Below are 223742 nucleotides of genomic sequence, written 5' to 3'. Positions count from 1 at the left end.
GCCCTGCTCTGGGTGGCGCTCTACTACCTGCCGGTGGGCAGCCCCCTGTTCCGGCTGGCCCTGCCCCTGCCGCTCACCCTGCTGCAGCTGCGCCACGGCTGGCGCTGCGCGAGGGAGGGGCTGGTGGTGACCACCCTGTTGCTGGTGGCCCTGATGGGACCCATCCGTGGCCCCCTGGTGGTGTTCCCCTATGGGCTGCTGGCCCTGTGGCTGGGCTGGTGCTGGCGGCGGCGCTGCAGCTGGTGGCTGAGCTGGGGCCTGGGCAGCGTGATCGGGGCCGCTGGCTTCCTGGTGCGGGTGGCGGTGCTCTCCGTGCTGGTGGGCGAAAACCTCTGGGTGGTGATCACCACGGCCGCCGCGGGGCTGGTGGAGCGTCTGGCGGGACTGGTGGGGCTGGCCGCCGCCGTGCAGCTCGAGCAGGTCCAGGTGGCTGCAGTGCTGCTGGTGTGGGTGCAGAACGTGGTGATTGTGCTCACCCTGCACGCCGTGGCCTACTGGATCTTCCCGCGACTGCAGGCACCGATCAGTGAGCCGCCGCCTGCCCTGCGGGCCCTGGTGGCGGTGGATCCCCTCTGAGCTGATGCTGCCCTCTGCGGACGCGGCGGCCTGGCCCCGCAGCCGAGTGCTGCTGCTGCTGGCCGCCACCGCCACGGCCGCCGTGCCCGGCATCTCCGCGGCGGGTTCCACCCCCCAGGCCCGGCGGACCACCGCCGCCGCCGATGCCGAGCTGCTGGTGTGGGGGCCGGCCCGCGCGCCGGTGCATGCCCTGCCGCCCCTGCCGGCGGGGGTGAGCCCTGCCCTGATCAGTCACGTGGTGCTGGCCGAGCTGGGGCTGCTGCCGCGGCTCACGGTGGTGGATCTGGGCTGCGCGGTGGCGCCGGGGGTGCCCCATCTGCGGCTGCCCGCCGGCGAGGGCCGCGGAGCGGCGGCCTGCCTGAGCGGTGGCAAGGCGCTTCCGCCGGCCCGGGTGGAAGCCCTGCTGCGGCGGGGACGCAGCTGGGGGCAGCGGCTCGATCCCCGCCAGCCCCTGGTGCTGGCCGAGTGCGTGCCGGGGGGCACCAGCACGGCCCTGGCGGTGCTGCGCGGGCTGGGGCTGGCCGCCGACGGGCTGGTGAGCGGCAGCCTGCGCTACAGCGCCCATGACCTCAAGGCCGCCCTGGTGTCCCGGGGGCTGGCGGCCGCCGGCCTGGAGCCCACCACGGTCTCGCCCCAGGCGGTGCTGGCGGCCCTGGGCGATCCGATGCAGGCCCTGGCGGCGGGGCTGATCCCGGCGGCGGCCGAGCGGGGGGTGCCTGTGCTGCTGGCCGGCGGCAGCCAGATGGCCGCGGTGCTGGCCCTGGCCCTGGCCCTGACGCCGAACAGCCGCCGTCCGGCGCTGGCCGAGCGGGTGACGCTGGCGACCACCGCCTGGGTGGCTGAGGAGAGCGGCAGTGATCTGGAGCGGCTGCTGGAGCTGATCGGCGAGCGCTGGCAGGTGAACCCGCGCCTGGAGGTGGCCGCTCTGCGCTTCCACACCTGCCGCAGCAGCGCCCTGCGCGACTACGAGCGGGGCTATGTGAAGGAGGGGGTGGGGGCGGGCGGCCTGGCCTGGCTGTGGCAGGCCTGTGGCCGTGAGCCCGGCGACCTCGCCCGGCTCTGCGATCGGGCCTGCAGCCGGCTTCTAGGGTCGGGGCCATGAGCAGCTCCGCCCCCCTCCTGTGCCGCCGCCAGTTGCTGCGGCTCGGGTTGGGCACCGCCGGGCTGCTGGCCCTGCCGGCCGCCCTCGGCGGCTGCAGCCGTGAGAGCGCCGGTGCCGAGCTGCTGCACGGCACCGGCGCCCTGCCCGCCGGCTGGCTGCGGCAGCTGCCGCGCGGCTGGCGGGCCCAGGCCCTGCCAGAGCCCATGGCGATCAGCGCCCGGCTGGAGGCGGATGGCGGGGAGCCGCCAGCACCGGCTCTGGTGGCGCTGGCTGATGGCTGGGCCACGGCCCTGCCACCCCAGAGCTGGCGCCCCCTGGAGGCCCCTGAGCTGCTGGCCGCGCTCACCGACTGGGCCCAGCCCGCCGCCCGGCTGTTCGCCGCGGAAGGCCAGCCCGCCGTCGCCTTTCCCTGGTCCTTCAGCCCCTGGGTGCTGGCGCTGCGCTCACGGCCGGCCCTGGCCGAGCGTGCCGCGGAGGGCTGGGATCTGCTGCTCGATCCCAGCCTGCGGGGCAAGCTGGTGCTGCCTTCCAGCCCGCGGGTCTGCGTGGAGTTGATGGGCCGTGATTTCGAGCGCATCCAGGCGCTGCGCCGTCAGCCCCTGGCCTATGACGACCGCAACGCCCTCAACCTGCTGCTGGCCGGCGGGGCGGAGGCGGCGGTGGTGCCCCTGCGGCCCCTGATCCCACTGCTGCGCCGCGACCCGCGGCTGGCGGTGGTGCTGCCACCCGGCGGCGCGCCGCTGAGCTGGCAGCTGCTGCTGCGGCCGGCGGCGGCTGAGCCGGTTGGCCGGTCTGAGGCGCCGCCGATCAAGCCCTGGATGGCCGAGGCGCTGGAGCCACCCCTGCTGAACAACCTGCTGCTGGGCGGCTGGGTGCCGCCGCTGCCACGGCCTCTGCTGGCGCCGCTGGTGACCCGCTTCCCCGAGCCCATCGCCAGCCTGTTGCTGCCGCCCGACGCCGTACTTGAGCGCTGCTGGAGCCTGGCGCCCCTGACGGTGGCCGAACGGCTGGCCATGCAGACCGTGTGGGACGCCGCTGCCCCCGCCAGCTGAGCCCGGCCGCGCCTCAGCCCCAGAGCCGCCGCCGTGGCGCGGCCGCCAGCCGCCGATGGGTGTCGGCCAGCAGCTCGGGGATGGGCAGCTGGTGAGGGCAGCGGGGCAGGCAGTCGCCGCAGTGCCGGCAGGCCTCGGCGTTGCTCTGCTCCCACCAGTGGCCGGCGCGGCCGATCAGGTTGTAACGCTCGCCGGCGAAGACGCCCATGCCGTGGCCGACGGCCAGGTTGCGCAGCCGCAGCAGCTCCGGGATCGGCACGGAACTGGGACAGGGCAGGCAGGCGCGGCACTGGCCGCAGCGCTCCGGGCCGAGGCGCTCCCGGCCGGCCGCCGCCAGGCGCTCGAGGGCGGCCCGGTGGGCGGGGCTGAGCCAGGTTGCCGCGGGCCCGGCGAGGGCGGCGGCCCAGGCCAGATCCTGGGGCTGTTCCGCCCCCAGGCTGAGGGTGGAGATCCCCTGATCGAGCAGAAAGCGATAGGCCAGCTCCAGGGGGTGGAACGGGTCGCAGTCGGCCAGCAGTTCGGGCGGCGGGTCGTAGAGCCGGCCGCCCTTGTCGGCCGGGGAGATGGCGAGCACACCGATGCCCGCGGCCAGGGCGCTGCGGGCCAGGGGCAGGCGGGTCTGGTCGAACAGGTGCAGATGCAGGCTGCAGAAGCTGAAACGGCCCGTGGCCAGGGCGGCCTCGATCAGGTCGTTGCCGCCGTGGCTGGAGAACCCCACCTGCCCCACCAGCCCCTCGCCGAGGGCCCAGGCCAGCAGTTCGGCGCCGGCTCCGTGGCTGGCCCACTCCAGGTGCTCGGGGCGGTTGAGGCCGTGAATGGCCAGGCTGTCGAGGCGGGGGATGCCCAGCCGGCTCAGGATCGCGGTGAGCTGGCGGCGGCCGGCCTCGAGATCGCCCAGCGGCAGCAGCTTGCTGGTGATCCGCCAGCCACCGTGGGGCCCCAGGCCCTCAGCGGCGAGGCTGGCCAGACCCTGACCCAGGAACGTCTCCGCCGGTCCGTAGGCCGGAGCTGTTTCCAGGTGGTTGATGCCGGCGGCCAGGGCGGCCCGCAGCACCACCGCCATCTGCTCCGGGCCGGCCAGGGCCCGCATGGTGCCGAGGGTGAACAGCGAAACGCTGCGACCGTTGCCGAAGGGCCGCTGGGTGGCCTCAGACCGGACTGGTGTCTGAGGTGTCATCGCTGGCCTCACCGGAGTCGTCGCCGCCGGCATCCGGCTCGGGCTGGGCCTTGCTGAGGTGGCGCACCAGCTCGGCGGGGCTGACCGAGTCGAGGAAGCGGCGGAACTCGTGGCTGTCTTCGGCATCAGCCTCGGCATCCACGGGGATCGAGGCATCGGCCACCACCTCCTCGAGCATCCAGATGTCGCTGCCGGTGCGCACCGCCAGGGCGATGGCGTCACTGGGCCGCGCGTCCACCTCCAGCAGCTCCTCGGCGCCCTCGCCGCCGTCGAGCCGGCTCAGTTTGAGCACGGCCCGGAAGGTGTTGTCCTCGATGGCGTGGATGATCACCCGCTCGAGCTGCAGCTCTCCGGCCCTGAGCAGCGACACCATCAGGTCGTGACTGAGGGGCCTGGGCGGCGGCGCATCGGCCACGCCGGCCAGGATGTTCTGGGCCTGGGCCTGATCGATCCAGATCGGCACCTGGCGCCGACCCGAGGGGTCCCGCAGCAGCACGATCGGGCTGCGGCTGGCCGCATCCAGGGCGATGCCGGCGACACTCATTTCCACCATGACCTGGATCCCCCTCTGACCGATTATGACCAGCTGGGCGGGTTTCAAGGATGTTCACCGGACTGGTGCGGGCCACGGGGGTGATCGAGCGGGCCGGCGGCGGAGTGCGGCTGCGCTGGCCGTCGACGTCCGGCCACTGGCAACCGGGGCAGCTGGAGCTGGGCGAGAGCGTGGCGGTGGACGGGGTATGTCTGACGGTGGCCGAGCGGCTTGCCGACGGTTTCCGGGCTGACGTGAGCGAGGAGACCCTGGCCCGCAGCACCCTGGCGGGCAAGGCCGATCGCCGCGCCGGCGTGAATCTGGAGCCGGCCCTGCGCCTGGCCGACCGGCTCGGCGGTCATCTGGTGAGTGGTCACGTGGATGGCCTCGGACGGGTGCAGGCGATCGAGGTGCGTCCCGGCTCCTGGCATGTGGACATCCGCTGGCAGGACCCCGCCTACGGCCGCTACGTGTGCGACAAGGCCAGCGTGGCGGTGGACGGGGTCAGCCTCACCGTGGCCGGCAGCAGCGATGGCGGCGCCCACTTCTGGATCGCCGTGATTCCCCACACCTGGACCGGCACCACCCTGCAGTGGCTGCGGCCCGGGGCCATGGTGAATCTGGAAGCCGACCTGATGGCCAAATACGCCGAGAGCCTGCTGCAGGCCCGGCTGGCCAGGGTGGCGGGGGGCGGTGGGGTGGGCGCTGCTGAGGCGGGGGCTGGCGTGCCGGATCTCGACCGCGCCTGGCTGGCCGACCATGGCTGGGGCGCTTAGCTTCAGACCAGCCGAGCAGCCAAGCGATGACCTCTGCCACCCGTCTGCGCCTGGGCGGTCAGCTGCGGGCCTTCACCCTGTTCGAGGGCGTGTTGATGCTGGTGCTGGGGGTGCTGGCACTGCTGTTTCCGGTGCTGGCCTCCGTGTGGGCCACGGCGGTGGTGGCTGTGGTTTTTCTGGTGGGCGGCATCGTCGGTTGGATCGACAACCTGATGCGGGCCCGCGTGCTCAACCGCTGGCTCACCTTCTGGCGGCTGGTGGTCTCCACCCTGTTTCTGGTGGCTGGCTTCACCATGATTCAGCAGCTGGGTTCCGGCCTGGCCGCCGCCGCCGCCTCGGTGGCCACCCTGGCCCTGGCGATCGGCCTGGTGTTCCTGGTGGAAGGTGGGGTGGCGATCGGTGTGTCCCTCTCCCACCGCCGCATCCGGGGTTGGGGCTGGGGGCTGGTCAACGGCCTGGTGACCCTGGTGCTGGGGGTGGTGATCCTGACGATGGACAAGCCGGCGTTGCTGGGGGTGATCGGAATCCTGGTGGGGGTGAGCTTTCTGTTCAGCGGTATCGACCTGCTCACCTTCAGCGCCAGCTTCCACGACGACGACAACGGCACTGCCACTGCCGGGCGTGTCGCAGCAGGCACGGACGGCGCCGATCCGCTCTGAGTGCTCCCGGCCCCCGGGGCCGGGCTCTGCATCAGCCGGCTGGCTGCTCAGATGCGCTGCTGTCGTCGTCGCCCCCGTCGCCCCCCAGCCGCGTGAGCCAGATGGCGCCGGTGTCCGGATGCAGATCGATGCGGAATTCCTCGCCAGGCTCCAGGCCCAGCAGACGGGTGTAAGCGTTGCCGATCAGCAGATTGCCGTTGCCATGCACGCGGGTGCGGAACTCTGCCTGGCGGCCGCGGGTGCCACCTGTGCTTGCGGGGGCGCCGGCACCGGCGGGCAGGGCGTAGCCCTTGGCCAGCACCAAGGCCCGGTAGAAACTCTTGCGCAGCAGCCGTCCACTGGGGCCCACGTAGCCACAGGCCCTGGCGATCTGATCTTCGGGCCGGTTGCTCAGGGCCCGTGCCCGCTCCAGCAGGGCCTTGCCCTCCAGCATCTCTCCCGGACCGGGCTCGCCTGCTGTCGCCATGGCGCTGATCCGAATCCACATGCCTGGCTGAATTGTGCCCAACGCCTGTGAACATCGGCAACCTGAAGCCAGGCTCCCGGGCTTCAGGCGTCATGTGGCGATATCAAGATGGGCGCCCACCTCCCTCCAACCGCTCCAGACCCTCTGGCTACCTTGACCCCACCGTCGGGGTGCCATGTCCATCAGCCCGCATCCCCCACGCCAGCAACCGGCGCCAGCGGCACTGCCGTCCGCCCGCTTCGAGCTGCTCACATCCCACCTGGTGGTGGCCCTGGTGGCGCTGGTGGTGATCGGCGGGGCCACCCGGGTGATGCAGGCCGGTCTGGCCTGCCCCGACTGGCCCCTCTGCTACGGCCAGTGGCTGCCGGGTGGACGCATGAACCTGCAGGTGTTCCTGGAGTGGTTCCACCGCCTCGACGCCTTTGTGGTGGGCGTGGCGCTGCTGGTGCTGAGCGTCGCCAGCTGGCTGGGCCGCAGCCGGCTGCCGGGTTGGCTTCCGTGGAGCGCCGCCGCGGCTCTGCTCCTGGTGGCCTTGCAGGGAGCCCTCGGTGCCCTCACCGTCACCCAGCTCCTGGCCCCGGGCCTGGTCACCGCTCACCTGGGCACGGCCCTGCTGCTGGTGGCCCTGCTCAGCGGGGTGCACCAGGCCCTGGAGCGCGGCCGGCAGGATGCCGTTGCAACGCCGCTGTGGTGGCGGGCTCTCACCCTGCTCTCCCTGCTGCTGGTGCTGGGCCAGTGCCTGCTTGGCGGCTCACTGGCCAGCCAGTGGGCGGCGGAGCGCTGCCTGGCGGCGGCCGAGGGCTGCCAGTGGTTGCTGCGCCATCGCCTGGGCGCCACCCCCGCCGCCCTGGCCGTGGCCGCCCTCGTGCCGGCGTGCCTGGCCCTGCCGGCCGCTGAGCGACATCTGCGGGCCTTCGCCGCCGTGGCTGCCCTGCTCGTGGTGGCCCAGGTCGCTCTCGGGGTGACCACCCTGCGCCTCCAGCTCGCTGTTCCCGCCGTCACCGTGGCCCATCAGCTCATCGCGGCCCTGCTGGTGGCCCTGCTTGGAGCGGCGGCCGGCCGCAGCCTCGCCCCCCATTCCCAGTCCCAGGGTCCAGTCCAGGCCCCAGCCCCGGCCCTCATCACCAGCACGGACCTCTCCCATGGTTAGCCTCAGCCCCCCGTCCAGCGCGATCGCGACGGCTGAGGCCAGCGCCGCCGCCTCCTCGCGTGCCACCCCCTCGCGTTCGCTGCGGCTGCCCGCCTGGCTCGAGGTGGCCAAGCCCCGACTGATCCCCCTGCTGCTTGCCACCACCCTGGGCGGGATGGCGGTGAGCGCCGATCCCGTCGATGCCGCCACCATCGCCTGCACCTTGGTGGGCGGCACCTTCTCGGCCGCGGCGGCGGGAATCCTCAACTGCCTCTGGGAAGAGGAGCTCGATGGCCGCATGGCCCGCACCAGCCGCCGCGCCCTGCCCTCCGGGCGGCTCGAGCGCCGCTGGGCCCTGCTGCTGGCGGCCCTGCTCACCGTCACGGCGGTGCTGGTGCTGGTGATCGGGGTCAACCCGCTGGCGGCCAGCCTGGCCCTGCTGGGCCTGTGCAGCTATGTCCTGCTCTACACAGCGCTGCTCAAGCCCCGCACCCCCCAGAACATCGTCATCGGCGGGGTGGCCGGTGCCATCCCGCCCCTGGTGGGCGCCGCCGCGGCCAGCGGCCAGCTGGGCTGGTCGAGCTGGTGGCTGTTCGCCCTGGTGATGGTGTGGACTCCTGCCCATTTCTGGGCCCTGGCGCTGCTGCTGCGCGAGGACTACCGGGCCGTGGGCATCCCCATGCTGCCTGTGGTCAAGGGGGTGGCGACCACGGGCCGAGCCATTCAGGGCTATGCCCGTGCCACCGCCCTGCTCAGCCTGGCCGGCGTGCTGGCCCTGCCGGGGGGCGGCCTGCTCTACGGCCTGCTGGTGCTGCCCTTCAACGCCCGCCTGCTGCAGCTGAGCGGCAACCTGGCGCTGGACCCCCACGATGCCGACAGGGCCCGGGCGCTGTTCCGCTGGTCGATCCTCTATCTGTTCGGCATCTGTCTGCTGCTGCTGCTGGCCCGCCTGCCCCTGGCTGAAGCCCTGCAGCTTCCGCCTTCGGCTCTGCCGGCCAGGCTGCCTACATTGGCCCCTTGATTCCACGGACGACCCCACAGATGGGTGATGGTGCTGCTGGCGGCGGGCTGATCGAGCTCCGCGACCTGCGCAAGAGCTACGGCCGCGGCGACGGGGCAGTGCAGGCCCTCGACGGTCTCAGCCTCAGCGTTCCCTCCGGCACCCTCTACGGCCTGCTGGGACCGAACGGCTCCGGCAAGACCACCACCCTGCGCATCCTCTGCACACTGCTGGCTCCAGACGCCGGCAGCGTGCGGGTGGCGGGCTGCGATGCCATCGCCACACCCCGCGCCGTGCGCCGGTTGCTGGGCTACGTGGCCCAGGAGGTGGCGATCGACAAGATCCTCACCGGCCGCGAACTGCTCCAGCTGCAGGGGGATCTGCACCACCTCGATGGCCGTGAGCGCAACCGCCGCATCACGGAACTGGTGGAGCTGCTGGGCATGGGCGAGTGGATCGATCGTCGCTGCGGCGGCTACTCAGGCGGCATGCGCCGCCGCCTCGATCTGGCCTCCGCCCTGCTGCACAGGCCCCGGGTTTTGGTGCTGGATGAGCCCACCGTGGGCCTCGACATCGAGAGCCGCGCCGCCATCTGGACGGTGCTGCGTCAGCTGCGCAATGGCGGCACTACCGTGCTGCTCAGCAGCCACTACCTGGAAGAAGTGGATGCCCTGGCCGACCGGCTGGCGATCATCGAGCGCGGGCGGGTGATCGCCGAGGGTGTGCCTGCGGCCCTCAAGCGGGCCCTGGGGGGCGATCGCGTCACCCTGCGGGTACGGGAGTTCAGTGATGCCGAGGAAGCGGCCCGGGTGCAGCGGCTGCTGCAGGCCTGTGATGGCGTGCGCCAGGTGGTGGTGAACCGCTCCCAGGGCTACTCCCTCAACCTGGTGGTGGAGCACGACGGTGTGGTGGAACAGCTGCGCCGGCAACTGGCCGAGGCCGAGCTGCCCGTGTTCGCTCTGGCCCAGAGCCGCCCCAGCCTCGACGACGTGTACCTGCAGGCCACCGGCCGCACCCTGATGGACGCGGAGCTGGCCGTGGCCGGCCTGCGCGATCCCAAGGCGGAACGCAAGCAGAGCATGCGCTGAGCCAGGCTTCACTCCCCCATCCACCGACGCAGCAGCTCCAGCCCTCAGCCAGTGCGGCCCCCCATGACCTCAGCCAACCCCAGCCTCGAAGCTCAACCCGCCGAACCCTCGGCCCTCGCCGAGATCAGCCAGGAAACCCTGGCCCTCACCAAGCGTCTGTTCGTGCAGTTGCAGCGCCGACCCTCCACCCTGGTGGCCGGGGTGCTGCAGCCGCTCATCTGGCTGGTGCTGTTCGGGGCCCTGTTCGCCAAGGCTCCGGAGGGGCTGCTGCCCGAGGGCATGAGCTACGGCCGCTTCCTGGGGGCGGGCGTGATCGTGTTCACGGCCTTCAGCGGCGCCCTCAATGCCGGCCTGCCGGTGATGTTCGATCGTGAGTTTGGTTTTCTCAACCGGCTGCTGGTGGCTCCCCTGCGCTCGCGCAGCTCGATCGTGCTGGCCTCGGTGCTGTTCATCACCGTGATGAGCCTGGTGCAGAGCCTGGCGATCATGGCCACAGCCGCCCTGCTGGGCTACGGCTGGCCGGGTGGCGGTGGGCTGGTGCTGGTGTTGGTCACGCTGCTGCTGCTGGTGTTCGCCGTCACCGCCCTCAGCCTGGGCCTGGCCTTCGCCCTGCCCGGTCATATCGAGCTGATCGCCGTGATCTTCGTGGCCAACCTGCCGCTGCTGTTCGCCAGCACCGCCCTGGCGCCGATCTCCTTCATGCCCACCTGGCTGGGCTGGCTGGCGGCCCTCAATCCGCTCACCTTCGCCATCGAGCCGATCCGCGCCGCCTATGCCGGGCAGTTTTCCCTCAGCGCCGTGGTGCTCGACGCCCCCTACGGCCAGCTCACCGCCGCCAGTTGCCTGGGGGTGCTGGCGGCGCTGGCGGTGGGGCTGTTCCTGCTGATCCGGCCCTTGCTCGATCGCAAGCTCACCTGAGCCCCCACCACCATGGCCCTTCTGCAGCCGCCCAGCGGTCTGATCGTGTCGGTGCAGGCTCCGCCGGGATCGCCGCTGCGCGACCCCGAGGTGATCGCCGCCATGGCCGAGGCCAGCCTGCGCAACGGCGCCAGCGGCGTTCGGCTGGAGAGTCCGGAGCACATCGGGGCGGTGCGCCGCCGCTGCCCGGAAGCCCTGATCGTGGGGCTGTGGAAACGCACCACTCCAGGCAGCCCGGTGTACATCACCCCAGGCTGGGAGGAGATCCAGGCCGTGTGGGCCGCTGGAGCCGATGTGGTGGCGGTGGATGCCACCGAGCGGCCCCGACCTTCAGGGGTGAGCCTGGAGGAGCTGATCGCGCGGGCAGATCACCACCTCGGTGCCCCCCTGATGGCCGACGTGGACAGCGTGGCCAACGGACTGGAGGCGGCACGGCTGGGTTGCCGATGGGTGGGTACCACCCTCTATGGCTACACCGAAGCCACCACCTCCAGCCGGCCACCGGCCTGGGACCTGCTCGCGCCCCTGCGCCAGCAGTTGCCCCAAAGCACAGCCCTGATCTGTGAAGGGGGGATCGCCAGCCCGGAGCAGGCGGCCAGGGCGCTGCTCCTGGGGGCCGATGCCGTGGTGGTGGGCACGGCGATCACCGGCGTGGACCTGCAGGTGAGCGCCTACGCACGGGCCCTCAACTGAGGGCCGAGGCTCACATCATTCCGGGCATGCCCATGCCACCCATGCCACCCATTCCACCCATGCCACCCATTCCGCCCATGTCGCCGCCACCGGCGGCTGCAGGCGGCTCGGGCTTGTCGGCGATCACGGCTTCGGTGGTGATCAGCAGGGCGGAGATCGACACGGCATCCTGAAGGGCGAGCCGGGTGACCTTGGCCGCATCGATGACACCAGCGGCCACCAGGTCTTCGTAGCAGCCGGTGAGGGCATTGAATCCCTTGCCCTGCCGGAGGATCTCGGCACTCACCACGGCACCGTCAGCGCCGGCGTTCTCGGCGATCTGTCGCACCGGGGCCTGCAGGGCTCGTTGCACGATCTCCACACCGGTGCGCTCGTCGCCCTGGCAGGACGCGGCCAGACTCTCGAGGCCGGCGGCCAGCTCGAGCAGGGTGGTGCCGCCGCCGGCGACGATGCCCTCCTCCACCGCCGCACGGGTGGCGTTGAGGGCGTCATCGATGCGCAGTTTGCGGTTCTTGAGTTCGGTCTCCGTGGGGGCGCCCACCTTGATCACGGCCACACCGCCGGCCAGCTTGGCGATCCGCTCCTGCAGCTTCTCGCGGTCGTAGTCGGAGTCGGTGCGGTCCAGCTCGCGCTTGATCGACGCCACCCGATCGGCCACCGCCTGCTGATGGTCGCCGCTGGAGACGATGGTGGTGTCGTCCTTGGTGAGGGTGATGCGGCGGGCGCTGCCCAGGTCGGCCAGCGTCACCTTCTCCAGGGTCATGGCCTGGTCCTCGCTCACCACCGTGGCCCCGGTGAGGGTGGCGATGTCCTGAAGGCTGCCCCTGCGGCGATCGCCGAACCCGGGAGCCTTCACCGCCGCCACCTGCAACACGCCGCGGTTCTTGTTCACCACCAGGGTGGCCAGGGCCTCCCCATCCACGTCCTCGGCGAGGATCACCAGGGGCTTGCCGGCCTGGCTCACGGCCTCCAGCAGCGGCACCAGATCGGTGATGGCGCTGATCTTGCGATCGGTGACCAGCAGCAGGGCGTTGTCGAACACGCACTCGCGCCGTTCCTGGTCGGTGACGAAGTAGGGGGAGATGTAGCCCCGATCAAAGGCCATCCCCTCGGTGATCTCCAGCTCGGTGGCCAGGGAACTGGACTCCTCCACCGTGATCACGCCATCGGCGCTCACCTTGTCCATGGCCTCGGCGATCATCCGGCCGATCTCGTCGTCGTTGCCGGCGCTCACCGTCGCCACCTGACGGATGGCGTCACCCGCAACCGCCTGGGAGCGCTCAGCGATGCCCTGCACCACCTGGGCGGCGGCCTTTTCCATGCCGCGGCGCAGACCCACCGGACTGGCACCTGCGGCCACGTTGCGCAGGCCGTCATGGACCATCGCCTGGGCCAGCACCGTGGCGGTGGTGGTGCCATCGCCGGCGGTGTCCTTGGTTTTGCTGGCCACCTGCTGGATCAGCTTGGCGCCGATGTTCTCGAAGGGATCCTCGAGTTCGATCTCCCGGGCGATGGTCACCCCGTCGTTGACGATCTCGGGGGCACCGAAGGACTTCTCGAGCACCACGTTGCGGCCCTTGGGGCCGATGGTCACCCGCACGGCGTCGGCCAGGGCATTGACGCCCCGCTCCAGGGCGCTGCGGGACTCATCGGAAAAGCTGACCAACTTGGCCATCGTGGGGAAAATCTGCAGTCGCACCAGCGTCCCATGTCAGGGCCATCGCACCGGTGGGGAAAGCCGAATCGCCCCGGCCCCGATAGGGTCGGGCCTGCTGTGGCATCGCCACCCGGATGATGGAGGATCTGCTGCACTCCGCTCTGGAGACGGCCATGGAATCCGCCCTGGAACCGGGCCGGGATGGCGGCGCTGGCGTGGTGCTGGATCCCACCACCAGCGCCAATGCCATGGTGTTCGTGCTGATCGCCGCCCTGGGGTTGGTGATGGCCCTGATCTACGTGCCGCTGCGGCTGTTTCTCACCCTCACCGCCCGCACCCGTCGGCTGCGGCTGCTGCAGCGCATCCGCCAGCTGCGTGAGGAGCTGGGCCGGCCGGTGAACAGCTGATCGCCGCTGGCGGGGGGCTCAGCGCATCACCATGCCGCCATCCACCTGCAGCACCTGGCCGGTCATGTAGGCGGCGGCGGGGTCGGCGGCGAGGAAGCGCACGGCACCGGCCACCTCGGCCGGCTGGCCCATGCGCCCCAGGGGAATGGCCCTGAGGATCGGCTCCTTATCGAGCTCGGCGGTCATGTCGCTGTCGATGAAGCCGGGGGCCACCGCATTCACGGTGACCCCGCGGCTGGCAAACTCCGCGGCACAGCTGCGGGTGAGGCCGATCACCCCCGCCTTGGCGGCGCTGTAGTTGGCCTGGCCGGGGTTGCCCATCAGTCCCACCACCGAGGTGATGTTGATGATCCTGCCGCCTCTGGCCCTGAGCATGGCGCGGCTGACGGCGCGGGTGCACAGGAACACGCCGGTGAGGTTGAGGTCGATCACGCTCTGCCAGTCGGCGCTTTTCATGCGCATCAGCAGGCCGTCGCGGGTGATGCCGGCGTTGTTCACCAGCACATCCAGGCGGCCCTCCTTCTCCAGCACCGCCTTCACCAGCGCCTCCACCTGCTCCTCGTCGGCCACGTCGGCCTGATGGGCCCAGGCCTGGCCGCCGGCGGCGGTGATCTTCGAAACCACCGCCTCAGCGGCCTGTGGCGAGCGGGCGTAGTTCACCACCACGGTGGCGCCGGCGTCCGCCAGCTCGGTGGCGATGGCAGCGCCGATACCGCGGCTGGCTCCGGTCACCAGGGCGACCTGGCCGGCGAGGGGGTGGGCAGTGACCATGGGCGCTGGAGAGAGCATGGCGGCGATCGTATGGCCGCCCCCCGCCGCTCAGCCCAGCCCCAGGGCCGTGAGCACGGTGGCCGGATCAAGCTGCTCCAGTGCTCCAGGGGTGCCGATTCCCTTCACACCCTCGCGGGCCGGCAGCTCCTGCTCGCCACGCCCCAGGGCCACCAGGGGGATGCCCAGCAGCAATGCCAGCTCGATGCTCAGCGGGTCGCTGGCCAGCACCACGTCGACGCTGGCGATGCGGGCGGCCTGCCGGCGGATCGAGCCGTCACTGGCGGTGACCGTGCGCAGGTTCGCCAGCCGGCTGCGGATCCGCTCGGGCAGCTCCTGCCAGCGCGGGGCTGGCCAGTCGCCCGCGCCGTCGGCGGGGGCCAGCAGCAGCAGCGGACCATCGCCGGCCGGCAGCTCGGATGTGGCGGCCTCCAGCTCGGCCGCCGGCAGGGCCAGGCGGAAGGCGGCGGCGTCGAGGTCGACCCCGATCGGCCGCAGGAAGGCTTGCCAGGCCTGGGCCCCCCAGAGATCGGCGGGCTCCTGCACCGTTTCCGTGGCCGAGAACCCCGCGCTCGCCAACCGGGTGGGGATGTGGCTCATCGCCAGCATCAGGTCCACCTGGCGGCCGCTGGCGCGGTTGATGCAGAGCTGGAAGTCGGGTTCTCGCACCGAGCCAAGCAGGTTGGCCCAGTCGGCCAGGGTGGTGCTGTTGAAGGGGAAGGCCAGGGAGCGCTCCACCTGGGGGTGCAGGGCCCAGAGAGGTACGGCCGCGGGGGGGCACACCACCTGCACCCGGGCGTAGAGCCCCTTGGCCACCGCGGCCACCGCCGCGAAGGCCTGGAGCTGACGACTGCCCTCGCCCGGGATCAGAAACAGGGCGCGCATGGCGATGGCACGGGCACGGCGGCCTGATTGTATGGATGCCGATCGATGGGGCCCACGGGCCGGAGTAGCTTGTGCATCTGCTGATCGCCGCCGCCGGCAGTGGCCGCCGCATGGGGGCCAGCGGCAACAAGTTGCTTCTGGAGGTGGCGGGGCGGCCGGTGCTGGCCTGGACCCTGGAGGCCGCCCTGGCCTGCCCCGCGATCCGCTGGATCGGCATCGTCGGCCAGCCCGTGGACGCCGAGGCGGTGGCCGCCATCGTGGCCGCCGCCGCCCCGAAGCCACCGGTGCGATGGATTCTGGGTGGCGCCAGCCGCCAGGAGTCGGTGAGGAGGGGTCTGGCGGCCCTGCCGGCGGAAGCGGGGGGGGTGCTGATTCACGACGGTGCCCGTGCCCTGGTGGAGCCGGAGCTGCTGGAGCGCTGCGCCGTGGCCGTGGCCGAGGGCCGGGCGGTGATCGCCGCCACGCCCGTCACCGACACGATCAAGCAGGTGGACGGGGAGGGCAGGATCACCGCCACACCCGACCGCAGCCAGCTGTGGGCGGCCCAGACCCCCCAGGGTTTTCCGGTGGAGCAGCTGCGCCAGGCCCACGCCACCGCCAGCGATCTGGGCTGGAGCGTCACCGATGACGCGGCCCTGTTCGAACGCCTGGGACTGACGGTGCAGGTGTTGGAGGCGCCACCCTCCAACATCAAGCTCACCACCCCCTTCGACCTCACCGTGGCCGAGGCGGTGCTGGCCTCCCGACACTGAAGTCCCGCAGCTCAAGCCGGCTCCAGCCTCAGCGCAGCAGCTCGAGGCGACCGCCCCCGGCATCGAGCCGGGCCCAGGCGCCCAGGGGCAGGGCGGCGTTGCCGGGCTCATGGCCCACCGGCAGGTTGGCCAGCACGGGGATGCCCAGATCCGCGGTGCGCTCCCGCAGCACCTGCTCGGCGGTGAAGCGGGCCGCATCACGGGCTTCCCGGTCGGCGTCGGGGTCCGTGTCCGCGTCAGGGTCGTCGCAGTCGCTGAAGCGGCCCAGGCCAATGCCGGCCAGCTGGCCCAGGGCGCCGCTCAGACGCCAGTGGGTGAGCAGGCGGTCGATCCGGTAGGGCGCTTCGCCCACCTCCTCGAGCACCAGGATGGCGCCGCGCAGATCGGGCAGGTGGGCGGTGCCGAGCAGGTGGGTGGCCACGGTGAGGTTGCCCACCAGCAGAGGCCCCTCCGCCACGCCGCCCACCCAGCCCAGCCCCGACAGGGCCGGCAGGGGCTCACCGAACAGCAGGGCCCGCAGCCGCTCCTGGCTCCAGAGCGGCTCGGCCGCAACGGTGGTGAGCAGGGGACCGTGAATGGCGCCGCCATGCCCCTGGGCCAGCTGGGCCCAGAGCAGGGATGTGACATCGGAGAACCCCAGCAGCCAGCGGGGAGCCAGCACCAGGGGCCGCTCCAGCAGACGGGCGGCGCCCCAGCCACCGCGCAGGCAGGCCAGCAGATCGGCTCCACTCCGGCCGGCGCCCAGAAGATCGCCGCGCCGCTGCTCATCCCGTCCGGCCAGATAGCCCCAGCGGCGTTCGTGCACGGCTCGCCGCTGCACCTCCAGCCCCCAACTCTCCAGCAGGGCGATGCCGGCCTCGAGCCGCTCCAGCCCCTGGGGATCCACCAGCGCCGAGCTGGCCGCCACCGGCGCCACCCGGTCGCCACCCCGCAGCGGTGGCGGCCACACCAGCTCGGCCGCCGGCCACGGACCCGAGGCTGGGGTCATGGCAGCCGTCCCAGCACCAGGGCGAGCAGCAGCAGGCCCCCCAGGCGTACCTGATGGCCGAAGTGGCGGCCGTAGGCCGCCCCTCCCAGGCCGGGCCGGCGCAGCGACCAGCCCTCGCGCACCATCCCCCCGGCCGCGATCAGGCCCAGCAGCCATCCCAGGGGGCTGAGGCCCCGCAGGCCGGCAGCCAGTCCCAGTGCCAGGCCGGCGGCCGCATAGCAGAGGGTCACCGCCAGCGGCGCCCGGTGGCCGAGGCTGAGGGCGCTGCTGCGCACCCCGATCCTGCGGTCATCCTCCCTATCGGCCATGGCGTACACCGTGTCGAAGCCGAAGGTCCAGAGCACCGTGGCCAGCCAGGTGAGGGCGAGCGGCCAGCCCCCCGCCAGCGAGCCGCTGGCGGCGGCCCAGGGAATCAGCACCGCAAAGCCCCAGCAGAGTGCCAGCACCAGTTGCGGGTAGGGGAACCAGCGCTTGGCCGAGGGGTAGAGCAGCACCAGCGGCAGGGCAGCGATGGCCAGCAGCAGGCAGAGGCCGCGGCTGGCCGCCGGCAACCCCCACGCCACCACCGCCAGGGCGATCAGCAGGCACAGCAGCAGCAGCAGCAGCGCCTCGGCCACGCTCACCCGGCCAGCCGCCAGGGGGCGGCTGCGGGTGCGTTCCACCCGGGGATCGATGCGCCGGTCCCAGAGATCGTTGGCGATGCAGCCTGCCCCACTCACCGCCAGGCCACCGATCACGATCCAGCCCACCAGGGGCACTGGTGGTGGTGCGAAGGGCGTCAGCCAGAGACTCCAGCCGGCGGGGATCAGCAGGATCAGCCGGCCGCTGGGTTTCTGCCAGCGCAGCAGTTCCAACCAGGCCCGCCATCGCGCTCCGCTCGCCGAGCCGGCCATGGCTGTCTCCCACTGCGGGGCAGGCTAGGGGGGAGGCGGTGATGGCAAAGTGGCGCCGCGCCGGCAGTCGCCTGCCCATGGTTCAGGCCAGCCACCGGCGGGTCGCCGCCATCGACATCGGCACCAACTCCATTCACCTGCTGGTTGCGGAGGTGGATGTGCAGCTCTCCACCTTTTCGGTGCTGCTGGCCGAGAAGAGCACCACCCGCCTGGGGGAGCGCGACCCGCTCAGCGGTGACCTCAGCTCCGCCGCCATCGAGCGGGCCTTCCGCACCCTGCGCCACAACCGCCAGCTGGCCGAGAGCCTTGGGGTGGAGCAGATCGTCACGGCCGCTACCAGCGCCGTGCGCGAGGCCCCCAATGGCCGCGATTTCCTGCTGGCCATCCAGAACCAGCTCGGACTGGCGGTGGATCTGGTGAGCGGTCCGGAGGAGGCCCGCCTGATCTACCTGGGGGTGCTCTCGGGCATGGCCTTCGGCGACCGCCCGCACACGATCATCGACATCGGCGGCGGCTCCACCGAACTGGTGCTGGCCGATGGCGCCGATGCCCTCACCCTCACCAGCACGCGCATCGGCGCCGTGCGCCTGCAGCGCGAGTTCTGCCAGCAGGATCCCCTGCCGCCCCAGGCCCGCGGTTTTCTGCACGCCTACATCCAGGGGGCCCTCGACCCGGCGGTGGCGGAAGTGCGCGGGGCCCTGCGCCCCGGCGACGTGCCTCAGCTGGTGGGCACCAGCGGCACCGCCCTGGCCCTGGCGGCCCTGGCGGCGGCAGACGACGACCGGCCCACGGTCAAACTGCAGGGCTACAGGCTCAGCCGCGAGCGGTTGGATCAGCTGGTGGAGCGGTTACAGGCGATGTCCCTGGAGCAGCGCCGGGCCCTCCCCACCATCAACGAGCGCCGGGCCGAGATCATCGTGCCCGGCGCCCTGATCCTGCAGACGGCCATGGAGATGCTCGGGGCCCGGGATCTGGTGGTGTGCGACCGGGCCCTGCGCGAGGGCCTGATCGTGGACTGGATGCTGCGCAACAACATCCTCGGCGATCGCTTCTCGTTCCAGAGCACGATCCGGGAGCGCACGGTGCTGCATCTGGCCCGCAACTTCGGCGTCGACCTGGCCCGCGCCGACCGGGTGGCCGAGCATGCCCTCAGCCTCTACGACCAGAGCCGGGGCCTGCTGCACGACGATGACGGCTCGGGCCGCCAGCTGCTCTGGGCGGCCGCCCAGCTGCATACCTGCGGCAAGTGCATCAACATCTCGGCCTACCACAAACACACCTGGTACCTGATCCGCCACGGCGAGCTGCTGGGCTATTCCCAGGCCGAGCACCTGATGGTGGCCGCCATCGCCCGCTACCACCGGCGCAGCCTGCCCAAGAAGCGCCATGAGTCGTGGCTGCTGATCGACAGCCGCCACCAGCGGCGCACCGTGACCGCCATGGCCCTGCTGCTGCGCCTGGCCGCGGCCCTCGATCGACGCCCCGGCCAGGGGATCGAGGCGATCCGGGTGGCGCCGTTGCCACCCGGCGACGACCGGGGTGTGGCCATTGAGCTGCTGCCCAGGTCAGCGACCCCCGGCGAGGAGCCGGTGGACCTCAACCTGGAGCTCTGGAGCCTGCGCTCCTGCGCCGAGGTGGTGATGGAGGCCTGCGGCCTGGTGCTCAGGGTGCTGGAGCCGGATCGGCGCTGAATCGCCGCCAGCGCACATCCTCAATCGCTCCCATCACTGTGGCCGGCGCTGTGCCCAGGCGCACCTGCACCAGGTCCGGCCGGCCGGCCAGCACCTCCACTCCGGCCGCCAGGGGAAAGCGCTGTTCCCGCTCCAGGCTGCCGCGGAACAGGGTGGTGCCGTCGGCGCTGCGCACCTCCACCCAGCTCGGTTCGCTGGACTCCAGGACCAGCTCGGCCGGACTGCGGCCTGAGCTGGGAGTGGGAGTGGTACTGGGACCGAGCTTGAGGCTGGCGGTGCCTGCGGCAGGGGCAGGGAGTGACCCAGGGGCCTCGCGGGCGGGAGCGTTGGCGAGGCGGGGCAGCACCTGGCGCAGGGCGAGCAGGCCGGCTGCAGCCGCCAGCAGGGTGGCCAGGGCCAGCAGGGGAACAGGCAGGGCGGTGGAGTGCCGCTGGGCCGGCGTGGACCGCTGGATCGGCGGTGGCGCGGGCGCAGTTGCGGCTGGGGAATCCTGCGCGTGGGGCTGGGCGGGAGCGCGGGTGACCCGCGGGGTCTGGAACCCGTCGCTGCTGCGCAGAGCGGCGATCTCCTCGTCGATCTGGATGCCCAGGCTGGTGGCCACGCGGCGGGCCTGGGCGACCACGAACACCGGCTCCGGGAGACCCTCGCGGTTGCCGGCCTCCAGCGCCAGCAGCTGTTCGTGGCCCATGTTCAGGCGATCGGCCTGCTCTGCAAGGGTGAGACCGCAGGCCTCACGGGCCTGGCTGAGTCGCCTGCCCAGTTGTTGCAGTGCCGGATTGGCATCAGCATTCACGCGGCAGAACTCCCTGGTGGAACTGGCACCGGCCTGGGGCCGGGTAACCTGAACGCCGCGAGGTACGTCAGGACTCGCGCGCCATTCTGACCCATGTCTAGGGAGACGCGAGCCGGAGAGGCGGCTGCGGGGGACCGGGGAAGCTGACCGAAAAGATGGGCGATACTGGATTCGAACCAGTGACCCCTTCCGTGTGAAGGAAGTGCGCTACCGCTGTGCTAATCGCCCGGTGCTGCAGGGATCTGGACGATGACCCGCTGGCTGAGCAACCGCCGGAGGTGAAATCCCGCGGAACCGCTCAACAGAGGCAAGTTTACGTCACGGCAGGCAGACGCCCCCAGGGACCGGCGCCCGGCCTGGCTGCGATCGGTCAGCATGGCCGGCATTCCTCGCCCGTTCCTCCCCCCGTGACCAGCGACCAGCCACACGTTGTTCCGCCAGCTGAGGGGGGCTCGGCGCTGGCTGCGGACGCGCCGGTGGATGTGCTGATCGTGGGTGGTGGGGTGTGCGGCACGGCGCTGCTGTTCGAGCTGGCCCGCTACACCGACCTCAAGCGCATGGCCCTGGTGGAGCGCTACCCCCAGCTGGCGCGGGTGAACTCCAGGGCCACCAACAACAGCCAGACGATCCACTGCGGCGACATCGAGACCAACTACACGCTCGAAAAGGCGCTGAAGGTGAAGCGCACGGCCGAGATGATCGTGCATTACGCCGAGCTGCTCGAGCCGGCGCAGCGGCAGCGCTGTGTGTTTCGCACCCCGAAGATGGTGCTCGCGGTGGGGCAGGCGGAGTGCGCTGCCCTGCGCGAGCGCTTCGCCCGCTTCTCCCCCCACTTCCCGGCCATGGAGTTGCTGGAGAAGGAGCAGATCGCCACGTGGGAACCCAACGTGGCCCTGGTGGATGGTCAGCTCCGGCCCGAGGAGCTGGTGGCGATCGGCATCCGCAGCACCTACACCGCGGTCGACTACGAGGAGCTGTCGGAGTCCTTCGTGCAGCAGGCGCGGGCGGCGATCGCCGAGAGCCGGGCCCCCGATGGTGCCCGCCGCCAGCTCGATCTGCACCTGGGCACCACCGTGCAGCAGATCACGCACGACGGTGAGCTGTTCCGCGTGCGCCTGGCTGCTACCCCCGGCTGCCAACCGGGTTGCACCCAGGGCGTGGCGGTGGCAGGCCCGGTTTCTGCCCCGCCGCGCGAGATCCTGGCCCGCCACGTGGTGGTGAATGCCGGCGCCCACAGCCTGCTGATGGCCCAGAGGATGGGCTTCGGCCTGCAGTATTCCTGCCTGCCGGTGGCCGGCAGTTTCTACTTCACGCCCGACCTGTTGCGCGGCAAGGTGTACACGCTGCAGAACGACAGGTTGCCCTTCGCCGCGATCCACGGCGATCCTGATGTGCGCGCGCCGGGCAAGACCCGCTTCGGCCCCACGGCCCTGCTGCTGCCCCTGCTGGAGCGTTACCGACCCGCCTCGTTCTGGGAGTTTCTGCAGGTGCTGCGGCTTGACATGGCCGTGCTGGCGGTGTTCTGGCAGCTGCTGCGGGTGGCGGACATCCGCAACTACATCCTCAAGAACCTGCTGTTCGAGCTGCCCTGGCTGCGCCGGCGTCTGTTCCTGGCCGATGCCCGCAAGATCGTGCCGGGCATGCGGCTGGAGGATCTGCGCTTCGCCGAGGGATACGGCGGTGTCCGTCCCCAGCTGATCGACAAGACGAACCGCACGCTGATGCTTGGCGAGGCCAGCATCGCGGCCCTGCCGGGGCTGGTGTTCAACGTCACCCCATCACCGGGAGGCACCTGCTGCCTGGGCAATGCCGCCCGGGATCTGGAGGCCATTGCCGAGCGCCTGGGCTGCCGGTTCGATCGCCAGCGCCTGGCCCGGGAGCTCTATGGCGAGGCCGCGCTGGCCGCGGCCGGGGGCTGATGGGGGGGGGCATCGTCTTCAGGCGCCCCTCCGCGGAACAGATGGCGGTGGCTGGCTGAATAGAGCCGCGAGCGGGCCTGCTGCGGTGCCGCCAGGGCCGCACTCACCACATAGAGGGTGGTGCGGATGAGTGAGAGCTCGCGGCTCACCCGTGCCATATCGGCGAGAGGCACCACCGTGATCTGCTGATCGGGCCAGCTCACCCGGTAGCCGATCGCCACCGGCGTGTCCGCCGGGTAGTGGCGCAGCAGCTCAGCCTGCACCTCCTCCACGTGGCGAGCGCTGAGGTAGAGACAGAGGGAGGCCCGCAGGGCCGCCAGCCGCGCCAGCGACTCCCGTTCCGGCACGCCCGTGCGCCCCCCGGCGCGGCCCAGCACGATCGTCTGCACCAGTCCCGGAATCGTCAGTTCCCGGCCCAGGGCCGCGGCGGTGGCCTGATAGGCGCTCAGCCCCGGCACCACCTCCACGTCCAGGCCGCTATCGGCGAGCCGGCACACCTGCTCAGCCAGGGCTCCGTAGAGGCAGGGATCGCCATCGTGCAGGCGCACCACGCGCCGCCCGGCGCGGGCCCTGTCCACCAGAAGCTCCAGCACCTGCTCAAGGGTGAGGGTGCTGGTGCGGATCCGTTCGCAGTGGGGGGGCGCCAGGGCAGCGATCTGGGGATTGACGAGGGAGTCAGTCCACACCAGCACCTCGGCCTGCTCGATCAGCCGGGCAGCCCGCAGGGTAAGCAGGTCGGGGGCCCCCGGTCCAGCTCCCACAATCCACACCGGGTTCATGCCCCGGCTCCAGAACCCATCCCGGCGGGATCGGGCAGGGGGCGGCCGCGGCGCAGCAGCCACCACAGCCCCAGCCCGCCAAGGGCGATCAGCACCAGGCTCATCAGCTGGGCCATGCGGATGCCGCCCTCACAGAAGGGCGGCTCGGCGAACAGGCAGAGGGGATCGATGCGCAGGCCCTCGATCCACACCCGGCCGCTGCTGTAGGCCATCAGGTACACGCAGCTGAGGGCACCGGCCGGCAGCCGGATCCTGCCCCGGCTGGCCTGGCGGAACAGCACCAGCAGCAAGGCGGCAACGCCGAGGTTCCAGATCGATTCGTAGAGGAAGGTGGGATGGAAATAGAGCTGCTCGAGAAACTCCGGGGTGCGATTGGCCGCCGGGATCTTCAGCTTCCAGGGCAGGTCGGTGGGCAGGCCGTAGGCCTCGGAGTTGAAGAAGTTGCCCCAGCGACCGATGGCCTGGCCCAGGGCCACCGAGGGCACCAGCACATCGAGCAGGGGCCAGAAGGGCTGCCGGCGCCAGCGGCAGAACAGGATCGTGGTGAGCACACCGCCGATCAGGGCGCCGTGGATGGCGATGCCGCCGCGCCAGATCGAGAGCACATCCACCCAGTTGCTGGCGTACTGACGCCACTCCAGAACGACGTAGTACAGGCGGGCGCCGATCACAGCCCCCAGCACCAGCAGGGGCAGCAGGTCGGCGATCAGGGCCGGATCGATGCCACGGGCCTTGGCCAGGCGACTGGAGAGCAGCAGACCAACCAGCACTGCCAGGGCGATCAGCAGGCCATACCAGCGCAGGGCCAGGGGGCCCCACTGGAACGCCAGGGGGCCCGGGGAGGTGAAGACGGCGAGAACAGACAAGGAGAGGGCCGGCTCAGACGATGCCTTCGGCAGCCTGAACCTTCTCCACCTGGCGCTTCTTCAGCACCAGCATGATCTGGGCGACGGCAATGGCGCCGAAGAAGGCGAGCAGTCCGATGATGCGAAGTGGGTTCTGCAGTACCACCTCGGCATCGAGCTGACCGAAGCCGCCGACGTTGGGATCGTTGGTGAGAGCAGCGCCGGCGGCCACCGTGTCACCAGCAGCCACGATCAGAGCGGGACCGGCGGGGATGGTCTCGCTGACGCTGCCGTCCCCGGTGCTGATCTCCACGATCGTGGAGCCGTTCTCACCGGGGGTGAGGGCAGCGATGGTGCCGGCGGCAGGAGCCGTGAATACGGTGTTGTTGCTCTTTTCACCGGTGGGATATACCTGGCCGCGGCCGCGGTTGCCCCCCACGTGGAGCTGGTACTTGCCGAAGTGGATGCTGCTGTCGGTGGCGGGGTCGGGGGAGAGCACCGGGAACACGATCTCCCGGTGGTCATCGCCCGGCAGGGGGCCCACCAGCAGGATGTTGGGCTGATCGTCGGAGTACTGGCTGTAGTAGATACCGGCCGTCTCCTCCTTGAGCTCCTCGCTGAGGCGGTCCTGGGGAGCCAGGGTGAAGCCGTCGGGAAGCATCACCACAGCGCCCACGTTCAGCCCGGCGCTGCTGCCGTCACCGGCCACCTGTTGCACAGCGGTGTCGTAGGGAATCTCCACCACCGCCTTGAACACCGTGTCGGGGAACACCGCCTGAGGAACTTCGACGCGGGTGGCCATCTTGGCCAGGTGGCAGTTGGCGCAGACGAGCTTGCCGGTGGCCTCGCGGGGACTGTCGTAGTTCTGCTGAGCCCAGAAGGGATAGGCCCAGCTGGGGGAGGCCGCCGAGACCAGCACGGCCAGGGCCAGGGCGGCGCCGAACAGGGGGCGAAGCATGGGGCGCAGCAGGGAGAAGTGGTGAGACGAGACGGGGGCGCGCATCGGTGAGAGGGCAGTGGAGAGGCGGATCAGCGGCTGGGGATCAGGCCCACCAGGGCTTGTCGCCGGTGCGGAAATCGGTTTCGGTCCACTGGGACAGGAACACGTTGTCGTTTTCTACCGACACATGGGCCAGAGCCAGGGAGAGGGGAGCGGGGCCGCGCACCACCTTGCCGGTGGCGTCGTACTGGGAGCCGTGGCAGGGGCAGATGAATTTGTTGGCGCCGCTGCTCCAGGGCACCACACAGCCCAGGTGGGTGCAGATGGCATTGATGCCGTAGCTGCCGATGGCGTCGTTGCCCTCGACGATCAGGTAGGTGGGGTCACCCTTGAGGCCCTGCACGAGGCTGCGGTCGCCTTCGGGATGGGTGCCCAGCCAGCCGGTGCCGGTGACGGCGTTGCCCAGCTCGTCCTTGGCGGTGGTCCCGCCGCCGGAGCCGCTGGCCCGCGGCGGGATGAAGTAGCTCACCACCGGGTAGAGGGCACCGAGGGCAACGCCGGTGACGGACCCGAAGGTGAGCAGGTTCATGAACTGCCGACGACCCATTCCGGGCACATCACTGCTTGAGGCGCTCGCTGGAATCTGGGTCATGCGGAGCTGCTCCTTGGAGCCACAGCAAGATGCGTGCCACCTTAAGGCCTGCCCCACCCCGCCCCTTGTCCGCCGTTCGCCGGGATGATCCGCCCTCCGACAGCGCCGCTCCCCTCAGCGGCACGGAGCTCATCGCCGTGCTGCGCTCCCGCTGGCAGGCGTCCTACGACCTGCAGCTGGTGCAGCGCCGGGGACGGCTCTACCTGCAGGTGATGTGGGCCTACCTGGAGCAGCAGTCGTTCCCACTCAGCACTGAGGCCTACGGTCTGCGGCTCGAGGAGGTGGCCGCCCTGCTCAACGGCATGGGCGTGGCCGCCCAGGTGCGCCGCTGGCTGCTCACCACCACCGGCAAGCCGCGGCTGGGCCGCGCCCTGACCCTGGCCCTCAACCTGCCCCCCGAGCGCTCCTCGGAATTTCTGCTCTAGGGCGTTGGGGGGTGCGGGCCGGGCGCTGAGGTGTTACCAAGCGTTCCACGGTCTGTTGCCGATCCACCACCGCACGCCGGCCCGGCGGCCTTCAACCCACCCAGCCCTTCCGCCCTTTGCCGTGCCCATGACGGATTCCATGCCTCATCCCAGACGGTCCAGCCCCGCTTGGCTCGGCCCCTCCGGGGGCGCCCTGGTGGGCCTGTCGCTGGTGCTGGCCATGCCGGCGCAGGCCGCCCGCTACGAAGCCATCTGCGGGAACAACCGCTGCAAAATCGAGATCACCGACCGCGGCTTTCAGGGACCCGCCGGCCTGATCCCCGCCAACCGCATCGTGCAGTGGAACGCGGTGGGTTGGAAAAACCACAACGCCCTGGTCTCGTCCCTGGGGGCGACCGGCGGTGCCGTGACCGGGACCGTTGTGGGAGCGGTGGCCACCTGCTGGACCCTGATCGCCTGTCCATTCGGGATCCTGGCCGGTGCCGTGGTGGGCGGGGTGGCCGGCTCCCGGGCGGGAAAGTCGGCCGACTATCAGTTCTCCGTGGAGGGCTACGACGCCGGCGGCCAGAAGCTCACCGAGAACTTCCGCTTCATCAACGCAAAGCCCGTGCCTGGGCTGGTGGAGACGCTCACCAGGATCTCCGGCCTGGAGATGGGGGTGCAGCGGGAGGTGGCCATTGCCAAGCCGCGGCCCACCTCACCAAGGCCCACCCGCCCAGCTCCGGTGCGCTCGTCCGCACCCTCTGCCAGGCGACCCCAGGCTCCAGCGCCAGCACCCAGCCCGAGGCTGATGGCCCCTCCCCTCTGGGATGAGCCTGGGCTGCAGGCTGAACCGGCCGATGCGCCCCTGGCGAGCGAGCCGGCCGTGGAGGACCCGCAGGGTGGGATGCCGATCCTCTACGACGCCATCGATCCCTATCAGGGCACGCCGCTGTTCCCCTGAACCGAGGGCCGCAGGCGCTCCACCAGGGCCACCAGGGCCACCCCCACCAGAAACAGCCCGGTGATCGCCCCGCTCAGCAACAGCATCGTCACCGGGTCGGTGGACGGGGTGAGCACGGCCCCGGAGACGGCCGAGAGCACCACCACCCAGCGCCAGCCGGCCAGCATCGCCTTGGCTCGGATCAGGCCCAGGGCACCCAGGATCAGCTGCAGCACGGGCAGCTGGAAGGCCAGGGCCGTGGCCACCATGAGCAGCAGCACGAAATCGAGATAGCGCTCGATCGACCAGCTCGGCTCCACCACATCGGCGCCGTAGCTCACCAGGAAGTTCAGGGCGGCCGGCACCAGGGCCCACCAGGCAAAGGCCAGGCCGGCCGCGAACAGCAGCGCCGAGCCCGCCACCGCCGGAGCCACCAGGCGGCGCTCGCGACGGTTGAGGCCGGGCAGCACGAAGGAGAGGATCTCGTAGAGCACCCAGGGCAGGGCCAGGGTGAGCCCGCTGTAGCCCGCAACCTTCAGGGACACGAACAGAAACTCGCCGGGCGCGAGCTGCAGGAAGCGAATGCCTTCGGCCGGCATCTCCAGCAGCCGCACCAGCGGCTTCACCACCACCAGACAGGCCGCAGCCGCCACCACCACCGCCAGCAGGCTGCGCAGCACCCGGCGGCGCAGTTCCTCCAGGTGGTCCACCAGGCTCATCTCCACCTCGCCGGGAAACTCCTCGGCGCCGGATGCGGTGGCAGCTGTGGCGGGGACCGCGGCGCTGCCACCCTGATCGGTGGGATTCGGGGGGAGGCTGGTCATGGCTGCCGTGCGGAGAGCAGGCTAAGGGCGCGCTGTGGTTCACCCCAGAGCACGTCCCCGCCACGGTGGCGCACCGTGCCGGGCGCCGCGCCGGGGATGCGCTGCAGCTGCTCCACCGGCACCATCACCACGGGCACCCGGCGGTTGGCCCGGCCACGGCTGAAATGGGCCGCCAGGTCGGCTGCGCTCTGCAGGTCGCTGTCGGCTGCCGGGGCCTCGGAACTCTTGAGCACCACGTGGCTGCCGGGCAGTTCCTGGGCATGGAACCAGAGATCCCCGCGGCGGGCCTGGCGGAAGGCGATCCACTCGTTCTGGCGATGGTTGCGGCCCACCTGCAGGGGGATGCCGGAGGGCGTGTGCAGCTCCAGGGGCTGGGGGCCCGCTTGGCGGTTGCCGCCCCCCGTCTGCCGTCGCTGCGGGCCGCTGGCCACTCCCCCCAGCAGCTGGTCGAATTCATCGGCGATCCAGGCCAGCTGCTCCGCTGTTTCGGCGTGCTCCAGGTAGGTGAAGCTGGCCGCGATCGTGTCCAGCCGCTGGCGGTGCACCTCCAGCCGGGCCTGGATGGCCTCCAGGGAGCGGCGCAGCTTGCGGGCCTTGCGGTAGAGCCTCTGGGCCTCGTCGATGCAGCTGCGCTCAGGCTGTCGCTGGCTGAGCAGGGCATCGGCCCGGCGCTGGAGCTCCTCGCTGGCGGGAACAGCGGCCAGCAGCGCCTCCTGTTCCTGGCGTTGGCGCCGTTCCCGCTGCTCCAGGCGCTCCAGCTGCTGCTGCAGCTGCTGCCGCCGTTGCCGCAGCAGCGCTGTGGCCAGATGGTCGCCGTAGTAGGCCGCCAGGGCCCGGTTGATCGCCAGCGCCGTGGGTGGTGCGTCGGCTGGGGGGGTGTGGCTCAGCGGCCAGCAGGCATAGCCGTCACCCAGGGCCTGCCAGCGGAAGCGGTCGCTCGCCAGCGCCTCCAGCCAGACGCCCCAGTGTTGCCAGAGCTGGTGCCACTGGTTGCCGCTGAGCTCACTCACCGGCTGAGCGAGCCAGTCCGCTGGGGCGAGCTGCCGGGCGAGGGCAGGACTGATGCCCTGGTAGGCCTCCCGCAGGGCCCGCTCGAGCGGCACGGGAACCAGCAGCAGGCGGCGTTGCCAGCTCTCGAAGCTCTCGTGGCGGCTGGGGGGGTCGCCGGCCAGGGGCGGCGGCGGCTGATAGGGATCGCCGGTGCCGATCGGCCGCAGCCGCGACTGACTGGCTTTGACCTGCCGGGCCAGGGCCACCACCTGCCGCTCCTCGTCGAGCAGGAACAGATTGCTGTGGCGGCCCATCAGTTCCACCATCAGCCAGCGCTGCGCCGGCTCACCGGGACGGCGGGCAAAGCCCAGCTTCACCACCCGCTCCCAGCCCGGCTGCTCGATCTGGATCAGCGCCAGGCCGCGCAGCCCGTGCTGCAGCTGCTGGGCCAGGGTGCTGCCTTCTCCCTGACGTGGGGGCGTGGCGATGGCGTGCACCCGGGCCGCCTCGGCCTGCCAGCTCAGTTCCAGCCAGGTGATCCCCTGCAGGTGACGCAGGCCGATCTGCAGGCCGTGGGGGCTGGGCTGCTGGGCCTTCTCGAAGCGGCTGGGCAGCAGCAGCGCCCGCCATTCAGCCAGCACGGCCCGCAGGCTGGTGAAATCCATCGGCTGCAGCCTCGCCATCACCTGCGCCGGCTGCTGCGCCGGGGAGACCCACACCGACTCTTACTCTGCAGCCCCACCGTTCAACAGCGATGGCGCGTCTCACCGTGATCACCGGCCCCAGTGGCGTCGGCAAGGGCACCCTGGTGAGCCGGCTGCTGGAGCGTCATGGGCAGATCTGGCTGTCGGTGTCGGCCACCACCCGCGCTCCACGGGCGGGCGAGGTGGATGGAGAGAGCTACTTCTTCCTCAGCCGGGAGGCATTCGAGCGGCAGGTGCGTGCGGGTGGATTTCTGGAGTGGGCCGAATTTGCCGGCAACCTCTACGGCACCCCGCGCCGACCCGTGGAGCAGCATCTCGAGCAGGGGCGACCGGTGCTGCTGGAGATCGAACTGGAGGGGGCCCGGCAGGTGCGGCGCACCTTCCCCGCGGGGTTTCAGCTGTTCATCAAGCCGCCCAGCTTCGCGGAACTGGAACGCCGCATCCGCGGGCGGGGCACGGACAGTGATGGGGCGATCAGCAAGCGCTTGGACCGCGCCCGGGTGGAACTGGCTGCGGAGGGCGAGTTTGATGCGGTGCTGGTGAATGGCGATCTGCAGCTGGCCCTGGCAGAACTGGAGCGGCTGATGCAGCTCGATGCACGCCAGCAAAAGGGCCCCCCGTCCGGAAGGCCCTGATCGTCACGACGCCGTATTCAGCTCAAAGGAATGGCCTCAGCAGGGGCGCGTCATGAGGGGGAGAGTTCAGAGGGGGTGGAACAGGAGATCGGGGAAGAAACGGTTGAACTCGATCATGATTCCGGCGGTGAGGAAAAACCAGATCGCTGAAAAGACTGGTGCCGTGGTAAGAAATTTTTTCATGATTTGGAGTGGGTGATGACGTTGGCGCGCAGCTGTGGAGAGAGTCAGCGCGGCGACACGGTGATGCGATCTTCGGATTCAGTGAGGACTTTGCCGGTGAGCTCCTTGAAGGCGGCCAGCGGCCAGCTGGCGGCGGCGATGGTGCTCTTCAGGGCCAGGGGCACGTCAATCTGAATTTCCTTCATGTTGGCGTCCTTGGCACCCCGCACCGCCATCAGGTAGCTGCGGCCTGCCCAACCGATGCAACCGGCGATGTAGAGGAAGGCAATGCTGGGAATCAGGAAGTCACCGGCATGGCTCCAGCGGCCATCCACGATCAGGTGGGGTAGCCCATCGGTGCCACAGAGGGCCTGGCTGTAGAGCTTGAAGCGGGCTTCGGCCTGGGGTGTTTTGGCCGCGGCGGCCCGCTGCTGGAAGCGGGGACTCTCAGCGCAGGGTGTGAGACCGGCAACGGATGCATCGGCATTGGCAACAGGTGCCAGGCCGAACAGCAGGAAGGCGGAGAGCAGAACCGCGCACAGGCGGGGAAAGAAGTGGCGCATCGCGATGCAGGATGTCACCGACAGAACGTAAGAGCGCAGCACCGGCACCATGCCAACGGTTCTGGCCCTCGAAACAAGTTGTGACGAGTCCGCCGCGGCCATCGTGCGTGACCGCGTGGTGCTGGCCAGTGCGGTGGCTTCCCAGGTGGAGGAACATGCCCGCTGGGGTGGGGTGGTGCCCGAGATCGCCTCGCGCCGCCATGTGGAGGCCCTGCCGCAGCTGATCGAGCAGGTGTGCCGGGACAGTGGCCTGGCCCTGAGCGAGGTGGATGCGGTGGCCGCGACGGTGGCGCCGGGGTTGGTGGGAGCGCTGCTGGTGGCTTCGGTCACCGGTCGGACCCTGGCCCGCCTCCACGGCAAACCGTTTCTGGGGGTGCACCACCTCGAGGGCCATCTGGCCTCGGTGCGGCTGGGCGAGCCCCTGCCCCCCGGTCCCCACCTGGTGCTGCTGGTGAGCGGCGGACACACCGAGCTGGTGCGCGTCGAGGCCCCCGAGGCAGTTCTGCGCCTGGGCCGCAGCCACGACGATGCGGCCGGCGAGGCTTTCGACAAGGTGGCGCGCCTGCTGGGGCTGGGCTATCCGGGCGGACCGGCGATTCAGGCGGCGGCCAGCGGCGGGGATGGCCAGCGGTTCCGGCTGCCTCGGGGCCGGGTGTCGCGGCCGGAGGGAGGCTTCCATCCCTACGATTTCAGCTTCAGCGGCCTCAAGACCGCCATGCTGCGGCTGGTGCGCAGCCTGGAGGCCGAGGGACCTGGCCCCCTGCCCCTGGCTGATCTGGCGGCCAGTTTCGAGCAGGCGGTGGCGGACGTGCTGGTGGAGCGCAGCTGCCGCTGTGCCCGCGACCAGGGTCTCGGCACCCTGGTGCTGGTGGGCGGGGTGGCCGCCAACCAGCGCCTGCGCACGCTGCTGGCGGACCGCTGCCGCCGTGATGGTCTGCAGTGGCGGGTGGCGCCGCTGGCCTACTGCACCGACAACGCCGCCATGGTGGGGGTGGCGGCCTGCGAGCGCCTGGCCCGGGGCTGTCGCAGTGCGGGCGAGCTGGGCGTGGCCGCGCGCCTGCCGCTGGAGCAGGCCGGCTGCCTCTACGACACACCGGCTCCGTTCTGAGCCTCTAGGTTGTTGCTGTATGCCTTTGCCGCCATGGCCGCTGCCGACAAGGATGGGTCCCTTGGGCCGGCCAGCGTTGCCGGCCAGCCGGGCGAAAGGGCCTCGATCGCCGAGCCCTCCACCTCCAGCCCATCTGCCTCCAGTCCATCCCCGCACGAGCAGGGCGCAACGCCCCATCTCGACAGCCCCAGTAGTGATGTTGAACCGGTGAGCCGCACCGAACTCAACTCCTGGAGGCGTGGATTCACACCCCAGGCTGAGATCTGGAATGGCCGTCTGGCCATGCTTGGCCTATCGGTGGGCCTGTCGGTGCTGCTGATCGCCCGGCTGGCGGCCCGCTAGATGGTGCGGCCGCGGAAGGCCTGGAGCAGTTCGCTGGGCCGCAGGCTCTGGGCCAGGGCCTCCTCCTGCACCACCCGACCGGATTCCACCAGCTCCAGCAGCGACTGGTTGGCGGTCACCATGCCATCGAAGCGGCTGCGGCGCATGATCTCCTCAACCTCATCGAGTTCGCCGCGCTGGATGTAGTCCTTGCAGGCGTCGGTGTTGATCAGAATGTCCTGGTAAGCGGTGCGATCTCCATCGGTGGTCCTGATCAGGCCCTGGGCGATCACGGCCAGCAACGACTCCGAAACGGCCTGACGCACGCTGTCCTGCTCATTGGGGGAGTGCATGCCCAGCACTCGCTCCACTGTCTTGATGGCGGAATTGGTGTGCAGCGTGCCAAACACCAGCTGGCCGGTCTGGGAGGCCTCGATGGCGGTGGCCAGGGTGAGGCGATCGCGGATCTCGCCGATCAGGATCACGTCGGGGTCCTCCCGCATCGAGGCCCGCAGGGCATTGTGGAACTGCAGCGTGTGCTGCCCTACCTGGCGCTGGCGGATCAGCGATTCGGCGCTGGTGTGCACGTATTCGATCGGATCCTCGATCGTGACGACGTGCCGGTACATGTTGCGGTTGATCCAGTCGATCATCGCCGCCAGGGTGGTGGTCTTGCCGCAGCCGGTGGGCCCCGTCACCAGCACCATCCCCTTGGGCCGGGTGCAGAGTTCCCTCAGTACGGCCGGCATGCCCAGGTCGTCGAGGGTGGGCACGCGGTGGGGAATCAGGCGCAGCACCATAGCCGGGCCGCGCAGGGTGTCGAGCAGGTTGATGCGCACCCGCGCGAAGGGGAAGCTGTGGGAGCCGTCGAATTCCTTGTGGCGCTCGAAGAGGGCGATCTCCTCCGGACGGAGGATTTCGCGAAGCCAGCGCTGGAATTGCTCGCCGTCGCTCACCGGCCAGCCGGTGCGCACCATCGTGCCGCGGGAGCGGTAGCGCGGTTCCTCGCCCACGCCCAGATGCACGTCGGAGTACTCGCGCTCGTGGGCCAGGCGCACGAGCGCCTCGAGACTCGCGGGCTGTTCAGCGAACGCCGCCGCGACGGCCGGCAGCGGCGGCGGCGGCAAGGGCGAGTTGGGCAGCGGTGAGCTGGGAAGCGGTGCGGTGGTCATCGGGCGTCACCGGATATCCACTCAGCTTCGCCAGTCGGACCGGTTCTGTCAGCATGGGTGCCGTGGTTCTGGCGCGCTCCGTAAGATCCGCCGATCCGCTGTCACCTGCCGTCGGTGTCTGAGCCCCTGGTCACAATCGTGCTCGGCACCCGGCCCGAGGCGATCAAGTTGGCACCGGTGATCCGCGCCTTCCAGGCCGCCTGCGAGTTCCGCACCCGGGTGGTGCTCACCGGTCAGCATCGGGAGATGGTGAGCCAGGTGATGGAGCTGTTCGGCCTGCGGGCCGATCACGACCTGGCGCTGATGGCGCCCAAGCAGACCCTCACCCACATCACCTGTGCCGCCCTGCAGGGCCTCAAGGAGGAGTTCGCCGTCCACCGGCCGGATCTGGTGCTGGTGCAGGGGGACACCACCACCGCCTTCGCCTCGGCGCTCGCCGCCTTCTACGAGCAGATCCCTGTCGGTCACGTGGAGGCGGGCCTGCGCACCGACAACCTGCTCGACCCCTTCCCGGAGGAGGCCAACCGGCGGCTGATTTCCCAGCTGGCCCAGCTGCACTTCGCCCCCACCGAGCGCTCGGCGGCGAACTGCCGCGCCTCGGGGGTGGTGGGGGAGGTGCTGGTCACTGGCAACACGGTGATCGACGCCCTGCTGCAGATGGCAGAGCGGGCCCCGGCCTACGACCTTCCCGGCCTCGACTGGCAGGCCCAGCGCGTGATCCTGGCCACGGTGCACCGGCGCGAGAACTGGGGTGAGCGGCTGGCTGAGATCGGTAGCGGATTCCTGCAGTTGCTGGAGCGCTACCCCGACACGGCCCTGCTGCTGCCCCTGCACCGCAACCCCACCGTGCGCGAGCCGCTGCAGGCCCTGCTGGGCAGCCACCCCCGCGCCTTCCTCACCGAGCCGCTCGACTACGACCAGCTGGTGGCGGCGATGCGGGGCTCCACCCTGGTGCTCACCGATTCCGGCGGATTGCAGGAGGAGGCTCCGGCCCTGGGCAAGCCCGTGCTGGTGCTGCGCCGCACCACCGAACGCCCCGAGGCGGTGGAGGCGGGCACCGCGAAGCTGATCGGCACCGCCACCGCCGACATCACCGCCGAGGCCAGCCGACTGCTCAGCGACCCCGAGGCCTATGAGGCCATGGCCCGGGCCCACAACCCCTTCGGTGACGGCCAGGCCAGCGGCCGCATTGTGGCGGCGGCCCGGCGCTTTCTGGCGCTCGCCTGAGCATCGGGGCCCTGGCCTGAACCGGGGCCGGAATCAGCGCTGCCGCCGGGACCAGGGCGGCAGATCGATGAACACCCGGGTGCCGGCCTCCAGGCCCGAGAGAATCTGGGTGTCGCGGCCGCTGCTGATGCCCAGCTCCACAGGCTGGAACCGGGGCTGACGGTCGGCATCCACCAGCAGCACCCCTGGCCGTCCGTCCTCGGTGACGATCGCCACGGTGGGCACCAGCGTCTGGGCTTGCACGCCACCGGTCTGGAAGCCCACGTCGGCGGTCATGCCGATGCGCAGCTCCGGCGGGCGCTCGGGGAATTCCAGATACACATCGAAGGAGGTGACGTTGTTGAGTTTCACCGCCCTCGGTGTGATCCGCTTCACCCGGGCGGGGAAGCTGCGATCGGGGAAGGCATCCACGCGCACCTGGGCCTCCTGCCCCACGGCGATCCGGGCGATGTCGCTCTCGGGCACCTTGGCCACCGCCTCAAGCCCCTGGGAGAGCTCCACGATCGACGAGCTGGTGGCGCCCGCCACGGCGGCGGCCGTGGTGGTGGGGGTAACGAAGGAGCCGGGATCGGCAAAGCGCTGGGTGATCACCCCGTCGAAGGGGGCGCGCACAATCAGTTCGGCCTGCTCCACCCGGCGGGCCTCAATCCGCTGGCGGGCCGCCTGCACCGCCGCCACATCCACCGCGAAGGTGCTGCGCACGGCGTTGACGTCGCTGAGGCTGATGGCGCCCTGAAGAAACAACCCCTCATTGCGTTCCACCTCGCTGCGGCTGCGCACCAACTGGGCTTCGGCCGAGCGCAGCTGGGCCTGCAGTTCCTTGATGCGCTCCTGCAGGTCACCGGAATCCATGCGGGCCAGGGGCTGGCCGCGCCGCACCATGTCTCCTTCCTCCACGAACAGTTCCTCCAGCACGCCCTGGCGCTTGGGACTCACATTCACCCGCTGCTCGGCACCCATCTCCCCGGAGGCGCTGATCACCCCCGGCAGCTCCCCGGAGCTGGCCAGCACGGTGTAGGGGCCGAGGTCGGCCTGGCGGCTGCCGCGCTGGCGCTGCCACAGGCCCACGCCCGCCACCACCACCACCAGGGCGGCCAGCGCAGCCCACAGGCGCCGCTGCCGCCAGGGCGGTGGCGGCTCCGATGGCCGCGGAGACGGGGAGCCGCTGGCGGGACTGGTGGGGGGAGCGCCGCGGCTGGGGCTGGGCGCCACCTCAGGCAGGGGGGTGCGGGTGGGAATCGGGGTGCATGACGCTGCTCCCAGTTTCGCGGTTGCTCCCCTGGGACGGCGAGCGACCATCCCCCCGACTTTCGCCAGAGGCGAGCCGGCCGGGGGCTCCGTAGATTCCAGTCATGCTCAAAGCCGGAATCGTCGGGTTGCCCAACGTGGGCAAATCCACTCTGTTCAACGCCCTGGTGGCCAACGCCCAGGCGGAGGCCGCCAACTACCCGTTCTGCACCATCGAGCCCAACTCGGGCGTGGTGGCGGTGCCCGATCCGCGCCTGGAGCGGCTGGCGGTTCTCAGTGCCAGCCGCGAGATCATCCCCACCCGGGTGGAGTTCGTGGACATTGCCGGTCTGGTGAAAGGAGCCAGCCAGGGGGAGGGCCTGGGCAACAAGTTCCTGGCCAACATCCGCGAGGTGGACGCGCTCGTGCACGTGGTGCGCTGCTTCGACAGCGACGACGTGATCCACGTGGCCGGTTCGGTGGATCCGCTGCGCGATGCCGAGGTGATCAACCTGGAACTGGCGCTGGCCGATCTTTCCCAGGTGGAGAAGCGGCGCGAGCGGCTGAAGAAACAGCTGCGCACCAGCAAGGAGGCCCAGGCCGAAGACGCCGCCCTGGAGCGCATCCAGCAGGTGCTTGAGGCCGGCGGCGCTGCCCGCAGCGTGACCCTCAGCCCGGAGGAGGCCGCGACGATCCGGCCCCTGGGGCTGCTCACCGCCAAGCCGATCATCTACGCCACCAATGTGAGCGAGGAGGATCTGGCCGCCGGGAACAGCCACTGCGAGGCCGTGACGGCGCTCGCGGCCCGTGAAGGGGCCGCCGTGGTGCGCATCTCCGCCCAGGTGGAGGCGGAGCTGATCGAGCTGCCCGAGCAGGAGCGGGCCGAATTCCTGGCCGGCCTCGGGGTGGAGGAGGGCGGCCTGCAGAGCCTGATCCGCGCCACCTACGACCTGCTGGGACTGCGCACCTACTTCACCACCGGCGAAAAGGAGACCAGGGCCTGGACGATCAGGGCCGGCATGACCGCTCCTCAGGCCGCAGGCGTGATCCACACCGACTTCGAGCGCGGTTTCATCCGCGCCCAGACGATCGGCTGGGAGCAGCTGCTCACGGCGGGTTCCCTGGCGGAGGCCCGCAATCGCGGCTGGCTGCGGGCCGAGGGCAAGGACTACCTGGTGGACGAGGGCGACGTGATGGAGTTTCTGTTCAACGTGTGATGCTGGACGCAGCCGCCCATGCCGGGATGTCCTCCCCGCAACCCTCCTCGCATCCCGCCCATCAGCCTGAGCACCGCCACGACTTCGACGTGCAGAAGGAGCTGCACCGCCGCATTCGCAACGACCCCGACTACGACGACTGGGAGTACGGCACCGAGCCGCTGCCCCACGAGGCCTGGGTCAAGCGCTCCGGAGCTGATCGCCCCCCTGGCGATTCCGCGGTCTGATCCGCCGCACCAGCAGCAGGCCGGCAACGCAGAGCGCCGCCATCACCAGCCAGAGGCTGGCGCCGTGCCCCTGGCCCTCGAGGGCCATGCCCGCCAGCAGTGGAGCGATGAGCGCGCTGATGGCAAAACACTGGGAGAACAGGGCCATCGCCACCCCCTGATGCTCCTCCGGCGAGATCTCGATCACCGCCTCGGTGGCGATGGGCAGGAAGGCGGCCTGGCCCATGGCCAGGGGCAGCTGGGCCAACACCACCACCCACACGCCTCCCACGAGCAGCGCCGAGAACGACAGCAGGGCGGTGCCGAAGGCGAAGCTCACCAGGCTGAGGCCCAGGCCCACCGCCACCGGCCGGCGCGCCAGGGCCTGGCCCAGGGGCCATTGGATCAGCACCAGCAGGCCCAGTTGCAGGCCGATCAGCAGCGCCCCCAGGCTGTCGGGCAGGGCCCCGCGCCGCAGGCCGCCGCGCACCAGATCCAGCGGCAGTGCGCTCTGCATCAGGGCAGGAAGCGAGGTGGCCAGCAGCGCGATCGCCAGCACCGGCAGCAGTTCCCGCAGCCAGGGCCCCCAACGGCGGGCCTCGGCGCTGGCCTGCCGGCGGTGGGGATCGGGCAGAGGGCGCAGCAGCAGCAGCACCACCATGGCGCTCAGGCAGAGGATGTCCAGCAGGTACACACCCCGCAGCCGTCCCAGAGCCGCCAGAGCGGCCCCCAGCAGCGCTCCGGCTGCGATTCCCGTGGCGTCGGCGCTGCGCACCAGCGCAAAGCCACGGGCGGAGGGGATCGGGGCCGGGCCGCGGGCACAGCTCAGGGGCACCGCCAGCTCGATGGCCGGCCAGTAGAAGCCCATGGCGATCCCCAGCATCAGCTGGCCGAGCAGGTAGCCGGGAAACTCCCGGGCGTTGAACAGGGTGGCATCGGCCCCCAGGGAGAGCAGGGCCGCCAGCAGCACCGGCAGGGAGCAGTTCAGCCCCCGGTCCAGCAGCAGGCCACAGAGGAAGCGCCCCACCGTGCCTGCCAGGGCCGCCAGGGCCAGCCCCTGGGTGACGTTGGTGGCGCTGAAGGCCTCCTGGTGAAACACCATGGGCGTGAGGTAGAGCACGCCGCCGGCACCCACGGAACCCACCAGCCGCAGCACGGCCACCTCGCGCAGGGCAGAGGGAAACTGGGTGTACCAGGTCCAGATCCCCGCTGCCCAGGCCAGCCCCCCGCGTTCACCCGCCCTTGTCAAACCGCCGCCGCCTGTCCGGGTTGATCGCCAGTCTGCTGGTGCTGCTGCCGGCCGGGGGGCTGCCACCGGCCCGGGCGGTGGAGGAGCTGGTGGTGCGCTTCGATGGTCTGGAGCTACCCATCGACCTGAATGACCTGGAGGCCTGGAGCCAGGACCCGGTCCGGGCCCGAAGCGATCAGGCGACCTGGCTCAACCTGCTCGATGATCGCTCCCGCACCGGCCTGATCCGCCTCCTGAAGGCTCCCCTGTTGCAGAACCGCAGCTTTGCCAGCGAGCTGCTCGGCAGCTGGAGCGGGGAGCAGATGCTGCGGCAGGTGGGGGGGCTGCTCACCGGCCCCGGGGGCCAGAGCACGGCGCCCCTGTTGATGGCCAGCCTGCAGCGACTGTTCGAGCGGCAACCGTCGGTGACGGCGCTGGAGCTGCTGCGCGAGCTGCCGGTCGAACAGGTGACATTGGAGGTGGATGGCCTGCTGGCCCTGGCTCAGCACTGGCGCGAGCAGCTGCAGCACCAGAAGCACGCCGTTGCGGAGCTGCGCCGGCTGCCGCTGCCGCTGCGCCAGTCGCAGCAGCTGCTGGTGGGGCGGCTGCGCACCAGCCAGCCAGCGGAGCCCAGGCGGCTGGAGCTGAGCGTGGCCCATCGCTCCGCGCCGCTGCCGATCGATCTCTGGGCCTCCCGGAGCTCCGCCCGCGGCGAGCCGCAACCCTGGCTGCTGTTGATGCCGGGTCTGGGGGGAAGCAGTAGCCAGCTCAACTGGCTGGCCTCCGCGCTGGCCGAGCAGGGCTGGCCGGTGCTGGTGCTCGAGCACCCCGGCAGTGATGAACGGGCCGTGCAGGCCTCGCTGAGCGGCCAGGGGCCGCCGCCAGGGGCGGAATCGGTGCCCCAGCGCCTGGCCGACCTGCAGGCCGTGCTCAATGCCCACGCCGAGGGGCGGTTGCCCGCCCTCGGCCCTCCCGGGGCCGGCGATGCCGGCGTGGTGCTGATGGGCCATTCCCTCGGTGGGCTGGTGGCCCTGATGGCGGCGGGGCTGGTGCCGGAGCAGGGGCTTGCCGCGCGCTGCCGTCAGGCCCTGGCCTCACTGCCGCTCACCAATGTCTCGCGGCTGCTGCAGTGCCAGCTGCAGGCCATCACCGGCGACGGCTCCCCCCGCTCGGCGCCGGCCGACCTCAGCCAGCCTCCACTGATGGACGGCACGCCGCTGCTGGCGGTGGTGAGTTTCAATGGCTTCGGCAGCCTGCTCTGGCCCGAGCGGGGCCTGGCCGATCTGCCGGTGCCGGTGCTGATGGCGGGTGGCAGCCTCGATCTCATCACCCCGCCGGTGCAGGAGCAGCTCGGCCTGCTGAGCAGCAGTCGCCATCCCCGCAGCCGTCTGGTGCTGGTGGACGGCGGTAGCCACTTCTCCCCGGTGCGTCTCGAGGGCGAGAGCGAGGCCCTGTTCCGGCTGGGGGAGGTGTTTGTGGGCGTAGATCCGCGGCAGGTGCAGGAGCTGTTGCTGCGCCTCACCAGCGAATTCCTCGACTCCGCTCGGCACGACGACCTGCTCGCTCCCCAGCGCCGCCGCCACGGCGGCGTGGAGGCCACCGTGCTCGATGCCGATGCCGCCCGGGCCTGGCAGCGCCGGCTGGCACCCCTGCCTGGCCCCCTGCGCCTGGGCAGAAGCGGATCAGGGGTCAGAACCGAATCCGGGGATCAAGGAGGGCCACCAGCAGATCCACTACCACCGTGACCAGCACCACCAGCGCCGCCACCACCACCACGATGCCCTGCACCAGCGGGTAGTCGCGCTGGGCGATCGCCTCCTGCAGGCGGGAGGCGATGCCCGGCCAGGAATAGGTGACTTCGATCAGCAGCGCGCCACCGATCAGCGAGGCCACGGTGATTCCCGTGATGGTGAGCACCGGCAGCAGGGCATTGGGCAGGGCATGGCGCAGCACCACCCTCACTTCTCCCAGGCCGCGGCTGCGGGCGGCCTCCACGTAGTCGGAGGAGAGGGCCCGGCGCAGGTTGAGCCGCAGGGCGTTGGTGAAGATGCCGCTGAGCAGCAGCGCCAGGGTGCCGGCCGGCAGCAGCAGATGGCGGATCGTGCCGCCGAGCTGCTGCCACTGCCCTGTGCTCAGGCCGCTGTGGAGACTCTCGAGCAGGTAAAAGCCGCTGCCCTGCGGCGGCAGCAGCGTGGGCGGGAACCGTCCCCCCACCGGCAGCCAGCCCAGCCACACGGCGAAGATCAGTTGCACCACCATCGCCGCCCAGAAGGGCGGCAGGGCATAGGTGCCGATGCCGTAGAGACGGCCGGCGAGATCGAGCTTGCCCTCGGGCCGGGCGATGCCGGAAAACCCCACGGCCAGCCCCAGCAGAGCGGCCAGCAGCAGGGCCGTGAGCCCCAGTTCCATGCTCGCCGGCAGGCTCTGGCTGATGATCCGGCTCACCGGCTCCTGGCTGTTGAGCGATTCGCCCAGATCGCCCCGCAGCAGATCCACGAGAAACTGGCCGTACTGCAGCAGCAGGGGCTGATCCAGACCCAGCTGGCTGCGCAGGGCGGCCCTGGTGGCTTCCGGAGCGCGGGTGCCTAGCACCGCATCCACCGGATCGCCGGGGGCCACGCGCAGGAGCAGAAACACCAGACTGGCGATCAGCCACAGCATCACGGGCACCAGGGCCAGGCGGGCGGCCAGGTAGCGGGCCAGGGCGCGGCGGCGACTCATGGCAGGCTCTGTAGTTCCTGCAGCAGCAGGCGCCCGTTGCCGTCGAAGCGGGGCGTCTCGAGTCGGGGCTGGGCCCAGGCCCGCGGCGTCACCAGCCAGAGGGGCAGGTAGGGAGCTGCGGCGGCAGTGCGCTCCTCAATGCTCCGCAGCAGCTCCAGGCGTTCGCTCCCGGTCAGCCCCTCGCTGCGCAGCAGATCCCGCTGCAGCCCGGGGGCTGTCCAGAAGCTGCCGCTCAGGGCGCTCTCTCCCCTGAGGCAGTGCTCGCCCTCGGCCTCGCTGCAACTCAGCAGGGGAAACAGATAGGCCTCCGGGTCGCGCACCGCTCCGCGCCAGTCGAGCATGACGGCCGCGAAAGCCCCCTCGCCGAGCTGCCTGTACACCGTGGTCGACTCCATGCCGTTGGGTTGCAGCGCGATGCAGTCGCCCAGATCGCGGGCCAGCTGGGCCTGCCAGGTGAGCACCATCAGGCGGTCGGAGGGGATGTTGGAGCGGAACGTGAGCGGCAGCTCCAGCACCCGGCCATCGCAGTAACCCGCCTGGCGGAACAGGCTGCGGGCCCTGTCCGGGTCGTAGGCGGGCCAGATCTGCCGGCTTGTGCCGCTCACCGCCGGGGGCACCAGGTCGCGCAGGGGACTGCGCAGACCCTGGCTGACCCGCTCGCTGATCAGCTGCCGATCGAGGCTGTGCACCAGGGCCTGGCGCAGTTCGGGATCGATGAAAGGCGGCTGCTGGGTGTGCAGGGTGATGTAGCCGATCTCCAGGGCCGGGCCCCGACCCTCCCGCAGCTCTCCCAGCTCGGCCCGGCGCTCCAGGGCCTGCTGGTGGTCTTCGTGCAGGCCGGTGGAGAGCAGCACATCCACCTCGCCGCTGCCCATGGCGCCGAACAGGGCGGTGGAGTTGCCCAGGCTCACCAGCACGATGCCGGCGTTGCGGGGCCGCTCGCCCCAGTAGCGCTCGAAGGGCTCCAGGCGCTGCTGCTGATCGCTGAAGAAGCTCAGCCGGTAGGGCCCGGTGCCCACGAAGCGATCACTGAGGGCGCGATCGCCGTAGTCCCGGTAGGCCTGGGGAGAAACGGGGGTGAGGTTGATGGTGCTCAGCAGCTGGGGCAGCACCGTGGTGGGGCGCCTGAGACGCAGCTCCAGCTCGTGCGATCCGCTGGCCCGCACGGCCTCAATGCGCTCGTCGAGCAGATAGCTGAGGGTGCCGATCGCCAGGAAGCGCTCCAGGCTGAACACCATGGCGGCCGCATCGAAGGATGTGCCGTCGTGGAACAGCACATCGCGGCGCAGGGGGATGGTCACCGTCAGGCCGTCGGAACTGACGCGAGGCAATTCCGCGGCCAGGGCCGGAAGCAATCCGCCGTCATCGTCCAGGCGGTAAAGCGGATCGCCGATGGCACTGAGCAGCTGGGTGGCTCCGAAGGTGGAGGCGCGCACGGGGTCCACCGAGCCCACCCGGGCGCTGGTGGCCACCACCAGATCGCCACTGGACCGCTCTCCGGCGGACGCAATGGCGGATCGGGTGGCGGTGCCTCCCCCTGACCCACTTGGCACCCGGCAACCTGCCAGCACGAGGGCGGCGATCAGGAATGAGCCCCAGCGCAGCGACGTCAGCCGAGGTATCAGCCGGGGAGTCAGCCGCAAGGACCGGGGCAACGTGGAGAGGTCAGCAGAATGCTGCCATTCAAGAGTGAGGGGGCCGGGCGGGCTGCACCTCCTGCAGGGAAATTTCAAACACTTCAGAGCCCTGCCGGGCCAGGGGCCAGCGGCGCAACCAGCAGCGGTCGTGTCGGTCGTCGATGCCGATCACCTGGTACACGTGATCATCGGCCTGGATCCGAACGCAGTCCCCTTGGCTGGGGGCGGTGCGGGGATGGGTGCAGGAAAGACTGGTCATGAACGAATCATGAAGTGGTGGGAAAGCGAGCGGAACAGATCTGATGTGATCTGTCCTAGCGACGGAAGCGCCGCCGGCGCGACCGGGAGAAGACTGGACGAGATTTAAGGATTCCTTTCGAATCGGACTGATGCCATGGTGCCGTGTCGACGCCATCGCGCATCCCCCAATGCCGATTTGCGCACCAAATCCAGGCCCGGACTGTGGGCCTTCAGAGCGTGCGCAGGCAGGCGGCCACGCCCTGCACCTCCGGCAGAGCGGCGATGGCCTCGAGGGCCTGACGGAAGTGGGCCTCCAGCACCTCGTGGGTGATCACCACGATCTCGGCGGCCTCGCTCTCGGCCTCGAACTGCACGATCGACTGAATCGACACCCCCGCCTCCCCGAAGCAGGTGCCGATCCGGCCGATCACACCCGCCTCGTCGCTGGTGCGCAGCCGCACGTAGTTCCGATGGGTGGTGCGAGCACCGTCGATCAGGTGGCACTGGCGCCAGCTGCCGGCCGCCAGCAGCGGATCGAGGCCCACCGGCCCCTTGGCCGAGCCCGATGGATTTGTGGCCTCACGGATCCCGGCGATGTTGAGGATGTCGGCCACCACCGCGGAGGCGGTGGGCCCCGCCCCGGCTCCGGGGCCGTAGAACATCACCTGGCCCACCGGGTCTCCCTCCACCAGGATGGCGTTGAACACCCCGTTGACCCCGGCCAGGGGGTGGCTGCGGGGCAGCAGCGTGGGATGCACGCGCACATCCAGCAGCTGGCTGCCGGGCTGCTGGGCAGTGCCGGCCAGGGTGCCTGGTTCGCTGTCGGGCTGGCTGTCGATCCGCTGGGAAATGGCCAGCAGTTTGACCACAAAGCCGAGTTTGTCGGCGTAGGCCACATCGCGGGCGTCCAGCTGGTCGATGCCCTCGGTGGGGATCGCCTCCCGCGGCACTGAGCCCCCGTAGGCCAGCCCCGTGAGGATGGCGATCTTGTCGGCGGCGTCGGCGCCCTGCACATCGGCCGCCGGATCGGCCTCGGCATAGCCGAGGAGCTGGGCGTCGGCCAGCACCGCCCCGTAGTCAGCCCCCTCGGCCGCCATGCGGCTGAGGATGTAATTGGTGGTGCCGTTGATGATGCCGCTCACCCGTTCGATGCGGTTGGCCCCGAGCGACTGCTTCAGCGGTTCGATGATCGGGATTCCGCCGCCCACCGCCGCCTCCAGCAGCACGTACACCCCGGCGGCGGCGGCAGCGGCGGCGATCTCCTCCCCGTGGCGGGCGATCACCGCCTTGTTGGCCGTGACCACGGGCTTGCCGGCGGCGATGGCCCGCAGGATCAGCGTGCGGGCCGGCTCCAGTCCGCCGAGCACCTCCACCACGATGTCCACCGCCGGGTCGTCCACCACCACTTCGGGATTGGTGGTGAGCAGCTCAGGGGCCACCGGCACCGCCCGGGGCCGGTCCAGGTTCCGCACCGCCACCCGCCGCAGCGCCAGCTCCGCCACCAGGGGATGGCGTCCTTCGGGGTTGGCCAGGATGTCGGCAACCCCTGCTCCCACCGTGCCGAGGCCGAGCAGGCCGATGCCGATCGTCATGGGCTGGGAACGCGCAGAAGGCCGATCCTAGAAATCAGGCCGCGAGCGCCCTGGCCTGGCTCTGCATCATCCGCAGGATGTTCAGAAAGCCGTTGGCACGGGAGGGGGTGAGACTGGCCTGCAGCCCGGTGGCGGCGATGAAGCCCGGATCGATGGCGCTGGCCTGCTCGGGGGTGAGCCCTTCGAGCCCTTCGATCAGCAGGGCCAGCAGGCCCTTGGTGATGGCAGCGTCGGAATCGCCCTGCCAGTGCAGGGTGCCGTTCTGCAGCTCCCCCACCACGTACACCTGGGACACGCAGCCCTTGACCTTGAACGCGTCGTTGCGGAACTCCTCCGGCAGGGGCTGGAGTTTCTTGGCCAGCCAGAGCACGTATTCGTAGCGACGACGGGGGTCGGCGCTGCCGGCCAGGCGCTCGACCATGCGATCGAGGGCTTTGCTGCCCGTGGCGATGGGGCGGGAGTCAGCCATTCAGCGCCGTCGCCGGTGGCCCAGCAGCAGCGCTCCGGCGGCACCAAGCCCCACTGTCAGGCCCCCCAGCACCGGTTGCCGCAAGCCGGAGGAGCGTTGGGCCAGCCGCCGCTCTGGAGCCCTGGGTCGCCAATCTCCCAGGGGGCTGGGGCTGGAGGCCAGGGGGGGTGAGGCGCCGGCTTCGGCCAGTTCCAGGTAGTCGCGGTGGCCGGGCCCCGCATCCACCTGCACCTCCCAGTCGGCGGCGGCGTCATCCGGCAGGGCAAAGCGCAGACGCCCCTCGGCGTCGGTGCGGCCCAGATCGACTGCCTGACCGTCGGGACGCAGCAGCCTGACCGCCGCCGCGTCAGCGGGTTCGCCAGTGCTGAACCGGCTGTTCAACTCCAGCTCCTGGCGGAAGGATGCGTTCACTTCCGAGATGTGCTCGAGGCTGCTCTCGATCGCGTGGCCCCAGGCGGGCCCGCCGCTGAGGGCTCCCAGAATCAGAGCCCCGAGGCCGAGAACGGCCCGGCCCGCCCGCGGGCCGGGGCAATGGATGGTGATCTCCGTCATCGGTGGTCTGCGGCTCAGCTGTCCTTCCAGCGGCTGTCGCGGGTTCTGCCGGCCTGCACCATGCGCACCATTGAGCTCACCATCATCGAGAGGGCGTCGTGGGACTCAGTTCGGGCAGCCAGCTCGGCGGCCAGCACGCGATCAGAGGCGGTGGGGGCGGAGGCGGTGGAGGCAGAGGCGGATGGGGCGACGCTGAAGGTGGTGTCCGAAGTGAGGGAGGACAGATTCACGGCGACCGCCTGTGCACTGGGCGTGATCCTCGCAAAGTTGCGTCGGAGCCGAGGGGATCAGGGGCTGTTTGTGAACAAGATTGTGATGCGGGTGCCGAAGGGCCGCCCTGGGCCTGAGCGAGCGGCCGCCCCAGTCCCCGCTCGCAGATCCAGCCATCGAAGGGCACATCCCAGGGATCCGCATGGAGCCGCTCCAGCAGGCAGCCGGAGGGCAGCACCGCCAGGGCCGGCACACGGCGCCAGTCGGGCCGGCTGCGCAACCGGTCGTACCAGCCGCCGCCATAGCCGAGCCGCAGCCCCCGCCGATCGACCGCCAGCGCCGGCACCAGCAGCAGCGCCAGCTCCCCGGCCGCCAGATCGCCCGCAGAGGGCGGCGGCGCGGGAATGCCGCAGGCATCGCGGTGCAGGGCCTGGGCGGCGTGCCAGGGGCGGTAGAGCAACCGGTTCCCGGCAACGGCGGGCAGGGCCAGCCGGCTGGCCAGGGCCGGCTGATCGGCCAGGGGCCGCAGGTCAACCTCGCCGGCCAGGGGCCAGTAGAGGCCCACCCGGCCGGCTCCGGCCAGGGGCCCCTCCAGCACCAGGGCCACCTGGGTGCGAATCGCCGCTTCGCTTCCGGGGAGCAGCTGCCCCCGCAGCGCCCGCAACCGGAGCCGCAGGGCCGCCTTGTCAGCTGATGTGGCGTCGTGGTGCTCAGCCATCACCCTCAGCGCTGGAACCAGCCGGTGAGGGCGGCGGCCAGAGCGTCGGCGGCATCGTCGGGTCGCGGCGGGCACTCCAGCTGCAGCTCGCGCATCACTGCCTCCAGCACCTCCTGCTTGTCGGCGTGGCCATTGCCGGTGAGGGCCTGCTTGATCTGCATGGGGGGGAACTCCACCACCGCCACGTTCCAGCGGGCCAGGGTCATCAGCAGCACGCCACGGGCCTGCACCACGGCAATGGTGGTGCTGGAGCGATAAAAGAAGAACTTCTCCACCACCGCCAGCTGGGGCCTCCAGGTGCGTAGCAGCACCCGCAGATCGCGGGAGATCTCCACCATCCGCTCACCCTCGCTGCGGCCAGGATCGGTGCGCAGGATGCCGCAGTCGAGCAGGCGCTGGCGGCCCTGCTGCGGTTCGATCTCGATCACCCCGTAACCCACCCGGGCCAGGCCCGGGTCGATGCCGAGGATGCGCATCGGGTTGTTCCCTAGGCCGCCAGGGCCAGTTCGAAGGCGCTGCGGTCGGCCGATTCGGGCCGCTCGAACACCTTGCAGAACATCTTCACCACCCGATCGCCGGAGTCGATCTGCTCAAGCGGATCCTTGCGCAGGCGATGGCGCAGGCAGCAGGCCGCCACCCGGGCCACGTCGTCTTCGCTCACCTCGCTGTGGCCTTCGAAGGCGGCCAGGGCGCGCGCCGCCCGGTTGGTGACGATGTCACCACGCAGACCATCCACATCCAGCTCACCGCAGATGGCGGAGATGCGGATGCGCAGGTCATCGTCGATCTGTACCTGCCCCAGCCGCTCCTGGGCCTCCACAACTCGGGCCTGCAGGGCCTCCTGGCCGGCCTGCATGGCGCCGTTGAAGCCGTCGGGGTCGTTGTCGAAGGCGGTGCGCTGGTCGACCACCTGCACCCGCAGCGCCGGATCGCGCACGGTGCGCACCTCCACGCTCATGCCGAAGCGATCGAGCAGCTGGGGCCGCAGCTCGCCTTCCTCCGGGTTGCCGGAGCCGATCAGCACAAATCGGGCCGGGTGGCGCACGCTCACCCCCTCGCGCTCCACGGTGTTCCAGCCCGAGGCGGCCGAATCCAGCAGCACATCCACCAGGTGGTCGTCGAGCAGGTTCACCTCATCCACGTAGAGCAGGCCGCGGTTGGCCTTGGCCAGCAGGCCCGGCTCAAAGGCCCGCACCCCCTCGCTGAGGGCCTTTTCGATGTCGATCGTGCCGCAGAGGCGATCCTCGGTGGCCCCCAGGGGCAGGTCCACCATCGGCACCTGGCGGCGCTCCACCGGCAGCTCCTCGCCCTGCTCCTGGCGCTGGCGCACCTCTTCGCTCTGCAGGTCGGGATCCTCGGGGGCGCTGTTGTAAGGATCGCCGCTCACCACGTCGATCTCCGGCAGCAGATCGGCCAGGGCCCTGATCGCGGTGCTCTTGCCCGTGCCCCGGTCGCCCATGATCATCACGCCGCCGATGCGGGGGTCGATCACGTTGAGCAGCAGGGCCAGCTTCATCTCCTCCTGACCCACAATCGCGGTGAAGGGGAAGACCCGGCGCTGGCGGACTGGCGTCACGGAGTGCTGCTGGCTGGCTGTTGGCCCGATTGTTTCACAGCTGGGCTGGTGGCCTGTCCGTCCGAGACGGGCAGCAGGCTCAGCACCTGGGGCGGGGTGGCGTCGGCCGGATAGATCAGCCGCACCCGCAGGTTGCGGGAGTCCCCCGGACCCAGGCTCACGGTGCCCAGGGGCGGGCTCTGATCGCCGGCCCGCTGCACCAGGTGGAAGCGGCGCCGGGCCGACGGTCGGCCTTCGACGCCATCCAGCCCGGCCACCTCGATCGGGCCACGGAACATCACCGAGCGCACCGGGGTGGTGTGGAAGCGCAGTCCGCCCAGGGCCTGATCGGTCTTGAGCGGGGATTCGAACGTCAGCTGCAGCTGAACCGATTTCGATCCGGTGTTGCGCAGGGGAATCGTGAGGTCGTATTCCACCCCGTAGTTGCCGTGGGCGGCCCAGGCGGTGCCGGGATAGAAGGCCTTGAGCTCCGCGGTCTGCACCTGCTCGGTGCCGAGCCGACCGCGCTCAAGGGAGGCGATCGGCCAGGAGATCGGGGCGGCGTCAACGCTGAGCCAGGGTTGGCCAGGGCTGGTGATGGTGCCCCGCCAGACGCTGCCCTCCTGCACCCCGCTCACCCGCGAATAGATCATCCGGCCCGGCGCGCCGCGGGGGGTGGGCACGTGCTCCTTGGGACTGAGGCCGCCATCGAGCAGGGGCGCCCAGGTGTCGGCCGGCGGCGGCTGATCGAGCGGGCCGAAGGCGGCCAGGGTGGCCAGGCTCACGGGGCCATCGCTGTGCAGCCGCAGCTGCAGGTTGCGACCGTTGAGCAGGGGGTCCAGACCCCGCACCGGCAGGGGCAGCACCACAAGCGTGCTGGCCTCCCCGGCCTGCAAGGTCCACTCGCGGGGAATTTCTGGGCTGCGCCGGCGCATCAACAGTTCGGTGGCCACGCGGCTGCCTGGGCCGGCCCAGGCCGGAGTGGTGCCCTCAGCCAGCAGCGGCGGCAGGGGCAGGAACGGAGCCCCGGCCATGGCCGGATCCAGCGACTGCGACAGGGCCGTGGAGCCCTCCAGCAGGCGCAGCTGCACGGGACTGTCGCCGCGGGGTTGGGCCACCACCGCCAGCCACAGGGTGGAACTGAGGGTTTCCGGTTTGCCGGCGTAGACGTGGTGGCTGAACAGGTCGAAGCGGCCGTGGAGGGCCACATCCAGGTGGGCCTCCGGCACGCTGCGACCGGCGGCCGGGAAGGTGGAGAGCAGGATGCCCGGACCGCTGATCAGCTCCGGATTGTTGTCGTTCACCATCAGCACCGAATCGAGCCCGCCGGGCAGGGGGGCCACGGTCTGGCGACGCAGCAACGGTTCGCTGCGCTCACCCTGCTGCTGGGCCGGAGCCGGTGTGGGTGCCAGGGCCAGGGCAGGGGTCAGCAGCAGCAGGCTGCACAGCACGGAGCGGGTCATCGCGGGGAGTGGCATGGCGGGCGGAGGTAGCGGCGGTTGGGTCATGGGCGCCCCACCAGGGTCTGGCTCACGGCTGCGGCCATGCCGCGGATCAATTCGGCGGAGCGGGGATCGTTGAAGGGGCCGGTGACCATGAAGGCGGCCACGGCCCGTTGGCCATTGGGCAGTTGGATCAGGGCGGCATCGGCGTAGGCGGTGCCGATGTCGCCGGTTTTGTTGAGGGCGGTGATGCCCAGGCTGAGCAGCTCGGGGTCGGCCTGCTCGGCGTTCTTGCCCAGGCCCTGCAGCAGGCCCTGGGGAATCAAGGTGTCGGTGCCGGAGCTGGCCATGATCTCGCGGAAGTGGTCGCGGGCGCGGGGACCGAGGGTCTCGCCGGTGTCCACCAGGGCGATGGAGCGGGCCAGGTCGCGGGCGCTGCTGGTGTTGGTGCCATCGAGATCCGGGAGCCAGTTGTTGAGTTGTGTGGCCGACAGCCCCATGGTCTGGAAGCGGGCGTTGACGGCGGCCTGGCCGCCCAGCTTCTGAATCACCAGGTTGGTGGCGCTGTTGTCGCTGACCCGGATCATCTCGGTGGCCGCCTCGCGGAACGGGAAGCGGGTGCCCAGGGGGCGGGTGGCCATCCAGCCGGCGCCGCCACCCACCAGCTCCTGGGTGAGCTGCAGCGGGTCGTTCCAGCTGAGCTTGCCCGAGTCGAGATCCTCCAGGGCCACCACCAGGATCGGGGTCTTGATCGAGCTGGCCGCCGGCATCGGCTGGTCGGGGCCGAGCTGGGCGAAGCGGCCGTCGTCGAGCACGAGCAGAAATCCGGTGGCCTTGAGGTCCTTCTGGGCTGCCGCCAGTTGCTGCCAGCGCTCACTGAGCTCGGTGATCTCCTGCCTGGGCTGGAAGCGGCCCATCGCCAGACTCTGCTGCTCAGGGGCTTCGGCCAGCTGGCCGAAGCTGGGCAGGTTGCCCTCGGCCAGCCGCGGTGCCAGCAGCCTCAGGCCGGTGCCGGCCAGCACCCCCAGGCCCACGCCCATCACGGCCAGCCGCAGCAGCAACAGCAGGGTTTGCCGCCAGCGGTTGCGGGGGGGCCTGGGGGATTGAGCGGCGCTCAAGGCAGCTGGGAGAGGATCGGCTGAAGTTAAGGGGTGGGGGCCGGATCGTCGCCCTCTCTGGTGCCAGTGCCGCCGCGGGTCTGGGCCCAGCGCAGCTGGCGCACCATCCCCCGGAGCAGGGCCGCCTCCTCGCTGCCCACCTGGGCGCGCTGCAGCAGGGCCCGGAGCTTGGCCATCCGTGCCGCAGCGGTGTGGGGATAGAGGAAGCCCACCTCCAGCAGCAGTCGCTCGGCATCGCCGAGCATGGCTTCCAGTGCCGCCCGCGGGCAGGGTTCCGGCCCTGGCCCGGAGGGCGGTGAGCAGTCGCTCGCGCCGGCTGATTGCCGGCTTCCGGTCTGCAAGCGGTGCCAGTGGTGCAACACCACGGCAGCGGCCTGGGCCAGGTTGAGGGAGCCGTAGGTGCTTGCGGTGTCGATGCTCAGCAGCCTGCCGGCCTGGAGCAGCTCCGCGTTGCTCAGGCCCCGGTCCTCGCGGCCGAACACCAGGGCTCGCGGCACTGCGGTGGAGTGCTGGCCAGCGCCGGCGGCGGAAACGTCCTCCCCCAGCCAGCCCAGGGCCCCATCGAGGCCCTGCAGGGGCAGCGGTTCACCGCAACGACGGCCACTGGTGGCCACCACCCGCCGGCAATCGGCCAGGGCCGCCGCCAGGCTGGGAAACAGCCGCGCCGACTGCAGCACAGCAACCCCGTGCACCGCCATGCGCCGGGCCTCCTCGCCGAGGTGAGAGCAACGCGGCGCCACCAGCCGCAGATCGGTGACCCCGAAGTTGGCGCAGACCCTGGCCACGCCGCCCACGTTGAGGGGGCCGGCGGGCTCCACCAACACCACCGCCAGGGGCGGGCCCTGGCTCACACCAGCCCGTTCAGGTAGGCGAGCAGGTCGGCCATGGCCTGGGGTTCGGGCTGAAAGCTGGGCATCGGCGGAGTGCGACCGCTCACCACCTGGCGGATCAGCTGCCGCTGATTCTTGCGTTCCGCCACTCCGTGCAGGTTGGGGCCCACCAGTCCCTGGGCGGCGATGCCGTGACAACCGGCGCAGTTCAGCCGAAACAACAGGGCACCATGCTCCACAGATCCCTTGAGCTCAAGGGTCTGACGGGTGTAGGGATCGCTGCCGGCACCCGGCAGCACCAGCAGCGCCAGCACGGTGCAAGCGATGGCAGCTGCCGTCACCAGAGCGGCCACCAGTCCACGACCCATCCCGCCGCCAGGGGCGAGCTCGGCGGCGGAGTCGGGCGCTGGAGACTGGGGGGTGCTGGATCGCACGGGGCTGGTCACACGGGGAGCGGCGGGAGCTGGGCTTGGCTGGAATGGGATCGATGACCAGGCCTTCACCAGCCTGACGGGCGGCAGACCTGCGCCGTGAGCAACGGCTGGGGCTTCGGCACGGATGTGGTGGGCAGCGAACACGTCGGCGTGGAACAATTGTGACTTGAAAGCCACGCCGGTCTCGCCATGATCGAACCACTGCTCTGCGGGATCGTGCTGGGCCTGATCCCTGTGACCCTGCTGGGTCTGTTCGTGGCGGCCTGGAGCCAGTACCGCCGCGGTTCCATGCTCGACGGCTGAGCGTTCAGCGCTCCTGCAGCAGCAGCACCGTGGTGGACCCATAGCGGCGGCGCTCCCGTTGTCGCCAGCCCTCCGGTACCTCCGCCACCGCATCGCTACCGCACTCCCAGACCAGGGTTCCGGTTTCGGCCAGCCAGCGCCCGGTGGCCACCGCGTTGGCGATCGGCCCATACAGACCCGCCGCGTAGGGAGGGTCGGCATAGATCAGATCGAAGCCGCCCCCATTGCGGGTTTCCCCTCCGTTGCCGCGCCGCAGCCAGCGCAGCACCTCGTCGATCTGCACCTCCACCTGCGGCTGCCGCCCCAGGCCCTGCTGCACGGCCTCGAGATTGCTGCGGGCCACTGCCGCCAGGCGCCGATCGCGCTCCACCGCCACCACCTGGGCGGCTCCGCGCTGCAGGGCTTCGCAGGCCATGGCGCCGCTGCCGGAACAGAGATCAAGCCAGCGGCAGCCAGGCAGTTCGGCCGCCAGCAGGTTGATCACGGCCAGCCGCACCCGGGCGGGGGTGGGGCGGGCCAGGGATCCGGGCGGACTCTTCAGCCTGCGGCCGCCGCTGAGGCGCAGGCTCATGGCAGCCCCGCGCTCATGCCGGCAACCACTGGAGCCAGCGCTGCAGGATCGCCGCACCGGCCCGGCCCGATTTCTCCGGGTGAAACTGGCAGGCGCCGATGGCGCCGTGCCACACCGCGGCGGTGACCGTGTCGCCGGCGAAGTCCACCCCGGCGGTGGTGATGGCCGGATCGCTGGGTTCGGCGGCGAAGGAGTGCACGAAGTACACCCAGGCCTCGGGAGCTCCAGCGGGCAGCAGGGGGCTGGGGCTGAGCGGGATCAGGGGCTCCCAGCCCATGTGCGGGATCGGATGGCCGCGGCGGCGCGGCAGTGCCCGTACCCGCCCCGGCAGCAGAGCCAGCCCCCGGCTGTGGCCCTCATCGCTGGCTTCGAACAGCAGCTGCAGCCCCAGACAGATGCCCAGCAGCGGCCGCTCCGCTGCGCACCAATCGCGCAGCATTGCTTCCAGCCCGCTGGCCCGCAGCCGCTCCATGGCCGGGTCGAAGGCCCCCACCCCCGGCAGCAGCAGCCCCTGGCAGCTGTCGATCAGGGGCGCGTCGGCCGCTGGATCGGCCACGCTCACCACCTCCGCGCCCAGCCGCTCGAAGCCCCGCCGCACCGAGTGCAGGTTGCCCATGCCGTAGTCGATCAGGCCCAGACGCCTCATGACGGCTCCAGGCAGCGCTGCTCGGGCTGCTCCAGGGCCGATCCACCGCCCAGGTCGAGCCCGTTGAGGGCATCGATCAGTTGGTACAGCCTGCCCATGCGGCGCATATTGAAGCGGAAGCGCAGGCAGGGCCGCAGAAAGCCATCGTCATCGCTGGTTTCGGCGGCGTGGATGGCCCCTTGGTCCACCAGGTCGTCGAAATCACGGTTGAGCCGCTCCAGCGCTTCCGCTGGGATCGGGGCATTGAGCTGCAGTTCCAGCCGATCACTGAGCAGTTCGGCGGCGTGGAACACCCGGTAGAAGCGGGAGATGCGGGCAATCGCTTCGCTGGCGCTGTCCGTCTGGCACACCAGGGAGCGATCCTCAGGTGAGATCAGGCCCCGTTTGGTCATCAGCCGCTGCACCTCCACCTGCCAACTGCTCCAGAAGGGATCTCCCGGCGGAGCGAGCAGCACCAGCGGCATCGGTGGGGTGCGGCCCGTCTGGATCAGGGTGAGTGCCTCGAACAGCTCATCGAGGGTGCCGAAGCCGCCGGGCAGCACCACCACCGCGTCGCTCTCGCGCAGGAAGAACAACTTGCGGGTGAAGAAGTAGCGAAAGTTGAGCAGCCTCGCTTCGTAGCTGCTCACGATCGGATTGGGGTGCTGCTCGAACGGCAGGTCGACGTTGAGACCGAAGCTGGCCTGGCTGCCGGCCCCGCGGTTGGCGGCCTCCATGATGCCGCCACCGGCACCGGTGATCACCTCGAATCCTTCCTCCACCGCCCGCACGGCGAGCTCCTCGGCCATCTGGAAGGCGGGGTCGTCGGCTGTGGTGCGGGCCGAGCCGAATACCGACACCTTGCGAACCTTGCGGTGTGGCCGGAATGCCTCAAGGGCTTCGCTGATGTCAGCCAGGGTGCCACTGATGATCCGCCAGGCGTCGGGCTCGGTTTCGTTGCGGCAGATGTCGAGTAGGGACACCAGGGCGCGGTGAATGGTGCGCCGCTGGGGGTGGTGCTCAATGGCGCTGGCGAGGGCCTCAAGAGGGCTGATACCGCCGTTGCGCTGTGCCGGTGAAAGGGCCGACCGGGGATCTGTCAGGGGGCTGTTCAGACCGGAGCTGTCAGAGGTACTTGCTGATCGTGCCGGACAGGGTGGTCTTGGGCACGGCACCGACGACGGTGTCGACTTTCTGACCGCCCTTGAACACCATCAGGGTGGGAATGCTGCGGATGCCGTATTGGCTGGCCACGTTGGGATTTTCGTCGGTGTTTAGCTTGAACACCTTGATCTGGCCCTCGAATTCCTTGGCGATTTCATCGACGATCGGCGCCACCATGCGGCAGGGGCCGCACCAGGGCGCCCAGAAGTCGACCAGCACAGGCACATCACTCTTGAGCACGTCCTGCTCGAAGGAGGCGTCGGTGACAGCGGCTGCGCTGGACATCCTTGTTGGGATCGGGATTTCAGCAATGTAGCAAGGGGTCCAGACCGCTTTGCCGGCCCCACATCAAGCGTTGCAGGAGGCGAGCCGGGCCGCTGGTGCGCTGGAGGGGGAAGCAAAAAGGCCCGGACGAGCCGGGCCGGAGGGTGTGAGGAGTGTGCGAGCTGTGAAGCCCCCACAACCTCAAGATAGACCTCGCCTCCTACTTCCCCATGCCCAGCTGCTGCGCCTTCTGATACACCTTGCCCTCGGTGAGCAGCGATGGAGCCACCACCACCTCCACCTGCTGCATCTCCTGAAGGGTGCGGGCTCCCAGGGTGCCCATGGAGGTGCGGATGCAGCCGAGCAGATTCTGGGTGCCGTCGTCGAGGCCGGCGGGGCCGCGCAGGATCCGCTCCAGGCTGCCGGTGGTGCCCACCTTGATGCGGGTGCCGCGGGGCAGCACTGGGCTGGGGGTGGCCATGCCCCAGTGGAAACCCCGGCCAGGGGCCTCGGCGGCTCGGGCGATCGGCGACCCGATCATCACCCCATCGGCGCCGCAGGCCAGACACTTGCAGATGTCGCCTCCGGTGACGATGCCGCCATCGGCGATCACGGGCACGCGGCGGCCGCTCTCGGCGGCGTAGTCGTCACGGGCGGCGGCACAGTCGGCCACGGCGGTGGCCTGGGGAATGCCCACCCCGAGCACGCCGCGGCTTGTGCAGGCGGCGCCGGGGCCGATCCCCACGAGCACGCCGGCGGCACCAGCGCGCATCAGCTTCAGGGCCACCTCGTAGGTGACGCAGTTGCCGATCACCACCGGCACGCCGAAGTCGCGGCAGAGGGCCTCGACATTGAGGGTTTCCTGGCCTTCAGGGCCGATGTGCTCGGTGCTCACCACCGTGGCCTGCACGAAGAACAGGTCGGCGCCGGCCTCGGCGATGGCCCTGCCGAACCTGATCGAGGCCACCGGGGTGGCGCTCACCGCGGCGATGCCGCCCTTCTGCTTGATCTCAGCGATGCGCCTGCGGATCAGGTCTTCCCGTACCGGCTGGCTGTAGAGATCCTGCATCAGGGACACGAACTCGTCCTTGCCCACGGCGGCGATGCGATCCAGCACCGGGTTGGGGTCGTCATAGCGGCACTGCACCCCCTCCAGGTTGAGCACCCCCAGGGCGCCCTGCCGGCTGAGCTCCACGGCCATGGCCACGTCCACCACGCCATCCATGGCGCTGGCGATGATGGGGATCTCCCGCTCAATCCCCCCCAGGCTCCAGCTGCTGTCGGTCACGGCCGGATCCACCGTGCGGCCGCCCGGCACCAGGGCAATTTCGTCGATGCCATAGGCGCGACGGACGGTGCGGGAACGGCCGAGCTGGATATCCACAGAGGGTGGGCAGATTCGGGCCACCGTATCAACTGATGCGGCTTTAGTCCTGGCCGCGGAAGCTGCGCCAGCGTTGTTGCAGGCCGTCGAGCAGCCGCTCGCGCTCGCTGCGGCGAATCAGCTTGGGAAGGCCATAGCGGACGCCCCAGATCACACCCACCAACTCCAGCAGACCGGGCACCAGCGGAAGGCTGTTGATGGCGCTCAGCAGCCCTGCGTACACCCGCAGCACCATCAGCACCGTGATCAGCGCGAGCCCGAGGGTGAGGGGCGTTTTCGCCTGCTGCCAGAGGCTCTGCAGCTCGCCGCTGCGCCACCACTGCTGCAGCTTCTCAACCAGCAGATTCCACTCGCCGCCATCGCCATCGCCTGTGGGCGTGGCGCCGCCGCCGAGTGCTGGCACGGTGGTGCTGGTTTCCACAGTGGGCTCCGCCACTGCGGTGGGTTCGTTCAGGGGCGGTGGGGTGGGCTCGGAGGCGGGAGCATGGCTGGACTCGCCGCTCATGTCTGCGGCCGTGACGGCTTCGGCACTCGCCTCTGCAGCACGCGCTGCCGCGGCACGCGTGTCCGCGGTGCTGGTGTCTGCGGGGCTGGAGGCGGCCTGCAGGTCGTCGCGCTGGGTGTCGGCCATGGGGGCGATGGGCGAAGAACGGGGAGCTGTGCTGGGCAGGGTCCTGGCGGATTGCCTGTCGCGGCCTGTGGCTCGTCAAAGTTGCGCAGGAGCTTAAGGGTGATTGCCCGCCCCCTCTTGCCTCAGCTGTCGATGGGCAGCAGGGTGGGCTGGCTCGCGAGCGGCATCACCGGCAGCCGGATCGGAAAGCGATTGCCCTCCAGCCGGCTCACCAGTTCGGCCGTGATCTCGGCTGCCATCCGGGGGCTGTGGGCCGGAGCGCAGCGCAGCTCCCGCTCGCCCACCACGATGCGGCCGCTGGCCAGCTGGGCGTAGCTCACCGACCCCAGGGCCGGCTTGATCCGCCGGGGAATGGCCACATCCAGCACCGGCGCCTCCAGCTCGTCGGGCCCCGTCGCCGCCCGCCTGGCCACCTCCAGGTCCAGCAGCGGCACCGGGGCGGCGATCGCCACCAGCAGGGCGCAGCCGTGGCCGGCAAAGAAGCAGGGCCGTAGCCAGCGGCCCTCGAGGCTGTGCAGGTCCACGCTCACCGCCGCCGTGGCTCCGGGCGTGAGGGCATGGCCGCTGCGCTGCCTCCTGGGGCCGGGCTGGTGGCCACTGCCGGCCCCCAGCACCCAGCCGATGCCCCCGGCCACCAGCACCGGTGAGCCCGGCCCCAGCAACGTGAGCCCTGGCATGGTGAGACCGATGCTGCCGGCGCCGCCGCAGCTCCACAGGGCCGTGCCGTAGGGGCCCAGCAGCGGTCCCCAGGGGCTGGCGCAGAGCCCGGCTGCGCTGCTCACCGCCGCCACGCCGTTTTCGGCGATGGCTCGGTGCAGGAGCAGCCGTCCGCCGCCGATCCGCTCCAGGTTGAGCTCGGTGTGCAGGTCGCGGCGGGGATGGGAGGGCGTGCCCTCACCGCCGGCGTCGAAGGCCAGCGCCCCGCCGGCCAGCAGGGCGCCGAGCAGCTGGGCTCCGCTGTGGCGCGCCGGTTCCCCCAGCCCGCCGCCCACCGGCAGCACCAGCTCGCCGGCCCCGCCGCTGGCCAGCCCCTGCACGCCATCGAGCCGGGCCTCCCGCAGCCGGATCGGCGGATCCGTGGGGCCCAGGGAGAGGTGCAGGCTGGCCTGGTCGGTGAAGCCGGCATCGGCGGCCACCACCACATCAGTGATGGCGTAGGCCCGCTCCAGCCCCCGCTCGCGCACCAGGGCCCGGAAGTCGGCGGCTGAGCGCACCCGCAGCTCGCCCGCCCGCTGGCGTTCACACAGCTGGGTTTCGCTGCGTGGAAGGGCGTCGCCGGGCTCGATAGAATGGGACGATTGAAGGCGGTTGTGCATGGCGGATCCCACGGGACCGATCAACCCGGGTGATTCCGGTTCGGACGGGGATTCACGGGTCATCCAGACCGACCTCCGCAACGAGATGTCGCGCTCCTACCTGGAGTATGCGATGAGTGTGATCGTGGGTCGGGCCCTGCCCGATGCCCGCGATGGCCTCAAGCCCGTGCATCGCCGCATCCTCTACGCGATGTACGAGCTGGGTCTCACCAGCGACCGGCCCTACCGCAAGTGCGCCCGTGTAGTGGGCGAGGTGCTCGGTAAGTACCATCCCCACGGCGATACGGCCGTGTACGACGCCCTGGTGCGGATGGCGCAGGACTTCTCCCTGCGCATGCCGCTGATCGATGGCCACGGCAACTTCGGTTCGGTGGACAACGACCCGCCCGCCGCCATGCGCTACACCGAATCGCGGCTGCAGGCGCTCACCACCGATGCCCTGCTCGAGGACATCGAGTGCGAGACGGTTGACTTCGTCGACAACTTCGACGGCAGTCAGCAGGAACCCACTGTGATGCCGGCGCGCATCCCCCAGCTGCTCCTCAACGGCTCCTCCGGCATCGCCGTGGGCATGGCCACCAACATCCCGCCCCACAACCTCGGTGAGCTGCTCGACGGTCTCCAGGCCCTGATCGCCAACCCCGAGATCAGCGACCGGGAGCTGCAGGCCCTGATCCCCGGCCCCGATTTCCCCACCGGCGGGCAGATCCTCGGTCGCCGTGGCATCCGCGAGATCTACGCCACCGGCCGGGGTTCGGTGACCATGCGCGGCGTGGCCGGCATCGAGACGATCGAGGCCAAGGGCCGGCCCGACCGTGACGCGGTGATCATCACCGAGCTGCCATACCAAACCAACAAGGCGGCGCTGATCGAGCGCATCGCTGAGCTGGTGAACGACAAGAAGCTGGAGGGCATCAGCGACATTCGCGACGAATCCGATCGCGATGGCATGCGCGTGGTGATCGAGCTGCGGCGTGATGCCTATCCGCAGGTGGTGCTCAACAACCTGTTCAAGCTCACGCCGCTGCAGAGCAACTTCAACGCCTACATGCTGGCGCTGGTGGGCAACGAGCCGATCCTGCTCAATCTCCGGCGGATGCTGGAGGTGTTTCTCGAGTACCGCATCGAGACGATCGAGCGGCGCACCCGCTTCCTGCTGCGCAAGGCCGAGGAGCGCGATCACATCCTGCTGGGCCTGCTGATCGCCCTCGACAATCTCGACGCGATCATCGCCCTGATCCGTGCCGCCGCCGACACCGCCACGGCCCGCAGCGGGTTGGTTGAGCAGTTTGGCCTCAGCGAAGTGCAGGCCGATGCCATCCTGCAGATGCAGCTGCGCCGGCTCACGGCCCTGGAGGCCGACAAGATCCGGCTTGAGCATGAGGATCTGCTCGCCAAGATCACCGATTACAAGGACATCCTCGCCCGTCGGGAGCGGGTGCTGGAGATCATCCAGACCGAGCTCACCACGATCCGCAGCCGCCACCACTCACCCCGCCGCACCGAGATTCTCGATGTGGAGGGTGGCCTCGATGACATCGACCTGATCGCCAACGAGCGCTCGGTGGTGCTGCTCACCGAAACCGGCTATCTCAAGCGCATGCCGGTGAGTGAGTTTGAAGCCACCAGCCGCGGCACCCGCGGCAAGGCCGGCACCCGCAGCCAGGGCGAGGAGGCCGTGAAGCTGTTCATCAGCTGCAACGACCACGACCACCTGCTGCTGTTCAGCGATCGCGGCGTGGTGTACACCGTGCCCACCTATCGGGTTCCGGTGGGCAGCCGCGCCGCCAAGGGCACCCCGATCGTGCAGCTGCTGCCGATTCCGCGGGAGGAGCAGATCACCTCGCTGCTGGCGGTGAGCGAATTCACCGACGACGGCGTGCTGGTGATGCTCACCAGCGGCGGCACGATCAAACGCACCCGGCTCTCGGCCTTCGCCAACATCCGCTCCAACGGCCTGATCGCCATCGATCTGGTGGGGGGGGATTCGCTGCGCTGGGTGCGGCTGGCCCTGCCCGGCGACAGCGTGCTGATCGGCTCCCGCCAGGGCATGACGATCCACTTCCGGCTCAGCGACGAGGAACTGCGGCCCCTCGGCCGCACAGCCCGGGGCGTGCGGGCCATGAACCTGCGCACCGCTGATCAGCTGGTGAGCATGGACGTGTTGCCGGCTGAACTGGCCGACCGGGTGGCCCAGGTGTCCGCCGCCGGTGATGACGAGGCGGAGGTGGAGGCCGAAGCCGATGAAGCCGTGGCACCCAGTGACGGCCCCTGGGTGCTGGTGACCACCGCCAGCGGCCTGGGCAAACGGGTGCCGGTGGACCAGTTCCGGTTGCAGAAGCGCGCCGGCATGGGCCTGCGGGCGATCCGCTTTCGCCAGAGCGACGACGTTCTGGTGGGGTTGCGGGTGCTGGGCTCCGGTGAGGAGCTGCTGCTGGTGAGCGAGCGGGGCGTGATCGTGCGTACCCGGGCCGATGCGGTGCCGCAGCAATCGCGGGCGGCCACGGGGGTGCGCCTGCAGCGTCTCGATGCCGGCGATCGCCTCGCCGAGGTGGTGCTGGTGCCGCCGGCCCTCGAGGAGGAGGCCGCCCTCGATGATCCCGAGGCCGAGGCCGAGGCCGGTGCGGATGCGCAGGCCGGTGCGGCCAGTGGCGCTGCAGAGAGTGGCGCTGAAGAAGGTGGCGCTGAGGAGAGTGCGAGCTGAGCGGTCTGAGCGCTGAGGCGGATGTGCTGGTGGTGGGCGGCGGCCCCGCGGGGCTCTCGATCGCCGCGGCGCTGGCCGCTGAGCGGGTGCGTGTGGCGGTGCTCAGTGCCAGCGACCCCGCCGCACCCTGGCCCAACACCTACGGCATCTGGGGTGAGGAGGTGGATGCCCTGGGGCTCTCCCACCTGCTCGAGCACCGCTGGAGCCGCACCTGCAGTTATTTCGGCGCGGGCGAAGGCGGTGGCCCGGGGCTGGCCGATGCCCCCACTCCCCATGGCCGCGATTACGGCCTGTTCGACAAGACGCTGCTGCAGCGCCACTGGCTTGATCAGTGCACTGCCGGCGCGGTGCGCTGGGAGCGTGGGGAGGCAAGGGAGCTGAGCTTTGTGGCGGGCGCCAGCCAGAGCGCCGCCTGCAGCCTGGTGCGCTGCGCCGATGGCCGGGAGCTGCGGGCCCGGCTGGTGGTGGATGCCTCGGGGCACCGGTCGGCCCTGATCCGCCGCCCGGATCGTGGTCCGGTGGCCGGCCAGGCGGCCTACGGGGTGGTGGGGCGGTTCAGTGCGCCCCCGGTGCAGCCCGGTCAGTTGGTGCTGATGGACTTCCGCTGCGATCACCTCAGCCCCGTCGAGCGCCGCGAGCCGCCCACCTTTCTCTATGCCATGGACCTGGGCGCGGGGCGGTTCTTCGTGGAGGAAACCTCCCTGGCCCTGGCGCCAGCGCTGCCCTTCGACACCCTCCGGCAGCGGCTGGAGCGGCGCCTGGCCCACCGCGGCGTGGCGATCGAGGTGGTGGAGCATGAAGAGCTCTGCCTGTTCCCGATGAACCTGCCCCTGCCGGATCTCGATCAGCCCCTGCTGGCCTTCGGTGGCTCGGCGGCGATGGTGCATCCGGCCTCGGGCTACATGGTGGGCGCCCTGTTGCGGCGGGCACCAGGGCTGGCGGCGGCGCTGGCGGCGGCCCTGCGTGCTGATCCCCTGGCCAGCCCTGCGGCCCTGGCCGGGGTGGGCTGGCGGGCGCTGTGGCCGCTGGAGCTGCGCCGCAGACAGGCGCTGTACCAGTTCGGACTGGAGAAGCTGATGCGCTTTTCCGAGGCCCAGCTCCGGGCCCATTTCGCCACCTTCTTCGCCCTGCCGCCGCAGCAGTGGACCGGCTTCCTCACCAATACCCTCAGCCTGCCGGAGCTGGTGGTGGCCATGCTGCGTCTGTTTGCCACAGCGCCCTGGAGCGTGAGGGCCGGCCTGATCGCCCAGCAGGGTCGGGAAGCGGCGCTGCTCGGCCAGTTGATCTGGCCCCGCGGCTGAGCCCCAGCAGCGGCCGCCCCGGGGCATCGGCTCGGGATCATCTGCTTGGGGTCATCCGCTTGGGGGTGTCACCCAGTCGGCAGCGTTGAGCTTGGGGAACAGGCGGTCTTCGCGCTGCACCGCCTGCAGCCAGTCGTGGGGCAGCTGCCGGTTGTGGTCGATGGCATCGAGCAGGCGCCAGAAGCGATCGAGGTGGCGCTGGATGCGCTCGCGGGCCAGTTCGGTGGTGGTGCCGGCCCTGAGGATGAAGCTCCAGTCGGAGCTCTGGGCCAGCAACAGCTCCCGCCCCGCCTGGTTGAGCAGATCGCGCTGGTGGCGGTTGGCCACGCCGCGGTTCACGCGCCGCACCATGGCCTGCGACGCCCGCTGCCACTCCGGCACCACCCAGGCGTTGCTGTCGTTGAGCCAGTAGGTGTGGTACCCGCCCTGGCCCCAGCTGCTGGGCGAGGGCCGGCACACCTGCAGGCTGGGGCGTTGCTGCAGGGCTTCGCGCAGGGTCACCAGGCGCACGCCGGCCTGGTGGCAATGACGGAACAGGGCCGCCAGGAACTGGGGCCCTTCAAACCACCAGTGTCCGAACAGCTCCGCGTCGAAGGGCGCCACCAGCAGGGGCAACGGTTCCATGGAACCGGCCAGCCCCGCCAGCTCGGTGGCCCGGCCCCGCAGGTAGGCGCTGGCGTGTTGCTCCACCCGCTCGGCGGCGGCGGCCGGGTCGTAGGGCTGTTTGTGCTCGAGGGGGCAGCCCTGGGCGGTGACGCGGTGCAGCTTCAGCCCCAGGGGCCGGCGGCTGCCGATGCCCGCTTCCTGGAGCTGCTCCTCGGGCAGATCCCAGCCCAGGTCGCGGTGGAACTCCCGGTAGACGCCGTCCCCGGGGTAGCCCTCCCGGGCGCTCCACACCGGCAGGGTGGCGTTGCCGTCGCGCCCGAAGAACGCCACCCCAGCCGGAGAGCAGACGGGGGCGAACACCCCGTAGCGGGGGCGCGGCAGCGCGTGCAGGAGGCCGTGGCCGTCGAGCACCGAATAGCGCAGGCCGGCGGCCACCAGCTGCTGATCGAGCCCCTCGTAGTAGGCGCATTCCGGCAGCCAGATCCCCAGCGGCCGCTCGCCCAGCTGGCGCTGGTGCTCGCGCACGGCGTTCACCAGCTGGGCCTGCACCGCCTCCGGCACCTGGCGCAGCAGCGGCAGATAGCCGTGGGTGGCACCGCAGGTGATCAGGTCGAGCACACCGCGCTGTTGCAGCTGCTGGAAGCGCCGCACCACCTGGCCCTCGTGCTCGAGCCACTGGCGCTCCACCGTTGCCAGCTGCTCCGCCAGGTGCTGGGCGGCCATCTGGTGCTCGGCGGGGGCCTGGGCCAGCAGCAGCTGACGCTGCACCAGCCAGGGCAGGAAGCGGGCGTTCAGTTCGCGGTCGCCCAGCAGGCTGAGCAGGGTGGGCGAAAGCCCGAGGGTGAGCCGCGGCTGCTGGCGGCGATCAGAGGCCGCGGCCTCCAGCACCGTCAGCAGGGGCAGATAGCACTCCTGCAGGGCCTGGAAGTACCAGTCTTCCTCCAGGGAACCGGCCTGCGCGCTGCGCACGTAGGGCAGGTGGGCGTGGAGGACGAGGGCAAGATCGCCCGTGACCATGGCACCACCACACTGGATCCACTGTACGGGCGCGGTACGGTCGAGTTCAGATCTCCCCGGTGTGCCCCCTTCGGCGTGACCTCTTCTTCTAGTCCGCGCCGGCGGCTGGTGCTGGCGGTGGACGGCCACAGCATGTTCTACGCCCAGCAGAAGCTCGGCTGGTTCTTCGATCCCCGCCGCCTGCTGGCCCATGCCCGTTGCCAGCCGGAGCTGGAACTCAGCAGTGCCTTCTGGTACGCCGGCCTGCGCGATCCCGGCGATCAGCGCCCCTTTCGCGATGCTCTCACCAGCCTCGGTTTCACGGTGCGCACCCGTCCGCTGCGGGAACTGGCGGGCGCTGGCGGCCCGGGGGGCGCTGCCGGTGATGGTGAATCGCGTCCTCAGTTCGTGCGCGCCAATCTCGATGTGGAGATCGCCGTTGACCTGATGGCGGTGGCCGCACGCACTGAGGTGGTGTGGTTGCTCAGCGGCAGCCGAGACCTCGATCGCCTGGTGGAGGTGCTGCGGGCCCGGGGGCTGCAGATCGTGCTGATGAGCACCGAGGGGATGGTGGCCCGGGAGCTGCGCAACGCCGCCGATTGCTTCGTCGACCTGGCCGACCTGCGTGAGCAGCTGGAGAAGGCCGAGGCCCTGCAGGCTCCTGTCTTCTCCCGCTGAGGGCGGCCCGGGCGAGCCTCTAGGATGGGGCTAACTCATAGCTATTCCGTATAGGGAGCCCTGCGATGGCCCGCGACCCCGGTCGGGTGCTGATCTTCGACACCACCCTGCGCGATGGCGAGCAATCGCCTGGCGCCAGCCTCAACCTGGAGGAGAAGCTCGCCATCGCCCAGCAGCTCTCCCGGCTGGGGGTGGACATCATCGAGGCCGGCTTCCCCTTCGCCAGCCCGGGCGACTTCAACGCCGTGCAGCGCATCGCCGAGAGCGTGGGCAGCGCCGAGGGGCCGATCATCTGCGGCCTGGCCCGTGCAGCCGCCGGTGACATCAAGGCCTGCGCCGATGCCGTGGCCCCCGCTGCCCGCCGTCGCATCCACACCTTCATCGCCACCAGCGACATCCACCTGGAGCACAAGCTGCGCAAGAGCCGCGCCGAGGTGCTGGCGATCACCGCCGAGATGGTCGACTACGCCCGCTCCCTGGTGGACGACGTGGAGTTTTCCTGCGAGGACGCCGGCCGTTCCGATCCCGAGTTTCTCTATGAGGTGATCGAGGCGGCGATCCGTGCTGGCGCCACCACGATCAATATCCCCGACACGGTGGGCTACGCCACCCCGGCGGAATTCGGCGCCCTGATCGCCGGCATCAACGCCCAGGTGCCGAGCATCGAGCAGGCGGTGATCTCCGTGCATGGCCACAACGATCTGGGCCTGGCGGTGGCCAACTTTCTGGAAGCGGTGAAGCACGGTGCCCGCCAGCTGGAGTGCACGATCAACGGCATCGGCGAACGGGCCGGCAACGCCTCCCTGGAGGAACTGGTGATGGCGCTGCATGTGCGCCGCCGCTATTTCAACCCCTTCCTGGGCCGGCCGGCCGATTCCAGCGAGCCGCTCACCGGTGTGCGCACCGAGGAGATCACCAAGACCTCGCGGCTGGTGAGCAACCTCACCGGCATGGCGGTACAGCCCAACAAGGCGATCGTGGGTGCCAACGCCTTCGCCCACGAATCCGGCATCCACCAGGATGGCGTGCTCAAGCACCGCCTCACCTACGAGATCATCGACGCCCGCACCGTGGGCCTCACCGACAACCGCATCTCCCTGGGCAAACTCTCGGGCCGCAGCGCCTTCCGGGCCCGGCTGGAGGAGCTCGGCTACGAGCTCAGCCGCGACGACCTCGACGACGCCTTCACCCGCTTCAAGGAGCTGGCCGACCGCAAGCGCGAGATCACCGACCGCGATCTCGAGGCGATCGTGAGCGAGCAGGTGCAGCAGAACGACCAGGTGCAATACACCCTGCGCAGCGTGCAGGTGAGCTGCGGCACCGGCGTGCAGCCCACCGCCACGGTGACCCTGATCAACGCCGACGGGGCCGAGCTCACCGAGGCGGCGATCGGCACCGGTCCGGTGGATGCGGTGTGCCAGGCCCTCAACCGCCTGGCCCAGGTGCCCAACGAGCTGGTGGAGTTCTCGGTGAAGAGCGTGACCGAGGGCATCGACGCCATGGGCGAGGTGACCATCCGCCTGCGCCACCAGGGGGCGCTCTATTCCGGCCACGCCGCTGACACCGATGTGGTGGTGGCCGCGGCCCAGGCGTTCGTGAATGCCCTCAACCGCCTGCTGGCCGGCAGCCAGACCCTGGCCCTGCACCCCCAGCGGGCCCCCCTGCCGGTGCTGGGGGATCTGCCCCTGGCTGAGCGGCCGCGGGTGTGATGGCACACCAACCCCCTGCCGCGTCACGCCGCTCCGCACTGCCAGCGGCGCTGCAGCTGGTGCTGCTGCTGCTGGTGGCCCTGGCCATGCTGGTGCCGCTGCTGTGGCTGGTGAGCACCTCGTTGAAGGGGCCGGCCGAGAACATCTTCACCACCCCGCCGGCGCTGCTGCCGGCCGAGCCCAGCCTCGAGGCTTACCAGCGCCTGTTCGCCGACAGCCCGATGGCCACCTACCTGCGCAACAGCGCGATCGTGAGCGTCCTGGCGGTGCTCGCCAACCTCACCTTCTGCTCCCTGGCGGCCTACCCGCTGGCGCGCATGCGCTTTGCGGGGCGGGGGCTGGTGCTGGCCCTGGTGGTGGCCACGATCCTGATCCCCTTCCAGGTGGTGATGATTCCGCTCTATCTGCTGATGGTGCAGATCGGCCTGCGCAACACCCTCTGGGCGCTGATCATTCCCCAGGCCGCCACGGCCTTCGGCATCTTCCTGCTGCGCCAGAGCTTTCTGGGGGTGCCGGTGGAGCTGGAGGAGGCGGCCCGCAGCGATGGCTGCACGCCGGTTGGCGAGTGGTGGAACGTGATGATCCCCGCTGCCCGGGCCGATCTGATCACCCTGGCGATGTTCGTGTTCATTGGCACCTGGAGCGACTTCCTCTGGCCGCTGGTGATCCTCGATGAACCCGAGCTCTACACCCTGCCCCTGGGCCTGCAGCAGCTGGCCAGCAGCTTCTCCCTCGACTGGCGCCTGGTGGCGGCCGGCTCGGTGATCTCGATCCTGCCGGTGCTGCTGCTGTTCATCGGCCTGCAGCGCTACATCCTCCCCAGCGCCAGTGGCGACGCGGTGAAGGGCTGAGTCGTTCAGGGCTGGGCGGGGCCGCCCTGCGGCGTCGGACCGGCTGGCTCAGCGGGGGCGATGGATGAACCCGGCAAGCCCGCTTCAGAGCCTCCACGTTCAGGCACGGGAGCGGCGGAGGGGGTGCCCGCTGCGGCGGGGGCGCGGCCCAGCTGACGCAGCTGGGCGCTGAGGGCGTCGGTTTCGGCCTGCAGCACATCGAGGCGGCTGCTGTCGCGCTCTAGGGCCTGCAGCCGCTCCACGGCATTGCGCAGTTGATCCTCCAGGCCGGTGGTGCGCTCCAGGGCGCGGCTGTTCTCCAGGCCCTGGAGACGCTGCTGGAGTTCCTGGATTTTGCTGCCCTGCTGGCGTGTCTGCAGCAGCAGGGCCACGAACAGCACGGCCACCAGGGCGGTGAACCCGGCCTGCAGCCACAACACCCAGTCGGGCAGCGGCGGCAGGGGACCGGCGCTGGAAGCGCTGCCGGTGGAGCCTGGGGCCAGGGGGCTGGGGTCCATCGGTTCGGCTCGCCTGGCCCAATCCTGCCCGATCGCTGCTGATGCCCGGTCGGCACCCTGCGGCACAGTGGTCGGCAGCCGTCCAGTCGTGATGACGATTCTGGTAACCGGGGGCGCCGGCTATATCGGCAGCCACACGGTGCGGGCCCTGCAGCGCGCCGGCCAGCCCGTGCTGGTGCTCGACAACCTGGTGTACGGCCACCGCGACATCGCCCAGGCGGTGCTCCAGGTGCCGCTGGTGGAGGGTCAGCTGGGGGATCGGCCGCTGCTCGATCAGCTGCTCCAGGGCAGCCATCCGCTGCTGCCGGCAGGCCCGGTGCGGGCGGTGCTGCACTTCGCCGCCTACGCCTACGTGGGCGAGAGCGTGGTCGATCCGGCTCGCTACTACCGCAACAACCTCGGCGACACCCTGGTGCTGCTGGAGGCGCTGCGGGCCGAGAGCGAGCGGCGCGCTGGCCAGGCCTCCGGCAGCGCCCAGAGCAGTGCCCAGATCCCCCTGGTGTTCAGCTCCACCTGCGCCACCTACGGAATCCCCGAGCCGGACCAGATCCCGATCCGCGAGTCCACCCCCCAGCAGCCGATCAACCCCTATGGCCGCAGCAAGTGGATGGTGGAGCAGCTGCTGGCCGACTTCGCCGCCGCCTACGGCCAGCCCAGCGTGATCTTCCGCTACTTCAACGCCGCCGGTGCCGATCCCGCCGGCGATCTGGGGGAAGACCACAACCCCGAAACCCATCTGATTCCCCTGGTGCTCGAGGCCCTGGCCGGCCGCCGCGAGGCGATCCAGGTATACGGCCGCGACTACCCCACGCCCGATGGCACCTGCATCCGCGACTACATCCATGTGAGTGATCTGGCCGCCGCCCACGTGCTCGGGCTGGAGCGGTTGCTGCAGAGCCCGTGGGCATCGGATTCCGCCGCCGATGCAGCTGAGGCACCGTTGGTGTACAACCTCGGCACCGGCCGCGGCTATTCGGTGCAGGAGGTGATCGACAGCGCCCGCCGGGTCACCGGTGGGTCGCTCAGCGTCCACGACGCCCCCCGGCGGCCGGGGGATCCAGCCGCGCTGGTGGCCGATGCCGCCCGGGCCCGCACCGAACTCGGCTGGCAGCCCCGGCGCTCAGACCTGGACACGATTCTGGCCGACGCCTGGGCCTGGCATCAGGGCCGCTGGGCGCAATCTGAGGGCTGCTGATCGGGCGATCCCGGATCTCCGGCCCCCAGGCTGGCGGCGGCCTGCAGCAGCTGGGCGGCCGTGGCCGCATACACCGCATCCGCCTCCGCCGCGCTGCGGCCGATGCAGGTCATGCCCAGCTTGCCGAACTCCGAGAGGCAGCCCAGCAGGTGAAAGACGCTGCCGCGCAGCTGGGCAGGGTCGTAGTGCAGTCCCGCCTCGGCCACGATGTCGATCAGGTCGATCGGCAGCAGCCCGCGCAGGCGCGGGTCGCAGAGGTTGTCGGTGGCCCGGTAGAAGAGCGGCGAGCCTGTGGGAGAGCGGAACAGGCCGCTGGCCGGATCCATGCGGCCGCTGGTGATGGCGTTCAGGGTCATGAACGTGTGGGTCGTGCCCCCCTGGCGCAGGTTCACCTCAATGGCCTGCAGGTCCCAGTGCCGGCCGCGGCGCCGGGCGATGAAATCCACCGCGTAGCGCTCCAGGGCCCCTACGGCCGCCAGCGCCTCCCCCACCGCCTGCCCGTAGCCCATCAGCTCCGCCCGGTAGGCCTCGGACGCCGGAAACAGGCAACCCAGGTAGGTCTGCCCATTCGCGCCGCCGAGCACCTGCTCGTGGCTGGAGAGCACCTCCACCTCCCCGGGCCGGCCATTGCCGCCGGGGTGGATCATGCCCTGCACGCTGGGGGAGTGGATCGCCTCTGCGCCTTCCTGCCAGGGCTCCAGCCAGGCCTCCACCAGGGCCCCCTGCTCGGCCATCAGCTTCAGCCAGTTGCCGGCCGGCATCGGCAGCTGCTCCAGGGCCCCCAGCAGCTGCTGCCGGCGCCCGCGTGCCGGCCGTTCGGCCAGCTCCAGGGGCTCCAGCTCCAGGCAGGCGTTGCCTTCGCCGCTGAAGCCCTGGTTGAGCTTCACCACGCAGCGGCGCAGCTCGGGATGGCCTTCCCACAGCTCGGCGGTCACCTCCGCCAGGTCGGAGAGGGTGTGCACCAGGGCGCTGCCGGGGGGATGGGGTACCCCCTGGCGGGCAAACAGGGCGCGGCTGCCGGCCTTGCTGCCCCAGTGGGCCAGTGCCGGATCGGTGCCCAGCAGGGGGACCTGCAGGCGCTCTGAGAGCTGCCGCTCCAGATCGCTCACCACGAAGCAGCTGATGAAGCTGCGGCCGGGGCGCAGCAGCTCGGCGATGCGCTGCAGCAGGGCCGGGCGCTCCAGCAGCTTGGCCGTCAGCGGCCGGCTGGAGGCGTCATCGGTGTCCACCAGGTGCAGCCGCCGCCGGGCGTGGGCGGCGGGCACCCCCGGCAGCAGCTCCAGCACCGCGTCCACCACCAGGTCGGCCAGGGGTTTGCTGCTGGCGTACACCATCCGCACCCCTGGATGGCGCAGGCCGATGAGGGCGAACAGCTGGCGCTCCTCGTAGTGATGGGCCCCCATCACCAGGCCCATCTGCTGCTGTTCCAGCGACAGCGAGGGCACCATCAGCACATCCACATCGGGGCCGTGGCCGCCGCTCACCCGGCCCCAGGAGGGCTGCAGCTGGGCCTGGAGCTGCCGGAAGCTCAGGGGCATCAGGCGCTGAAGGCCTTGCGGGCCGGAATCGGATAGGGGATGCGCCGGTGGCGCATGCGTTTCCACACCCGCACGAAGGCGCGGATCAGCAACTCCAGTTCGGCTCGGCTGATGCCACTGCCGGCCAGCTGGCCGTCGCGCTGGCGGGCTCCGAGGATGCGCCCCACCATCTCTCTGGCTTCGGTTTCGGTGGTGGTGGGCGGCAGCGAGCGCAGGGCCGCCTCACAGCCATCGGCCAGCATCAGGATCCCCGTTTCGCGACTGCGGGGGGCAGGCCCGCGGTAGCGGAAGCGTTCCTCCGAGACCGCTGGATTGCGCTCCCGGGCCTGGTGCAGGAAGTAGCCCATCTTGAGGGTGCCCTGATGTTCGGGGATGAAGTCGGCCAGGGGCCTGGGCAGGCGGTAGCGGCGCGCCAGCCGCAGGCCCTCATCCACGTGGGCCTGGAGGATGGCGGCGCTGGCATAGGGGTCATCGAGCTGGTCGTGGGGGTTGCGGCCGCTCTCCTGATTCTCGATGAACCACTGCGGGGCGTGCAGTTTGCCCACGTCGTGATACAAGGCACCGGTGCGCACCAGGTCCACGTCGGCGCCGATGCTGCGGGCCCCCTCTTCCGCCAGGCCGGCGATCATCAGGGTGTGCTCGAAGGTTCCCGGTGCCTCGCAGGAGAGCTTGCGCAGCAACGGCCGCTCCAGGTCGGCCAGCTCCAGCAGGCGGGCGCGGGTGAGCAGCCCGAAGAAGGTTTCCACCAGCGGCGCCAGCAGCAGGCCCAGCATCAACAGGCCCGCCAGCATCAGCCCCTCGCCCACCAGGTCGATCTGGCCCGGCTGGCCGCGGCCCTGCAGCAGCAGCCACTGCAGCAGCACCGCCGCCGCCGGCAGCACCGCCGCCAGTTGCAGCAGTCCGGCCCGGCTGCGCTGGCGATCGGCGGCCATCGCCGCGGCGGCCCCGGTGGCCGCCGCCACCAGCAGCCGCACCCCCAGCACACCACTGAGCGGAAGGGGCCAGAGCAGGGTGGCCGCCGCCAGCCAGGCCAGGCCGCAGCCGCTGCCCAGCCCCTGGGCCAGCAGCAGGGTGGGCGGCACCAACAGCAGCATCGGGCTGGCCAGGGGGCCCAGCCACAGGTTCACCCCCTGCACCGCCAGCAGGGTGGACAGTGACAGCATCGCCTGGCGGGGCTCCAGGCTCGGCCGCCAGCGCCGTTGCAGCAACACCAGCAGGCCGCAGGCCGCCAGCGCCTCCACGAAGTGAGCCAGCCAGGTGAGCGGCCGCGGCCGCCGGTTCACCAGGCCGAAGTAATCGAGCACATCGAAGGCCTGGGCGCTGATGCGCTCGCCCTGCCGTACCACCAGATCGCCCGACTTCACGTTGATCGTGGGAATGCCCTCCTGGTTGATCAGCGCCTCGATGCGCCGCTGACTGAGGGCCGGATCGCTGCGCAGGTTCGACTGGCCCTGGAGCACGTGCACCAGCAGCCGGGCCCCCACCTCCCGGCCCTCCCTGGGCAGACCGTCGAGCTGCAGGCTGGCCGCCTGCAGCAGCTGCCCCTCCGCCAGACCGGCCGCCAGGCCCTGGCTGAGCATGCGCAGCTGGGCCTGGCGCAGCTCCCGCTCCCAGGCGGTGCGCTCCACGCTGTTCAATCCCTGCAGCCACAGGCGTTCGACCGTGGTGAGCGACACCGGTTTGACCAGGGTCTCGGCGCTGCCGGCCTGGGCCTCGATCGCCTGCAGGCTCTCATCGAGCCGCTCCTGCAGCAGCGTGCTGGCCGTTTCATCCACCACCTGCACCGTGGTGCGGGGCAGCATCTGCTCGCGGCGCTGCTCCAGGGCCGTGCTGTCCACCACCCGGGCCTCCTGGGGAGCCCGCACCGTGAACGGGGCCATCATGCCGGCCCGCAGGTTGGGTTCCACCAGCCAGGGCCAGCTGGACACCAGGGCCACCAGCAGGCACACCAGCAGTACCGCGGCCGCATCCTGGCCGCGCCACCAGGGCGGACTCTGCACGGGGCGTTCAGCCCGCAGCAGTCGCCGCCAGAGGGTTCGCAGCCGCGGCCATCCCATGGTTCAAAACTAGCCCCGGCGACACTGCGGGACGCCGCCGGGCCGGGGCAAGCTGGGGCCAGCTGCCCGCACGCCATGGCCCTCACCCTCGACGGCCGCCAGCTCGCCGCCGAACTCGAAGCCCGGCTGCGGGCCACCATCGCCGAGCGCCAGGGGGCCATCGGCCGGCCGCCGGGGCTGGCCGTGCTGCGGGTGGGCGACGATCCCGCCAGCGGCGTGTATGTGGCCAACAAGGAGAAGGCCTGCGGCCGGGTGGGCATCACCAGCCTGGGCGAGCACCTGCCGGCTGATGCCGGTGCCGCGGCTGTGCTGGCAGCCGTGCAGTGCCTCAACGCCGATCCTGCCTGCGACGGCATTCTGCTGCAGCTGCCCCTGCCCGCCGGCCTGGAGGAAGGGCCGCTGCTGGCGGCGATCGATCCGGAGAAGGATGCCGATGGCCTGCACACCCTCAACCTCGGCCGGCTGCTGAAGGGCGAACCCGGTCCGCGCAGCTGCACGCCGGCGGGGGTGATGGCGCTGCTGGCCCGCCACCGGCTGCCGCTGGCGGGCCGTCGTGCGGTGGTGGTGGGGCGCAGCATCCTGGTGGGCAAGCCGATGGCGCTGATGCTCCAGGCCGCTGACGCCACCGTGACCGTGGCCCACTCCCGCAGCGCCGATCTGGCCGGGCTCTGCCGCCAGGCCGAGGTGTTGGTGGTGGCCGCTGGCCGCCCCGGGATCGTGGGCGCCGAGCACGTGTGGCCTGGCGCGGTGGTGGTGGATGTGGGCATCCACCGGCGGCCCGAGGGCGGCCTCTGCGGTGATGTGCGCGCCGCCGAGGTGGCGCCGATCGCCGCCGCGCTCACGCCGGTGCCGGGGGGCGTGGGGCCGATGACCGTGACCATGCTGCTGGTGAACACGGTGCTGGCCTGGTGCCGTCGCCACGGCCTCGAGCACGGCCTCGACGATCTGGTGGTGTGAGTCAGCGCCGCCAGCGGTGGAACAGTGTTCTCCAGGTGGATGCCGGTGGCGGGCTGAGCGCATTGCCGGCGCCCAGCAGGGGCTGGGCTTCGGCGAGCAGGGCCGCCAGTTCGCCCCGCAGGTGCTGTGCTTCGCGGCCCTCGAGCCGGCCGAGATCCAGTTTCTCCAGTTGGCGGCGCACCTGGCGCAAGTTCTGGATGAGGCGCTGCGGGATCCGCTCCTGTCTGAACTGCAGCCGGGCGGCATCGAGCTGGTCCTGCACCTGGGCGGCCAGGCGCTCGCGGGGCTGCTCGCTGAGGGCCAGTGCCGTGAGCTCCCGCAGCACCGGCTTGCGCAGCGTCGGCTCCTCCTCCTTGTCCGGCTCGGCGTCCTCGAGCCCCCACTCCTGGGCCAGCCGCGCCAGCACCAGGGGGGCCAGTTCCGCAGCGACCGGCTCCGCAAAGGGGAAATGCTTGGCCAGGCTGGGGTCGAGCTGGGCGCGCTGGTCGATCAGCAGCAACCCCAGCGCCCGCCAGGGCCGCGCCAAACGCCGCGGCAGGGCCGCCAACTGGCCCGCCAGCCCACAGAACAGGGACTCGGCGTCGGCGACGGCCGAGTAGCGCAAGGGGGTGCCGCTGATCTCGGCCAGGTAGGCCTCTGCCAGCTCCAGTTCGGCCAGTTCCCGCCCCACCTGTCCCGGGTCTGCCATCCGGTAGGCCTCCACGATCCACTCGTCTGCCAGCCCCAGTTGGTCGCGCTGCTCACGCAGCTTCAGGCGACGATCCAGCCAGCCGTAGGCGAGCTTGGTTTCGGGGGCCATCTGCAGGGCCGCCTCGATGAATTCCAGGTCGGCGCGCTCCACTTCGGGGGGGAGCACGGCGGCCATGGGTTGCTCAAAGCGCGCGTAGCGCTGGGGGTCCACAGTCAGCAGCCAGCGCATGGCGGCCAGCCGGCGGTTGCCATTCACCACCACCCCTTCGGCATCCACCAGCAGCGGCTCGGTCTGCACCGCCAGGCGCTCCAGTTCCTGCAGGATCGGCCCCTTGGGATCCCGCGCCTTGTCCACCAGCAGTTCGTGCAGCAACTCCTGGGTGCCGGGTTCCGATTCCTGCTCCGCCAGCTGCTGCAGGCGCTTGGGCTGGTGGGCCAGGCGCTCCTGCAGTCCCGCCAGCAGGCGGCCGTTGTCCACCCGGTAGAGCAGCAGCTCCTGGGCGAGTGGTGCCCGGCACACTTGCCGAGGCCCCTGGCGCAGGGTCACCCAGTGGTCGGCGGGCACGCTGGCCGTGGCGGCGGCGATGCGGCGGCGGCGTTCCGCCGGGTTGCTGATGCAGCTGGGCAACATGGCGGCCGGATCACTGCTGGTCAGTGTGGCTCGCCTGAGTGGTTCTCTCAACGCCGCAGCCACCTGATCACGCCTGCCTGAGAGAATCGGCGGCAGCAACGCCTTTCCCCATGGCAGCGGTGGCCACGACCACGGGCAAGGGATTCGATTTCTCGGCCTACCTCGAGAGCGCCCGCCAGCGGGTGGAGGCGGCCCTGGAGGCGGCGCTGCCGCCGGAGCGGCCGGAGTCGCTGCGCGAGGCGATGCGCTACTCGCTGCTGGCCGGCGGCAAGCGGCTGCGGCCGATCCTCTGCCTGGCCGCCTGCGAGCTGGCCGGCGGCAGCTCGCAGGCGGCCATGCCCACGGCAGTGGCGCTGGAAATGGTGCACACCATGTCGCTGATCCACGACGACCTGCCGGCCATGGACAACGACGATCTGCGCCGTGGGCGGCCCACCAACCACAAGGTGTACGGCGAGGCCAACGCCATCCTGGCCGGCGACGCCCTGCTCACCCGCGCCTTCGAGCTGGTGGCGCTGCGCAGTCCGGGGGTGCCGGCTGAGCGCCTGCTGGCCGTGGTGGGCGAGCTGTCGCTGGCCTCGGGCGCCCCGGGGCTGGTGGGCGGTCAGGTGGTTGACCTGGAGTGCGAGGGCAAGAGCGTCGATCTCGACACCCTCGAGTACATCCACCTGCACAAGACCGGTGCTCTGCTGCGGGCCTGCGTGATCTGCGGCGCCCACATCGCCGGCGCCTCCAATGCCCTGCTCGAGGCCCTCGGCACCTACGCTCGCGGCATCGGCCTGGCCTTTCAGATCATCGACGACATCCTCGATGTGACCGCCAGCAGCGAAGTGCTGGGCAAGACGGCCGGCAAGGACCTCACCGCCGACAAGACCACCTACCCGAAGCTGCTGGGCCTGGAGGAGTCGCGGCAGCGGGCCGAGGCGCTGGTGGCTGAGGCCAAGGCCGCCCTGGCTCCGTTCGCCGCCGATGCCGCTGCCACCGTCATCCCTGGTGCTGTGGATCCGGCCGCGCCCCTGCTGGCCCTGGCCGACTACATCACCAGCCGCGACCGATGAGCCCGGATCCGCTCGCTGCCGCCCTGCCTCCCCTCCAGGCCCTGCTCGACAACGGCGTGCTCTGGTGGGGACTGGCCGCCTGCGGCAGCGCCCAGCTCTCCAAGCTGCTCATTGAGCTGGTGCTGCACCGCCGCTGGAATCCCCGCGTGCTCGTGGAAACCGGCGGCATGCCCTCCAGCCACTCCGCCCTGCTCACCGGTACGGCGGCGGCGCTGGGCTGGCGGCTGGGCTTCGCCGATCCCCTGTTCGCCCTGGCGGCCGCCATGTGTTTCGTGGTGCTCTACGACGCCTCCGGCGTGCGCCGGGCCGCCGGGCTCACCGCCGCCCGGGTCAATGGCCTGCCCGCCGCTGTTGCTGGCGCCGCCGCCGGCAGCGAGCCCCTGCCTCCCCTCAAGGAAAACCTCGGCCACACCCGCCTGGAGGTGCTGGCGGGTGCGCTGATGGGTCCGGCGGTGGCCCTGCCCGGACTGGTGCTGGTGGGCTCGCCTCTGCACCTGGCGATGGTGTGGGGCCTGCCGGCCGGCATTGGCTGACACCCTCACCACCGATCAGCACTCCGCCTGCGCGGCCTTTGCCGCCTGGCTGGCGGAACCGCAGGCCGGGGTGCCCTTCGTGCTCAGCGGCTACGCCGGCACCGGCAAGACCTTCCTGTCGATGCGCTTCCTGGCCCAGGCCGAAGCCGCCGGCCTGTGCTGGACCGTGGTGGCCCCCACCCACAAGGCCGTGGGGGTGTTGCGCAGCCATCTGCAGGCGGCTGCCCTGGTGCCCACCTGGTACCCCTCCACCATCCACCGGTTGCTGCGGCTGCGGCTCAAGCGTCAGGGCGATCTGGAGCGCTGCGAGGAGAGCGAACACACCGCCGCGGCCCTGGAGCACCTGGCTCTGGTGCTGATCGATGAGGCCTCGATGGTGGACAGCCAGCTGCTGGAGATCACCCTGCGCTGCGCCCATCCCTTCCGCACCCGGCTGGTGTTCGTGGGTGATCCCGCCCAGCTGCCACCGGTGGGGGAGCCCGAGAGCGCGGTGTTCGCCCTCGGCCGTGCCCGTACGGCGGCCCTGCGCCAGGTGGTGCGCCACCAGGGGCCGGTGCTGCGCCTGGCCCAGGGGATCCGCGAGCAGGCCCTGCCCTGCCGCCGGCCACCGCCCCTGCCGCCCGTGCGCACGGCCGCCGGTCGCGTGGCTCTGCTGGATCGCCAGGCCTGGCTGCTGGAGGCCCAGGCCGCCCTGCGCCGCAGCGCTGAAACCGACAATCCCGATCTGGCCCGCATCCTCTGCTACACCAACCGCTCCCTGGAGCAGCTGGTGCCGATCGCCCGCCGCGCCCTGCACGGCGCCATGGCCGACCAGCTGCCGGTGTTGCCCGGAGAGGTGCTGATCAGCCGCAGTGCCGTGATGGCTCCCGCCTGCCGGGAGGGAGAGGAGGCCGCCGAGGAACCCGACATGGTGCTCGGCTCCAACCGCGAGCTGGTGGTGCGCGATGTGACCCCCGAACGCTGCGACCTGGCGGATTTCGGCGTTGCCGATGCCCCCCTGATCGACACCCTCACGGCCTCGGTGCAGGCCGGCGACAGCGGGCTGAGCCTGCGCCTGCTGCCGCCGGCCGGCAGCGTTCCCCGCCAGGCCCTCGACGCTGTGCTCGAGCGGCTGCGCGCCAGCGCCCGCGGCGTGGCCCGCGATCAGGGCAAGGCCGCGGCCCGGGGGCTGTGGCGGCAGTTCTTCCTGGTGCGCGATGCCTTTGCGGCCCTCGGCCCGGCCGCCGTGCTCACGGTGCACCGCAGCCAGGGCAGTACCTTCGGCCAGGTGTTCGTGGATGCCGATGTGTTCTGGCCCCGCGACGAGCTGCTGCGCCGCCAGCTGGTGTATGTGGCGGTGAGCCGGGCCAGCCAGGGGGTGGCCCTGGTGGCCGGCCCGGCCAGCCAGGCCGAGCAGCAACGCTGGGGCGACTGGTTCGCTGAGGCCTGAAACGCCGCTCCCTGATTCCGTTCAGGATCCCGCTCAGGCTGCGAGGCCGCGCTGCAGGCCCTCGATCCCCTGCCAGCCCAGGTAGCCGGCCAGAGCCAGGCTCACCAGAGCCACCACCAGATCGCCCCGGCTGAACAGCCAGCGCTTGCCCGCCTCCAGCAGGGGCAGCACCCGGTCGCTGCCCGCCAGCGCGAGGGCGAGCAGGGGCAGTAGCAGCAGCAGGGCGCTCACCAGGCAGAACAGTGCTGCCCCCAGCACCTCCTGGGCCGTGCCCAGGCCCGCCTCCAGCAGGCCTCCGGCGGCCTTGGCAAAGAGGAACAGATTGTCGGGGCTGGCCACCTCCAGTGCCGCGCTCACCGTCAGCAGCAGGGGCAGGGGCAGGGCGCAGAACTGCTCCAGCCGCCCGGTCCAGCCGGGGTCGCCGCCGCCGCGGCGGCCCTCCAGCAGCTCCCGCAGACCCACGGCCAGCAGGGCGCCGGCCCCCAGCAGGTCGAGCCCGGTGCGGTGGCCGCTGCCCTTCTCCATCGTGAGCAGCAGGCCGTGGCCTACGCTCAGCAGCAGCAGCACCGCCAGGGCCGTGGTGAGCAGCCAGCCGGCCACAAACCAGCCCCCGCGGCGCAGGGGCTGGGGGCCGAGCAGGAGCAGCAGCACGAGGGCCAGGTGCAGGGGGGAGAAGCCCAGCGCCAGAGCGAAGGCCGCCAGGTCGCCGAGCAGGTGGGTCATCACCGCGCCGCTCCTCGCAAGGACCGCCCACGCTGATGGGCTGCCGCCGCCAGGCGCCGGGGAATCTGGGGACAGCCCGCCCAGTGCAGGTGCAGCCAGCTGGCATGCAGGTGTGCCGTGCCCCATCCCTCCGCCCGCGCGGGGATGCCCCAGCCCTCCAGTTGCCACAGCGCCTGCCCCTCCGGGGGGTGCGCGCTGCCCGTGAGCTCCTGCAGCTGCCAGCGGTGGAATTCATGGCCCAGCAGCTGCTCCTCCCGCCGCACCAGCAGCCCATCGGCGCTGGCCTGGGCCTGGCGGTAGCCGAGGCTGAGGGCTCCCCGCCGGGCCCGGAAGGGCAGCAGCCCGGCCATGGCATGGGGTTGGCCGAGGGGATCGCAGAGCTCCTGCCCCAGCAGCAGCAGGCCCCCGCACTCGGCCACGATCGGCACTCCGGCCGCGTGGGCGTGGCGCAGCTCGGCCAGGCTGCGCCGGGCGGCCGCCAGCTGGGCGGCATGCAGCTCGGGGAAGCCACCGGGAAGCAGCACGGCCGCGCTGCCGGGGGGCAGGGGGTCATCGGCCAGGGGACTCCAGGGGCGCAGCTCCACGCCCAGGGCTTCGAGCAGTTCGCTGGCCTCCGGGTAGCGGAAGTGGAAGGCGGCGTCGCTGGCCACCGCCAGGCTGGGCCGGGGCTCGCCGGTCGTGGGCCTGGGGGTGTGAGTGGAGCGGGGGCTGGCCGGCTGGCCCGCCAGCAGGGTCTGGATCGGTGCAAGATCTGCGGTGACTCCATGGCCTGCCGCCGGGGCTGGGGCCAGCAGGGGCCAGAGCCGCTCCAGATCCAGGTGGCGCTCGGCCAGTGCCGCCCAGCTGGCGCTGCGGGCTGAAAAGTCGGCTACTTCATGGGCCGGCAGCAGGCCCAGGTGGCGGCTCGGCAACTCCAGGGAGGGGCTGTGGGGCAGCACCCCCAGCAGTGGCACGGCGATCGCCGCCAGGGCCTCGGCCAGCAGGGCCCGGTGGCGCTCCGAGCCCACCCGGTTGAGCACCACCCCGGCCAGCTGCACCCGCGGCGGCCCGTGATCCCGGAAGCCGCGCACCAGGGCGGCGATCGATCCGGCCTGACGGGAGGCCTCCACCACCAGCACCACCGGCAGGTTCAGCAGCTCTGCCACCGCCGCGGAGCTGCCCTCGCTGCCGGCTCCGCGGCCATCGAACAGCCCCATCACCCCCTCCACCAAAGCCAGATCGGCCCTGCTGCCGTGCCAGTGGAAGCAGCGCCGCACCCAGGTCTCACCGCAGAGCAGGGGATCGAGGTTGCGGCAGGCCACCCCGCTCACCCGGCTGAGCAGTTGGGGATCGAGGTAGTCGGGTCCCACCTTGAACGGCTGCAGCCGCAGGCCGCGCCTGCTGGCCAGGGCCGCCAGCGACAGGCTGAGCAGGGTTTTGCCACTGCCACTGGCGGGCGCGGCGATCAGGCAGGCCATGGCTGCGGAGCGCCTGTGTTCAGGCCGGCAGCAGCCGGGCTGCGATCGACGCGGCGGAGGCCAGCAGCGGGTTGGTGCTGTCGTGGCCGCCCGCCAGCAGCCGGGCCAACTCCACCTCCTCGCTTTCGTTGGGCAGGGGCACCACGTCTTCGGCCAGCTCCATCGAGGCCATCCCGCCCGCCTCCAGGCGCATGCAGCCGCCCGATTCAGAGCAGAGAATCACGCACAGGGGTGGCCGGCCCTGGGGCGCGCAGATCAGCCGCAGGCCCACCAGGGCTCCGGGGTGGATCTTGGGACTGCCCACCGGTACCGGCATCAGACGCAGCTGCACAGCGGCGCCATCGGTGCGCTCGAAGGAGGCGCCGATGCCGTCGCCATCACCGTTGCCAGGGATGTCATACGACTCCACCAGGTGCCAGCCCAGTCGGTCGGCGATCCAGGCCGCCAGCAGCAGGCCCTTGAGCGGGTGATCACCCTCCACGTCGATGTCCAGCTGCACCACCTGCTCCAGGGCGGTGCGGCGCGAGGGGGGATCGAACACCATCGCCAGCGATTCCCGCCAGGTGCGCAGCCGCAGCCAGTTGAGGTCGTTCACGGCCTGGCCGGCCTTGATGCAGCGCACCAGCAGGTCGATACAGCGGCGGGGATGGCCCAGGGAGCTGTCCACCACCAGCCGCCGGGACGGCGGGGCCAGGGCCTCCAGCAGCTCGGGTGCCTCATCGAGGCTGCTGTTCCACCACACCCAGCAGGGCAGATCGTCCCTGATCAGGGGATGGATGAGCTCCAGCGACTGGTGCAGCGACCCGCGTCCGCCTCGCAGCACCACCACGTCACCGCAGGCGGTTCCGCCCGCTCCCTCATCCGGCAGGGGGCAGTAGGCGGCCACGAGGGTTTCCAGTGTCTGGCCCTCGTCGAGGGTGGGGGCCAGGGTGATCAGACGCCGGGGCTTGTGGGCGCTGATGGCGGCCGCCACGAACTGGCCGCGCAGGTCCTGGGCCTGGTGATGGCCAGGCTGCTGGCCCAGCTCCCAGGCCAGGCGCTGATCCATCACGGCCGTGCTCAGGGGCAGGCCCAGTTCCGGCACCGCCTGCTTGGCCGCCTTGATCAGCTCGGGCTCCAGCAGCCCGGTGAGCGGGCCGTCGGCCCGACCCGTGCGGATCAGGTGCTGCTGCAGCCAGGAGGCCTCGTACACCACCAACGTGAAGGTGGTGGCGCCATCGGAGCCCTGCAGACCCTCCCCCCAGAGGGTCTGCAGGTAATTGGGAACCTCGCTGGGCGGCAGCGCCGTGGGGGCCTGGAGGGTGAGCTGGGTGGACATGGCGGGAGGGGGCGGGGGTGCGGAGCTCAGGGACGACGCCACACCAGCCCGTCTTCGGCCAGCAGGTTGTCGGCGGCGGCCGGTCCCCAGGTGCGGGCCTCATAGGGCTGCACCGGCAATCGCCAGGGGGCGTCTTCGATCAGCTCCAACAGTGGCGTATAGAGACGCCAGGCGGCTTCCACCTCGTCGCTGCGGGTGAACAGGGTGGGATCGCCGAGCATGGCGTCGGCGAGCAGTCGCACATAGCCCTCATCGCTGGGTTCGCCGAAGCTCTCGTCGTAGCTGAACGCCATGTCCACCGGGCGGCTGCGCATGCCCGAGCCGGGGGCCTTCACCTCGAAGCGGATGTCGGCGCCCTCATCGGGCTGAATCCGCAGAATCAGCTGGTTGGGGGTGGGGGCGCCGCCGGCGGCATCGAACAGGTGCACCGGGGCTTCGCGGAAGGTGAGCACCACCTCGCTGAGGCGCTTGGGCAGGCGCTTGCCGGTGCGCACATAGAACGGCACCCCCTGCCAGCGCCAGTTGTCGATGAACAGCTTCATCGCCACATAGGTTTCGGTGGTGGTGTTGGGGTTCACGCCGGGCTCCTCGCGGTAGCCGGGAATCGGGCTGCGGGCGTTGCCGCCGGCGCCGTACTGGCCGCGCACGCAGCATTTCCAGGGCTCGCCCTGATGGGCCAGCCGGGCGGCCTGGAGCACCTTGGCCTTTTCGTTGCGGATCGCCTCGGCATCGAAGCGGCCGGGGGGCTCCATGGCCGTGAGTGCCAGGATCTGGGTGAGGTGGTTCTGCACCATGTCGCGCAGGGCACCGCTGCTCTCGTAGTACCCAGCCCGTTCCTCCACCCCCACCGTTTCCGCCGCGGTGATCTGCACGTTGGCGATGTAGTTGCGGTTCCAGATCGGCTCGAAGATGGTGTTGGCGAAGCGCAGCACCAGGATGTTCTGGACCGTTTCCTTGCCGAGGTAGTGGTCGATCCGGAAGATCTGCTTTTCCTTGGCGCTGGCCTGCACCACCTTGTTGAGCGCCTGGGCACTGGGGTAGTCGGTGCCGAACGGCTTCTCGATCACCACCCGGGTGCGGTCCGGATCGTCCAGCAGCCCGGCGGCCGCGAGGGCCCGGGTGCCGCTGCCGTAGAAAGCCGGTGACACCGACAGATAGAAGGTGCGGTTGCCGCGGGTGGCTCGCTGCCGGTCGATCTGCTCGAGCCGCTGGCCGAGGGCCAGGATCGAGGCCGGGTTGGAGAGGTCGGCGGGCTCATAGAAGAGCCCGGCGGCGAACCCCTCCCAGATGTGGCCGTGACCGGCGATCTCCTCCCCCAGGGCGTCTGCCATGCGGGAGCGGAACTCCTCATCGCTCCAGGGCCGGCGGGCGCAGCCGAGCACAGCGAATTCGCTGGGCAGGCGGCGCTGACGGTAGAGCTCGAACAGTGCCGGGATCAGCTTGCGCTGGGTGAGGTCACCGCTGGCGCCGAAGATCACGATGCACTGGGCGGGAATGATCCGCTCCTGCCGCAGGCCGACCCGCAGGGGGTTGGTGAGCACGGCACTCATGAACGGCTCTCCCGATCTCTTGATGCTTCAGGTCCAGGCTGGCTGCCGGGGGCGCCGGAGGACAAGCACAGCCCTCGGCTGTGAGCAAACGAGCACCGAAACGCCAGTGCCCGCCTCAATAGGTTTCCACGTGCCAGCGGCCGGCCTTCTTGAGGGCGGGGCGCAGCTCGCTCCAGTTGAGGCCCTTGGCGGCGGCGGCTGCAGACATGGCTTCGTCGATCCCGGGCTCCATGCCCTTGAGCCCGCACATGTACACGTGGGTGTTGGGATCTTCGATCAGGGCGAAGATCTCGTCGGCGTGCTCGAGCACCCGATCCTGGATGTACATGCGCCCGCCCTTGCTGTTCTGCTGCTCGCGGCTGATCGCCCTGGTGTAGCGGAAGTGGTCGGGGTACTCGCTCAGGTAGTGCTCGAAGTCGGCGTCGTAGAGGAGGTTGGGGGTTTTGGGCACGCCCATGAACAGCCAGGCCTTGCCGCGGAAGTGCCAGCCGTTCTTGTCGCGTTCGGCCGGCTCGAACATGCGCCGCAGGTAGGCGCGCATCGGGGCGATGCCGGTGCCGGTGGCCAGCATGATCACATTGGCTTCTTCGTCCTCGGGCAGCAGCATCTCCTTGCCCACAGGACCGGTGATCTTCACCTTGGCACCGGGCTCGATGTCGCAGAGGTAGCTGGAGCACACCCCTTTGATCGTCTCCCCGTCCTGTTCATATTCCAGTTGGCGTACGCACAGCGACACGGTGTGGGCGGCCATGTTGTCGCCATGGCGGGTGCTGGCGATGGAATAGAGCCGCAGCTTGTGGGGCTTGCCGTTGGCGTCGGTGCCCTCGGGGATGATGCCGATGCTCTGGCCCTCCACATAGCTGAGCTGGGGCTCGCCGCCGGCCAGGTCGAAGGTGATGTGATTCACCCGGCCAATCGCGCCCTCACCCACGAGGCTGTAGTTCTCGGTGACGGTGCCCAGGAAGGGGCTCTTCGGCTTGTAGGTGTTGACCGGAACGGCGGCGTGGGCGGGGGCTTTGGTCACGGCGGCTTGAGGTGGGGCGGCGGGGTTGGGCGCGCTGGCGGTGGGGGCAGTGGGGGAGGCACCGTTGCCCGAGGAGCCGTCGATGGCGAACACCCCGGTGATCACGCCGCCCTGGCGGGCAACCATCTGGACGGTGCTCTGCAACTGGCTGAAGGGCACGGTGAACACCCGCTCGGCCTGACGCTGCTGGCCGATGCCGAAGCCCTCCACCACCACGCTGAACATGCGGCTGTCGGACTGGTTGGCACGACCCGTTGAAACACGCATGGCGGCTGAGATTCCGGCACTGGTGGGCCGATCATAAGGATGCGCTCCGGTGGCGCCTCCTGGAACGGCGGCCGGGACCGGCAAACCGGAACAGCAGAACCCCACTGACCCAGCGCAGTGCGGCCATGGCTGCGGTCACCGCTGGCACGGAAGTTCGGGCAGATGCAGTTAGGTTGTGGCCCAGCACACACGGCTTGACCCGTTGGCGCCGCTCACGCTCTTGCAGCTCAGTCCCCAGACCACCAGCGCTGAGGGGTGGGCCACCACCCAGGCCGCTGAGCGCAGTTGCAGCCTCGACACCATTCAGCAGGAGATGGAGCGGCTGGAGCAGGGCACCCGCCGGCTGGCCGTACTCCTGCGCCTGGCTCCTGATCCGGAGCGGATCTGGTCGGTGCTCACCGATTACGGCAACCTCGATCGCTTCATCCCCAACCTGGTCAGCTCCCGTCAACTGTGGCGTCGGGGCAACCGCGTGGCTCTCGAGCAGGTGGGCAGTCAGCAGTTCTGTGGCCTGCGCTTCAGCGCCCGCGTGGAGCTTGAACTGGAGGAAGATCCAGACGCCGGTGAGCTGCGCTTTCAGATGCTCCGTGGCGATTTCAGGCGCTTTGAGGGCACCTGGCGCGTGGACCGCGATGAGATCAGCACCCGCCTGCTCTACGAGCTCACGGTTCAGGGCAAACCGGGCATGCCCATCGGCCTGATCGAGCAACGCCTGCAGCAGGATCTGGCTTCAAACCTGCGCGGGGTGCAGCAGGAAGCAAACCGCCGCATCGAGCAGGGCTGAACCAGGGCTAAGAGCTTTCAGTTCCCCCTGATCCTCGAATACCTCTCCATCTCGAATACCACTCCCTGAATACCCCCAAGGGGATTCGAACCCCTGTCGCCTCCGTGAAAGGGAGGTGTCCTAGGCCTCTAGACGATGGGGGCGAGGCCACGGCAACAGTTCCCGCCGTGCGGGTTCCACAGTAAGACCCCTGGACGAGGCCTGATGAGGAAAAACGGCACCGGATCTGGGATCTGGGCCGTTGCGCCGATGCATGGAAGCTACGGGCCGGGGTGTCCCTTCGTCAAGACGGGGCTGCCTGGCCGTTCCAGACCGGCACGGTGACGTGGAAGCAGGCCCCCTCGCCGGGCTCGGACACCACCCAGATGCGCCCACCGTGCACTTCGGCGATGCGGCGACACACCGACAGGCCCACCCCGTAGCCGGCGGTGCTGCCAGCGGTCTGGGGCAGGCGCACCCGGTCCTGGAAGATGCGCTCCTGCTCGGCCTCGGGAATGCCGGGACCGCTGTCGCACACGCTCACCTGCAGCCACTGGCTGGTGCGGTGCACCAGGGCGAGGCTCACCGTGCCGCCCTCGGCGGTGTACTTGAAGGCGTTCTCCAGCAGGTTGAGCAGCACCTGCCGCATGCGCCGGCCATCGGCGTGCACATCCGGCAGATCGGCCGGGATATCGGTGACCAGGCGCAGATCACGCCCCACCCAGAGCTTCTCCAGCTCCAGGATCGTCTCCGCCGCCACGGTGCCCAGGTTGAGACGCTGGGGGTTGAACAGGGCCTCCCAGCGGGTGCTGCCCACCTCCAGCAGGTCCTGCGACAGGGCCTCGATGTCGTTCAGCCGCCGGCGCAGCACGTCCTGGAAGCGGTGGACGTCGATCTGGCCCAGCTCATAGCTCTGCAACGCCAGCTTGGAGGCCGTGAGTGGGGTGCGCAGCTCATGGGCCACCATGCGCAACAGGCGCTCCTGCACCCCCAGCCGCTCAATCAGCGCCTCATTCTCCTGGCGCAGCACCAGCAGCTGGTCTTCCAGCTGCAGCTCGCGTCGACTGCGGCTGCCATCAGCCTCCGCCGGCTTGAGGTTGATGCCCAGGCTGGTCACCACCTGCTCCTGCTGCCAGCGCGGCAGCCAGCTGCGCAGCTGGCTGCTGATGGTGCTGCCGGCGAACACCTGCCGGGGCAACGGTGCCAGTTTCACCAGGGCCGGGGTGGCCACCAGGCGATGCAGCTCCAGCAGCTCCGGATGACGGGCGGGATCGCTGATCGTGAGCTGGGCCTTGAGGCCCAGGTCTTCGTCCCGAAGCAGTTGCTGCAGCTGGCGCAGATCGGCACTGGCCAGATGCTGGCGTCCTGCCAGCAGCAGCAGCTGCAGCTCCTGATGCTGCCCCTCGGAGGGAGCCGAGGCTGGGGGGGGGCTGGCGGCTGCAGGTTCCACCTCCTCAGCCTATGGAGGGCCGTCAGGGGGGCGGTCGTTCCCGCGCCATGCAGCAGCATGGAGTCAATTCCTCAGTGGCCACTGTGCGTCTGCGCCCTGTGCTTCTGCGCCCTCTGCTCCCGCGTCCCGCGCTTCTGGCGCCTTTGCTGTTGGCCGCTGTGCTCGCCCTGCCGCCCCGCCCCGCCCTGGCGGCGCCGGCCAGCGAGACGGAGATGGATCTTTACACCCGCCTTGCCGCCCTCAATCTGTGTATTGCCCGGTCCGCCGGGGTGGAGTTCGACCTGGCCGTGACGATCGCCGCTGAAACGATCAGCGTGTGGATCCAGGGCAGCCACGATGGTGCCATCGCCATGATCAAGGCGCCCCTGAGCCTGGATCAACTGCGCCAGGGTTCGCTCAATTCCGCCCTTCTGGGTGCCGCCGAGCTCTGCCCGGATCAGCTTCCCGAGGCGGTGCTTCGCGATGTGCAGAAGGCCGTCAAGGCCGCTTCCGAACCCCCTGCCCGTCCATGACCAGCGTGCGTCTCGCCGATTACCGTCCCGCCCCTCAGCTGCTGGATCGCACCGACCTCACGGTGCGCCTGCACGACGACCACGCCGAGGTGGAGGCGCGGCTGGCCTTTCGGCCCAATCCGGCCGCCGCGCCAGGGCCGCTGCTGCTGCAGGGGGTGGACCTGGAGCTGCTGGAGCTGCGCTGCGATGGCCAGCTCCTGGCAGCAGGCGCCTACCGGCTCGACGGCCAGCAGCTGGTGATCCCGGAGCCTCCCGCCCGCGCCTTCGTGCTCGAGAGCCGGGTGCGGATCCGCCCCCACGCCAACACCGCCCTGGAAGGCCTGTACGTGAGTGGCGGGCTGTTCACCACCCAGTGCGAGGCCGAGGGCTTCCGCCGCATCACCTTCCATCCCGACCGCCCCGACCTGCTCAGCCGCTTCCGGGTGCGCATCGAGGCCGACCGCCAGAGCTGCCCGGTGCTGCTCTCCAACGGCAACTGCGTGGAGACCGGCGAGCTGGCTTCTGCCCGCCACTACGCCATCTGGGACGACCCCTTCCCCAAGCCCTCCTATCTGTTCGCCCTGGTGGCGGGCCAGCTGGAGGAGGTGCGCGATCGCTTCACCACCGCCAGCGGCCGCATGGTGACCCTGCGCATCCATGTGGAGCCCGGGGATGGGGCCTACACCGACCATGCGATGGCCTCGCTGAAGCGGGCCATGGCCTGGGACGAGCAGCGCTACGGGCTGGAGTACGACCTCGATGAGTTCAACATCGTGGCGGTGCGCCATTTCAACATGGGCGCGATGGAGAACAAGAGCCTCAACATCTTCAACTCCAAGCTCGTTCTCGCTGATGCTGAAACGGCCACCGACGCTGAACTCGAGCGCATCGAGAGCGTGATCGCCCACGAGTATTTCCACAACTGGACCGGCAATCGCATCACCTGTCGTGACTGGTTCCAGCTCTCTCTCAAGGAGGGACTCACGGTGTTCCGCGATCAGAGCTTCAGCGCTGATCTGCATGGTTCCGCCCTCAACCGAATCGAGAATGTGGCCCTGCTGCGCAACACCCAGTTCCGCGAAGATGCCGGCCCCACTGCCCACCCGGTGCAGCCCGATGCCTATCAGGCGATCGACAATTTCTACACCACCACAATTTATGAAAAGGGGTCGGAGCTGATTCGCATGCTCCACACCCTGCTCGGGGAGGCCACCTTCCAACGCGGTATGGCGCTCTACGTGCAGCGCCACGACGGCAGTGCCGCCACCTGCGACGACTTCGTGCGGGCCATGGAGGATGCGGCCGAGGAGGCCTGGAGCGCCGGTGTGCCCCTGCCCCGCTTTGATGTCGCCCAGTTCCGGCGTTGGTACCACCAGGCCGGCACACCTCAGCTGGAGGTGCATCGCCACTGGGATGGCGACAGCGGACGGCTGGAGCTGCAGATCCGCCAGCACACGCCACCCACCCCGGGCCAGAGCGAGAAGCAGCCGCTGGTGATCCCCCTGGCCCTGGGCCTGCTGGATCAGGCTGGCCAGCCCTTGCCCCTGCAGCTGGACGGTGAAAGTGAAACGCAGGCTCTGGCGGCCTGCCGCAGCGGTGAGGACGGGCGTCTGACCCGCCTGCTGGTGGTGGATGGCCCCGAGCAGCGCCTCAACCTGGTGAATCTGCCCCGCCAGCACCACCCCCCAGCTCTCTCGGCACTGCGCCAGTTCTCGGCGCCGGTGAAGCTGGAGCTGGGCCGGCCCAGTTCCGAGCTGGTTCATCTGCTGGCCAACGACAGCGACGCCTTCGCCCGCTGGGACGCGGGCCAGGCGCTGCTGCGCGATGCCCTGCTGCACCGCGCCGAAGGCCAGCCCGACGCTGTGCTGGAGAGCGAGCTGATCGACGCGATCGGCCGCATCCTCGCCGACCCCGCCCTCTCCGAGGCCAGCCGCGCCGCCCTGATGGTGCTGCCCGGCATGCCCGAACTGGAGGACGCGGCGGCGGCGGCGGGCGGCGAGCCCGACCCGCCGGCCCTGTTCGCTGCCCGAATGGCCCTGCAGCAGCGCTTCGCAGAAGCTCTGGCCGATCCCCTCGGCGAGGCCCTCGAACGCTGCCGCCCGGAGTGGGGGTTGGCCTGGCCCGATGGCAGCGGCTCCCGCAGCCTCACCGCGGTGATCTGGCGCTGGCGCGTGGCCGCCTGCGATGGCGTGGTGATCACCGCCGCCCGCGACGCGGTGGACGGCCCTTCGATGACCCTGGCCCGGGCCGGCCTGCAGGCCCTGCAGTGCTACCAGATCCCCCAGCGCCAGGAGGCGATGGATGCTTTCTTTGGGCGCTGGCAGCAGCGGCCTGTGATCCTCGATGCCTGGTTTGCGCTGGAGGCCTCGGCCCCCTTCGCCGACGGCCTGGAGCGGGTGGCGCGGCTGCTGGAGCATCCCCGCTACGACCCCGCCGCCCCCAACTCGGTGCGGGCGGTGTTGGGGGGGCTGGCCGGCAATGCGCCGGTGTTCCACGCTGCCGACGGCAGTGGCTACCGCTTCCTGGCGGCCCAGATCGCCGCCCTCGATCGCCGCAACCCGATCACCGCCTCCCGCCTGGTCAAGGTGTTCAGCCGCTGGCAGAGCTACGGCCCTGTCCGCCAGGCCCGCCTGCGCGAGGCGCTCGAGCAGCTGGCGGCCGCCGACCTCTCCACCAACAGCCGCGAGGTGGTGGAGCAGTGCCTGGCCCCCTAGCGGCGGCCGGGGGCGGGGGTGCGCTGGAGGCTGCGGTGCAGTTCGGTGAAGCGGCGCTGGCGCAGGGCTGCCCCCTCCCGACCGGCGTGCTCACCCCACAGGCCCTCCCAATAGAAGTAGATCACGCCGTGGCCGCGATTCTTGGCCAGCCGCACCTTCTCCGCCAGGGTGGTCATGTCGGTGGTGCGGCCGCCGAAGCCGGCCAGGATGCCGATCTCCACCGGCATGCCCCACTCGCTCGCCTTCACCAGCGCCGGCTGGTTGAGATCGTTGGCGAAGCCCTGCACCGAGTAGGCATAGTTCTGCACAACCAGGTCGTCCACCAGGCTGCCCACGGTCCATAGTTCCCAGTCCTGCAGCCAGCGGTTGTAGGCGAACCGGAATGGCCCCGGGGAGAGGCTGATCCAGGTGGGGTGACCGGTGCCCTTGCCGCTCCTGCGGGCTTGTTCGTCCAGGTCCCGCAGGGCTGTGCGCAGGTCGCGCAGCAGTTCGGTGAGCTGCTGCCGGCGCCAGCGCATCCAGAAGCGGTCGTTGGGGTTGGCCGGTGGCTCCTGGCCGGTGGCCTGGCGGTAGAGCTGACGGGTGAACGGGTCGTAGCCCAGCTCCACCGGCCAGGCGAAGTGGTCGTCCAGCTGGATGCCGTCCACGCCGCAGCGCTGCACGATTTCGGTGATCAAGCCGATGAAGCGCTCCCGTACCTCCGGGTGGGCCGGGTTCAGCCACACCATGGTGGTGCCGTGCATCGGATAGGCGGTGCTGCCGTCCCGGCGCTGCAGCACCCACTCCGGTTTGCGCTTCACCACCTCGGCGGTGGCCGGTTCCATCAGGCCGTATTCGAACCACGGGACAACCTCCATGCCGCGGCGCTGGGCCGCGCGGGTCATGTGGCAGATCGGATCGAAATTGGGGTTGGCCTTCTCCAGGGCCGGCTCCATCGGCGCCCAGCGGCTGCGGTGGAAGGTGGTGCCCCGGCTCCATACATTGGGATAGAGGGTGGTGAAGCCCGCCGCCGCCAGCTCATTCACCGCCTGGTCGATCCGTGCCGGCTGGTAATAGAGCGGGCTGGGGCTGTTGGTGAGCCACACGCCGATGCGCGAGGCCGCCCTGGAGCGGGCCTGCTCGCGCGCGCCGCTGCGGCCCTGGGCCGCAGCCGGGGCCGCCGCCAGGGCCGGGCTGAAGCTCGTGGCCAGGGCCGCCACGCTGAGGGTCGCCGCCAGCAGGCGGCGGAACCTGGTGGGCGTCACGGCGGGTCTCAGCGGAACATCGAGCTCACGGAGCTCTCCTCGTGAATCCGCCAGATCGCCTCACCGAGCATGTTGGCCACCGACAGCACCCGCAGCTGGGGAAAGCGCCGATCGGCGGAAAGAGGGATGGAGTTGGTCACCACCACCTCCTCGAACAGCCCGGGCTCTGAGAGGCGCTCGGCCGCCGGTGGCGAGAACACGGCGTGGGTGGCGCAGCAGAGCACACGGGCTGCGCCGCTTCGGCGCAGCAGCCGGGCGCCCTGGCAGATGGTGCCGCCGGTATCGATCATGTCGTCGATCAGCACGGCTGTCTTGCCGGCCACATCGCCGATCACCGTGAGGCTCTCGGCCACGTTGTGGGCGGCGCGGCGCTTGTCGATGATCGCCAGTGGCGCGTCGCTCATCTGCTTGGCGAAGGCCCGGGCCCGGGCCACGCCGCCCACATCCGGCGACACCACCACCACCTCGCCGAGGTCCCGGGTCTTGAGGTAGTCCACCAGCACCGGCGAGCCGTAGATGTGGTCGCAGGGGATGTCGAAGTAGCCCTGGATCTGGGAGGAGTGCAGGTCCATGGCCAGTACCCGGTCTACGCCACTCTTGGTGAGCAGGTTGGCCACCAGCTTGGCGGCGATCGATTCCCGGCCGGCGGTCTTGCGGTCGGCCCGGGCGTAGCCGTAGTAGGGGATCACGGCGGTCACCTGGCGGGCCGAGGCCCGCTTGCAGGCGTCCACCATGATCAGCAGCTCCATCAGGTGGTCGTTCACCGGCACGCAGGTGGGCTGCACCAGAAACACGTCGCAGCCCCGGATCGACTCCTGGATCTGGATGTAGGTCTCGCCGTCGGCGAAGCGCTTGATCACCCGCGGACCGTCAGGCACGCCCAGGTAGCCACCGATCTCCCGGGCCAGCTCCTGGTTGGCGGTGCCGCTGAACAGGCGCAGTCGGCGGGTGTCCTGAGTTGACGCCGCCGCCTGGTTTGCCTGTGCCAGCCGGGAGGCTGTGAGGAAACTGGTCACGGCGGGCGCGAACGCGTCAGCGGAATCCTGATGGTAGAAGCGGCTCGGTGCGGCCTTTGCAAACATCCATGACGCCTTCCAGTCTCCCTGCGCCGCCGCGGCCCCCCGTCCTGGTGCTGCTCGCCTTCGGCACCCCCGCGAAGGTGGCGGCCCGCCTGCACAAGGCCGCCCCGGTGCTGGCGGAGGCCCTGGGCCTGGCCTTGGCGGCACCCCTGGCCCCTGGCGATCCCCAGGACTCCCTGGCCGGGTTGAGTGCGCTGGCCGCGGCAGCTGGTGGCTCGCTTCCCCAGCTGGCGCCCCTGCCCAGGGATCCGGGCCATGGGCTGCCTGGCGGGGGCCACTGGGCCGAGGCCCTGGGGGCCTGGCGTCAGCCGGCGTTGCTGCTGTTCAGCGCCAAGCAGCTCGACAGCGGCCTGCCCGCCGCCGCCGCCGCGCTGCTGGATCGCTGGCAGGTGCCCTGTGCCGGTCTGTTGCAGTGGGGTGGCCGCTGGCAGGCCGGGGCCCGTCGCCGCGATGCCCTGCCCTGGCTGGGAGGACTGGAGCTGGACGTCGACCTCGACCCTGCCGATCCGGCACTGCTGCGCCGGGCGCTGGCGCTGCGCTGGCAGCAATTGCAGGCTCGCTGACCCGCCCTCAGGGGGCCTTGGAACTGGCCTGCTTGCCGTCTCCGGCCTTGCCCTCCGGCCAGAACGGTTGGGGCAGCTGCGCCGCCCGTTCCCGCAGTCCGGTGGCCTTGGCCGCCTCGCCCTGGCGGGGAGCCGCCAGGGGCAGGGTGGTGATGCTCACGCTGGTGTCGGGCCGGAGGGCCGCCGCCAGCAGGCTGAGGATTTCACCCTGGCTGAGGTTGGTGTTCACCTGTCCTCGCAGCAGCCGCACCAGTTCCGGCAGGTTGGCGCCCATGCCCTGCAGGCGCAGCTCCTGGTGCAGGCTTTCCACCACCTGCTGGTGGCTTTCCAGGCGGCTCTCGAGGGGCTTGGCGGGGTCGCGCCAGCGGGCGAGATGTTCCATCTGCAGCGGGCTGAGGCGCTGCACACCGGCCTGCAGGTCGATCTCCAGCTCCTGGGTCTTGTCGCTGTAGCGCATGGTGCGCCGTGGGTTGACCTCCACCGAGCCCAATCCCTCCACCAGGGCGCGCAGGGCGCCGCGGCTGAGCACCACGAAGCGATCGGGTCGGCCCGCCGGCAGCCCTACCAGTTCGCGTACCGCGTCGGCCGTGAGCGCCGCACCGCCGCTGCGATACAGGCTCGCCAGCGACTGGGGCGCCGTCTCGCCAGGCAGCTGCACCGCCAGGCTGGTGGGCAGCGGCAGCACCTGCACGGGGCCGTCGGGGTTGACGCGGACCAGCAGCAGGGCATCGGCGTTGGCGGGCCCCGACGGCGCCGCTTTGTTGCTGGCGGCGTTGAGCTGGTCGGCATCGAGGCCGATCACCAGCACCGTGACCGCCCGGTTGGGAAGATTGGCCAGGTCGGAGATGCTCTCGGGGCCCCTGCCCGCGCCGCTGGGTTCGGGCTCGGGCCACAGCACCCCGAGCAGGGACGCTCCGGCCACCACCCCCACGCCGGCGAGCAGGCCCCCCCGCAGCAGCAGGCCCCACGGCCATTGCCGCCGTATACGGGGCAACTGCGTCCTCGTGCCGGAGCCTCGCCTGCTGTTCCAGATGGCGGGGAGGCGGGGACGCATTCAGTGAGGACAGCTAGGGCTGCGGCGGCGTCACACTCTGCCGCAGCCCTCTGCAGGGGCCCCGCCGCGCAGTGCAGCCGATAGGTTGTGCCGCAGTGACCCGCCTGCCCGTGCCGGCTCCCCACGAGAAGGCCAGGCCCCTGGCCAAGGGCAGTGTGTATCCCGCCAAGGACCTCTGCAGCCAGTGCGGCCTCTGCGACAGCCGCTGGGTGGCCTATGTGAAGACCAGCTGCGCCTTCCTGGAGCAGCGCTTCGAGGCGATGGAGAGCGGGGCCCACGGCCGCAGCCGGGATCTCGACAACGACGACGAGCTCTATTTCGGCGTGCACCAGCGCATGCTGATGGCGCGCCTGCGCCAGCCCATCGAAGGGGCCCAGTGGACCGGGATCGTGAGCCGCATCGGCGTCCGTGCCCTGGAGAGCGGCCTGGTGGATGCGGTGCTGTGCGTGGGCCAGAGCGACAGTGACCGCTTCACCCCGGTGCCCCGCCTGGCCCGCACCCCCGAGGAGGTGCTCAGCGCCCGGGTGAACAAACCCACCCTCTCCCCCAACCTCGAGGTGCTCGAGCAGCTGCCCGGCAGCGGCATCAAGCGCCTGCTGGCGATCGGCGTGGGCTGCCAGATCCAGGCCCTGCGAGCCGTGCAGGCCACCCTGCCCCTCGAGGAGCTCTATGTGCTGGGACTCCCCTGCGTGGACAACGTGAGCCGCAAGGGCCTGCAGACCTTTCTGGAGAGCACCGTGAGTTCGCCAGCCACGGTGGTGCACTACGAGTTCATGCAGGACTTCCGTGTCCACTTCCGCCACAGCGACGGCCGCACCGAAACCGTGCCCTTCTTCGGCCTGGACACGCCCAAGCTCAAGGACGTGTTCGCCCCCAGCTGCCTGAGCTGCTTCGACTACACCAACGCCGGCGCCGATCTGGTGGTGGGCTACATGGGCGCCACCTTCGGCCGCCAGTGGGTCACGGTGCGCAATCCCAGGGGCCAGCAGCTGCTGGATCTGGTGGAGCCTGAGCTGGAGACGGCACCGGTGACCTCCAGCGGCGATCGCCGCGCGGCGGTGCAGCAGGGCATCGAGGCCTATGACAAGGCCCTGAAGCTGCCCCTGTGGCTGGCCCGGCTGATCGGCCTGGTGGTGGAGCGCCTCGGCCCGAAGGGTCTGGAGTACGGCCGGTTCTCGATCGATTCCCACTTCACCCGCAACGCCCTCTGGGTGCGGCGCCACCATCCCGAGAAGGTCGAGGCCCACATCCCCGCCTTTGCCAGGACAATCGTGAGCCGCTACCGGCTGCCCGAAGCGTGAGCGGCCGCACCGGTGTGCTGCTGCATCCCACGGCCCTTCCCGGGCCCGGCGGCTGCGGCACGTTGGGCCGCCAGGCCCACGACTGGCTCTCGCTGCTGGGCCGTCACGGCATCGGCGTGTGGCAGCTGCTGCCCCTGGCGCCGCCGGACGGCACCGGTTCGCCCTACAGCTCCCCCAGCGGTTCGGCCCTCAACCCCTGGCTGCTGGACAGGGAGCGGCTGCTGGAGCAGGGGTTTCTGGATCCGGCCGGCGGCGATGGCGCCGCCGGGGAGGGGCCTGACGCCGAAGTCGGGGAGCGCCTCGATCCGGCCCTGCAGGACCGCCGTTCCCAGGCCCTCGGCCGGGCCCTGGCGCAGCACTGGCCCCGGCAGTCGCCCCAGCGCCAGCGGGCCCTGCGGCGCTGGTGCCGCCAGGAGCGGTTCTGGCTGCGCGACCACTGCCGCTACATGGTGCTGCGCCGCCAGCAGGACGGCCGGCCCTGGTGGCAATGGCCCGAGCCCCTGGCCCGGCGCTGGCCCGGGGCCCTGCGCCGCTTTGATCGCGAGCACCGCCAGGAGCTGCTGGCCGAAACGGTGCTGCAGTGGCTGCTGCAGCAGGAGTGGCAGGCCCTGCGCCGCCATGCCGAGCAGGAGGGGGTGAGCCTGTTCGGCGACCTGCCCTTCTACGTGGCCCACGACAGCGCCGATGTGTGGAGCCATCCCGGCCTGTTCTCCCTGGCGCCCCGTGCGGGGGGGCTGGAGGAGCAGAGCGGCGTGCCGCCCGACTACTTCTCGGCCACCGGTCAGCTCTGGGGCACGCCGGTGTATCGCTGGCGGCGCCACCTGCTCACGGGGTTCGGCTGGTGGCTGGGGAGGCTGCGGCGCCAGCTGGAGCTGTTCGACCTGCTGCGCCTCGACCACTTCCGGGCCCTGGAGGCCTACTGGAGCGTGCCCGGGGAGGCCGCCACGGCCCAGGACGGCCGCTGGCGCTCCGCCCCCGGACACCTGCTGCTGTCTGCCCTGTGGCTGCGGCTCGCCCTGAGCGGCGGCCTGCTGGGTGGCCGCTTGCCGCTGGTGGCCGAAGACCTGGGCGTGATCACCCCGGCGGTGGAGGCGCTGCGCGATCGCCACCGCCTGCCGGGCATGAAGATCCTCCAGTTCGCCTTCGACGGCAACCACGACAACCCCTACCTGCCGGCCAACATCCACGGTTCCGACTGGGTGGTGTACACCGGCACCCACGACAACGCCACGGCCGTGGGCTGGTGGCAGGGGCTCGATGGAGAGGTGCGTCAGCGGGTGGAGACCGTGCTGGGGGCCGGGGTGAACGCGCCGGGCTGGCAGCTCCTGGAGCTGGCGCTGAGCACGCCGGCGGAGCTGGTGGTGGTGCCCCTGCAGGACCTGCTGGAGCTGGGCGATGAGGCTCGCTTCAACACCCCCGGCACCCTCGGGGCCAACTGGACCTGGCGCCTCACGCGGCCCCTTGAGCAGCTCGACGGCCCGCTCAAGGGCTACGGCGAGCTGGCCTCCCGCCACAGCCGCAGCGCCTGACCCGCGGCGGCCTGCTCCAGGGGCCGCAGCTCCGGAAAGGCCCCCAGCAGTGCCTGCTCGGCGGTGGCCTGGGCGGGGCCTTCGGCGGAGCCGGAGCGGGGATCGCCGGGGCTGGTGGGCCGCGGCGGAATCGGCGTCACCGCCAGCAGGCCGGCCGCGGCCAGCCGCTGCTGCTGCAGGTTGAGCGCGTAGATCAGCCCCAGGGTGAGCAGCCCGTAGAGCACGGTGCCCTGCCAGGTGGTGAACACATCGATCGAGCCGGGGGTGAAGCGCTGCAGCAGGCCGCCGCCGGAGCGGCCCCGCAGGCTGTTGGTTGTGCCCTGGGGCAGAACTGCCTCGAGACTGCCCGGCTCCAGCTCCAGGTGCCGCTCGATCAGCGGCAGCATCGTGCGCAGGTAGGTGGGCTCGGGCAGCCGGTCGCGCCAGCCGCGCTCCAGCGCCTCCAGCACGGGGGTGCTGATGCGGGTTTCGTCGGCCAGCTGGCGCAGGCTCAGCTGGCGCTGCAGGCGCTGCTGGCGCAGCCGCTGGCCCGCCGCCAGCAGCGGATCCACCGGCGTGGCTGCCGGCGAGCTGCCGCCAGCAGCCACGGAGCGCCGCGGCCAGAGCCGGCCGAGACCGGCGCGCAGGGTGGCGGGAAAGCGGCTCAGGGATCGCAGGCCAGGGCGCGCCATTCTCGGCGATCGAGGTGGCGCCACTGGCCCTCCTCCAGAGTCCCCAGCTCAACCGGCCCGATCGCCAGACGTTGCAGATCCAGCACCGGATGGCCGAGCAGAGCTGCGGTGCGGCGGATCTGGCGGTTGCGGCCCTCGCCCATCACCAGCTCCAGCTGGCAGCGATCGTCCTGTTGCCGCCGTCGCCCCACCAGCACCGGCTGGCTGGGGCCCTCCTCCAGGGGCACCCCGGCCGCCCAGCGTTCCAGGGTGGAGGGCGCAGGCGCCCCCGCCACCCACACCCGGTAGGTCTTGCGGTGGCCAAAGCGGGGGTGGGTGAGGCGCAGGGTGAGATCGCCCTGGTTGGTGAGCAGCAGGGCGCCGCGGCTGTCGCCGTCGAGGCGGCCCACCGGATGCAGCCCCTGACCACGGCGCAGTTCCGGGGGCAGCAGGTCGAGCACGGTGGCGCGGCCCTGGGGGTCCCTGCAGCTGCAGAGCACGCCGGCGGGCTTGTTGAGCAGCAGCAGCAGGGGGTGGGCCGCCGGGCGCAGGGGGCGGCCGTCCACCGTGATCGCGTCGCTGGCCGGATCGGCCCGATCCCCGAGGCCGGCGGTACGGCCGTTGACGCACACGCGTCCCTGGCTGAGGAGGGTTTCGGCGCTGCGGCGGGAGCAGAGCCCGGCGGCGGCGATCAGCTTCTGGAGCCGTTCGGCTGGCATCCCCCCATCCTTGCCAGGGCCAGGGCGACAGGGGCCAGGACGGGCCAGGGGTGATAGGTTTACGAAACAAGAACGTTTCGTAAACCACGAACGCCATGGCCCCTCGCCCCGCCGCCGCCGCACCCGCCGCTGCCCCTGCGATGGCGCCTGCCGCTGCTGCCTCCCGCGTTGCCACCACCGGCCCCCGGGTTGCCTTCGGGGAAGCCAACCAGCTCGGCGGCGGCGACCTGGTGCGCAGCTACCTGCGCGACATCGGCCGGGTGCCGCTGCTGTCCCATGAGCAGGAGATCACCCTGGGCCGTCAGGTGCAGGAGCTGATGGGGCTGGAGGAGATCGAGCAGGAACTGACGATGCGTGCCGGTGGCAGTGCCCCGAGCGCCAGTGAGCTGGCGGCGGCGGCGGGGATGAGCCCGCAGCTGCTGAAGAAGCGTCTGCAGGCGGGTCGTCGGGCGAAGGAGCGGATGGTGGCGGCGAACCTGCGTCTGGTGGTGAGCGTGGCGAAGAAATACACCAAGCGGAACATGGAACTGCTGGATCTGATCCAGGAGGGAACGATCGGGCTGGTGCGGGGTGTGGAGAAGTTCGACCCCACCCGCGGCTACAAGTTCAGTACGTATGCGTACTGGTGGATCCGGCAGGGGATCACGCGGGCGATTGCGGAGAAGAGCCGCACGATCCGGCTGCCGATCCACATCACGGAAACGCTGAACAAGCTGAAGAAGGGTCAGCGGGAGCTGAGCCAGACGCTGGGGCGGACGCCGACGGTGACGGAACTGGCGGAGTTCGTGGAGCTGCCTGAGGAGGAGGTGAAGGACCTGCTGTGCCGTGCGCGGCAGCCGGTGAGCCTGGAGACGAAGGTGGGCGACGGGGAGGACACGGAGCTGCTGGAGCTGCTGGCTGGGGATGAGGAGCTGCCGGAGGAGCGGGTGGATGGGGAGTGCCTGAAGGGCGACCTGCGGGCGCTGCTGGAACAGCTGCCGGACCTGCAGGGCCGGGTGCTGAAGATGCGCTACGGCATCGCCACCGAGGGGGAAGGGTTGCGCGAACCGATGAGCTTGAGCTCGATCGCCAAGACCCTGGGCATGAGCCGGGACAAGACCCGCAACCTCGAGCGCAAGGCCCTGGAGGGCATCCGCTCCCAGTCCTGCCGCCTCGAGGGCTACCTGGCTGCGTAGAGCGCTGCGTAGAGCGAGCTGGGTGGGAGCAGCGGCCTAGAAGAACTGGTCGAAGTTGTCGAAGTCCACGGCGCTGAAGGTGCCGTTCTCCACCTGGGTCATCAGCCGCTCCAGCTGCACCCAGAGGGCGCCGGCGGTGGCCACCGAGAGCACGAATGACACCAGCAGCGCCACCCCGGCCGAGAAGCCGAACACCTGCAGGCTGCCGCCGATGAACAGGGTGACGCCGATCACCACGCCGGAGTAGGGCAGGAGGATGGTGCCGCTGGCCAGGGGCAGCAGGGCCAGCCGGTCCTGTTTCCAGCCCTCCAGCTTGTTCTGCACCAGCCGGGCGAAGGTGAGGCCGCAGAGCACGCTCATGGCCAGGCCGATGCCCGCCAGCAGGTAAGGCGGCTGCATGAACGTGGCCACCGCGAGGTAATAAAGCTGGGCATCGAGATCGCCGCCCAGGTCGCCCGTGGCCATGCCCGTGCCAACGCTGGAGCTGAGCAGGAGGAGGAAGTGGTTCACAGGGCAATTGCGGGCAGGGGGCGACCCTAGTGGCGCCTCAGGCTCCTGAAGACAGGGGGTTGAACCGGGCCAGCATGCCGCCGGCAAGCTTGGCCGGCGTGAACGTGCGCCGCAGCAGGCCGGCCAGGGCCCGCAGATCCTCCGTGTGCAGGTGGTTGTCCTGCACCAGGGTGAGCAGCAGCCGCTGGCGCAGGCTGCTGCCCTCGGGACCCAGCAGCAGCTTCAGGCCTGAGCCCACCACCGGCAGCAGGTCGGGGGTCGATCCCGCCTCCTCCACCACCGAAAGCAGGTTGTCGAGCCGCTGCACCCGCAGGCGGCCGTCGCCGTCGAACAGCACGTCGAGCAGCTTCTCGCGCATCTCGGCGGTGTCCCCCGCCAGCAGCCGCCGGGCCACGTAGGGATAGGCCACGCGGATGATCTTGAAGTCGGGGTCGAGGCGCAGCGCCAGGCCCTCCTGGCTCACCACCGCCCGGATGATCAGGGCAAAGCGCGCCGGCACCCGGAACGGGTAGTCGAACATCAGCTCTGAGAAGCGGTCGGTGACCGACTTGAAGTTGAAGCTGCCCACGTTCTCCCCCAGTGCCCCCCCCAGCACCTCCTCGAGGGCGGGGATGATCGGTTCGCGATCGGTGTCCGGGGTGAGGAAGCCCAGGGCCACGAAATCCTCAGCCAGGGCGCGGAAGTCGCGGTTGATCAGATGCACCACCGCCCCGGTGAGGGTGAGTCGGTCGGCATCGGTGATCGAGTCCATCATTCCGAAGTCCACGTAGGCCACGTGGCCCAGGCCGCCGCTGCGGCCCGGCAGGGCGAACAGGTTGCCGGGATGGGGATCGGCGTGGAAGTAGCCGAACTCGAGCAGCTGGCGCAGCCCGGCAATCACGCAGGTGCGGATCAGGGCGGAGGGGTCGAGACCCTGGGCCTCGAGGGTCCGGCGCTCCTGCAGCTTGGTGCCATGGATCCAGCTGGTGGTGAGCACACGCCGGGAGCTCAGCATGCGCTCCACCCGGGGCACGGTGACCTCCGGGTGGTGTTCGAACAGGGCGGCGAAGCGCTCGGCGTTGTCGGCCTCGCAGCGGTAGTCGATCTCCTCGAACAGGGAGCGGCCGAACTCGTCGATGATGGCGCTCAATCCCACGCCCAGCTTGAGGGGCAGCACCGGGGCCACCACCACGGCCAGGGCACGGATCAGCACCAGATCGCGGCGCAGGATCCGCTCCAGCCCGGGCCGCTGCACCTTCACCGCCACCCAGCGACCGTCGCTCAGCCGGGCGCGATACACCTGGCCCAGGCTGGCCGCCGCCATCGGGTAGTCGGGAAACTCCTCGAACAGCCGGTCGGCCGGCGCCCCCAGCTCCGCCTCGATCGTGGCCAGGGCCACGTCCTGGGGGAAGGGCGGCAGGTTGTCCTGCAGCTGGGTGAGCTCCTCCAGCCAGTCGCGCCGCACCAGATCCGGGCGGGTGGAGAGGGCCTGCCCCACCTTGATGAAGCAGGGGCCCAGGTGGGTGAGGGTGGTCAGGATGCGCTGGCCCAGACGCCGCTGCACGCCGGCGTCGCGGCTTTTGCCCTGTACGAGCAGCACCACCGTGAGGCTCCCCAGCTGCCAGAGCACGCTGCTCAGACGGCTGATCAGGATCCAGGGACGGCGCAGCAGCCAGCGGCGGTCGGCCCGGGGGTTGTAGACGCTGGGGGAGCAGCCGGCGCTGCCGATGGCGGCACCGGCAATCGCTGGGCTCGCCATCGCTGGGCTGGCGGAGACGGCTCTGGTGGCGGCGGCGGTCAAGGGCGATGCCGGCCAGGGGCGTCGGCGGGGGGAGAGATCCAGACTCTAGAAACCGCGGACCGGTGTGTTGATCCGTTCCATCAGGGGCGCCCTGACCCCGGCGCCCAACCGCTCGCAGCTGGTGTCTGCCCTGACGCCACGGTTGTTCGTCCCCGCCTGGGGCCGTTCTCTGGCCCTGCACCTGCCCGCCCATGGCCGGGGCCGGGGCCTGGCTCCGGAGCTGGCGGCGCTCCTGCGTCAGCCCCCCGGCAGCTGGGACCTGCCGGAACTGCCGGGCTTCGGCGGCCCCCTCGAGCCGGATGGCGCCGTGGCCCAGGCCCAGGCCGCCTGCGCTGCCCTGTTGGGGGCCGAGCACTGCTGGTTTGGTGTCAACGGCGCCAGTGGCCTGCTGCAGGCCGCCCTGCTGGCCCTGGCCCCTCCCGGCAGTCGCGTGCTGCTGCCCCGCAACCTGCACCGCTCGCTGCTGCACGGCTGTGTGCTGGGGCAGCTGCGGCCGGTGCTGTTCAACCTGCCCTTCGACGGGGCCAGTGGCCTCTGGCAGCCGCCGGACGCCGCCTGGCTGGAGCGGGTGCTGGCGGCGGCCCTGGCCGGCGGGCCCCTGGCGGCGGTGGTGCTGGTGTCCCCCAGTTACCAGGGCATGGCCGTTGATCTCAGCCCACTGGTGGCGGTGGTCCATGGCGCCGGCTTGCCACTGCTGGTGGATCAGGCCCATGGCCGCGGCGAGGCCCTGGCGGCCGGCGCCGACCTGGTGGTGCTCTCCTGCCAGAAGGCCGGCGCCGGGCTGGCCCAGAGCGCCGCCCTGCTGGGCCAGGGGCCGCGGCTCGATGGCGCGGCGATCGCCCGCAGCCTGCTGTGGTTGCAGACCTCCAGCCCCAGCGCCCTGCTGCTCGCCTCCTCCGAGGTCGCCCTGCGCCATGGCAGCAGCGAGGCCGGCCACCGCCGTCGCCGCCGCGCCGAGGCGGTGGCGGCCAGGCTGCGCCGCCGTTGCGCTGCGCTGGGTTTGCCGCTGCTGGCCAACCACGACCCCCTGCGCCTGGTGCTGCACACCGCCGCCGCCGGCATCAACGGCCTGGAGGCCGACACCTGGCTGCTGGCGCGGGGGGTGATCGCCGAGCTGCCCGAACCTGGAACGCTCACCTTCTGCCTGGGAGAGCTGCCGCCCCCTGGTGTGGCGCGCCGCCTGCCGCGGGCCCTGGCGGCCCTGGTTCAGGCCCTCGGCGGTGATCCCCTGCCGCCCTTCAGCGCTCCGCCTCTGCCGCTGGTGGCCGAGCCGGAGCTGGCGCTGGGGCGGGCCTGGCGGGCGCCGTCGCGGTCGCTGCCGCTGGATCAGGCCGCCGGGCAGCTGGCCGCCGAGCCCCTCTGTCCCTATCCCCCCGGCATCCCCCTGGTGGTGCCCGGCGAGCGCATCGACGCCGCCCGGGCGGCCTGGCTGGCCGGGCAGGCCCGCCTTTGGCCAGGCCAGATCGCTGATACGGTGAAGGTTGTGGCCAGTTAGGACCCCGTGTCCGGACCACCAGCGCCCCGTATCCAGCCCTACAGCTGGGACTTCGTGACTCCCGGGTTGCCGGATGGCGCCTTCGACGATGCCCCCGGTTTCAGCCCCACCCCGATGGAGCTGCGGGTGATGCTGCTGGCCCATCTGCGGCCCCGGGCCGACTCCCTGGTGTGGGATGTGGGCGGTGGCACCGGCGCCCTGGCCCTGGAGATCGCCCGGCTGATGCCCGCTGGCGCCGTGCACACCCTGGAGCGCGATCCCGAGGCCATCGCCCTGCTGGAGCGCAATCGCCAGCGCTTCGGGATCGCCAACCTGCACATTCATGCCGGCGCTGCGCCCGATGACCTGGCCCTGCTGCCGCCGCGGCCCGACCGGGTGTTGCTGGAGGTGGGGCGTCCCCTCGGAGCCGTGCTCGCGGCGGTGTGGCAGGCCCTTCAGCCCGCGGGGCGACTGGTGATCAGCACCGCCAGCCTCGAGGGACTGGTGGATGCCACCGACACCCTGGGCCAGCTGGCCGCCAAGGACCTGCAGGTGGTGCAGGCCACGGTGCACCGCATGCAGCGCCGGGGGGCCCAGGCCAAACTGGCGGCAGCGGAGCCCCTGTTCCTGATCGCGGCCGAACGCCCTTGAGCTCCCCGCCGCCGCCCGTGTCCGTGCCGCAGCGATCCCCGAAGGCCACCTCCCTGGCCCGGCTGGCCAGTGGCTGGGCGGTGGGGGCCTTCGGCTTCGTGGTGGTGATGCTGGGGGGCTGGTGGTTCACGGTGGCCGTGGGGGTGATCGTGCACCTGGGCCTGCTGGAGTTCTTCCGCATGGCCCAGTTCAAGGGCATCCGGCCAGCCACCAAAACCACCCTGGTGGCGGTGCAGCTGCTGCTGTTCACCACCCAGGCCATCCCCAGCGACGTGGCGGCGGCGGTGCTGCCCGCCTCCGGTGCGGTGATCTGCGGCTGGCTGCTGCTGCAGCCGCAGACGGGCACCATCGCCGACATCGCCGCCTCGATCTTCGGTCTGTTCTATCTCGGCTTTCTGCCCAGCCACTGGATCAAGCTGCGGGCCCTCGGCGACAGCGGTCTGGCGCTGACGCTGCTGGCCTGCTTCCTGATCGTGGCCACCGACATCGGCTCCTACGTGATCGGTCGCCGGCTGGGGCGCCGCCCGCTGTCGCCGATCTCTCCGGGCAAGACCGTGGAGGGAGCCCTGGGGGGCGTGGCCTGCGCCATGGCGGTGGGGGTGATCGGCGGGCTCTGGATCGGCTGGCAGTGGGGCTGGCTGATCGGGGCCCTGCTGGGGGCGGTGGTGGCCCTGTTCGCCCTGGTGGGGGATCTCACCGAGTCGATGATGAAGCGCGATGCGGGGCTGAAGGATTCCGGCGATGCCATTCCGGGCCATGGCGGCATCCTCGATCGCATCGACAGCTATCTGTTCGTGCCGGCGGTGGTGTACTCGCTCGTCACCCTGGTGCTGCCGCTGCTGCAGCGTTAGGGAGTCACGGTGGCCTCGCCGTCGAGCACCAGCAGGCCGGCCTCCACGCTCGCCCGCTCCACCCGCAGGGAGGCGTCCATCGGCAGCAGGCTGCGGTGACTGCCGTCCAGGCTCACCAGTGCCAGGCCCTCTGGGCACACCTCCAGCGTGGTGTGCACCTCCACGGGACGGGGCTCAGCCAGCCCCTTGGCCGCGAGCACCAGGCGCTTGTCTCCCATGCGTAACCCCACCAGCGGCGTGATGCCCAGCAGCTCCTCGGCGATCTGGTCGGCCAGGGGACGCCAGCGTGGCTGGGCCAGGGAGTGGTTGAGTCCGGCGGCGGTGAAGCTCACCAGTCCGCGGATCACAAAGGGGTCCTTCAGCTGCACGGGCTGGCCCCGCCAGAGGCTGCCCATCTGGACCCGCAGCGGTCCGCTGGTGAGGTCCACCAGTTCCAGCTGCAGATGCTGATAGCAGACTCCCCGCGCCCGCACCCGTACCCCCGCCAGGCGGCCGCGCAGCAGCTCCCCGGCGCTGCCCTGGAGCTGCAGCTCCAGGCTGTCCAGGCGCTCGCACTGCTGGCGCAGCCACAGCTGCAGGGCGGCGGAGAGCAGCCGCAGCACGGGCCCGCCATCGGGGCTGGCGGCGCTCATCGGGCGGCTGCCGGCTGGGCCAGCCAGGTGGCCGCAACGGTATGGGGCTGATCGATGTGGGGCAGGTGGCCGCAGGCCTCCAGTTCCCGCACCCGCTCGCCCAGCAGGGCCAGGGCGGCCCGTTTCTGGGGCGGGCGCAGGATGCGGTCCTGGGCCCCCCACAGCACCTCCAGGGGCTGGGGTGGCAGGGGTTCGCCACAGCCGGCGAAGCCGCCGCTGCGGGCGAAGGCGGCCAGGGACCGGGCCCAGCCCGGCGTCTGCAGGTGCAGGGAGGCGATTTCCAGCTCCGCCGGGCCCACGGCGCTGTCGGGATCGGCGAAGGCACTGCGGCAGAGGCCTCGCCGCACACCGGGCAGGGCCAGAAAGCGCACCCCCAGGCCATCCAGCAGCGGCGGCAGCGGCATGGGCCGGCCCGTGAGTCCCGCCGGGGCGAGCAACAGCAGCCGCTGGATCCGAGCCGGCAGGCGCCGGGCCAGCTCCACCGCCACGGAGCCGCCCATGGAGGCGCCGATCAGGCCGATGCCGAAGGTGCTGCTGCCGCTCCAGGTGCTGTTGCGCACCTCGATGGCGGCCATCAGCCGCTCCAGGTGATCGAGCACCGGCCCCGGCCCGTAGGGTCCGGTGGCCGGCCGCGGGCTGAAGCCGAAGCCGTACAGGTCGGGGATGAACACCTGGTGGCGCTCCGCCAGCAGCGGTGCCAGGCGGCGGAATTCCAGGAGCGAGCTGTCGAAGCCGTGCAGCAGCAGCAGCGGCGGCCCCTCCCCCAGCACGGCCACGGGCCAGTTGCCCGGGAGCCCATCGAGGGGCCACCACTGCACATGGGCGGCGAGCTGGCGGCCCTGGGGGTCAAGCAGGCTGGCGGCGGCCTCGCTCACCAGCGCCCGGCAGAGCTCCTGCTGATCGCTGGGGATCACACCGACTGCCGCTCCAGGCTGGGCAGGGCGTTGCTGGTGGTGCTCACCATCGCTGCCAGCAGATCGGCCTGGCCGACCGGGAAGGGCAGATGGTGGAGGTCGGAGCCGGGGGCGCAGGCCCAGGCGCACACCGCTTCCAGATCGCTGAGGCTGGCCTGAGCCAGCCCCAGTTCAGCCAGGGTGCAGGGGATGGCCAGCCTCTGGAACAGCGGCAGCAGCTGCCGCCGTGCCTGGCCTGCCAGCTGCTGGCCACCCACCAGTTCCTCGAGACGCAGCTGCACCAGCACCCCGAAGCCCACCTTCTCGCCGTGCAGGCTGTCGTGGCAGGCAGCCAGCTGGGTGAGGCCGTTGTGCACGGCGTGGGCCGCCACGGTGCGGCAGCGGGCGCCGCCGAGGCCGCCGATCAGGCCGGCGGTGAGGCCGCAGGCCTCCGCCACCCGCACCCAGGCCTCGCTGGGGGTCTGCTGGGGCTGGGCGGCGTCGGTGAGGGCCGCTTCCGCCTCCAGCAGCAGCTGGTCGCGCAGCACCCGGGCCATCTGCACCGTCTGCTGGATCAGGCCGTCGTGGCTGCCGCCGCTGCTCACCGAAGCTTCGTACCACTTGGCCATGGCGTCGGCGATGCCGCTCGCCAGGGTGCGCGGCGGTGCCCGGCGCACCAGGCCGTGGTCGAACACCAGCAGATCCGGGCAGCGGTCCAGAGCCACATCGCCCTGGAAGGCCCCCTGGGGGGAATAGAGATTGGAGAGGGCGGTCCAGCCGGCGCAGGTGGCGGCACTGGTGGGCACGGTGACGCAGGGCAGCCCCAGGCGCTGGGCCAGCAGCTTGCCGGCGTCGAGCACCTTGCCGCCGCCGGCGGCCAGCAGCAGATCGGCGCCACCGCGCCGGGCCTCGGTCTCGAGCCGCTGCAGATCCTCGGCGCAGCAGTCGTGCTGCAGCCAGGCCGGCCTCACCCGCAGGCCAATGGCCTCGAGGTCGGTGGCCAGCTCCTGCCGCAGGGGGAGCGTGGAGCGGCTGCGTCCCAGCAGCAACACCTCACGCCCGAGGTTGGCCAGCAGGGGCAGGGCCTCAGACCAAGCCCCGCCCCCGCGCAGCACCTGGGCGGGGGCGATGCTGTGCGTGCTGACGGGGGTGTGGGCGGAACTGGCGGAGGTGGATGCGGTGGAGCTCATCGCACGATCGTATGCAGTGGCTCAGGGCAGTGAGGGAGCCTGGGATCAGGCTCCGGCGCCGGCCAGTTCCGGCACAGCCGGCTCAGCGGTGTCCTGCTTGCGGATCACCACCTGCTTGGCATCGTTCACATCCACGAGGGCGTGATCGCCTTCGCTGATGCGGGAGCTGAGGAACTCTTCAGCCAGGGAATCCTCCAGCAGACGCATCACGGCGCGACGCAGCGGTCGGGCGCCGTAGGAGGGGTTGTAACCCTCCTCCACCAAGCGCTCCTTGAAGGCATCGGTCACCGCCAGATGGATGCCCTTGTCCTCCATGCGGGCGAACACCTCCTTGAGCATGATCTCGGCGATCTCCTTCACCTCCTCGCGCGTGAGCTGACGGAAGACGATGATTTCATCGAGGCGGTTGAGGAACTCGGGCCGGAAATACTGCTTGAGTTCCTCGTTCACCAGCGAACGGATGCGGTTGTACTGGGTGTCTTCCACCGCATCGCCGGAGAACTCGAAGCCGAGGCCACCGCCACCCTTCTCGATCACCTTCGAACCGATGTTCGAGGTCATGATGATCAGGGTGTTCTTGAAGTCCACCGTGCGGCCCTTGGAGTCGGTGAGGCGACCGTCCTCGAGGAGCTGCAGCAGCAGGTTGAACACATCGGGGTGGGCCTTTTCGATCTCGTCGAACAGCACCACGGTGTAGGGCCGGCGCCGCACCGCTTCGGTGAGCTGGCCGCCCTCGTTGAAGCCCACGTAGCCCGGAGGCGAACCGATCAGTTTGCTGACCGTGTGGCGCTCCATGAACTCCGACATGTCAAGGCGGATCATCGCCTCCTCACTGCCGAAGAAGTAGGTGGCCAGGGCCTTGGTGAGCTCGGTTTTGCCCACCCCGGTGGGGCCGGAGAAGATGAAACTGGCGATCGGCCGGTTCGGGTTCTTGAGGCCCACGCGGGCACGGCGGATGGCGCGGGATACGGCCTTGACGGCTTCGTCCTGGCCGATCAGCCGCTGGTGGAGGGTTTCCTCCATGTTCAGCAGCTTGGCCGACTCGCTCTCGGTGAGCTTCTGCACCGGTACGCCGGTCCAGGAGGCCACGATGTGGGCGATGTCCTCTTCGGTGACGGTGGGACCGCGGTCGAGATCCTCGAGGGCATGGGCCTCGCTGACGGTGGACACCTCACCCTTCTCATCTGCGGGGGTGGACTCGCTCTTGCGGGCCTGGAGAATGTTGCGGATCTGATCGCGCAGTTCCACCTCCTTGTCGCGCAGCTCGCCGGCCTTGGTGAAGTCCTGCTCGCGCACGGCGTCCTCCTTCTCTTTCTGCACGGCTCGCAGCTGCTTGTCGATCTCCTTGGCAGCCGGCGGCAGCTTGGAGTTCATCAGTCGCACCCGGCTGCCGGCCTCATCGACCAGGTCGATGGCCTTATCCGGCAGGAAGCGGTCGGAGATGTAGCGATCGCCCAGGGTGGCGGCGGCGATCAGGGCATCGTCCTCAATGGTGAGGCGGTGGTGTTCCTCGTAACGGTCCTTGAGGCCGCGCAGGATCTCGATGGTGTCGATCACCGAGGGCTCGCCCACCATCACCGGCTGGAAGCGGCGTTCCAGGGCGGCATCCCGTTCGATGTGCTTGCGGTATTCATCGAGGGTGGTGGCACCGATGCACTGCAGCTCGCCACGGGCCAGGGCCGGTTTGAGAATGTTGGCGGCATCGATGGCCCCCTCGGCCGCGCCAGCACCGATCAGGGTGTGCACCTCGTCGATCACGAGGATCACGTTGCCGGCGCCGCGAATCTCCTCCATGATTTTCTTGAGGCGTTCCTCGAACTCACCCCGATACTTGGTTCCGGCCACCAGCAGGCCGATGTCAAGGGTGAGAACGCGCTTGTCCTCCAGGATGTCGGGGATGTCGCCCGTTTGGATGCGCTGGGCGAGGCCCTCGGCGATGGCGGTCTTGCCGACGCCGGGCTCACCGATCAGCACGGGGTTGTTCTTGGTGCGGCGCCCGAGGATCTGGATCACCCGCTCGATCTCGTTCTGGCGACCCACCACCGGGTCGAGCTTGCCGTCGGAGGCCAGCTGGGTGAGGTTGCTGCCGAACTCGTCGAGGGTGGGGGTCTTGGTGGAGCCCTTGCCGCCCCCGCTGCCCGCGGCCACTTCCGCTGTTTCGCCGAGCATGCGGATCACCTGGGTGCGCACCTTGGCCAGGTCGACGCCGAGGTTCTCGAGCACGCGGGCGGCGACGCCCTCACCTTCACGGATCAGGCCGAGCAGCAGGTGCTCGGTGCCGATGTAGTTGTGGCCGAGCTGTCGGGCTTCTTCCAGCGACAGCTCCAGCACCCGCTTGGCGCGGGGGGTGAAGGGGATCTCCACGGCCACGAAGCCGGAGCCGCGGCCAATGATCTTCTCCACTTCGACGCGGGCGTCCTTGAGGTTCACCCCCATCGACTTGAGCACCTTGGCGGCGACGCCGGTGCCTTCTCCGATCAGGCCCAGCAGGATCTGCTCGGTGCCCACGAAGTTGTGACCCAGCCTGCGGGCCTCTTCCTGGGCCAGCATGATCACCTTGATGGCCTTCTCGGTAAACCGCTCGAACATGGGGCGGGCCTGTTGCAAGTTGAACTAACCTATCAGGGTTGACAGGGCCTGTGTGGTTGCCCGGAGCAGGGGGCCAGACCCCCTGTGGCAGCAGTGGGGGCGGAGGTTCAAAGTGCAATTGAACGGCTTGGATTGGCCGCTGCTCGACATAGCAAAAGACGGTTAACCGTACCCGTTCCGAGCAGGGATTCCTAGCTTTTCTCCAGGTGCAGCCACAGGATCAGCGCGTCCTCGCCGCTGCGGTAGTAGCCGGGGCGGCGGCCGGCCTGGCGGAACCCCAGCCGGTGGTAGAGGGCCAGGGCCGCTGCGTTGCCGCTGGCCACCTCCAGGGTGGCGCGCTCGGCGCCCCGCGTGCTCGCGGTGTCCAGCAGGGCACGCAGCACCAGCAGGCCCAGGCCCAGGCGGCGCTGGTCAGGGTCCACCGCCACCAGGGTGATGTGCAGTTCCTCGAGGATCAGCCAGCCGCAGGCCATGGCCTGCAGGCGGCGATCGCGCCACAGGCCCAGGCCGGGCCGCCGCGGATCGGCCAGTTCGGTGCTCCACTGCCCCCGGCTCCAGAGCCCGCCCAGGCTGAGGCCATCGAGGGCCAGGCAGGCCTCCAGGTCGGCGGGGGCCAGCAGGGCTGGTGGTTGAGGGGTGCTCGGTTCATCAGGCACGGCCGGCCCCGCCTGGCATTCCGTACATTCGACCTTTCGCAACCTCTGTGGTCCGACCATGGTGATCTCCAGTGAAGCCACCGGTCTGGACCGTGCGGGTGATGCCGGCTCCGGACTCGGCAGCCAGCCCTTTGAGACCCCCTGCGACCGGGCCAGTCCCAACCGCAACCTGGCGCCGATCACCACCAGCGTGGATGCCGAGGGCAGGCTGCTGGTGGGCGGCTGCCGCCTGAGCGAGCTGGCCCGCACCTACGGCACACCGTTGTATGTGCTCGATGAGGCCACCCTGCGCGCCAGCTGCCGGGCCTACCGCCAGGCGCTGCACGCCCACTATCCCGGCCCCTCGCTGGCCGTCTACGCCTCCAAGGCCAACAGCTCGCTGGCCCTCACCGCCCTGGTGGCGGCCGAGGGTCTGGGGCTCGATGCGGTGTCGTCGGGGGAACTGCTCACGGCCCTGGGCGGCGGCATGCCGCCGGAGCGGATCGTGCTGCACGGCAACAACAAGAGCCGCGAGGAACTGCTCCTCGCGGCCCGCAGCCGGGTGACGGTGGTGGTGGACAACTGGCGCGACATCGAACTGCTCACCGAGCTGGCGCCTGTCCTGGCCGAGCCGGTGCGGCTGATGCTGCGCTTCACCCCGGGCATCGAGTGCCACACCCATGAGTACATCCGCACCGGCCACCTGGACAGCAAGTTCGGGTTCGATCCCGATCAGCTCGAGGTGGTGCTGAAGCATCTGGCCGCCTGCCCCTGGGGCCGGCTCACCGGTCTGCACGCCCACATCGGCTCGCAGATCTTCGAACTGCAGCCCCACCAGGACCTGGCCGGGGTGATGGCCGATGCCCTGGCACTGGCCCGCTCCTGTGGCCATCCGGTGACCGACCTCAATGTGGGCGGTGGCCTGGGGATCCGCTATGTGACTGGCGACGATCCCCCCAGCATCGAGGCATGGGTGGCGGCGGTGGCCTCCGCGCTGGTGCGGGCCTGCCGCCAGCGCAACCTGGAGCTGCCCCGGCTGCTGTGCGAGCCCGGCCGCTCCCTGGTGGCCACCGCGGGCCTCACCCTCTACGAGGTGGGCAGTAGGAAGGAGATCCCAGGCATCCGCATCTACCTGTCGGTGGATGGCGGCATGAGCGACAACCCTCGCCCGATCACCTACCAGTCGCTCTACACCGCCGTGTTGGCCGACCGCCCCGGCGCCGAGGCCAGCGAAACGGTGACGGTGGCCGGCAAGCACTGCGAGTCGGGTGATGTGGTGCTCAAGGACGTGGCCCTGCCCCCTGCCACCAGCGGCGATGTGATCGCCGTATTCGCCACCGGGGCTTACAACGCGTCCATGGCCTCGAACTACAACCGCATCCCCAGGCCGGCGGCGGTGCTGGTGGCAGACGGCGTGGCCGACCTGGTGCAGCGCCGGGAACAGCCGGAAGACCTACTGCGCTACGACGTTCTGCCCGCCCGCCTGACACCGGTATCCTGACCTCCAGGTTTCGGTGACGGTGTGAGCGGGCTCTGGCTCGGGAGTTGGCTCCGCGTTCTCGATCTACGCCTGTTCCTCGACCTGTTTCTGGCCCTCGGCCTCGGGGTTGTGGTGCTGGGCCGGGTGCGCGACTCCCGCACCCTCTGGTTGCTGCGGGGCTACCTGCTGCTCGTGGGACTCGCCTGGGCGGTGCAGCGCTTCGCCAATCTGCCGCTCACGGCCCGACTGCTGGACGCCCTGGTGCTGGCCTGCAGCCTGGCCCTGGCGATCCTCTGGCAGGGCGAGCTGCGGCGGTTCATGGAACTGCTCGGCACCGGTCGGCTGGGAATGGTGTTCGGCGATGGCGGCGCCGATGCCCTCAAGTCCGGTTCGGTGGCGGTGCTCAGCGAGGCCGCAGGGCGTCTCTCCCAGGCCCGGCGCGGGGCCCTGATCGTGGTGGACCACGGCAGTGATCTGCGCCCGGAAGACTTTCTCAATCCCGGCATCAGCCTCGATGCCCAGCTGTCGGTGGATCTGCTGCTCAACCTGTTTGCCGCCGACACGCCGCTCCACGACGGCGCTGTGCTGGTGAAGGGCAACCGCATCCTGGCGGCAGGGGTAATCCTGCCGCTCTCGCGCCAGGGCATCAATCGCTACGGCACCCGCCACCTGGCGGCCCTGGGTCTCACCGAGCGCTTCAACCGCTGTCTGGCGATCGTGGTGTCGGAGGAAACGGGCACCCTGTCGCTCGCCTGCCATGGCCGGCTGGAGCGGCCGATCACCAGCAGCCGGCTGCACGACCTGCTCAGCCAGGCCCTGGCCAGGCCGGGTGGACGTAGCGTGGCCAAGGACACGCCGGAACCACGCGGATGAGTCGCGCCCTGGCGACCGACAGCCACTCCATCCTCGGCGCGGCCCGGCAGGCATCGCCGGCGGCCCTCGATCCCGCCCGGCTTCCCGCCCATGTGGCCGTGATCATGGATGGCAACGGCCGTTGGGCCCGCCGCCGCGGCCTGCCCCGGGTGATGGGGCACCGGGCCGGGGTGGAGGCGCTCAAGCGCACCCTGCGGCTGTGCAGCGACTGGGGCATCGGCGCCCTCACCGCCTATGCCTTCTCCACCGAGAACTGGAACCGGCCGGGCGAGGAAGTGAGCTTCCTGATGGCCCTGTTCGAGCGGGTGCTGCAGCGGGAGCTGCAGGCGCTGGAGCGCGAGCGGGTGCGGATTCGGTTCCTGGGCGACCTCACCCCCTTGCCGGAGGGCCTGCAGCGGTTGATCGCCGAGGCCACCGGTCGCACCGCCGCCAACGATGGCATCCATTTCAATGTGTGCACCAACTACGGAGGCCGCGCCGAGCTGGTGGGGGCAGCCCGGCGGCTGGCCGAACGGGCTGCACGGGGTGAACTGGATCCGGCCGCCATTGATGAGGCCAGCTTCGCCGCCGAGCTGCACACCGCCGGCGAGTGCGATCCCGACCTGTTGATCCGCACCAGTGGTGAGCAGCGGATCAGCAACTTCCTGCTCTGGCAGCTGGCCTACGCCGAGCTGCACATCACCGAGGTGCTCTGGCCCGATTTCGATGAGGCCGCCCTGCTGGCGGCCCTGCTCGACTACCAGAACCGTCAGCGCCGTTTCGGGGGCATCGATCCCGCCCACTGACTCCGCTCCTCCACCGGCTTCGCCGGCCCACTGAACTTTCGCCCGCCTGTGTTCGCCACCCCGCCCGCCCGCACGCCCACCCGTCACGACTGGAGCCGAGCCGAGATCCAGGCCCTGCTAGAGCTGCCGCTACTGGAGCTGCTCTGGCGGGCCCAGGCGGTGCACCGCGCCGCCAATCCCGGCTACCGGGTGCAGCTGGCCTCGCTGCTGAGCGTGAAGACCGGTGGCTGCGAGGAGGACTGCGCCTACTGTCCCCAGTCGATGCACCACAGCAGCGATGTGGCCGGTAGGCCGGAGCTGGAGGTGGAGCCGGTGCTGGCGCGGGCCCGGGCGGCCCAACAGGCCGGCGCCCACCGCTTCTGCATGGGCTGGGCCTGGCGCGAGATCCGCGACGGTGCCCCGTTCGAGGCGATGCTGGCGATGGTGCGGGGTGTGCGTGAGCTCGGGCTGGAGGCCTGTGTGACCGCCGGCATGCTCAGCGACCAGCAGGCCGAGCGGCTGGCGGAGGCCGGCCTCACCGCCTACAACCACAACCTCGACACCAGCCCCGAGCACTACGCCCGCATCATCAGCACCCGCACCTACCAAGAACGGCTGGAGACGCTCGAGCGGGTGCGCCGGGCAGGGGTGACCCTCTGTTGCGGGGGCATCATCGGCATGGGCGAGGGGCTTGAGGACCGGGCCGGCCTGCTGGAGGTGCTGGCCAACCTCGATCCCCACCCGGAGAGCGTGCCGATCAATGCCCTGGTGGCGGTGGAGGGCACGCCGCTTGAAGACCTGCCTCCCGTGGATCCGCTCGAGCTGGTGCGCATGGTGGCCACCGCCCGGATCCTGATGCCCCATGCGCGCGTGCGGCTCAGTGCCGGGCGCGAGCAGCTGGGCCGGGAGGCCCAGATCCTCTGCCTGCTGGCCGGGGCCGATTCGATCTTCTATGGCGACACCCTGCTCACCACCGGCAACCCGGCGGTGGAGGCCGACCGGGAGCTGCTGGCGGCTGCCGGCGTGCAGGCCTGGGAGGTGTCGCGGCCGCCGGTGGGCGCGTGAGTTCGATGGGGGATGCCGCCGCTGAAGCGCGGCCCATGGTGGTGGTGGCGGCGTTCTACCGCTTCGCGCCGCTGGAGCGGTTGCCCGCCCTGCGGTCTGAGCTGCTGGCCCTGGCTGCGGCGCAGCAGGTGCGGGGCACGATCCTGCTGGCGGGGGAGGGCGTGAACGGCACCATCGCCGGCCCCGAGGCGGGGGTGGAGGCGGTGCTGGGGCGGCTGCGGCAGGTGGCGGGGCTGGAGCGCCTGCAGGCGAAGCGCAGCAGGGCGGGCGCGCAGGCCTTCCATCGCCTGAAGGTGCGGCTCAAGCGCGAGATCGTGTCGCTCGGCCAGCCCCAGGTGCGGCCCTACCTGGCCTCGGCGGTGGGCACCCACGTGCCCCCCGGGCAGTGGGATGCCCTGATCAGTGATCCCCGCACCCTGGTGATCGATACCCGCAATGGCTACGAGGTGGCGATCGGTAGCTTCGACGGGGCGATCGATCCCGGCACCGCCAGCTTCCGTGACTTTCCCGCCTGGGTGGGGCGGGAGCTGCGGCCGCTGGTGGCGGAGCGCCGGCCGCAGGCGATCGCCCTGTTCTGCACCGGAGGCATCCGCTGTGAAAAGGCCACCGCCTACCTGCTCCAGCAGGGTTTCGCCGGCGTGCACCACCTGGAGGGCGGCATCCTGCGCTACCTGGAGGAGACCCCCGAGCCACAGAGCCGCTGGCGGGGGGACTGCTTTGTGTTCGATCAGCGGGTGGCGGTGAACCACCGGCTCGAGCCTGGGGAGCACCGTCTCTGCCATGCCTGCGGCCTGCCGCTCGCGCCTGCCGACCTGCAGCTGGAGAGCTACGCCGAAGGGGTGAGCTGCCGCCACTGCATCGGGCGCTTCAGTGACGCCGACCGGCGGCGCTTCGCCGAGCGCCAGCGCCAGGTGGAACGGGCTCGTGCCCGTGGCCGGCAGCACATCGGCGCCGCCATGCCCCAGCGCTGAGCGGCGGCCTTGGACGTCGGGACGGGTCCGATCCTCTACAGCTTCCGCCGCTGCCCCTACGCGATCCGGGCCCGGCTTGCTCTGGCGGTGGCGGGCCTCCAGCCGGGCCGGGAGCTGGAGCTGCGGGAGGTGAGCCTGCAGGCCAAGCCGCCGGAGCTGCTCACGGCCTCGGCCAAGGGCACCGTGCCGGTGCTGGTGCACGGCGATCGGGTGATCGACGAGAGCCTGGACGTGATGCGCTGGGCCCTGGAGCGGCACGATCCCCAGGGCTGGTTGAGCGGCTGGAGCGTGGCCGAAGCCGGTGCCATGGAGGCGCTGATCGCCGAGAACGACGGCCCCTTCAAGCAGCACCTCGACCGCTTCAAATACGCCAGCCGCTTCGGCGGCCAGCGCGGCAATGACGGCGCCGACGCCGCGGAGCTGGCCCGGCAGCGGATCCGGCATCGGGCCGAGGCCCTGGCGGTTCTGGGGTGCTGGAGCCGGCGCCTGGAGCCGGGCGGCTGGCTGCTGGGGGGGCGGCCCTCGCTGGCGGACTGGGCCCTGCTGCCGTTTGTCCGCCAGTTCCGGCTGGCGGACCCCGAGGGCTTCGATGCCGTGCCCCAGCTGGCACCGCTGCAGGCCTGGCTGGCCCGCTTTCTGGCGGGTCCGGAACTGGCGGCGGTGCTGGAGTCGCCCTGGGCGGAGCGCTGCCCCTGGCACTCGCCCAGCTGGCTGTATCACCTGGCCCTGCGCCAGGAGTGGCAGGCGGCGAAGGCCGCGGGGACCTACTGCCGCTCCACCCGCGGCCAATCGCTTCAGGAGGTGGGCTTCATCCACCTGAGCACCGCCCACCAGCTGGTGGCCACCTATGGGCGCTTCTACGCCGATCTCAACCCCGCCGAGGTGCTGCTGCTGGTGCTCGATCCCGTCCGCCTGGCGGAGGCCGGCGTGACGGTGCGGCTGGAGCCGGCCCCCGGCAGCGGGGACCTCTTCCCCCATCTCTACGGGCCCCTGCCGCTGGCGGCGGTGCTGCTGGCGCAGCCAGTGGTTCCGCCATCCCAGGCCAGGACAAGCCTGTCTTGAGACGCCGCCAGGTCTGCCCGTTCCCACAGCCAGAAGCCGAGTTGTGCCCGGCGCTGGGATACCCAGCGATGATGCGCTGTTGCATGGCGGTGGTGCGCTGAGGCGATGGGCTTTGATCCGCGCCGCTGGCGCCCCCCAGCTGGCAGCCCACCGGTCACCAGCAATGTTGAGACGCTGCTGGCGGAGAACGACGCCCTGCGTCGGGAGGTGCGGGCCCTGCGCCAGCGGCTGGCGCAACTGCAGCAGGGCAGCCGCGGCGGGGGTGGATTCAGTCACGGCCTCAGCGCGGAGCTGGTGGAGCGCTGGGGCGCCGCCATGGCCCGCCACTCCCGCTGGTCGTGCCTGCGCATCGGGCCGCCAGGAGGACTGCGGGGGCTGGTTGAGGCGCTGCCGCCGCTCCCCCCCGGCCTGGGGGCAGAGCTGGCGGCGGCGCTGCGAGGGCCCCACAGCCGGAGCCGTTGGGCGGTGCGGGCGGCCTTTGCCCTCTATGGCCAGCGGGCCCCGGAGTGGCTCAACGACGCCCCCCTGCGGGTGGTGGACGAACTGCTGCGCCGGGTGGAGCCAGCCAGCCACAGCCAGCAGCGCCGGCGGGGCACCCGCACCGCCAACCACAGCCAGGCGCGTCCGGCCAGCTCTGGCGCTTCAGCCACGGCGGACCCCCGGATCGCTGCTCTGGGCCTGTTGGGCCTGGAGCCGGGAGCCAGCGCCGCGGCGATCAAGCGGGCCTACCGACGGCTGGCCAAGGCCCACCACCCCGACCTGGGCGGGGATGTGGCGGCCTTCCACCGCCTCGCTGCCGCCTACCGGTTGCTGATCGGCTGAGCAAGGTGGTACTGGCGCCCTGGCCCTGGCGGCCCGAGCATGGGGTGCGGCTGCATTCACGATGGTGAACCCCTCCCGAGGTCCGGAACGGCTGGTGCGCGCGGGCCAGTGGCTGATCGCCCTGTTGTTCGCCTACTTCCTGATCCAGGTGGGAGGGGCCCTGATCGCCGACCTGCCGCTGCTCTCCAGCCAGCCCCGGCTGGAGCAGTATCTCGATCAGCCGCGCGTCGCTGCGCTGGAGACCGAGCTGCAGCCGCTGCAGAGCCGGCAGCAGGCCTTGCAGGAGCAGGCCGATCGCCTGCGGGAGCGCCAGCAGCAGGCCAGCCAGGCCTACGGCCGGGAGAAGGCCAGCTTCGACAACTGGCGTTCCGCCCGTTCCGTCACCGAGCAATCGGAGCAGAACCCGGAGGTGATCGCCCGGGCGCGCCAGCTCGATGGCCTGTTGCAGCAGCAGCAGCAACTCAGCGCCGAGCAGGAGCGGATCGAGGCCCAGCTGCGGGCGCTGCGGGCCTCGTTGGCTCCGCCTCAGCAGCAGCTGGGGGAGCTACGGGCCCAGGCGGAGGGGCGCTGGCGGCAGGCGGTGCAACGGGCGGAGCTGCGTGCCTTCGGCATCCGGTTGCTGTTCGTGGGGCCGCTGCTGGGCCTGGCGCTCTGGCAGTTCCGCCGCTTTCGCGGCAGCGATCAGTGGCCGTTCGTGTGGGGCTTCCTGCTGTTCGGTCTGTTTGCCTTTTTCGTGGAGCTGGTGCCCTACCTGCCCAGCTTCGGGGCCTACATCCGCTACGGGGTGGGGGCGCTGCTCACCTTCCTGGTGGGCCGGGCCCTGATCCGCTGGCTGAACACCTACCTGGCGCGCAAGCAACAGGAGCAGGTGGCGCCACAGGAGCAGCGCCAGCGCTCCATCCGCTACGAAAAGGCCCTGCAGGCCCTGGGGCGAAGCCAGTGCCCGAGCTGCGAGCGCAGCCTGCCCCGGCGCGATGGCGTGCTGCCCGACTACTGCATGCACTGCGGCCTGCAGCTGCAGCACGACTGCAGCCAGTGTGGCTTCCACCACTACGCCTGCTTCCCCTACTGCCCCAGCTGCGGAAAGCCGGCCGACCTTGCCCCCGAGCGGCTGGCGTGAGTGCTGTCCTGCTCTCCACCCTGCCCACCCTGGCCGAGCTGGAGGCGGAGGCCCGCCGCCGGGGGCTGCTGCTGCGGCTGCAGGTGCGTCGCCCGGCGGGGCTGCTGTGGACCCTGCGGGTGGGGGTGGCACGGCCCGAGCCTCTGGCGCTGCTGGGCGAACTGAAGGGCTGGGCGCTGCCCACCACCGCCGGCCTGCGGCTCGACACGATGCGCGTGCAGGGGGAGCGCAGCGCGGCGGTGGGGCCGCTGATCTGGGCGGCCACCTTCGCCTGGGCCCTGGAGGTCACCCCCTGCCGGAGCGCCCGGCTGCTGGCGATCCGCGACGATGCCCGTCAGCACTGTCGCCTGGTGCGCTACTTCCGCCAGCTGGGGTTCACACCGCTGCGGGAACTCGGCGGCAGTGCGGTGGATCTGGGGCCACGGCTGCTCTGGGGCGGTGCAGGCTTGCTGATGGAGGGCGACTGCGCCGAGGGCCTGCGCCGCAGCGGCCGGCAGCTGGCTCAGTCGCAGCCCTCCACCGACACGCGGTAGCTGAAGCCGATGGAGCCGGGCATGGTGATGGCGCCCACGCGCACGTTCACCTGGTTGGTGCGTCGGCCGGGAACGGCCGGAAAGGGACCGAAACTGCGGCGCTCCTCCGGCTCGAGGGTGACGTTGTCGTCAAACAGCCGCAGGTTGGTGTTGTCGGTGAAGCGAAGGAACGCCGCCGCGGGAAACACGGCCTGTTCGCTGGAGGCCGACTGGAGGTTGATGCGGTAACTGGCGAAGTCGCGCTCCACCGCGAAATCGGTGTTCCAGTTGGTCCGGCCCAGCAGGATTCCCAGGGGGGCGACGCGGGGACGTTCCACCCGTTTGGTCACCACTGGGTTTTGACTGTCGCCGCCGATGGGTCGCAGGAAGGAGCAGGTCTCGGCCCGGGCAACGCTCGCGCTCGCCAGCGACAGGGCGCAGGGCAGCGCAAGGGCAATGGCCCGGAATGATTTATTCGCTGCGACAGGAATCCTGGCCGTCCGTAAGGGCGACAGGTGTCGACTGTGGCTCATGGTCTGGGTCGAAGGATGGGAGCTGGAACCTAGATCGGGGGCCAGGCTCAGTCGCAGCCCTCCACCGACACGCGGTAGCTGAAGCCGATGGAGCCGGGCATGCTGGTGGCCCCCACGCGCACGTTCACCAGGTTGGTGCGCCGGCCGGGAACGGACCGAACGTGCGGCGCTGCTCCGGCTCGAGGGTGACGTTTTCAGTGAACAGCCGCAACTCGGTGTTGTCGCTGAAGCGCAGGAACGCCGCCACGGGAAACACACCCTGGTCGCTGGAGGCCGACTGGAAATGGATGCGGTAGCTGGCGAACGACCGGTTCACCGCGAAGTCGGTGTTCCAGTTGCTGCGGGTGAACACGCCACCAGGGGGGCTGATGCGTTTCTCCACCACCGCCTGGCCGCCGCCGCCGACGGGCATCAGGAGCGTGCAGCTGGCCTGCACCGAGCCGGCGCCGGCCGTGAGCCCGAGGCTGGCAGCGGCGAGCAGGGCCGTGAGGGATCGCATGGAAGGTTTGGGCATGTTCTTGCTATTGAGAACTCTATCTGGCTTGGCGAAATGTGCTCGAGGCCAGGTTTTTAGGGCTTCGATGATGCGAACTATTGTTACATGCTCAGGAGGCTTGAGCCCTAGGCTTTACCTCCATGATCCGCCGGTCGGCGGCACTCCCCAACGTTGGCCAGATCCATCACGACCAGAGCCTTCGGTACCAGGTCTTTGGCGGAACTGCTGCACGGTGGGCCCGTCCTCATGGATGCGGTGGAACGGGTGCGGGACACGTTGGTTTTCGAGGGGCCCGGGTTATGGCCGAAGGTCTTCAAGTTCATTGTGTTGTTGGTGCTGGCGTCCTGCATCGCCACCTATGGGCTGCTGGGGGATTCTGTGGCCGTGGTGATCGTGGCGATGATCGTGGCGCCGCTGATGCTGCCGATCATGGGGCTGGCGTTCAGCGTCAGCGTCGGCGACCGCAGGGCGATCCTCAGCACGTTGATCGTGAGCCTTGTGGGCATCGCCACGGCCGTGGCTGTGGGATTCCTGCTCACCCTGCCGATTGCTCAGGTCACCAAGCCGGAGGCGATCCAGCAGGTGATGATCCGCACCTCCCCCCATCTGCTTGACCTGATGGCGGCCTTGATGACGGGGCTGGCCGGAGCCTTCGCGCTGGCCCGCAAGGATGTGTCCGACACGCTGCCGGGGTAGCGATCGCCGTGTCGCTGGTGCCGCCCCTGGCCAATGCCGGGATCCTGTTCGCTCTCGCCGAACCCCGGCTGGTCTCAGGAAGTCTGCTGCTCTTCGGCACCAACTACGTGGCCATCCTGCTCACCGGCGCCCTGGTGTTCGCCCTGATGGGGTTCCGGCAGGCCGCCCTGTCGCCGTTTGATCCGCGGGCGTGGCGCCAGGCTGTGGTGATTGCCCTGGTGGCTCTGCTGATCATCGCCGTTCCCCTCTCGCTCACCTCCGCTCGTCTGATCATCACCAACAAGATCGCTGTTCGCACCGATGCCCTCGCTGAGGAGTGGCTTGAAGGTTCCGCCTACCGGTTGCTGTCGGTTGATGCCGAAACGGCGGATGGATCGGTGAATCTGGTGCTGCTGGGCGAGGGCGATCTTCCCGATCTGGAGACGCTGGAACAGCGCGTTCGTGAGATTCTCTTCGGCCGCACGCTGCGCCTGAAGGTGGTGGAGTCACGCACCCTCTATCCGGGGCGGGAGAATCTGGGAGCGGCAGCGGTTCACTTGCCGTAGTTCTCCAGTTGTTCGAGTCCCTGACGCAGCAGACGCTGGCCGCCCTCGATCATCCGCTGCTGATCGCTCTTGAACTCACAACTCGCGGTGCGGAATTGCACCGTCTTGCTGAAGGGGACGTACCAGATGGCGTCCAGCTTGCAGAACTCACGCCCGTTCCGGGCCGGCACGTCCTGCAGCAGCTCGCCGCTGAGACAGCGGTAGCCGGCACGGTCTTTGCCTTCCCGACGGCAGGTGTCCAGGTTCCTGACGAATACCCCCTTGCCCTGCTGTTTGAAGGTTTCATTGGCGAAACCGGCGAACGACACCGGGTCGAAGCTGAAGGGCGAAGCCTGAACAGCTCCGCTCAACACGGCCACAAGCATCAGGGGGCGGAGCAGGCGAATCAATGGGGTCTGTTCGGTTGGGTGGCGGCCATTCATCATCGCGCGGGTCTGCCCGTGGCTCCATAATCCGGCGACCCTTTTCTATTCCGGTATGTCCGGGTTCCTGGTGAGCGGCCTGCAGATCCTGCCGGGCATTGCCCTGCTCTTCGCTGGGGGGGAGCTGTTTGTGGCCGGTTCGGTGGCCCTCTCGCTGATGCTGGGGATTCCTCAGATCGTGATCGGCCTCACCGTGGTCTCCCTGGGCACCAGCGCCCCTGAGCTGTTCGTGAGTCTGATCTCCACGATTCAGGGGAATCTGGGGGTGGCGGGTGCCGACAACCTGGCAGTCAGCAACGTTGTGGGTAGCAACATCTTCAATGTGATGGTGGTGCTGGGCCTCAGTGCTCTGATCGTGCCCCTGCGGGTCAAGAGCCGCCTGGTGCGGCGCGATGTGCCCCTGCTGCTGGGGGTGTCGATGGCGGTGTGGGGGATGGCCTCCGGCGGCCGGGTCACCTGGCAGGCGGGTGTCTCCCTGCTGGTGGCCATGGTGATGAATGTTCTATGGGAGCTCCGCACCGCGGGCGAGAATCCCGATGAGGCCAACGACATCGACGAGTCGGAGCGCAGCACACCGCTGGTGGCCGGGGTGAAGCTGGCGGTGGGCCTGGCCTTGCTGGTGGCCGGCTCCCAGATTCTGGTGCAGGGCGCCACGGCCGTGGCCCTGGCCCTGGGGGTGAGCACCACCGTGATCGGCCTCACGATCGTGGCCGCCGGCACGTCGATGCCGGAGCTGATCACCTCCCTGGTGGCGGCCTACCGGGGCAAGGCCGATCTGGCCATCGGCAATGTGATCGGCAGCAATCTGCTCAACCAACTGGTGATCCTGGGCCTCTGTGCCGCCGTGTCGGGCACCCGCGGCCTGGGAGTGGATCCGGTGCTGATCCAGCGTGATCTGCCCGTGATGGTGCTCACCACCCTGGCCTGCCTGCCGATCTTCTGGACCAACGGTGTGATCACGCGCCTGGAAGGGGGCGTGCTGGTGGTTCTCTATGCCGCCTACCTGGTGGAGAAGCTGCTGTTGAACCTCGGCTCGGGGTACACCGATGAGTTCCAACTCATTGTGGTCGTGGGGCTGCTTCCAGCCGTGCTGATCCTGCTGGCCTGGCAGGTGCTCGCCTGGCTGAAACTGCGCCGTCAGCCCGGCTGACCGCAGGACCGAGCAGCAGGATCATCAGTCAGGGCCGCACCATCCCACGACCCGCTGCTCCAGCTCATTCACCGCAGCGATCCAGCACGGCCTGGATCACCTCGGGGGCGATCCGGAAGTCACTGGCATGAAGCGCTGCAAACACGGCCCTGGCCGAGGGAATCAGCTTGGTCTCACGGGCCAGTCCGATCACGGCGGCGGTGCCGGCCAGGGCAAGCCCCAGCTCCCGGGCCACCGCCCGGCCGGCGCGCTCATCGATCAGCAGCAGCACCTGCGGGCCACTGGCCAGGGCCAGGCGAATGCTGGACGCCTCTCCCTCATCATGATCGGGCAGGGCGGGTTCGCTGCTCACCTCGGTGGCCGCCCGCAACCAGCCGGCAGCGATGGCCTGCTGGATGGGTTGTTCTGTCTCGGGGTGACGGCCTGTGAGCACTTCGGCCAGCACGACCTCCGTGACCAGAACCTCAGCAAACAGCTGCTCCAGCCATCCCAGCCCGTTCACCCGGGCAAGGGCGATCAGCGGGCTTGCATCGGCGATGACGACTGCAGCCACTGCTCCAGGGTGTCGAGATCGGTGTTGGTTTCGGCCGCTGTGAGCCGGATCGCCGGGATGCCGAGGCGACCGAGGTGGGAGATGAAGCTGGCCACGTCCATCTCGGCCACGTGGGCGGCCCGCGCCAGCGACAGCTCACCATCGCGGAACAGGGCCGTCGCCAGCGCCGCACGCACGCCGGGTGCCTGCAGCATGCCGCCCTGCTCCAGGCCGATCAGCACCGCGTCGGGGTTGTTGCGGTTGAGCACCACCACCGGGCCGCTTCTGGCCTGGCGCAGGGCCTCGGCGGGATTGTGCTTCAGCCCGCTCACGCTCACGGCATGCATGGCCCATCCCTCCAGGGATGACTCAGTAGGACGAGGATAAGGGACGTTCCTGAGGGATGATCCGATGGGATGATCTCCTCTGGCTGGCAGGGGCCGCCCATCGAACTCGCCACCCTGTTGCCGTTGTGCGCCGCTCTGGCGCTGATCGCGGGCCTCTACGGCAGCGTGGGCCAGGCCGGGGCCTCCGGTTTTCTGGCGGTGATGGGCCTGTTCGGCCTGGCACCCGCCACGCTCCGGCCCACCGCGCTGGTGCTCAACCTGCTGGTGTCCAGCGTGGTGGCGATGCGTTTCGCCCGCGCAGGCCATTTCTCCTGGCCGCTGCTGCGGCCCTTCCTGCTGCTGTCGATGCCCGCTGCCTTCCTGGGGGGGTGGTGGAGCCTGCCGGTGGACGTGTTCCAACGGCTGCTGGGCGTGCTGCTGCTGATCGCCGGTCTGCCCTTCCTGCGCGGCCGGGCGCCGGCCCTCGGATGCGTTGTTGCGCCAGCAGCCCCCGCCGCCATGGCCGCGGGGGGCGTGATCGGGCTGCTCTCCGGACTCACGGGCATGGGGGGCGGCGTGTTGCTCACGCCCCTGTTGCTCTACCGGCGCTGGGCGGAGGTGCGCACGGCGGCGGCCCTCTCGGCGGTGTTCATCTTCGTGAATTCGCTGATGGCCCTGCTGGGGCTGCTGAGCGTTTCTCCCCAGCTGCCGGCGGGGCTGCCCTGGCTGGCTCTGGCGGTGGTGGGCGGTGGCGCCATCGGCGCCCAGCTCGGCAGTCGCTGGCTGCCGGCAGCGGTGGTGGTGCGGTTGCTGGGGATCACCCTGGCGGTTGCGGGGGTGCGGTTGCTCTGGTGAGGCCGCCCCTCACCAGCCGCAATCCGGGCGGGCTCAGCTGGCGGCGGCCTTCATGAGGCGCTGGAGGGCAGCGAGTCGAACAGGTTGAGGCCCAGCCGTTCCGAGAGGAAGTGGGCGGTGAGCTGGCCGCGCACGCTGTTGCCGGCCTCGTCGAGCGGTGGCGACCAGGTGGCCAGCGCCCCCTTGCCCGGCGCCACCGTGATCATCCCTCCTGATACGCCGCTCTTGCCGGGGAGGCCGATCTGATAGAGCCAGTCGCCCGAGGTTTCGTAGAGCCCGGCGGTGACCATCACCGCCAGCACGCGGCGGCAGATCAGCGGCGCGATCACCTGCTCGCCGCTGAGGGGCTGGCGGCCGCCGTTGGCCAGGGTGCAGGCCATCAGGGCCAGGTCCTGGGCGGTTACCAGCAGGGAGCACTGGCGGGTGTAGAGGTCGATGGCCGTTGCCGGATCGCTCCAGAGCTGCTGATGGGCACTGAGCAGGCTGGCGATGCCCTTGTTGCTGCAATTGGTGGCCCGCTCCGACTGATATACCTCGGCATCGAGCGTGAGGCGGCGGCCGGCGAAGCGGGAGAGGCCGTCCTCGATGAAGCGCCATTGCGCCGCGGCGTCGTCGCCGGGCACCAGGCTGGTGGTGGCGATGGCGCCGGCGTTCACCATCGGGTTGGAGAGGCCCTCCACCGTGCGCTCCACCGCCAGCACGGAGTTGAAGGGCAGGCCTGTGCTGTTCACCCCCAGGGCGTCGCGCGCCAGCTGCTCGCCGATGGCCTCGCACACCAGGGCGAACAGGAACGGCTTGGAGAGGCTCTGGATGCTGAACGGCACCGCCCAGTCGCCGGCGTTGAAGCTGGCGCCGCTGGTGGCGGCCACGCAGATGCCGAAGCTCCGGGGCGAGGCGGCCGCCAGGGCGGGGATGTAGGTGGCCACGTTGCCCTCCTCCACCGAAGCGAAGTGGGCGTGGGCCTCCTCCACCAGATGGCCCACCACCTCAGGAGTGGGCAGGTGTCCGGTGGAGATCCAGGGGGATGGCACGGAGATCAATGGGATTCCCAGGGCAGGGGCGGCAGGCGATAGAGCGCTTCGCGTTGCGCTTCGCTCCAGGTGTCGATCACGGTGGTGAGCATGGGGTCATCCGATTCCAGTTTCAGTTGTCGGGAGATCGAGAGACTGCCGGCGGGAATCACCACCAGTTCAAACGGCGGCCCCACGGTGAGATTGGATCGCTGGGTGAGCACCTGCGACACGATGCAGAGCTTGGCCGCATCCTCAAGGCTGAGATTGGTGTGGCCCACGTTGTCGAGGGGAGGTTTGCCGTATTTGCTCTCACCGATCTGCAGGAACGGGGTCTGGCGGGTGGCCATGATCGCGTTGCCCTGGGGATAGATCAGATACAGGCCGTGCTGCTCACTGCCGATCTGTCCGGCCAGGATGAAGCTGGCCTCTGAGCTGGCGCCGATGCTGCGCAGGGCCTCCCGGTTGTCCTGTTGAACGGCCACATTCACCCGCCCCACGTAGGCAGCGGCCTCGAACAGATAGTCGCAGTGGCGTAGATCACCCTGCCGCCCTTCCGCGGCCTCGAAGCCCTGATCCAGATCCCTTCGGATCCAGCTCACCACAGCCTGGGTGGTGGCCAGATTGCCCGCCGCCATCAGCACGAACAGCCGGTCGGCTGCCGGCTGGAACACATGCATCTTGCTGTAGGTGGAGATGTAATCCACCCCGGCATTGGTGCGGGAGTCGGAGGCCAGCACCAGGCCCTCCTCCAGCCAGTAGCCAACGCAGTAGGTCATGACTGGGGCTCGTGTGGGTGGTGAGAGCTGAGGCAGCCTATGGGTGCACGATCGGGGGGCCCGATCCGACGGCTTGCTGGCTGTAGGTCATCGGCTGCTCCGGCACGAGGGCCTCGGCCAGCGCCGGCAGCAGCGGGGCTGCCAGCTGGCGGCGGATGCGCCAATGGCAGTGCTGGAGGATCTGGCGGGCCACGTTGGTGCCGGTGGCCGCCTCGAAGCCGCTGAAGCCCGGGGCACTGTTGGCTTCGCACACCCGGTAGCCGTCGCCGTCGAACAGCAGGTCGATGCCGGCGATCTCCAGGCCCAGGGTCTGGGCGCAGTCGCGCGCCAGCACGTCGATCGCCTCATCCACCGGGAAGTTCTCGCCCCGCCCGCCGCGGGTGATGTTGGCTTTGAAGCTGCCGTCCATGCTGCGGCGCAGCATTGCCCCCACCACCCGGCCGCCGATCACCCACACGCGCAGGTCCTGGCCGGGCCGCTCGCCCACGTACTCCTGCAGGATCAGCGACTTGCCCGCATCCAGGCTCGCCACCAGTTCCATCAGGTCGCGGAAACTTTCGCGGTTGCGGCTCAGGTAGATGCCTTCGCCGTAGGACCCGGCCAGCACCTTCACCACGCAGGGGAAACCGATCTGGCGCTCCACCAGCTCGCTGTCCACGGGGAAGCGCACCAGCATCGTGCGCGGAATCGGCAGGTTGATCTGGGCCAGCAGCTGCTGGCAGTAGAGCTTGTCTTTCACCGCCTCGATCGCCCGGGCGTTGTTGATCACGGGCACGCCGAGGTGCTCGAACTGGCGCAGGATCGCCAGGCTGAAGTAGCTGGTGCCGCTGCCGGTGCGGGCCAGCACGGCGTCGGGCAGGTCTACCTCCTGGCCGCGCCAGCGGATCGATCGCCGGCCGCCGCGGGTCACGATCAGGTCGATCTCATCGGGTGCCACCACCTGCAGGTCGATGCCGAGGATGCGGCCCTCTTCCTGAAACCGCTGCTCCTCGTAGGAGCCATCACCAGCCGTGGGTTTCTGCAGGATCCAGAGGTTCATGACCGGTGGTGGCTGGCTGTGAGCTGATCGCCAGCTCACCCTCGTCACAGCCGGCCCCGGGCAGCGGTGATCCAGGACACACGCCCGTGCCGGGTGCCCTGATGCCATCGGTTTTGCGGGTTCGTCCCCGGCAGGATGGCCGCCTCACCACGGGATCTGCAGCCTGTGCGCGATCAGAGCGCGGCCACCCCAGCCAGCCCAGGCGTCGCCCCCAGTCGCCTGGCCCGCAAGCTCAGCGCCAGCGATGCGGTGGTGATGGGTCTGGGGGCCATGGTGGGCGCCGGCATCTTCGCGGTGATCGGGCCGGCGGTGGCGATCGCCGGCAGCGGCGCCCTGGTGGCCCTGCTGCTGGCTGCCCTGGTGGCCTTCTGCAACGCCACCTCCTCGGCCCAGCTGGCGGCCCTGTATCCCGAATCCGGCGGCGCCTACGTGTATGGGCGCCGGCGGCTGGGGCCCTTCTGGGGCTATCTGGCCGGCTGGGGGTTCGTGGTGGGCAAGCTGGCCAGCTGCACCGCCATGGCCCTCACCTTCGCCAGCTATGTGGCGCCCACGTTGATGCGGCCCCTGGCGGTGGCGGCGGTGCTGGCGCTCACCGTGGTGAACCTGCTGGGGGTGAAGAAAACGGCCCGGCTCACCCGCTGGATCGTGGCGGTGGTGCTGCTGGCCCTGGCCGCCGTGATTGCGGCGGTGCTGCTGGGTGGTGAGGCCTCGTTCACCCGCCTGACGGCCGCGCTGGACTGGCGCCCCCAGGCCATCCTCCAGGCGGCGGGGCTGTGGTTCTTCGCCTTCTCGGGCTATGCCCGGCTGGCGACCCTGGGGGAGGAGGTGGTGGACCCGAGCCGCACGATTCCGCGCGCCATCCCCCTGGCCCTCGGCCTCACCCTGATCCTCTATCTCGCCGTGGCGCTCTCGGCGCTGCTGGCGGTGGACGCCGAGGTTCTCGGCCAGGCCCCGGCGCCGCTGGTGACGGCGATGCAGGCCGGCCGCTTCGCCGCCTGGAGCCCGATCGTGCAGATCGGCGCAGCGGTGGCCTCGCTGGGGGTGCTGCTGTCGCTGATCGTGGGCGTGAGCCGCACCACCTTCGCGATGGCGGCCAACCGCGATCTGCCCCCCTGGTTCGCCAGCGTCCATCCGCGCACCCAGGTGCCGCACCGGGCCGAACTGGCGGTGGGCCTGATCGTGGCGGTGCTGGTGGCGCTGGGTGATCTGCGTTCGGCGATCGGCTTCAGCGCCTTCACCGTGCTGCTCTATTACGCCGTCACCAACGCCGCCGCCCTGCGGCTGGCGCCGGCCGAGCGCCGCTGGCCCGGCGGCCTTGCCGTGGCGGGGCTGCTGGGCTGTGTGCTGCTGGCCTTCAGCCTGCCGCCGGCTTCGGTGCTGGGCGGTGGGCTGGTGCTGCTGATCGGTGCGGGGCTGTATGGGTTCAGCCGTGCAGCGGCGCCCAGGCCATGGTGGCGTTGAACTGCTCGCACCAGATCAGCACCGATCCCTGGCGGTTCAGATCGATGGAGTCCGGCAGCACGTAGGTCTGGGCGCCAGACGCCGATCTCAGCGGCGCAATCACCGTGTAGCTGCCCTCCTGGAGCGGATAGGCCGGTGGCTTGCTGCCCACCAGGGGGGTGCTGGAGGGGCTCACGGCCACCTTGAGATCCGGTGCCGATTCGCTGGTGCGGAAATCGTCGCTGAACACCAGCAGCGTGCGGTCGCCGTCACGGCGCACCGTGACGCTGCCGCGCACCGTCTTCTCGGCCTGGCGGAAGGTGTGGGTCGTGGTCTCCGCCGCCTGGGAGGGCGGGGGAGTGCCCGCCTGCAGCAGGGCGGTGCCGCCGCCGAGGGCCGCGAGGGCCAGGGACCAGGCCAGGATGGTGGTGCTGGGTCGCATGGTGGATGGATGCCGACTGCAGGCCACTACCCGTGAACCAGCCGCGCGGATTGGCGGATGGCCTGCGGCTGCCGGCGGTGGCGCTGCCGCTGGGGCTCTACGTGCTCCTGCGCGGTCTCGATGCGCCGGTGCTGAAGCGGCTGCAGGAGCTCGGCCTGCAGCACCAGGTGAACGGCGAGAACCCGATCAGCTTCTGCAACGTGTTCTTCTTCGCCCAGCTGGTGGTGGGTGTGGCTGCCCTGCTGGGCGGGCGGCGGCAGGTGGGCCCCGCCCTGGCCGCGCTCACCACGCCCCAGCGTTGGCTGCTGGCGACGGACACGCTGCTGGGGCGTTTCCTCGCTCCGGTGGCCTACTTCACCGCCCTGCAGTCGCTTTCGGTGATCAGTCAGACGCTGCTGTTCGCCTTGGTGCTGCCGCTGTCAGCCCTGCTGGCCCGGGCCCTGCTCGCTGAGCCCCTGCCCCGGGCCTTCCTGCCCAGCCTGGTGCTGATCAGCGCCGGCCTGCTGCTGCCCCAGCTGGCAGCGACGACATCGCCCGGGCCGATGGACGATCCCTCGGGGCTGGTGTGGGCGCTGCTGGCGGTGCTGGCCTTCAGCGCCGCGGCCCTCACCGGCCGCCGGATCGCGGCCGCCGGCATCCCGCCGGTGCTGAGTGTGGGCGTGGGCTCCCTGGTGTCGGCCCTGGTGTTCGCGGTGCTGGCGGTGATCCTCTACGGCCCCGGCCACTTCCTGCTGCTGCGGCTGTGGTGGGTGGTGGGCGTGATCCTGATCTATGCCCTGAGCCTGTCGCTGGGCAGCGAGCTGGCCCTGCGCCACGCCTACCGCCACGCCGGCGTGGCCACGGTGTCGCTGTGGGGCAGCCTCACGATCGCCGTGGCGGTGCTCGCCGCCGCCCTGTTGCTGGGCGAGCCGCTCGATGCCGCCACCGTGGCCGGGGTGCTGCTGCTGCTGGCGGGGGTGGGGTTGGCGCGGCGGCGGCCGCTGCCGTTCCCTGGTGGCCGTGGAGATCATCTGTGAATGAGGCGCAGAGGCCCATCAGGCACAGCCGCTTAATCAACGCCTCCCCGATCTTCTATGGCTGGGTTGTGCTGGTTGCCGGCACACTTGGGATGTTGATGACCACCCCAGGGCAGACCGTTGGGGTGTCTGTGTTCCTCGATCCCATCATCGACGATCTGGGACTGACGCGATCATTGGTGTCTCTGCTCTACATGCTGGGAACGCTCACGGGTTCGCTGGCCTTGCCCTGGATCGGGCGTGGGATTGATCGCTTCGGCACCCGTCGGGCCGTGGTGGCCATAGCAGTTCTGTTCTCACTGGCCTGCGGCGGTATGGCACTGGTGCAGGGGGTTGTGACGCTGGGCCTCGGCTTCATTGCCATCCGTGGCTTGGGTCAGGGAGCCCTGGGGCTGGTGAGCATCAACGCCATCAATCTCTGGTTTGTGCAACGTCGGGGGCTGGCCCTGAGCCTTTCGGGGATTGGCTTTGCCCTCGGCATCGGCACCTTTCCGCTGTTGATTGAGTGGCTGATCCGGCAGTACGGCTGGCGCTGGGCTTACGCCCTGCTGGGCGGCCTGGTTGCGGTCACGATTCTCCCCGCTGGCGCGCTGGTGTTCCGCCGCCAGCCTGAGCTCTATGGCCTGCAGCCCGATGGCCGGCTGGGGGCCAGGACCCAGCAGCGCCCCACAGAAGCCAACGTCACCCTCGCGCAAGCCCGCCGCACCTCCACCTTCTGGCTGTTTGCGCTGGGGAATGGGGTTGTGGCGGCCCTGGGAACAGGACTGCTGTTTCATCACTACTCGATCATGGCCACGGCCGGGGTGGACCGCACGCTGGCAGCGCTGGTGTTCCTTCCCTACGGACTGGTGGCCGCTGGCGCCAATCTGGTCAGCGGCCTGCTGCTCGACCGCATCTCTCCCCGGTTTCTGCTCAGTGTGATGGTGTGGATGTTGTGTCTGGCGCTGTTGCTGGCGGTGCGCGTCAACAGTCCGCAGTTGCTGGTGCTCTATGGCGTGTTGCTGGGCCTGATGCAGGGAACGAACGGTATTCTGCAGGCTGGGGTTTATTCCTACTATTTCGGCCGCGCCCATCTCGGCAGCATCAGCGGTTTTGCCGCCACGCTGATGGTGGCCGCCACTGCGGTGGGGCCGCTGCTGTTTTCCGTGGGCTTTGAGCGCTTCGGCAGTTATGCCCTGGTGCTCACGCTGGCCAGTCTGCTGCCCTTCACCATGGGCCTGGTAGCCCTGGGCCTGGAGCTGCGCCAGCGTTGACCCGGGGGCGCGAGGCAGGATCGGTGAGCGGGAGGAGGCCATGACACCCACGGCGCTGGCTCTGTTCACGGCCATGCTGCTCGCTGGCGGCTGCGCCCGCGCCGACGCCCCTGCCGATGCCCCGAAGGCCGACGCCCCTGCCGCCGCCCCGATCGAGGCCGTGGACCCGGCCCAGGCGCCGGAGGCCAGCGGCTTCCGCCAGACCGTGCTGGTGCGTGGCCTGGAGCATCCCTGGGGCCTGGCCTGGCTGCCGAACGGCGACCTGCTGATCAGCGAACGGCCCGGCCGCCTGCGGATCGTGCGCGGCGGTGTGCTCGATCCGGTGCCGGTGGCGGGGGTGCCGGAGGTGCTGGTCAGCGGTCAGGGGGGCCTGCTGGATGTGGCGCTTCACCCCCGCTTCGCCGAGAACCGGCTCGTTTACCTCACCTATGCGGCCGGCACCCCGGAGGCCAACCACACCCGCCTGGCCCGGGCCCGCTTCGACGGCCGCGCCCTCAGCCAACTGGAGGTGCTCTACGCGGTGCCGCAGCGCAAGAGCGGCACCCAGCACTTCGGCTCGCGGCTGCTCTGGCTGCCCGATGACACCCTGCTGCTGGCCATCGGCGACGGCGGCAACCCGCCGCTGCGGCTCGAGGGCGACCTGATCCGCGAGCAGGCCCAGAACCGCGGCAGTGCCCTGGGCAAGATCCTGCGCCTCAGCGCCGATGGCACCCCCGCGCCGGACAACCCCTTCCAGGGCGATGGCGGAGCTCTGCCGGAGCTCTGGAGCCTGGGCCACCGCAACATCCAGGGCCTGGCCTACGACCCCCTGCAGGATCGGGTGTGGGCGAGCGAGCACGGCGCCCGCGGCGGCGATGAACTCAACCTGGTGAGCGCCGGCGGCAACCACGGCTGGCCGCTGGTGACCCACAGCCGCGAGTACTTCGGCCCGGAGATCACCCCGCGCCGTTCGGCGCCGGAGATGGTGGATCCCCGCCGCGTGTGGACCCCGGCCATCGCCCCCTCCGGCCTGGCTGTGGCCAGCGGCCGCGTGCCCCAGTGGCGTGGGGATCTGTTCGCCGGCGGGCTGGTGTCTGGGGATGTGCGCCGGCTGCGGATCGATGGCGAGGGCCGGGTGACGGCTGAGGAGCGGATCCCGATCGGCCAGCGGGTGCGCGACGTGCGCGAGGGCCCCGACGGCTTCCTCTACGTGCTCACCGACGACGCGCGGGATGGCCGGCTGATCCGCCTGGAGCCGGGGTGAGGGTTCAGCCGGCCAATGACGGATCAGGTGAGGATGGGCACCATCTGGCGATTACGACTACAGGGATCTTCTAGATCGAGCGTATCGATCGTCGTTATATTCGGCAGATCGGCGGACGAGGTGACGTCAAAGGACCAGATGGTTTGCAGACCCGAGAACCACGGCTAAGTTTTGGAAGTTGATCTTGAAATCGCGTGGGGTAGCTTGGTTTTGGAGAAGCGGATGGGCATCGCTCCCTTTGGTTATCGGAAAGGGAAGAGCCGGTGGCGGCCGTTAACGGAACCCTCTAATGACTAGTTATGCATTCCAAACTCCAGCATGACTCGCGACCCACAGTTTGAAATCGCCCTTTCCTTCGCAGGAGAGGATCGCCCGTACGTCGACCAGGTCGCGAACCTGCTCCGAAGCTCGGGTGTCAAGGTCTTCTACGATCTCTTTGAGGAGTCAAGTCTCTGGGGGAAGAACCTGTATGACTATCTCTCAGACGTATACCAAAATAAGGCCCTGTACACGATCATGTTCATCTCCAAGAGCTATGCGGGGAAGCTCTGGCCCACACACGAGCGCCAGGCCATGCAAGCACGAGCATTTCAGGAACACGAAGAATACGTTTTACCTGCGCGTTTCGACGACACTGCGATTCCGGGCGTCCTGCCAACAGTGGCTTATATTTCCCTTGCGAACAAACCTCCACAGGAATTTGTTAAGCTAATCCAGAAGAAGCTAGTTCACGCCGGCCGTAGTATCCCATCGGAACAGCTACGAACTGCCGTTTATTCCCTTGAGTCACCTCCCCGTGTTGATCCAACGGAAGCTGTAGTTCATGTGCTTGATGAAGATTGCAATCCACTTGAAGGAGCCACTGTCACTGCACTGGCTGACAACAACACCTTCAAGGACTCGGTCAGTTCCGGGCTCGGTGAGGCTAGGTTCACATTTCAGACTCGGCGAAAGCTGCGGGTTCTGATTGCTCACCCCAATCGTCCCGGCGCCATCTTTCCGGACTGGGACCCTGTAGACAACTTGCGTGCAACGCTTCCAGCGAGCGAAAACACTGGGTCAATTATCTGCCATAGCACCGGATACATCCCTGGGTTAGCCGGCCGGCTGAACCCAATCCTCGACACAAGCAAACGATTGTATTTGTATGCGGATAATATTGCCATTCGGGACGGCGAGCTGCAGCCAGCTTCTTTCGTAGTGGGCGTTCCGTTCAAGTTGGAAGACTCAAACGGTGTAGTCATGCAGGTCACCGTCTTGCACATCCAAGGTCGAACCTCGCTGGTTCAATATGTTCATAATCGCAGAAGTGATGCATAACATCAAGATGCAGCGGACGGCAGATGTGAGCGCTGGACCACTCTATGCTTCCTTGTCCGCCGCTGATCTTGGCCTTCGGCGGCACTGGTGGAGGGCTGCTATATTATTGAAAAAGCCGGCATTAAGAAACACCAAACGCATGCGACTCATGCAGTCTGGCGAATTGATGAGCGTGCCACCTAAGGATGAAGGCATCCCAATGAATTCAAGCGTAGGCGACATCAAATTGTGTATTTGCTATTTCTGTTAGGCAACAGTTATGGGGAAGACATTTTCAATAAGAGCCCCCCTGCAGGGCGAGTTAATAGACTTCCTAAACGATAGTGGTATTGCATGTGTCCATACTGCCGAGCTCGTGCGCGACATCACGTGCTTGCTCGCAAGTTATCGCGAAGAGGACATACCGATGTTCCCAGATGTGTTTGTCCTCACGGATCTCGCCAACCTTGCATCAATCTCGCCCGGCACTGAGCGTGTAATTATTAAAGAGGGGGTTTCGCTGAATACTGCAGCCGAACTGGTTCTAAAGGACTGCGCCAGCCTTGCAGTAAAGGGTTGGTCCGTCTACGTCGGGAAAACAGCAGACAACGTCGCTGAGTATGGTGTATTCCGTTCTGCAATGCACTCATTCGCGACTACTGCTGAAGAGATGATGGTTGAGCAGGGTGAAGTGCCAATGTTGCTAGTCCGAAATCGCGGGCATCTTGTCGTTGAGCTACGTAATTCCAAGAATGAAACACTGACGACCTTGTTCACTTCCGCACCCGCAGCAGAATCCCCTTTTGCGCATCAGGTGTCCACTTTTGCCGAGGCAGCAGCGTCAGCGCTCAGCGGTCCGAAGGTGGATAGATTCCAGCAGTACTTGTCTCGCCTACTGACCGACCTGTTGCAGCACTGTCATGGGACACTCTTGATGGTGCATGCTGTTCCCCAAGGGGATCAAGCACCGGAGCAGCTTAGTAGTGGCGTATGGCTAAAGAATTCCGTTGACATGTACAGTGCTTATGTGTCGGCATTAGATGCACAGGATGCGAGTTCACTTGCCAGGCTCGCTGCCTGCGAGGCCCTTCTTGGTGGGATGATTGGAAGTGACGGCGTTGTTATCTTCGGTGATAATGGTAGCGTCCTCGGATACCGCATATTTCTGAAGCCAACAGATGACGAGAAAAAGTCACTTCCCGAAGAGGGCGGGGGGCGTAGACGCACATACGCGCTCATGAAATCGCGCATAGGAGAACAAGTAAAGGCGACGTTTTTTCGTTCGCAAGATGGACATACAGAATGTGAAAAGGTGAAGTCATGAGCAACCAAGATAACCAGATTGTTCCGTGGAATCCAAGCGATTTAGTGGTGATTCCCACTACAGCCGACACTCCTTCTGCGATTGTTGAATTCGGGCGCGCCACTCTTACCAAGCGAGATATTCAATCAATTATCGCTGGATTCGATGCTCAAGGTTACGAAATGGTCTCGACGTTTGTTTGGACCAAAGCTGCCGCCACGATGAAAAAGCAGGTAGCGACTCTAGGTATGGAATTCGTGGGCGAGATGCTCGGTCGCCCTGATCTCAATGATGACTCAGATCCAACAACAGCTATTGCCGACCATGAAGTGATTACCCTCGCCGAAGATCTCGGCATGATCACGGCAACGCAAGCACTACGACTGAAACACTCGCTTCAGATCGTAACCCACTTCGCTAGTCTCGACGAAAAAGAAGCAGAAGAAGAAGCGATGCAGAAGGAGGAAGCGGTTAGCTTGCTTCGGACATGCGTTACCAGCATTTTAGGAAAGCCCCGTTTCGAGGCTGCGATGCAATTCGCCGACTTTCGCAAGCGACTAGGCGAACAGACGCTTTCCTCAGGCTCCGGCGATGTGACAGCAATCCAGACTTCGCCATACTTTTTTGTTCGAACAACACTTAGTGTGCTCCTATCAATGATTAAGACGCAACAGGGGGCAACGTTGGAGCATGCGGTCGGTAATTGCATGGTCCTCGTGCCCTCCCTCTGGGGACGGTTGCGCGAACCAGAAAGATGGCAAATTGGGCAAGCGTATGCAGAGGTGAATGCGTCAGGCAATCGGTTGGCATCAGGTGGTTTGAAGAAGGCGTTACTAGATGTCCATGGATTCGACTTCGTGCCTGAAACGCTCCGATCAAGCACGTACACTGAGGCCGCAGCGAAGGTACTGTCAGCCCATTTCTCCATGAACAACTTCTTTAATGAGCGCGATCCCATGCAGTCGCTTGCCAATCTCGGTACAACTATACCTATGCCTGCATTTGCAAAGTGCATGGAAGCAGCATTAGCAGTTCGCCTTGGAAATGTCTGGGGAGAGGCGTGGTCAGCTCAGTCGGCCGCCAATCAGCTTCTGTCTTCGCTTAGGCCAACACAATGGGAATACTATTTCAACGAATGCCTCTGGCGCGATAGAACAGTTCTCGACAAGTTAACAGACGAAAGTAAGCCAGTCTCTCGATGGTGCGGTCTAGTCGCAGAGCTTGTCCACTCGGAGTTTGTGCCGAAAGATAAGAATGTTGCATCACTTCTCGCTGCAAGCAGAAGCGGGAATTCAAATTTGGTCATGCGCACAGCAAGAGAGATTCGTAGTGCATTATGATGCCAAGACTTGGTACGTCAGCTGCTCGCCGTCCGCACTTTCTACGAAGGGGAATATCAAGAAGATCGCCTTCACCTTGCTGCCTCAAGCGGTTAAAGGCAACAAAGAGTTCAACTGCTCGTTGTACCTGGTAGGCGACAATCCGAATTATGCCAGGATTTACGATTGCCTCGAGATGGTCTCCGGTCATGCTGCCGCATGCAGCAATGTGGTGGTAGTGCGGCCAAGAACTGCAGATGCTTTGCGTGACCCACAAACGCGCCAAAGGGAATTGATAGCATGCGCCTTCCGCCGAACATCAAGATTCAGCGGTCGGGGCTCTAAATCCGAACTGGTTGCGTCAAGCTCTACCCGCCGCTGATCTTGAGCGTTAAATCCCCTCGATCAAATCCGCAGCTGCCGCCACCCCTCCAGCTGCGTTGCACGCGCTCTGAAGCCGCTGAGCATTTGTCTTGTAGCTTGAATCCCTGAGCATCTCGGACACCAGAGCCCGCAGTTCCTTCACACCAAGTTTCTGCACGGGAATCACACGCCCCGCTCTGCTGTAGGCCAGCCGGGCGGCAATGCCCGGTTGTTCATTGGTGATGGGGATCGCCAACACGGGCACCCCACAGCCCAGGGCCGTGAGGGTGGTGTTGAGGCCCGCGTGGCTGATCACCAGCGCTGAGCGTTCAATCAGCTGTTGATGTGGCGCATAGGCCACCACCAGGGGATCACCGGGAAGCTCCAGGGGCACGCTCGTGGGATTGCCCATGGACATCACCAGCTGGGCAGGCAACGGCGCGCAGGCTTCGGCGATCAGCGCAAACAGCTCCGGGCGGCCATTCTGGAGCGTCCCCAACGAGGCATACAGCAACGGCCTGCCATCCAGTCGCTCCCAGGGGAAGCCAGCGACATCACGCAACAACGGCTCCTGTCCTGAAGGATCCGCCAGCCGGCCCACGTAGTGAAAGTGCGGCGCCAACTGCGTACGCGGAAAATCAAAGGCGGCCGGCAGCTGGGCCAGCTGCAGCAGGGGAGAGAGCGCCTCAATCTTCTGCCGCAGCGGTTTCAGCCCAAAGCGCTGGCGCTGCTCCTGGAGATCGCGCAACAGCGGTGCCGTGAGCCTGTTGAGAAGGGCATTGCCGAGCTGATTGCGCCAGCGTGCCCACGGGCTGTTGCCTGGCAACCACCCCGTGAAGTAGGGCGGTACCCCTGGCTCTCGGTTCACCGGCAAGGCATTGGCGATCGTGACAAACGGCAGACCCAGAAATTCAGCCACCGTGCTCCCCGCTGGGGAGATCTGATCCACCAGCAGCACATCAATTCCGGCCCCACGCACAGCGTCCGGCAGCTCCGCGTGCAGCATCGCCTGCTCGTTGCGGAAGTAATCCACCGAAAAGCGCAGTCCTTTCCGCCCGCTCAGCCGCCCAAGCGTCCCATAGGTCTCGTCCACGGCCCCGGGGGGAAAGGTTGTGGCGCCGATCGTCACCACCTCAAGTGGCAGCCCGTTCAGCTTGCGGGCTCCATCCGCCACGGTGAACAGCACCACTCCGTGGCCCCGCCTCGTGAGCTCCAACGCCAACGCCACCATCGGATTGAGATGACCGATCGCCGGAGGCGTCACGATTCCGTAGCGCTGGGTCATGGAACCGTGGCGGCGAGGCTGATTATCTCCAGGTCATGCGCGCAGTTCTGGCCGCTGCTGCCCGTGGTTCCTAGCCTTCGCCCATGCTCCCCGTTCAGGAGCGCCGCATGGCTCCGGGTCCGCGGTTGTCCCTTCGCACGCTGACGAGACGCCGGTTCCTGGCGGCCATCGCCGGTGGGGCTGTAGCCACCGCCGCAGCCCGGTGGGGCCCGGAGCTCCGCCCTTCCCGCACCCCCCACCAGCACCGCCCCGAGCCCCGCATGACCACCACACCCAGCAGCGCAGAGCCGGACATCAACGGCGTGCTGCTGCAGGCCTTCCACTGGTACACCCCGGCCGATGGGGGCCACTGGCGGCGCCTGGAGCAGCAGGCCCCGGCCCTGGCCCAGGCCGGCATCACCGCCCTGTGGCTGCCGCCGGCCGGCAAGGGCCTGGCCGGCAGTCACGACGTGGGCTACGGCATCTACGACCCCTTCGACCTGGGGGAGTTCGACCAGCGGGGCACCATCGCCACCAAATACGGCACCCGCGCCGAGTATCTGGCCGCCGTGGCCGCCTGCCACGCCGCCGGCCTGCAGGTGTATGCCGATGCGGTGTTCAACCACCTGATGGGGGCCGACGCCGAAGAGGACTTCAACGCCACCCCCTACGACCCCCACAACCGCTTCCAGGCCATCGGCGAGCAGCGGCGGATCCGCGGCTGGACCCACTACAGCTACCCCGCCCGCGCCGGCGCCCACTCGGCCATGCAGTGGCACTGGTGGCACTTCGATGCCGTGGATTACAACAGCCTCGAGCCCGGCTTCCAGGCGGTGTGGCGGATCGAGGGCAAGGCCTTCGACGACAACGTCGACCTCGAGCGCGGCAACTACGACTACCTGATGGGCTGCGATCTCGACATCGACCACCCCGAGGTGCGCGGCGCCCTCAAGCACTGGGGCTCCTGGATGCTCGACACGGCGGCTGTGGACGGCTTCCGCCTCGATGCCATCAAGCACATCGACGGCGGCTTCTTCCCCGACTGGATCGCGCACGTGGAGGCCCACGCCGGCCGCGACCTGTTCGTGGTGGGGGAGTACTGGACCACCAGCCTGGCCACCCTCAGCTGGTACGCCGACCACACCGGCGGCCGCATCCATCTGTTCGATGCCCCCCTGCACCACAACTTCCACGTGGCCAGCAAGCTGGGCGCCGGCTACGACCTGCGCCGCCTGCTCGATGGCACCCTGATGCGCCACCTGCCGCAGCTGGCGGTGACCCTGGTGGAGAACCACGACACCCAGCCCCTGCAGGCCCTGGAATCGGTGGTGGAGCCCTGGTTCAAGCCCCTCGCTTACGCCTTCATCCTGCTGCGCCGCGAGGGCTATCCCTGCCTGTTTCTGCCCGACTACGAGGGCGCCCATTACCGCGACCGCGGCCACGATGGCCAGCAGCACGAGGTGGTGCTGGTGAGCCACCGCTGGATCCTCAACCGCCTGCTGGCCGCCCGCCGCGACCACGCCTACGGCGAGCAGCGCGACTGGCTCGACCATCCCAACTGCATCGGCTGGACCCGCCACGGCACTGCCGCCCATCCCCGCGGCCTGGCGGTGCTGATGAGCAACGGCGGCGAGGGCTGGAAGTGGATGGACACCGGCCGCCCCAACGCCACCTACAGCGACATCACCGAGCACCGGCGCGAGCTGATCCGCACCAACGAGCACGGCTGGGCGGAGTTCCGCTGCCCGCCGGGGTCGCTCTCGGTGTGGGTGGAAACGGCGCCCTGATGCCGCCATTGCTGCTGGCCCTGGTGGGCTGGCCGCTGCTGCTCGCCGCCCTGGTGCCGGAGGTCCGCCCTCCCCTGGCACCCCTGCCGCCACCACCGCCGGGCTCCTACACGGTGCTGGTGGTCGACTGGGGCCTGCACACCGCGATCGTGGTGGAGCAGCCGCCCGGCTGGCGGCTCGGCCCCCCCGGCGCCGAGACGGCCCCCTTCCTGGAGGTGGCCTGGGGTGACCGGCGCTATTTCTCCGGCGCCGACCGCAGCGCCGCTGCGGTGCTCGCCGCCCTGGTTCTGCCCAGCGAGGCCGCCCTGTTGATCGCCGGCCACGCCGATCCGCCGCGGTTGAGCGGCAGCGTGCGGGTGCTGGAACGTCAGGTGGATGGCCCCACCCTGCAGGCCCTGGCCACCAGCCTGGAGCGCTCCCTGCTCCGCGATGCCGCCGGCGAGCGGCCCGCGCCCCTGCCCGGCTCGCCCATCGCCGGCGCACGCTTCTATCCGGCCCTGGGCCGCTACCACTGGAGCCGCAACTGCAACCTCTGGACCGTGCGGCGGCTGCGGGATGCCGGCCTCGCCCGCCATCCCGCCGGCGTGGTGCTCACGCCTCAGGTGCCGGCCCGTCTGCGGGGGTTTCGGGCTGCGCCGGGGTTTCGGGCAGGAGAGCTGTGATCGAGAGATCCGGGCGGCGCAGCAGGGCGAACAGGGTGCCGGCGTTGCCGCGGCAGAGGCGCAGTTCGTCGTCGAGCACGGTGATGTCCAGCCAGGCCGGAAACGGCTGCTGCACCGTGCGCAGCAGCTGCAGCCGGATGTCGCCCAGCCGCGGGCCCAGCCAGCCGCCGCGCTGGAAGCGCACCTGCACCCGCTGGCTGCTCTCCACCTTGATGGCGGCCTCCACGGCGATGCCGGCCACGGGCCCGAGGGGCCCGGGCAGGCGCAGCAGGTTCATGCCCCGCCCCAGCGATGGGGCCAGCAGCTGCAGGTTCTCGATCCACGGGCCCACCGCCAGGTAGGGCTGGCTGCTGCTGCTCCAGCGCAGTTCCCACACCCCCTCCAGCTGCTCCAGCGCTCCGGGGGCGCTGAGATCGGCCGGCATCGCCCGCTCGAGGGCCACGAACAGCTCCCGCAGCCGCTCCGCCTGGCGGTTGGCGGCCCCCCGGCCCCCCTCCCGCAGCAGGGCGAGCAGCTCCTCTCTGGTGCTGGTGGGCGTTGGCACGGCGAGGTGGCGCACTCCAGGGCCATGCTGACGGGTGAGTGCCGGCGGCGATGCGCGTTCACTGGTTTCAGCACGTGGCCTTCGAGGGCCTGGGCAGCATCGAGCCCTGGCTGCTGGAGCGCGGCCATCAGCTCAGCGTCACCCGCTTCCAGCACTGGGCCGCGGGCTCCGAAGCGCTGCCCGATCTCGACGCGCTGGACCTGCTGATCGCCATGGGCGGGCCGATGAGCGTCAACGACGAGGCGATCCATCCCTGGCTGACGGCGGAGAAGCGCTGCATTGCCGAGGCCATCGGGCGCGGCATCCCGGTGCTGGGCATCTGCCTCGGGGCCCAGCTGATCGCCAGCGCCCTCGGGGCCCGGGTGGGCCCCAACCCCGAATCGGAGATCGGCTGGTTTCCGGTGCAGGCGATCCCCGCCCCCGGCGGCGATGGCGTGGCGGGCTTCGCCTTTCCGGCCTCGTTGCCGGTGTTCCACTGGCATGGCGAAACCTTCGACCTGCCACCCGGCACCGTGCCCCTGGCCCGCAGCGGCGCCTGCGCCCACCAGGCCTTTTGCCTGGGATCCAAGGTGCTTGCTCTCCAGTTCCATCTGGAAACCACCCCGGAGGCGGCCCGCGCCCTGGTGGAGCACTGCGGCCACGAACTGATCGAGGCCCCCTGGGTGCAGTCGGCCCAGGAGATCCTGGCGGCGCCGGCGCAGCGCTATCCGGCCGCCCAGGCGCTGCTGGATCAGGTGCTCATGGCCCTTTGTGCGTCGCGCTGATCAGCACGACCGTGGAGCGGGCCTCCACGCTGATCGCCGGCTCAGCGAACGGGGGCGCATCCTCCCAGGTGTGGATGTCGTGGGGGCTGGGGGCGGCGGTGTTGATCCACAGGCGCCAGTGGCCGGCGGCGCCATCGGCCGGCGGCAGCGCGAAGCGCAGCGGCTCCCAGTAGGCATTGGCCATCACATGCATCCGCAGCTGGCCCGAGAGGCTGGTGAGGTTGAGGGCGAAGCTGCGCGACTCCGGGCTCCAGTCGGGCTGGTTCAGCTCCACCCCGTGCCAGCTGATGCGGTACTCGCTGAGCTGGTCGCACAGGCTCAGGCTCAGCCCCTCGGCGGAGGCTTCCCGCCGCCCCCGGGTGCGGGCGCCGATCAGCAGCCGCACGAAGCGGTGCACATCGCCATGGCGCTCCAGCAGGCTCCAGTCGAACCAGCTGAGGGGGTCATCCCAGCTGTAGGCATTGTTGTTGCCCTGCTGGCTGCGCAGCACCTCATCGCCCATCGAGAGCATGGGCGTGCCCACGGCCAGCAGCAGCATGCTCAGCAGGTTGCGCACCTGGCGCCTGCGCAGGGCCTGCACCGCCGGATCGTCGCTCGGGCCCTCGACGCCACAGTTCCAGCTGGCGTTGGCGTCGCTGCCGTCGCGGTTGGCTTCGCCGTTGGCCTGGTTGTGCTTGTGGTTGCAGCTCACCAGATCGGCGAGGGTGAAGCCGTCGTGGCAGGTGATGAAGTTCACGCTCTGCTCGGCTTCGCGCTCCTCGTGGCCGTAGATGTCGGGGCTGCCCAGCAGGCGCAGCGCCGCCCGCGGCACCAGGCCGGCGTCGCTCTTCACGAAGCGGCGGATGTCGTCGCGGAAGCGGCCGTTCCACTCCTGCCAGCTGTCGCCGATGAAGGAGCCCACCTGGTAGAGGCCGGCGGCGTCCCAGGCCTCGGCGATCAGCTTGGTGCCGGCCAGCACCGGATCGGTCTCCAGGTCCCAGAGCACCGCCGGCAGGCGGGAGACCTCCCCGTGTTCGTCGCGGGCCAGCACCGAGGCCAGATCGAAGCGGAAGCCATCCACGTGCAGGTTCTGCACCCAGTGGCGCAGGCTGTGGCGGATCAGCCGCCGCAGCACCGGGTGGTTGGCATTGAGGCTGTTGCCGCAGCCGCTGTAGTTGGCGTAGGCGCCGCCGGGTTGGAGGTGGTAGTAGGCCTCGTTGGCCAGCCCCCGGAAGCAGAAGCTGGCACCCCGCTCGTCGCCTTCGGCGGTGTGGTTGAACACCACATCCACGATCACCTCGATGCCGGCCCGGTGCAGGGCCTTCACCATCGTGCGGAATTCATCGAGGGCCTCCAGCGGATCGCCGCTGCAGCCATAGCCGCTGTGCACCGCCAGCAGCGACACAGGGGCGTAGCCCCAGTAGTTGCGGCGGCCGGCGGGGGCGTCCTGGGGGTCGTACTGCTGCACCGGCAGCAGCTCCACCGCCGTGACGCCCAGCTCCTGGAGGTAGGGGATCTTCTCGATCAGCCCCAGGTAGGTGCCGGCCCGCTCCGGCGCCACCCCCGAACTGGGGTGGCGCGTGAAGCCGCGCACGTGCAGTTCGTAGATCACCGACTCGTGTCGGGGCCGTTGCAGGGGCCGGTCCCCCTCCCAGTCGAAGGCGGCCAGGTTGGCCACCACGCTCTTCATTGCGCCCGCCAGGCCGGCAGCGCTGCAGCGGCCGGGGCTGCGGCAGTAACCCTCCGGCATCAGCACCGCCGGGGCGTAGGGATCCAGCAGCAGGTTGGTGCCATCGAAACGCAGGCCCCGCTCCGGCTGCCAGGGCCCGTGCACCCGGTAGCCGTAGATCTGCCCTGGCCCCAGCCCTTCCACGTGGGCATGCCAGTAGTGGTAGGTGCGGTGCCGGCGCGGATCCAGCGGCAGCACCCGGCTGGGTTCGGCGGCCTCGCCGTGGTCGAACAGCAGCAGCTCCACGCCGGTGGCGTATTTGGAATAGACGCTGAAGTTCACCCCCGTGGCGGTGAGGCTGGCGCCCAGCGGGGAGGCGTGTCCCGTCGTCAGCCTGGCTCGAGTGCTGGCCGGAACCATCGCCGTGGGGCTGCTGTTCCCATGCTGGACCTGTGGCGGCCGCACGCCCACCGGGCCCGATTGAAGGTCTGGTTAACGCCGGCCCCCTTCGAGAGGCTTCCAGGGTGAGGGGGGCGAGCCGTGAGCCTGGCAGAACCTTCAGCTCAGCTTGAGCGTTTCCTCGCGCATCCGGCGGATCATCTCTTCACTCCAGGCATCGGCGGGTTGGCTGGGTGCGCCTCATTCCGCTTCACTGCGCTCCTCTCACCACTTGCAGGAACCGGTTGGCAGCCGCCTTGTAACCCTCGCTGGTGGCGTGCAGCTCATCGGCCCACTGGTTGGGCAGGATCGATCCGCGCAGATTCACATACACCCCACGCCCATAGTCGGCGCACACGCGCTCGGTGAGGCTGTTGAGGCGATCCAGCAGCTCCCGCAGCACAGCGCTGCCGAAGGCGTTGTCGGTGAAGCCCTTGGCCCGGAGCGGGCCGCCCGTCCAGTCACGGGCCCAGAATGGCCTGTGGGGATCTCCATCGGGCAGGCTGCGCACCTGCACGTAGTCGTAGCCGTGGAGATAGATCCGCAGCTGGGGATAGGCCAGCGCCGGGAATACCTCGTCCACACTGTCGAACAACCGCCGGTAGGCGGATTCGATGAAGTCCAGCCGCTCCTTGCAGTCCGGAGTATCCAGGTGCCAGGCCGGCGTCTGTGAGGCATCCAATGGCTTCACGATGGCCTGCAGTGCTGGAATTCCGTCTTTCCCCTCCCCGATCACGTCGTTGCCGGCGCCGGAGAAGAAGAACCCGCGCACATCCAGGCCCCGCAACAGGATCAGCCGCTTGAGCTCCGTCAGGTACTCCGGGCGCCTGAACACCATGTTTTCAAGGGTATCGCCGGCGGTGCTGGTGCAGTGGATGTTGAAGTCCGCGCCCAGATGGTGGATCAGCTCCTGGATGAACACCGGGAACTGGAACCAGGAATCCCCTTCCGCATAGATCGTGGGCAGCGCCGGGCGGCGGTTCAGATCCCGCTCGAACTGACGACGCCGACGTTCTTTGGCCCACCGGTTCACCACATCGCCCAGGACCTCCGCCCGGATCGCCGGACCGCCCAGAGGTGGGGTCAGGTCGACGCTGTCCGACCGTGGGGTGAGGGCCGGCGCGAAGGGCCGCGACTGATCCGGCCGAATCTCGAGATAGTCGGCGAGGGTCTCCTCCGGGATCTCCAGATTCAGAAATCGCTCCTCCAGTTCGCGGAGGGTGATCGGTGTGGTCATGGCGGTGCGCTCAGGAGAAGGCGATGCGATCGGCCCAGTCCGGCCGGTCGATCAGGGGGTTGCGATTGCCCTGTCGGGCCTGGATGGCGGCATTGCGGTGCTGTTCGTAGAGGTCCGGCGGATCCTCCCGGTGCCAGGCGAGCAGGGTGGGCACCCGCTCCAGGGGCATCTCCCCTGGCTTGTCACCTACCTGGCCGGGATAGCGGAGCAGGAAATAGAGCACGGCCCGTGCCACCGCGCCCCGACCACGCATCGGTTCAAAGTCGCGCCCTTCGCGCCGACCGCACTGATCCATCACCGCTTCCAGCGGATCGGCGAAGCTGATGTAGGGGCAATTGCCGCGGAAGCTGTTGCAGCGCATCTCGCAGGTGAACAGGTGGTGCAGGTCGCCGCGCATCGGCTGGCGCCGCTCAAACCACGACTGCGGCACCACGTGTTCGCAGTTGTAGGGGAGGGCCGCTTCCAGCAGGGCCTCCTCCAGCGCCCTCTGTTCTTCAGACGGATGCTGTTCCCGGGCCATGAACTCCTGCAGCCGCAGGCTGCGGGCGGCTTCGATGCGGAAGTCCTCGCGGATGATCGTCTCTGGGTCGAAGTCCTGCCCGGAGTAGATGCTGCGCAGGCGTAGGTCGGGATGCAGATCGATCCAGGGATAGAGGTGGCGTGCCGGCGCGTAGGACACGGGCCGCTGGTGGGTGGTGGTCAGCAACGCACCCAGCGCCGCAGCCAGGGCGGCGGGCTCCGCGCCCCCGTTGATGGGCTGGTAGTACGCCTCGATCGCGGCCGCATCGGCCTCGGCGTCGTAATACGGCCGCTGCCGCGCCTCGGCCAGTTCCTGCAGGCAGGCCCGCAGCTCGGCGGAGGCGGCCGGTTCAGTGGCCGGCGCCGCAGGCTGCGGCAGGGCGGCGTTCGCTGGTGTGGCGGCCTGCGGGCCTTCGCCTGCTGGCCAGGCCAGTCTCACGCTCACCTGCAGAGGCAGGGTCCAGGTCACCGTGCCACCTGGCAGCGCTTCCCCTGAAACCGTGCCCTGTGGGTCAAAGCCCCTGGCGGCCCCTCCCGCAGGGGCAGTGGATGGTGCCTGCAGTCTCGGTGGTTGCGGCTGGGGCGGCGGCGTGGCGCTGAACATGGTGTCCACGCCGGATTCCCAGGGAGATCCCGGTGCGGCGCGGCCGCGGATGTGGGCCACCAGCTGGCTCACACGCACCCCTTCGTTGGCGATCCACTTGATGCGGTGCTCACCCATGAAGGGCAGCCAGGGCTGACCGTCGATGGCGACAATGTCGCCTCGGGCGTCTGTGGCCGGTACGCCCGAACGGTGCAGGGCCACCACTTCCCATTGGTCGTTGAACACCGGCGATCCGGAGGAGCCCGGTGCCGTGTCGGTGAGGTAGTGAAGGTGGCGTTCGAGCTCATCCACCACCTGGTTTTCCCGGATCGCCAGTTGTTTCGGCTCGCCATTGGGATGCTGGATGATGTTCACCCACTCCCCCACCAGTAACTTGCCCTGCTCTTCGATCAAGGGGATCCAGCCGAAACTCGTCAGAGCCGGGTTGTTTTCCACTGCCACCAGGGCATAGTCAAGGTCGCGGTCGCTGAGGTAGAAGCTGGTGGGGTCCAGTTCAAGCACCAGGCTGGATTGAAGCCGACCATCGAGATGGAGTTGATAGTTAAATTCCGCCTTGCTGATCGCCGCCACCTCAGCGCTGGGCAGCACGTGATGGTTGGTGAGCAGCAGGCTGGGCCCCACCAGAAAACCGGTGCCGTAGCCGCCGCCGATGCCTCCCGACCGGCCGATCTGTATACGGGCCACGGCCCGGGATTTCTGCCAGCCGTCCTCCAGGAAGCGCACGCTCATCAGGTCATTACGACCCAGCACGCGCTCCAGCCCTCGTTCCACCGAGGAGCCCGAAGCACCTCGCCCGCCCCGGATGCGTGCCAACCGCGCCTCCACCAGCGACGTGGGGTTGGCCTTGGCCAGTTGCCCCTGGTTGATCAGGGCGATGTGCCGTTCTCGCCGGCTGGTCGAGTTGTCGTAGCGCGAGCGCGTGTCGTCGAGCAGTGCCTGGAATGCGGGATCGATGCTCATGGTGTTTCCCAAGTGATCACTGGCTTGGATGATCACCGGCCTGGACTCTGCTGGGAATCTGAACAGAGATATGTCTTTGGTTCACAAATCGGTGTGCTCCAGATCACCTCCTGCTGTTGGCCCCCGGGTTCGGCTTGACGGTGTCCTGTCACCATGGCTAGCACCGGACTATCCAGCAGGATTTGTGGTGCTTACGCATGGGTACTTCACAGGACTTCATTCTTCTTAGGGATCTCAACCAGGGCCGCCGCACCAGTGGTTTCTCCGTCCCTTCGAGGGGCCTTCCCGGCCTGGAGAGTTTCGGCGTCACGCCGTTTGCCGATCTGCCTCCCGAGCCCTCGATTGCCCTGGAGAGCCTGGATGCCAAGGATCTGCGCGAGGCGACCCGTGATCCCGATGTGCTCAGCGTGGCCCGTTCCATCCCCATCCGGCTGGTGGAACCCGCCAGCCGCGTCGCCACCACCGCGGTGGCCGGCGACACCTGGGGGGTGCGCGCCGTCGGTGCCAACCGCACCGCATTCGACGGCAGCGGCATCACCGTGGCGGTGCTCGACACCGGCATCGACCGGACCCATCCTGCCTTCACGGGAGTGACCCTCACCGAGGAGGACTTCTCCAGCTCGGGCAACGGCGATCCCAATGGGCATGGCACCCACTGCGCCGGCACGATCTTCGGCCGTGACGTAGACGGCCAGCGCATCGGTGTGGCCCGGGGGGTGAGCACAGCCCTGATCGGCAAGGTGCTGGCCGATGACGGCGGCGGCAGTTCCGAGATGCTGTTCAACGGCATGGAGTGGGCCGCCCGCAACAACGCGCAGGTGCTCTCGATGTCGCTGGGGTTCGACTTCCCCGGCATGGCCGCCCGTCTGGTCCAGTTCGGCTGGCCCACGGAAGCGGCCACCAGTGCTGCCCTCGAGGCCTACCGGATGAACCTGCGCATGTTCGATCAGCTGCTCGCCATGATCGAAGCCAGGGCTGCCTTCAATGGCGGCATGGTGGTGGTGGCTGCCAGCGGCAACGAGTCCCGTCGTCCCCAGTACGAACTCGCCACGGCGGTGCCGGCAGCGGCCCAGGGTGTGATCTCGGTGGGTGCCCTGGGCGAGAGCTCGGCCGGTCTCACGGTGGCCTCCTTCTCCAACACCAACCCGGTGCTGGCCGCTCCTGGGGTGGAGGTGGTGTCGGCCGCCACCGGCGGTGGTCTGGTGGCCCTCAGCGGCACCAGCATGGCCACGCCCCACGTGGCCGGCGTCGCCGCCCTCTGGTGGCAGGCGATCCAGGACCGGAGAGTGCCGGTCACGGCCGCTGCTGTCAACGCCCGCCTGCGCGCCACCTCCACTCTGAATGGCCTGGCTCCGGGAGTGGATGTGCTCGATCGGGGTGATGGCCTGGTGCAGGCACCCTGATGGGCCGGACTCCCACCCAGGCCAGCGGCGGTTTCAGCCCAGCCAGTTGATGAAGCGCTGGATCACCAGCGAGTTGCTGATGTCCACGAAGAAGCCCGACACCAGGGGCAGGATCAGGAAGGCGCGCTGGGCTGCGCCGTAGGTCTGGGTGACGGCGGCCATGTTGGCCATCGCCGTGGGGGTGGCCCCCATGGAGAAGCCGCCGAAGCCGGCGCAGAGCACAGCGGCCTGGTAATCACGGCCCATCACCCGGAACACCACCAGCAGGGCGTAGCCGAAGGCCATCACGAACTGCACCGCCAGGATCACCAGCAGCGGCCCGCCCAGCCCCTGCAGGGTCCACAGCTGCAGGCTCATCAGCGACATCGCCAGGAACACCCCCAGGGCCGCATCCGACACCACCGACAGGGCGGTGCTGTGGGCGGGCCAGGGGATGCGCACCAGCCGGGGGATGGTGTTGGTGAGGATGATGCCGGCGAACAGGGCACACACGAACAGCGGCAGCTTGCGTCCCTGATACGACAGGCTGGCGTAGATCAGCTGGCCGAGGGCCAGCGACACGTTCAGCCAGAACAGGGTGGCCATCAGCCGGAAGCTGGTGATCGGCGGCCCGGGCTGGGCCGTTTCCGCCATCGGGTCGCGCAGGGAATCGCGATCTGAATCGCTCTGGGAGTTGCCCAGAGAAGCGCGCGACGGCGCCGGCGGCGGAGCGCGACGGATCAGGATCCTGGCGATCGGTCCACCCATCAGGGCCGAGAGGATCAGCCCGAAGGTGGCGCTGGCCGCACCGATCTCCACAGCGCTCTGCACGCCGTGGAGATCGGCGAAACGCGGCCCCCAGGCGATCGCCGTGCCGTGGCCGCCCACCAGCGACACCGAGCCGGCGAGCAGCCCCACCAGGGGATCCAGCCCCAGCAGGCTGGCCATGGCCACGCCGGTGAGGTTCTGCACCACGATGTACACCAGCGTGGCGGCCAGCAGGATCAGCAGTGGCTTGCCGCCGGTGCGCAGGGTGCGCACGTCGGCGTTGAGGCCGATGCCGGCGAAGAAATAGAGCAGCAGGAAATCCCGCACCGCCAGATCGAAGCCCACCTCCAGGCCGCCCAGGTAATAGGCAGCGCCCAGCAGCAGGCTCACCAGCAGGCCGCTGGCCACCGGCTCGGGGATGTTGAACTCCCGCAGGGGCCGGAAACGGCGGTGCAGCAGCTTGCCCGCCGCCAGCACCATGATCGCCACGTTGAAACTGGCGAAGGCGCCGATCTCGATCTGCATGGTGGGGCCTAGCCCTCGTCGCCGGCGTGGTAGCTGGAGCGTACGAGCGGGCCGCTGCGCACCTGGGCGAAGCCCATCTCCCGGGCCCTGGCGCCCAGCTCATCGAACTCCTCCGGACTCCAGTAGCGCGCCACCGGCAGATGGCTGAGGGATGGGCGCAGGTACTGGCCCAGGGTGAGCCGCTCACAGCCCACGGCGCGCAGATCGGCCAGGGTGGCGAGCACTTCGTCGTGGCTCTCCCCCAGCCCCAGCATCAGGCCGCTCTTGGTGGGGGTCTGGGGGGCCAGCTCCCGGGCCGCGGCCAGCAGGGCCAGCGAACGCCGGTAGGTGGCTCCCCGGCGCACCTCACCCTGCAGCCGCTCCACCGTCTCCAGGTTGTGGTTGAAGCACACCGGCCGGGATGCCAGTACCGCCGCCAGCCGCTGGCGCTGGGCCCTCTCCCCCGCCGCCGGATCGCGGTGGCCGCCCCAGAAGTCGGGGGTGAGCACCTCGATCGCCACCGCCGGGCTGCGGCGGCGGATCGCCGCCATGGTCGCCGTGAACAGGCCGGCGCCGTGGTCGGCCAGGTCGTCGCGGGCCACGGCGGTGAGCACCACGTAGCGCAGGCCCAGCACCGCCACCGCCTCGGCCACCCGCTCGGCCTCGGCCGCGTCCACCGGCACCGGGGCCTGGCCCTTGTCCACCTGGCAGAAGGCGCAGCTGCGGGTGCAGATCGGCCCCCCCAGCAGGAAGGTGGCGGTGCCGGCGGCATAGCACTCGCCCCGGTTGGGGCAGCGTCCCTCCTCGCAGATGGTGTGCAGGCGCTGCTGCTTCACCACCCCCTGCACGGCCTCCAGCGCACTGGCGTTGCCGATCGGCGAGCGGATCCATTCCGGCAGCCGTTCGACGGGGGGAATGGGGCTGTAGCGGCTGGGGGGTGTCATGGGGGCGCTTACTCCACGGGCCGGCGGCCCTCGAAGGCCCGGGCCAGGGTCACCTCATCGGCGTACTCCAGCTCGCTGCCCATCGGCAGGCCGTAGGCGATCCGGCTCACCTGGGTGAACGGCCGCAGCAGGCGAGCCAGGTAGAGGCTGGTGGTGTCGCCCTCCACGCTGGGGGTGAGGGCCAGGATCACCTCGTGCACGTCCGGGTCCGGCGGCGGCTCGATCAGCGCTGGCTCGGGCCCCGTCAGCTCGGTTGGCGGCGGTTCCTGGTGACGGCCAGCACCGCCCTGGCCGGCCACCCGCCGCACCAGCGGCTGGATCTGCAGCAGCTCCGGCCCGATGCCGTCCATCGGCGAGATCAGCCCGCCCAGCACGTGGTAACTGCCCCGGTATTCGCGCGTGCGCTCCATGGCCAGCAGGTCGCGGGAATCGGCCACCACGCAGATCTGGCCCGTGCGGCGCTGGGGGTTGCGGCAGAACTCGCAGAACGGTTCGGCAGAGAGGTGGAAGCAGCGGCGGCACTGGCCCACCTGGCTGCGGGCCGCCAACAGGGCGTCAGCGAAGCTGCGGATCTGCTCCTCGGGCTGGCGCAGCAGATGCAGGGCCAGGCGCTGGGCCGTGCGCGGCCCGATGCCCGGCAGCCGCTCGAACTGGTCGATCAGCCGGGCCAGTGGACGCGTGTAGCCGCTCAGGGCCGTGCTGCTGCTCCTGGGAATGTAGGTGGAGCGGCCAGCAGAATGGCCGCATCGCCCCCGCTCCCGCCCCGCCCGGACGCCCCCGCCATGACGACGACCCGATCGCTGCTCCCCCGGCCCCTGATGCGCGGCCTGCTGGCCGTGCTGCTGGCGGTGTCCCTGGTGGGCTGCAGCGCAGCGGCGGCCGGCCTGAACAGCTTTCAGAGCCCCGATGGCCGCTACGCCTTCCTCTATCCCACCGGCTGGACCCGGGTGCAGGTGAGTGGCGGCCCCCAGGTGGTGTTCCACGACCTGATCAACAGCGATGAAACCCTCAGCCTGGTGGTGTCGGAGGTGAACCCCGACAACGACCTCAGCAATCTGGGCAGTGCCGTGGCGGTGGGGGAGAGCCTGCGCCGCAACGTGATCGCTCCTGAGGGCAGTGGTCGGGCAGCCGAACTGGTGCAGGCAGAAGAGCGCCAGGAGGGCGGCCGCACCTTCTACGACCTGGAGTACGCGGTGCATCTCCAGGATCGCGACCGCCACGAGCTGGCCACGGTGGTGGTGGACCGGGGCCGTCTCTACACCTTCGCCGCCAGCACCAACGAGACCCGCTGGAACAAGGTGAACGACCTCTTCCATCAGGTGGTGACCTCGTTCACCCTGCTGGTGTGAGCCCCGATCAGGGTGGCGATGCCGATGTGGTGGTTGTGGGCGGCGGCCTCGCCGGCGCTCTGCTGGCCCTCGAACTGGCTGGCCGGGGCCTGGCCACCGAGCTCATCGATGCCGGGTCGCCCGATCCCGGATCCCCCGATGGCGGCGCCTTCGCCAGTGCCACGGCCTGTGCCACCGCCCTGAGCTATGGCGCCATGGCGCCCTGGGCCGCGCCGTTCACGCCCATGGGCTGGCTGATCCGCGGGGGCCCCGGCCGCTGGCGCCAGCTGCAGCGCCGCCATGGCCCCCTGGGTTGGCAGCGCGCCTGGTTCCGGCCCGTTGGCGAGGGCGCCCCCCTGGGCGGCCTCCTGCCCCTGCCCTGCAGCCGGGTTCAGGCCCGGCTGCTGGTGTCCCGCTGGCCCGCGGTGCTGCGGGCCGCGGGGGTGCGGCTCAGCACCGGGCGGGTGACGGCGCTGGAGCCAGATTCCGAAGGTCAGGGGGGCTGGCTGCTGCGGCTGCAGCAGGGGGCGTCGCGCCGGGTGCCCCAGCTGGTGCTGGCCGCCGGCGCCGGCTGCAGGCCCCTGTGGCCGGCGTTGCCGCAACGGTTGCGGGTGAGCTGGGCCGGGGTGCTGGAGCTCGACCCCCGCCCCGGACCCGGGCCCGCCGGTGGAGGCCTGCGGCTGCCGGCACGCTTCAGCCGCCTGACCCTGGAGGCCCGCGCCGCTGAGCTGGGGCAGGAGGCCTGGACGGTGGATCCCGGCCTGCTGAGCTGGGACGACGGCTGGCTGGCGGGCCAGATCAGCCTGCTGCGCCCGGGCCTGGAGCCCGGCGAGCCGCCGGACGTCGACCTCCAGGAGCGGCGCCTGCGGCAGGCGCTGAGCGCCATCGATGCCGACCTGGCCAGCTGGCCAGGGCGCTTCCGTCAGGTGCCGGTGAGCTTCTGCCCGGGGGGTCTGCCCCTGGTGGGCCCGGTGGCCCCGCCAGGGCTGTGGCTGTTCAGCGGCTTCAGTGGCGCCTTCGCCCAGGTGCCGGTGCTGGCGCCCCTGCTCGCCGACTGGATCGCTGCTTCTGGGGGGCCGACCCGCGACGCCCAGCCAAGCGCCAGCGACGCCAGCCGGCGCCTCCACCACCTGGGGGTGCTGCCGGATCGGGTGCTGCCGTCAGAACAGCTGTCGTAACGGCTCAGGCTGTCGGCATGGCTCAGTAGGTGTAGCGGCCGGCGTCACGGTCGTCTGCCCGGCCTGAGGCTTTCGGCCAGGTGGCCTCCCAGTAGCTGATGCCATCGAGATAGAAGGGGTATCCGTCGAGCCGCTCCACCTGCAGATCCGTGGTGCCCATGGCGGTGATCAGTCCCCCCAGCTCCATCGGCCCCAGGTCGGTCTGAATGTCCTTGCCCACGGCCGCCAGCACCATCGGCAGCCGCACCAATTGGTCGGGCCGGGTGAGCTTGCGGAACAGGGCGTGGAGGGCGAGCTGCTGGCGCTCGATGCGGCCGATGTCGCCCATCTCGTCGTGGCGGAAGCGCAGGAATCCCTCCAGATCCCGGCCCCGCAGGTTCTGCAGGCCGGGCTGCAGGTCAATCGTGAGGCCCTGGCTGTTGTCCACGTAGTACATGCGCTTGGGCACATCCACCTCGATGCCGCCTACGGCATCGGCCATGCGTCGGATGGCCCTGAGATTCACCACCATGTAGTGGCTGATGGGCCGCCCCAGCCGCTGTGACAGCTCCCGCTTCGCCATCTTCGCCCCCCCGATCGGGTAGAGGGCATTCACCTTCTGGGGCCCGTAGCCATCCAGTTCGATGTAGGTGTCACGCGGCACCTGGGTCACCTTGGTGGTGCCCCCGTCGATGCGCACGCTGGCGATCACGTCGGTGAGGCCGCCTGCCTCATCGGTACCGAGCAGCAGGATGTTCTGGTCCCCCACCCGGCTCCAGGAGGCGAAGGGATTGATGATCCGCTGGCTCTCCTGCAGCGGGTTGTCGCTCAACCACTCGGCCAGGGGCATCGACAGCAGCAGCCCACCGCCGAGGCCCAGGGCCATGGCCAGCAGCAACGGGCCTCGCCGCCCGCGCCGGCGCGTCTGTCGACCTGGCGCACGGCTCATGGAATCAACGCTAGGGGAGCTTGGATTGCCTGCGCGCGGCCTTTGACGGCTTGTGGTTCTCATAGGGCCAACCGTTCACCGCTGCGCAGTCCGGCCTGCACACGCCAGAGATTGGCATAGGCGCCATCGGTGTCAATCAGGTCCTCATGGCGGCCACTCTCCACGATCCGGCCCTGTTCCATCACCACGATGCGGTCGGCATGGCGCACGGTGGACAAACGATGGGCGATCACCAGGGTGGTGCGCTCAGCTGTGATCAGATCCAGAGAGCGCTGGATGGCGGCCTCGGTGTCGTTGTCCACCGCAGCGGTGGCCTCATCGAGGATCAGCACCGGAGGGTTCTTGAGGATGGCGCGGGCCAGGGCGATGCGCTGGCGCTGGCCGCCGCTGAGCCGCTGCCCCCGCTCGCCCACCACGGTGTCGTACCCCTGGGGCAGGGTGGCGATGAAGTCGGCGGCTTCGGCCAGCTGGGCGGCCCGCTCGATCGCTGCCCGCGGCGCCTGGAAGCTGCCGTAGGCGATGTTCTCGGCCACGCTGCCGTGAAACAGGAACACCTCCTGGCTCACCAGGCCGATGGCCTGGCGCAGGTCGTCGAGCCGCAGCTCGCTGATCGGCGAGCCGTCGAGGCGGATGCAACCGGCCTGGATCTCGTAGAGCCGCAGCAGCAGCTTCACGATCGTGCTCTTGCCCGAGCCGGTGGCGCCCACCAGGCCCAGGGTGCTGCCGGCCGGCACCACCAGGTTGAAGTCCTGCAGCAGGGGCTCCCGGCCGCTGTAGCCGAAGCTCACCCCCTCGAAGCGGAGGTCCCCCTTCACCTGCCCCAGGGGCAGTGGCCGGTGGCCGCCTGGGATGGTGATCGGGGTGTCGAGCAGATCCAGCACCCGATCAGTGGAGGCCATCGCCCGCTGGTAGTCGTCGAGGGTGCGCCCCAGGGTGGTGAGCGGCCAGAGCAGCCGCTGGGTGATGAACACCAGAAAGGCGTAGCTGCCGGTGGCGATCTCGCCCCGCCAGGCCTGCAGGCCGCCGATCACCAGGATGGCGATGAAGGCGAACAGAATCGCGTAGCGGATCAGCGGCACGAAGGCGGCCGAGAGGCGGATGGCGCGGCGGTTGGCCACCCGATAGGACTGGCTCTGCTCCCGTAGCCGGCCCAGCTCATGCTGCTCGGCCACGTAGCTCTTGATCGTGAGCATGCCGCCCAGGTTGGTGCTCAGTCGGCTGGCCAGATCGCCGGCCTGCTCCCGCACCGCGGCGTAGCGGGGCGCCAGGCGCTTCTGAAAGCGCAGCGAACCCCAGAGGATCACCGGGATCGGCAGGAACGACACGCCCGCCACACCGGGCGAGAGCATCACCATGGCGCCGCCCACCGCCAGCACGGTGGTGATCAGCTGCAGGATCTCGTTGGCGCCGTGGTCGAGGAAGCGCTCCAGCTGGTTGATGTCGTCGTTGAGCACGGCCATCAGCCGGCCACTGCTGCGGGCCTCGAAGAAGGCCATGTCGAGCCGCTGCAGGTGGTCGTAGGCCTCCAGCCGCAGCTCGTGCTGCACCGTCTGGGCCAGGTTGCGCCAGAGCACGCCGTAGAGATATTCGAACAGCGACTCGGCGCTCCAGATCAGGAACGACAGCACCGCCAGCAGCCCCAGCTGGGACGGCACGGTGCTGAACCCCAGGTCCGCCAGCCAGGAGCGGTCCTGCTGCACCACCACATCCACCGCCAGGCCGATGAGCACCGGTGGGGCGAGGTCGAACAGCTTGTTGAGCACCGAGCAGCCAGCGGCCAGCCACACCAGGCGGCGATGGGGCCGCAGGGTGGTTAGCAGGCGGGTGAGGCCGTTGGCCGGGAGGGGATTCCGCTGCAGGGCGGGCACCATGGGCAGTTGATCAATGGGCAAGCTTCGCGCAGCGACACCGCCACTGAAGCGGCGAAAGAAACCCCCCGACCGAGCTGGGCTCCGCCGGGGGGCTCGGTTGAGAGCGGACGCAGCGGGGCTGCGCAGCGATCACCAGCGCTTGTCGCCGCCGCCGCCACCACCTCCGTAGCCGCCGCCGCCGCCGCCGCCGCCGCCGCCGCCACTGCGGTTGCCGCCGCGTCCACCGCCGCCACCGCCGCCACCACCGCCGCCTTCGCGGGGGGTGGCTTTGTTGACACGGATCATGCGGCCCATCCACTCCACATCCTGGAGGTCGTCGATGGCTTTCTGTTCGTCGGCCTCCTGGGCGAGTTCAACGAATGCGAAGCCACGCTTGCGGCCGGTTTCGCGATCAAGCGGGAGGCTGCACTGACGCACCTCGCCGTACTGCGCGAAGAGATCGACAAGGTCTTCCCGTTCGGCCTGGAACGAGAGATTGCCCACGTAAATGGTCATTAATGAAGCAGAACCTGGAACTGGTCGTTGGGGATTCTTCTGATGCCGGGGTTCTGAGGGATGACCAGATGGACCTGTGAAACAGATGGACTGAGGATCAGGAAACCTGATCGCCAGTTGGACCTGATGGGCAGATGAACCTGGGCGTGCCTCAGGGAGCCTGAACGCCATGGAATCGCCCCAAATCCTACGTCGGGATGGGGCGGTTTGTGGCGATCCATGAAGTGCCCAGGACGACAGTTCGGGACGAAAGCGGTGGAACCCGGCTACGCTTCCTCTGTCAGCGAATGCTGATCTCACTGCTCCCGCGCCACCCAGCCCGGTCACCGCCACCCGCCAACCCTGTGATGACGGCCCCTGCCCCCTGGAGCCTCGCCTGGAGCGAGGATGGAGAACTGGCTCCGCAGGATCGCTTCGACCTGCTGCAGAGCCTGGTGCAGACGGAGGCGCTGGACGTTCAGTGCTCCCTGATCGCGGCGCTGGAATCGATGAGCACCGGTGACATCACGTCGGTGTCCCTCGGTGATGTCACCGGTCTCAGCTCTTGAGCCGGCTGATCTGCAGCGGCTTGCTCAGCACCCGCAGGTCCCGCAGGGTCTGAAACACCTCCTCGGGCATGCCCCGGGGCAGGTCCACCGTGCTGTGGGCGTCGAAGATCTGGATGCGGCCGATCGACTTGCCGTTGAGGCCGGTTTCATTGGCGATCGCACCCACCAGGTTTCCCGGCTTGATCCGGTCCCGCCAGCCCAGCTCCACACGGAAGCGCTCCATGTTGTCTTCAGGGGGACCCTGGGGCCGCTCGCCGCGGTCGGCACGGCGGGGCTCCCGGCCGCGATCCCGGCCACTGCTTTCGCGTCCATGGCCCTCACGGCCGGGGCCTTGGGGCCGCACGGTGGTGAAGTCGTCGTTGCCCTGCAGCAGCAGGGGCTTGCCGGTCAGGCTCAGTTCCAGGGCCGCCAGTGCCAGGCGCTCGGGGCTGCAGGTCTGCTCCTGGGCCACCCGCTGCAGAATCTCGCTGAGCAGAGCCCGCTCTTCCTCACGGCAGCTGCTCTCGTTGAGGGCAGCGGTGAGGCGTTGGCGCAGGCGGTCGAGGCGGTGCTGGTTGATGGTGGCGTTGCTCGGCACCTCCATGGGCTCGATCGGCTTACCCGCCGCCCGCTCCAGCCCGCCCAGGAAGCGGCGCTCCCGGGGGGTGAGGAAGAGGATGGCTTCACCGCTGCGCCCCGCCCGGCCGGTGCGGCCGATGCGGTGCACGTAGGCCTCGCCGTCAAAGGGGATGTCGTAGTTGATCACCAGGCCGATGCGGTCCACATCCAGGCCGCGGGCCGCCACATCGGTGGCCACCAGCACGTCCACCTGGCCGCTCTTGAGGCGCTCGATCGTGCGCTCCCGCTGGGCCTGGGGCACATCGCCGTTGAGCACGGCCACGTCGTAGCCATCGGCCTCGAGGGATTCGGCCACGGTGAGGGTGATCGCCTTGGTGCGGGCGAAGATGATCACCCCCTCGCCGCCTTCGCTCTCCAGCACCCGCTCCAGGGCGGCCAGCTTGTGGGGGGCGGGAACGGTGAGGTAGCGCTGACGGATGCGCCCCGCGTCAGCGGCCTTGGTGCGGATCGTGACCTCCGCCGGGCTGTTCAGGTACTGCTGGGAGATCCGGCGGATCTCGGCCGGCATGGTGGCCGAGAACAGCACCACCTGGCGCTGCTCGGGCAGTTGTCCCAGCACCCACTCCACGTCGTCGATGAAGCCCATGCGCAGCATCTCGTCGGCTTCGTCGAGCACCAGGGCCCGCAGGCTGGAGAGGTCGAGGGTGCCCTGGCGCATGTGGTCCATCACCCGGCCGGGGGTGCCCACCACGATCTGGACGCCGCGCCTGAGCTGGTGGATCTGGTCGCGGAAGTCGGCGCCGCCGTAGATGGCCACGGTGCGCACCTGCGGCAGCTGGGCGGCGTAGCTGTTGAAGGACGCGGCCACCTGCAGGGCCAGCTCCCGGGTGGGGGTCAGCACCAGCACCTGGGGTGTGCGCTGCTCGGGATCAAGGCGGGCCAGCATCGGCAGGGCGAAGGCCGCCGTCTTGCCGGTGCCGGTCTGGGCCTGGCCCACCAGGTCGCGGCCAAGCAGCAGCTCGGGAATGGCCGCCTTCTGGATCGGGGAGGGTTCCGTGTAGCCGATCGCCGTGAGGGCGTCGAGCAGTTCGGTGGCGAAGCCGAAGTGGGCGAAGCCACTGGGCTGGGGCAGGGTTTCGGTGGGGTCGTTGAGACCACCACCGTTGGTGGGTTCGATCAGGGAAGTCAAAAAGGGGGTCCTCGGGTGATGCGTGCAGCCCGGATCCCAGCGCCTGGGGGCTGGTGAGTCCTTCAATGCAGATCCGGCAGCTACCCAGAGGAGCCCGTTGAAGCCCCGCGAAACTTTCTGCCTTCTGTCTGCCTTGCCGTTGTCTGGCCGTCCGTGAATCGCGGCGGCCCAATGGAGAGCTGGTGAAAATCTTATCAGCCGTTCCCGCACTGCCCCGGTCCGCGCCCGAAGTCATCGGCCAGCCGTTCGATGTCGTCCTCGCTGAGCAGGTTGCCGCGCTGTACTTCGATGATCACCAGGTCGCCGCGGGTGGCGCTGGCCCGGTGAATCGCACCCACCGGGATGAACAGCGTGGTGCCCGCCCTGGCCTCCACCTGCTCCCCGTTGCACTCCAGCCAGCCCTCGCCCTCCACCACCACCCAGTGCTCGCAGCGCTGGTGGTGGCGCTGCCGGCTGATCCGCAGGCCGGCGCCGATGCAGAGCCGCTTGAGCAGGTAGCCGTTGCCCCGACCGAGAGTTTCAAACCACCCCCAGGGGCGATGCACCCGCGGCGCGCACGGATTGGGCCGGGGCAGGGGCTGCCGTGGAGGTTGGGTGGAAGGGGAATCCATGCGCTGGCCAGCCTCAGCCCGGGGTGATCAGCCACGCCTGCTCGCGGGCGCGGGTGAGCCCGGTGTAGAGCAGGCGGGCGTCCCAGTCACGGCCAGGCGGCAGCAGCAACCACACCGTGCCGTACTGGCTCCCCTGCGACTTGTGCACCGTGAGGGCCAGGGCCGGTTCGGCCTGCCCCAGCCGGGCCGGATGCAGCAGGCGGCCACCGGCGAACAGCACCCGTCGCTCGCTGCCGCTGCCCACCAGCACGCCCACATCGCCGTTGGCCAGACCCTGCTCGGGCAGGTTGCGCTGGTTCAGCACGGGCGTGCCGAGGGGCCAGTGGGCGATGGGGCGGCCGGCGGCCTCCCCCAGCAGCTGCTGGTGCAGGCCCTGTACGCCCCAGGGCCCCTGGCGTAGCGGGGTGAGCGCCACGCAGCCTTCCAGCTCACTGAGCAGCGGCCCCCAGGCGTCCTCCGCCTGCGCCTCCCCAGCCAGCCAGCTCACGCCCTCCGCCAGAGCGGCCAATCGCTTCTGGTGCTGGCGCAGGGCGGTGATGGTGTCCGCCGGGGGCTGGCGCGACGGTGCCTGCCTCCAGCGCAGGTTGTCGCCCGGGTCCAGGCCCTGCAGGCGGGACGCGAGCAGCTGCAGGGGGCGGGGGCCGGCCAGGCGCAGATCGGCGGCCACCGCGGCGATTGCGCCGGCATTGCGGTAGGTGGTGCCCAGTTCCACGGCGGCCGACCCCAGCTGCTCCAACCAAGGCGGCTGCACCAGCTCCTGCAGCACCGGCCCTGGCCCCACCGGCGGCAGCTGGGCGGGATCCCCTACCAGCACCAGCCGGCAGGCCGGTGGCAGGGCCTCGAGCAGGGCCGCCATCAGGGGAAGATCCACCATCGACAGCTCATCCACCACCAGCAGATCCAGCTCCAGGGGGCGCTGGGCATGGCGCGCGAAGCGCTCGCCGCTGCTCTCCAGCAGGCGATGCAGGGTGGAGCATGGGGCCGTCAGCAGCGGCTCGGCCAGCGTTGCGCTGAACCGGCGGCCATCCCGCTCGATCGCCTCCCGCAGCCGTGCCGCCGCCTTGCCGGTGGGAGCCGCCAGCTGCACACGCAGCCCTGGCCGGTGCCGCAGCAGGGCGGCGAGCAGCTGCACCACGGTGCTGGTTTTGCCGGTGCCAGGGCCGCCGCTGAGCAGCAGCAGCCGTTGGCTGAGGGCTACCACCACCGCCTGTTGCTGGCGCGCGTCGAGCCCAGCGGCCGCCGCCTGCTGGCGGGCCGCGTCCAGCGCGGCGGGTTGCGGTGCCTCCGGCAGCGGGTTGTGGGCCCGCTGCACCAGCTGTGTGAGGGTGTGCTCCAGCTGCAGGTGCCAGCGGCGCCAGCGCAGCCGATTCCCCACCAGCACCAGTGGCGCCTCGGGGGCCTGCTCGAGGGCGCTGGCCCGCACCGCCAGGGGGGAGTGCTCCAGGGCCTCGCGGTAGGCCTCGGGCCAGCCCTTGGGATCGAGACCCTCCGGCGCTTCAGCGGCGAGATCCAGCTCCAGGGCCCCGGCCTCCAGGGCTGCCCCGAGGGCGGCGATCACGGCCAGGAGCAGCGGATCCACCGGGGCGCCGGCCCCGCAGAGGCGCGGCAGGGCCTCGGCCAGGGCACTGGCGAGGATGCCGGCGGCCGGCGCAGCCGGGATCGACGGTCTCATGGGGCGCCCTCGCGCAGCAGCCCATCGAGGGCCAGCAGCCGTGCCAGCGGCGGCCGCTCCACCAGCATCCCCGGCACCACCCCCCCCTCGTCGGCCAGGGTTTCGGCCCGGGCTGTGGCGCCGGGCACACCGCGTAGAAACACATAGGCGTAGCCGCCCAGGTGGCGTTCGGGGGTATAGCCGGGCAGGCGCCAGTGCAGGTAGCGGTGCAGGGCCACCAGATAGAGGTGGGCCTGCAGGGGGTAGTGGCTGACCGCCATCAGCTCCGCCATTGCGGCCAGACCGTAGTGGGCCGGGCCGCAGGCCAGGGTTGCCCCGCTGGCGTCGCGCTCCCCCAGCCAGTTGCTCTTCCAGTCGAGTACCCACCAGCGGCCGTCCTGGCGGAACACCAGGTCGATGGAGCCGGTGAGAAAGCCGCGGCTGGCGATCTCGAGACTCTCCAGCCGGCTGGCGTAGGGCCGATCGAAGAGGCCGCCCGGATGATCGCGGAAGCAGCGAGCCAGGGTGGCGCTGCGCACCCGCCGCAGTTGGGCCGCCGGCGCCGGCGGATTGCCCGGCTGGCGGGGAACCGCCAGGGGCAGGTCGAAGTGCATCTCGTTGAGCCGTTGCGCTGGCGCCAGCCCGGCCAGCCGGAAGCCACCCAGGGCGCCGCCGAAGGGGGTGAGGCGCAGCCGCTCCAGCGCGCCCGCCAGGGGTTGGGCCAGCTCTGCGGCGAGCCCGGCCCGCTCCAGCTCCTGGCGGATCAGGGCCAGAGCTTGCGGCGTTGCGGGGCTGTGGCTGTAGTCGAGCTGCTCAAGAATCCTGTGCAGGGCCTCACCGGGGCCGGCGCCGCGGGGGAAATCGGCCAACGGTCCCCGGCGTTCCCACGCGGCCGGGTCAGTCGCTGGGCCATCAGCGGAACCATCGCTGGTGTCGCGCCCCTCCTCCCGGGCTGCCGGCGCCAGGCTGCTGCCGCCATGGGCCCAGCTCGAGTAGCTGCTGCGGCCCCAGCTGTTGTCGAGGCGGTGACGGGGAAGGGGGCCGGCCTGCAGCTCTCCCTCCGGCGCCGGCGGCAGCCAGCGTTCGCCGGCGCCGGGCAGGCCGGCCGGCTCGAGCCTGTGCAGCGGCAGCTCCGGCTCGCCCCGCAGGCCATCCTCCGCCAGCAGCCAGGGAGCGAGGGGATTGGCGCCATGGCGGGCCTGCTCCCGCCAGCCCAGCACCAGCAGGTGACGGGCCCGGGTGGCGGCCACGTAGGCCAGGCGCTCCGCTTCCTGCTCGGCGGCGGCCAGGTCGGCGCGGGCGGCGCGGCGGCCTCTGCCCCAGTGGGGGGAGCGGTGCAGGTCGAGGTGGGGGGCCGTGGCCCCGGGCGGCAGCCAGCGCCGCCCCAGTTCGCTGGCGTTGCTGGTGGGGGCCGCGGGGGCCCGCCACAGAAACGGGCAGATCACCACCGGATACTCCAGACCCTTGCTGCGGTGCACGGTGACCACGGCGATGGCGGCATCGGCGGCGGTGCTGTGGAGCTGGTGTTCCTCGGGCACGCGCCGATCGGGATCGAGGCGGATGCGGCGCAGCCAGTCGGCCGCGGCCGCGGCCCCCAGCCCCAGCTGGTGCATGCGCTCCTGCAGCAGTTCGGCGGCCTGCTGCAGGTCGGCCAGCAGCCGCCCCCCCAGCGACAACCGCGCCAGCCCCTCGGTGCTGAGCAGCTCCCCCAGACAGGCCAGCAGGCCATCGCGCTCCAGCCGCTGGGCCAGCTGGGCCAGCTGGTCGGCCAGCTGCTCCCAGGCCGCCTCCGGTGTCGAGCCGAGCTGCTCGGCGCTCCAGCCCAGCAGCGGCGAGGCCGCCAGCAGCCGCAGGCGGCCCGGGTGGCCCGGATCGGCGAGGGCATCGAGCAGCCGTTGCAGGGCGGTGGCCGCCTCGCTGGCGAACACATCACCGCGGCTCACCAGCCTGCTGGGCAACCCCCGTTGCTCGAGGGCGTGGCGCAGCAGCTCGGCCTGGCGGTGGGTGCCCACCAGCACGCAGAGATCCCCGGGGCTGAGCAGCCGCTCCTGCCGGCTGCCATCGGGCCGGGGCGCGCTCAGGCGCAGCCGCCGCCTGAGCAGCTGCAGGCAGAGGCCGGCCACTTGCTGGGGCTGGCGGTCGTCGTCGTCCAGGGGCAGCAGCTGCAGCGGCGACTCGCCGGGCTCCAGCAGCAGCTCGCCCTTCTCCGCCCGCGCCTGCACCGGCGGCACATCCAGCTGGGAGCGCACCAGCCCCGCTGTCATCAGCCCATTGAGGGCCTGCACCAGGGCGGCGGCGGAGCGGCGGTTCTCGCGCAGGCCGTGGATGCCATCGGCCCGCTTGCGTGCCAGGCGGTAGGTGGCCAGTTCACCGCCGCGAAAGCGATAGATGGCCTGCTTGGGGTCTCCCACCATCACCAGCAGATGGCGGGCCGGTTCCCCCGCGGCGGCCACGAAGGCCCGTTGCAGGATCCGCCACTGGATCGGATCGGTGTCCTGAAATTCATCGATCAGGGCCACCCGGTAGCGGCTGGCCACCGCTGCCAGCAGGGACTGGTGGCGATCGCCGTCGGGGCCGGGATCGAGCGCCGCCAACAGATCGCCGAAGCCCAGCCGTCCCCTGCTGGCGCGGCGCTGGGCCAGTTCCCGGCGGCCGTGGTGCAGGGCATGGCTCACCACCAGTTCCAGCGGGCCGTCCACCAGGGCGGCGATCGCCTCCAGCAGCGGCCGCTCCGGCAGGGTCACCTCCGACCCCGGCATGGACTCGCCGTCAAAGCCGGCAGCCAACTTGGTGAAGGGGCCGGGGTGGAAGTAGTCGCGCAACAGCGCCTGCTCCAGCACTGCGGCGTAGCTGGGAATGGCACCGTCCTGGCTGACGGCGCTGATCCAGGCGTCCAGCTTCGCCACCCGGTTGCTTGTGGGCCTGGGGGCGTAGGGCTTGGTGTCGCTGGCGCCGCGGGAGCGCAGGTCGGTGGCGGCCGCGCAGAAGGCCCGCTCCAAGGCCTCACCCCGCTCGGCCCAGAGGGCGGCGAAGGCCTGCCAGCGCTTCCGCCACAGCCCCGGCAGCTGCGCCGCCAGGGGCTCGCTGGCCTGGATCTCGGCCGGCAGGGGATCGAGCTCCAGGGCCGGATCGCCATCGAGCCGCTCCAGCAGCCGCTGCAGCCGCTCCGGCGACAGACCCTGCTGCTGCAGGCCCGCCAGCAGATCCGGCGGCAGGCTGAGCAGGTGCTGCTGCCAGTAGTCGTGAATCACCTGGGCAGCCCGTTCGCCCTCGTCGTGTTCCAGCTCCAGGGCCGGACCCAGGCCGGCCTCCAGGGCCTGGCGCTGCAGGGTGCGGCGGCAGAAGCCGTGGATGGTGGTGATGTCGGTGCGATCGAGGGCCTCCAGGGCCAGCAGCAGCAGCCCCCGCAGCCGCTCCAGGGCCACCGGCGCGTCCGGCTGGGCTGCGCGCCAGGCGGCCAGCACGGCATCCGTTGCCACGGCGTCGGTTTCCAGCGTGGCCAGGGCCGCCTGCAGCCGCAGGGCGATGCGGTCGCGCAGTTCGGCCGCGGCGGCCTCGGTGAAGGTCACCACCAGCAGCCGCTCCAGGGGCAGGGGGTCGAGCGGGCGGGTCACCAGCCGCAGCACCAGATGGGCCAGGGCGAAGGTCTTGCCGGTGCCGGCGCTGGCCTCCAGCAGCTGCACCCCCGGCTCGAGGGGGAAGCTGTTGGCCTCGAAATCAAGCACCGGTGGGCTCATCGGCCCCGGCCATTCTCCACGCTGCGGCGCTCCAGCAGCGGCTGCAGCAGCGCCAGGGCCGCGCAGCAGAAGCGCTCCTCCACCAGCGCGATGGCCGTGAGCGCGGCGCCGAAACAGAGGGCCATCACCTCCTGCTCCCGCTCGCCCGCTCCGGCGAAGCCCCCCTCCCAGGCGCCGCGGGCGGCCTTCAGGCCGCTGCCGGCTCTGCCCAGCTCCGCCTCCGCCCAGGCCCAGCCCGTGCGCGGCGGCACCGGCCAGCAGCTGGCGCGGTGCTGCTCCCGCAGCTCCCGCAGCTGTTCCAGCTGGGCCAGGGCTGCGCTGGCCGGCAGCGGGGCGAGGCAGCCGAGCTTCCGGAACCGGTGGTTGTCGCGGCCCACCAGCACGGCGCTGCCGGGCTGTTGCCCCGCCGCGCAGGCCAGCAGCAGGGCCAGCCACAGCTCCAGCCACTGGGCCGGCTGCGCCCTGGCGGTGTGGGCCAGCACCAGGTGCTCCCCCCGCCAGCTGAGCCCCGCCACCAGTCCGGCCGCAGCGGCCTCGGCCTGGCGCTGCTCGCCCAGCTCGGTCAGCACCGCCTGCAGGGAGTCCCAGCGCTGGCTCAGCTGCTGCGCTTCGATCACCCCGGCAGCTCCCGCCGGCAGGGTGCCGCGGCCCCGCTGCTCCGCCTGCCAGTCGGGGCTGCTGCCGGCTGGGATCTGCTCCTGGGGGATCATCGACGCCCGCAGCAGCCGGGCCCGCTCCCGCTCCGTCAGGCTCAGGGGCTCGAGGTCCAGCACCTGCTGGTCCCATTCCTTCGGTCGCAGGCCCAGGCTCTCCAGCCAGCGCTGCTGGGGGGCCTGCAGCCAGGCCAGCAGGTCGCCATGGCCGGTCTCGGGTGTGCCGCTGAGCGGGGCTGATGTGGCCGCCAGGGGGGTGGGCGGCACGGGCCGGCTCCGCTCCAGTAGCTGGCGGGCCTGCAGCAGGCGCCGGTCGCTGCAGATCGGCGGCCATTCTCCCTCCGGCAGGAAGTTGCGCCGCTCCAGCGGATTGGCGGCCGGCTCGCGCAGGAGCCGGGCCATGGCCGGCTGGCCCAGCTCCTGCTCCAGCAGCGTCAGCCATTGGCGCACGGGCGTGCAGGGCATCAGCTGCTCACCGTTGCGGCTGTCGCGGCTGCTCCAGGTGATCAGCAGGTGCTGGCGGGCGGAGAGCAGGCTCTCCAGCAGCACGTAGCGGTCCTGATCGGCGGGGCTGGGATCCCCCAGCTGGCGCTGGTGCTCCAGCAGGTGGAACCCGGGGCGCTCGCGTTGTCGCGGGAAGGCGCCGCCGTCGAGCCCCATCAGCACGATCACCCGGTGGGGGATGGCCCGCATCGGCTCCAGGCCGCTGATCGTGAGGGCGCCGGAGCGGTGCCCGAAGCGGCCGCTGTCAGCGGCCAGCCGTTCGCCCAGCACCTCCGCCAGCACCGCTGCCGGAACCGTCAGGGAGCTGCTGCCGGCCACCGCGAGCCAGTCGGCCACGGCGGTGTGGATCGGCGGCAGCTCCCAGGCCCGCTCGCCGCCGCCTGCGAACAGGTCGCTCAGCAGCTGCCGCAGCACTGGCCCCCAGGCGGCCGGGGTGCGCGGCTGGGCCAGTTGCCTGAGGGCATGCCGCAGCCCCTGCAGCAGCCCCAGCCAGCGTGTCTGCTGCTCCAGGCTGGATCCCATCGCCAGGGGGGCGGTGGCACCCGGTGCCAGGCCGGGCTGCTCCGGCAGCACGAGCCCCAGCAGCAGCCGGTCGATCGCCCAGCTCAGGCTGTGGTTGCGGTCGCCTTCGCGGGCGCCGGCGTCGAGGCCCCAGCGGAAGCCCGCCCGCTGCAGCAGGGCCGTGATCGCGCCCGCTTCGTCGGGGTCGATGCCATGGCGGATCAGCAGTGGGCCGCAGGCCAGCAGCCCCTCCAGGGCGGAGGCGGTGAGCCGCTCGCCGCCCAGCTCCAGCAGGGCCAGCAGGGCCTGGGCGATGCCGGGATCGCTCTGCTGGCTGCGGTCGGTGAGCCGCCAGGGCAGGGCCACGCCGGTGGCACCACCATCGGCGAACACGGCCGCCACCAGGGGCGCGAAGGCATCCACCTGGGGCGTCATCACCAGCACGTCGCGGGGAGCGAGGCTGGGGTCGTCGGCCAACAGCTGCAGCACCCGGTCGCGCACGATCTGCACCTCGCGCAAGCGCCCCGGGCAGGCCAGGAACTCCAACGACTGATCGCCAGGCCGCAGCTCCAGCCCGGGGCGCTGGGCCGGATCCACCAGCTGCTCCTGCAGCTGCTCCAGCAGGCTGGGGTTGCGGCCGCTGCCCTCGGCGGCCGTGGCGGCGCCCAGGAACAGATCGCGCTCCTGCCACTGGCCGAGCTGGGCCACGCCGGTACCCTCCAGCAGCTGCTGGAACTCGGCCCCCAGCCGACCGAAGCGTGCCTCCAGCCGCGGCACCTCCAGCAGCCATGCCTCCCCCAGGGGCGCACCGGTGGCCTGGTCGCGGCGGCGCCAGAGCTCCCGGCAAGGGGTGAGCAGGTAGATCTCCACCTCCACCAGGCCGGAGAGGGCCTGGAGCAGCTCCACCTGCAGCGGCGCCATGCTGCTCAGGCCGAACAGACGCAGAGGATCGGGCAGGGCACAGGCCAGCGGCATGCCCCCGGCGGCGGCTCGACGCAAACGGGTGATGGCGGCCTGCACCCGCAGCCCGAAGGGCTGCCGCTCCAGGCGATCGGCCAGCTGCCGCAGCAGCAACGGCTGCCAGTGCTGCTCCGCCGGCAGGGGCTGACCGCCACCATCGAGCGCCTGGCCGGCCAGCCAGGCCGTCAGCATCGCCGGGCGGTAGAGGGTGTAATCGTCAACGGCATCGGCGATCCCCCGGCCCAGCTGCCAGAGGGCCCGATCCAGTTCCGGTTCGCCGTTGGTCTGGCCGGCTGCAGCCCCCTGGGGCGCTGCCCGTCGCTCCAGCCAGCGGCGCAGCGGCGCGGCCTCCGGCCGGGCGATCAGGGCCGGCAGCAATTCCAGCAGCGGCCACACTAGCTCACTGGCGCGCCAGGGATCCCCACCGCCCGAAACGGCGGCGGCGGGGTCGTCGGCCAGGAGCCGATCCACCAGCTCCCGCAGGTGCTGGCCGGGGAAGGGGAAGCGCAGATGGGCGGCCACCCCATCGGCGAAGGGGGTGTCGGGATCGCCCAGCCCCAGGGCCAGCTGCTCCCCCAGCCAGCGGCTGGTGGGCCAGGTGTTCACCACCACCTCCACCCGCTCAAACGGGCCCGGTGGCCGCACGCGCAGCTGGGCGGCCAGGAGGTCGGCCAGCCATTCGATCCGGTTGCTGCGGAAGACGGTGAGCAAGACCGGCGGCGTTCAGCCCAGACAGCGCTGCAACCGCTGCCGGTTCTGCAGTGCGGCCAGCTGGTCACGCATGCCGGGGGGAAGGGCCGGCGGCAGCGGGCGCTGGCCGCTCACCTGCACCACCTGGCCGGTTTCGGGGCAGTAGGCGCTGAGCTCGCCGCCGTAGCAGGCTCCCGTGTCCACGAGCACGATCGATCCCTGCCCGTGGTGGCGGATTCCCTTGCCGGGCGTGTGACCCACCACCACCTGGCCGTAGCGGCCGTCGTAGGCGTGCCAGAACGGATGACGCACGTGCAGGTCGGGCTGCCAGCCGTGGGGATCGAAGCCGGCATGGGTGGCCACCCAGCCGCGACCCGGCAACACCAGGGGCAGTGTGGCGAGCCGCCGGCGCCAGAGGCGGCAGAGAGATCCCCCCAGCTGGCGATAGGTGTCACAGCCGTCCAGTTGAGCGCTGCCGGAGCCATCCTCCCGCTCCAGCTCCGCCACCAGCTCGGCCTCGTGGTTGCCCTGCAGCCACACGGCCCGGCCGCTGCGCACCAGGCTCCAGGCCAGCTCCATGGCCCGCTGAATCTGGGGGCCGCGGTTGATCACATCGCCGCAGAGCACCAGCCTGTCGTCGGCGGGCAGCAGCCGCAGCAGCTGCAACAGGGAGTCGGCGCAGCCATGGACGTCTCCGACGATCCAGTGACGGGCTGGCCGGGAGCGGGGCAGCATCAGATGGTGGCGTTGGACACAGTCTGCGCCTCGATGGCGTCCTTGTCACCCGCTCTGCCCAGCCCTGCCACCCGGCACCTCGCCGCCATTGGGTCCTGCCATTGGTACGGTCAGCCCTGCGCCTGCGGAGCTGGGGATGGATCTGCGCTCGATGTCGGTGAGCCAGCGGGTGAAGGCCCTGGTGCAGGCCCTCAACGGTGCCCAACGCACCAATGAAGCGCTGGCCCGCTGCAGCGATGGCGAGCAGATGCTCGATGTGCTGCTGGGTGCCTCCGCCAAGCTCGGCCTTGGCCTCACCCGCGAGCAGCTCGCCAACACCCCGCCGATCCGCGACTGGGTGTGGTGGAAGAACAAGGAGGCGCTGCTCACCATCGGCGACAACAAACCCCGGTATCAGCAGGACAACATCCAGGCGGACACCGACCAGCCCCGGCGGCGCTTTCTGGGGCTGTTCTGATTGGATCAGGCGGCGCTGGCCAGGGCGTCGGGAATAGCGGCGCTGGGGGCCTCAAAGCGGCCCTTGAGCACGAACTCCAGCCGCAGCTTCAGAAAGGTGATGAACATCTCGTCGGTGGACACCACCGCCGCCGCCGGCCGGGGCACGGCCCGGCTGCTGGCGGCAAGGTCGCTGCTGTCCAGGAACGCCGGACGGCGCACCAGCCAGAAGTCGATCTCCTTGCCCTGCTCGCCGTAGTTGCGCACCCGTTCGCGCAGCACCTCCTCGAGGGGCTCCTCGTCGGTGAGGAAGCGCTCGCTGGCGGCGACGTAGTGGTAGGTGCTCATGGCTGGCGGTTGCCGAACAGGGGGTCGCGGCGTGGATTCTGGACCAGCGCCTTCATCTCCCGCACGGCCTGCTCCAGCCCCACGGCCAGGGCCCGGGCCACGATTGTGTGGCCGATGTTGAGCTCCTCCATGCCCTCGATCGCCGCCACCGGCTCCACGTTCTGATAGGTGAGGCCGTGGCCGGCATTCACCCGCAGACCGAGGCTGCGGGCGATGAAGCTGCCCTCCTCCAGCCGGGCCAGGGCGGCGGGTTGCTCCTTCCAGCCGGCCTCGGCGTAGCCGCCGGTGTGCAGTTCCACCCAGCGGGCGCCGGTGGTGGCACAGGCCTCCAGTTGGGGCGCGTCGGCATCCACAAACAGGCTCACGGCCACACCGGCGGCCTGCAGCCGGCCCACAAGGGCCTGCAGGGGCCCGAGCTGGCCGGCCACATCCAGGCCGCCCTCGGTGGTCACCTCCTGGCGCTTCTCCGGCACCAGGGTCACCATCTCCGGCTGGATGCGCAGGGCGATCGCCTCCATCTCCGCGGTGGCCGCCATCTCCAGGTTCAGACGGCTGCGCAGCGTCTGGCGCAGCAGCTCCACGTCGCGGTCCTGAATGTGGCGTCGGTCTTCGCGCAGATGCACGGTGATGCCGTCGGCACCGCCCAGTTCCGCCAGCAGGGCATAGGTGACCGGATCGGGCTCCACCGTGCGCCGCGCCTGGCGCACGGCGGCGATGTGGTCGATGTTGACGCCGAGGCTGGCCATCACACCCGCAGCCAAAGCCGGATCCTATGGACTGCTGGCCCTGCGCCGGAACGGCAACTGCACTCCGCGGGCCGACAACAGCGCTGGCGCTCCCTAGCTTGCCGTCTCCGTGCTTCACGGGATGTGCAGGCCCCTTCGCTCACCATGCCCCGCAGCGCAGTGATGGCATCCGCTGGGGACCAGCCGGAGACCAGCCGCATCAGCCCATGGCTGGCCCCTGTGGCCATGGCGCTCACCCAGGACATCACCCTGCCGCTGTGGTTCCGTGGCATCCGCGTCGAAGGCTTCGAGCGGCTGCCGCGCCAGGGTCCGCTGCTGCTGGCGCCCACCCACAAGTCCCGCTGGGACGCCCTGCTGCTCCCCCATGCCGCCGGGCGCCGCACCACCGGCCGCGACTGCCGTTTCATGGTCACCATCGATGAGATGGAGGGGTTGCAGGGCTGGTTTCTGCAGCGCCTGGGCTGCTTTGCCGTGAACCAGCTGCGCCCGTCGCTCTCCAGCCTGCGCCATGCCTTCGAGCTGCTCGAGGCGGGCGAGCAGCTGGTGGTGTTCCCCGAGGGGCGCATCCGTCGCCACTGCGATGAGCCGATGCGCCTGCAACAGGGATTGGCCCGTCTGGCGGCCCTGGCCCTCAGCCGTGGCGTGTCCGTGCCGGTGGTGCCGGTGGGCCTCGCCTACGGCCACCCCTGGCCCCGGCCCTGCGACCGGGCGGCGGTGTGCTTCGGGGAGCCGATGCAGATCGAGGCCGAGGGCCGTGATGCCGCCCGCACCCTCACCCGCCAACTGGCTGCGGCGCTGCACCAGCAGGAGCAGCGGGCCACGCAGTTGAGTGCCCCCGGCGCCCTGTTGCTTCAGTCCAGGGAAGCTGGAGAACAGTCCCCTTAGAGTTCGCCCGCTCTCCAGATTTCCCCGCGCCGTGCGCCGCTCTCCCCACAGCCCGCTCCCGGCTCGGCTTCTGCGCCGCAGCTGGTCGCTGCCCCTGATCGCCCTGGCCACCGTGGCCCTGGCCGGACCCCTGGCCGCGCCGCCCCTGCGGGCCCAGGAGGCGGGGCGCGCTGAGGGCACCGTCACCAATCCCATCAGCCTCGAGACGGTGCGGGGCCTGCTGGCGCGCGGCGATGCCGCCGCCGCCCGCGGAGATCTCACCGAAGCGCGACGTCTCTACGACCAGGCCCGCGATCTGTCGCGACGGCTGCTCGGCTTCTACCGCGACATCAGCGGTGCCTTCCGTGGCCTCGATGCCCGCATTCCCAGGGAAATGGATCAGAAGGGCCGCGAAACCCTGCAGGTGCTGGCCCAAACCAATCTGCGCCTGGCCGCCCTGTTCCGCCGTCAGAATCAACCCGAGGTGGCCGTGCCGCTGCTGGTGGAGGTGCTGAAGGTGATGACGCCGGTGAGCGAGGAGGGCCGCCAGGCCTATCAGAGCCTGGTGGAGATCGGCTTCGCCAGTACCCCCTACACCGCCGGCCAGGCAGCCTCTGGCGGGAACTAGCCAGTGTGGGGGGACCGGTGCCTAGATTCCGCCCGTCCCCCCCATTGTCCGATGGTCCAACCCGACCAGGTCAAGGCGGCCATCCATCACGCCATGCCCGATGCCGACGTGGAGGTGGAAGACCTCACCGGCGGGGGTGATCACCTGCAGGTGAAGGTCGTGTCCAGCGCCTTCGCCGGCCTCACCCGCATCAAACAGCACCAACTGGTGTATGGCGCCCTGCGCCAGGAACTGGCCAGTGAGGCGATCCATGCCCTGGCCCTGCAAACCTCAACCCCCAGCTGATTCATGGATGCCAGCGTCAAGCAACGGATCGAGGCCCTGATCGCCACCAGCCCGGTGTTCGTGTTCATGAAGGGCACCAAGCTGATGCCCCAGTGCGGCTTCTCCAACAACGTGGTGCAGATCCTGCACGCGATGGGTGTGTCCTTCGAAACCTTCGATGTGCTCTCCGACATGGAGATCCGTCAGGGCATCAAGGAGTACTCCGACTGGCCCACCGTCCCGCAGGTGTACCTGAACGGCGAATTCATGGGCGGATCGGACATCCTCATCGAGATGTACAACTCCGGTGAACTGCGGGAGCAGCTCGCTGTGGCCCTGGCCAGCTGACCGCTCAGAGGTTGCGGCCGGATTCGTAGAGGCTGCGGGGGTCGCCATCGGCACCGATGAAGCTGGATGGGTCGAGGATCCAGCGATCCACCAGCTCCTCCAGCCGGCGCTGGGCGATCGGGTCGAGGATGGCGGTGCGCCTCAGGGCGTGCAGGTAGCCATCGGCGTAGAGCCTCAGCTCCGCCGGCCCGTGGTGGCGGTGGGCCAGTTCCTGACAGGCGTCACACAGCGACTGGAAGTGGCGGATGGCGTCGGGGTGCTGCAGCGCAGTCATCGTGGACGGTGAACCTGGCCACATTCTGGCAACGCAGCCAGGGTGGTCAGTTGCCAAGCCAGCGGCTGATACCCGTACCCCTCGGCTAACTCCGATAGGCTGAATTGCCTGGGGATACCAAACTCGTGGCACTCAGCGACTGGCCAACCAGCGACTGGCCACCCAGCAACCATGACAGCCAGCGACTCCACGCCACCACGCCCGTCCTCCACACCGCCGCAGACGTCGTCCGCTCCTGAGCAGGGCCTGTCCGCCGGTGGCGCCAAGCGGGTGTTGGTGGTCGACCCCCACGCCACCCTGCGCACGGTTCTGGCCCAACGGCTGCGCCAGGATGGCCATCTCGCGGCGGCGGTGTCCTCGGCCCGGGAGGCCCTGCAGCTCTGCCGCGACCATGCCCCCGATCTGCTGGTGAGCGCTGAGCTGCTGGATGAGAGCAGTGCCCTGCGCCTGGCCAATCAACTGCACTGTCCGGTGATGGTGCTCACGGCCCGCACCGGTTCCGAGCCCATGGTGACCCTGCTCGATGCCGGTGCCGACGACGTGCTGCGCAAACCCTTCGGCCTCGAGGAACTGGCTGCCCGCTGCCGCACCCTGCTGCGCCGCAGCGGCACCGGCCTGCAGGAGCGCGTCTGCGTCGGTCCCCTGGAGGTGCACCTGTTGCTGCGCCAGGTGACCTTGCGCGATCAGCCTGTGGAACTGAGCCCGCGGGAATTCGCCCTGCTCTGCGCCCTGCTGATGCCCCCTGGGGTGGTGCGTACCCGTCAGGAGCTGCTGCGCATGGCCTGGCCCCCCTTCAGCGGGGGGCCCCGCTCGGTGGACACCCAGGTGCTCACTCTGCGGCGCAAGCTCGAGCAGGCGGGTCTGGGGGAGGGTGGCGGTATCGAGACCATGCGCCAGCAGGGCTACCGCTTCAGCCTGGAAACCCTCTCCGAGGGCGAGATCGGGGTGTCTGATCGCACCCCGTCGCTGGGCAGCCTCAGGGCCTGAGCAGCAGAGCGGCTGCCCAGCCCAGTTCAGCCACCAGCATCAGGCCGCTGAGCAGAGCCAGCAGCTGGTAGGTCCAGGGCGGGCTGATCCTGCCGATCGATCCGGTGTCCACACCGGTGCGCTCGCTGAACTGCTTCAGGAACGCCTCGAACCGCGCCACGCGCTGGGGCAGGAGGAAGCTGCCATCGCCGCTGCGTAAGTAGTACACACGGCCGCCCTGGCTCGTGGTGACGGGGGTGATGGCGGTGATCGACGACCAGGAGAGCTGCCAGCCGCGCCGCAGCCACCAGCCGCACCAGGCCGGATGGCCGACGCGGATGCCCTCGGCGTCGATCTCCACCCGCTCACTGGTGATGGCCAGCACCAGCACCAGGCCCAGGGCCACGGCAAGCCACAGGGGACCCCGCAGTCCGCCGGGGGCCTGCCAGGGCAGGGGAAGCACCAGGGCCAGGTAGAGGCTGATCAGGGTGAAGCGGATCAGCGGCGCCATCGGATGGTGGCTGCTGGACGGCTCGGCGCTGGGGCTCGCGTGGTGCATCGTGCCGCTCAGCGATCCTCAGGGGATCCCGGCAGCGGTTCGATCAGCTCGGAGGGGCGATAGCGGCCGTTGAACACCTTCTGCTCACGGCCTTTCCAGAACTCCCCAAGACGCATCAGGTCGGCCTGGGCCTCCTGCAGCCGCTTGATGTAGTCGTGCGGATCCATCGAGGCCTTGGCCTCCTTGAGCTTGGTGAGGCGCAGCAGCTGCAACATCCAGGGCTTGCTGAGCTCGCCCCGCTGCTCGAGGTAGCGGGCCAGTTGCTCGGCGCTGGGCTGGGGGGAGTCCCCGGTTGCAGAATCGGGACGGGTGGTCATGGGGTCAGCCTATCGATGGCTTCAGTCGGGCAGCGACCAGGGGTTGAGGCCCAGGTCGGCGCCGATGCGGTGGGCGCAGGCGAAACCGCTGAAAGCAACGGCATTGAGTCCCTGGCCGGGGAAGCAGGAATCACCCACGCAGTAGAGGCCGTTCACCCCGGTGCGGTTGAAGGGCATGGGCAGCAGGCCGGGCAGGCGCAGCGCCGGGATCGGCCCGTAGCTGCCGCCCGCGCGGCCGAGAAAGCGGCGGTGACTGCGTGGCGTGCCCACCTCCCGGTGGCGGATGGCGCCCTTCAGCCCCGGCAGGATCGCCTCCAGCCGCGCCACCAGGCGCTCGGCATCGGCGTCCTTCTTGGCGGCGTAGGCGCTGGGGCTGAGCCCTTGCCAGTGCTCCATCGCGCTGGGCGTGAAGGTGTGCAGGATGTGCTGGCCGGCTGGCGCCAGGGAGGGATCCAGCAGGGTGGGCATCGACACGAACACCACCCCCTGCTCAGCCTCCATCTCATGCCAGTGCTCCAGCAGCAGGTGGTGGCAGTGGAAGCCCTCCGGCACCACGGCGGCGTCGATGCCCAGGTGCAGGGAGAGGAACGAGGGCGAGGGCCGGTAGCGGCGCCGCCAGGTGGTTTCGGCCTTGGGGGTGTGGCTGGCGTCCACGAGCGGCCGGGTCACGGCATCGGCACTGCCGGAAGAGCCGGCGAAGGTGTCCCAGCGGGTGGCGTTGCTCACCACCCGGCGGGCATGGATCGTCTCGCCACCGGCCAGCTTCACTCCCACCGCCCGGGCGTCGCCCCCTTCGCCCTCGAACAGCACCTCCACCACCCGGGCTCCGTAGCGGATGGCGCCGCTGTGGGCCTCCAGGCCGGCCACCAGCTTCTCGGCGATCACCCCCACACCGCCTTTGGGGTAGTTGATGCCGCCGGCGTGGCGGTCGGAGAACACCATGCCGGCGTTGATCATCGGGGTGAGATCGGCCGGCATCACCGACCAGCAGAAGCACTCCATGTCGATGAACTTCAGCAGCTGTTCATCGCGGATGTGCCGGCGTGCCACGTCGCCCACGTTCACCGGCAGCCAGCGCGCCAGGCCCAGGCAGGCCAGGGGCGCTCTGAAAAACACCTTGGCCAGGTAAGCCGGATCTTCGAGCGACAGCAGCGGCATCGCATCGAGGCAGCGGAACACCTGCCAGCAGGTGTCGTAGAAGGCGCGGATCCCTCTGGCCTCGTGGGGGAACAGGGCGGTGAGATCGGCGATGAAGCGCTCGTAATCCCGATCCACGGCCACGCTCAGCCCTCCGGGCAGGTGGTAGGCGAGCTGGGCCGGATCGGGCACCGTGTCGCAGTGCTGGCCCACGTCGGCCAGGGCGCGGGTGAGCAGGTTGGTGTGGCCCGTCTCTCCGAAGCCGAAGATCATCGAGGCGCCCACATCAAAGGTGTAGCCCTCGCGCCGGAAGCTGCCGCCGCTGCCACCCGGGATCAGGTAGCGCTCCAGCACCAGCACCGTGGCGCCCTTGGCGGCCAGCTGGCTGGCGGTCACCAGTCCGCCGATGCCGCTGCCGATCACCACCACATCCCAGCTCTGTCCAGTCCCGGGTTCCCCGGCGGAGCTCGGGCTCACGCTGACGCTGGTGGCCGTTGGGACTGGGGGCACCGGTGTGGAGGACATGCTGTGGAGCGACCCTAGGGATCGGAGCCTCTCAGCAGCCAGCGAGCGCTGCAGGTTGAATGAGTGCCCCCAACCGGAGGCCATGAAGGGCCTCACCCGGGGGTTCTCGTAACCCGCTGATCCCATGTCTGCTGCCATCGAAGACGCCACCTGGTTCAAGGTTCTCCTGGCCGTGCGCTGGCCCACTGCCGTGGTGGCGTCGACGGCCATACTCGGCGGCGTCCTCCTCCAGGTGGTCAGCCGTCCGATCCCGATCCGGCTTGCCATGCCCCTGGATCAGCCCCTGGCCGTGAAGGCCCAGGTGGAGGAACTGGCCAAGCCGATCAAGGTGGATCAGCTCGACTCGAAGATCGGAATTGATCTCGATGAGATGGTCACCGTGCGCGGCACCGTGGCGATTGAGACCCCGAATCCAGTCCCGATCAGCGGTGAGCCGCGGGTGGTGGTGTCCAGCCCCGTGGAGGTGAAGGCCACCGCGCCCCTGCCGGTACGGGGCGCGGTGGATGTGATGGCGGCCGCGCCCCTGCCGGTGCAGGGGAGGGTGGATGTACGCGCCGACCAGCCCCTGCCGGTGCTGGGCTCAGTGGAGGTGGCCACGCCCAAACCGATCGATGTGGACTCGCACGTGAGAATCGACAGCGATGACAGCCCGGTGCAGATTCGTCTCAAGGGAGGCCTGTTCGGCCTGTTCTGACGCCGTTCAAGGAAGGCGGGGATCCCTGGCCCCAGGGTGAAACAGGGCCTTGAGCTCGGCGATGCAGCACTCGTTGTGGCCTGCTGTTGTGGCCTGCCGCCGCCACCCCCCAGATGGCGGAGCCGGAGGCCCAGGCAACGGTGCAGGCTGGCGCGACATTCAGGGTTCGGAGCTGCCTACCAGCCAACGACAGCTGAGGGGCTCGAGCTGCAGGCGACCGTCCCTCACCGGCGGCGGGGCTCCTCCGGCCAGCAGATCGTGGGTCTCCCCCGGCAGGCCGGCGTGGCGGGTCATGGCCGCCTCGATCGACTGGGCGGACTCCTCGAAGTTGGCCAGCACCAGAACCGTGCCCTCCGGTCGCTTGCGCGCGTATCCGAGCACGTGCTCGTTGTGGCTCCAGAGGGGTTGAAACAGGCCGAAGCCGTGAAAGAGGGAGGTGCCGCGGCGTGCCTCGATCAGCCGCTGCAGACCAAGGAAGATCCGACCGGCTACGGAGCGTTCGTCGTGGCGTTCGCGCGCCAGCTCCCAGTCCATCCGGGGTCGGTTCAGCCAGCGGTTGTCTCCGGCCCGCAGGGGGTCGCGCCGGTAGGAGTCGTCATTGGTAAGACCCAATTCGTCACCCATGTGAATCATGGGAATGCCGCCACAGGGGAGGCGGTGGCGCCGGTGACGCGCGCATCCCCTGTGGCGGGATTCACCTGAAAGAGGGCGCCGCGAGCGAAGGATCCGGGAAACCGGCCGGTGTAGAAGTTGTTGAGAAAACTCCGGTGCAGAACAGGGGTCTCGCCCACCGCGGCAAGATCCTCGTCGGCCATCGCCCAGCCGATGTCATCGTGGTTGCGCAGATAGTTCACCGGCGCGCAGCCAACCAGGAGCTGGGGTGCCTGGTGGAGCACATGGGTGATGAGCGTCGCCTTGCGGGTGGCCAGGGAGCTCCAGAGCAGCGCCATCCGCTGGTTGTCGTAGGCCAGCTCGCAATGTTTCTCGACAGTGCTCTTCACCCCCAGGTAGCGGATCAGGGCATTGGGAGGAACGATGGCCTCGGCCTTGAGGATCACCCCGGGAGCCACCACACGCAGGATTGCTCGGAATGCCTGGATCAGCAGGAACACCTCCGGCTGGTTCTAGCAGTTCGTGCCCATCCGTTTCCACAGGAACGGTGCGGCATCCAGTCGCAGCACACCGGCGCCGAGGTTGGCGAGGAAGAACATCAGCTCCACGATCTCGTGCACCACCTCGGGATTGCTGTAGTTGAGATCCCACTGGTAGTCATGAAAGGTGGTCCATACCCATCTCCCCGCTCCGGCCATCTGCGGGACCCAGGTGAAATTGCCCGGAGCCTCATCCGGGAAGACCTCCGGCAGGGTGCGCTCGTGGGCGTCCAGCAGGGTGCGATCCGCAAAGGTGTGGAAATAGGCGAGGTAGCGCTCCTCCCCCGCCAGCGCCCGCTGGGCCCATTCGTGCTCGCGGGCCACATGGTTCAGAACAAGGTCGAGGCAGAGACTGATACCCCGTTCGCGCAGATCCACGGCCAGCTTCCTCAAGTCCTCGATCGTGCCCAGATCGCTCCGCACCGCGCGGCAATCGGCCATGGCGTAGCCGCCGTCGTCGGGCCCTGGCCGCGGCTGCATGAGCGGCATCAGGTGGAGATAGGTGATGCCGAGCTCCTGCAGGTAGGCGATGCGGCCGCGTACACCGCTGAGATCGCCGGCGAAGTGATCGGTGTAACAGGTGTAGCCCACCATGTTGGTGCGCTGGAACCAGCGCGCCGTGAGCTGACGTTCCAGGTCGAGCACCTTCAGGGGATCAGGTCGCTCGGCATAGGCCGCCACCATCCGGCCGAACAGCCGGCCGAACTGCTCCAGGGCATCGGCCCGATCGCCGTAGAGCGTGTGCAGGGCGTAGTGGAGGTCATCGAAATAGCGCTCGAAGCGCAGCCAGAACACATCCACATCCCGTGGATTCATCCATCCTTCGAGCCTGTAGCTCTCAACCTTGCGCACGTTTTCAAAGGCGGCCCGCACCTCTGGAGCCATCACGAACACGTTGTGAATGGGCTCAGCTGCCGTCCTCGCCCGGCTCGAAGGGAGCGTGGGCGGTGGGGATCACCTCGCAGAACAGCAGGGCGCTCAACAGCGACTGACAGCGTTCCTGCACGCGTTCGCGCAACTGGTCGAACCCGGCGGCGTCCATGGGTTGCCCGGTATCGACGTACACCACCACCAGGTAGGTGCGGCCCGTCTTCATCACGGTGAGGTCGAGCAGCCGGACGGACAGCGAACTCAGCAGCTCCTCGATGCCGGCTCGCACCCGGGCGACGAGCTCGGAGCCACAGGCGGCACCGGCCGCCTCGCTGATGGCCGCCAGGAAGGTGCGCAGGGGGTCGCGGATCACCCCCACACAGAGCACCAGCACCAGCAGCGGATCGATGATCGGCACGATCGCCGCCAGCGGTGTGGTTTCCAGCAGGGGAGCACCGAGCAGGGCCAGACCAGCCGCCAGAGTGAGCTTCAGATCCAGCACCGCCTCCTGGTACTCACTGCGCAGCACTTCACTGCGGCGCTTGGTGAGGATCCAGTCGCGCCGATGGCGCCAGGCCAGGCCGAGGCACAGGGCCGACATCCACAGCACGTACCAGCCCACCGGTGTCAGCACCAGGGGTTCCGCTGGCGCCCCGCGGCTGTAGGAGAGGATCGCTAAACCGGCCTGGATCGCGGCAACGCCGATCACCCCGATCAACACCAGGGAGCGGAAGAGCACGTAGAGGGTTTCCTGGCCCGCGTAGCCGTAGGGGTAGGCGCGGGTGGGTGGCCGCACCGCATTGGCGCTCACCTGCATCGCCACCAGCCCGGTGCCGCACATCACCGCCGAAAAGAGCCCATCGAGCAGCAGGGCCTCGGAACGCGACATCTGGAACACGGCGATGCCGGCGACGGCGCCGAGCACATTGCCGATCACCCCCACACTGAGAGAGGCCCGCTCGATCTGGCGCGCCGATCTGCTCATGGCCGATGGGGCTCCAGATCCGCCAGCGCCCGATCACGGTAGGCGCCGTAGCGCTCGCGCTTGCCCTTGATCGGCACCGGCAGCTCCGGCAGCAGGCCGAAGTTGGGCGGCATCGGCTGGAAGCCACCCCGCTTGCCTGCGCCGCCGCAGGGGGCCTCGGCGATGAAGTGGGTGAGGGCGCCGATCATGGTGGTGGGCGGCAGCGTGATGGGCTCGAGGCCCTGGGCCAGCCGGGCGGCGTTGGTGCCGGCAAGCCAGCCCCCGGCCACCGCCGCCGCGTAGCCCTCGGTGCCGGTGATCTGCCCGGCCGCCAGCAGGCTGGGCCGCTGGCGGAACTGCAGGCTGGGATCGAGCAGCTGGGGCGATTCCAGGAAGGTGTTGCGGTGCATCACGCCGAAGCGCACGAATTCGGCGTTCTCCAGCCCCGGGATCAGGCGCAGCACCCGCTTCTGCTCGCCCCACCTGAGGTTGGTCTGGAAGCCCACCAGGTTCCAGAGGCGGCCGTCCCTGTCCTCCTGACGCAGCTGCACCACGGCGTAGGCGCGCCTGGCGCGGCGCACGTCGCGGTCGTTGACATCGCCCCAGCGCGGATCCCAGAGGCCGATTGGTTTGAGCGGGCCGTAGCGCATGGTGTCCTCGCCGCGGCGGGCCAGCTCCTCGATCGGCAGGCAGCCCTCGAAAAAGGTTGCGCTCTCCTGCTCGAAGTCCTTGAGCTCGGCCTGCTCGGCGTTCAGGAGCTCCTGGCGAAAAGCCAGAAATTGCTCCCGATCCATGGGGCAGTTGATGTAGTCGGCATCGCCCTTGTCGTAGCGCGACGCGCGGAAGGCCACCTCCAGATCGATGCTCTCGCCCGCCACGATCGGGCTGGCGGCATCGAAGAAGTGGCAGTCGGCCCGGCCGGTGAAGGCGCGCAGCGCCTCGGCCAGGGGCTCGGAGGTGAGCGGTCCGGTGGCCAGCACGGCGATCTCGCCTGGTGCCGGAAGTTCGGTGTGCTCGCGGCGCTCCACCGTCACCAGCGGGTGCTGCTCCAGGGCGGCGGTGAGGGCGGCGCTGTAGCGGCCCCGATCCACCGCCAGGGCCCCACCGGCGGGCACGGCGTGGGCATCGGCGGTGCGAATCACCAGAGACCCCAGTCGGCGCAGTTCCTCCTGCAGCAGGCCCGCAGCCCGATCGCTGCTCTGGGCGCCAAAGCTGTTGCTGCACACCAGCTCGGCAAATTCACCGCTGTGGTGGGCTGGGGAGCGGTGCAGCGGTCGCATCTCCACCAGCCGCACTTGGATGCCAGCCCGGGCGATCTGCCAGGCCGCTTCGGTGCCGGCGAGGCCGGCACCGATCACCAGCAGGGTCAAAGGAAACTCAGGCGCGGGCGCGCTTGATCATGAGCTGCACCTGGCCCACGGCCGCGCGACCGATGTGGAACACGGCCCAGGCGGCGGCCAGAAGGATCGGAGCGGCAACCAGCACCAGCCGAAGGTCCATGGTGGGGGCGGGGAAACGGTGGCGTGATCCTACGGACAGCACCCTCCGTTGCGGTGTTGCCCGCAGTGATTGGCAATCACACCGGTGCGAAGCCCGGGTCGCTGCTGCGGCCGGCATGGGCCATGGCCAGCTGCCGGTAGCGGCGGGCGTGCTCGCGCTGGTCGGCCACGGCCTCGGGGCTGAGCTCCCGCTTCACCTGGGCCGGCGCCCCCATCACCAGGGCCCCGGGCGGCACGTCGCGGGTCACCACCGCACCGGCCGCCACCAGAGCCCCCGCCCCCACGGTCACCCCATTGAGCACCACGGCGCCGATGCCGATCAGGCAGCCGTCCTGCAGGGTGGCGCCATGCACCACGGCGCGATGGCCCACGGTCACATCGGCGCCGATCAGCACCGGCTGGCCTGGGTCGCCGTGCAGCACCGCCCCGTCCTGCACGTTGCTGCCCTCACCAATCACGATCGGGCACACGTCCCCGCGGGCCACGGCGGTGGGCCACAGGCTGGCGCCGGCTTCGAGGCGCACATCGCCGATCAGCACAGCTGAGTCCGCCACCCAGGCGTCGGTATCCACGTGGGGCGCGGGCCAGGGGGCCTGGGGCGCGGGCCAGGGGGCGGCAGGCTTCCCGGCGGACGCTGCGGGGCACATGGCGAAGGGGGCTGGCAGCCCACCATTCTGGCTCTGGTGGCCAGTTGGAGGCGGTGGCCTTCGGGTGATACGGTCTCACGGTGCCCGAAGGGCGCGGGTCGCTAGCTCAGCGGTAGAGCACTCGGCTTTTAACCGATTGGTCCTGAGTTCGAATCTCAGGCGACCCATTCCTGTCGCCTTAGTCTGAGCCTGGTCAGCTGGCCTCCCAGGGAGGAGCTGTCGCTGCAGCCAGGGCCATGCGCATCGAGGTTGAACACCGCACCAGCTATCGCTACAGCGAGCCGGTGCAGCTCGGACCCCACATCCTGCGGCTGCGCCCCCGTGCCCAGAGCGGACAGCGGGAACTGCACTTCCGCCTGCGCATCGAACCTGCGCCCAGCCTGCAACTGGAGGCCCTCGATGCCGAGGGCAACCGGGTCACCCGCCTCTGGTTCGACGGTCCCACGGATCGGCTGGACATCGTCTCGTGCTTCACGATCCAGCGCGACGGCCTGGCCGCGCCCCTGCCCGTCGGCCTCTGCCGGCCTGCGGCCCTTCCGCTCGAGTACCCGTGTGAGGAGGCGCCGTTGCTGGCTCCCTACCGCCGGGCCGGCGGGGCCCCGGAAGTGGTGGAGCACCTGGCTCAACAGTTGCTGAACCAGGCCGGCGCCGAACCCCTCACCTTCCTCGCTGCCCTCAATACCCATATCCATACCCAGATCAGCCGCGAGATCCGGGAGCTGGGCGAGGCCCACAGCCCGGTGCACACCCTGCAATCGGGCCGGGGCGCCTGCCGCGATCAGGCCCTGCTGTTTCTTGCCGTGGCCCGCAGTCAGGGCCTGGCCGGCCGCTTCGTGAGCGGTTATCAGGACCGCTCGGCTCTGAACACCCCGGAACGGCACCTGCACGCCTGGCCGGAGGTGTATCTGCCGGGGCTTGGCTGGCAGGGCTTCGACCCCACCCGCGGGATTCCCACCGGTGCCGGCCATGTGGCGGTGGCCGCCTCCCATGAGCCCACCGGAGCCATGCCCGTGGCGGGCAGCTACTGGGGCAGTGCAAGCTCCAGGCTCAGCTACGCGGTCACGATCCAGGCTGATGACGCTGAGGAAGTCAGCCCGCGCGCCGCAGGGTGAGCGGGCCCAGCGGATGCTCGGCGTGGGGATAGGGGCTGTGGTGATGGCCGGCCGGCAGGGGTACCCCGTCGGGCTGGCAGGCGCCGGTGCACTCCTGCTCGCACAGGGTGCAGGGCTCGCCGAGGCCCTCCACGTGGTGGTGATGGCTGTGCTGAGGGGCACCCACCTCCGGCTCGAAGCCCAGCACCTGGGCCCGGTATTTGCACAGGGAGCAGTTCATGGCGGTATCGCCGCGGATCGCCTCTTCCAGGCGCTCGCGGAAGGTGTCGATCACCAGTGGATGGTCGTTGAGGTAGCCGGCCTTGAGGAACTGCACCTCGGGGTGGTCTCCGGCCACCAGGTCGGTGTGCTGGTAGATGCGGCTCACCAGTACGCCGGAAAACAGAAAATAGGGGAACACCACGATCCGGCGGAACCCGAGCCGCACGACGTGGCGCAGGCCGGGCTCCACGAGCGGGAAGGTGACGCCCGAGTACACCGTTTCCCCCCAGCCGAAGCCGAAGCCCTCCACCAGCATGCGCATCACCTTGGTGACGTTGGAGTTGGCGTCGGGATCGGAGGAGCCCCGGCCCACCACCACCAGCAGGGTGTCGCTGAGGGGCACAGGCTCGCCGGCAGCATCGGCGGCGTCGAGGGCCTCGCGCACGCGGGCCCCGGCGGCCTGGATCATCTTGCGGTCGACCCCCAGCTCGCGGCCGTACTGAATCTGCAGGCCGGTTTCGGCGGCGTAGGTGTTCAGCACGGAAGGGATGTCGTTCTTGGCATGGCCGGCCGCGAACAACATGGCCGGCACCGCCAGCACCCTGCTCACACCACGCTGCCGCAGGCGATCGAGGCCATCGCGCAGGATCGGCCGCGCGAATTCCAGGAAGCCGTGCTCCACCGGCACCTCCGGCAGGCGCCGGCGCAGGCCGTGGGCCAGCTGGGCGAACTCATCACAGGCCAGGCGGTTGCGGCTGCCGTGGCCGCAGATCATCACCCCCACGCCATCGAGGCTGCTGAAGTCGAGCGGCGGCTGGGTGGCCGTGGTGCTGTTCATGGGCTCTGCCAGGGTCCGCGCCGGGTCTGAGGGATTTGCAACCGGCGAGCGTTCTGACTGAGAAGCCGGGTGGGGCCGGCTCCATCACAGCTGCGGGACAGCGCCGGATTCGGCACGGGACGGACCCGTCCCACACCGGACTTTCCTCGTTGCCTTCCGGGAGTGACCCGCGGAAACCGATCGGGCCCATTGTGCCCGTGACCGAGGTTGGCCCAGGGGTGGTAACCACAACAAAGCCCGGAGCCTGGGCTCCGGGCTTGTGTCGCTTGGGTCACGGTGGGGAGAGCCCACGGGGTGAGTGAGCGATCGATTGGGATCGCCGGATCGATACGAGGTTTTCGGTTGTGGGCGGAGCGGGCTGAGACTGGCCCTGGGGCCATGGCTCAAGCGGGGCTTCCCGGTTGGTCCGGGGCACCTTGAACTGCGGCAGAAATGCCGCTCTGGGGACGGTGCAATGGACGGCGACGACGTCACACGCCGGGGAAACCGGAGATCGATGGAGACTGTTGGAGCAGGGTCTGAACCTCAGCTCACTCCGCAGATCTGGTTGTCTGGGTTTCATCCATAGGCAGTCGCTTCGGGGTGCCTGTAACTGCACTATCGGCAGCTGGCCGCTCCACCACAAGGTGATCCAGCGCACACGACACGGCTCGTCACGTTCCGAGACCCTCCTTCATCATCTTTCTGGAGCGGCCTGCACGATGAGCCCGATGTTCAGGTCCGCCCGCTCCTACATCACCCTCTCGATCGGGGCCGCTGCGGCCACGATCGTGCTCAAGCTGGCTGCCTGGCGAATCACCGGGTCGGTGGGCCTCTTCTCTGACGCCCTGGAATCCGGCGTCAACCTGGTGGCTGCTCTGGCGGGCTTCTGGGCCCTCACCCTGGCCGCCAAGCCCCCCGATCGCGAGCACCCCTACGGCCACTTCAAGGCCGAGTATTTCGCCAGCGGTCTGGAGAGCGCCCTGATCCTGGTGGCTGCCGCCGCCATCGCCGTCACAGCGCTGGGAAGGATGCTGGCGCCAGAGCCCCTGGAGCAGGTGGGTGTCGGCCTGGCCCTGTCGCTGGTGGCCAGTGGTCTCAATGCTCTGGTGGCCTGGCTGTTGCTGGGGGCCAGCCGCCGCTTCCACTCGATCACCCTCCGGGCCGATGCCCAGCACCTGCTCACGGATGTGTGGACCTCCCTGGGGGTGGTGGCGGCCGTGGCCCTGGTGCAGCTCACCGGCCAGACCATCCTCGATCCGCTGATCGCCATCGCCGTGGCTCTGAACATTGTGGTGATGGGCTGGAAGCTGCTGCGCGAAACCGCCTCCGGCCTGCTCGATCAGGCCTGGCCGGACGCGGAGCAGCGCCAGCTGGAGGCCCTGCTGGCCCCCCACATCGGCGAGGGCCTGGCCGTGCACGCCATGCGCACCCGAGTGGCCGGATCGCGGCGGTTTGTGGCCTTTCACCTGCTGGTGCCAGGCCACTGGAGCGTGCAGAGAGGCCACGACCTCTGCGAGCTCCTCGAGCGGGAGATCACCGCAGCCCTGCCGCGCACCGACGTGATCACCCACCTCGAGCCGATCGATGACCCCCGCTCCTGGCAGGACGGCGGCTTCAGCTGGGATGACCCCTGAGCCCGGCCTGAAGGAGGCGCCCTCAGCTGCGCCGCAGCCAGGGCGGAGCCCCGCTGAACCAATCGCCCAGGTCGTCCTCGCCAGGCCGGAAGCGGTCGTCGGGTTCGGGAGAACCCAGATCGAGATCGGCCAGCAGTCGTTCGATGCCATCGCCCGGCCCTGCCGTCTGCTGCCGGCGTCGGGCCCGCCGCAGCCAGGAGGCCACGGTGGGGTCGCGGTCGGCGAATTTCTGCACATACACCCGCTCGCTGAGGCTCACCGGCTGGCCGAGGGCGATGCGCTCGAGGATGGCCTGCAGGCGCAGGCGTGTGCTGGTGGACAACATGACACTGGCGCCGCTGCAACCTTGATAGCGGCGCCCGGGGCGACAGCTGTGGCCATGGCCACCAAAGCCCCGCTGCCGTGAGCGGATGCCGATGCAACGGCTGGCCAGCGGTGCTTCGGGTTCAGGGCCCATCGCCGCTGGGGGCATCGGCTGCGTTCGGCGCAGCGGGGTCGTCATCAGGGTTCTCTCCGGCCTCACCGAAAAGCCCACCCTGGGGCACGATCGCCGGAGTCAGCCAGGGCCAGGCTGGATTCGCGTAGCCGTCCGGCACGGGTTCAGGCTCCGGCCCCACCACGTCGATCGAGGTGCGCTTCACCACCAGGCGGAACTGGCGGGGGGCCAGCTTGGTGTTGATGAACGACTGCACCGCGCTCACCTGGGTGAAGGTGGGCAGGCGTGGATCACTGACGCTCACCCGAGCGGTGATCACCGGAGGATCCTCGTCCCAGTCGATGCGCACGCTCTCCAGTTCCGAATCCCTCCCGAGGGTGAAGGTTTCGTTGCGCAGGCTGCTGAGAATCAGCTCCTCGACGCGCTGCTCGCGCATCTGACGGCGCGAGAGTCCCATCAGATTCAGCAGGCTGCCCCCCAGAGGGATCACCAGCAGCGCTGTGAGGGCCATGCTGGTGATCCCCAGCCGGCTGCGCAGCAACCGTCCCCGGAACGGCCGCTCCAGCACGTTCAGGGTCACCATCGCTCCGGTGAGGATGCCCAGCAGGTTGGTGAGGAACAGCAGGGCGGCGCCATAGGCGTCCTGCCACCGGCCTGCCGCCAGCAGCAGGCCGGTGACACACACCGGTGGCACCAGGGCCACGGCGATGGCCAGGCCGGCCACGGCGTTGATGGCCTCCTTGCGCAGCTTGGCGTACATCGCCACCACCCCTGCCATCAGGGCGATGCCCAGGTCGAGCAGGTTCGGGACCGTGCGCGCCATCACTTCACTGCCGTGGTTGGGCAGTGGCACCAGCAGACCCACCCCCACCGACACGAACAGGCCGAGCAGCACGCCCAAGGCCAGGGTGCTCAGGGCCCTGAGAAAGTCGGGGAACTGCCCCCGCAGCACCTGGAAGGCCATGGCCTGCAGGGGCATGATCCAGGGGGCAACCACCATGGCGCCAATCACCACCGCCGGGCTGTTGGCCAGCAGCCCGAGGGTGGCAATCACGGTGGATCCCAGGGTGAGCATGGCAAACACCTGCCCGAAGCGGGCGTCGCTGCCGAACTCATCGCGCAGGGCAACCAGGCGGGTCTTGTCCGCCTGGAGGGATCTTTTGGCCGGTTGGCTGCGCATCTGGGCCTCGGGGCAGGGACCCGTTGGTTCTCAGCGTCAGTCTGGGGTTGAACCGCACAGGGGTTGAACCAGGACGCCGACGGTTGGGGAAAGCTGATCCCGGTACGAAGCGGTGGATCAGCCGCGGGGCTTCAGGCCCAGCAGCTCGGCCCCGTATTGCTCACTGAACATGGCCTGGGTCTGCCAGGCGGAGAGCAGAGATTTGGCCACGCTGCGCAGCTCCTCGATGTTGTCGCAGGCGTCGATGGCCCGGGAGTGCATGGCCACGGTGAACTCGCGGCTGAGGGAGAGGGAGGAGTTGGACACGGGTGACGGATGCGTTTGTTGTATAGAAATGTAACAAGGTCTTTCAGGGTGTGGGGCGGCCGCGGTGGTGCGGAGGTCCGACCCTTCCCTGTGGCCCTGCGCGCTGCCCGGCACCCCACGAGTTCTTAAACCTGAGCCGTCATCATCCGAAGTCGCGAGCTGCCGCTCTGCGATCACTCCGCGCCCCTCCGCTGCGCCCACCGCCATGAAACGCCGCACCCTGTTCCAACTGATGGGCCTGGCGGGCCTGGGCATGGCAGGGGCCACGTCCTGCTCGCGATCCCCCGGCGGCCCACCCCTTGCCCTGCTGCAGGGCCCCATCCCCCTGGCGAGCGATGGGCTCAGCGCCGCCGAGCAGCGCAACCGCCTTGCCCGCCTCACGATCGAGGATCGCCTGCAGGTTCCCGACGGCTTCCATGCCGATGTGCTGGTGACCTGGGGGGACCCCCTTGGTGACAGCCGCTTCGGATACAACAACGACTACACCGCCTTCACCGACCTGGGCGGCGACAGCGCCCTGCTGACCGTCAACTTCGAGTACATCAGCTTCCGCCCCTGGAGCGAGGGCTTCCGCGAGGCGGTGGGCGGCGACCTGCCGCTCACCCAGGTGCGTGAGGCCCTGGCAGGGCGGGGCGGAACCGTGGATGTGGCCACACTGGCGGCCGACGATCCCCTGCGAGAGCAAATCGATCTGCTGGCCCGGGCCGCCATGGACGATCTGGGCATCGGTGTCGTTGCGATGCGCCGCCAGGCCGATGGCAGCTGGCGTCGGCAGAGGGGGGATCTGGAGCGGCGGATCACGGGCCTCAGCGGTCTCGAGGATCCGGCCAGCCGGCTGCAGGTGAGTGGGCCCGCGGCAGCCGTGTTCCGCCGCAGTCAGCGGCTCGGCTTCGACGACGGTCTGGGCGACACGGTGGTGGGAACTTTCGCCAACTGCGCCGGCGGTCAGACGCCCTGGGGCACCGTGCTCTCGGCCGAGGAGAACTTTCAGGGCCAGGTGGTGGAGCCGGTGTATGCCGACGGCAGCTCCGCAGACCTCTCACTGCATCCTTTCCGCTTCGATGGCGAACGGCTCAGTGGCCTGGGCAACCCCTTCGGCCTGGCGGGCAACAAATACGGCTGGATGGTGGAACTGGATCCCCGCCGGCCGGATCAGCCGGCCGTGAAACACAGCTGGCTGGGCCGTTTCCGCCATGAGGCCGTAGCAGTGCGGGCCCGGAGTGGTGAACCACTGGAGGTGTATTCCGGCTGCGACCGCCACGGAGGCCATCTCTATCGCTTTGTGAGTCGCGACCTGGTGCGTGACCCGAGCGACCCAGCCAACTCCAGGCTGTTTGATCACGGTCGGCTGGAGGTGGCGCGCTTCGAGCCGGGGGGTGGCGGCCGCTGGATCGTGCTCTCTCCCGAGACGCCTGTCGATCCCCAGCTGCCCAGCCACTTCGAGGCGTTCGATCTGCAGCAGCCCACCCGGCTGCCCCATCGCGACCGGCTCCAGGCCGGTGGGGAGAACCTGGCCAGCGACGAGGAGGTGCGGGCCTACCGCAGCCGCTACCGCACCCTCGCCAGCCTCTATCCAGGCCAGGGCGAGGAGCAGATGGGGGCGATCCTCATCGATGCCCACCTGGCTGCCAATGCCGCGGGGGCCACGGCTGCTGCCCGGCCAGAAGACACGGTGCTGGACCCCACGAGCGGCGACCTGCTGATCGCCTTCACCGCCGCTGGGGCCGATCTCGAGGGGCGCTCCGACCCGGCCATCTTCCGCGGCCCGTCCGGGGAATCCAGCTGGCCCCATGGCTGGGTGATGCGTCTGTCGGAGCGCAACGCGCCGGCCGCCGGGCGGGCCGGTGGCAACTTCCGCTGGCGCATGGTGGCGGTCGGGGGAGCCCCCTGGGATGGTGGTCTGGGATTCACCAATCCCGACAACCTCAGCGTGGATTCCGCCGGCAACGTGTGGATGGTGACCGACCGCTCAATGCGCTCCGGTCAGCTCGATCTGTTCGGCAACAACAGCTGCTGGCTGCTGCCCAGCAGCGGACCTGATTCCGGCAAGGCCCTTCTGTTCGCCACGGGGCCGATGGAGTGTGAATTGTGCGGTCCCTGTTTTGACAGCAGCGAATCCACCCTCTTCCTGGCTGTGCAGCACCCCGGCGAGAACCACGGCACGCGCGACGGGCAGTTTGAGGTCCAGGCCCACGAGCTGGTGGATCGCCAGGGCAAGCCGTTCAGCCAGCTGCGCACCGTGCCCCTCGGCTCCAATTGGCCCTCGGGCGTGCCCGGCCGGCCGCCGCGGCCCGCGGTGGTGGCGATCCGGCGCCGCACCGGTGGCGCTCTGATCGCCTGAACCCAACCGCCTGAACCCATCCCCCGCTGCCCATAGGTTGAGGGTGCGAGCCCAGCCGCTTCCATTGCGTTGAGTGATACCGAATCGATCCAATGCCGGGCTGCGGCCCTGCTGGCACAGCTGAGCACGGCCGAGAAGCTCGCCCTGCTCGATGGCGACACTCCCTTCTGGGCGGGCCTGTTCGACATCGCCACCCGCGACGCCTCCCACCGCCATCCCTGGCCGGCCGCCCAGGTTCCCCGGCTGGGGCTGAGTGGTCTGCAGTTCGTGGATGGTCCCCGCGGGGTGTGCCTGGAGGGAGGTGCCACCACCTTCCCGGTGCCGATTGCCCGGGGAGCCTGCTGGGATCCTCAGTTGGAGGAGCGCATCGGGGAAGCCATCGCCCTGGAGGCCCGCTCCTTCGGGGCCAACTGGGTGGCGGCGGTGTGCGTGAACCTGCTGCGTCATCCAGGCTGGGGCCGTGCGCAGGAGACCTACGGGGAGGATCCCGTGCATGTGGGGGTGCTGGGCGCGGCGATCACCCGTGGCCTGCAGCGCCACACGCTCGCCTGTGTCAAGCACTTCGCCCTCAACTCGATCGACAGCTCCCGCTTTCTGGTGGATGTGTGCGCCAGCCCGCGGGTGCTGCATGAGCTCTATTTGCCCCAGTTCCGCGACTGCGTGGAGGCCGGCGCCGCCTCGGTGATGAGTGCCTACAACCGGGTCAACGGCATCTGGTGCGGCGAACACCCCCAGTTGCTGGAGGGGATCCTCAAGGGCCGCTGGGGCTTTGAGGGCTTCGTGGTCACCGATTTCATCTTCGGTGTGCGCGATGGGGTGGCCGCCCAGCTGGCGGGCCAGGACCTGGAGATGCCCTTCCGGATGGTGTTCGAGGGCGTGCTCGAAGAGGCGCTGGCCGATGGCCGGCTGCCCCTGGCCCGCGTCAACGATGCCGCGCTGCGGTTGCTGCGGGCGCAGCTGGCCCTGCCTGCGGGCACCTACCCGCCCGCCCTGCGCCGCTGCAGCGCCCACCGGCGCCTGGCGCGGGAAGCGGCCACCAGCTCGATCGTGCTGCTGCGCAACGAGGGCCCGGTGCTGCCCTTCAGCGGCCTGAACTCCCTGGCGGTGGTGGGCCGGCTGGCGGCGCAACCCAACCTGGGCGACCGGGGCTCCTCCGACACCCGCCCGCCGCCGGGGGCGGTGGTGACCCCCCTCGAGGGTCTGCGGGCCGCCGCACCCCAGCTGGCGATCAGCCATGGGGACAGCGATGACCCGGTAGCGGCTGCCTCTGTGGCCGCCGGCTGTGAGGCGGCGGTGGTGGTGGTGGGGCTCGACTGGCGCCTGGAGGGGGAGCACATCCATCCCGGCGACATCGCCTCGATCCTGCGCCAGATTCCCCCTCCAGGGGTGCTGCAGCCCCCGTGGCTCCAGCGCCGGCTGGGGCGCCGCCGGTTGCGCCGGCTGTGGCAGCCGGCGGCTGAGCTGATCGCCTGGCTCACCGGCCACGCCACGCCCCGCCAGGGCGGCGACTTCGCCTCCGGCGACCGCACCGACCTGCGCCTGCCCCCCTCCCAGGTGGCCCTGATCCGGGCGGTGGTGGCCGCCAACCCGAGCACGGTGGTGGTGCTGATGGGCGGCGGGGCCGTGCTCATGGAGGAGTGGCGCCAGGCGGTGCCCGCCATCCTGCTGCTCTGGTATCCGGGGGAGCAGGGCGGTCACGCCCTGGCCGACGTGCTGCTGGGCCGGGTGTCGCCCTCGGGGCGCCTTCCCTTCAGCTTGCCCAGCAGCACCGCCCAGCTGCCGCCCTTCGAACCCCGGGCCCTGGAGGTCAGCTACGACCTCTGGCATGGGTACCGCCGCCTGGGCCGCGCCGCTCAGCGAGCCGCCTATCCCTTTGGCTTCGGGCTCTCCTACAGCCGTTTCGAGCTCAGCGATCCCAGCCTCGCCCCGCCCGAGCCGCTGCCCGGAGACCCCCACGGGGGCACGGGTGTGGAGCTGTCGCTGACGCTGCACAACCGGGGACCCATGGCGGCCGCCGAGGTGGTGCAGGTGTACCTGGAGCCTCCTGGCCAGCGGGTTCCGCGTCCGCCGCGCACCCTGGTGGCGTTTGCGCGGCTGGAGCTGGACGCCGGGGAACACCGCCGTCTGCAGTTGACGATCCCGCTGCGCCGTCTGGCTTTCTTTGATGAGGCCCGCGACGGCTTCGCGCTCGAACCCGGTGAGCATCGCCTGGTGCTGGCCCGCCACGTGGAGGATCCGGGCCTGGTGCTGACGCTGACGCTGCAGGAGCGCTGGCTGGGGGCCTGAGCAGGGCCTGAGATCAGCCGCTGGTGGGCATCCGCTGCAGCACCAGCTGCAGCCGCAGGCGGTTGTAGCGCTGCAGCAACAGACAGGGCAGGTTGAACAGGGTGGCGAAGGCCAGATTGAGCAGCACGCCTGCGGGCGGCAGCCACAGGGCCGTGAGCAGCCAGGCGGGCCACAGGGCCCAGTGCACCAGTTCGGCCCGCCGGGTCTCCAGCTGCAGCCGCCGCAGGGCCACAGGGCTCCGCCGCACCAGGCTGGCCTTGCTCACCCCGCCGGGTAGGACGTTGCCGGCGTCGGGGATCCAGGGCTTCCAGCGCCGGATCGCCAGGCGCCTGTTCATGCGACGCAGCGCCTGCTGCGTCGTGCGGGTGGGTGACGTGCCGGACGCGAGGGCGGCGTCCCCATCCCGCCGCGGCTCCAGCAGCCTTTCGGGCAGGTGGTTGGCGATGGAGCCCACCAGCAACGACCAGAGCAGCCAGAGCCCGGCGCAGCCCAGCACCGCGGGCAGCCCACTCGGCAGCCCGCTCCCGAACCAGCCGGAAAGGGCCATCAGCGGGTGCTGAAGGTGCGGCCCTTCCAGCGCACCTGGCCGCGCTTGAGGTTGAGGATCGCCTGCACGAACACCGCCAGGAAAAACAGCACGGGCACTGGAAAGACCAGATTGATCCAGCGGAAGCGGCCCACCCGATGGGTGATCACCAGCAGCTGCAGGGCGAACGCCGCGTAGATCAGCGCGTTGAACAGGGGACGGAGATCCCCCATCAGCGGCCATCCCAGCAGGGAGGCCGGCAGACACCAGGCCGCCCAGAACAGTCCCGAGAGCCACAGCAGCACAGCCAGCATCCAGGGCCAGCGCACCTCGCCGGCGGCGGCGGCGAAGTTCTTGTTGAAGCCCGCCACCAGATCCTCCAGGCCGCCTGGATACATGCGGTAGGCGATCACGCCGTGACCGATGAAGGCGCTCACCGGCAGGGCCGCCGCCTCGTAGCAATGGCCCAGGAACCAGTCCTCCACCACCTTGTTGGCCACCGCTGCATGGCCGCCACTGCGCAGGTAGTCGGCCCGGCTGGTGACCATGGCCGGACCGAAGGCCACGCCGCAGCCCGGCCCCAGCGGCACGGCCAGCAGGCCCACCAGGTTGAACAGCACCGAGAGCTGCTCGTAGGGCTGTTCCGTGCGGTGGTAGGGCTGCACCGACACCAGGCCGCCCAGGCACTGCCAGGCCACCACCAGCCGTTGCAGAAAGTCCGCGGCAGGTTCGGTGTCGGCATCGAGAAACATCAGCAGCTCGCCGCGGCTGGCCTCCACGCCGTGGTGCAGGGCCCAGGTCTTGCCGCACCAGCCGGCCGGCAGCGGCGGCGGCTGGATCACCCGCACCGGCAGTCCCGGCGCCCCGCGGCGGGCGATGGTGGCGGTGGCGTCGCTGGAGTGGTCGTCGATCACGATCACCTCCAGGGGCTGCAAGGTCTGTTGCGCCAGGTTCGTGAGCAGATGGGGCAGGGTGTCGGCCTCATTGCGGGCCGGGATGAGCACCGAAAACCGGGGTGTTCCGCTGGGGGTGGCCAGCGGCAGCACCGGCATCCGTGCCGCCAGCAGCCAGCCCAGCAGCCAGCGCACCAGCAGGGAGACGGTGATCAACTCCATGCACGGCTGATGATGGGGATGCAACCCTTCAAAGCTATGGCCGCAGCAGCTCTCTGGCCAGCGGCCCGATGGCGGCCGGATCGCGCAGCAGCTGGGGGTGGGTGAGCACCGGCAGCATCGTGCGGGCTCCCACCGGCAGCACGGCCCGCCAGCCGGGGAGCACCACCAGATCGAGGCCGGAATAGAAGCTGTGGCATTCGATCCGGCAGAGGCTGTCGCAATTGGCGTTCAGCTGCTGCAGCAGTGGGCTGCCCCATTTCAGGTCGGCGATGCCGGCCAGCAGCCGGCTCGGCCAGGGTTGGGCGGTGAGGGTGCCCTGCTGGGGGCTGCCCACGCTGATGAAGCGGCGGGTGCGCCGCTGGCCACCGCGCAACTGAATCCAGGCCCTGGCGATCACCCCGCCCATGGAGAACCCCAGCAGATCCACGGGCTGCTCGATGCCGAAGGCGGCTTCGATGTGGCTGCCGAGCAGGGCGGCCGCCTCCAGCACCGGAGTGGCCCCCAGGCGCAGGGGCAGGGCCGGGATCAACAGGGGCTGCCGGCGGTTTCCCAGTTCCCGCTTGAGCGCGTTGAAGACGGCGGGGGTGTCGAGCAGCCCGTGCACCAGCACCAGGGGCGGGCCTGTGGTGGAACCGGAAATCGCCAAGGGCCGGCGGCTGGCGCCGGAAGAGCAGGCGCCCGTTCTAGGGCAGAAGTCTGTCCCAGCTGCCTCTCCCAGCCGCCCCGGCCACCTGAGAGGCTCCTCACACTTCGTTACATGGCGCGCCAATGTGGATTGCATCGGGTTCAGCCCCACTGCCCTCCTCCCCTTCCCCATGACCACCACCGTGCTGTTGGAAGCGTTCCTGGCCTTCATCACCGCCTCCGTGGCCCTCTGGCTGCTTCGGCTGTCCGGTCCCGCACGTCCCGTGCGCTGAACCGCGGCCGCGTACCGAGCCCTTCCCGACCCTCAACCAAGCCACGCTGGGTAACCCCTCGCTGCCATGAATTCTTTTCTGACTCGATCGTTTTTGTCTCCATCGTTTGTGTCCCGATATTTTCTGCGTCAGGGCGTTCTGGCCAATGTCGGATTGCTGCTCCTGCGGCTGGCCATCGGCACGATGATGATTCATCACGGCCAGGAAAAGCTTGCGAACCCGGAGTTCTTCGCCACAAACTATGTGGTACCCCTGCACCTGCCGTTCCCGCTGCTGATGGCCCACCTGGCCGGATTTGCTGAGATCTTCGGTTCCTGGTGTGTCATTCTGGGCGTCTTCTCTCCTTTCGGCGCCCTGGCGTTGGCCGGCACGATGACGGTGGCGGCCTATCACCACATCCTTACCAGCGGCTTCAACATCTACGTGCTGGAGTTGGTTGTGCTCTATCTCGGCGGCAGCGCCGCCATCCTGCTGGTGGGTCCCGGTCGCTTCTCCTTTGACGCTGGCATCATTAGCTCTCTGCTGGCCCCTCAGTCGGCTTCCGCCCCTGTGCATTCGGCTGTAAGGCAAGGCCCTGGCGCTCTCCGCCCTGTCGCCATCGAAGCCTTCAGCGCCGACCAGAAGCTGCGCTGAGGCACCGCACCCCCCCCCCCCCGTTCGGGCCGTCACCCAGGTTCACTGGCGAATGGCAGGTGCCACTGGTTGGTGCTTTTCGCTTCCCGCCGTAGTGACCGAGGTACATCGTGGCTTGGCGGAATGGGGGAGCCTGGTGGATGTGATTTCCCCTTACCCCATGCTTCGCATTCTTGGTGATCGTCGCAGCCTGCTGGCCGCCCTCACGGCCGAGTGGGCTGCCCGGGTGCTGCAGCTCCCGGTTGAGCGGCCCCGGCCAACCCAGTCGCTCGTCCGCAGGGTTCGATCTCAGTAGGATCAGGTCTCCACCACCGGGCCCGGCTTCTTCCCCCATGATCGTGATCAAGGTGACCAATGCCTCCGATGTGGTGGCCAGCAAGATCGGTCGCTTTCTGGCCGATCTCACGCCCAGCGGCTTTGATCAGGGCAAGGTGGAGGAAGAGCTGATCAAGCAACTCGTTGAACAGCTCGGTGCCCAAGGGTTGCAGGGTGAAGTGGCCTCCGTCCAGGGCATGGATCTGCACAACCAGACGATCACCGTGGACAACAAGGTGCAGGTCCGTTGGCACCGCGTGATCTGACCACGCCCCCTCAGGAGGGCAGCACCAGCTGATCGGCAGAAGGGTGCAGACGCCGGAAGGCCCGATCCTCCGCCGCCCGTCGGCTGGTGAGCAGGAACAGGGGCATTTCGATGCCGAAGGTGTTTTCGAACAAGGCAATCGTGCGCCGGCCTTCCCCCAGTCCGCAGCTCACGATGGCCTTGCGAAGCCCTTGACGGGGCTGTTCGGTGATGGTGTGGAAGAGGCGATTGAGACGGTGGTGGAGCAGGGCCTCGGCGGGCGTCATGCCGCGGGTCTGGTCGAACCAGAAGTCGAGGCAGTCTTCACTGATGCCCAGATGCCCTGCCACCTGGCTGATCGTGATCGGCTCGTGAAAGTGGCGGGCGAAGTAATGGAGCGTGCGCCCCACCACCATCTGGCCAGACTGGCCAGCTATTCGGCAACCCTCGGGTACGGCACGCATCGCGTCAGTTCGCTTCCGACCTGTCTTAGGGACCTCGACTGCCTGTGGATCGATGGGCTGCGGATTCGGCACAATTTGCACAATTACGGCTCTGCTTCTGCCACAGTCCGCAACCTTGTGCAGCAAAGCTCAAAAAAAGCAGCTGGTGTGACACGGCTGCAGCGCGCTGCCCCGTCGGCCTGTAGGGTGAGAACGATTCAGGATCACTCTTCAGCAGGTTTCTTTCCAGCGGCGCTTTCCCCGACCCGGTCCAGCCGCTCGCGTTGCGAGCCTCTCCGGGTCATCTCACGGGCCCCATCGGCCCACAGATCGGTTTCTCCTCCAGGCCAGCGACTTTCTCCAGGGCGTTCGACGAATCAATACCCAATCTCATTCCAGTTCATTTCATGACCATTTACGTGGGCAACCTCTCCTTCGACGCCGAGGTGGAGGACCTTCAGCACCTGTTCGGTGAATACGGTTCGGTGCGCAAGTGCAGCCTGCCCCTTGATCGCGACACCGGCCGCAAGCGTGGTTTCGCCTTTGTGGAGTTCGCCGAGGAATCCGACGAACAGAAAGCCATCGACGACCTCCAGGATGTGGAGTGGATGGGTCGCATGATCCGTGTCAACAAGGCCGAGCCCCGTGGCGGCGGTGGCGGCGGCGGTGGTGGCGGCGGCGTTCGCAAGAGCTGGTGAGCCCAGCTTCTGCGCCGGGGTCCAGGCCCTACGGCCTGGCCCTGGCCAGCAGGGCCCGATCACTGGGGATGCGCAGACCATGCGCCCAGCCCAGACGCTCCAGTCCACGAATGAAGCGATAGGTGGGGTCGGGCAGTGTCCTGACCTGCCCGTCGTGCACAGTGAAACCCTGGCGCACCGACGCCTGGAAGGCGTGATGCAGGTTGTGCCAGCCTTCCCCAAGTGTGATCAGGGCCACCCAGCGGTTGTTGCGGCTGGCGTCCCCGGTGACGAACGGCTGGTCACCGACCAGATGGGCCACGGAATTCACCGAGGCCACGCCGTGATAGAGGAGCGTGGTGCTCAGGCAGTAGGCACCCAGCCATTCCAGCCCTCCCAGCTGCCACGACAGCCAGGCCAGTGCCAGGGGGGGCAGCACCTGCAGTCGGTCCATCAAGCGCAGCACCGGGTCGGCCTCCACGTCGGCGGGTAGCTGGCGCGGGTGGAAATCCTTGCTGAACAGCCAACCCGCCTGGGAATGCCAGGCCCCGCGCCAGCCCGTGACCGGTGCCAGGGGCGAATGGCTGTCCAGGTCGGTGTCCACATGGCGGTGGTGCTGCAGATGGTGAGCCTTCCACCAGCTCGGGCCCATCTGGCCGGAGGCCGTGGCGATCAGGCAGCCCAGCCACCACACAAGCCTTGGCGCCCGGTAGCTGCCATGGGTCACCAGTCGGTGGTAGATGGCCGTGGTGGCCAGCATGCGCAGCAGATAGAGGCCCAGGGCCCAGAGGGCCGCGGCGGGTCCGAGGCCGGTGAACACCAGCAGTGCACAGCCCAGATGGGTCAGGATCATGCACACCGGGCCGAGGCCATGCAGAAAGCGGCGCAACCGGAACCGCCGCTGCTGGGGCAGGGGCCGGGAGGGCTGAGTTGAGATCTGCAGAGGACGACCTGAGAATGGATCACCTTAGAAGCGATCCCGGGGCAGAGAGAGCCAGCGGCGCGCCTCGGGATCCCGTTCCGGCGCCCGTGCTGGTCTTTGACGGCGGCTGTCCCTTCTGCCGTCACTTCGCTGAGCTCAGTGAACTGCGCGGCGGCATCCCCGATCTGCAGATCCGTGACGGCCGGGCCGACCATGCCCTGCGCGCAGCGCTCGAGCGGCGCGGCTACCGGCTGGCCAATGGCGCCATGGTGCTGCTCGGGGATCAGGTGCTCCACGGCGCCGAGGCCATCCAGTGGATCTGTGCGCGGATGCAGCCCAGCGATCAGTTGTTGGGCCTGATGGCCCCACTGCTGGCGGCCCAGCCGCGCTCCCGCGCTGTCTATCCCCTGCTCCTGTTGGCGCGGCGGCTGGCCCTGGGGCTCAAGGGCCTGCCCGTGGATCCGTCAGCCCCCGGACCCTCCCGGCCCCGGCCATGAAACCGGCCATGAAAAAGGCGGTGGCGAGGTCCTCCGACCAAGCCACCGCCTGAAACTGATGCCGCCTCAGCGCAGGAACAGCATCTCCTGGTAGGAGGGCAGGGGCCAGCTGGCGTCGTCGATCAGCATCTCCAGCCCGTCCACCGCTGCGCGGATGGCCAGCATGCTCGGCACCAGCACATCGGCGCAGTAGCGCATGTGGGCATCCACCCCATGGGGAGAATTCTCCATGGCCTCCTCGAGCTTGAGGCAGGAAGTTACGAGCTGTTGGTTGAGGGTGGCCACCTTGGTGACCAGGGAGCGGTCGGTGGGGATGCCGAGGGCTTCCTGGTTCTTGAGCGAGAGGGAGAGCTTGTCGAGGCAGTCCATCACCACCGGGTACACCTGGGTGCGGGCCATGCGCACCGCCAGCCTGGTCTCCACCTCGATCGCCAGGATGTACTGCTCGGCATACACCTCATAACGGCTTTCCAGCTCGGTGGCGCTGAGCACCCCGGTGCGCTCGAACAGCTCGCGGATTTCCGGACGCTTGAGCACCGGCAGGGCATCGGCGGAGGTGGGCAGGTTTTCCAGCCCCCGCTCCTCCACGGCCATGCGGTGCCACTCGGAGGAGTAGCCGTCACCGCCGAACACCACCGAATCGTGCTCCTCCATGGCGCTCTTGAGCACGGTGAAGGCGGCCTCCTCCAACGGCATGCCGGAGGCCATCTTGCTCTCCAGCTGGTCGGAGATCCAGGCCAGGGAATCGGCCAGGATCGTGTTCAGGGCCACCAGCGGGCCGGCCACCGACTGGCCCGAGCCCACCGCCCGGAATTCGAAGCGGTTGCCCGTGAAGGCGAAGGGGGAGGTGCGGTTGCGGTCGCCCGGGTCCTTGTTCAGGTCGGGCAGGGTGTCCACCCCGAGGGACATCAGCGCGGATTTGGCAGAACCCTGAAGTGTGCCGCTCTTGATCTGGTTGAACACGTCCTCGAGCTGGCTGCCGAGGTACACCGAGATGATCGCCGGCGGCGCCTCGTTGGCACCGAGACGGTGGTCGTTGCTGGCGGTGGCGATCACGGCACGGAGCAGGGGGCCGTAGCAGTGCACGCCGCGAATCACCGCGGCGCAGAACAGCAGGAACTGGAGGTTTTCGTGGGGGGTGCTGCCCGGATCGAGCAGGTTGCCCTGGGTGGGGTTGCCGATCGACCAGTTCACGTGCTTACCGCTGCCGTTCACCCCGGCGAAGGGTTTTTCGTGCAGCAGGCAGGTGAAGCCGTGTTTCTTGGCGGTGTTGCGCAGCACCGTCATGGTCAGCTGCTGGTGGTCGGTGGCCACGTTGGCCGCCTCGAAGTACGGAGCCAGCTCGAACTGGCCCGGGGCCACCTCGTTGTGCCGGGTCTTGGCGGGGATGCCCAGGCAGTAGAGCTGGCGCTCCACGTCCTGCATGAACACCTGCACCCGCTCGGGGATGGCGCCGAAGTAGTGGTCGTCGAACTGCTGGCCCTTGGCTGGCGGTGCGCCGAACAGGGTGCGCCCGGACAGTTGCAGATCGGGTCGCAGGGCGGTGAAGGCAGAGTCCACGAGGAAATATTCCTGCTCGGCTCCGCAGCTGGAGTTCACCGGGGCGATCTCGGTTTCCCCCAGCAGCCGCAGCAGGCGCTGGGCCTGCTTGTTCATCGCCGCGTTGGAGCGCAGCAGGGGCGTTTTCTTGTCGAGGGCCTCACCGGTCCAGGACACGAACACGGTGGGGATGCAGAGGGTCACGCCATTGGGCGTCTCCATCAGATAGGCCGGGCTGGTGGCATCCCAGGCGGTGTAACCGCGGGCTTCGAAGGTGGAGCGGATGCCGCCGTTGGGGAAGGAGGAGCCGTCGGGTTCTCCCTGCACCAGCAGCTTGCCGGTGAACTCGGTGATCGCCTTGCCGTCGCCCTGGACGGAGATGAAGCCGTCGTGCTTCTCGGCGGTGAGGTTGGTGAGGGGATAGAAAACGTGGGCGTAATAGAGCGCCCCGCGGTTGGTCGCCCAGTCCTTCATGGCCTGGGCGACAACATTGGCCACCGCGCCATCAAGTTTCGAGCCCTCGACCATCGAGCGCTGCATCGACTTGAACACCTCCTTGGGGAGGGCGGACTTCATCTTCTCCAGGGTGAACACGTCTCGGGCCCAGAGATCCTTGAGTTCGCTGGCGGGTGCCACCTCCAGGGGGGGACGGGCGCTGATGTCCCCGATCGCCTGCAGGCGGGACAGTGAGGGCATGAGTAGCGATTGATGCGGAACCTATACCAAACTCCCCGCACCCCCCTTCCTGTTGCTGCCGTTGATACCGGATTGCTGCGGAGCCGAACCAGGCGAGGCTGCAGCTGCCCGCTGGCTCTGGCAGGGTTGTGCTGATTTCGCCATGTTGGCGGGCGGGGCTGACCGTCCTGAGTGCGGGTTTCGGTAGTGGTTCAGGCAGCGCGTTGCCCCCTGGTGGGGGCAAAAGTGGGGGATTGTCCGCCGTCAGCCACGCACGCCATGGCCCTGGAGAACTCCCCCATCCAGCCCGCTGCCGCGGCGCAGCCTGTGCCCCTGTCCGGATCTGCCCTCTCGAGCCCCCTGGCCGAGGCGATCCGCCGCCACCTCTTCTTCAGCCAGGCCAAATCCCCCTCCCTGGCCACCCGGCACGATCACTACCGGGCCCTGGCCCTGGCGGTGCGGGATCGCCTGCTGCAGAAGTGGGTGGACACGGCCGAGACCTACACCCAGAGCCATGTGCGCACGGCTGTGTACCTCTCCGCCGAATTCCTGCTCGGCCCCCACCTGGACAACAATCTGGTGAATCTCGGCATCCGCGCGGAGGCGTGCGCCGCCTGTGCCGAGCTGGGGCTTGATCTGGAGGTGCTGCTGGCTGAGGAACCGGAGCCCGGCCTGGGCAATGGCGGTCTCGGCCGTCTGGCCGCCTGCTTCCAGGAGTCGATGGCCACCCTGGAGCTGCCGGCGATCGGCTACGGCATCCGCTACGAATTCGGCATCTTCCGCCAGCAGATCACATCGGCAGGCCAGCAGGAGGGCACCGATCCCTGGCTGGCCCAGGGCAACCCCTGGGAGGTGATCCGTCCGGAGTGGAGCTACCCGGTGCAGATCGGCGGCCAGACCGTGATCGGCGTGGCCTACGACACCCCGATCCTGGGCTTCGGGGTGAACACCGCCAACACCCTGAGGCTGTGGTCGGCCACCGCAGCGGACGCCTTCGACTTCGCCTCCTTCAACTCCGGCGACTACGCCAGGGCGGTGCTGCGCAAGATGCAGTCGGAGACCCTCTCCAAAGTTCTCTATCCCAACGACGAGTTTGATCAGGGCAAGCGCCTGCGGCTCTCCCAGCAGATCTTCTTCGTGAGCTGCTCCCTGCAGGACATGTTCCGGATCCTCAAGGGCCAGGGGCTGAAACCCGAGCAGTTCCACACCAAGTTTGCCGTTCAGCTCAACGACACCCATCCGGCGATCGCCGTGGCCGAGCTGATGCGGCTGCTGCTCGATGTGCACCATCTCGACTGGGACACCGCCTGGACCATCACCACCGCCAGCCTCAGCTACACCAACCACACGCTGCTGCCCGAGGCGCTGGAAACCTGGGGAGTGGAGCTGTTCGAGCAGCTGCTGCCCCGCCAGCTCGAGATCATCTACGAGATCAATGTCCGCTTCCTGCGCATGGTGCGCATCCGCTATCCGGGCAACCCCGAGAAGCTGGGTCGCATGTCTCTGATCGAGGAAGGGAATGGGCGGCGGGTGCGCATGGCCCATCTGGCCTTGGTGGGCTGCCATCACACCAACGGTGTGGCCGAACTGCACAGCCGGCTGCTGCGCGAGCATGTGCTGGCTGATTTCGCCGAGCTCTGGCCTGAGCGCTTCACCAACGTCACCAACGGCGTCACCCCCCGCCGCTGGATGGCAGTGGCCAACCCCCCCTTGGCCGAGCTGCTCGATGGGGTGCTGGGGGAGCGCTGGCGCCACGACCTTGAGGCGCTGCAGGGCCTCAGCGCCCACGCCGGCGACCCTGCCTTTCTGAAGCGCTGGCAGGAGGTGAAGGACCGCGGCAAACGGCGCCTGATCCAACACGTGCAGGAGCAGCTCGGAGTGCTGCTGGATCACACGTCGCTGTTCGATGTGCAGGTGAAGCGAATCCATGAATACAAGCGCCAGCATCTGGCCGCCCTGCTGATCGTGGAGCGCTATCTGCGCCTGCGCAACGGCGAGGATCTGCCGCCGCGCACCTTCCTGTTCGGCGGCAAGGCGGCTCCGGGCTATGCCATGGCCAAGCTGATCATCCGTCTGATCGTGGGCATCGCCGGGATCGTGAACATGGATCCGGCCATGGAGGGCCGCCTGCGGGTGGTGTTCCTGCCCAACTTCAGCGTGAAACTGGGTCAGCTGGTGTATCCGGCGGTAGACCTCTCCGAGCAGATCTCTACCGCCGGCAAGGAGGCCTCCGGCACCGGCAACATGAAGATGGCACTCAACGGCGCGGTGACGATCGGCACCCTCGATGGCGCCAATGTGGAGATCCGCGAACGGGTGGGGGATGAGAACTTCTTCCTGTTCGGCCACACCACCGAGCAGGTGGCAGAGCTCGATCGACTCGGCTACCACCCGATGTCCTGGATTGATCAGGATCCGATGGTGCGTGAGGTGCTTGCCCTGATCGGATCAGGCCAGTTCAGCGAAGGCGACCGGGAACTGTTCCATCCCCTGCTGGCCAGTCTCACCAGCTCCGATCCCTTCAAGGTGATGGCCGACCTCGGTGATTACCGCCGCGCCCAGGAGGCGGTGGATCAGGCCTGGCTCGATCGGCAGGGCTGGGCGCGCCGGTCGCTGGCCAACACCGCCGCCTGTGGCTTCTTCTCCAGTGATCGCTCGATCCACGACTATGCCGAGCGCATCTGGAACGTTCAGCCCGTGACGGTGCCGGGGCAGGCCTGAGGATTCAGGGGGGACGCATCCCGCCCTCCGGCTGCAGGATGGGGGAAGCAGGGAGTTGACTGATGGACGCGGATCTGGTGCTTCCCCTGGCGACCGGGTCCGGCTTGATCCTGCGACCGCTGAGACGAGCCGGTGGCCATGAACAGCTGGTCTTCCTTCAGGCCTGAGCGGCGGCTGGAGCCTCCCCTCTGGGCCAACCGGCACCAGGCCGGGCTTGAGCTGGCCCGGGCCTGCGGCCGTCTGCGCAACCCAGTGCTGCCCGTGACCCTGGTGGCATTGCCCCGGGGCGGGGTGCCTGTGGCGGCGGCCATGGCCAGCGAACTGGGCTGCTCCCTGGCCACCTGGTCGGTGCGCAAGGTGGCCGATCCCGCCATCCCCGAGGTGGCGATCGGGGCCGTGGCCCCCGGCGGGGTGGCTGTGTGGCGTAATGGCGGCGGCGCCCGCAGCCACGAGAGCGCCGCCCGTCGCCGGGGCTGGCTGGCGGAGCAGGAGGCGGAGCTGGAGCGCCGGCAGCGGCTGTTCGGTGATCCGCCGCCCGAGCAGTTGTGCGGCCGCCATCTGGTGGTGGTGGATGACGGCATTGCCACCGGCATGACGGTGGAGGCGGCCCTGCGGTCGCTGCGCCGCCTGGAGCCGGCTCGGCTGGAGCTGGCGGTGCCGGTGGTGGATCGCCGCGTGGCGGACTGGCTTTCGGCTCTGGTGGATCGCCTCACGGTGCTGGCTCCCGTGGATGACCTCACGTCCGTGGGCCTCTGGTACTCCCAGTTTGAGCAGCTCAGCGACGCCCAGGTGCTGGAGCTGCTGGCCCGGATTCGGACAAAATAGCGGGGCTGCGGGCCGGCCTCGGCAACCAGCAGCGTGCTCAGAAGCCCACTGCGTCGAGAGTCTGGCGCAGCAAACCGGCGCTGCGCTCGAGGTCGCGGCGCTCGTGGGCCGAGAGGGCCAGGCGCAGCCTGGCCACAGCGCCGGTGTGGTTCACCACGGTGGGCAGGCTCAGGCACACATCCGGGAGACCGTCGTCTGCTCCCACCCGGGTGCTGACCGTCAGCACCTGTTCGCGGCTGCGCAGCACCGCCTCCACGATCTCAGCCGTGGCCAGGCCGATGGCCCAGGAGGTGCTGCCCTTGCGCCGGATGATCTCACCGGCCGCCTGGCGCACCTCCCGGTTGAACAGCGCCCACAGTTCGGGATCCTCCACGACCGGGGGATGGCCGCTGTCGTCGAACAGCCCCAGACCTCCCACCGCCACGCGGCTCCATACCGGCACCTCGCTGTCGCCGTGCTCGCCGATCACCCAGGCCTGCACATCGTGGGGGTCGAGACCCACCCGGCGGCTGATCGCCATGCGGAACCGCGCTGAATCCAGCACAGTGCCCGAACCCAGAACACGGTGATGGGGGAAGCCGCTCAGTTCCCCGGCGATGTGGGTGAGCGGATCCACCGGGTTGCTGACCACCAGAAGCACCGCCCGGGGGCAATGCTCCGCGATCGCAGGGATGATGTGGCGGAACAGCTCCGCGTTGGCCTCGATCAGCTCCAGCCGCGACTGGCCTGATTTCTGGGCGACGCCGGCGGTGATCACCACCAGATCGGCGCCCTGGCCCTCCCGCTCGATGCGGCCGGCCCGTACGTCGGCGCGCGGCAGGAAGGGCATGCCGTGGCAGAGGTCCATCACCTCCCCCTCCAGACGTTCGGTGGCCACGTCCACGAGCACCAGCTCCTCCAGGCAGCCGCGATGCAGCATCGACAGGGCGCAGGCCATGCCCACGGCACCGCAGCCCACGATCGCCACCTTGCGGTGGGAGAGGGTGGGTCTCCCCCGGGCAGGGCCCAGAGCGCTGAAGCGCTGGCGCAGCAGCCCCAGGCCTTCGCCCACTGGATCGTGGGGACCTGGGAAGCTGGCGATCGGCGCGAGGTCGGTCATGGCGAGGGGAGATGCCTCGGGGCCCGCAGCCGCTCAAGCTCTCACGCCTCTGCCTGGGGGGCCGCATCCCCGGACACAGGCTCCACCTGGCAGCGCACACCGAGGTGGTGCAGGTCCTGGGCCAGCAGCTCGCTGATGTCCCGATCCAGGCGGGGCGTGTGGTGCTCGGCGCCATCGAGCAGGCCGAGCATCTCGCCGGGCTGGCGTCCCAGCCAGCGGGCCAGGCACTGCTGCAGCTCGAAGCGGCGGTCGCCATCGAGGGGCCCGATCACCTGCAGCCGCAGGCACCAGGCGGGCGGGCTGCTGCGGCCCAGCTCCACCCGCCGCAGAGCGCTCAGGTCGGCCAGCACGGTGAGCTGGTCGCCGGCCGCCACAATCGTTTCGGCCCGGGGCAGCGCCAGGGAGCTGGCGCTGCGGGCACGGCGCAGGGCGATGCAGGTGAGCCCGTAGCCGTTGTCCAGCCGGGTGACGCTGCGGCCGCAGAGGCTGTCATCGGCGCTGATGCCGTAGCGCACCAGCATCAGGGTCACACCGCGGATGCGGCACACCCCCAGCACCACTTCGCCGAAGGCCGTGGCCACGATCGCGTCCGCCACCAGGTCGGTGGTGGAGATCACGGTCATTCCCCCGAGCAGATCCCCCAGCTGCTCGGAGGCCCCCATCGCGGCGGCGAGCAGGGCCAGCCGTGCCTGCGGCCAGCGCTGCTGCAGGGCCAGGGCGGTATGCAGGTTGCCCAGCAGATCTGCTGACAACACCCCCACCCCTGCGGCCGGTTGGCGGGGTAGCAAGGCCAGGGCCTCCTCCAGCCGCAGAGGTGGTGCCGCGCCGCTGCCCTCCTGCTCGCTCACCCGCAGCACACTGCAGCGCTCACGCTCCAGATCCTGCTGAACCCGATCGGCGAGGGCCCCGCCCTCGATCAGCAGCACCAGCGGGCGGTCCCGGCGCGGCGCCCGCGGTCGCCGCAACCCCAGGCGATCGCGCAGCAGCCACTCCAGGATCACCGCCACCAGGGCGGAGGTGAGCATCGTGCCCACCAGGGCATAGAGCAAACTTCCTCCGATCAGCCAGCCGCTGGCCTCGCCGATGGAGCGCTCGTCGGTGAGGAACACGGCCACCGCGTCCACGTACTCGCCCTTGAGCAGGGCCAGGGTCACAAACACCCCCTGCCGCCAGCCGTGGGGGCCGGCGAACAGCTGCAGCCCGGCCAGCAGCAGGGCCAGCACGGCTCCAACCAGGATCCACTGCAGAGATGTGCGTCGCTGCAGCCAGCCCTGAAGCCGCTCTCGCCAGCGCCACCAGCCCGTCCAGGGCCTCTGCTGCTGGCCTTCAGCCCCCCCTGCAGTCAGGGTCGCGCTGGGCAGCGGCAGGCCCACCAGAGCCAGCGGTGTCACCAGCAGCGGTGGACCCTCCGTGGTGCCGAGATGGAGTACCCGCTGGTAGCGGCGGTCCTCCAGGCGTCCTTCGGTGAGGCCGTAGGCCTGGCCCTCCACCCGAAACAGGGCCGCCTCGCGGCTGGGCCGCAGGGCGGCGGTGATGGCCTCGGCCGTGAGCAGCACCGGATCCACCACGGCGATGCCGGGCAGTTTCTCCTCCAGCAGCGCGGCGAAGTCGGCCTGCTGACTGGAGGAGCGCACCACGATCTGGGCCCGGGGATTGAGCAGCCGCACCTGCAGGGCGGCCTCGAAATTCACCGTGCTCAGGGAGCTGAGCAACAGCACGCTGCGGGCCTGCTCCGCCCCTGCCGCCCGCAGCACATGGGGGAGGCGCATGTCACCGAGCACCAGGTCGGGATCCAGCCGTCGCTCCAGTTCGGGATCGCGCCAGCTGGGACGCTGCAGATCGAGGCCGCGCAGGGCCACATCAAAACGGCTGAGGCGCTGCAGGCAGGCCTGGCCCATGGCACCGAGGCCGCACACCAGCACCGGTGGCGTCGCCATCACACCTGCAGGGCAACGCAGTCAGGTTATGGCCCCCCAGCCACGCTTCCCGGCGTTCAGGCCGGTGAGGTTGTGTGGACTACGTCCCTACCTTGCCGGTGTTGATGTGCCGTTAACCCTGGGGGCTCAGGGTGTGGGAAATGCGATCCCTTGCGGCCATGACCAGCACCTCCTCCCGGGCCGAGCTGCCCACTCCCGCCGGTTACGGCGATCCTCAGCGCAACGGCCTCAGCGCCGGCGATCTGTTCGACGGCATGACCGAACACCTTCTCTACACCTTGGGCATCCGGGTGCAGGGGGCCAGCGTGCACGACCTCTACATGGCCCTGAGCTATGCGGTGCGCGACCGGCTGATGACCCGCCACCTCGCCACCAAGGACCAGCTGCGCGGCGGGGCCTCCAAGGTGGTGGCCTACCTCTCGGCCGAGTTTCTGATCGGTCCCCAGCTGGGCAACAACCTGCTGATGCTGGGCATCCAGGGCGAGGCCGCCGAAGCCGTGCAGCGCTTCGGCGGCCCGGGGCTGTCGGAGCTGCTGGCGGTGGAGGAGGAGCCCGGCCTGGGCAACGGCGGCCTCGGCCGCCTGGCCGCCTGCTATCTGGAGTCGCTCGCCAGCCTGGAGATCCCCGCCAGTGGCTACGGCATCCGCTACGAGTTCGGCATCTTCGACCAGGTGATCAGGGACGGCTGGCAGGTGGAGATCACCGACAAGTGGCTCAAGGGCGGCTGGCCCTGGGAGCTGGTGTACCCCGATCAGAGCGTGTCGGTGGGCTTTGGGGGCCATGTGGAGAGCTACTGGGATCAGTCTGGAGCTGAGCGCAGGCGCTGGCTGCCGGCCTACCGGGCCCTCGGCGTTCCCCACGACGTGCCGGTGCTGGGCTACCGGGTGAACAGCTGTGACCGGATCCGGCTGTGGCGCGCAGTGGCGGCGGAATCCTTCGATGTGCACGCCTTCAACGCCGGTGATTTCCAGCGGGCCGTGCAGGAGAAGGTGGCCAGCGAAACCCTCTCCAAGGTGCTCTACCCCAACGACGGCACCGATCAGGGCAAGCGTTTGCGGCTCGAGCAGCAGCACTTCTTCGTGAGCTGCTCGCTGCAGGACATGCTGCGCCACCTCGACCAGCGCGGCGCCCCGGTGCAGACCTTCGCCGACCACTGGGCCGTGCAGCTCAACGACACCCATCCCGCCATCGCCGTGGCCGAGCTGATGCGGTTGCTGGTGGATGAGCGCCAGCTGGGCTGGGACGAAGCCTGGCAGATCACAGGCGCCGCCATCGCCTACACCAATCACACCCTGCTGCCGGAGGCCCTGGAGCGCTGGGAGCTGGGCCTGTTCGGCTCCCTGCTGCCGCGTCATCTGGAGATCATCTACGAGATCAATGCCCGCTTCCTGCAGCAGGTGCGGCTGCAGGCTCCCGGTGATCTCGAGCTGCTGGGGCGGGTGTCGATCATCCAGGAGGACGGCCCCAGGGCGGTGCGCATGGCCCATCTGGCCACCGTTGCGGCCCACCACGTCAACGGCGTGGCGGCCCTGCACAGCGCCTTGGTGAAGACCGACCTCTTCCCCGATTTCGCCGCCCTCTGGCCGCAGAAGTTCACCAACATCACCAACGGTGTGACGCCCCGGCGTTGGCTGGCCCTTGCCAATCCGCCCATGGACGCGTTGCTGGGCGACACCATCGGCGCCGATTGGCCGGCCCATATCGAGCGCCTGCGGGAGCTGGAACCCCTCGCCGCCGACAGCGGCTTCCAGCAGCGCTGGGCGGCCTGCAAGCTCGACTGCAAGCGCCGGCTCGCCGCCGTGATCGCCGAGCAGTCGCAGCTGCTGGTGGATCCCACCTCCCTGTTCGACGTGCAGGTGAAGCGGATCCATGAATACAAGCGCCAGCACCTCAATGCCCTGCAGGTGGTGCTGCAGTACCTGCGCATCAAGCACGGCGACACCGAGGGCATGGTGCCCCGCACGGTGATCTTCGGAGGCAAGGCGGCGCCCGGCTACTGGATGGCGAAGCTGATCATCCGCTTCATCAACGGCATCGCCCAGACGATCAACGCCGATCCCCACAGCCGCGGCCTGCTCAATGTGGCCTTTCTCGCGGATTACAACGTGAAGCTGGGCGAGCGGGTGTACCCGGCCGCCGATCTGTCGGAGCAGATCTCCACCGCCGGCCTGGAGGCGTCCGGCACGGGAAACATGAAGTTCGCCCTCAATGGCGCGCTCACCATCGGAACCCTCGACGGCGCCAACGTGGAGATCCGCGAGCAGGTGGGCGCGGAGAACTTCTTCCTGTTCGGCAACACCACCGAGCAGATCGCCGAGCTGCGCCGCGACTACCGGCCCTGGGAATGGGTGGAGCGGGTGCCGCTGCTGCGGGAGGCCCTCGAGCTGATCGAACGCGGCCACTTCAGCGACGGTGACACCGACCTGTTCCGGCCGCTGGTGCAGACCATCGTGGGCAGCGATTCCTACTTCCTGCTGGCTGATCTTGGCGACTACCTGCGCAGCCAGAACGAGGCCTCGCGCCTGTGGGCCGATCCCCCGGCCTGGCAACGTGCGTCGATTCTCAACACCGCCCGCAGCGGCTACTTCAGTTCCGACCGCGCCATCCGTGAGTACGCCGAGCGGGTGTGGGGGGTGCAGCCCCTGCCAGTGGTGATGACGCAGGGGGCGGGCTGATGGCCTCCACGGCGCCTGCATCCCCCCCCCCTGCCGGCCACGGTGAGGTGGTGCTCATCCGTCATGGCGAAACCGAATGGAGCCTCTCCGGCCAGCACACCGGCCGCACCGACATCCCCCTCACCGCCCACGGCGAACAGCAGGCGCTGAGGCTGGCCCCGGCACTGGCGGGCCGCCACGTCCAGCGGGTGCTGTGCAGTCCGCTGCGACGGGCACGCCGCACCTGCGAGCTGGCCGGTCTGGGCGCCGAGGCTGAGATCGAGCCGGATCTGTTGGAGTGGGACTACGGCGCCTACGAGGGCCGCACCCCGGCCCAGATCCGGGCCGAAGTGCCCGACTGGCTGGTGTTCCGCGATGGCTGTCCGGGAGGGGAGTTGCCCCAGGCCATCGGCGCGCGGGTGGATCGGGTGATCGAGCGCGTGCGGGCGCTGGATGGCCCGCTGGCCCTGTTTGCCCACGGCCATGTGCTGCGGGTGCTGGGCGCCCGCTGGATCGGTCTGCCGCCCGCCGCTGGGGCCCACTTTCTGCTCGACACCTCCACCCTCACCGTCCTCTCCTGGTATCGGGGGGTGCCGGCGATCCGCTGCTGGAACGCCCCGCTTTGAGCCGCCCCCATCCCCTTCCAGCCATCCCCTTCCACCCATTCCCTCGTCCGCCGATGCCGGCGGCTCAGCCCATGACCGATGCCTGGCAGCGCTACCAGCAGTGGCTGGTGCATCTCCCCGATCTCGATCTCTACCTGGATGCCAGCCGCATGGCGGTGGATGAGGCGGACGTGCATCGGTTGGCCGAGCCGTTCGATCGCGCCTTTGCGGCCATGGAGGCCCTGGAAGCCGGGGCCATCGCCAATCCGGATGAGCAGCGCATGGTGGGGCACTACTGGCTGCGGGACCCGCAGCGCGCCCCCAGCCCGGACATCCGAGAGGCGATCAGCGGCGGCCTGCAGGCGATCGAGCGCTTCGCCGCCGACATCCACCTCGGGCGGATCAGGCCCCCCGAGGCCGAGCGGTTCACCCATCTGCTGGCGATCGGCATTGGCGGTTCCGCCCTTGGGCCCCAATTCGTGGCGGCGGCCCTGGCACCGGATCAGCCCTCTCTGGCGATGCACTTCATCGACAACACCGACCCGGCTGGCATCGACCGGGTGCTGGCCGCTCTGCAGGAGCGTCTTCCCACCACCCTGGTGCTGGTCACCAGCAAGTCCGGTGGCACACCGGAACCCCGCAACGGCATGCTCGAGGTGCGAGAGGCCTTCGAGCGGCAGGGGCTCGATTTCCCGCCCCAGGCCGTGGCGATCACCATGCCCGGCAGCCGCATGGACCAACTGGCGGAGCAGCAGCACTGGCTGGCCAGGTTTGCCATGCACGACTGGGTGGGCGGACGCAGCTCGGAGCTCTCGGCGGTGGGGTTGCTGCCGGCGGCGCTGCAGGGCATCGACATCCGTGGCCTGCTGGAGGGGGCTCGACGGATGGATGCCAGCACCCGCCTGCGTGACATCCGCCGCAATCCGGCGGCCCTGCTCGCCCTCTGCTGGCACTGCGCCGGTGAGGGGCGAGGCAGCAAGGACATGGTGGTGCTGCCCTACAAGGACAGCCTGCTGCTGTTCAGCCGCTACCTCCAGCAGCTGGTGATGGAGTCGCTCGGCAAGGAGCGCGACCTGGATGGCCAGGTGGTGCATCAGGGCATCGCCGTGTACGGCAACAAGGGCTCCACCGATCAGCACGCCTACGTGCAGCATCTGCGGGAGGGGATCCCCAACTTCTTCGCCACCTTCATCGAGGTGCTGGACGACCGCTCGGGGGACTCGATTGAGGTGGAGCCTGGCGTGACCAGCGGGGATTTCCTCTGCGGTTTTCTGCTGGGCACCCGCCAGGCCCTGCATGAGAACGGCCGCCAGTCGATCACCATCACCATCCCCCGGGTTGATGGCCTGCGGGTGGGGGCCCTGATCGCCCTCTATGAGCGGGCGGTGGGCCTCTACGCCTCGCTGGTAAACATCAACGCCTATCACCAGCCAGGCGTGGAGGCGGGCAAGACGGCAGCTGCGGCGATCCTGGCGCTTCAGGCCCGGGTGCTGGAGGCCCTGAAGGCCGCTGAGTCGCCCCGCTCCCTGCAGGAGCTGGCAGCGGATGCCAATGCCGCCGATCGGGTTGAGACTGTGTATCAGGTGCTGCGCCACCGAGCTGCCAATGACCCCGGGATCGAGCTCAGCGGCGATCCCGCCAGCCCCGATTCCCTGCGCTTCCGCCACCGTCAGCCTGCCCTGCGTTCATGACCCTCACCAGCGCCCCCGCCACCTTCCCGATCGATCTCGGCGCCTACCGGCCGCTGTCGCTCGATCTCGCCCAGCCCGGCCTCAGCGACAGCCAGCGGGCAGACCTGCAGGCCAACATCCAGCTCTGCCGCGACGCCATCGTGTTCTTCACCGCCACCGGCGCCGCCCGGGGGGTGGGCGGGCACACCGGCGGGCCCTACGACGTGGTGCCGGAGGTGGTGCTGCTGGACGCGCTCTTCCGCGGCAACCCGGACCGGTTTGTGCCGATCTTCTTTGATGAGGCCGGCCACCGGGTGGCGATCCAGTACCTGATGGCGGTGCTGCAGGGCCATCTGCCGGCCGATGCGCTGCTGCGCTATCGCGAGGCCCATGCGCGCCTGCCCGGCCACCCGGAGCTGGGCCTCACCCCCGGGGTGGCCTTCAGTTCCGGTCGCCTCGGTCACCTCTGGCCGTTCGTGAACGGTGTGGCCCTGGCGAATCCCGATCGGGTGCTGGTGTGCCTGGGCTCCGATGGCGCCCAGCAGGAGGGGGATGACGCCGAGGCGGCCCGCTTTGCGGTGGCCCACGGGCTCAACGTGAAGCTGCTGATCGACGACAACGACGTGACGATCGCCGGCCACCCCTCCGACTACATGCCGGGCTACGACCTGGAGAGCACCCTGGCGGGTCATGGTCTGGCGACCCTGTCCGGGGACGGAGAGGACCTTGACGACCTCCACCGGCGACTGCGCCAGGCGGTGCTCAGCGACGGCCCGGTGGCCCTGATCAACCGCCGGCCGATGGCGGTGGGCATCGCCGGCATCGAAGGCTCCACCCACGGCCACGACGTGATTCCGGTGGACCGGGCGATCACCTATCTCGAGGCCCGTGGCCGCCAGGAGGCGGCCGACCACCTGCGCGCGATCACCAAACCGGAGAACCCCACCGGCCGCCGCGGCAGCGGCGAGCGCATGGAGGCCAACCGCAACGTGTTCGGCGACACCCTGGTGGAGATCCTGGCTGGGCTGTCGCCGGAGCAACGCAAACAACGGGTGCTGTGTGTGGACAGCGATCTGGAGGGCTCCTGCGGCCTGGCCCAGATCCGCAAGGCCTACCCGGAGATCTTCGTGCGCGGCGGCATCATGGAGCGTGCCAATTTCTCCGCCGCGGCTGGTTTCGGCATGGAGGCTGGCCGCCAGGGGATCTTCGCCACCTTCAGCGCCTTCCTGGAGATGTGCATCTCCGAGATCACCATGGCGCGGCTCAATGGTGCCAACGTGCTGGCCCACTTCTCCCATGCCGGCATCGACGACATGGCCGACAACACCTGCCATTTCGGCCTCAACAACCTGTTCGCCGACAATGGGCTGGAGGAGGGGAACAGCACCCGGCTCTACTTCCCCGCCGACGCCGGCCAGATGGGGGCCTGCGTGCAGGCGGTGTTCAAGGATCCAGGGCTGCGCTTCGTGTTTTCCACCCGCTCCAAGGTGCCCAACCTGCTCGACCACCAGGGCCACGACCTCTACGGCGAGGACTACGTGTTCCATCCGGGTCGGGATGAATGGGTTCGTCGGGGGGGCGATGGGGTGATCGTGAGCTTCGGCGAGTCGCTCTACCGCTGCCTCGATGCCGTGGAGCAGCTGCGCGAGGAGGGTCTGGAGGTGGGCCTGGTGAACAAGGCCACGCTCAACGTGGTGGATGAGGCGATGCTGGCGGAGCTGGGCCGTCAGCCCTTCGTGCTGGTGGTGGAGAGCTTCAACCGCCGCACCGGCCTGGGCAGCCGTTTCGGCACCTGGCTGCTGGAGCGCGGCTTCACCCCCCGCTACGGCCACCTGGGCACCTGGCGGGAGGGCTGTGGTGGCCTCTGGGAGCAGTTCCCCCACCAGGGCATCGATGCTGCCGGGATCGTCAGCCACGTGCGCGGGCTGCGGGACTGAGGGTTGTCTGTGACACAGATTGCGAAGTCTTATTGCAGACGCCCCTGACCTCGACAAGCACCCCTCGGTATGGCGGAATGCAGCCATAGATCTCTGCCGTTCCATGCCCCTGTTCCTGTTCCGTGACGGTTCGATCCGTCAGCTCACCGTTGTTCCCGAGGGAGTGGAGTTCGGGACCTACCAGGATCGCCGGAAGCGGCCGGTGCATGTTGTGCTCGACCCGTATTCCGAACGGCGGCTGCTGGCGGCTCAGCCCCGTCGCCGCAGCGGGCGTTCGCCCTCTGCGGCAGTGGGGATGAGGGCATGTGATCAACCGCAAGCCGCCTGATGGGATTCAGGAGTCGATCCCTTTGATCCTGTGCTGATCGATCTTACGCTGATTGATCCTGCGTTGAGTATGTGCTTGCTCCAGCAGATCCTGGGATGCTCTGTTCACGGTTGTCTACGGCGTTTCTGAACCTCATTGATGGAGATGATCACGGGCACCAGCACGGATGCGACGATGCCCGAAGCAAAACCATTGTTGTAGAGATTGAGCCCACCGTGCACAGAGCCAACACTGAGCGCCGCAGAGGAGTGAATGTAACCGGCCACGGTTCCCCAGCGCCAACCGAAGTGTCCTGAAACCGGCGCCAGGTTGGTGGAAAAGAGAGCAGCGAGCTGGATGGCTGGATCGGCAATCCCCCATGGTTTCGCCAGAGAGCCGAGCACCACTCCCACCATGACCGGCGTGATGTTGAACGGATGCTTGCCGAAGGCGCCGAAGCCTGCAACGGACAGCAAGCCAGCAATCACCGGACCATTGATATCGCCACCGATGGCCAGGATGTAGGCCATCGCCAGCAATCCAGTGAGGCCGATGTTGAGCAGTGTCGCACCCAGTCCAGCCAGGTCAATGAAGTCGCTGGGTGCCTGCCCGGATGAGCGCAGCACATCTTTGAGCCTGGCTGGTGCACGCTTGTCGATCGCCAGGCCGAGCATCATCAAGGACAAGAAGATCACACCCATGAAGATCCCGAGCTGAAGGTTGTGACCTGTTGTCCAGATGAATACCGGCTCCGGTACAAGGTCATAGGACGTTAACAGCGCGACGACCAACACACCAATGAGGCCAGCAGTGAAGCCGACGTTATAAAGCGCAAAGCCCATGTGTGCCTTGGAGAGCTGAGCTGCTGCCGGAGGGAGAATGAAGCTGATCAGCAGGCCGGTGACCACGGCCAAGGGCAGACTGATGGCGGTAGGTAGGATCGTGCTGAATAGAATCTCGGTGACGACAGGTGCCAGCGCGGCTCCGAAGAACGCCGTGTTGATATGCTTCGCAAAGGGTTCGCCACGATAACGGGCATACATCCACACACCGGCAACAATGAACCACACGTTCAGCAGGTTTTTGCCAAACAGGCCGAAGCCCAGCACTAGAAACAGGCAGGCCAACGACGCCCCACCGATGGGCGCCCGCACCTGGTGATAGAGGGCACAGGCCAGCAGCGTGAGGATCCCGGTATGCACCAGACTTCCACCGATACCGGCGATGCCGAAATAATCGGTGAGCAGGGTGTCGCGAGAGGCGAGGATCGCGGCGATACCGCGAACCACCTTGCCTGGCCCATCAACGGCCAAACCGAAGACGATGAATGTTGCCGCATAGGCGGCGACAATGGCCAGAATCAGCGTGTCTTGGCTGGGGTTGGTGGCTGCTGGGTGGCAGGTGATCGGTGTTTGCCTCATCAGTGCTCAATAAAACGTCTATCAGGATGAAGAGAGCAAGCGCTGGTTGGATCACGCATCGTGCCCACCCAGCAAGCCCCCCTCCCTCCAGGAAGTGGTGCTCCCCTGAAACCGAGCCCAAGCGGTAAACGGTCTTCACGATGATCGCATGCAGACTGATGATGGCGAATTCATTGGCTACGGGCATGCTTTCGGAATGATGTAAGGATAGTTAAGTTGCTAAGAACACAGTTAAGGGAATTGGCTGAGTCGGCATTCCTTATGACGCTCTTAACCATGACTCCTCAGATATCGGTCACGCTTGTGAGGCAGTTTCTTGGCTTGGTCGATGACCACTGGCCTGAAAGCCCACAATGGCACTCCCACGCCTGGAGATGGGCCTGGAGATTCTTCAAAGCACACAGGCAGTGCCCAACGGTGGCTGCAGTGGCTCACCGTTATCCTTCTCGTTTACCTGCTGATGGTTTCAGTGGGTGTTCTCAGTCAAGGCTTTCGATCTGTATCCGGTGGCTCAGATGGAGCTGCGGCAATCTTCGAGTTCGCGAATAATCCACTTGTCGGCGTCATCCTGGGTGTTCTGGCCACGGCATTGGTTCAGTCTTCGAGTGCGGTGACCTCCGTGATTGTGGGCCTGGTGGGAGGCGGTTTGCCCATCGCCATCGCGATCCCCATGATCATGGGCTCCAATATGGGAACCACGGTCACCAACACGTTGGCGGCACTTGGCAATGTCAAAGATAGCGAAGCCTTCAACCGGTCATTTTCAGCGGCGACAGTTCACGACTTTTTCAATCTATTCACGATCCTGATCTTTTTGCCCCTCGAACTGTTGTTTCACCCGCTGGAGCAGCTTTCGGGATACTTAGCCAACTGGTTTCAGGGTTCGGACGACATTTCAGTGTCACAATTCGACTTTATCCGCACCATTACCCGCCCCTTGATCAGCGAGATTCGCGATCTCATTCGACTGCTTCCAGGAGGTATCGATGGCGTTGTGATGATTATTAGTGGGATCATCTCTGTGCTAGCGGTTATCTATGGACTGAATATCATGTTGTCCAAGGTTGTCACAGGCAGGGCTTACCGTCTCTTTAATGCTGCTATTGGCAAGACCGGCGCTCTTGCCGTTTTATCTGGGTTGGTGACAACCTTGATAGTCCAGTCCTCGACCCTCACGACCGTTCTGATTGTGCCCATGGCTGGCGCCGGAATCTTCACCCTCGCCCAGGTTTATCCCTTTACTCTGGGGGCCAATATCGGCACCCCGATAACAGCCCTCATGTCTGCCACCGCAATCACGGGTGACTATCAGGTTGTGGCTCTGCAGATTGCAATTGTTCATATTCTCTATAATGGTTTGAGCGTTGCGTTGTTTGCCGCAATACCGCCTCTCTACAGGCTTCCCATGCGCTCGGCTCAGGCCTTGGCGAATGGTGCAAGGCGCTCTCCTTGGATCGTCCCGGGATACATTCTCGGGGTTTTCTTTGTGATCCCTGGGGTTGTGTTTGGAGCACAGGCCGTCTTGGACTATAAGAATCCTCAGGTTGTTGAAGCGGAAGCGAACAAAGAAGTGTATGAGCCTCTGCAAAAAGAAGTTGAGGACAAGCGGATGAGGATTGAATGACTTTTATCTAGCACCCACCTTTGTTTCTCTCTGGCTCAGTGAGTCTCGCGTGATCTCCTCATCCAGACCACCTGCAGCACATCAGCTGCGTGCGGGCCCGAGTCTTCCTCCCGACTGGGGAGAGGGCTGATGTCGGCGCTCAAGGCGGACATCTGTCATGCGTCCCTAACCCGCATTCCTTTCTTTGGCCACTCTTAACCGGATGAGTCCATAGTGCTTTTGACGAAGCTCCCCCCGTCATGACCACCACCCTCCAGCCCACTGGCGCAGCGGTGCCCAGCCCGGCCACCAGCCTCACCACCACCCCGGCCACCAGCGACGAGCTGCAGAAGATCGATGCCTGGTGGCGGGCAGCCAACTACCTGGCGGTGGGGATGATCTACCTGCGTAGCAACCCGCTGCTGCGGGAACCGCTGCGTCCTGAGCACATCAAGAGCAGGCTGCTGGGTCACTGGGGTTCCAGCCCCGGCCAGTCGTTCATCTGGGCCCATGCCAACCGGCTGATCCGCCGGCACGACCTGGACATGATCTACCTGTCCGGCCCGGGCCACGGCGCCCCCGGCGTGCTTGCTCCCACCTATCTGGATGGCTCCTACAGCGAGATCTATCCCGATAAGTCGCAGGACGTTGAGGGCATGAAGCGGTTCATGAAGCAGTTCTCCTTCCCGGGCCACATCGGCAGCCACTGCACCCCGGAAACCCCCGGTTCGATCCATGAGGGTGGCGAGCTGGGCTATGTGCTCTCCCACGCCTGCGGGGCGGTGTTCGACAGCCCTGACCTGATCGCCATCGCCTGCGTGGGTGACGGCGAGGCCGAAACCGGCCCCCTGGCCACCAGCTGGCACATCAACAAGTTTCTCAACCCGATCAGCGACGGCGCCGTGCTGCCGGTGCTGCACCTCAATGGCTACAAGATCGCCAACCCCACCCTGCTGGCCCGCATCCCCCGCGAGGAGCTGGCCTGCCTGATGCGCGGCTACGGCTGGGAGCCGCTGTTCGTGGAGGGCAGCGAGCCGATGGCCATGCACGCCGCCATGGCAGCAGCGATGGACACCGCCGTCGGCCGCATCCTGGCCATCCGGGCCGAGGCCAGAGCCAGCAACGACCCCAACAACGTGTCGCGGCCCGCCTGGCCGATGATCGTGCTGCGCTCCCCCAAGGGCTGGACGGGCCCCAAGGCGCTGGGCGAGAAGAAAATCGAGGACTTCTGGCGCGCCCACCAGGTGCCCCTGAGCGCGCCCCAGAGCGATCCGGCCCAGCTGCAGATGCTGGTGGAGTGGATGGAGAGCTACCGGCCCGAGGAACTCTTCGACGCCAACGGCACCCTCATCCCCGAGCTCCAGGAGCTCTCCCCCCAGGGCCACCGGCGCATGGGCTCCAATCCCCACGCCAATGGCGGCCTGCTGCGCCACAAGCTGCACCTGCCGCCAATCGAGCGCTATGAGGTGGCCCTGGAGGCCCCCGGACAGCTCGAGGCCGAGAACACCTACCCGCTCGGCGAGCTGCTGCGCGATGCCATCGGCCTCAACCCCGATTCCCTGCGGGTGTTCGGGCCGGATGAAACGGCCTCCAACCGGCTCCAGGCGATCTATGAGCGCAGCAAGAAAGTGTGGATGGAGCAGTTCCTCCCCGAGGACCTCAACGGCAGCGAACTGGCCCGTTCCGGTCGGGTGGTGGAGATGCTCAGCGAGCACACCCTGGTGGGAATGATGGAGGGCTATCTGCTCACCGGTCGCTACGGCTTCTTCCACACCTACGAGGCCTTCGCTCACGTGATCGCCTCGATGTTCAACCAGCACGCCAAGTGGCTGGAGAGCTGCATCCACCACGCCCCCTGGCGGGCGCCGATCGGCCCCTGGAACTGCCTGATCTCCAGCACCGTATGGCGCCAGGACCACAACGGCTTCACCCACCAGGATCCCGGCTTCATCGATCTGGCCGGCAACAAGAGTGGTGAGGTGGTGCGGGTGTATTTACCGGCCGATGCCAACTGTCTGCTGGCGGTGGCTGAACAGGCTTTGGTTGAGAGCAACGTCTGCAACATCATCGTGAGCGACAAGCAGAAGCATCTGCAGTACCTCACCCTCGAGCAGGCCCGCGCCCACGTGGCCAAAGGTATCGGCCTCTGGAGCTGGGCCAGCAACGACGACTGCGGCACCGAGCCCGACGAGCCGGATGTGGTGATGGCCTGCGCCGGTGACATCCCCACCAAGGAGACCCTGGCGGCGGTGGAGATTCTGCGGCACGAGATCCCCACCCTCAAGATCCGGGTCCTCAATGTGGTGAAGCTGTTTGCCCTCACCAGCCCCGATGAGCACCCCCACGGCCTGAGCGACCGCGACTTCGACACCCTGTTCACCACCAGCAGGCCCGTGATCTTCAACTTCCACGGCTATCCGTGGCTGATCCACCGCCTCACCTACCACCGCACCAACCACAGCAACATCCACGTGCGCGGCTACAAGGAGAAGGGCAACATCAACACGCCCCTGGAGCTGGCGATGAACAACCAGATCGATCGCTACAACCTGGTGATCGATGTGATCGACCGTGTACCGGGCCTCGGGTCACGCGCTGCCCACATCAAGGAGCGCATGAAGGAGGCGATCCTCGGGCACCGCGCCTATGCCCACGAGCACGGCATGGATGACCCGGCCATCACCCACTGGCGCTGGGGGCTTCAGGCCTGATTTCAGTCAGACCTGATCCAGGGCCGAGCCGATGGCGGCGTAGCAGCGCTCCAGCTGCGCGTCGCTGAGGCAGAGGGGCGGCAGCAGGTACACCACGTTGCCCAGGGGCCGGAGGTACACGCCGGCCTCCAGGCAGTGGCCCTGGATCCGGCGCCCCACGGCGCTGAGGTAGCCCGGGTTGTCCACCGCCACGTCGAAGGCGGCCACCGTGCCCAGGCAGCGGGGCCGCCGCACCAGCCGGTGCCGGGCCAGGGCTTCGAGCAGGGGCCGGTGGCGGGCCTCGAAGCCCGTGTAGCGCCCGGGATCGGCCTCCAACAGGTCGAGGCTGGCCAGGGCGGCGGCGCATCCCAATGGATTGGCGGTGAAGCTGTGGCCGTGAAAGAAGGTGGCCGTGGGGTCGTCGCTGATGAACCCCTGGTGGAGCCGCTCACTGGCCAGGGTCACGCCCATGGGCAGAAAGCCGCCGGTGAGGCCCTTGGAGAGGGCCATCAGATCGGGTTGTATCCCGGCCCGCCGGCAGGCGAACAGGGCCCCGGTGCGCCCGAAGCCGGTCATCACCTCATCGGCGATCAACAGAGAGCCGGCGGCCCGCACCCGCTCGGCCACCGCCTGCACGAAGGCCGGCCTCACCATCGCCATCCCGGAGGCCCCCTGGATCAGCGGCTCCAGGATCACCGCCGCGGTGGGGGTCTGCAGGGCCGCCTCCAGCTGGGCCAGGGCGGCCTGCTCCCGGCTGTCGGGCTCGGGGTCGTGCCAGCAGCTGGCCGGCCAGTCCACCCGGGCCACGCCAAACAGCAGCGGCTCAAACGGTTCGCTGAACAGGGAGCGGGCTCCCACCGCCATCGCTCCCACCGTGTCGCCGTGATAAGCGCCGCTGAAGGCGATCAGCTGGCCGCGCGCTTCGCCGCGGTTGCGCCACCACTGCCAGGCGATCTTGAGAGCCACCTCCACGGCGGTGGAGCCGTTGTCGGAGAAGAACAGACGCTCCAGGCCGCTCAGGGCGCTGAGCCGCTCGGCCAGTCGCTCGGCCGGGGCATGGCTGAAATTGGCGAAGATCACCTGCTCCAGCTCCCTGGCCTGGCGGGCGATCGCCGCGGCGATGCTCGGCTCGCTGTGGCCATGGAGGGTCACCCACCAGCTGCTGATGGCATCGATCAGGCGGCGGCCGTCGTCGAGCTCGAGCAGGGCACCGGTGGCGCGGCGCACCAGCAGGGGCACCGGCGCCGTGCGCACCTGGGTGGTGGGATGCCAGAGGTGGGGATGCCAGCCGGCTGGTGGCTGCCGAGGGGGCTGCTGAGGGGGCTGCGGAGGGGGGTGCCGTGGGGCGCTCACCGGTGGGCTGGACGCTGAACGGCTCGAGTCTGCAGGACCCGCGGGCGCTGGTGAATTTGTGTGAGGGTTGCGGGGAAGGCTGCTGGGATGGGCAGGGTTGGTGAATACGGTCCGCCGAGATGGTGATCGCTCTTCCTTCATGGCCCTGCCTCTGCTCGACAGCCGCCCGTCGGCGATCAATGCCCGAGTCGCCAACTTCCTGCTCGCCGGTGATGAGACCTCCCGCCAGGCACCGGTGAACCTGGCCGCTGACAGCGCTGCCACCGATGTGCTGATCGAGCAGGCCTACCGCCAGATCTTCTTCCACGCCTTCAGCGTGGACCGTGATCCGGTGCTGGAGATGCGTCTGCGCAGTGGTCAGATCTCCACGCGCGGCTTCATCCGGGGGCTGCTGCTCTCCGACAAGTTCCGCAACGACTTCTACCGCTGCAACAGCAACTACCGGGTGGTGGAACAGCTGGTGGGCCGGGTTCTGGGTCGCCCCGTGTACGGCGAGGAGGAGCGGATTCGCTGGTCGATTGTGATTGCCGAGCAGGGACTGCCGGCTTTCGTGGATGCCCTGCTCGAGTCTCCCGAGTATCTGGAGCAGTTCGGTCAGGATCAGGTGCCCTTCCAGCGCTCGCGGGTGCTGGCCGGACGCGCCGTTGGCGAGCGCCCCTTCAACCAGCAGGCTCCCCGCTACGACGGCTACTGGCGCGACGTGATGGCCCGCCGCGCTCCGGCCGGCGGCTCCCCCTGGGGGGTGGGTGCGCCCCGGCCGGCCTGGCTGGCGGGTCAGCCCACGCCTCAGGTGCGCCAGATCTGGCAGGCCATCGTGGCCACCGGCGGCTTCGTCGTCACCGGCATCCTGCTGTGGACAGCCGCCGCCATGCTCAGCACCGGCGGCCAGGGCTGAGCCCAGCTCCGCCGATCCTGCTTAGGGTTCGCTCCGTCGGATCCGCGGCCATGGGGCCACTCCTCTCTCCGGCAGGTTCCCTGGATGGGTTCCAGCCTCACCCCCTGCGGCTGTTCGGCCTGCCGGCGGCCCGGGGCCGCTGGCTGCTGCTGCCGCTCGGTGCTGTGGCCCATCTGTGCATGGGCACCGTGTATGCCTGGAGCGTCTTCCGCCAGCCCCTCGAGCAGGCTCTGGGCCTGGGGGCCACCCAGAGCCTGCTGCCCTACACGGTGGCCCTGCTCTGCTACGCCCTGGTGATGCCGGTTGGCGGCCAGCTGCTGCCGCGGCTGGGTCCGCGTCGCCTGATGCTGCTCGGCGCTGTCGTGATCGCCCTGGGCTACCTGCTGGCCAGCCGCAGCCAGACCATCGGCCAGCTGGTGCTCACCTATGGCGTGATCGTGGGCAGCGGCGTGGGCCTGGCTTATGGCGTGCCGCTGGCGGTGGCGGCACGATGGTTTCCCGAGCGCCAGGGTCTGGCGATCGGGTTGGTGGTGGTTGGCTTCGGCCTGTCGCCCCTGATCACCGCCCCGCTGGCCCACCGGCTGATCGTCAGCCAGGGGCTGGGCGTCACCCTGCAGCTGCTGGGGGTGGCCTTTCTGGTATTTATGGTGGTGGTGGCCCTGGCCATGGCCCTGCCACCGCCGGGCTGGCGCCCCCCGATCAGCCCCCATCGCCCCAACTCCGCTGCCCATGCAGCAGGCCAAGCCCCAGCATCAGCGGTGGCAGCGGGCTCCCCGCCCCAGGCTTCGCCCACTGCAGCGTTGCTGCGCAGCCGTAGTTTCTGGGGGCTGTGGCTCTGCTACAGCCTCGGTGCCCTGCTGGGCCTCAGTGCCATCGGTATCTCCAGCCAGGTGGGCCTGGAGGTGATCGCCATCGATCCGGCTCTGGCCGCCAGCAGCATCTCCCTGTTCGCCGTGTTCAACGGCGCCAGCCGGCCGCTGTTCGGCTGGCTCTCCGATCGCCTGCGCCCCTCCCGGGTGGCCACCCTCGCCTACCTGCTGGTGCTGGTGGGCAGCCTGATGATGGCGAGAGCCGGCGAGGGTGACCTGCTCACCTACCTGGTGGCCTTCTCCCTGTTCTGGGCCAGTCTGGGCGCCTGGCTGGCGATCGCTCCGGCCGCCACCCTGCGCTGCTTCGATCCGGAGCGCTACGCCCAGACCTACGGGCTGGTGTTCACGGCCTACGGGGCCGGGGCCCTGCTCGGCACCCTGATCACCGGCCAGCTGCGCGACTGGCTGGGCAGCTACAGCGGGGCCTTCCTGCCCATGGCGGCCGTGGCCAGCGTCGGCATCGTGCTGGCCCACGTGCTGTTGCGGCCCGGCCGTTAGCCCTGCAGGGAGGGGAAGGTGGCGCGGATGCGCTCGCCCAGCACTTCGCCCGCGCGGGTGCGGAAGCGGGCTGCCGCCTCGGAGTCGAGCACGGGATAGGTGCTGTCGCTGTTGCCCTCGCCGCGCAGCGGTTTCCAGCTGCTGCGCTCACGCTGCTTGAG

At 69.5% G+C, this 223742-nt stretch carries 213 protein-coding genes, 3 tRNA genes, 1 pseudogene and 1 riboswitch (2 of these 218 only partly in view); of the genes and pseudogenes, 97 read left to right on the top strand and 120 right to left on the bottom strand.

Annotated features, from left to right (window positions below; translation table 11 throughout):
* The 3 genes in view from KBY96_RS01385 to KBY96_RS01375 are tightly spaced (at most 4 nt apart) and all read left to right on the top strand, a layout consistent with a single transcriptional unit that may run on beyond the window.
* Positions 1-576, top strand: the 3' portion of a protein-coding gene (locus KBY96_RS01385; protein WP_254977408.1) for a DUF2232 domain-containing protein. The gene continues 81 nt to the left of window position 1, outside the view; 576 of the gene's 657 nt are visible here — the last part of the coding sequence; its start codon lies beyond the left edge, outside the window; its stop codon occupies positions 574-576.
* Positions 577-580: 4 nt separating this feature from the next.
* The gene (gene cobT / locus KBY96_RS01380; RefSeq protein WP_254977407.1) at positions 581-1678 is read left to right on the top strand and encodes a nicotinate mononucleotide-dependent phosphoribosyltransferase CobT; all 1098 of its coding nucleotides are present in this window, start codon (positions 581-583) and stop codon (positions 1676-1678) included.
* On the top strand, positions 1675-2730 hold the full coding sequence (locus KBY96_RS01375) for a twin-arginine translocation pathway signal (RefSeq protein ID WP_254977406.1): 1056 nt from the start codon (positions 1675-1677) through the stop codon (positions 2728-2730). The genes cobT and KBY96_RS01375 overlap by 4 nt, the downstream gene beginning before the upstream one ends.
* Before the next feature lie 13 nt (positions 2731-2743).
* On the opposite strand, the gene KBY96_RS01370 is transcribed toward KBY96_RS01375, so the two are convergent.
* Positions 2744-3820, bottom strand: coding sequence for an aldo/keto reductase (locus KBY96_RS01370; protein ID WP_396122228.1), 1077 nt, complete (start codon positions 3818-3820; stop codon positions 2744-2746).
* 58 nt (positions 3821-3878) lie between these two features.
* Complete coding sequence (locus KBY96_RS01365) at positions 3879-4460, bottom strand: bifunctional nuclease family protein (RefSeq protein ID WP_254977404.1); 582 nt, start codon at positions 4458-4460, stop codon at positions 3879-3881.
* 50 nt (positions 4461-4510) lie between these two features.
* Here KBY96_RS01365 and KBY96_RS01360 point away from each other — a divergent pair, with 50 nt between their 5' ends.
* On the top strand, positions 4511-5215 hold the full coding sequence (locus KBY96_RS01360) for a riboflavin synthase (RefSeq protein WP_254977403.1): 705 nt from the start codon (positions 4511-4513) through the stop codon (positions 5213-5215).
* Between the two features lie 26 nt (positions 5216-5241).
* On the top strand, positions 5242-5874 hold the full coding sequence (locus tag KBY96_RS01355; protein ID WP_254977402.1) for a DUF308 domain-containing protein: 633 nt from the start codon (positions 5242-5244) through the stop codon (positions 5872-5874).
* A 31-nt stretch (positions 5875-5905) separates the two neighbouring features.
* Here KBY96_RS01355 and KBY96_RS01350 read toward each other — a convergent pair whose 3' ends face one another.
* A complete protein-coding gene (locus KBY96_RS01350) occupies positions 5906-6307 on the bottom strand; it encodes an AbrB family transcriptional regulator (RefSeq protein WP_254977639.1) in 402 nt (133 codons plus the stop codon).
* Between the two features lie 208 nt (positions 6308-6515).
* Between KBY96_RS01350 and KBY96_RS01345 the strand changes: the two genes are divergently transcribed.
* The 5 genes from KBY96_RS01345 to KBY96_RS01325 all read left to right on the top strand — a co-directional run bounded on the left by KBY96_RS01345 (position 6516) and on the right by KBY96_RS01325 (position 11168).
* On the top strand, positions 6516-7490 hold the full coding sequence (locus KBY96_RS01345; RefSeq protein WP_254977401.1) for a heme A synthase: 975 nt from the start codon (positions 6516-6518) through the stop codon (positions 7488-7490).
* The gene (locus KBY96_RS01340) at positions 7483-8490 is read left to right on the top strand and encodes a heme o synthase (RefSeq protein WP_254977400.1); all 1008 of its coding nucleotides are present in this window, start codon (positions 7483-7485) and stop codon (positions 8488-8490) included. The genes KBY96_RS01345 and KBY96_RS01340 overlap by 8 nt, the downstream gene beginning before the upstream one ends.
* Positions 8491-8510: 20 nt before the next feature.
* Entirely contained in the window at positions 8511-9557 is a 1047-nt protein-coding gene (locus tag KBY96_RS01335) for an ABC transporter ATP-binding protein (RefSeq protein WP_254977399.1), read from the top strand.
* Positions 9558-9620: 63 nt separating this feature from the next.
* Positions 9621-10475 (top strand): ABC transporter permease, encoded by an 855-nt coding sequence (locus tag KBY96_RS01330; RefSeq protein ID WP_254977398.1) that lies wholly within the window; start codon positions 9621-9623, stop codon positions 10473-10475.
* 12 nt (positions 10476-10487) lie between these two features.
* Positions 10488-11168, top strand: a complete 681-nt coding sequence (locus KBY96_RS01325) for an N-acetylmannosamine-6-phosphate 2-epimerase (protein ID WP_254977397.1) — start codon at positions 10488-10490, stop codon at positions 11166-11168.
* Positions 11169-11178: 10 nt separating this feature from the next.
* On the opposite strand, the gene groL is transcribed toward KBY96_RS01325, so the two are convergent.
* Complete coding sequence (gene groL / locus KBY96_RS01320) at positions 11179-12843, bottom strand: chaperonin GroEL (RefSeq protein WP_254977396.1); 1665 nt, start codon at positions 12841-12843, stop codon at positions 11179-11181.
* A gap of 119 nt (positions 12844-12962) precedes the next feature.
* Here groL and KBY96_RS01315 point away from each other — a divergent pair, with 119 nt between their 5' ends.
* The gene (locus tag KBY96_RS01315) at positions 12963-13232 is read left to right on the top strand and encodes a hypothetical protein (protein ID WP_254977663.1); all 270 of its coding nucleotides are present in this window, start codon (positions 12963-12965) and stop codon (positions 13230-13232) included.
* Between the two features lie 18 nt (positions 13233-13250).
* On the opposite strand, the gene fabG is transcribed toward KBY96_RS01315, so the two are convergent.
* Together fabG and KBY96_RS01305 are read right to left on the bottom strand one after the other, a co-directional pair.
* Complete coding sequence (gene fabG, locus KBY96_RS01310; protein WP_254977395.1) at positions 13251-14003, bottom strand: 3-oxoacyl-[acyl-carrier-protein] reductase; 753 nt, start codon at positions 14001-14003, stop codon at positions 13251-13253.
* Positions 14004-14051: 48 nt separating this feature from the next.
* Positions 14052-14885: a glycosyltransferase family 9 protein gene (locus tag KBY96_RS01305; protein ID WP_254977394.1), complete on the bottom strand. Its 834-nt coding sequence runs from the start codon at positions 14883-14885 to the stop codon at positions 14052-14054.
* A gap of 71 nt (positions 14886-14956) precedes the next feature.
* Here KBY96_RS01305 and ispD point away from each other — a divergent pair, with 71 nt between their 5' ends.
* A complete protein-coding gene (gene ispD, locus KBY96_RS01300) occupies positions 14957-15637 on the top strand; it encodes a 2-C-methyl-D-erythritol 4-phosphate cytidylyltransferase (RefSeq protein ID WP_254977393.1) in 681 nt (226 codons plus the stop codon).
* 28 nt (positions 15638-15665) lie between these two features.
* Here ispD and KBY96_RS01295 read toward each other — a convergent pair whose 3' ends face one another.
* On the bottom strand, positions 15666-16625 hold the full coding sequence (locus KBY96_RS01295) for an LD-carboxypeptidase (RefSeq protein ID WP_254977392.1): 960 nt from the start codon (positions 16623-16625) through the stop codon (positions 15666-15668).
* Positions 16622-17518, bottom strand: coding sequence for a 4-hydroxybenzoate polyprenyltransferase (locus KBY96_RS01290; RefSeq protein ID WP_254977391.1), 897 nt, complete (start codon positions 17516-17518; stop codon positions 16622-16624). Before KBY96_RS01290 ends, KBY96_RS01295 begins: the two co-directional genes overlap by 4 nt.
* A gap of 41 nt (positions 17519-17559) precedes the next feature.
* On the opposite strand from KBY96_RS01290, the gene KBY96_RS01285 reads away from it, so the two are divergent.
* Positions 17560-19209, top strand: a complete 1650-nt coding sequence (locus KBY96_RS01285; protein ID WP_254977390.1) for a Ppx/GppA phosphatase family protein — start codon at positions 17560-17562, stop codon at positions 19207-19209.
* Here KBY96_RS01285 and KBY96_RS01280 read toward each other — a convergent pair.
* Both KBY96_RS01280 and KBY96_RS01275 read right to left on the bottom strand, forming a co-directional pair.
* A complete protein-coding gene (locus KBY96_RS01280; RefSeq protein WP_254977389.1) occupies positions 19181-20002 on the bottom strand; it encodes a helix-turn-helix domain-containing protein in 822 nt (273 codons plus the stop codon). The genes KBY96_RS01285 and KBY96_RS01280 overlap by 29 nt on opposite strands.
* A gap of 156 nt (positions 20003-20158) precedes the next feature.
* Positions 20159-20230 (bottom strand) — tRNA-Val (locus KBY96_RS01275).
* A 179-nt stretch (positions 20231-20409) separates the two neighbouring features.
* On the opposite strand from KBY96_RS01275, the gene KBY96_RS01270 reads away from it, so the two are divergent.
* Positions 20410-21921 carry an FAD-dependent oxidoreductase gene (locus KBY96_RS01270; RefSeq protein ID WP_254977388.1) on the top strand — a complete coding sequence of 504 codons (1512 nt, stop codon included), beginning with the start codon at positions 20410-20412 and terminating at the stop codon, positions 21919-21921.
* On the opposite strand, the gene cobM is transcribed toward KBY96_RS01270, so the two are convergent.
* From cobM to petC, 4 genes are all read right to left on the bottom strand, one after another.
* Positions 21885-22700: a precorrin-4 C(11)-methyltransferase gene (gene cobM, locus KBY96_RS01265; RefSeq protein WP_254977387.1), complete on the bottom strand. Its 816-nt coding sequence runs from the start codon at positions 22698-22700 to the stop codon at positions 21885-21887. The two genes, KBY96_RS01270 and cobM, sit on opposite strands and share 37 nt — an antisense overlap.
* Positions 22697-23566, bottom strand: coding sequence for a prolipoprotein diacylglyceryl transferase (lgt, locus tag KBY96_RS01260; protein ID WP_254977386.1), 870 nt, complete (start codon positions 23564-23566; stop codon positions 22697-22699). The genes cobM and lgt overlap by 4 nt, the downstream gene beginning before the upstream one ends.
* 13 nt (positions 23567-23579) lie before the next feature.
* Positions 23580-24512, bottom strand: coding sequence for a cytochrome f (petA, locus tag KBY96_RS01255; RefSeq protein WP_254977638.1), 933 nt, complete (start codon positions 24510-24512; stop codon positions 23580-23582).
* Between the two features lie 76 nt (positions 24513-24588).
* Entirely contained in the window at positions 24589-25137 is a 549-nt protein-coding gene (gene petC / locus KBY96_RS01250) for a cytochrome b6-f complex iron-sulfur subunit (RefSeq protein ID WP_254977385.1), read from the bottom strand.
* A gap of 65 nt (positions 25138-25202) precedes the next feature.
* On the opposite strand from petC, the gene KBY96_RS01245 reads away from it, so the two are divergent.
* Positions 25203-25562 (top strand): DUF3067 family protein, encoded by a 360-nt coding sequence (locus KBY96_RS01245; RefSeq protein ID WP_254977384.1) that lies wholly within the window; start codon positions 25203-25205, stop codon positions 25560-25562.
* Positions 25563-25758: 196 nt separating this feature from the next.
* Complete coding sequence (locus tag KBY96_RS01240; RefSeq protein ID WP_254977383.1) at positions 25759-26505, top strand: hypothetical protein; 747 nt, start codon at positions 25759-25761, stop codon at positions 26503-26505.
* Here KBY96_RS01240 and tatC read toward each other — a convergent pair.
* A complete protein-coding gene (gene tatC, locus KBY96_RS01235; RefSeq protein WP_254977637.1) occupies positions 26481-27203 on the bottom strand; it encodes a twin-arginine translocase subunit TatC in 723 nt (240 codons plus the stop codon). The two genes, KBY96_RS01240 and tatC, sit on opposite strands and share 25 nt — an antisense overlap.
* Before the next feature lie 101 nt (positions 27204-27304).
* The gene (locus tag KBY96_RS01230) at positions 27305-28963 is read right to left on the bottom strand and encodes an NFACT family protein (RefSeq protein WP_254977382.1); all 1659 of its coding nucleotides are present in this window, start codon (positions 28961-28963) and stop codon (positions 27305-27307) included.
* 89 nt (positions 28964-29052) lie between these two features.
* On the opposite strand from KBY96_RS01230, the gene gmk reads away from it, so the two are divergent.
* The gene (gene gmk / locus KBY96_RS01225; protein WP_254977381.1) at positions 29053-29637 is read left to right on the top strand and encodes a guanylate kinase; all 585 of its coding nucleotides are present in this window, start codon (positions 29053-29055) and stop codon (positions 29635-29637) included.
* Positions 29638-29703: 66 nt separating this feature from the next.
* Here gmk and psaJ read toward each other — a convergent pair whose 3' ends face one another.
* Entirely contained in the window at positions 29704-29820 is a 117-nt protein-coding gene (gene psaJ / locus KBY96_RS01220) for a photosystem I reaction center subunit IX (protein WP_254977379.1), read from the bottom strand.
* A gap of 44 nt (positions 29821-29864) precedes the next feature.
* On the bottom strand, positions 29865-30362 hold the full coding sequence (locus tag KBY96_RS01215; RefSeq protein WP_254977636.1) for a Photosystem I reaction center subunit III: 498 nt from the start codon (positions 30360-30362) through the stop codon (positions 29865-29867).
* A gap of 49 nt (positions 30363-30411) precedes the next feature.
* On the opposite strand from KBY96_RS01215, the gene tsaD reads away from it, so the two are divergent.
* A complete protein-coding gene (gene tsaD / locus KBY96_RS01210; RefSeq protein ID WP_254977378.1) occupies positions 30412-31470 on the top strand; it encodes a tRNA (adenosine(37)-N6)-threonylcarbamoyltransferase complex transferase subunit TsaD in 1059 nt (352 codons plus the stop codon).
* 105 nt (positions 31471-31575) lie between these two features.
* Entirely contained in the window at positions 31576-31812 is a 237-nt protein-coding gene (locus tag KBY96_RS16475) for a high light inducible protein (RefSeq protein ID WP_396122227.1), read from the top strand.
* On the opposite strand, the gene KBY96_RS01200 is transcribed toward KBY96_RS16475, so the two are convergent.
* A complete protein-coding gene (locus KBY96_RS01200; protein WP_254977377.1) occupies positions 31809-32963 on the bottom strand; it encodes a type IV pilus twitching motility protein PilT in 1155 nt (384 codons plus the stop codon). The genes KBY96_RS16475 and KBY96_RS01200 overlap by 4 nt on opposite strands.
* Before the next feature lie 114 nt (positions 32964-33077).
* Here KBY96_RS01200 and wecB point away from each other — a divergent pair, with 114 nt between their 5' ends.
* Positions 33078-34190 (top strand): non-hydrolyzing UDP-N-acetylglucosamine 2-epimerase, encoded by a 1113-nt coding sequence (wecB, locus tag KBY96_RS01195; protein WP_254977376.1) that lies wholly within the window; start codon positions 33078-33080, stop codon positions 34188-34190.
* Between the two features lie 33 nt (positions 34191-34223).
* Here the strand turns inward: wecB and KBY96_RS01190 are convergent, their stop codons facing one another.
* Positions 34224-35402, bottom strand: a complete 1179-nt coding sequence (locus tag KBY96_RS01190) for an efflux RND transporter periplasmic adaptor subunit (protein WP_315859456.1) — start codon at positions 35400-35402, stop codon at positions 34224-34226.
* Positions 35403-35542: 140 nt separating this feature from the next.
* Here KBY96_RS01190 and ychF point away from each other — a divergent pair, with 140 nt between their 5' ends.
* A complete protein-coding gene (ychF, locus tag KBY96_RS01185) occupies positions 35543-36634 on the top strand; it encodes a redox-regulated ATPase YchF (protein ID WP_254977375.1) in 1092 nt (363 codons plus the stop codon).
* Positions 36635-36660: 26 nt separating this feature from the next.
* Positions 36661-36861 (top strand): hypothetical protein, encoded by a 201-nt coding sequence (locus tag KBY96_RS01180; protein WP_254977374.1) that lies wholly within the window; start codon positions 36661-36663, stop codon positions 36859-36861.
* Here the strand turns inward: KBY96_RS01180 and KBY96_RS01175 are convergent.
* Positions 36815-38002 carry an MFS transporter gene (locus KBY96_RS01175; protein ID WP_254977373.1) on the bottom strand — a complete coding sequence of 396 codons (1188 nt, stop codon included), beginning with the start codon at positions 38000-38002 and terminating at the stop codon, positions 36815-36817. The two genes, KBY96_RS01180 and KBY96_RS01175, sit on opposite strands and share 47 nt — an antisense overlap.
* 80 nt (positions 38003-38082) lie before the next feature.
* Here KBY96_RS01175 and KBY96_RS01170 point away from each other — a divergent pair, with 80 nt between their 5' ends.
* Positions 38083-39813, top strand: a complete 1731-nt coding sequence (locus KBY96_RS01170) for an alpha/beta hydrolase (protein ID WP_254977372.1) — start codon at positions 38083-38085, stop codon at positions 39811-39813.
* On the opposite strand, the gene KBY96_RS01165 is transcribed toward KBY96_RS01170, so the two are convergent.
* The 14 genes from KBY96_RS01165 to KBY96_RS01100 form a co-directional block, all read right to left on the bottom strand.
* Positions 39758-40789, bottom strand: coding sequence for an ABC transporter permease (locus KBY96_RS01165; protein ID WP_254977371.1), 1032 nt, complete (start codon positions 40787-40789; stop codon positions 39758-39760). The genes KBY96_RS01170 and KBY96_RS01165 overlap by 56 nt on opposite strands.
* Positions 40786-42261, bottom strand: a complete 1476-nt coding sequence (locus KBY96_RS01160; RefSeq protein ID WP_315859455.1) for an ABC transporter substrate-binding protein — start codon at positions 42259-42261, stop codon at positions 40786-40788. Before KBY96_RS01160 ends, KBY96_RS01165 begins: the two co-directional genes overlap by 4 nt.
* Positions 42262-42472: 211 nt before the next feature.
* Entirely contained in the window at positions 42473-42685 is a 213-nt protein-coding gene (locus tag KBY96_RS01155) for a hypothetical protein (protein ID WP_254977370.1), read from the bottom strand.
* 211 nt (positions 42686-42896) lie between these two features.
* A complete protein-coding gene (locus tag KBY96_RS01150) occupies positions 42897-44258 on the bottom strand; it encodes a homoserine dehydrogenase (RefSeq protein WP_254977369.1) in 1362 nt (453 codons plus the stop codon).
* 34 nt (positions 44259-44292) lie between these two features.
* A complete protein-coding gene (locus KBY96_RS01145; protein ID WP_254977368.1) occupies positions 44293-44727 on the bottom strand; it encodes a SufE family protein in 435 nt (144 codons plus the stop codon).
* Positions 44728-45279 carry a hypothetical protein gene (locus KBY96_RS01140; protein WP_254977367.1) on the bottom strand — a complete coding sequence of 184 codons (552 nt, stop codon included), beginning with the start codon at positions 45277-45279 and terminating at the stop codon, positions 44728-44730.
* Between the two features lie 14 nt (positions 45280-45293).
* Positions 45294-45509 (bottom strand): hypothetical protein, encoded by a 216-nt coding sequence (locus KBY96_RS01135; protein WP_254977366.1) that lies wholly within the window; start codon positions 45507-45509, stop codon positions 45294-45296.
* Complete coding sequence (locus KBY96_RS01130; RefSeq protein WP_254977365.1) at positions 45506-46207, bottom strand: 5-formyltetrahydrofolate cyclo-ligase; 702 nt, start codon at positions 46205-46207, stop codon at positions 45506-45508. The genes KBY96_RS01135 and KBY96_RS01130 overlap by 4 nt, the downstream gene beginning before the upstream one ends.
* Before the next feature lie 5 nt (positions 46208-46212).
* Positions 46213-46683: a crossover junction endodeoxyribonuclease RuvC gene (gene ruvC / locus KBY96_RS01125; RefSeq protein ID WP_254977364.1), complete on the bottom strand. Its 471-nt coding sequence runs from the start codon at positions 46681-46683 to the stop codon at positions 46213-46215.
* A gap of 11 nt (positions 46684-46694) precedes the next feature.
* Positions 46695-47783: a magnesium chelatase ATPase subunit I gene (gene bchI / locus KBY96_RS01120; RefSeq protein ID WP_254977363.1), complete on the bottom strand. Its 1089-nt coding sequence runs from the start codon at positions 47781-47783 to the stop codon at positions 46695-46697.
* Positions 47780-49225, bottom strand: a complete 1446-nt coding sequence (locus KBY96_RS01115) for a DUF3370 domain-containing protein (protein ID WP_254977362.1) — start codon at positions 49223-49225, stop codon at positions 47780-47782. Before KBY96_RS01115 ends, bchI begins: the two co-directional genes overlap by 4 nt.
* A gap of 41 nt (positions 49226-49266) precedes the next feature.
* Positions 49267-50322, bottom strand: a complete 1056-nt coding sequence (locus tag KBY96_RS01110; RefSeq protein ID WP_254977361.1) for a serine hydrolase — start codon at positions 50320-50322, stop codon at positions 49267-49269.
* A gap of 26 nt (positions 50323-50348) precedes the next feature.
* A complete protein-coding gene (locus tag KBY96_RS01105) occupies positions 50349-51173 on the bottom strand; it encodes an RNA methyltransferase (RefSeq protein ID WP_254977360.1) in 825 nt (274 codons plus the stop codon).
* The gene (locus tag KBY96_RS01100) at positions 51170-51520 is read right to left on the bottom strand and encodes a cytochrome c (protein ID WP_254977632.1); all 351 of its coding nucleotides are present in this window, start codon (positions 51518-51520) and stop codon (positions 51170-51172) included. Before KBY96_RS01100 ends, KBY96_RS01105 begins: the two co-directional genes overlap by 4 nt.
* Positions 51521-51775: 255 nt before the next feature.
* On the opposite strand from KBY96_RS01100, the gene petG reads away from it, so the two are divergent.
* On the top strand, positions 51776-51889 hold the full coding sequence (gene petG / locus KBY96_RS01095) for a cytochrome b6-f complex subunit V (protein ID WP_254977359.1): 114 nt from the start codon (positions 51776-51778) through the stop codon (positions 51887-51889).
* A 4-nt stretch (positions 51890-51893) separates the two neighbouring features.
* Here petG and rsmD read toward each other — a convergent pair whose 3' ends face one another.
* The 7 genes from rsmD to KBY96_RS01060 form a co-directional block, all read right to left on the bottom strand.
* Positions 51894-52460: a 16S rRNA (guanine(966)-N(2))-methyltransferase RsmD gene (gene rsmD, locus KBY96_RS01090; protein ID WP_315859453.1), complete on the bottom strand. Its 567-nt coding sequence runs from the start codon at positions 52458-52460 to the stop codon at positions 51894-51896.
* Between the two features lie 13 nt (positions 52461-52473).
* A complete protein-coding gene (gene hisH / locus KBY96_RS01085) occupies positions 52474-53106 on the bottom strand; it encodes an imidazole glycerol phosphate synthase subunit HisH (protein ID WP_254977358.1) in 633 nt (210 codons plus the stop codon).
* Positions 53103-54068, bottom strand: a complete 966-nt coding sequence (locus tag KBY96_RS01080; protein WP_254977357.1) for an LOG family protein — start codon at positions 54066-54068, stop codon at positions 53103-53105. The genes hisH and KBY96_RS01080 overlap by 4 nt, the downstream gene beginning before the upstream one ends.
* A 142-nt stretch (positions 54069-54210) precedes the next feature.
* Positions 54211-54534 carry a thioredoxin gene (gene trxA / locus KBY96_RS01075; protein WP_186697001.1) on the bottom strand — a complete coding sequence of 108 codons (324 nt, stop codon included), beginning with the start codon at positions 54532-54534 and terminating at the stop codon, positions 54211-54213.
* Positions 54535-54733: 199 nt separating this feature from the next.
* Complete coding sequence (locus tag KBY96_RS01070) at positions 54734-55897, bottom strand: GuaB3 family IMP dehydrogenase-related protein (RefSeq protein WP_254977356.1); 1164 nt, start codon at positions 55895-55897, stop codon at positions 54734-54736.
* Between the two features lie 43 nt (positions 55898-55940).
* Complete coding sequence (locus KBY96_RS01065; RefSeq protein ID WP_254977355.1) at positions 55941-56528, bottom strand: CAAD domain-containing protein; 588 nt, start codon at positions 56526-56528, stop codon at positions 55941-55943.
* Positions 56529-56650: 122 nt separating this feature from the next.
* Complete coding sequence (locus KBY96_RS01060; RefSeq protein ID WP_254977354.1) at positions 56651-57844, bottom strand: homocysteine biosynthesis protein; 1194 nt, start codon at positions 57842-57844, stop codon at positions 56651-56653.
* Here KBY96_RS01060 and gyrA point away from each other — a divergent pair.
* Together gyrA and crtL are read left to right on the top strand one after the other, a co-directional pair.
* Positions 57843-60548, top strand: coding sequence for a DNA gyrase subunit A (gene gyrA / locus KBY96_RS01055; RefSeq protein WP_254977353.1), 2706 nt, complete (start codon positions 57843-57845; stop codon positions 60546-60548). The two genes, KBY96_RS01060 and gyrA, sit on opposite strands and share 2 nt — an antisense overlap.
* 5 nt (positions 60549-60553) lie before the next feature.
* Positions 60554-61849, top strand: a complete 1296-nt coding sequence (crtL, locus tag KBY96_RS01050) for a lycopene beta cyclase (RefSeq protein ID WP_254977631.1) — start codon at positions 60554-60556, stop codon at positions 61847-61849.
* A 51-nt stretch (positions 61850-61900) separates the two neighbouring features.
* Here crtL and KBY96_RS01045 read toward each other — a convergent pair whose 3' ends face one another.
* Positions 61901-63472, bottom strand: a complete 1572-nt coding sequence (locus tag KBY96_RS01045) for a glycoside hydrolase family 57 protein (RefSeq protein ID WP_254977352.1) — start codon at positions 63470-63472, stop codon at positions 61901-61903.
* Between the two features lie 75 nt (positions 63473-63547).
* Here KBY96_RS01045 and KBY96_RS01040 point away from each other — a divergent pair, with 75 nt between their 5' ends.
* The 3 genes from KBY96_RS01040 to KBY96_RS01030 all read left to right on the top strand — a co-directional run bounded on the left by KBY96_RS01040 (position 63548) and on the right by KBY96_RS01030 (position 66689).
* Positions 63548-64129 (top strand): NYN domain-containing protein, encoded by a 582-nt coding sequence (locus tag KBY96_RS01040; protein WP_254977351.1) that lies wholly within the window; start codon positions 63548-63550, stop codon positions 64127-64129.
* A 65-nt stretch (positions 64130-64194) separates the two neighbouring features.
* On the top strand, positions 64195-65838 hold the full coding sequence (locus tag KBY96_RS01035) for a 2-isopropylmalate synthase (protein WP_254977350.1): 1644 nt from the start codon (positions 64195-64197) through the stop codon (positions 65836-65838).
* Positions 65838-66689, top strand: a complete 852-nt coding sequence (locus KBY96_RS01030; RefSeq protein ID WP_254977349.1) for a carbohydrate ABC transporter permease — start codon at positions 65838-65840, stop codon at positions 66687-66689. Before KBY96_RS01035 ends, KBY96_RS01030 begins: the two co-directional genes overlap by 1 nt.
* 5 nt (positions 66690-66694) lie before the next feature.
* Here the strand turns inward: KBY96_RS01030 and KBY96_RS01025 are convergent, their stop codons facing one another.
* Entirely contained in the window at positions 66695-67186 is a 492-nt protein-coding gene (locus KBY96_RS01025) for a hypothetical protein (RefSeq protein ID WP_254977348.1), read from the bottom strand.
* Between the two features lie 91 nt (positions 67187-67277).
* Here KBY96_RS01025 and galE point away from each other — a divergent pair, with 91 nt between their 5' ends.
* Positions 67278-68381: a UDP-glucose 4-epimerase GalE gene (gene galE / locus KBY96_RS01020; protein WP_254977347.1), complete on the top strand. Its 1104-nt coding sequence runs from the start codon at positions 67278-67280 to the stop codon at positions 68379-68381.
* Here the strand turns inward: galE and KBY96_RS01015 are convergent.
* Both KBY96_RS01015 and KBY96_RS01010 read right to left on the bottom strand, forming a co-directional pair.
* Complete coding sequence (locus KBY96_RS01015) at positions 68348-69919, bottom strand: peptide ligase PGM1-related protein (RefSeq protein WP_254977346.1); 1572 nt, start codon at positions 69917-69919, stop codon at positions 68348-68350. The two genes, galE and KBY96_RS01015, sit on opposite strands and share 34 nt — an antisense overlap.
* Positions 69919-71976, bottom strand: coding sequence for an HDIG domain-containing metalloprotein (locus KBY96_RS01010; protein WP_254977345.1), 2058 nt, complete (start codon positions 71974-71976; stop codon positions 69919-69921). The genes KBY96_RS01015 and KBY96_RS01010 overlap by 1 nt, the downstream gene beginning before the upstream one ends.
* 75 nt (positions 71977-72051) lie before the next feature.
* Between KBY96_RS01010 and folD the strand changes: the two genes are divergently transcribed.
* Positions 72052-72933 carry a bifunctional methylenetetrahydrofolate dehydrogenase/methenyltetrahydrofolate cyclohydrolase FolD gene (folD, locus tag KBY96_RS01005; RefSeq protein WP_254977344.1) on the top strand — a complete coding sequence of 294 codons (882 nt, stop codon included), beginning with the start codon at positions 72052-72054 and terminating at the stop codon, positions 72931-72933.
* A 1-nt stretch (position 72934) separates the two neighbouring features.
* Here folD and KBY96_RS01000 read toward each other — a convergent pair whose 3' ends face one another.
* The gene (locus tag KBY96_RS01000; RefSeq protein WP_254977343.1) at positions 72935-74254 is read right to left on the bottom strand and encodes a hypothetical protein; all 1320 of its coding nucleotides are present in this window, start codon (positions 74252-74254) and stop codon (positions 72935-72937) included.
* Positions 74255-74364: 110 nt separating this feature from the next.
* Here KBY96_RS01000 and crtE point away from each other — a divergent pair, with 110 nt between their 5' ends.
* The 3 genes from crtE to KBY96_RS00985 are packed head-to-tail and all read left to right on the top strand — an operon-like array spanning position 74365 to position 77274.
* Entirely contained in the window at positions 74365-75312 is a 948-nt protein-coding gene (crtE, locus tag KBY96_RS00995) for a geranylgeranyl diphosphate synthase CrtE (RefSeq protein ID WP_254977342.1), read from the top strand.
* A complete protein-coding gene (locus tag KBY96_RS00990; protein ID WP_254977341.1) occupies positions 75309-75845 on the top strand; it encodes a divergent PAP2 family protein in 537 nt (178 codons plus the stop codon). Before crtE ends, KBY96_RS00990 begins: the two co-directional genes overlap by 4 nt.
* Complete coding sequence (locus KBY96_RS00985; RefSeq protein WP_254977340.1) at positions 75838-77274, top strand: AAA family ATPase; 1437 nt, start codon at positions 75838-75840, stop codon at positions 77272-77274. The genes KBY96_RS00990 and KBY96_RS00985 overlap by 8 nt, the downstream gene beginning before the upstream one ends.
* A gap of 33 nt (positions 77275-77307) precedes the next feature.
* Here KBY96_RS00985 and KBY96_RS00980 read toward each other — a convergent pair whose 3' ends face one another.
* The 5 genes from KBY96_RS00980 to KBY96_RS00960 all read right to left on the bottom strand — a co-directional run bounded on the left by KBY96_RS00980 (position 77308) and on the right by KBY96_RS00960 (position 83613).
* The gene (locus KBY96_RS00980) at positions 77308-77997 is read right to left on the bottom strand and encodes a GAP family protein (protein WP_254977339.1); all 690 of its coding nucleotides are present in this window, start codon (positions 77995-77997) and stop codon (positions 77308-77310) included.
* Positions 77997-79454: a cobyrinate a,c-diamide synthase gene (locus KBY96_RS00975; protein ID WP_254977338.1), complete on the bottom strand. Its 1458-nt coding sequence runs from the start codon at positions 79452-79454 to the stop codon at positions 77997-77999. Before KBY96_RS00975 ends, KBY96_RS00980 begins: the two co-directional genes overlap by 1 nt.
* Positions 79455-79473: 19 nt before the next feature.
* The gene (locus KBY96_RS00970) at positions 79474-80772 is read right to left on the bottom strand and encodes a glucose-6-phosphate dehydrogenase assembly protein OpcA (protein ID WP_254977337.1); all 1299 of its coding nucleotides are present in this window, start codon (positions 80770-80772) and stop codon (positions 79474-79476) included.
* A gap of 26 nt (positions 80773-80798) precedes the next feature.
* Positions 80799-82322, bottom strand: a complete 1524-nt coding sequence (gene zwf / locus KBY96_RS00965; RefSeq protein WP_254977336.1) for a glucose-6-phosphate dehydrogenase — start codon at positions 82320-82322, stop codon at positions 80799-80801.
* A gap of 115 nt (positions 82323-82437) precedes the next feature.
* Positions 82438-83613: an FAD-binding oxidoreductase gene (locus KBY96_RS00960; RefSeq protein WP_254977335.1), complete on the bottom strand. Its 1176-nt coding sequence runs from the start codon at positions 83611-83613 to the stop codon at positions 82438-82440.
* 313 nt (positions 83614-83926) lie between these two features.
* Between KBY96_RS00960 and KBY96_RS00955 the strand changes: the two genes are divergently transcribed.
* Positions 83927-84397 carry an SRPBCC family protein gene (locus KBY96_RS00955; RefSeq protein WP_254977630.1) on the top strand — a complete coding sequence of 157 codons (471 nt, stop codon included), beginning with the start codon at positions 83927-83929 and terminating at the stop codon, positions 84395-84397.
* A gap of 70 nt (positions 84398-84467) precedes the next feature.
* Here the strand turns inward: KBY96_RS00955 and KBY96_RS00950 are convergent.
* Positions 84468-84540, bottom strand: a tRNA-Glu gene (locus KBY96_RS00950).
* Positions 84541-84680: 140 nt separating this feature from the next.
* On the bottom strand, positions 84681-85826 hold the full coding sequence (locus KBY96_RS00945) for a histidine kinase (protein WP_254977334.1): 1146 nt from the start codon (positions 85824-85826) through the stop codon (positions 84681-84683).
* A gap of 158 nt (positions 85827-85984) precedes the next feature.
* On the opposite strand from KBY96_RS00945, the gene KBY96_RS00940 reads away from it, so the two are divergent.
* Entirely contained in the window at positions 85985-86338 is a 354-nt protein-coding gene (locus tag KBY96_RS00940; RefSeq protein WP_254977629.1) for a cAMP phosphodiesterase, read from the top strand.
* Entirely contained in the window at positions 86335-89031 is a 2697-nt protein-coding gene (gene pepN / locus KBY96_RS00935; RefSeq protein ID WP_254977333.1) for an aminopeptidase N, read from the top strand. The genes KBY96_RS00940 and pepN overlap by 4 nt, the downstream gene beginning before the upstream one ends.
* Here pepN and KBY96_RS00930 read toward each other — a convergent pair.
* Together KBY96_RS00930 and KBY96_RS00925 are read right to left on the bottom strand one after the other, a co-directional pair.
* The gene (locus KBY96_RS00930; protein WP_254977332.1) at positions 89028-90275 is read right to left on the bottom strand and encodes a family 10 glycosylhydrolase; all 1248 of its coding nucleotides are present in this window, start codon (positions 90273-90275) and stop codon (positions 89028-89030) included. The two genes, pepN and KBY96_RS00930, sit on opposite strands and share 4 nt — an antisense overlap.
* 8 nt (positions 90276-90283) lie before the next feature.
* Positions 90284-91291, bottom strand: coding sequence for a ribose-phosphate pyrophosphokinase (locus KBY96_RS00925; RefSeq protein WP_254977331.1), 1008 nt, complete (start codon positions 91289-91291; stop codon positions 90284-90286).
* Positions 91292-91359: 68 nt separating this feature from the next.
* On the opposite strand from KBY96_RS00925, the gene KBY96_RS00920 reads away from it, so the two are divergent.
* Positions 91360-91917 carry a hypothetical protein gene (locus tag KBY96_RS00920; RefSeq protein ID WP_254977330.1) on the top strand — a complete coding sequence of 186 codons (558 nt, stop codon included), beginning with the start codon at positions 91360-91362 and terminating at the stop codon, positions 91915-91917.
* 7 nt (positions 91918-91924) lie between these two features.
* On the opposite strand, the gene KBY96_RS00915 is transcribed toward KBY96_RS00920, so the two are convergent.
* A complete protein-coding gene (locus KBY96_RS00915) occupies positions 91925-92911 on the bottom strand; it encodes an LCP family protein (protein WP_254977329.1) in 987 nt (328 codons plus the stop codon).
* A gap of 164 nt (positions 92912-93075) precedes the next feature.
* Between KBY96_RS00915 and KBY96_RS00910 the strand changes: the two genes are divergently transcribed.
* Positions 93076-94272, top strand: a complete 1197-nt coding sequence (locus tag KBY96_RS00910) for a Coenzyme F420 hydrogenase/dehydrogenase, beta subunit C-terminal domain (protein WP_261357974.1) — start codon at positions 93076-93078, stop codon at positions 94270-94272.
* A complete protein-coding gene (gene malQ, locus KBY96_RS00905; RefSeq protein WP_254977327.1) occupies positions 94269-95801 on the top strand; it encodes a 4-alpha-glucanotransferase in 1533 nt (510 codons plus the stop codon). The genes KBY96_RS00910 and malQ overlap by 4 nt, the downstream gene beginning before the upstream one ends.
* Here malQ and KBY96_RS00900 read toward each other — a convergent pair.
* On the bottom strand, positions 95762-96472 hold the full coding sequence (locus tag KBY96_RS00900) for a helix-turn-helix domain-containing protein (protein WP_254977326.1): 711 nt from the start codon (positions 96470-96472) through the stop codon (positions 95762-95764). The genes malQ and KBY96_RS00900 overlap by 40 nt on opposite strands.
* Positions 96445-97170, bottom strand: coding sequence for a pseudouridine synthase (locus tag KBY96_RS00895; protein ID WP_254977325.1), 726 nt, complete (start codon positions 97168-97170; stop codon positions 96445-96447). Before KBY96_RS00895 ends, KBY96_RS00900 begins: the two co-directional genes overlap by 28 nt.
* Before the next feature lie 95 nt (positions 97171-97265).
* On the opposite strand from KBY96_RS00895, the gene KBY96_RS00890 reads away from it, so the two are divergent.
* Positions 97266-98345: an RpoD/SigA family RNA polymerase sigma factor gene (locus KBY96_RS00890; protein WP_254977324.1), complete on the top strand. Its 1080-nt coding sequence runs from the start codon at positions 97266-97268 to the stop codon at positions 98343-98345.
* Positions 98346-98381: 36 nt separating this feature from the next.
* Here the strand turns inward: KBY96_RS00890 and KBY96_RS00885 are convergent, their stop codons facing one another.
* Positions 98382-98810: a hypothetical protein gene (locus KBY96_RS00885; RefSeq protein ID WP_396122226.1), complete on the bottom strand. Its 429-nt coding sequence runs from the start codon at positions 98808-98810 to the stop codon at positions 98382-98384.
* Between the two features lie 82 nt (positions 98811-98892).
* Positions 98893-100593, bottom strand: a complete 1701-nt coding sequence (locus KBY96_RS00880) for an AarF/ABC1/UbiB kinase family protein (RefSeq protein WP_254977323.1) — start codon at positions 100591-100593, stop codon at positions 98893-98895.
* Between the two features lie 172 nt (positions 100594-100765).
* On the opposite strand from KBY96_RS00880, the gene KBY96_RS00875 reads away from it, so the two are divergent.
* From KBY96_RS00875 to KBY96_RS00865, 3 genes are read left to right on the top strand one after another with little or no spacing between them, the layout of a single operon-like run.
* Positions 100766-102130 carry an aminotransferase class I/II-fold pyridoxal phosphate-dependent enzyme gene (locus KBY96_RS00875; protein ID WP_261357972.1) on the top strand — a complete coding sequence of 455 codons (1365 nt, stop codon included), beginning with the start codon at positions 100766-100768 and terminating at the stop codon, positions 102128-102130.
* 6 nt (positions 102131-102136) lie between these two features.
* A complete protein-coding gene (cbiT, locus tag KBY96_RS00870) occupies positions 102137-102760 on the top strand; it encodes a precorrin-6Y C5,15-methyltransferase subunit CbiT (protein WP_254977321.1) in 624 nt (207 codons plus the stop codon).
* A gap of 23 nt (positions 102761-102783) precedes the next feature.
* A complete protein-coding gene (locus KBY96_RS00865) occupies positions 102784-103611 on the top strand; it encodes a phosphatidate cytidylyltransferase (protein ID WP_254977627.1) in 828 nt (275 codons plus the stop codon).
* On the opposite strand, the gene KBY96_RS00860 is transcribed toward KBY96_RS00865, so the two are convergent.
* From KBY96_RS00860 to KBY96_RS00840, 5 genes are all read right to left on the bottom strand, one after another.
* Positions 103608-104243 (bottom strand): DUF2993 domain-containing protein, encoded by a 636-nt coding sequence (locus tag KBY96_RS00860; protein ID WP_254977320.1) that lies wholly within the window; start codon positions 104241-104243, stop codon positions 103608-103610. The two genes, KBY96_RS00865 and KBY96_RS00860, sit on opposite strands and share 4 nt — an antisense overlap.
* Positions 104240-105157, bottom strand: coding sequence for an alpha/beta fold hydrolase (locus tag KBY96_RS00855; protein ID WP_254977319.1), 918 nt, complete (start codon positions 105155-105157; stop codon positions 104240-104242). Before KBY96_RS00855 ends, KBY96_RS00860 begins: the two co-directional genes overlap by 4 nt.
* Positions 105154-106326, bottom strand: coding sequence for an iron-containing alcohol dehydrogenase family protein (locus KBY96_RS00850; RefSeq protein ID WP_254977318.1), 1173 nt, complete (start codon positions 106324-106326; stop codon positions 105154-105156). Before KBY96_RS00850 ends, KBY96_RS00855 begins: the two co-directional genes overlap by 4 nt.
* 45 nt (positions 106327-106371) lie before the next feature.
* Positions 106372-108915 carry an ATP-dependent Clp protease ATP-binding subunit gene (locus tag KBY96_RS00845; protein ID WP_254977317.1) on the bottom strand — a complete coding sequence of 848 codons (2544 nt, stop codon included), beginning with the start codon at positions 108913-108915 and terminating at the stop codon, positions 106372-106374.
* A gap of 191 nt (positions 108916-109106) precedes the next feature.
* Positions 109107-109571 (bottom strand): GNAT family N-acetyltransferase, encoded by a 465-nt coding sequence (locus KBY96_RS00840; protein ID WP_254977316.1) that lies wholly within the window; start codon positions 109569-109571, stop codon positions 109107-109109.
* Between the two features lie 58 nt (positions 109572-109629).
* On the opposite strand from KBY96_RS00840, the gene lysA reads away from it, so the two are divergent.
* The 9 genes from lysA (at position 109630) to KBY96_RS00795 (ending at position 118240) form a co-directional block, all read left to right on the top strand.
* Positions 109630-111051: a diaminopimelate decarboxylase gene (lysA, locus tag KBY96_RS00835; RefSeq protein ID WP_254977315.1), complete on the top strand. Its 1422-nt coding sequence runs from the start codon at positions 109630-109632 to the stop codon at positions 111049-111051.
* Between the two features lie 21 nt (positions 111052-111072).
* Positions 111073-111903, top strand: a complete 831-nt coding sequence (locus KBY96_RS00830; protein WP_254977314.1) for a diadenylate cyclase — start codon at positions 111073-111075, stop codon at positions 111901-111903.
* Complete coding sequence (locus KBY96_RS00825) at positions 111900-112688, top strand: isoprenyl transferase (RefSeq protein WP_254977313.1); 789 nt, start codon at positions 111900-111902, stop codon at positions 112686-112688. The genes KBY96_RS00830 and KBY96_RS00825 overlap by 4 nt, the downstream gene beginning before the upstream one ends.
* Positions 112689-112736: 48 nt before the next feature.
* On the top strand, positions 112737-113732 hold the full coding sequence (gene bioB / locus KBY96_RS00820) for a biotin synthase BioB (protein ID WP_254977312.1): 996 nt from the start codon (positions 112737-112739) through the stop codon (positions 113730-113732).
* A 5-nt stretch (positions 113733-113737) separates the two neighbouring features.
* Positions 113738-114703 (top strand): rhodanese-related sulfurtransferase, encoded by a 966-nt coding sequence (locus KBY96_RS00815; RefSeq protein WP_254977311.1) that lies wholly within the window; start codon positions 113738-113740, stop codon positions 114701-114703.
* A gap of 9 nt (positions 114704-114712) precedes the next feature.
* Positions 114713-115765, top strand: a complete 1053-nt coding sequence (locus tag KBY96_RS00810) for a DUF952 domain-containing protein (protein ID WP_254977310.1) — start codon at positions 114713-114715, stop codon at positions 115763-115765.
* Positions 115766-115870: 105 nt separating this feature from the next.
* Positions 115871-116587 (top strand): DnaJ domain-containing protein, encoded by a 717-nt coding sequence (locus KBY96_RS00805; protein WP_254977309.1) that lies wholly within the window; start codon positions 115871-115873, stop codon positions 116585-116587.
* Positions 116588-116648: 61 nt separating this feature from the next.
* A complete protein-coding gene (locus KBY96_RS00800; RefSeq protein WP_254977308.1) occupies positions 116649-117707 on the top strand; it encodes a hypothetical protein in 1059 nt (352 codons plus the stop codon).
* On the top strand, positions 117704-118240 hold the full coding sequence (locus KBY96_RS00795) for a hypothetical protein (protein ID WP_254977307.1): 537 nt from the start codon (positions 117704-117706) through the stop codon (positions 118238-118240). The genes KBY96_RS00800 and KBY96_RS00795 overlap by 4 nt, the downstream gene beginning before the upstream one ends.
* On the opposite strand, the gene KBY96_RS00790 is transcribed toward KBY96_RS00795, so the two are convergent.
* Positions 118210-118569, bottom strand: coding sequence for a hypothetical protein (locus KBY96_RS00790; protein WP_254977306.1), 360 nt, complete (start codon positions 118567-118569; stop codon positions 118210-118212). The two genes, KBY96_RS00795 and KBY96_RS00790, sit on opposite strands and share 31 nt — an antisense overlap.
* Positions 118570-118876: 307 nt before the next feature.
* Complete coding sequence (locus KBY96_RS00785; RefSeq protein ID WP_254977305.1) at positions 118877-119251, bottom strand: hypothetical protein; 375 nt, start codon at positions 119249-119251, stop codon at positions 118877-118879.
* A gap of 243 nt (positions 119252-119494) precedes the next feature.
* On the opposite strand from KBY96_RS00785, the pseudogene KBY96_RS16470 reads away from it, so the two are divergent.
* Positions 119495-120489 (top strand): annotated as a pseudogene (locus tag KBY96_RS16470) (DUF389 domain-containing protein).
* On the opposite strand, the gene KBY96_RS00770 reads toward KBY96_RS16470, so the two are convergent.
* On the bottom strand, positions 120477-120839 hold the full coding sequence (locus tag KBY96_RS00770; protein WP_254977302.1) for a hypothetical protein: 363 nt from the start codon (positions 120837-120839) through the stop codon (positions 120477-120479). The pseudogene KBY96_RS16470 and the gene KBY96_RS00770 sit on opposite strands and share 13 nt — an antisense overlap.
* A 127-nt stretch (positions 120840-120966) precedes the next feature.
* On the opposite strand from KBY96_RS00770, the gene KBY96_RS00765 reads away from it, so the two are divergent.
* Positions 120967-122061 (top strand): calcium/sodium antiporter, encoded by a 1095-nt coding sequence (locus KBY96_RS00765; RefSeq protein WP_254977301.1) that lies wholly within the window; start codon positions 120967-120969, stop codon positions 122059-122061.
* A gap of 64 nt (positions 122062-122125) precedes the next feature.
* Here the strand turns inward: KBY96_RS00765 and KBY96_RS00760 are convergent, their stop codons facing one another.
* Together KBY96_RS00760 and KBY96_RS00755 are read right to left on the bottom strand one after the other, a co-directional pair.
* On the bottom strand, positions 122126-122614 hold the full coding sequence (locus tag KBY96_RS00760; RefSeq protein ID WP_254977300.1) for a DUF3368 domain-containing protein: 489 nt from the start codon (positions 122612-122614) through the stop codon (positions 122126-122128).
* The gene (locus KBY96_RS00755; protein ID WP_254977299.1) at positions 122578-122940 is read right to left on the bottom strand and encodes a type II toxin-antitoxin system prevent-host-death family antitoxin; all 363 of its coding nucleotides are present in this window, start codon (positions 122938-122940) and stop codon (positions 122578-122580) included. Before KBY96_RS00755 ends, KBY96_RS00760 begins: the two co-directional genes overlap by 37 nt.
* 69 nt (positions 122941-123009) lie before the next feature.
* Here KBY96_RS00755 and KBY96_RS00750 point away from each other — a divergent pair, with 69 nt between their 5' ends.
* Complete coding sequence (locus tag KBY96_RS00750; RefSeq protein ID WP_254977298.1) at positions 123010-123774, top strand: sulfite exporter TauE/SafE family protein; 765 nt, start codon at positions 123010-123012, stop codon at positions 123772-123774.
* 50 nt (positions 123775-123824) lie between these two features.
* Here KBY96_RS00750 and glsA read toward each other — a convergent pair whose 3' ends face one another.
* The 3 genes from glsA to KBY96_RS00735 are packed head-to-tail and all read right to left on the bottom strand — an operon-like array spanning position 123825 to position 126602.
* On the bottom strand, positions 123825-124805 hold the full coding sequence (gene glsA, locus KBY96_RS00745; RefSeq protein ID WP_254977297.1) for a glutaminase A: 981 nt from the start codon (positions 124803-124805) through the stop codon (positions 123825-123827).
* 5 nt (positions 124806-124810) lie between these two features.
* The gene (locus tag KBY96_RS00740) at positions 124811-125563 is read right to left on the bottom strand and encodes a 20S proteasome subunit A/B (protein ID WP_254977296.1); all 753 of its coding nucleotides are present in this window, start codon (positions 125561-125563) and stop codon (positions 124811-124813) included.
* Between the two features lie 37 nt (positions 125564-125600).
* Entirely contained in the window at positions 125601-126602 is a 1002-nt protein-coding gene (locus tag KBY96_RS00735) for a RimK family alpha-L-glutamate ligase (protein WP_254977295.1), read from the bottom strand.
* A gap of 135 nt (positions 126603-126737) precedes the next feature.
* Between KBY96_RS00735 and KBY96_RS00730 the strand changes: the two genes are divergently transcribed.
* The gene (locus KBY96_RS00730; protein ID WP_254977294.1) at positions 126738-128063 is read left to right on the top strand and encodes an APC family permease; all 1326 of its coding nucleotides are present in this window, start codon (positions 126738-126740) and stop codon (positions 128061-128063) included.
* On the opposite strand, the gene KBY96_RS00725 is transcribed toward KBY96_RS00730, so the two are convergent.
* Positions 128026-128484, bottom strand: a complete 459-nt coding sequence (locus KBY96_RS00725; protein WP_254977293.1) for a DM13 domain-containing protein — start codon at positions 128482-128484, stop codon at positions 128026-128028. The genes KBY96_RS00730 and KBY96_RS00725 overlap by 38 nt on opposite strands.
* 32 nt (positions 128485-128516) lie before the next feature.
* On the opposite strand from KBY96_RS00725, the gene KBY96_RS16350 reads away from it, so the two are divergent.
* The 6 genes from KBY96_RS16350 (at position 128517) to KBY96_RS00695 (ending at position 135938) form a co-directional block, all read left to right on the top strand.
* Positions 128517-129500: an EamA family transporter gene (locus KBY96_RS16350; protein ID WP_254977292.1), complete on the top strand. Its 984-nt coding sequence runs from the start codon at positions 128517-128519 to the stop codon at positions 129498-129500.
* A gap of 98 nt (positions 129501-129598) precedes the next feature.
* A complete protein-coding gene (locus KBY96_RS00715) occupies positions 129599-130753 on the top strand; it encodes an MFS transporter (RefSeq protein WP_254977291.1) in 1155 nt (384 codons plus the stop codon).
* Positions 130754-130793: 40 nt separating this feature from the next.
* Entirely contained in the window at positions 130794-131996 is a 1203-nt protein-coding gene (locus KBY96_RS00710; protein WP_254977290.1) for a PQQ-dependent sugar dehydrogenase, read from the top strand.
* A gap of 318 nt (positions 131997-132314) precedes the next feature.
* Positions 132315-133316 carry a TIR domain-containing protein gene (locus KBY96_RS00705; RefSeq protein ID WP_254977289.1) on the top strand — a complete coding sequence of 334 codons (1002 nt, stop codon included), beginning with the start codon at positions 132315-132317 and terminating at the stop codon, positions 133314-133316.
* Between the two features lie 355 nt (positions 133317-133671).
* Positions 133672-134619 (top strand): hypothetical protein, encoded by a 948-nt coding sequence (locus KBY96_RS00700; protein WP_254977288.1) that lies wholly within the window; start codon positions 133672-133674, stop codon positions 134617-134619.
* Positions 134616-135938, top strand: a complete 1323-nt coding sequence (locus KBY96_RS00695) for a hypothetical protein (protein WP_254977287.1) — start codon at positions 134616-134618, stop codon at positions 135936-135938. The genes KBY96_RS00700 and KBY96_RS00695 overlap by 4 nt, the downstream gene beginning before the upstream one ends.
* 370 nt (positions 135939-136308) lie before the next feature.
* Here the strand turns inward: KBY96_RS00695 and KBY96_RS00690 are convergent, their stop codons facing one another.
* Entirely contained in the window at positions 136309-137565 is a 1257-nt protein-coding gene (locus tag KBY96_RS00690) for a nucleotide disphospho-sugar-binding domain-containing protein (RefSeq protein ID WP_254977286.1), read from the bottom strand.
* A gap of 260 nt (positions 137566-137825) precedes the next feature.
* On the opposite strand from KBY96_RS00690, the gene KBY96_RS00685 reads away from it, so the two are divergent.
* On the top strand, positions 137826-139331 hold the full coding sequence (locus KBY96_RS00685; RefSeq protein WP_254977285.1) for an alpha-amylase: 1506 nt from the start codon (positions 137826-137828) through the stop codon (positions 139329-139331).
* Positions 139331-139993 (top strand): DUF2459 domain-containing protein, encoded by a 663-nt coding sequence (locus KBY96_RS00680; protein ID WP_254977284.1) that lies wholly within the window; start codon positions 139331-139333, stop codon positions 139991-139993. The genes KBY96_RS00685 and KBY96_RS00680 overlap by 1 nt, the downstream gene beginning before the upstream one ends.
* Here KBY96_RS00680 and KBY96_RS00675 read toward each other — a convergent pair.
* Positions 139923-140537 (bottom strand): PAP/fibrillin family protein, encoded by a 615-nt coding sequence (locus KBY96_RS00675; protein WP_254977283.1) that lies wholly within the window; start codon positions 140535-140537, stop codon positions 139923-139925. The two genes, KBY96_RS00680 and KBY96_RS00675, sit on opposite strands and share 71 nt — an antisense overlap.
* A gap of 50 nt (positions 140538-140587) precedes the next feature.
* Here KBY96_RS00675 and KBY96_RS00670 point away from each other — a divergent pair, with 50 nt between their 5' ends.
* Positions 140588-141301, top strand: a complete 714-nt coding sequence (locus tag KBY96_RS00670; protein ID WP_254977282.1) for a type 1 glutamine amidotransferase — start codon at positions 140588-140590, stop codon at positions 141299-141301.
* On the opposite strand, the gene glgX is transcribed toward KBY96_RS00670, so the two are convergent.
* The 3 genes from glgX to KBY96_RS00655 all read right to left on the bottom strand — a co-directional run bounded on the left by glgX (position 141276) and on the right by KBY96_RS00655 (position 146707).
* Positions 141276-143369, bottom strand: coding sequence for a glycogen debranching protein GlgX (glgX, locus tag KBY96_RS00665; RefSeq protein WP_254977281.1), 2094 nt, complete (start codon positions 143367-143369; stop codon positions 141276-141278). The two genes, KBY96_RS00670 and glgX, sit on opposite strands and share 26 nt — an antisense overlap.
* A 229-nt stretch (positions 143370-143598) precedes the next feature.
* Positions 143599-144624 (bottom strand): hypothetical protein, encoded by a 1026-nt coding sequence (locus tag KBY96_RS00660; RefSeq protein WP_254977280.1) that lies wholly within the window; start codon positions 144622-144624, stop codon positions 143599-143601.
* Between the two features lie 10 nt (positions 144625-144634).
* On the bottom strand, positions 144635-146707 hold the full coding sequence (locus KBY96_RS00655; protein ID WP_254977279.1) for an endonuclease: 2073 nt from the start codon (positions 146705-146707) through the stop codon (positions 144635-144637).
* A 197-nt stretch (positions 146708-146904) separates the two neighbouring features.
* On the opposite strand from KBY96_RS00655, the gene KBY96_RS00650 reads away from it, so the two are divergent.
* Positions 146905-148110, top strand: a complete 1206-nt coding sequence (locus tag KBY96_RS00650; RefSeq protein ID WP_254977278.1) for a S8 family serine peptidase — start codon at positions 146905-146907, stop codon at positions 148108-148110.
* A gap of 33 nt (positions 148111-148143) precedes the next feature.
* On the opposite strand, the gene gltS is transcribed toward KBY96_RS00650, so the two are convergent.
* The 3 genes from gltS to KBY96_RS00635 are packed head-to-tail and all read right to left on the bottom strand — an operon-like array spanning position 148144 to position 150976.
* Entirely contained in the window at positions 148144-149382 is a 1239-nt protein-coding gene (gene gltS, locus KBY96_RS00645) for a sodium/glutamate symporter (RefSeq protein WP_254977277.1), read from the bottom strand.
* 8 nt (positions 149383-149390) lie between these two features.
* Complete coding sequence (lipA, locus tag KBY96_RS00640; RefSeq protein WP_254977276.1) at positions 149391-150305, bottom strand: lipoyl synthase; 915 nt, start codon at positions 150303-150305, stop codon at positions 149391-149393.
* Between the two features lie 8 nt (positions 150306-150313).
* Complete coding sequence (locus KBY96_RS00635) at positions 150314-150976, bottom strand: recombination mediator RecR (protein ID WP_254977626.1); 663 nt, start codon at positions 150974-150976, stop codon at positions 150314-150316.
* Positions 150977-151087: 111 nt separating this feature from the next.
* Between KBY96_RS00635 and psbP the strand changes: the two genes are divergently transcribed.
* Together psbP and KBY96_RS00625 are read left to right on the top strand one after the other, a co-directional pair.
* Complete coding sequence (gene psbP / locus KBY96_RS00630) at positions 151088-151654, top strand: photosystem II reaction center PsbP (protein WP_254977275.1); 567 nt, start codon at positions 151088-151090, stop codon at positions 151652-151654.
* Positions 151651-152811 (top strand): FAD-dependent oxidoreductase, encoded by a 1161-nt coding sequence (locus tag KBY96_RS00625; RefSeq protein WP_254977274.1) that lies wholly within the window; start codon positions 151651-151653, stop codon positions 152809-152811. Before psbP ends, KBY96_RS00625 begins: the two co-directional genes overlap by 4 nt.
* Positions 152812-152833: 22 nt before the next feature.
* On the opposite strand, the gene KBY96_RS00620 is transcribed toward KBY96_RS00625, so the two are convergent.
* From KBY96_RS00620 to KBY96_RS00610, 3 genes are all read right to left on the bottom strand, one after another.
* Entirely contained in the window at positions 152834-153739 is a 906-nt protein-coding gene (locus KBY96_RS00620) for an LCP family protein (protein ID WP_254977273.1), read from the bottom strand.
* Between the two features lie 59 nt (positions 153740-153798).
* Positions 153799-155610 (bottom strand): ABC transporter ATP-binding protein, encoded by a 1812-nt coding sequence (locus tag KBY96_RS00615; protein ID WP_254977272.1) that lies wholly within the window; start codon positions 155608-155610, stop codon positions 153799-153801.
* A 129-nt stretch (positions 155611-155739) separates the two neighbouring features.
* Positions 155740-156105, bottom strand: coding sequence for an RNA-binding protein (locus KBY96_RS00610; protein WP_254977271.1), 366 nt, complete (start codon positions 156103-156105; stop codon positions 155740-155742).
* A gap of 347 nt (positions 156106-156452) precedes the next feature.
* On the opposite strand from KBY96_RS00610, the gene KBY96_RS00605 reads away from it, so the two are divergent.
* Positions 156453-156653: a hypothetical protein gene (locus KBY96_RS00605; protein ID WP_254977270.1), complete on the top strand. Its 201-nt coding sequence runs from the start codon at positions 156453-156455 to the stop codon at positions 156651-156653.
* Here the strand turns inward: KBY96_RS00605 and KBY96_RS00600 are convergent.
* From KBY96_RS00600 to KBY96_RS00575, 6 genes are all read right to left on the bottom strand, one after another.
* Complete coding sequence (locus KBY96_RS00600; protein WP_254977625.1) at positions 156643-158391, bottom strand: DEAD/DEAH box helicase; 1749 nt, start codon at positions 158389-158391, stop codon at positions 156643-156645. The two genes, KBY96_RS00605 and KBY96_RS00600, sit on opposite strands and share 11 nt — an antisense overlap.
* Before the next feature lie 203 nt (positions 158392-158594).
* Positions 158595-159011, bottom strand: coding sequence for a phosphomannose isomerase type II C-terminal cupin domain (locus tag KBY96_RS00595; protein ID WP_254977269.1), 417 nt, complete (start codon positions 159009-159011; stop codon positions 158595-158597).
* A gap of 13 nt (positions 159012-159024) precedes the next feature.
* A complete protein-coding gene (locus tag KBY96_RS00590; protein WP_254977268.1) occupies positions 159025-160683 on the bottom strand; it encodes an AAA family ATPase in 1659 nt (552 codons plus the stop codon).
* The gene (locus KBY96_RS00585; RefSeq protein ID WP_254977267.1) at positions 160680-164399 is read right to left on the bottom strand and encodes a UvrD-helicase domain-containing protein; all 3720 of its coding nucleotides are present in this window, start codon (positions 164397-164399) and stop codon (positions 160680-160682) included. Before KBY96_RS00585 ends, KBY96_RS00590 begins: the two co-directional genes overlap by 4 nt.
* Positions 164396-167728: an exodeoxyribonuclease V subunit gamma gene (locus KBY96_RS00580; RefSeq protein WP_254977266.1), complete on the bottom strand. Its 3333-nt coding sequence runs from the start codon at positions 167726-167728 to the stop codon at positions 164396-164398. The genes KBY96_RS00585 and KBY96_RS00580 overlap by 4 nt, the downstream gene beginning before the upstream one ends.
* A 12-nt stretch (positions 167729-167740) precedes the next feature.
* Positions 167741-168442 (bottom strand): metallophosphoesterase, encoded by a 702-nt coding sequence (locus tag KBY96_RS00575; protein ID WP_254977265.1) that lies wholly within the window; start codon positions 168440-168442, stop codon positions 167741-167743.
* Between the two features lie 136 nt (positions 168443-168578).
* Here KBY96_RS00575 and KBY96_RS00570 point away from each other — a divergent pair, with 136 nt between their 5' ends.
* The gene (locus KBY96_RS00570; RefSeq protein ID WP_254977264.1) at positions 168579-168899 is read left to right on the top strand and encodes a hypothetical protein; all 321 of its coding nucleotides are present in this window, start codon (positions 168579-168581) and stop codon (positions 168897-168899) included.
* A gap of 5 nt (positions 168900-168904) precedes the next feature.
* Here the strand turns inward: KBY96_RS00570 and KBY96_RS00565 are convergent, their stop codons facing one another.
* Positions 168905-169225: an MgPME-cyclase complex family protein gene (locus KBY96_RS00565; protein ID WP_254977263.1), complete on the bottom strand. Its 321-nt coding sequence runs from the start codon at positions 169223-169225 to the stop codon at positions 168905-168907.
* Positions 169222-169971, bottom strand: a complete 750-nt coding sequence (locus KBY96_RS00560) for a pyridoxine 5'-phosphate synthase (RefSeq protein ID WP_254977262.1) — start codon at positions 169969-169971, stop codon at positions 169222-169224. The genes KBY96_RS00565 and KBY96_RS00560 overlap by 4 nt, the downstream gene beginning before the upstream one ends.
* Before the next feature lie 162 nt (positions 169972-170133).
* On the opposite strand from KBY96_RS00560, the gene KBY96_RS00555 reads away from it, so the two are divergent.
* The 4 genes from KBY96_RS00555 (at position 170134) to grxD (ending at position 172075) form a co-directional block, all read left to right on the top strand.
* Entirely contained in the window at positions 170134-170856 is a 723-nt protein-coding gene (locus KBY96_RS00555; RefSeq protein ID WP_254977261.1) for a 1-acyl-sn-glycerol-3-phosphate acyltransferase, read from the top strand.
* Positions 170857-170944: 88 nt separating this feature from the next.
* Entirely contained in the window at positions 170945-171463 is a 519-nt protein-coding gene (locus tag KBY96_RS00550; RefSeq protein ID WP_396122225.1) for a hypothetical protein, read from the top strand.
* A gap of 51 nt (positions 171464-171514) precedes the next feature.
* On the top strand, positions 171515-171748 hold the full coding sequence (locus KBY96_RS00545) for a BolA family protein (RefSeq protein ID WP_254977260.1): 234 nt from the start codon (positions 171515-171517) through the stop codon (positions 171746-171748).
* A 3-nt stretch (positions 171749-171751) separates the two neighbouring features.
* Positions 171752-172075 (top strand): Grx4 family monothiol glutaredoxin, encoded by a 324-nt coding sequence (gene grxD / locus KBY96_RS00540; RefSeq protein WP_254977259.1) that lies wholly within the window; start codon positions 171752-171754, stop codon positions 172073-172075.
* 4 nt (positions 172076-172079) lie between these two features.
* Here the strand turns inward: grxD and KBY96_RS00535 are convergent, their stop codons facing one another.
* Positions 172080-172349 (bottom strand): DUF6761 family protein, encoded by a 270-nt coding sequence (locus tag KBY96_RS00535; RefSeq protein ID WP_254977258.1) that lies wholly within the window; start codon positions 172347-172349, stop codon positions 172080-172082.
* 171 nt (positions 172350-172520) lie between these two features.
* Here KBY96_RS00535 and KBY96_RS00530 point away from each other — a divergent pair, with 171 nt between their 5' ends.
* Positions 172521-173336, top strand: coding sequence for a response regulator transcription factor (locus tag KBY96_RS00530; RefSeq protein ID WP_254977257.1), 816 nt, complete (start codon positions 172521-172523; stop codon positions 173334-173336).
* Here the strand turns inward: KBY96_RS00530 and KBY96_RS00525 are convergent.
* The 3 genes from KBY96_RS00525 to crtH are packed head-to-tail and all read right to left on the bottom strand — an operon-like array spanning position 173326 to position 175805.
* The gene (locus KBY96_RS00525) at positions 173326-173874 is read right to left on the bottom strand and encodes a hypothetical protein (protein ID WP_254977256.1); all 549 of its coding nucleotides are present in this window, start codon (positions 173872-173874) and stop codon (positions 173326-173328) included. The genes KBY96_RS00530 and KBY96_RS00525 overlap by 11 nt on opposite strands.
* 8 nt (positions 173875-173882) lie before the next feature.
* Positions 173883-174191 (bottom strand): hypothetical protein, encoded by a 309-nt coding sequence (locus KBY96_RS00520; protein ID WP_254977255.1) that lies wholly within the window; start codon positions 174189-174191, stop codon positions 173883-173885.
* Between the two features lie 21 nt (positions 174192-174212).
* Positions 174213-175805, bottom strand: a complete 1593-nt coding sequence (gene crtH / locus KBY96_RS00515; RefSeq protein WP_396122224.1) for a carotenoid isomerase — start codon at positions 175803-175805, stop codon at positions 174213-174215.
* A 172-nt stretch (positions 175806-175977) separates the two neighbouring features.
* Here crtH and KBY96_RS00510 point away from each other — a divergent pair, with 172 nt between their 5' ends.
* Positions 175978-176547 carry a hypothetical protein gene (locus tag KBY96_RS00510; RefSeq protein ID WP_254977253.1) on the top strand — a complete coding sequence of 190 codons (570 nt, stop codon included), beginning with the start codon at positions 175978-175980 and terminating at the stop codon, positions 176545-176547.
* Between the two features lie 159 nt (positions 176548-176706).
* Here the strand turns inward: KBY96_RS00510 and KBY96_RS00505 are convergent, their stop codons facing one another.
* From KBY96_RS00505 to KBY96_RS00475, 7 genes are all read right to left on the bottom strand, one after another.
* Positions 176707-177171, bottom strand: a complete 465-nt coding sequence (locus KBY96_RS00505) for an alpha-glucosidase C-terminal domain-containing protein (RefSeq protein ID WP_254977252.1) — start codon at positions 177169-177171, stop codon at positions 176707-176709.
* Between the two features lie 5 nt (positions 177172-177176).
* Complete coding sequence (locus KBY96_RS00500; protein ID WP_254977251.1) at positions 177177-177659, bottom strand: hypothetical protein; 483 nt, start codon at positions 177657-177659, stop codon at positions 177177-177179.
* A 12-nt stretch (positions 177660-177671) separates the two neighbouring features.
* Entirely contained in the window at positions 177672-178583 is a 912-nt protein-coding gene (locus tag KBY96_RS00495; RefSeq protein WP_254977250.1) for an alpha-amylase family glycosyl hydrolase, read from the bottom strand.
* A gap of 22 nt (positions 178584-178605) precedes the next feature.
* Complete coding sequence (locus KBY96_RS00490) at positions 178606-179553, bottom strand: cation transporter (RefSeq protein WP_254977249.1); 948 nt, start codon at positions 179551-179553, stop codon at positions 178606-178608.
* Complete coding sequence (gene trmFO, locus KBY96_RS00485; RefSeq protein WP_254977248.1) at positions 179550-180902, bottom strand: FADH(2)-oxidizing methylenetetrahydrofolate--tRNA-(uracil(54)-C(5))-methyltransferase TrmFO; 1353 nt, start codon at positions 180900-180902, stop codon at positions 179550-179552. Before trmFO ends, KBY96_RS00490 begins: the two co-directional genes overlap by 4 nt.
* A 7-nt stretch (positions 180903-180909) precedes the next feature.
* Positions 180910-181032 carry a photosystem II protein Y gene (locus tag KBY96_RS00480; RefSeq protein ID WP_254977247.1) on the bottom strand — a complete coding sequence of 41 codons (123 nt, stop codon included), beginning with the start codon at positions 181030-181032 and terminating at the stop codon, positions 180910-180912.
* A 76-nt stretch (positions 181033-181108) separates the two neighbouring features.
* Positions 181109-181678, bottom strand: coding sequence for a gamma carbonic anhydrase family protein (locus KBY96_RS00475; RefSeq protein ID WP_254977246.1), 570 nt, complete (start codon positions 181676-181678; stop codon positions 181109-181111).
* 95 nt (positions 181679-181773) lie between these two features.
* Here KBY96_RS00475 and KBY96_RS00470 point away from each other — a divergent pair.
* Positions 181774-181845 (top strand) — tRNA-Lys (locus tag KBY96_RS00470).
* Positions 181846-181914: 69 nt separating this feature from the next.
* A complete protein-coding gene (locus tag KBY96_RS00465) occupies positions 181915-182790 on the top strand; it encodes a transglutaminase family protein (RefSeq protein ID WP_254977245.1) in 876 nt (291 codons plus the stop codon).
* Here KBY96_RS00465 and KBY96_RS00460 read toward each other — a convergent pair.
* Complete coding sequence (locus tag KBY96_RS00460) at positions 182768-183829, bottom strand: sirohydrochlorin chelatase (protein WP_254977244.1); 1062 nt, start codon at positions 183827-183829, stop codon at positions 182768-182770. The two genes, KBY96_RS00465 and KBY96_RS00460, sit on opposite strands and share 23 nt — an antisense overlap.
* A gap of 25 nt (positions 183830-183854) precedes the next feature.
* Positions 183855-184025, bottom strand: a riboswitch (cobalamin riboswitch).
* A 514-nt stretch (positions 184026-184539) separates the two neighbouring features.
* On the opposite strand from KBY96_RS00460, the gene KBY96_RS00455 reads away from it, so the two are divergent.
* Positions 184540-185445: a cation diffusion facilitator family transporter gene (locus KBY96_RS00455; RefSeq protein WP_396122206.1), complete on the top strand. Its 906-nt coding sequence runs from the start codon at positions 184540-184542 to the stop codon at positions 185443-185445.
* A 22-nt stretch (positions 185446-185467) separates the two neighbouring features.
* Here the strand turns inward: KBY96_RS00455 and KBY96_RS00450 are convergent, their stop codons facing one another.
* The 3 genes from KBY96_RS00450 to KBY96_RS00440 form a co-directional block, all read right to left on the bottom strand.
* Positions 185468-185902 carry a hypothetical protein gene (locus KBY96_RS00450; RefSeq protein WP_315859451.1) on the bottom strand — a complete coding sequence of 145 codons (435 nt, stop codon included), beginning with the start codon at positions 185900-185902 and terminating at the stop codon, positions 185468-185470.
* Positions 185892-187061, bottom strand: coding sequence for a DUF389 domain-containing protein (locus KBY96_RS00445; protein WP_254977242.1), 1170 nt, complete (start codon positions 187059-187061; stop codon positions 185892-185894). The genes KBY96_RS00450 and KBY96_RS00445 overlap by 11 nt, the downstream gene beginning before the upstream one ends.
* 117 nt (positions 187062-187178) lie before the next feature.
* Positions 187179-187367: a hypothetical protein gene (locus KBY96_RS00440; protein WP_254977241.1), complete on the bottom strand. Its 189-nt coding sequence runs from the start codon at positions 187365-187367 to the stop codon at positions 187179-187181.
* A 205-nt stretch (positions 187368-187572) separates the two neighbouring features.
* On the opposite strand from KBY96_RS00440, the gene KBY96_RS00435 reads away from it, so the two are divergent.
* Together KBY96_RS00435 and KBY96_RS00430 are read left to right on the top strand one after the other, a co-directional pair.
* The gene (locus KBY96_RS00435) at positions 187573-189708 is read left to right on the top strand and encodes a PhoX family phosphatase (RefSeq protein ID WP_254977240.1); all 2136 of its coding nucleotides are present in this window, start codon (positions 187573-187575) and stop codon (positions 189706-189708) included.
* A 69-nt stretch (positions 189709-189777) separates the two neighbouring features.
* Positions 189778-191994: a beta-glucosidase gene (locus KBY96_RS00430; RefSeq protein ID WP_254977239.1), complete on the top strand. Its 2217-nt coding sequence runs from the start codon at positions 189778-189780 to the stop codon at positions 191992-191994.
* 13 nt (positions 191995-192007) lie between these two features.
* Here KBY96_RS00430 and KBY96_RS00425 read toward each other — a convergent pair whose 3' ends face one another.
* The 3 genes from KBY96_RS00425 to KBY96_RS00415 are packed head-to-tail and all read right to left on the bottom strand — an operon-like array spanning position 192008 to position 194275.
* Entirely contained in the window at positions 192008-192541 is a 534-nt protein-coding gene (locus KBY96_RS00425; protein ID WP_254977238.1) for a hypothetical protein, read from the bottom strand.
* Positions 192541-193635, bottom strand: a complete 1095-nt coding sequence (locus KBY96_RS00420) for a glycosyltransferase family 2 protein (RefSeq protein WP_254977237.1) — start codon at positions 193633-193635, stop codon at positions 192541-192543. Before KBY96_RS00420 ends, KBY96_RS00425 begins: the two co-directional genes overlap by 1 nt.
* A gap of 34 nt (positions 193636-193669) precedes the next feature.
* Positions 193670-194275 (bottom strand): alpha/beta hydrolase, encoded by a 606-nt coding sequence (locus KBY96_RS00415; RefSeq protein ID WP_396122222.1) that lies wholly within the window; start codon positions 194273-194275, stop codon positions 193670-193672.
* A gap of 343 nt (positions 194276-194618) precedes the next feature.
* On the opposite strand from KBY96_RS00415, the gene KBY96_RS00410 reads away from it, so the two are divergent.
* Both KBY96_RS00410 and KBY96_RS00405 read left to right on the top strand, forming a co-directional pair.
* Positions 194619-195185: a DoxX family protein gene (locus KBY96_RS00410; protein ID WP_254977235.1), complete on the top strand. Its 567-nt coding sequence runs from the start codon at positions 194619-194621 to the stop codon at positions 195183-195185.
* A 332-nt stretch (positions 195186-195517) separates the two neighbouring features.
* Positions 195518-195766, top strand: coding sequence for a hypothetical protein (locus KBY96_RS00405; protein WP_254977234.1), 249 nt, complete (start codon positions 195518-195520; stop codon positions 195764-195766).
* Between the two features lie 10 nt (positions 195767-195776).
* Here KBY96_RS00405 and KBY96_RS00400 read toward each other — a convergent pair whose 3' ends face one another.
* A complete protein-coding gene (locus KBY96_RS00400; RefSeq protein ID WP_254977233.1) occupies positions 195777-196154 on the bottom strand; it encodes a hypothetical protein in 378 nt (125 codons plus the stop codon).
* A 440-nt stretch (positions 196155-196594) separates the two neighbouring features.
* On the opposite strand from KBY96_RS00400, the gene KBY96_RS00395 reads away from it, so the two are divergent.
* A complete protein-coding gene (locus KBY96_RS00395; protein WP_254977232.1) occupies positions 196595-196885 on the top strand; it encodes an RNA-binding protein in 291 nt (96 codons plus the stop codon).
* 28 nt (positions 196886-196913) lie between these two features.
* On the opposite strand, the gene KBY96_RS00390 is transcribed toward KBY96_RS00395, so the two are convergent.
* On the bottom strand, positions 196914-197717 hold the full coding sequence (locus KBY96_RS00390; protein WP_254977231.1) for an acyl-CoA desaturase: 804 nt from the start codon (positions 197715-197717) through the stop codon (positions 196914-196916).
* 176 nt (positions 197718-197893) lie between these two features.
* Between KBY96_RS00390 and KBY96_RS00385 the strand changes: the two genes are divergently transcribed.
* Positions 197894-198283 (top strand): DCC1-like thiol-disulfide oxidoreductase family protein, encoded by a 390-nt coding sequence (locus tag KBY96_RS00385; RefSeq protein ID WP_254977230.1) that lies wholly within the window; start codon positions 197894-197896, stop codon positions 198281-198283.
* 66 nt (positions 198284-198349) lie between these two features.
* Here the strand turns inward: KBY96_RS00385 and KBY96_RS00380 are convergent, their stop codons facing one another.
* Positions 198350-200518 (bottom strand): glutamine synthetase III, encoded by a 2169-nt coding sequence (locus KBY96_RS00380; RefSeq protein ID WP_254977229.1) that lies wholly within the window; start codon positions 200516-200518, stop codon positions 198350-198352.
* A 258-nt stretch (positions 200519-200776) separates the two neighbouring features.
* Here KBY96_RS00380 and KBY96_RS00375 point away from each other — a divergent pair, with 258 nt between their 5' ends.
* Together KBY96_RS00375 and KBY96_RS00370 are read left to right on the top strand one after the other, a co-directional pair.
* Complete coding sequence (locus KBY96_RS00375; RefSeq protein WP_254977228.1) at positions 200777-203218, top strand: glycogen/starch/alpha-glucan phosphorylase; 2442 nt, start codon at positions 200777-200779, stop codon at positions 203216-203218.
* Positions 203219-203356: 138 nt separating this feature from the next.
* Positions 203357-204043: a phosphoribosyltransferase gene (locus tag KBY96_RS00370; RefSeq protein ID WP_254977227.1), complete on the top strand. Its 687-nt coding sequence runs from the start codon at positions 203357-203359 to the stop codon at positions 204041-204043.
* A gap of 37 nt (positions 204044-204080) precedes the next feature.
* Here the strand turns inward: KBY96_RS00370 and KBY96_RS00365 are convergent, their stop codons facing one another.
* The gene (locus KBY96_RS00365; protein ID WP_254977226.1) at positions 204081-205142 is read right to left on the bottom strand and encodes an L-lactate dehydrogenase; all 1062 of its coding nucleotides are present in this window, start codon (positions 205140-205142) and stop codon (positions 204081-204083) included.
* A gap of 41 nt (positions 205143-205183) precedes the next feature.
* Complete coding sequence (locus KBY96_RS00360; RefSeq protein WP_254977225.1) at positions 205184-207079, bottom strand: NAD-binding protein; 1896 nt, start codon at positions 207077-207079, stop codon at positions 205184-205186.
* Between the two features lie 158 nt (positions 207080-207237).
* Here KBY96_RS00360 and KBY96_RS00355 point away from each other — a divergent pair, with 158 nt between their 5' ends.
* The 5 genes from KBY96_RS00355 to KBY96_RS00335 all read left to right on the top strand — a co-directional run bounded on the left by KBY96_RS00355 (position 207238) and on the right by KBY96_RS00335 (position 214273).
* Complete coding sequence (locus KBY96_RS00355) at positions 207238-209754, top strand: glycogen/starch/alpha-glucan phosphorylase (RefSeq protein WP_254977224.1); 2517 nt, start codon at positions 207238-207240, stop codon at positions 209752-209754.
* Complete coding sequence (locus KBY96_RS00350) at positions 209754-210359, top strand: histidine phosphatase family protein (RefSeq protein ID WP_254977223.1); 606 nt, start codon at positions 209754-209756, stop codon at positions 210357-210359. Before KBY96_RS00355 ends, KBY96_RS00350 begins: the two co-directional genes overlap by 1 nt.
* Positions 210360-210430: 71 nt before the next feature.
* On the top strand, positions 210431-212029 hold the full coding sequence (locus KBY96_RS00345) for a glucose-6-phosphate isomerase (protein ID WP_254977222.1): 1599 nt from the start codon (positions 210431-210433) through the stop codon (positions 212027-212029).
* Positions 212026-213945, top strand: coding sequence for a transketolase C-terminal domain-containing protein (locus tag KBY96_RS00340; RefSeq protein WP_254977221.1), 1920 nt, complete (start codon positions 212026-212028; stop codon positions 213943-213945). The genes KBY96_RS00345 and KBY96_RS00340 overlap by 4 nt, the downstream gene beginning before the upstream one ends.
* A 103-nt stretch (positions 213946-214048) precedes the next feature.
* The gene (locus KBY96_RS00335) at positions 214049-214273 is read left to right on the top strand and encodes a hypothetical protein (protein WP_254977220.1); all 225 of its coding nucleotides are present in this window, start codon (positions 214049-214051) and stop codon (positions 214271-214273) included.
* 104 nt (positions 214274-214377) lie between these two features.
* Here KBY96_RS00335 and KBY96_RS00330 read toward each other — a convergent pair whose 3' ends face one another.
* Positions 214378-215673, bottom strand: coding sequence for a DUF1576 domain-containing protein (locus tag KBY96_RS00330; RefSeq protein WP_254977219.1), 1296 nt, complete (start codon positions 215671-215673; stop codon positions 214378-214380).
* 328 nt (positions 215674-216001) lie between these two features.
* Between KBY96_RS00330 and KBY96_RS00325 the strand changes: the two genes are divergently transcribed.
* Together KBY96_RS00325 and KBY96_RS00320 are read left to right on the top strand one after the other, a co-directional pair.
* On the top strand, positions 216002-217297 hold the full coding sequence (locus KBY96_RS00325) for a Na/Pi cotransporter family protein (protein WP_254977218.1): 1296 nt from the start codon (positions 216002-216004) through the stop codon (positions 217295-217297).
* A gap of 239 nt (positions 217298-217536) precedes the next feature.
* Positions 217537-219987: a phosphoketolase gene (locus KBY96_RS00320; RefSeq protein ID WP_254977217.1), complete on the top strand. Its 2451-nt coding sequence runs from the start codon at positions 217537-217539 to the stop codon at positions 219985-219987.
* Between the two features lie 6 nt (positions 219988-219993).
* Here the strand turns inward: KBY96_RS00320 and bioA are convergent, their stop codons facing one another.
* Positions 219994-221319 carry an adenosylmethionine--8-amino-7-oxononanoate transaminase gene (bioA, locus tag KBY96_RS00315; protein ID WP_315859450.1) on the bottom strand — a complete coding sequence of 442 codons (1326 nt, stop codon included), beginning with the start codon at positions 221317-221319 and terminating at the stop codon, positions 219994-219996.
* Between the two features lie 139 nt (positions 221320-221458).
* On the opposite strand from bioA, the gene KBY96_RS00310 reads away from it, so the two are divergent.
* Positions 221459-222214 (top strand): phycobilisome rod-core linker polypeptide, encoded by a 756-nt coding sequence (locus KBY96_RS00310; protein WP_254977216.1) that lies wholly within the window; start codon positions 221459-221461, stop codon positions 222212-222214.
* Between the two features lie 50 nt (positions 222215-222264).
* Positions 222265-223581 carry an OFA family MFS transporter gene (locus KBY96_RS00305; RefSeq protein ID WP_254977215.1) on the top strand — a complete coding sequence of 439 codons (1317 nt, stop codon included), beginning with the start codon at positions 222265-222267 and terminating at the stop codon, positions 223579-223581.
* Here the strand turns inward: KBY96_RS00305 and KBY96_RS00300 are convergent.
* Positions 223578-223742, bottom strand: the final stretch of a protein-coding gene (locus tag KBY96_RS00300) for a hypothetical protein (protein ID WP_254977214.1). Its footprint extends 477 nt past the window's final position; only the last 165 of its 642 coding nucleotides appear in the window; its start codon lies off the right edge, out of view; the stop codon is at positions 223578-223580. The genes KBY96_RS00305 and KBY96_RS00300 overlap by 4 nt on opposite strands.

The sequence above is a fragment of the Cyanobium sp. ATX 6A2 genome (genome assembly GCF_024346355.1).
GTDB lineage: Bacteria > Cyanobacteriota > Cyanobacteriia > PCC-6307 > Cyanobiaceae > NIES-981.
The sequence above is the reverse complement of the archived record's forward strand: the minus strand, read 5'-3'. Positions and strand labels throughout refer to the sequence as shown.

Excerpts from the sequence above, each read along its gene's own strand:
- cobT (WP_254977407.1), top strand. The coding sequence starts at position 581 with ATGCTGCCCTCTGCGGACGCGGCGGCCTGGCCCCGCAGCCGAGTGCTG.
- KBY96_RS01375 (WP_254977406.1), top strand. The coding sequence starts at position 1,675 with ATGAGCAGCTCCGCCCCCCTCCTGTGCCGCCGCCAGTTGCTGCGGCTC.
- KBY96_RS01370 (WP_396122228.1), bottom strand. The coding sequence starts at position 3,820 with ATGCGGGCCCTGGCCGGCCCGGAGCAGATGGCGGTGGTGCTGCGGGCC.
- KBY96_RS01365 (WP_254977404.1), bottom strand. The coding sequence starts at position 4,460 with ATGGTGGAAATGAGTGTCGCCGGCATCGCCCTGGATGCGGCCAGCCGC.
- KBY96_RS01360 (WP_254977403.1), top strand. The coding sequence starts at position 4,511 with ATGTTCACCGGACTGGTGCGGGCCACGGGGGTGATCGAGCGGGCCGGC.
- KBY96_RS01355 (WP_254977402.1), top strand. The coding sequence starts at position 5,242 with ATGACCTCTGCCACCCGTCTGCGCCTGGGCGGTCAGCTGCGGGCCTTC.
- KBY96_RS01350 (WP_254977639.1), bottom strand. The coding sequence starts at position 6,307 with ATGCTGGAGGGCAAGGCCCTGCTGGAGCGGGCACGGGCCCTGAGCAAC.
- KBY96_RS01345 (WP_254977401.1), top strand. The coding sequence starts at position 6,516 with ATGTCCATCAGCCCGCATCCCCCACGCCAGCAACCGGCGCCAGCGGCA.
- KBY96_RS01340 (WP_254977400.1), top strand. The coding sequence starts at position 7,483 with ATGGTTAGCCTCAGCCCCCCGTCCAGCGCGATCGCGACGGCTGAGGCC.
- KBY96_RS01335 (WP_254977399.1), top strand. The coding sequence starts at position 8,511 with ATGGGTGATGGTGCTGCTGGCGGCGGGCTGATCGAGCTCCGCGACCTG.
- KBY96_RS01330 (WP_254977398.1), top strand. The coding sequence starts at position 9,621 with ATGACCTCAGCCAACCCCAGCCTCGAAGCTCAACCCGCCGAACCCTCG.
- KBY96_RS01325 (WP_254977397.1), top strand. The coding sequence starts at position 10,488 with ATGGCCCTTCTGCAGCCGCCCAGCGGTCTGATCGTGTCGGTGCAGGCT.
- groL (WP_254977396.1), bottom strand. The coding sequence starts at position 12,843 with ATGGCCAAGTTGGTCAGCTTTTCCGATGAGTCCCGCAGCGCCCTGGAG.
- KBY96_RS01315 (WP_254977663.1), top strand. The coding sequence starts at position 12,963 with ATGGAGGATCTGCTGCACTCCGCTCTGGAGACGGCCATGGAATCCGCC.
- fabG (WP_254977395.1), bottom strand. The coding sequence starts at position 14,003 with ATGGTCACTGCCCACCCCCTCGCCGGCCAGGTCGCCCTGGTGACCGGA.
- KBY96_RS01305 (WP_254977394.1), bottom strand. The coding sequence starts at position 14,885 with ATGCGCGCCCTGTTTCTGATCCCGGGCGAGGGCAGTCGTCAGCTCCAG.
- KBY96_RS01295 (WP_254977392.1), bottom strand. The coding sequence starts at position 16,625 with ATGACCCCAGCCTCGGGTCCGTGGCCGGCGGCCGAGCTGGTGTGGCCG.
- KBY96_RS01290 (WP_254977391.1), bottom strand. The coding sequence starts at position 17,518 with ATGGCCGGCTCGGCGAGCGGAGCGCGATGGCGGGCCTGGTTGGAACTG.
- KBY96_RS01285 (WP_254977390.1), top strand. The coding sequence starts at position 17,560 with ATGGCAAAGTGGCGCCGCGCCGGCAGTCGCCTGCCCATGGTTCAGGCC.
- cobM (WP_254977387.1), bottom strand. The coding sequence starts at position 22,700 with ATGAACCCGGTGTGGATTGTGGGAGCTGGACCGGGGGCCCCCGACCTG.
- petC (WP_254977385.1), bottom strand. The coding sequence starts at position 25,137 with ATGACCCAGATTCCAGCGAGCGCCTCAAGCAGTGATGTGCCCGGAATG.
- tatC (WP_254977637.1), bottom strand. The coding sequence starts at position 27,203 with ATGAGCCTGGTGGACCACCTGGAGGAACTGCGCCGCCGGGTGCTGCGC.
- KBY96_RS01230 (WP_254977382.1), bottom strand. The coding sequence starts at position 28,963 with ATGGATTTCACCAGCCTGCGGGCCGTGCTGGCTGAATGGCGGGCGCTG.
- gmk (WP_254977381.1), top strand. The coding sequence starts at position 29,053 with ATGGCGCGTCTCACCGTGATCACCGGCCCCAGTGGCGTCGGCAAGGGC.
- psaJ (WP_254977379.1), bottom strand. The coding sequence starts at position 29,820 with ATGAAAAAATTTCTTACCACGGCACCAGTCTTTTCAGCGATCTGGTTT.
- KBY96_RS01215 (WP_254977636.1), bottom strand. The coding sequence starts at position 30,362 with ATGCGCCACTTCTTTCCCCGCCTGTGCGCGGTTCTGCTCTCCGCCTTC.
- tsaD (WP_254977378.1), top strand. The coding sequence starts at position 30,412 with ATGCCAACGGTTCTGGCCCTCGAAACAAGTTGTGACGAGTCCGCCGCG.
- KBY96_RS01200 (WP_254977377.1), bottom strand. The coding sequence starts at position 32,963 with ATGACCACCGCACCGCTTCCCAGCTCACCGCTGCCCAACTCGCCCTTG.
- ychF (WP_254977375.1), top strand. The coding sequence starts at position 35,543 with ATGCTCAAAGCCGGAATCGTCGGGTTGCCCAACGTGGGCAAATCCACT.
- KBY96_RS01180 (WP_254977374.1), top strand. The coding sequence starts at position 36,661 with ATGTCCTCCCCGCAACCCTCCTCGCATCCCGCCCATCAGCCTGAGCAC.
- KBY96_RS01165 (WP_254977371.1), bottom strand. The coding sequence starts at position 40,789 with ATGAGTCGCCGCCGCGCCCTGGCCCGCTACCTGGCCGCCCGCCTGGCC.
- KBY96_RS01155 (WP_254977370.1), bottom strand. The coding sequence starts at position 42,685 with ATGACCAGTCTTTCCTGCACCCATCCCCGCACCGCCCCCAGCCAAGGG.
- KBY96_RS01150 (WP_254977369.1), bottom strand. The coding sequence starts at position 44,258 with ATGACGATCGGCATCGGCCTGCTCGGCCTCGGCACGGTGGGAGCAGGG.
- KBY96_RS01145 (WP_254977368.1), bottom strand. The coding sequence starts at position 44,727 with ATGGCTGACTCCCGCCCCATCGCCACGGGCAGCAAAGCCCTCGATCGC.
- KBY96_RS01140 (WP_254977367.1), bottom strand. The coding sequence starts at position 45,279 with ATGACGGAGATCACCATCCATTGCCCCGGCCCGCGGGCGGGCCGGGCC.
- KBY96_RS01130 (WP_254977365.1), bottom strand. The coding sequence starts at position 46,207 with ATGGCTGAGCACCACGACGCCACATCAGCTGACAAGGCGGCCCTGCGG.
- ruvC (WP_254977364.1), bottom strand. The coding sequence starts at position 46,683 with ATGCGCATCCTCGGCATCGACCCGGGCCTGGCCCGGGTGGGTTACGGG.
- KBY96_RS01115 (WP_254977362.1), bottom strand. The coding sequence starts at position 49,225 with ATGACCCGCTCCGTGCTGTGCAGCCTGCTGCTGCTGACCCCTGCCCTG.
- KBY96_RS01100 (WP_254977632.1), bottom strand. The coding sequence starts at position 51,520 with ATGGGTCGTGGACTGGTGGCCGCTCTGGTGACGGCAGCTGCCATCGCT.
- petG (WP_254977359.1), top strand. The coding sequence starts at position 51,776 with ATGATCGAACCACTGCTCTGCGGGATCGTGCTGGGCCTGATCCCTGTG.
- rsmD (WP_315859453.1), bottom strand. The coding sequence starts at position 52,460 with ATGAGCCTGCGCCTCAGCGGCGGCCGCAGGCTGAAGAGTCCGCCCGGA.
- hisH (WP_254977358.1), bottom strand. The coding sequence starts at position 53,106 with ATGAGGCGTCTGGGCCTGATCGACTACGGCATGGGCAACCTGCACTCG.
- trxA (WP_186697001.1), bottom strand. The coding sequence starts at position 54,534 with ATGTCCAGCGCAGCCGCTGTCACCGACGCCTCCTTCGAGCAGGACGTG.
- KBY96_RS01065 (WP_254977355.1), bottom strand. The coding sequence starts at position 56,528 with ATGGCCGACACCCAGCGCGACGACCTGCAGGCCGCCTCCAGCCCCGCA.
- gyrA (WP_254977353.1), top strand. The coding sequence starts at position 57,843 with ATGGCGGATCCCACGGGACCGATCAACCCGGGTGATTCCGGTTCGGAC.
- KBY96_RS01060 (WP_254977354.1), bottom strand. The coding sequence starts at position 57,844 with ATGCACAACCGCCTTCAATCGTCCCATTCTATCGAGCCCGGCGACGCC.
- KBY96_RS01045 (WP_254977352.1), bottom strand. The coding sequence starts at position 63,472 with ATGGTCACGGGCGATCTTGCCCTCGTCCTCCACGCCCACCTGCCCTAC.
- KBY96_RS01035 (WP_254977350.1), top strand. The coding sequence starts at position 64,195 with ATGGCCCGCGACCCCGGTCGGGTGCTGATCTTCGACACCACCCTGCGC.
- KBY96_RS01030 (WP_254977349.1), top strand. The coding sequence starts at position 65,838 with ATGGCACACCAACCCCCTGCCGCGTCACGCCGCTCCGCACTGCCAGCG.
- KBY96_RS01025 (WP_254977348.1), bottom strand. The coding sequence starts at position 67,186 with ATGGACCCCAGCCCCCTGGCCCCAGGCTCCACCGGCAGCGCTTCCAGC.
- galE (WP_254977347.1), top strand. The coding sequence starts at position 67,278 with ATGACGATTCTGGTAACCGGGGGCGCCGGCTATATCGGCAGCCACACG.
- KBY96_RS01015 (WP_254977346.1), bottom strand. The coding sequence starts at position 69,919 with ATGCCCCTGAGCTTCCGGCAGCTCCAGGCCCAGCTGCAGCCCTCCTGG.
- KBY96_RS01010 (WP_254977345.1), bottom strand. The coding sequence starts at position 71,976 with ATGGGATGGCCGCGGCTGCGAACCCTCTGGCGGCGACTGCTGCGGGCT.
- folD (WP_254977344.1), top strand. The coding sequence starts at position 72,052 with ATGGCCCTCACCCTCGACGGCCGCCAGCTCGCCGCCGAACTCGAAGCC.
- KBY96_RS01000 (WP_254977343.1), bottom strand. The coding sequence starts at position 74,254 with ATGTTGCCCAGCTGCATCAGCAACCCGGCGGAACGCCGCCGCCGCATC.
- crtE (WP_254977342.1), top strand. The coding sequence starts at position 74,365 with ATGGCAGCGGTGGCCACGACCACGGGCAAGGGATTCGATTTCTCGGCC.
- KBY96_RS00990 (WP_254977341.1), top strand. The coding sequence starts at position 75,309 with ATGAGCCCGGATCCGCTCGCTGCCGCCCTGCCTCCCCTCCAGGCCCTG.
- KBY96_RS00980 (WP_254977339.1), bottom strand. The coding sequence starts at position 77,997 with ATGACCCACCTGCTCGGCGACCTGGCGGCCTTCGCTCTGGCGCTGGGC.
- KBY96_RS00975 (WP_254977338.1), bottom strand. The coding sequence starts at position 79,454 with ATGGCCTGCCTGATCGCCGCGCCCGCCAGTGGCAGTGGCAAAACCCTG.
- KBY96_RS00970 (WP_254977337.1), bottom strand. The coding sequence starts at position 80,772 with ATGTCCACCCAGCTCACCCTCCAGGCCCCCACGGCGCTGCCGCCCAGC.
- zwf (WP_254977336.1), bottom strand. The coding sequence starts at position 82,322 with ATGAGTGCCGTGCTCACCAACCCCCTGCGGGTCGGCCTGCGGCAGGAG.
- KBY96_RS00960 (WP_254977335.1), bottom strand. The coding sequence starts at position 83,613 with ATGCGTGTTTCAACGGGTCGTGCCAACCAGTCCGACAGCCGCATGTTC.
- KBY96_RS00955 (WP_254977630.1), top strand. The coding sequence starts at position 83,927 with ATGGAGCGGCTGGAGCAGGGCACCCGCCGGCTGGCCGTACTCCTGCGC.
- pepN (WP_254977333.1), top strand. The coding sequence starts at position 86,335 with ATGACCAGCGTGCGTCTCGCCGATTACCGTCCCGCCCCTCAGCTGCTG.
- KBY96_RS00920 (WP_254977330.1), top strand. The coding sequence starts at position 91,360 with ATGACGCCTTCCAGTCTCCCTGCGCCGCCGCGGCCCCCCGTCCTGGTG.
- KBY96_RS00900 (WP_254977326.1), bottom strand. The coding sequence starts at position 96,472 with ATGGCGCGCCCTGGCCTGCGATCCCTGAGCCGCTTTCCCGCCACCCTG.
- KBY96_RS00895 (WP_254977325.1), bottom strand. The coding sequence starts at position 97,170 with ATGCCAGCCGAACGGCTCCAGAAGCTGATCGCCGCCGCCGGGCTCTGC.
- KBY96_RS00890 (WP_254977324.1), top strand. The coding sequence starts at position 97,266 with ATGGCCCCTCGCCCCGCCGCCGCCGCACCCGCCGCTGCCCCTGCGATG.
- KBY96_RS00885 (WP_396122226.1), bottom strand. The coding sequence starts at position 98,810 with ATGGCCACGGGCGACCTGGGCGGCGATCTCGATGCCCAGCTTTATTAC.
- KBY96_RS00880 (WP_254977323.1), bottom strand. The coding sequence starts at position 100,593 with ATGGCGAGCCCAGCGATTGCCGGTGCCGCCATCGGCAGCGCCGGCTGC.
- KBY96_RS00860 (WP_254977320.1), bottom strand. The coding sequence starts at position 104,243 with ATGAGCGCCGCCAGCCCCGATGGCGGGCCCGTGCTGCGGCTGCTCTCC.
- KBY96_RS00850 (WP_254977318.1), bottom strand. The coding sequence starts at position 106,326 with ATGAGCTCCACCGCATCCACCTCCGCCAGTTCCGCCCACACCCCCGTC.
- KBY96_RS00845 (WP_254977317.1), bottom strand. The coding sequence starts at position 108,915 with ATGTTCGAGCGGTTTACCGAGAAGGCCATCAAGGTGATCATGCTGGCC.
- lysA (WP_254977315.1), top strand. The coding sequence starts at position 109,630 with ATGGTGATCTCCAGTGAAGCCACCGGTCTGGACCGTGCGGGTGATGCC.
- KBY96_RS00825 (WP_254977313.1), top strand. The coding sequence starts at position 111,900 with ATGAGTCGCGCCCTGGCGACCGACAGCCACTCCATCCTCGGCGCGGCC.
- KBY96_RS00815 (WP_254977311.1), top strand. The coding sequence starts at position 113,738 with ATGGGGGATGCCGCCGCTGAAGCGCGGCCCATGGTGGTGGTGGCGGCG.
- KBY96_RS00805 (WP_254977309.1), top strand. The coding sequence starts at position 115,871 with ATGGGCTTTGATCCGCGCCGCTGGCGCCCCCCAGCTGGCAGCCCACCG.
- KBY96_RS00800 (WP_254977308.1), top strand. The coding sequence starts at position 116,649 with ATGGTGAACCCCTCCCGAGGTCCGGAACGGCTGGTGCGCGCGGGCCAG.
- KBY96_RS00785 (WP_254977305.1), bottom strand. The coding sequence starts at position 119,251 with ATGCGATCCCTCACGGCCCTGCTCGCCGCTGCCAGCCTCGGGCTCACG.
- KBY96_RS00765 (WP_254977301.1), top strand. The coding sequence starts at position 120,967 with ATGTCCGGGTTCCTGGTGAGCGGCCTGCAGATCCTGCCGGGCATTGCC.
- KBY96_RS00755 (WP_254977299.1), bottom strand. The coding sequence starts at position 122,940 with ATGCATGCCGTGAGCGTGAGCGGGCTGAAGCACAATCCCGCCGAGGCC.
- KBY96_RS00750 (WP_254977298.1), top strand. The coding sequence starts at position 123,010 with ATGATCTCCTCTGGCTGGCAGGGGCCGCCCATCGAACTCGCCACCCTG.
- KBY96_RS00740 (WP_254977296.1), bottom strand. The coding sequence starts at position 125,563 with ATGACCTACTGCGTTGGCTACTGGCTGGAGGAGGGCCTGGTGCTGGCC.
- KBY96_RS00735 (WP_254977295.1), bottom strand. The coding sequence starts at position 126,602 with ATGAACCTCTGGATCCTGCAGAAACCCACGGCTGGTGATGGCTCCTAC.
- KBY96_RS00730 (WP_254977294.1), top strand. The coding sequence starts at position 126,738 with ATGGCCGCCTCACCACGGGATCTGCAGCCTGTGCGCGATCAGAGCGCG.
- KBY96_RS00725 (WP_254977293.1), bottom strand. The coding sequence starts at position 128,484 with ATGCGACCCAGCACCACCATCCTGGCCTGGTCCCTGGCCCTCGCGGCC.
- KBY96_RS00715 (WP_254977291.1), top strand. The coding sequence starts at position 129,599 with ATGACCACCCCAGGGCAGACCGTTGGGGTGTCTGTGTTCCTCGATCCC.
- KBY96_RS00710 (WP_254977290.1), top strand. The coding sequence starts at position 130,794 with ATGACACCCACGGCGCTGGCTCTGTTCACGGCCATGCTGCTCGCTGGC.
- KBY96_RS00705 (WP_254977289.1), top strand. The coding sequence starts at position 132,315 with ATGACTCGCGACCCACAGTTTGAAATCGCCCTTTCCTTCGCAGGAGAG.
- KBY96_RS00695 (WP_254977287.1), top strand. The coding sequence starts at position 134,616 with ATGAGCAACCAAGATAACCAGATTGTTCCGTGGAATCCAAGCGATTTA.
- KBY96_RS00690 (WP_254977286.1), bottom strand. The coding sequence starts at position 137,565 with ATGACCCAGCGCTACGGAATCGTGACGCCTCCGGCGATCGGTCATCTC.
- KBY96_RS00685 (WP_254977285.1), top strand. The coding sequence starts at position 137,826 with ATGACCACCACACCCAGCAGCGCAGAGCCGGACATCAACGGCGTGCTG.
- KBY96_RS00680 (WP_254977284.1), top strand. The coding sequence starts at position 139,331 with ATGCCGCCATTGCTGCTGGCCCTGGTGGGCTGGCCGCTGCTGCTCGCC.
- KBY96_RS00670 (WP_254977282.1), top strand. The coding sequence starts at position 140,588 with ATGCGCGTTCACTGGTTTCAGCACGTGGCCTTCGAGGGCCTGGGCAGC.
- glgX (WP_254977281.1), bottom strand. The coding sequence starts at position 143,369 with ATGGTTCCGGCCAGCACTCGAGCCAGGCTGACGACGGGACACGCCTCC.
- KBY96_RS00660 (WP_254977280.1), bottom strand. The coding sequence starts at position 144,624 with ATGACCACACCGATCACCCTCCGCGAACTGGAGGAGCGATTTCTGAAT.
- KBY96_RS00655 (WP_254977279.1), bottom strand. The coding sequence starts at position 146,707 with ATGAGCATCGATCCCGCATTCCAGGCACTGCTCGACGACACGCGCTCG.
- KBY96_RS00650 (WP_254977278.1), top strand. The coding sequence starts at position 146,905 with ATGGGTACTTCACAGGACTTCATTCTTCTTAGGGATCTCAACCAGGGC.
- gltS (WP_254977277.1), bottom strand. The coding sequence starts at position 149,382 with ATGCAGATCGAGATCGGCGCCTTCGCCAGTTTCAACGTGGCGATCATG.
- lipA (WP_254977276.1), bottom strand. The coding sequence starts at position 150,305 with ATGACACCCCCCAGCCGCTACAGCCCCATTCCCCCCGTCGAACGGCTG.
- psbP (WP_254977275.1), top strand. The coding sequence starts at position 151,088 with ATGACGACGACCCGATCGCTGCTCCCCCGGCCCCTGATGCGCGGCCTG.
- KBY96_RS00620 (WP_254977273.1), bottom strand. The coding sequence starts at position 153,739 with ATGAGCCGTGCGCCAGGTCGACAGACGCGCCGGCGCGGGCGGCGAGGC.
- KBY96_RS00615 (WP_254977272.1), bottom strand. The coding sequence starts at position 155,610 with ATGGTGCCCGCCCTGCAGCGGAATCCCCTCCCGGCCAACGGCCTCACC.
- KBY96_RS00610 (WP_254977271.1), bottom strand. The coding sequence starts at position 156,105 with ATGACCATTTACGTGGGCAATCTCTCGTTCCAGGCCGAACGGGAAGAC.
- KBY96_RS00605 (WP_254977270.1), top strand. The coding sequence starts at position 156,453 with ATGACGGCCCCTGCCCCCTGGAGCCTCGCCTGGAGCGAGGATGGAGAA.
- KBY96_RS00595 (WP_254977269.1), bottom strand. The coding sequence starts at position 159,011 with ATGGATTCCCCTTCCACCCAACCTCCACGGCAGCCCCTGCCCCGGCCC.
- KBY96_RS00590 (WP_254977268.1), bottom strand. The coding sequence starts at position 160,683 with ATGAGACCGTCGATCCCGGCTGCGCCGGCCGCCGGCATCCTCGCCAGT.
- KBY96_RS00585 (WP_254977267.1), bottom strand. The coding sequence starts at position 164,399 with ATGAGCCCACCGGTGCTTGATTTCGAGGCCAACAGCTTCCCCCTCGAG.
- KBY96_RS00575 (WP_254977265.1), bottom strand. The coding sequence starts at position 168,442 with ATGCTGCCCCGCTCCCGGCCAGCCCGTCACTGGATCGTCGGAGACGTC.
- KBY96_RS00570 (WP_254977264.1), top strand. The coding sequence starts at position 168,579 with ATGGATCTGCGCTCGATGTCGGTGAGCCAGCGGGTGAAGGCCCTGGTG.
- KBY96_RS00565 (WP_254977263.1), bottom strand. The coding sequence starts at position 169,225 with ATGAGCACCTACCACTACGTCGCCGCCAGCGAGCGCTTCCTCACCGAC.
- KBY96_RS00560 (WP_254977262.1), bottom strand. The coding sequence starts at position 169,971 with ATGGCCAGCCTCGGCGTCAACATCGACCACATCGCCGCCGTGCGCCAG.
- KBY96_RS00555 (WP_254977261.1), top strand. The coding sequence starts at position 170,134 with ATGGCATCCGCTGGGGACCAGCCGGAGACCAGCCGCATCAGCCCATGG.
- KBY96_RS00545 (WP_254977260.1), top strand. The coding sequence starts at position 171,515 with ATGGTCCAACCCGACCAGGTCAAGGCGGCCATCCATCACGCCATGCCC.
- grxD (WP_254977259.1), top strand. The coding sequence starts at position 171,752 with ATGGATGCCAGCGTCAAGCAACGGATCGAGGCCCTGATCGCCACCAGC.
- KBY96_RS00535 (WP_254977258.1), bottom strand. The coding sequence starts at position 172,349 with ATGACTGCGCTGCAGCACCCCGACGCCATCCGCCACTTCCAGTCGCTG.
- KBY96_RS00530 (WP_254977257.1), top strand. The coding sequence starts at position 172,521 with ATGACAGCCAGCGACTCCACGCCACCACGCCCGTCCTCCACACCGCCG.
- KBY96_RS00525 (WP_254977256.1), bottom strand. The coding sequence starts at position 173,874 with ATGCACCACGCGAGCCCCAGCGCCGAGCCGTCCAGCAGCCACCATCCG.
- KBY96_RS00520 (WP_254977255.1), bottom strand. The coding sequence starts at position 174,191 with ATGACCACCCGTCCCGATTCTGCAACCGGGGACTCCCCCCAGCCCAGC.
- KBY96_RS00510 (WP_254977253.1), top strand. The coding sequence starts at position 175,978 with ATGTCTGCTGCCATCGAAGACGCCACCTGGTTCAAGGTTCTCCTGGCC.
- KBY96_RS00505 (WP_254977252.1), bottom strand. The coding sequence starts at position 177,171 with ATGGGTGACGAATTGGGTCTTACCAATGACGACTCCTACCGGCGCGAC.
- KBY96_RS00495 (WP_254977250.1), bottom strand. The coding sequence starts at position 178,583 with ATGGCTCCAGAGGTGCGGGCCGCCTTTGAAAACGTGCGCAAGGTTGAG.
- KBY96_RS00490 (WP_254977249.1), bottom strand. The coding sequence starts at position 179,553 with ATGAGCAGATCGGCGCGCCAGATCGAGCGGGCCTCTCTCAGTGTGGGG.
- KBY96_RS00480 (WP_254977247.1), bottom strand. The coding sequence starts at position 181,032 with ATGGACCTTCGGCTGGTGCTGGTTGCCGCTCCGATCCTTCTGGCCGCC.
- KBY96_RS00475 (WP_254977246.1), bottom strand. The coding sequence starts at position 181,678 with ATGTGCCCCGCAGCGTCCGCCGGGAAGCCTGCCGCCCCCTGGCCCGCG.
- KBY96_RS00465 (WP_254977245.1), top strand. The coding sequence starts at position 181,915 with ATGCGCATCGAGGTTGAACACCGCACCAGCTATCGCTACAGCGAGCCG.
- KBY96_RS00460 (WP_254977244.1), bottom strand. The coding sequence starts at position 183,829 with ATGAACAGCACCACGGCCACCCAGCCGCCGCTCGACTTCAGCAGCCTC.
- KBY96_RS00455 (WP_396122206.1), top strand. The coding sequence starts at position 184,540 with ATGTTCAGGTCCGCCCGCTCCTACATCACCCTCTCGATCGGGGCCGCT.
- KBY96_RS00450 (WP_315859451.1), bottom strand. The coding sequence starts at position 185,902 with ATGGGCCCTGAACCCGAAGCACCGCTGGCCAGCCGTTGCATCGGCATC.
- KBY96_RS00445 (WP_254977242.1), bottom strand. The coding sequence starts at position 187,061 with ATGCGCAGCCAACCGGCCAAAAGATCCCTCCAGGCGGACAAGACCCGC.
- KBY96_RS00435 (WP_254977240.1), top strand. The coding sequence starts at position 187,573 with ATGAAACGCCGCACCCTGTTCCAACTGATGGGCCTGGCGGGCCTGGGC.
- KBY96_RS00425 (WP_254977238.1), bottom strand. The coding sequence starts at position 192,541 with ATGGCCCTTTCCGGCTGGTTCGGGAGCGGGCTGCCGAGTGGGCTGCCC.
- KBY96_RS00420 (WP_254977237.1), bottom strand. The coding sequence starts at position 193,635 with ATGGAGTTGATCACCGTCTCCCTGCTGGTGCGCTGGCTGCTGGGCTGG.
- KBY96_RS00410 (WP_254977235.1), top strand. The coding sequence starts at position 194,619 with ATGAATTCTTTTCTGACTCGATCGTTTTTGTCTCCATCGTTTGTGTCC.
- KBY96_RS00405 (WP_254977234.1), top strand. The coding sequence starts at position 195,518 with ATGATCGTGATCAAGGTGACCAATGCCTCCGATGTGGTGGCCAGCAAG.
- KBY96_RS00395 (WP_254977232.1), top strand. The coding sequence starts at position 196,595 with ATGACCATTTACGTGGGCAACCTCTCCTTCGACGCCGAGGTGGAGGAC.
- KBY96_RS00390 (WP_254977231.1), bottom strand. The coding sequence starts at position 197,717 with ATGATCCTGACCCATCTGGGCTGTGCACTGCTGGTGTTCACCGGCCTC.
- KBY96_RS00380 (WP_254977229.1), bottom strand. The coding sequence starts at position 200,518 with ATGCCCTCACTGTCCCGCCTGCAGGCGATCGGGGACATCAGCGCCCGT.
- KBY96_RS00375 (WP_254977228.1), top strand. The coding sequence starts at position 200,777 with ATGGCCCTGGAGAACTCCCCCATCCAGCCCGCTGCCGCGGCGCAGCCT.
- KBY96_RS00370 (WP_254977227.1), top strand. The coding sequence starts at position 203,357 with ATGAACAGCTGGTCTTCCTTCAGGCCTGAGCGGCGGCTGGAGCCTCCC.
- KBY96_RS00365 (WP_254977226.1), bottom strand. The coding sequence starts at position 205,142 with ATGACCGACCTCGCGCCGATCGCCAGCTTCCCAGGTCCCCACGATCCA.
- KBY96_RS00360 (WP_254977225.1), bottom strand. The coding sequence starts at position 207,079 with ATGGCGACGCCACCGGTGCTGGTGTGCGGCCTCGGTGCCATGGGCCAG.
- KBY96_RS00355 (WP_254977224.1), top strand. The coding sequence starts at position 207,238 with ATGACCAGCACCTCCTCCCGGGCCGAGCTGCCCACTCCCGCCGGTTAC.
- KBY96_RS00350 (WP_254977223.1), top strand. The coding sequence starts at position 209,754 with ATGGCCTCCACGGCGCCTGCATCCCCCCCCCCTGCCGGCCACGGTGAG.
- KBY96_RS00345 (WP_254977222.1), top strand. The coding sequence starts at position 210,431 with ATGACCGATGCCTGGCAGCGCTACCAGCAGTGGCTGGTGCATCTCCCC.
- KBY96_RS00340 (WP_254977221.1), top strand. The coding sequence starts at position 212,026 with ATGACCCTCACCAGCGCCCCCGCCACCTTCCCGATCGATCTCGGCGCC.
- KBY96_RS00335 (WP_254977220.1), top strand. The coding sequence starts at position 214,049 with ATGCCCCTGTTCCTGTTCCGTGACGGTTCGATCCGTCAGCTCACCGTT.
- KBY96_RS00330 (WP_254977219.1), bottom strand. The coding sequence starts at position 215,673 with ATGAGGCAAACACCGATCACCTGCCACCCAGCAGCCACCAACCCCAGC.
- KBY96_RS00325 (WP_254977218.1), top strand. The coding sequence starts at position 216,002 with ATGACCACTGGCCTGAAAGCCCACAATGGCACTCCCACGCCTGGAGAT.
- KBY96_RS00320 (WP_254977217.1), top strand. The coding sequence starts at position 217,537 with ATGACCACCACCCTCCAGCCCACTGGCGCAGCGGTGCCCAGCCCGGCC.
- KBY96_RS00310 (WP_254977216.1), top strand. The coding sequence starts at position 221,459 with ATGGCCCTGCCTCTGCTCGACAGCCGCCCGTCGGCGATCAATGCCCGA.
- KBY96_RS00305 (WP_254977215.1), top strand. The coding sequence starts at position 222,265 with ATGGGGCCACTCCTCTCTCCGGCAGGTTCCCTGGATGGGTTCCAGCCT.